The 173,843-nt window shown below is 62.1% G+C and carries 155 protein-coding genes, 4 pseudogenes and 1 riboswitch (1 of these 160 only partly in view); of the genes and pseudogenes, 86 read left to right on the top strand and 73 right to left on the bottom strand.

Annotation, left to right across the window (positions count from 1 at the left end):
- Positions 1-176: 176 nt before the first annotated feature.
- From QMK17_RS12935 to QMK17_RS12920, 4 genes and pseudogenes are all read left to right on the top strand, one after another.
- Positions 177-1,100 (top strand): sugar phosphate isomerase/epimerase family protein, encoded by a 924-nt coding sequence (locus tag QMK17_RS12935; RefSeq protein ID WP_283509601.1) that lies wholly within the window; start codon positions 177-179, stop codon positions 1,098-1,100.
- Positions 1,101-1,122: 22 nt separating this feature from the next.
- Positions 1,123-2,157 (top strand): annotated as a pseudogene (locus QMK17_RS12930) (Gfo/Idh/MocA family protein).
- A gap of 5 nt (positions 2,158-2,162) precedes the next feature.
- A complete protein-coding gene (locus tag QMK17_RS12925) occupies positions 2,163-3,032 on the top strand; it encodes a sugar phosphate isomerase/epimerase family protein (RefSeq protein ID WP_283509599.1) in 870 nt (289 codons plus the stop codon).
- Positions 3,033-3,058: 26 nt separating this feature from the next.
- The gene (locus QMK17_RS12920; RefSeq protein ID WP_283509597.1) at positions 3,059-4,555 is read left to right on the top strand and encodes a CoA-acylating methylmalonate-semialdehyde dehydrogenase; all 1,497 of its coding nucleotides are present in this window, start codon (positions 3,059-3,061) and stop codon (positions 4,553-4,555) included.
- A gap of 181 nt (positions 4,556-4,736) precedes the next feature.
- Here QMK17_RS12920 and QMK17_RS12915 read toward each other — a convergent pair whose 3' ends face one another.
- Positions 4,737-5,093, bottom strand: coding sequence for a universal stress protein (locus tag QMK17_RS12915; protein ID WP_283509594.1), 357 nt, complete (start codon positions 5,091-5,093; stop codon positions 4,737-4,739).
- A 28-nt stretch (positions 5,094-5,121) separates the two neighbouring features.
- Positions 5,122-6,538, bottom strand: a pseudogene (locus tag QMK17_RS12910) (sugar porter family MFS transporter).
- A 998-nt stretch (positions 6,539-7,536) separates the two neighbouring features.
- Between QMK17_RS12910 and QMK17_RS12905 the strand changes: the two are divergent.
- Together QMK17_RS12905 and QMK17_RS12900 are read left to right on the top strand one after the other, a co-directional pair.
- On the top strand, positions 7,537-8,001 hold the full coding sequence (locus QMK17_RS12905; protein WP_283509593.1) for a MarR family winged helix-turn-helix transcriptional regulator: 465 nt from the start codon (positions 7,537-7,539) through the stop codon (positions 7,999-8,001).
- Positions 7,998-8,393 carry a DUF5313 family protein gene (locus tag QMK17_RS12900; RefSeq protein WP_283509592.1) on the top strand — a complete coding sequence of 132 codons (396 nt, stop codon included), beginning with the start codon at positions 7,998-8,000 and terminating at the stop codon, positions 8,391-8,393. Before QMK17_RS12905 ends, QMK17_RS12900 begins: the two co-directional genes overlap by 4 nt.
- 503 nt (positions 8,394-8,896) lie before the next feature.
- Here the strand turns inward: QMK17_RS12900 and QMK17_RS12895 are convergent.
- The gene (locus QMK17_RS12895; protein ID WP_283509644.1) at positions 8,897-9,130 is read right to left on the bottom strand and encodes an FAS1-like dehydratase domain-containing protein; all 234 of its coding nucleotides are present in this window, start codon (positions 9,128-9,130) and stop codon (positions 8,897-8,899) included.
- Between the two features lie 180 nt (positions 9,131-9,310).
- On the opposite strand from QMK17_RS12895, the gene QMK17_RS12890 reads away from it, so the two are divergent.
- Positions 9,311-10,177: a cyclopropane mycolic acid synthase family methyltransferase gene (locus QMK17_RS12890; RefSeq protein ID WP_283509591.1), complete on the top strand. Its 867-nt coding sequence runs from the start codon at positions 9,311-9,313 to the stop codon at positions 10,175-10,177.
- 211 nt (positions 10,178-10,388) lie between these two features.
- Positions 10,389-11,243, top strand: a complete 855-nt coding sequence (locus QMK17_RS12885; protein WP_283509590.1) for a class I SAM-dependent methyltransferase — start codon at positions 10,389-10,391, stop codon at positions 11,241-11,243.
- A gap of 161 nt (positions 11,244-11,404) precedes the next feature.
- Here QMK17_RS12885 and QMK17_RS12880 read toward each other — a convergent pair whose 3' ends face one another.
- From QMK17_RS12880 to QMK17_RS12870, 3 genes are all read right to left on the bottom strand, one after another.
- Positions 11,405-12,550, bottom strand: coding sequence for a carboxylate-amine ligase (locus QMK17_RS12880; protein WP_283509588.1), 1,146 nt, complete (start codon positions 12,548-12,550; stop codon positions 11,405-11,407).
- A gap of 278 nt (positions 12,551-12,828) precedes the next feature.
- Entirely contained in the window at positions 12,829-13,461 is a 633-nt protein-coding gene (locus tag QMK17_RS12875) for a DedA family protein (RefSeq protein ID WP_283509587.1), read from the bottom strand.
- Positions 13,458-14,279: a phosphatase PAP2 family protein gene (locus QMK17_RS12870; RefSeq protein ID WP_283509586.1), complete on the bottom strand. Its 822-nt coding sequence runs from the start codon at positions 14,277-14,279 to the stop codon at positions 13,458-13,460. The genes QMK17_RS12875 and QMK17_RS12870 overlap by 4 nt, the downstream gene beginning before the upstream one ends.
- Before the next feature lie 111 nt (positions 14,280-14,390).
- On the opposite strand from QMK17_RS12870, the gene QMK17_RS12865 reads away from it, so the two are divergent.
- From QMK17_RS12865 to QMK17_RS12855, 3 genes are all read left to right on the top strand, one after another.
- Positions 14,391-15,071, top strand: coding sequence for a response regulator transcription factor (locus QMK17_RS12865; RefSeq protein ID WP_283509585.1), 681 nt, complete (start codon positions 14,391-14,393; stop codon positions 15,069-15,071).
- A gap of 139 nt (positions 15,072-15,210) precedes the next feature.
- Positions 15,211-15,468, top strand: coding sequence for a hypothetical protein (locus tag QMK17_RS12860; protein ID WP_283509583.1), 258 nt, complete (start codon positions 15,211-15,213; stop codon positions 15,466-15,468).
- Between the two features lie 58 nt (positions 15,469-15,526).
- The gene (locus QMK17_RS12855; protein ID WP_283509581.1) at positions 15,527-16,909 is read left to right on the top strand and encodes a sensor histidine kinase; all 1,383 of its coding nucleotides are present in this window, start codon (positions 15,527-15,529) and stop codon (positions 16,907-16,909) included.
- A 154-nt stretch (positions 16,910-17,063) separates the two neighbouring features.
- Here the strand turns inward: QMK17_RS12855 and QMK17_RS12850 are convergent, their stop codons facing one another.
- From QMK17_RS12850 to QMK17_RS12815, 8 genes are all read right to left on the bottom strand, one after another.
- The gene (locus QMK17_RS12850) at positions 17,064-17,759 is read right to left on the bottom strand and encodes a response regulator (RefSeq protein ID WP_283509579.1); all 696 of its coding nucleotides are present in this window, start codon (positions 17,757-17,759) and stop codon (positions 17,064-17,066) included.
- On the bottom strand, positions 17,752-20,334 hold the full coding sequence (locus QMK17_RS12845; protein ID WP_283509577.1) for a sensor histidine kinase: 2,583 nt from the start codon (positions 20,332-20,334) through the stop codon (positions 17,752-17,754). Before QMK17_RS12845 ends, QMK17_RS12850 begins: the two co-directional genes overlap by 8 nt.
- 52 nt (positions 20,335-20,386) lie before the next feature.
- On the bottom strand, positions 20,387-21,025 hold the full coding sequence (locus tag QMK17_RS12840) for a potassium-transporting ATPase subunit C (protein ID WP_283509576.1): 639 nt from the start codon (positions 21,023-21,025) through the stop codon (positions 20,387-20,389).
- A gap of 1 nt (position 21,026) precedes the next feature.
- The gene (gene kdpB / locus QMK17_RS12835; RefSeq protein WP_283509575.1) at positions 21,027-23,120 is read right to left on the bottom strand and encodes a potassium-transporting ATPase subunit KdpB; all 2,094 of its coding nucleotides are present in this window, start codon (positions 23,118-23,120) and stop codon (positions 21,027-21,029) included.
- Positions 23,117-24,925 (bottom strand): potassium-transporting ATPase subunit KdpA, encoded by a 1,809-nt coding sequence (gene kdpA, locus QMK17_RS12830; protein WP_283509574.1) that lies wholly within the window; start codon positions 24,923-24,925, stop codon positions 23,117-23,119. Before kdpA ends, kdpB begins: the two co-directional genes overlap by 4 nt.
- A 5-nt stretch (positions 24,926-24,930) precedes the next feature.
- On the bottom strand, positions 24,931-25,086 hold the full coding sequence (locus tag QMK17_RS26380) for a potassium-transporting ATPase subunit F (protein ID WP_336620147.1): 156 nt from the start codon (positions 25,084-25,086) through the stop codon (positions 24,931-24,933).
- Between the two features lie 423 nt (positions 25,087-25,509).
- A complete protein-coding gene (locus QMK17_RS12820) occupies positions 25,510-26,175 on the bottom strand; it encodes a potassium channel family protein (protein WP_283509573.1) in 666 nt (221 codons plus the stop codon).
- A complete protein-coding gene (locus QMK17_RS12815) occupies positions 26,168-27,538 on the bottom strand; it encodes a TrkH family potassium uptake protein (RefSeq protein WP_283509642.1) in 1,371 nt (456 codons plus the stop codon). Before QMK17_RS12815 ends, QMK17_RS12820 begins: the two co-directional genes overlap by 8 nt.
- 279 nt (positions 27,539-27,817) lie before the next feature.
- On the opposite strand from QMK17_RS12815, the gene QMK17_RS12810 reads away from it, so the two are divergent.
- Together QMK17_RS12810 and QMK17_RS12805 are read left to right on the top strand one after the other, a co-directional pair.
- Entirely contained in the window at positions 27,818-28,054 is a 237-nt protein-coding gene (locus QMK17_RS12810) for a heavy-metal-associated domain-containing protein (RefSeq protein WP_283509571.1), read from the top strand.
- A 118-nt stretch (positions 28,055-28,172) separates the two neighbouring features.
- Positions 28,173-30,323, top strand: coding sequence for a heavy metal translocating P-type ATPase (locus QMK17_RS12805; RefSeq protein WP_442972753.1), 2,151 nt, complete (start codon positions 28,173-28,175; stop codon positions 30,321-30,323).
- A gap of 100 nt (positions 30,324-30,423) precedes the next feature.
- Here the strand turns inward: QMK17_RS12805 and QMK17_RS12800 are convergent, their stop codons facing one another.
- Both QMK17_RS12800 and QMK17_RS12795 read right to left on the bottom strand, forming a co-directional pair.
- A complete protein-coding gene (locus tag QMK17_RS12800; protein ID WP_283509569.1) occupies positions 30,424-31,059 on the bottom strand; it encodes a DUF305 domain-containing protein in 636 nt (211 codons plus the stop codon).
- 82 nt (positions 31,060-31,141) lie between these two features.
- Entirely contained in the window at positions 31,142-31,549 is a 408-nt protein-coding gene (locus QMK17_RS12795) for a DUF6153 family protein (RefSeq protein ID WP_283509567.1), read from the bottom strand.
- A 249-nt stretch (positions 31,550-31,798) separates the two neighbouring features.
- Between QMK17_RS12795 and QMK17_RS12790 the strand changes: the two genes are divergently transcribed.
- The 9 genes from QMK17_RS12790 to QMK17_RS12750 all read left to right on the top strand — a co-directional run bounded on the left by QMK17_RS12790 (position 31,799) and on the right by QMK17_RS12750 (position 48,609).
- Complete coding sequence (locus QMK17_RS12790; RefSeq protein WP_283509565.1) at positions 31,799-32,731, top strand: LysR family transcriptional regulator; 933 nt, start codon at positions 31,799-31,801, stop codon at positions 32,729-32,731.
- A gap of 81 nt (positions 32,732-32,812) precedes the next feature.
- A complete protein-coding gene (locus QMK17_RS12785) occupies positions 32,813-34,501 on the top strand; it encodes an AMP-dependent synthetase/ligase (RefSeq protein ID WP_283509563.1) in 1,689 nt (562 codons plus the stop codon).
- A 158-nt stretch (positions 34,502-34,659) separates the two neighbouring features.
- Positions 34,660-35,895 carry an NAD(P)/FAD-dependent oxidoreductase gene (locus tag QMK17_RS12780; RefSeq protein ID WP_283509561.1) on the top strand — a complete coding sequence of 412 codons (1,236 nt, stop codon included), beginning with the start codon at positions 34,660-34,662 and terminating at the stop codon, positions 35,893-35,895.
- The gene (locus QMK17_RS12775; protein ID WP_283509560.1) at positions 35,892-36,497 is read left to right on the top strand and encodes an SGNH/GDSL hydrolase family protein; all 606 of its coding nucleotides are present in this window, start codon (positions 35,892-35,894) and stop codon (positions 36,495-36,497) included. The genes QMK17_RS12780 and QMK17_RS12775 overlap by 4 nt, the downstream gene beginning before the upstream one ends.
- 47 nt (positions 36,498-36,544) lie before the next feature.
- Positions 36,545-42,940 (top strand): type I polyketide synthase, encoded by a 6,396-nt coding sequence (locus tag QMK17_RS12770; protein ID WP_283509559.1) that lies wholly within the window; start codon positions 36,545-36,547, stop codon positions 42,938-42,940.
- Positions 42,937-45,006 (top strand): beta-ketoacyl synthase, encoded by a 2,070-nt coding sequence (locus QMK17_RS12765; protein ID WP_283509558.1) that lies wholly within the window; start codon positions 42,937-42,939, stop codon positions 45,004-45,006. The genes QMK17_RS12770 and QMK17_RS12765 overlap by 4 nt, the downstream gene beginning before the upstream one ends.
- Positions 45,003-46,553, top strand: a complete 1,551-nt coding sequence (locus QMK17_RS12760) for a PfaD family polyunsaturated fatty acid/polyketide biosynthesis protein (protein WP_283509556.1) — start codon at positions 45,003-45,005, stop codon at positions 46,551-46,553. The genes QMK17_RS12765 and QMK17_RS12760 overlap by 4 nt, the downstream gene beginning before the upstream one ends.
- Positions 46,550-47,992, top strand: a complete 1,443-nt coding sequence (locus QMK17_RS12755; RefSeq protein ID WP_283509554.1) for a pyridoxal phosphate-dependent decarboxylase family protein — start codon at positions 46,550-46,552, stop codon at positions 47,990-47,992. Before QMK17_RS12760 ends, QMK17_RS12755 begins: the two co-directional genes overlap by 4 nt.
- Positions 47,989-48,609, top strand: coding sequence for a hypothetical protein (locus QMK17_RS12750; protein WP_283509553.1), 621 nt, complete (start codon positions 47,989-47,991; stop codon positions 48,607-48,609). The genes QMK17_RS12755 and QMK17_RS12750 overlap by 4 nt, the downstream gene beginning before the upstream one ends.
- Before the next feature lie 74 nt (positions 48,610-48,683).
- Here QMK17_RS12750 and QMK17_RS12745 read toward each other — a convergent pair whose 3' ends face one another.
- The 5 genes from QMK17_RS12745 to QMK17_RS12725 are packed head-to-tail and all read right to left on the bottom strand — an operon-like array spanning position 48,684 to position 53,970.
- Positions 48,684-49,541 carry a carbohydrate ABC transporter permease gene (locus QMK17_RS12745; RefSeq protein WP_283509551.1) on the bottom strand — a complete coding sequence of 286 codons (858 nt, stop codon included), beginning with the start codon at positions 49,539-49,541 and terminating at the stop codon, positions 48,684-48,686.
- Positions 49,531-50,460: a carbohydrate ABC transporter permease gene (locus QMK17_RS12740; protein WP_283509639.1), complete on the bottom strand. Its 930-nt coding sequence runs from the start codon at positions 50,458-50,460 to the stop codon at positions 49,531-49,533. Before QMK17_RS12740 ends, QMK17_RS12745 begins: the two co-directional genes overlap by 11 nt.
- Positions 50,461-50,490: 30 nt before the next feature.
- Entirely contained in the window at positions 50,491-51,363 is an 873-nt protein-coding gene (locus QMK17_RS12735) for a metallophosphoesterase (protein ID WP_283509549.1), read from the bottom strand.
- Between the two features lie 40 nt (positions 51,364-51,403).
- Complete coding sequence (locus tag QMK17_RS12730) at positions 51,404-52,780, bottom strand: ABC transporter substrate-binding protein (protein WP_283509547.1); 1,377 nt, start codon at positions 52,778-52,780, stop codon at positions 51,404-51,406.
- A 44-nt stretch (positions 52,781-52,824) separates the two neighbouring features.
- Entirely contained in the window at positions 52,825-53,970 is a 1,146-nt protein-coding gene (locus QMK17_RS12725; protein ID WP_283509637.1) for an ABC transporter ATP-binding protein, read from the bottom strand.
- Positions 53,971-54,249: 279 nt separating this feature from the next.
- Here QMK17_RS12725 and QMK17_RS12720 point away from each other — a divergent pair, with 279 nt between their 5' ends.
- Complete coding sequence (locus tag QMK17_RS12720) at positions 54,250-55,656, top strand: MFS transporter (protein WP_283509546.1); 1,407 nt, start codon at positions 54,250-54,252, stop codon at positions 55,654-55,656.
- Between the two features lie 4 nt (positions 55,657-55,660).
- Here the strand turns inward: QMK17_RS12720 and QMK17_RS12715 are convergent, their stop codons facing one another.
- Genes QMK17_RS12715 through QMK17_RS12705 form a run of 3 tightly spaced genes read right to left on the bottom strand, consistent with a single transcriptional unit; the run spans position 55,661 to position 58,395 of the window.
- Positions 55,661-56,602, bottom strand: a complete 942-nt coding sequence (locus QMK17_RS12715; protein ID WP_283509544.1) for an alpha/beta hydrolase family protein — start codon at positions 56,600-56,602, stop codon at positions 55,661-55,663.
- A gap of 3 nt (positions 56,603-56,605) precedes the next feature.
- Positions 56,606-57,154 carry a YiiD C-terminal domain-containing protein gene (locus QMK17_RS12710; protein ID WP_283509543.1) on the bottom strand — a complete coding sequence of 183 codons (549 nt, stop codon included), beginning with the start codon at positions 57,152-57,154 and terminating at the stop codon, positions 56,606-56,608.
- 35 nt (positions 57,155-57,189) lie between these two features.
- Entirely contained in the window at positions 57,190-58,395 is a 1,206-nt protein-coding gene (locus QMK17_RS12705) for an acyl-CoA dehydrogenase family protein (RefSeq protein WP_283509542.1), read from the bottom strand.
- A gap of 148 nt (positions 58,396-58,543) precedes the next feature.
- Between QMK17_RS12705 and QMK17_RS12700 the strand changes: the two genes are divergently transcribed.
- Positions 58,544-59,485, top strand: coding sequence for a PDR/VanB family oxidoreductase (locus QMK17_RS12700; RefSeq protein ID WP_283509541.1), 942 nt, complete (start codon positions 58,544-58,546; stop codon positions 59,483-59,485).
- Here the strand turns inward: QMK17_RS12700 and QMK17_RS12695 are convergent.
- The 7 genes from QMK17_RS12695 to QMK17_RS12665 all read right to left on the bottom strand — a co-directional run bounded on the left by QMK17_RS12695 (position 59,482) and on the right by QMK17_RS12665 (position 66,285).
- Positions 59,482-61,101 carry a fatty acyl-AMP ligase gene (locus QMK17_RS12695; RefSeq protein ID WP_283509539.1) on the bottom strand — a complete coding sequence of 540 codons (1,620 nt, stop codon included), beginning with the start codon at positions 61,099-61,101 and terminating at the stop codon, positions 59,482-59,484. The genes QMK17_RS12700 and QMK17_RS12695 overlap by 4 nt on opposite strands.
- Positions 61,098-61,835, bottom strand: coding sequence for a thioesterase II family protein (locus QMK17_RS12690; protein WP_283509538.1), 738 nt, complete (start codon positions 61,833-61,835; stop codon positions 61,098-61,100). Before QMK17_RS12690 ends, QMK17_RS12695 begins: the two co-directional genes overlap by 4 nt.
- Positions 61,832-63,073 (bottom strand): cytochrome P450, encoded by a 1,242-nt coding sequence (locus tag QMK17_RS12685; RefSeq protein ID WP_283509537.1) that lies wholly within the window; start codon positions 63,071-63,073, stop codon positions 61,832-61,834. Before QMK17_RS12685 ends, QMK17_RS12690 begins: the two co-directional genes overlap by 4 nt.
- Positions 63,070-63,924 carry an SAM-dependent methyltransferase gene (locus tag QMK17_RS12680; RefSeq protein ID WP_283509535.1) on the bottom strand — a complete coding sequence of 285 codons (855 nt, stop codon included), beginning with the start codon at positions 63,922-63,924 and terminating at the stop codon, positions 63,070-63,072. The genes QMK17_RS12685 and QMK17_RS12680 overlap by 4 nt, the downstream gene beginning before the upstream one ends.
- 1 nt (position 63,925) lies before the next feature.
- Complete coding sequence (locus tag QMK17_RS12675) at positions 63,926-64,177, bottom strand: acyl carrier protein (protein WP_283509533.1); 252 nt, start codon at positions 64,175-64,177, stop codon at positions 63,926-63,928.
- The gene (locus tag QMK17_RS12670) at positions 64,174-65,142 is read right to left on the bottom strand and encodes an acyl-CoA desaturase (RefSeq protein WP_283509531.1); all 969 of its coding nucleotides are present in this window, start codon (positions 65,140-65,142) and stop codon (positions 64,174-64,176) included. Before QMK17_RS12670 ends, QMK17_RS12675 begins: the two co-directional genes overlap by 4 nt.
- A 534-nt stretch (positions 65,143-65,676) precedes the next feature.
- The gene (locus QMK17_RS12665) at positions 65,677-66,285 is read right to left on the bottom strand and encodes an SACE_7040 family transcriptional regulator (protein WP_283509529.1); all 609 of its coding nucleotides are present in this window, start codon (positions 66,283-66,285) and stop codon (positions 65,677-65,679) included.
- Between the two features lie 119 nt (positions 66,286-66,404).
- Here QMK17_RS12665 and QMK17_RS12660 point away from each other — a divergent pair, with 119 nt between their 5' ends.
- Genes QMK17_RS12660 through QMK17_RS12640 form a run of 5 tightly spaced genes read left to right on the top strand, consistent with a single transcriptional unit; the run spans position 66,405 to position 72,463 of the window.
- On the top strand, positions 66,405-67,982 hold the full coding sequence (locus QMK17_RS12660) for a carboxyl transferase domain-containing protein (RefSeq protein ID WP_283509528.1): 1,578 nt from the start codon (positions 66,405-66,407) through the stop codon (positions 67,980-67,982).
- Between the two features lie 11 nt (positions 67,983-67,993).
- Positions 67,994-70,000, top strand: a complete 2,007-nt coding sequence (locus tag QMK17_RS12655; RefSeq protein ID WP_283509635.1) for an acetyl-CoA carboxylase biotin carboxylase subunit — start codon at positions 67,994-67,996, stop codon at positions 69,998-70,000.
- Positions 69,997-71,163, top strand: coding sequence for an acyl-CoA dehydrogenase family protein (locus tag QMK17_RS12650; protein ID WP_283509527.1), 1,167 nt, complete (start codon positions 69,997-69,999; stop codon positions 71,161-71,163). The genes QMK17_RS12655 and QMK17_RS12650 overlap by 4 nt, the downstream gene beginning before the upstream one ends.
- The gene (locus QMK17_RS12645) at positions 71,160-71,645 is read left to right on the top strand and encodes a MaoC family dehydratase (protein WP_283509525.1); all 486 of its coding nucleotides are present in this window, start codon (positions 71,160-71,162) and stop codon (positions 71,643-71,645) included. Before QMK17_RS12650 ends, QMK17_RS12645 begins: the two co-directional genes overlap by 4 nt.
- The gene (locus tag QMK17_RS12640) at positions 71,642-72,463 is read left to right on the top strand and encodes an HpcH/HpaI aldolase/citrate lyase family protein (protein ID WP_283509523.1); all 822 of its coding nucleotides are present in this window, start codon (positions 71,642-71,644) and stop codon (positions 72,461-72,463) included. Before QMK17_RS12645 ends, QMK17_RS12640 begins: the two co-directional genes overlap by 4 nt.
- Before the next feature lie 97 nt (positions 72,464-72,560).
- Here QMK17_RS12640 and QMK17_RS12635 read toward each other — a convergent pair whose 3' ends face one another.
- A complete protein-coding gene (locus tag QMK17_RS12635; RefSeq protein WP_283509522.1) occupies positions 72,561-73,028 on the bottom strand; it encodes a DUF4190 domain-containing protein in 468 nt (155 codons plus the stop codon).
- Between the two features lie 581 nt (positions 73,029-73,609).
- Between QMK17_RS12635 and QMK17_RS12630 the strand changes: the two genes are divergently transcribed.
- Positions 73,610-73,774: a hypothetical protein gene (locus tag QMK17_RS12630; RefSeq protein ID WP_283509520.1), complete on the top strand. Its 165-nt coding sequence runs from the start codon at positions 73,610-73,612 to the stop codon at positions 73,772-73,774.
- A gap of 120 nt (positions 73,775-73,894) precedes the next feature.
- Here the strand turns inward: QMK17_RS12630 and QMK17_RS12625 are convergent, their stop codons facing one another.
- Positions 73,895-74,476, bottom strand: coding sequence for a DUF3618 domain-containing protein (locus tag QMK17_RS12625; RefSeq protein WP_283509633.1), 582 nt, complete (start codon positions 74,474-74,476; stop codon positions 73,895-73,897).
- A gap of 91 nt (positions 74,477-74,567) precedes the next feature.
- Positions 74,568-74,807: pseudogene (locus QMK17_RS12620) on the bottom strand (phage holin family protein); the annotation flags it as partial.
- 289 nt (positions 74,808-75,096) lie between these two features.
- Between QMK17_RS12620 and QMK17_RS12615 the strand changes: the two are divergent.
- From QMK17_RS12615 to QMK17_RS12605, 3 genes are all read left to right on the top strand, one after another.
- On the top strand, positions 75,097-75,456 hold the full coding sequence (locus QMK17_RS12615; RefSeq protein ID WP_283509519.1) for a hypothetical protein: 360 nt from the start codon (positions 75,097-75,099) through the stop codon (positions 75,454-75,456).
- 3 nt (positions 75,457-75,459) lie between these two features.
- Positions 75,460-75,618: a hypothetical protein gene (locus QMK17_RS12610; protein ID WP_283509518.1), complete on the top strand. Its 159-nt coding sequence runs from the start codon at positions 75,460-75,462 to the stop codon at positions 75,616-75,618.
- Between the two features lie 384 nt (positions 75,619-76,002).
- Positions 76,003-76,566, top strand: coding sequence for a hypothetical protein (locus QMK17_RS12605; protein WP_283509516.1), 564 nt, complete (start codon positions 76,003-76,005; stop codon positions 76,564-76,566).
- A 111-nt stretch (positions 76,567-76,677) separates the two neighbouring features.
- On the opposite strand, the gene QMK17_RS12600 is transcribed toward QMK17_RS12605, so the two are convergent.
- Complete coding sequence (locus tag QMK17_RS12600; RefSeq protein ID WP_283509514.1) at positions 76,678-77,370, bottom strand: ZIP family metal transporter; 693 nt, start codon at positions 77,368-77,370, stop codon at positions 76,678-76,680.
- 707 nt (positions 77,371-78,077) lie between these two features.
- Between QMK17_RS12600 and QMK17_RS12595 the strand changes: the two genes are divergently transcribed.
- The 9 genes from QMK17_RS12595 (at position 78,078) to fahA (ending at position 87,921) form a co-directional block, all read left to right on the top strand.
- The gene (locus QMK17_RS12595; RefSeq protein ID WP_283509513.1) at positions 78,078-79,157 is read left to right on the top strand and encodes an NAD-dependent epimerase/dehydratase family protein; all 1,080 of its coding nucleotides are present in this window, start codon (positions 78,078-78,080) and stop codon (positions 79,155-79,157) included.
- A gap of 543 nt (positions 79,158-79,700) precedes the next feature.
- Complete coding sequence (locus tag QMK17_RS12590; protein WP_283509512.1) at positions 79,701-81,134, top strand: glyceraldehyde-3-phosphate dehydrogenase; 1,434 nt, start codon at positions 79,701-79,703, stop codon at positions 81,132-81,134.
- Between the two features lie 209 nt (positions 81,135-81,343).
- Positions 81,344-81,685, top strand: a complete 342-nt coding sequence (locus QMK17_RS12585; RefSeq protein WP_283509510.1) for a DUF1801 domain-containing protein — start codon at positions 81,344-81,346, stop codon at positions 81,683-81,685.
- 285 nt (positions 81,686-81,970) lie between these two features.
- Positions 81,971-83,161 (top strand): 4-hydroxybenzoate 3-monooxygenase, encoded by a 1,191-nt coding sequence (locus QMK17_RS12580; RefSeq protein WP_283509509.1) that lies wholly within the window; start codon positions 81,971-81,973, stop codon positions 83,159-83,161.
- A gap of 37 nt (positions 83,162-83,198) precedes the next feature.
- Positions 83,199-83,942 (top strand): IclR family transcriptional regulator, encoded by a 744-nt coding sequence (locus QMK17_RS12575; protein ID WP_283509508.1) that lies wholly within the window; start codon positions 83,199-83,201, stop codon positions 83,940-83,942.
- Between the two features lie 113 nt (positions 83,943-84,055).
- Positions 84,056-84,598: a MarR family winged helix-turn-helix transcriptional regulator gene (locus QMK17_RS12570; RefSeq protein WP_283509506.1), complete on the top strand. Its 543-nt coding sequence runs from the start codon at positions 84,056-84,058 to the stop codon at positions 84,596-84,598.
- Positions 84,599-84,692: 94 nt separating this feature from the next.
- Complete coding sequence (locus QMK17_RS12565) at positions 84,693-85,883, top strand: homogentisate 1,2-dioxygenase (RefSeq protein WP_283509505.1); 1,191 nt, start codon at positions 84,693-84,695, stop codon at positions 85,881-85,883.
- Positions 85,883-86,692 carry a hypothetical protein gene (locus QMK17_RS12560; RefSeq protein ID WP_283509503.1) on the top strand — a complete coding sequence of 270 codons (810 nt, stop codon included), beginning with the start codon at positions 85,883-85,885 and terminating at the stop codon, positions 86,690-86,692. Before QMK17_RS12565 ends, QMK17_RS12560 begins: the two co-directional genes overlap by 1 nt.
- A gap of 56 nt (positions 86,693-86,748) precedes the next feature.
- Entirely contained in the window at positions 86,749-87,921 is a 1,173-nt protein-coding gene (gene fahA, locus QMK17_RS12555; protein WP_283509501.1) for a fumarylacetoacetase, read from the top strand.
- A gap of 104 nt (positions 87,922-88,025) precedes the next feature.
- Here the strand turns inward: fahA and QMK17_RS12550 are convergent, their stop codons facing one another.
- The gene (locus QMK17_RS12550) at positions 88,026-89,168 is read right to left on the bottom strand and encodes a N(5)-(carboxyethyl)ornithine synthase (protein WP_442972751.1); all 1,143 of its coding nucleotides are present in this window, start codon (positions 89,166-89,168) and stop codon (positions 88,026-88,028) included.
- Between the two features lie 192 nt (positions 89,169-89,360).
- Here QMK17_RS12550 and QMK17_RS12545 point away from each other — a divergent pair, with 192 nt between their 5' ends.
- Positions 89,361-90,551 (top strand): SGNH/GDSL hydrolase family protein, encoded by a 1,191-nt coding sequence (locus QMK17_RS12545; protein ID WP_283509499.1) that lies wholly within the window; start codon positions 89,361-89,363, stop codon positions 90,549-90,551.
- Between the two features lie 268 nt (positions 90,552-90,819).
- Positions 90,820-91,470, top strand: coding sequence for a GyrI-like domain-containing protein (locus QMK17_RS12540; protein ID WP_283509497.1), 651 nt, complete (start codon positions 90,820-90,822; stop codon positions 91,468-91,470).
- 57 nt (positions 91,471-91,527) lie between these two features.
- Here the strand turns inward: QMK17_RS12540 and QMK17_RS12535 are convergent, their stop codons facing one another.
- A complete protein-coding gene (locus QMK17_RS12535) occupies positions 91,528-92,730 on the bottom strand; it encodes an NAD(P)/FAD-dependent oxidoreductase (protein WP_283509495.1) in 1,203 nt (400 codons plus the stop codon).
- A gap of 135 nt (positions 92,731-92,865) precedes the next feature.
- A complete protein-coding gene (locus QMK17_RS12530) occupies positions 92,866-93,822 on the bottom strand; it encodes a ferritin-like domain-containing protein (RefSeq protein WP_283509493.1) in 957 nt (318 codons plus the stop codon).
- 172 nt (positions 93,823-93,994) lie between these two features.
- Here QMK17_RS12530 and QMK17_RS12525 point away from each other — a divergent pair, with 172 nt between their 5' ends.
- Positions 93,995-94,558 carry a dihydrofolate reductase family protein gene (locus tag QMK17_RS12525; protein WP_283509492.1) on the top strand — a complete coding sequence of 188 codons (564 nt, stop codon included), beginning with the start codon at positions 93,995-93,997 and terminating at the stop codon, positions 94,556-94,558.
- 62 nt (positions 94,559-94,620) lie between these two features.
- Here the strand turns inward: QMK17_RS12525 and QMK17_RS12520 are convergent, their stop codons facing one another.
- The 6 genes from QMK17_RS12520 to QMK17_RS12495 are packed head-to-tail and all read right to left on the bottom strand — an operon-like array spanning position 94,621 to position 101,088.
- Positions 94,621-95,340, bottom strand: a complete 720-nt coding sequence (locus tag QMK17_RS12520; RefSeq protein WP_283509490.1) for a TetR/AcrR family transcriptional regulator — start codon at positions 95,338-95,340, stop codon at positions 94,621-94,623.
- Positions 95,341-95,361: 21 nt separating this feature from the next.
- A complete protein-coding gene (locus tag QMK17_RS12515; RefSeq protein ID WP_283509488.1) occupies positions 95,362-96,504 on the bottom strand; it encodes an acyl-CoA dehydrogenase family protein in 1,143 nt (380 codons plus the stop codon).
- 16 nt (positions 96,505-96,520) lie between these two features.
- Positions 96,521-97,531 (bottom strand): acyl-CoA dehydrogenase family protein, encoded by a 1,011-nt coding sequence (locus QMK17_RS12510; protein ID WP_283509487.1) that lies wholly within the window; start codon positions 97,529-97,531, stop codon positions 96,521-96,523.
- Positions 97,528-98,667: an acyl-CoA dehydrogenase family protein gene (locus tag QMK17_RS12505; protein ID WP_283509486.1), complete on the bottom strand. Its 1,140-nt coding sequence runs from the start codon at positions 98,665-98,667 to the stop codon at positions 97,528-97,530. The genes QMK17_RS12510 and QMK17_RS12505 overlap by 4 nt, the downstream gene beginning before the upstream one ends.
- 7 nt (positions 98,668-98,674) lie before the next feature.
- Entirely contained in the window at positions 98,675-99,547 is an 873-nt protein-coding gene (locus tag QMK17_RS12500; protein ID WP_283509484.1) for an enoyl-CoA hydratase, read from the bottom strand.
- Positions 99,544-101,088: a FadD3 family acyl-CoA ligase gene (locus QMK17_RS12495; RefSeq protein WP_283509482.1), complete on the bottom strand. Its 1,545-nt coding sequence runs from the start codon at positions 101,086-101,088 to the stop codon at positions 99,544-99,546. The genes QMK17_RS12500 and QMK17_RS12495 overlap by 4 nt, the downstream gene beginning before the upstream one ends.
- A gap of 46 nt (positions 101,089-101,134) precedes the next feature.
- Here QMK17_RS12495 and QMK17_RS12490 point away from each other — a divergent pair, with 46 nt between their 5' ends.
- Together QMK17_RS12490 and QMK17_RS12485 are read left to right on the top strand one after the other, a co-directional pair.
- A complete protein-coding gene (locus QMK17_RS12490; RefSeq protein WP_283509481.1) occupies positions 101,135-102,319 on the top strand; it encodes an acyl-CoA dehydrogenase family protein in 1,185 nt (394 codons plus the stop codon).
- Positions 102,320-102,357: 38 nt separating this feature from the next.
- Positions 102,358-103,140 carry an SDR family oxidoreductase gene (locus QMK17_RS12485; protein WP_283509630.1) on the top strand — a complete coding sequence of 261 codons (783 nt, stop codon included), beginning with the start codon at positions 102,358-102,360 and terminating at the stop codon, positions 103,138-103,140.
- Between the two features lie 22 nt (positions 103,141-103,162).
- On the opposite strand, the gene QMK17_RS12480 is transcribed toward QMK17_RS12485, so the two are convergent.
- Together QMK17_RS12480 and QMK17_RS12475 are read right to left on the bottom strand one after the other, a co-directional pair.
- Complete coding sequence (locus QMK17_RS12480) at positions 103,163-104,071, bottom strand: SDR family oxidoreductase (protein WP_283509480.1); 909 nt, start codon at positions 104,069-104,071, stop codon at positions 103,163-103,165.
- Positions 104,068-104,883, bottom strand: coding sequence for an SDR family oxidoreductase (locus QMK17_RS12475; protein WP_283509628.1), 816 nt, complete (start codon positions 104,881-104,883; stop codon positions 104,068-104,070). Before QMK17_RS12475 ends, QMK17_RS12480 begins: the two co-directional genes overlap by 4 nt.
- A 112-nt stretch (positions 104,884-104,995) precedes the next feature.
- Between QMK17_RS12475 and QMK17_RS12470 the strand changes: the two genes are divergently transcribed.
- Genes QMK17_RS12470 through QMK17_RS12455 form a run of 4 tightly spaced genes read left to right on the top strand, consistent with a single transcriptional unit; the run spans position 104,996 to position 108,485 of the window.
- A complete protein-coding gene (locus QMK17_RS12470; RefSeq protein WP_283509477.1) occupies positions 104,996-105,784 on the top strand; it encodes an enoyl-CoA hydratase family protein in 789 nt (262 codons plus the stop codon).
- 3 nt (positions 105,785-105,787) lie between these two features.
- The gene (locus tag QMK17_RS12465; RefSeq protein ID WP_283509475.1) at positions 105,788-106,654 is read left to right on the top strand and encodes a CoA transferase subunit A; all 867 of its coding nucleotides are present in this window, start codon (positions 105,788-105,790) and stop codon (positions 106,652-106,654) included.
- Positions 106,651-107,406 (top strand): CoA-transferase subunit beta, encoded by a 756-nt coding sequence (locus tag QMK17_RS12460; protein WP_283509474.1) that lies wholly within the window; start codon positions 106,651-106,653, stop codon positions 107,404-107,406. Before QMK17_RS12465 ends, QMK17_RS12460 begins: the two co-directional genes overlap by 4 nt.
- A complete protein-coding gene (locus tag QMK17_RS12455) occupies positions 107,403-108,485 on the top strand; it encodes an NAD(P)H-dependent flavin oxidoreductase (protein WP_283509473.1) in 1,083 nt (360 codons plus the stop codon). Before QMK17_RS12460 ends, QMK17_RS12455 begins: the two co-directional genes overlap by 4 nt.
- On the opposite strand, the gene QMK17_RS12450 is transcribed toward QMK17_RS12455, so the two are convergent.
- The 4 genes from QMK17_RS12450 to QMK17_RS12435 form a co-directional block, all read right to left on the bottom strand.
- A complete protein-coding gene (locus QMK17_RS12450) occupies positions 108,466-109,617 on the bottom strand; it encodes an acetyl-CoA C-acetyltransferase (RefSeq protein ID WP_283509627.1) in 1,152 nt (383 codons plus the stop codon). The genes QMK17_RS12455 and QMK17_RS12450 overlap by 20 nt on opposite strands.
- 170 nt (positions 109,618-109,787) lie before the next feature.
- On the bottom strand, positions 109,788-111,989 hold the full coding sequence (gene katG / locus QMK17_RS12445; RefSeq protein ID WP_283509625.1) for a catalase/peroxidase HPI: 2,202 nt from the start codon (positions 111,987-111,989) through the stop codon (positions 109,788-109,790).
- 66 nt (positions 111,990-112,055) lie between these two features.
- Positions 112,056-112,499 carry a Fur family transcriptional regulator gene (locus QMK17_RS12440; RefSeq protein ID WP_283509623.1) on the bottom strand — a complete coding sequence of 148 codons (444 nt, stop codon included), beginning with the start codon at positions 112,497-112,499 and terminating at the stop codon, positions 112,056-112,058.
- A gap of 65 nt (positions 112,500-112,564) precedes the next feature.
- Complete coding sequence (locus QMK17_RS12435; protein WP_283509471.1) at positions 112,565-113,407, bottom strand: DUF4436 family protein; 843 nt, start codon at positions 113,405-113,407, stop codon at positions 112,565-112,567.
- 209 nt (positions 113,408-113,616) lie between these two features.
- Between QMK17_RS12435 and QMK17_RS12430 the strand changes: the two genes are divergently transcribed.
- Complete coding sequence (locus tag QMK17_RS12430) at positions 113,617-114,558, top strand: CPBP family intramembrane glutamic endopeptidase (RefSeq protein WP_283509469.1); 942 nt, start codon at positions 113,617-113,619, stop codon at positions 114,556-114,558.
- A gap of 119 nt (positions 114,559-114,677) precedes the next feature.
- Here the strand turns inward: QMK17_RS12430 and QMK17_RS12425 are convergent, their stop codons facing one another.
- The 3 genes from QMK17_RS12425 to QMK17_RS12415 form a co-directional block, all read right to left on the bottom strand.
- A complete protein-coding gene (locus QMK17_RS12425) occupies positions 114,678-114,971 on the bottom strand; it encodes a protealysin inhibitor emfourin (protein WP_283509468.1) in 294 nt (97 codons plus the stop codon).
- Between the two features lies 1 nt (position 114,972).
- Positions 114,973-116,130, bottom strand: coding sequence for a M4 family metallopeptidase (locus QMK17_RS12420; RefSeq protein ID WP_283509465.1), 1,158 nt, complete (start codon positions 116,128-116,130; stop codon positions 114,973-114,975).
- 94 nt (positions 116,131-116,224) lie between these two features.
- A complete protein-coding gene (locus QMK17_RS12415) occupies positions 116,225-117,544 on the bottom strand; it encodes a sensor domain-containing phosphodiesterase (protein WP_283509463.1) in 1,320 nt (439 codons plus the stop codon).
- 269 nt (positions 117,545-117,813) lie between these two features.
- Between QMK17_RS12415 and QMK17_RS12410 the strand changes: the two genes are divergently transcribed.
- The 12 genes from QMK17_RS12410 to gcvP all read left to right on the top strand — a co-directional run bounded on the left by QMK17_RS12410 (position 117,814) and on the right by gcvP (position 128,175).
- On the top strand, positions 117,814-118,221 hold the full coding sequence (locus QMK17_RS12410) for a nitroreductase family deazaflavin-dependent oxidoreductase (protein WP_283509461.1): 408 nt from the start codon (positions 117,814-117,816) through the stop codon (positions 118,219-118,221).
- Positions 118,222-118,249: 28 nt separating this feature from the next.
- A complete protein-coding gene (locus QMK17_RS12405; protein WP_283509459.1) occupies positions 118,250-118,870 on the top strand; it encodes an NUDIX hydrolase in 621 nt (206 codons plus the stop codon).
- Positions 118,871-118,937: 67 nt separating this feature from the next.
- Entirely contained in the window at positions 118,938-119,555 is a 618-nt protein-coding gene (locus QMK17_RS12400; protein WP_283509457.1) for a CDP-alcohol phosphatidyltransferase family protein, read from the top strand.
- The gene (locus tag QMK17_RS12395) at positions 119,548-120,396 is read left to right on the top strand and encodes a DUF881 domain-containing protein (protein ID WP_283509455.1); all 849 of its coding nucleotides are present in this window, start codon (positions 119,548-119,550) and stop codon (positions 120,394-120,396) included. The genes QMK17_RS12400 and QMK17_RS12395 overlap by 8 nt, the downstream gene beginning before the upstream one ends.
- A gap of 182 nt (positions 120,397-120,578) precedes the next feature.
- A complete protein-coding gene (locus tag QMK17_RS12390; RefSeq protein WP_283509621.1) occupies positions 120,579-120,887 on the top strand; it encodes a small basic family protein in 309 nt (102 codons plus the stop codon).
- Between the two features lie 50 nt (positions 120,888-120,937).
- Positions 120,938-121,618, top strand: coding sequence for a DUF881 domain-containing protein (locus tag QMK17_RS12385; RefSeq protein ID WP_283509619.1), 681 nt, complete (start codon positions 120,938-120,940; stop codon positions 121,616-121,618).
- 47 nt (positions 121,619-121,665) lie between these two features.
- On the top strand, positions 121,666-122,070 hold the full coding sequence (gene gcvH / locus QMK17_RS12380) for a glycine cleavage system protein GcvH (RefSeq protein WP_283509454.1): 405 nt from the start codon (positions 121,666-121,668) through the stop codon (positions 122,068-122,070).
- A gap of 193 nt (positions 122,071-122,263) precedes the next feature.
- The gene (gene odhI / locus QMK17_RS12375; protein WP_283509451.1) at positions 122,264-122,761 is read left to right on the top strand and encodes an oxoglutarate dehydrogenase inhibitor Odhl; all 498 of its coding nucleotides are present in this window, start codon (positions 122,264-122,266) and stop codon (positions 122,759-122,761) included.
- Complete coding sequence (ftsR, locus tag QMK17_RS12370) at positions 122,758-123,495, top strand: transcriptional regulator FtsR (RefSeq protein WP_283509449.1); 738 nt, start codon at positions 122,758-122,760, stop codon at positions 123,493-123,495. Before odhI ends, ftsR begins: the two co-directional genes overlap by 4 nt.
- Before the next feature lie 115 nt (positions 123,496-123,610).
- Positions 123,611-124,084, top strand: a complete 474-nt coding sequence (locus QMK17_RS12365; protein ID WP_283509448.1) for a bifunctional nuclease family protein — start codon at positions 123,611-123,613, stop codon at positions 124,082-124,084.
- Between the two features lie 372 nt (positions 124,085-124,456).
- The gene (locus QMK17_RS12360) at positions 124,457-125,017 is read left to right on the top strand and encodes a MerR family transcriptional regulator (protein ID WP_283509446.1); all 561 of its coding nucleotides are present in this window, start codon (positions 124,457-124,459) and stop codon (positions 125,015-125,017) included.
- A 12-nt stretch (positions 125,018-125,029) separates the two neighbouring features.
- Positions 125,030-125,127, top strand: a riboswitch (glycine riboswitch).
- Positions 125,128-125,241: 114 nt separating this feature from the next.
- On the top strand, positions 125,242-128,175 hold the full coding sequence (gene gcvP / locus QMK17_RS12355; RefSeq protein ID WP_442972752.1) for an aminomethyl-transferring glycine dehydrogenase: 2,934 nt from the start codon (positions 125,242-125,244) through the stop codon (positions 128,173-128,175).
- 18 nt (positions 128,176-128,193) lie between these two features.
- On the opposite strand, the pseudogene QMK17_RS12350 reads toward gcvP, so the two are convergent.
- From QMK17_RS12350 to QMK17_RS12310, 9 genes and pseudogenes are all read right to left on the bottom strand, one after another.
- Positions 128,194-129,333: pseudogene (locus tag QMK17_RS12350) on the bottom strand (metallophosphoesterase).
- Between the two features lie 3 nt (positions 129,334-129,336).
- Positions 129,337-131,064, bottom strand: coding sequence for a substrate-binding domain-containing protein (locus tag QMK17_RS12345; RefSeq protein ID WP_283509442.1), 1,728 nt, complete (start codon positions 131,062-131,064; stop codon positions 129,337-129,339).
- Positions 131,065-131,092: 28 nt separating this feature from the next.
- Positions 131,093-133,282 carry a malate synthase G gene (locus tag QMK17_RS12340; RefSeq protein ID WP_283509440.1) on the bottom strand — a complete coding sequence of 730 codons (2,190 nt, stop codon included), beginning with the start codon at positions 133,280-133,282 and terminating at the stop codon, positions 131,093-131,095.
- Between the two features lie 64 nt (positions 133,283-133,346).
- A complete protein-coding gene (locus QMK17_RS12335; RefSeq protein WP_283509617.1) occupies positions 133,347-134,255 on the bottom strand; it encodes a 3-methyladenine DNA glycosylase in 909 nt (302 codons plus the stop codon).
- A complete protein-coding gene (locus QMK17_RS12330) occupies positions 134,252-135,349 on the bottom strand; it encodes a hemolysin family protein (protein ID WP_283509439.1) in 1,098 nt (365 codons plus the stop codon). The genes QMK17_RS12335 and QMK17_RS12330 overlap by 4 nt, the downstream gene beginning before the upstream one ends.
- Positions 135,342-136,724, bottom strand: a complete 1,383-nt coding sequence (locus QMK17_RS12325) for a hemolysin family protein (protein ID WP_283509438.1) — start codon at positions 136,722-136,724, stop codon at positions 135,342-135,344. The genes QMK17_RS12330 and QMK17_RS12325 overlap by 8 nt, the downstream gene beginning before the upstream one ends.
- 367 nt (positions 136,725-137,091) lie before the next feature.
- The gene (locus tag QMK17_RS12320) at positions 137,092-138,528 is read right to left on the bottom strand and encodes a GuaB1 family IMP dehydrogenase-related protein (RefSeq protein WP_283509437.1); all 1,437 of its coding nucleotides are present in this window, start codon (positions 138,526-138,528) and stop codon (positions 137,092-137,094) included.
- 18 nt (positions 138,529-138,546) lie between these two features.
- A complete protein-coding gene (locus QMK17_RS12315; RefSeq protein ID WP_283509435.1) occupies positions 138,547-139,413 on the bottom strand; it encodes a DMT family transporter in 867 nt (288 codons plus the stop codon).
- Positions 139,410-140,708, bottom strand: a complete 1,299-nt coding sequence (locus tag QMK17_RS12310) for a DEAD/DEAH box helicase (RefSeq protein ID WP_283509434.1) — start codon at positions 140,706-140,708, stop codon at positions 139,410-139,412. The genes QMK17_RS12315 and QMK17_RS12310 overlap by 4 nt, the downstream gene beginning before the upstream one ends.
- 109 nt (positions 140,709-140,817) lie before the next feature.
- Here QMK17_RS12310 and QMK17_RS12305 point away from each other — a divergent pair, with 109 nt between their 5' ends.
- A complete protein-coding gene (locus QMK17_RS12305; RefSeq protein WP_283509432.1) occupies positions 140,818-141,390 on the top strand; it encodes a DUF4262 domain-containing protein in 573 nt (190 codons plus the stop codon).
- Between the two features lie 71 nt (positions 141,391-141,461).
- Here the strand turns inward: QMK17_RS12305 and gndA are convergent, their stop codons facing one another.
- From gndA to QMK17_RS12285, 4 genes are all read right to left on the bottom strand, one after another.
- On the bottom strand, positions 141,462-142,913 hold the full coding sequence (gndA, locus tag QMK17_RS12300) for an NADP-dependent phosphogluconate dehydrogenase (RefSeq protein ID WP_283509431.1): 1,452 nt from the start codon (positions 142,911-142,913) through the stop codon (positions 141,462-141,464).
- Between the two features lie 212 nt (positions 142,914-143,125).
- Positions 143,126-144,775, bottom strand: coding sequence for a DEAD/DEAH box helicase (locus QMK17_RS12295; protein ID WP_442972750.1), 1,650 nt, complete (start codon positions 144,773-144,775; stop codon positions 143,126-143,128).
- 271 nt (positions 144,776-145,046) lie between these two features.
- Positions 145,047-146,009 carry a M56 family metallopeptidase gene (locus tag QMK17_RS12290; RefSeq protein WP_283509429.1) on the bottom strand — a complete coding sequence of 321 codons (963 nt, stop codon included), beginning with the start codon at positions 146,007-146,009 and terminating at the stop codon, positions 145,047-145,049.
- Positions 146,010-146,033: 24 nt separating this feature from the next.
- On the bottom strand, positions 146,034-146,450 hold the full coding sequence (locus tag QMK17_RS12285) for a BlaI/MecI/CopY family transcriptional regulator (RefSeq protein WP_283509427.1): 417 nt from the start codon (positions 146,448-146,450) through the stop codon (positions 146,034-146,036).
- A gap of 204 nt (positions 146,451-146,654) precedes the next feature.
- On the opposite strand from QMK17_RS12285, the gene QMK17_RS12280 reads away from it, so the two are divergent.
- Both QMK17_RS12280 and QMK17_RS12275 read left to right on the top strand, forming a co-directional pair.
- Positions 146,655-147,956, top strand: a complete 1,302-nt coding sequence (locus QMK17_RS12280) for an alpha/beta hydrolase (protein WP_283509425.1) — start codon at positions 146,655-146,657, stop codon at positions 147,954-147,956.
- Positions 147,957-148,120: 164 nt separating this feature from the next.
- Positions 148,121-150,568: a bifunctional lysylphosphatidylglycerol flippase/synthetase MprF gene (locus QMK17_RS12275; protein ID WP_283509615.1), complete on the top strand. Its 2,448-nt coding sequence runs from the start codon at positions 148,121-148,123 to the stop codon at positions 150,566-150,568.
- 8 nt (positions 150,569-150,576) lie between these two features.
- Here the strand turns inward: QMK17_RS12275 and QMK17_RS12270 are convergent, their stop codons facing one another.
- The 3 genes from QMK17_RS12270 to QMK17_RS12260 form a co-directional block, all read right to left on the bottom strand.
- Positions 150,577-151,428: an ABC transporter ATP-binding protein gene (locus tag QMK17_RS12270; protein WP_283509423.1), complete on the bottom strand. Its 852-nt coding sequence runs from the start codon at positions 151,426-151,428 to the stop codon at positions 150,577-150,579.
- Positions 151,425-152,420, bottom strand: a complete 996-nt coding sequence (locus QMK17_RS12265; RefSeq protein WP_283509614.1) for a FecCD family ABC transporter permease — start codon at positions 152,418-152,420, stop codon at positions 151,425-151,427. Before QMK17_RS12265 ends, QMK17_RS12270 begins: the two co-directional genes overlap by 4 nt.
- Positions 152,421-152,524: 104 nt before the next feature.
- On the bottom strand, positions 152,525-154,000 hold the full coding sequence (locus tag QMK17_RS12260) for an iron chelate uptake ABC transporter family permease subunit (protein ID WP_283509421.1): 1,476 nt from the start codon (positions 153,998-154,000) through the stop codon (positions 152,525-152,527).
- Between the two features lie 204 nt (positions 154,001-154,204).
- Between QMK17_RS12260 and QMK17_RS12255 the strand changes: the two genes are divergently transcribed.
- From QMK17_RS12255 to QMK17_RS12215, 9 genes are all read left to right on the top strand, one after another.
- On the top strand, positions 154,205-154,966 hold the full coding sequence (locus QMK17_RS12255; RefSeq protein WP_442972749.1) for a hypothetical protein: 762 nt from the start codon (positions 154,205-154,207) through the stop codon (positions 154,964-154,966).
- A gap of 293 nt (positions 154,967-155,259) precedes the next feature.
- A complete protein-coding gene (locus tag QMK17_RS12250) occupies positions 155,260-155,685 on the top strand; it encodes a PaaI family thioesterase (RefSeq protein WP_283509609.1) in 426 nt (141 codons plus the stop codon).
- Between the two features lie 3 nt (positions 155,686-155,688).
- A complete protein-coding gene (locus QMK17_RS12245; protein WP_283509419.1) occupies positions 155,689-156,960 on the top strand; it encodes a DUF6986 family protein in 1,272 nt (423 codons plus the stop codon).
- A 312-nt stretch (positions 156,961-157,272) separates the two neighbouring features.
- On the top strand, positions 157,273-157,905 hold the full coding sequence (locus QMK17_RS12240) for an urease subunit gamma (RefSeq protein WP_283509418.1): 633 nt from the start codon (positions 157,273-157,275) through the stop codon (positions 157,903-157,905).
- Positions 157,905-159,626 (top strand): urease subunit alpha, encoded by a 1,722-nt coding sequence (locus QMK17_RS12235; RefSeq protein ID WP_283509417.1) that lies wholly within the window; start codon positions 157,905-157,907, stop codon positions 159,624-159,626. The genes QMK17_RS12240 and QMK17_RS12235 overlap by 1 nt, the downstream gene beginning before the upstream one ends.
- Positions 159,623-160,279, top strand: a complete 657-nt coding sequence (locus tag QMK17_RS12230; protein WP_283509415.1) for an urease accessory protein UreF — start codon at positions 159,623-159,625, stop codon at positions 160,277-160,279. The genes QMK17_RS12235 and QMK17_RS12230 overlap by 4 nt, the downstream gene beginning before the upstream one ends.
- 33 nt (positions 160,280-160,312) lie before the next feature.
- Positions 160,313-161,005: an urease accessory protein UreG gene (gene ureG, locus QMK17_RS12225; protein ID WP_283509413.1), complete on the top strand. Its 693-nt coding sequence runs from the start codon at positions 160,313-160,315 to the stop codon at positions 161,003-161,005.
- On the top strand, positions 160,995-161,660 hold the full coding sequence (locus QMK17_RS12220) for an urease accessory protein UreD (RefSeq protein ID WP_283509411.1): 666 nt from the start codon (positions 160,995-160,997) through the stop codon (positions 161,658-161,660). Before ureG ends, QMK17_RS12220 begins: the two co-directional genes overlap by 11 nt.
- A complete protein-coding gene (locus QMK17_RS12215; RefSeq protein ID WP_283509410.1) occupies positions 161,657-162,031 on the top strand; it encodes an ArsR/SmtB family transcription factor in 375 nt (124 codons plus the stop codon). The genes QMK17_RS12220 and QMK17_RS12215 overlap by 4 nt, the downstream gene beginning before the upstream one ends.
- A 32-nt stretch (positions 162,032-162,063) precedes the next feature.
- Here QMK17_RS12215 and QMK17_RS12210 read toward each other — a convergent pair whose 3' ends face one another.
- Entirely contained in the window at positions 162,064-163,467 is a 1,404-nt protein-coding gene (locus QMK17_RS12210; RefSeq protein WP_283509408.1) for an NAD(P)/FAD-dependent oxidoreductase, read from the bottom strand.
- A 297-nt stretch (positions 163,468-163,764) separates the two neighbouring features.
- Between QMK17_RS12210 and QMK17_RS12205 the strand changes: the two genes are divergently transcribed.
- The 8 genes from QMK17_RS12205 to QMK17_RS12170 all read left to right on the top strand — a co-directional run bounded on the left by QMK17_RS12205 (position 163,765) and on the right by QMK17_RS12170 (position 171,501).
- A complete protein-coding gene (locus QMK17_RS12205; protein ID WP_283509407.1) occupies positions 163,765-165,651 on the top strand; it encodes a hypothetical protein in 1,887 nt (628 codons plus the stop codon).
- Positions 165,648-165,890 (top strand): hypothetical protein, encoded by a 243-nt coding sequence (locus tag QMK17_RS12200; RefSeq protein WP_442972748.1) that lies wholly within the window; start codon positions 165,648-165,650, stop codon positions 165,888-165,890. Before QMK17_RS12205 ends, QMK17_RS12200 begins: the two co-directional genes overlap by 4 nt.
- Positions 165,887-166,294: a hypothetical protein gene (locus tag QMK17_RS12195; RefSeq protein WP_283509405.1), complete on the top strand. Its 408-nt coding sequence runs from the start codon at positions 165,887-165,889 to the stop codon at positions 166,292-166,294. Before QMK17_RS12200 ends, QMK17_RS12195 begins: the two co-directional genes overlap by 4 nt.
- Positions 166,291-167,616, top strand: a complete 1,326-nt coding sequence (locus QMK17_RS12190) for a hypothetical protein (protein ID WP_283509403.1) — start codon at positions 166,291-166,293, stop codon at positions 167,614-167,616. The genes QMK17_RS12195 and QMK17_RS12190 overlap by 4 nt, the downstream gene beginning before the upstream one ends.
- 163 nt (positions 167,617-167,779) lie before the next feature.
- Positions 167,780-168,814, top strand: coding sequence for a substrate-binding domain-containing protein (locus QMK17_RS12185; RefSeq protein ID WP_283509402.1), 1,035 nt, complete (start codon positions 167,780-167,782; stop codon positions 168,812-168,814).
- A gap of 62 nt (positions 168,815-168,876) precedes the next feature.
- A complete protein-coding gene (locus QMK17_RS12180) occupies positions 168,877-169,935 on the top strand; it encodes an ABC transporter permease (protein WP_283509400.1) in 1,059 nt (352 codons plus the stop codon).
- Positions 169,936-169,938: 3 nt separating this feature from the next.
- Positions 169,939-170,754, top strand: coding sequence for an ATP-binding cassette domain-containing protein (locus tag QMK17_RS12175; RefSeq protein WP_283509399.1), 816 nt, complete (start codon positions 169,939-169,941; stop codon positions 170,752-170,754).
- A 90-nt stretch (positions 170,755-170,844) separates the two neighbouring features.
- The gene (locus QMK17_RS12170; protein WP_283509398.1) at positions 170,845-171,501 is read left to right on the top strand and encodes a nitroreductase family protein; all 657 of its coding nucleotides are present in this window, start codon (positions 170,845-170,847) and stop codon (positions 171,499-171,501) included.
- Between the two features lie 13 nt (positions 171,502-171,514).
- On the opposite strand, the gene QMK17_RS12165 is transcribed toward QMK17_RS12170, so the two are convergent.
- Positions 171,515-172,309, bottom strand: a complete 795-nt coding sequence (locus QMK17_RS12165; protein WP_283509397.1) for a HugZ family pyridoxamine 5'-phosphate oxidase — start codon at positions 172,307-172,309, stop codon at positions 171,515-171,517.
- A gap of 107 nt (positions 172,310-172,416) precedes the next feature.
- On the opposite strand from QMK17_RS12165, the gene QMK17_RS12160 reads away from it, so the two are divergent.
- On the top strand, positions 172,417-172,632 hold the full coding sequence (locus tag QMK17_RS12160; RefSeq protein WP_283509396.1) for a hypothetical protein: 216 nt from the start codon (positions 172,417-172,419) through the stop codon (positions 172,630-172,632).
- A gap of 45 nt (positions 172,633-172,677) precedes the next feature.
- Here QMK17_RS12160 and QMK17_RS12155 read toward each other — a convergent pair whose 3' ends face one another.
- Both QMK17_RS12155 and QMK17_RS12150 read right to left on the bottom strand, forming a co-directional pair.
- Positions 172,678-172,887 carry a hypothetical protein gene (locus tag QMK17_RS12155; protein WP_283509394.1) on the bottom strand — a complete coding sequence of 70 codons (210 nt, stop codon included), beginning with the start codon at positions 172,885-172,887 and terminating at the stop codon, positions 172,678-172,680.
- Positions 172,888-172,912: 25 nt separating this feature from the next.
- Positions 172,913-173,491, bottom strand: coding sequence for an ArsR/SmtB family transcription factor (locus QMK17_RS12150; protein WP_283509392.1), 579 nt, complete (start codon positions 173,489-173,491; stop codon positions 172,913-172,915).
- A 139-nt stretch (positions 173,492-173,630) separates the two neighbouring features.
- Between QMK17_RS12150 and QMK17_RS12145 the strand changes: the two genes are divergently transcribed.
- Positions 173,631-173,843 carry the 5' portion of a VOC family protein gene (locus tag QMK17_RS12145; RefSeq protein ID WP_283509391.1) on the top strand. 144 nt of this gene lie beyond the right edge of the window, so only the first 213 of its 357 coding nucleotides appear in the window; the start codon lies at positions 173,631-173,633; its stop codon lies beyond the right edge, outside the window.

Raw genomic sequence — 173,843 nt, 5'->3', positions numbered from 1 at the left:
GGCCCCTGATTCCCAATCCTGGTGGGACGTACCGGTCAGCGCCACCTCGACGCTCGAATCGACCCAGACCGCCTACGCCACCTACCAGAAGTGGAAGAAAATCCAACGGCCGTTCCTGCGTCCGTCCAGCCAGTAGTCACCCGAAAACAGTCGACACATTTCGAGAGGAAAATCTTATGAGCGTTATTCGCGTTGGATCGGCACCCGATTCGTGGGGCGTTTGGTTCCCGGAGGACCCGCAGCAGACCCCGTACGGCCGGTTCCTCGACGAGGTCTCCGCATCGGGCTACGAGTGGATCGAGCTCGGCCCGTTCGGATACCTGCCGACCGATCCGAAGCAGCTGTCCGACGAGCTCGCGGCGCACAACCTGAAGCTATCGGCCGGAACCGTTTTCGAGCATCTGCACCAGGATGACGCCTGGGATGCGGTGTGGACCCAGATCGAAGACGTCGCGAAACTGACTGCGGCAGTCGGAGGAAAGCACGTCGTCGTCATTCCCGAGATGTGGCGTGACCCGTCCACCGGTGCGGTGCTCGAAGACCGCACGCTCACCACCGAGCAGTGGCGCAAGAAGACCGAGGGCATGAACGAACTCGGCAAGCGCATGTTCGAGCAGTACGGCGTCAAGGCTCAGTACCACCCGCATGCGGACAGTCACGTGGATACCGAGGAGAACGTGTACCGCTTCCTCGACGGCACGTCGAGCGAGTTCGTGAACCTGTGCCTGGACACCGGCCATATCAGCTACTGCGGCGGCGACAACATTGCCATCATCGAGCGGGCCCCTGAGCGCATCGGCTACTTGCACCTCAAGCAGGTGAACGAAGAAGTGCGCGCGAAGGTTGCAGCCGAGGATCTGCCGTTCGGCGAGGCATGCAAGCTCGGCGCGATGACCGAACCGCCGCTGGGGATTCCGGACATGCCGCCACTGCTGTCGACCATCGAACGGCTGGCGGATGCAGGCAAGCTCACTGCAGACATCTTCGCGATCGTCGAGCAGGACATGTACCCGTGCGAGCCGGACTACCCGCTGCCGATCGCACAGCGCACTCGAAAGTACCTGGGCTCCTGCGGGATCCCGTCCGTCCAATTCAGCTGATACCCGCAAGGAGACTTTCTTCATGACCAACGAACTGCGCATCGCCGTCCTCGGGGTCGGTATGATGGGCGCCGACCACGTCGCTCGCATCTCGTCGAAGATCGCCGGTGCACGCGTTGCCGTCGTCAACGACTACTTCACCGAAAAAGCCGAAGAGCTCGCCGCGTCCATCCCCGGTGCCCGGGTCGTCAACGACCCGATCGACGCCATCGCGGATCCCGAGGTCGATGCCGTATTGCTCGCGACCCCCGGGCCGACTCACGAGAAGCAGCTCCTCGCGTGTCTGGAGTACGGCAAGCCCGTCATGTGCGAGAAGCCGCTGACCACCGACGTCGAGACTTCCCTCGCCGTGGTGAAGGCGGAGGCCGAACTGGGCAAGAAGCTCATCCAGGTCGGATTCATGCGCCGCTTCGACAACGAGTACGCAGACCTGAAGGCTCTGATCGACTCCGGAGACATCGGTCGGCCGCTTGTCGTGCACTGCGCACATCGAAACCCGGCTGTGCCGCCGCACTTCGACAGCGCGATGATCGTCAAGGACTCGCTTGTGCACGAGGTCGACGTCACCCGCTTTCTGCTCGACGAGGAAATCACGACGGTACAGATCATCACACCCTCGGCCAACACGAATGCGCCCGCGGGACTGAAGGATCCACAGATCGCCATCTTCACGACCGAGACCGGTCGGCACGTCGACGCGGAGGTGTTCGTGACCACTGGCATCGCGTACTAAGTCAGGACGGAGGTCGTCGCCGAGCGTGGCAGCGCCATGATCGGTCTCGATGTGGGCCTGGTGCGCAAGTCCGCGCCCGGAACTTGGGGCGGCACGATCACGCCGTCGTTCAAGGAGCGCTTCGGACAGGCGTACGACACGGAAATTCAGCGGTGGGTCGACGCCGTCCGCACGGGTGCCGAGACGGGTAACTACGTCGACGGTCCCGGCGCCTGGGATGGGTATGCAGCAGCAGCTGTGTGCGAGGCCGGGGTGAAGTCGCTCGAGTCGGGTTCGCCCGTGGCCGTGGATATGGTCCCGCGTTCCTCGATCCCGGGCGCGTGAGCCACATGAAGCTTGCCCTCGATCCGACACCGTTCCATCACGATTACTCGTTGCTCGAATTGCCCGGTGTGGTGGCCGATCTCGGGTACGAGTGGCTGCAGTTGACGCCGCACGCAGACATGATCCCCTTCTTCAACCATCCGAAAGCCGACGACGACCTCGTCGCCAAGTTCAAGAAGGCATGTTCCGACGCCGGTGTCGGTATTGCATCGGTGCTTCCGGTGCTGCGGTGGTCCGGTCCCGACGAGGATGCGCGCGAGGCCGCAGTTCGGTACTGGAAGCGCGCGATTCAGATCACCGTCGACCTCGGAGTGTCGACCATGAACACAGAGTTCAGCGGGCGTCCTGAGAAGGCAGAGGAATCCGAGCGGGCGTTCTATCGGTCTATGGAAGAACTAGTTCCCATCATCGAGCGAGAAGGTCTCGATGTGCTGATCGATCCGCATCCCGACGACTTCGTCGAGGACGGTTTGGCGGCTGTTCGTACCATTCGCGGAATCAACTCGAAGAACATCGGCATGGTGATCGTGGCATGTCACCAGTTCCACATGGGCGGAGATCTCGACGCGATCATGGCTGCGGCGGGCGACATGGTGCGACTGGTGCACGTGGCCGACACGATGGATCACCACCGCTCGCACGGGCTTCGTTACATCACCAATCCTCCGGGCAACGCTGTACGCGTGCATCAGCACCTCAAGCTCGGTGACGGCGATGTCGATTGGGACCAGTTCTTCGGTGGACTCGGAAAACGCGGCTTCTACGACCGCGACACCGTCATGGTCTCGAGTGTGTTCGCAGAGAACGAAAACGCTCACGAGGTCTCTCGCTATCAGCTCGACACCATCCGGAAGTACGTCTCCAATTACGCCTGATTCTTGAATACATCAAGGGATACAACATGACTGACAATGCAATTGCACACTGGGTGGACGGGAAGCCGTTCGCCGGCACGTCCGACAAGACCGCTCCGGTCACCAACCCCGCTACCGGGCAGGTCACCGGCCAGGTAGCACTGGCCACCGTCGAGGATGCGCGCGCGGTCATCGACTCTGCGGCAGCCGCATTCCCGGCCTGGCGAGATACCTCGCTGGCCAAGCGAACCGCGATCATCTTCAAGTTCCGGGAATTGCTCAACGCCAAGAAGGGTGAGCTTGCGGAGATCATCACTGCCGAGCACGGAAAGGTTCTCTCCGATGCACTCGGCGAGATCAGCCGTGGCCAGGAGGTCGTCGAATTCGCCTGTGGCATTCCCCATCTGCTCAAAGGTGGCTTCACCGAGAACGCGTCGACGAAGGTCGACATCTACTCGATACGGCAGCCACTGGGACCCGTCGGCATCATCAGCCCGTTCAACTTCCCGGCAATGGTTCCGATGTGGTTCTTCCCCATCGCCATTGCTGCGGGCAACACCGTCGTTCTCAAGCCCAGCGAGAAGGATCCGACGGCGTCGCTGTGGATCGCCAAGCTCTGGGAAGAGGCCGGCCTGCCTCCCGGTGTCTTCAACGTGCTCCAGGGTGACAAGGTCTCCGTCGACGAGCTGCTGGAGAACAAGGCGATCAAGTCGATCAGCTTCGTAGGCTCCACCCCGATCGCACAGTACGTCTACTCCACTGGCACCGCGAACGGTAAGCGCGTCCAGGCTCTCGGTGGGGCCAAGAACCACGCGATCGTGCTGCCGGATGCCGATCTCGACCTCGCGGCCGACGCCATGGTCAACGCCGGCTTCGGCTCGGCAGGCGAGCGCTGCATGGCTATCTCCGCGCTGGTCGCCGTTGGAAACATCGCCGACGAATTGGTTGCAAAGATCGTCGAACGCACCACCCCACTGGTGACGGGCGACGGAACCAAGGGTGCCGACATGGGGCCGTTGGTCACCAAGGCGCACCGCGACAAGGTCGCTTCGTACGTCGATGCTGGTGAGGCCGACGGCGCGACCATCGTCGTCGACGGCCGCGGCGTGAAAGCCGACGGCGGGGAGAACGGTTTTTGGCTCGGCCCGACCCTGATCGATCATGTGAAGACGGACATGTCCATCTACACCGACGAGATCTTCGGTCCGGTGCTCTCGGTCGTGCGCGTCGACACCTACGAGGAAGCGCTCGAGCTGATCAACTCGAACCAGTACGGCAACGGCACCGCCATCTTCACCAACGACGGGGGAGCAGCGCGCAGATTCCAGAACGAGGTCGAGGTCGGCATGATCGGCATCAACGTCCCGATCCCGGTTCCGATGGCCTACTACAGCTTCGGCGGCTGGAAGAACAGCCTGTTCGGTGACACCCATGCCCACGGCATGGAAGGCGTGCACTTCTTCACCCGAGGCAAGGCCGTCACGAGCCGTTGGCTGGACCCGAGTCATGGCGGCATCGATCTCGGCTTCCCTGAGAACAACTGAGCCCCGAGAACAACTGAGCTCGGTATCGACCGACGAATCCCCCGTCCCGGCTTCGGCTGGGGCGGGGTTTTTGTATGCGGCGTTTTCTGATGCGGCGGAGTCGAATTCGATACATACAGCCGAAATACCCCATCGGCGTCATACGCCGACGGGGTCGTCGTGGTTGAGTGGTGCTGCGGGATCAGCTCGGCTGCACGCTCAGCACTGGGACCGGTGAGGTCATCAGCAGACGCTGAGTGACGCTGCCCAGCAAGGCTTTGCCCACCCGGCTGCGTCGCTTCAAACCGATGACCAGACGCGTCACGTCGGGGTGTGCATCGATTTCGTCGAGAACGGCGGTTGCCGGGTCCCGGTCGGCGCGGCCGGCCCTGTCGATGACGCGCACGGAGACTTTGCTGTCGAGTTCGCTGACGTCGAGTGCTCCGAGCGTCAGGTTCACCGCGATGAGGTCGGTGTTCGTACTGGCGGCCTCATCGGCTGCCATGCGGAGGGCGTGGCGTCCTTCTTCGTTGTCGGATACTGCTACCAGAATGGCCATGACGAATTCCTTCCGATGCTCCTACCGTTCACGAGTATTCGCGACGGAACCTTGCTTCGAGTCCTTCCAAGGTTTGTCCGCGGGTCTCGGGAACCTGCGTGACGATGAATACGAGAGCCAACAGACCCAGCCCGACGAAGATGAAGAATGTCGGTGCTATGCCCAATGCCGCTACCACAGGCGGAAAGGCGAGTGCTACTACAGCATTGGCGATCCACAGCATGAAGACACAGACGCCGATGGCGAAGCTGCGGATCTTGAGTGGGAAGATTTCGGCGAGCATGAGCCACACCAAGGGGCCGATCGTGCCCTGCATGCAGAAGACGAACAGGACGACGAAGACGAGGATGAAGTACGCCTTGGCGTCGCCGTCGGGAAGCAGTAACGCGGACAGGCCGACCAGCAGGTGGAAGAAGGTCGTCAACGAGAAGCCTGCGATGAGCATCGTCCGCCGGTTGACCTTGTTCATGATGAGCAGGCCGACAGTGATTCCGAGGACGCTGAACAGCCCGTTCAGGGTGTTGGCGATGATGGCCGCGCTCTCGGAGAATCCAGCGTCGCCCAACAACTGCGTGCCGTAGTACATCACTGAGTTGATACCCGTGAACTGTTGGAACACGCCGAGGCCGACGCCGATGAAGATCAACCGCCGAATCCAACGGACGGACAGGTCTGCTGCGCCGCCCGTCTGCGACAGTCTCTCTTCTTCGGCGAGGGGCGTGTACCTCGGCCATCTCGGCCTTGGCACGCTCGGGGGAGCGAACTTGGTTGAGCACGGCAAGCGCTTCGTCGTCGCGGTGCTGGAGCACCAGCCACCGTGGGCTCTCGGGCATGCGGAGCATGCCGACGAACAGCGCGATTGCGGGAAGTACGGCGACCAGAAGCATGTAGCGCCACACCGACTCGTGCTCTCCCCACACGTTGAAGATGATCGCGTTGATGACGAAAGCAGCGAATTGGCCGCCGACGATCATCACCTCGTTGCGGGTGACCAGTGATCCACGGCGCTCGTAGGGAGCGACCTCGGACAAGTAGACGGGCACGGTCGCGGACGCACCGCCCACCGCCAACCCGAGGACGAAGCGAAATACAGCGAGTACCTCCCACGACGGCGAGAGCACGCACCCGAGAGTGCCCAGGGCGAAAATGCCGGATAGCAGCAGAATGTTGTGGCGTCGGCCGTATTTGTCCGACAGTCGACCTCCGACCAAAGCGCCGATGGCAGCACCGAAAATTAGGATGCTGACGACCAGGCCTTCGGTGAACGCCGTCAGTCCGAGGTCCTCTTTGAGAGGTTCGAGCGCGCCATTGATCACCCCGGTGTCATAGCCGAAGAGCAATCCACCAAATGTCGCCACAACCGCGATGACGCCGAGTCTGCGCGAGTGCGTGCCTCGTGTATCCGGCGGGAGCGTGCTCACCGATTCCTGATCAGCTGAAGACACTCGAACCTCTTCCGTAGTTGAGTATGAGCCGCTTGGTCGATTGCAGACCTGCGATCTTGTATGTATGTCTTAACATATATACACCCGTTTGAGAAGTGGGTCACACATACGAGCTTGTCGGTCATCTACATCTGAGGCAACGCATTCGTGGTCCATGAGCCGATAACACGAGGCCGTAGGCATTCCTGCAAAACCTGCCAAAATTGAATCTGGTTTGGCGATCGTGCAAATGGAGAGCCCGGTACGCCGACAGTGATCATTCGCGCCACACTCAGGGTGGTTTCTGGCGAGCTTGATGCTTGCTCACCCTTGGACTCGTCCTTCAAGGGCCCGCTGCTGCGACGATCGTCAGGAGAGGGACTTCGCGTCATCTCGTTCGCTGGAATATCGATAGTGTTCGACCCAGCCAGTGCGCATCTCGGCCATTCCTGAAATGAGTAGTCGGGTGACGATGAGTCGTGGGCAACAGGCCCAGTTGCCGTCATCTTGACTGCTGGAACTGCCGGTTCACTCAGGGGATCGCAGATCGCATCATGGTTTTTCGGTTTCCTCGTCTTCGACGGTCTGCTGACGGTGGTGACAAGCTGGCTCTGTCGGATGCCGATGGCCTTCTTCTGAACCATTCCCGGGACCGTCAATGCAGGAAGGTGCTGCCGGGACTGGAGTGGTCCGACGTCATCGGCGCATACAGCGTCGCTGGCGTCGTGATTGTTGTGCTCGGCGCAACAGGTCTTATCACCCAAATCATTTCGTTGATTCCACATCGACTTGTGATGGGCCTTTCTTGGCGGGGGCCTTCCTCTCGTTCGGCACAGGCCTCGTCCGATCGGTTTCGTCGGACGTCGTCGTGGGCGGAGCTATGGTCGTCGCGTGGGTGGTAGCGACTCGAGCTCGTTGTCGCAGTAGTCCGTCCACTGAAAGAGGGCGCTACGCCTTTCACGGCCCGGATTCCGGCGGGAAATTAATTAGTGCACGAACTATTCGTGTAGACTTTATTTATGCACCCAGCGATCGTCGACCCGCTCGCGCTCGACAGGCAAGTGTGTTTTGCGCTGGCAGTAACCAACCGAGCAGTCCTTGCGGTGTACAGGCCGCTTCTCGAGCCGATGGGACTCACGCACCCGCAATACCTGGTAATGCTTGCGCTATGGGAACAGTCACCCAGGTCGGTCAAGAACATCGGCTCGGCACTTACGCTCGACTCTCCAACTCTGTCGCCGTTGTTGAAACGGCTGGAAGCCAGCGGATTGCTGGAGCGAACTCGAAGCGTGTCGGATGAACGTCAACTCGACATCGCATTGACCGAACGTGGTGCCGCACTTCGAAAGGAAGCCGAGAAAATACCGGCTGCCGTCGTCGCGAGGCTTGGTGTCGACCTTTCGGTCTTAGAAGAACTTCGCGCCGTCCTGACCCGCGTGAACAACGCTGCACTCGATGCCAAAGAAACTGGAGCACAGATATGAGCCCGCAGGAGCCGAGAACTCGACCCGGTGTTACGCAATGGCTCGGTTATGTGATCCTGGGTCGGACGCTACCAACCTCGATGCAGGGTTGGGTCCGTAACGATCTGGTGGGCACAGGGGCTGTGTGGCGGCACATGTTGCGGTCCCTTCTGCCCTTCACCCCCATCTTTATTGCATTTCTTGTGCTGTTTCCAGGCGCGTTGTGGTTGAGGGGAGCAATGGTACTTCTGAGCGTCTTACTCGCGCTCTTCTACACCGCAGCGTTCATGGAGCTCAATAGCGCGCGCAGACTCGAACTTCACGGACTGCCGAAGGACCTGCAAAGCGATCGGAAGCGATCGCAAACCGACGCGCAGCGCGCCCGTTACAGGCAGTTACACCCGCACCGGTGATGAGCCGAGGGGCCGTGCAGCCGTAATTCGAACTAAGGCCCGAGATTGCGAATATAGTTGCAACGCAGTGGCAATGGTTCGTTGGTTCGTGGGATCCAGTTCTTCCGAACTCGGCGGGCGAGGCCACAACCCGGGAGCCGCTGTTGCGTCCCTATTGTCTTTCGACGCGGATGTCGCTGCGCTACGTCGTACCGCGTCGGCTGTCGGTAGCCTGGTCCTAACGGCGGGTGGTTGCACGGGGGAGCTGTTATCACCAGCGCCGCCGTCGGCGACATGAATGTGCGTGGAACTCGCCCGGTGCATCCCGTGAGACCCACGTCGCCGCGGACGACGATGTGCGGCCGCCCCGCCAGTGTTGCCGCGTGGCTGCAACAGTTCCTGGGACTCTCCCGGGGCGTCCTTCACTCGGTATCGCAGGACGTGACCTCCGTTCGTACCGCGAGTAACTTCGCGGATCGGCCGGCCTGGGGGAGGCTTACCGAGTTAGCACACTCCGCCGGTGATTAAACGTCTTCGATCCGTTCAGGAGGCGAGTGTGCGTTCGAGAGCTGGGGACGAGTGGGTCGTCGTGGTCGTTTCGGTGGAGGCAGCGAGTGTGGTCGTCGGCGCTGGGCGACGAATGCGACGAGGAACATGAATGTGGGCGGTGCGACGAGCGCGGGATGACCGAGCGCTTTGGCTGCGTCGATGTCGATGTGTTCTGGGTGGAAGTTCTGCGTGGGCCGTCTTGCGTCTATAGCGCTGCGGCAGTGGTGCTTCGGGGCCGGGTTGTGAGGGGCCTTTGCCGATGGAGTGGCATGTGAATGGGTGTGAAATCGCTGCGCAGATGTCGATCAGGACGTAGTCTCCACTGTGGGGGTGGCACAGTCGAGCAGTTGGCTGCGGGGTCGTCGCTGCCATTGCAAGGAGATAACGCTGTGAACACACTCGAGCCATTTTTCGACGATGTACAGGCGCACTACGACTTGTCCGATGAGTTCTTCCGTCTGTTTCTCGACCCGAGTCAGACCTACAGTTGCGCGTATTTCGAGCGCGAGGACATGACTCTCGAGGAAGCTCAGTACGCCAAAATCGAGTTGTCGCTGTCCAAGTGTGATCTGAAGCCCGGTATGCGGTTGCTGGATGTGGGGTGCGGCTGGGGGGCGACGATGCGCCGTGCCGTCGAGTTGTACGACGTCGATGTGGTGGGTTTGACGCTGAGCCGCCACCAGCACGAGCATGTGCAGTCGACGCTCGATGCCCTCGACACCACTAGGAAAACGGAAGTTCGGTTGCAAGGCTGGGAGGAGTTCGACGAGCCCGTCGATCGTATTGTCAGCATCGGGGCGTTCGAGCACTTTCGGTCCGAGCGTTACGACGCCTTTTTTGCCAAAGCGTTCGATGTGCTCCCTGTCGATGGACGGATGATGCTGCACACCATCGTTCAGCTCGGGCACGACATGTTTCGCCAGAAGTCGCGGGTGACCCGCGCCGACGTGGACTTCGCGAACTTCATCGGAGAAGAGATTTTTCCGGGGGGCGAGTTGCCGCTATCACCGGTCATTGTCGATCGTGCCGAGAACGCCGGGTTTTCCATCGCCCACATTCAGCCGTTGCAACCGCATTACGCGCGGACGCTCGATCTGTGGACCGAGGCACTCCGGGAACGCCGGGACGAGGCGATCGCGATTGCCGGTGACCCAATGTACGAGAGGTACATGCGTTATCTGCCGGGCTGCGCGGACTTCTTTCGGCGGGGCCTGATCGATGTTCGCCAGTTCACCATGATCAAAGAGCCCAGCTGACCCAGTTCATGGTCTCGTCAGCACAAGATGCTACGTAGACACTCGGGCGCCTGGGGCGCCCCAGGCGTCACGGAGATTGACGAGGCGCGTTGGTCGCCCCAACCCAACTAGCTACTGCCAATGTTTGCGCAAGGGCACCGGGGGTATAGAGCTTCAACTGTCGCAAGATCGGGTGCGCGATCTGCCCTGCTGCTCTGTGAAAGGAATCTACATGGCGCACCTGACGTTGTGTCGATCGTCCCTCATACACGGGTCGAATTCCCTGCCGGACGCCGTACCCGAGGAAACGTCGGCCTCTACCGTCGTGGTTGCTCGACTCGACTCGTCTTCCTCGGAAGCCGCGCATTCTGCGGCTGCGGTTTACGCGCGTATGACCGCGGCCAGGCACAAGGAGTCGTTGTCGGCGGATGCAGTCTCGACGGTGACGATGGGTTCGGTGATCGATCGGGCAATGGCAGGTTTGCCGACCTGGATGGCGTATAGCGATGGTCGCCGTGTACTCCTACCGACGGGGCGCTGGCTCGGCGGATACTTCGCAACAGCGGTGGACCGACTCGGCGATCTGCATTTGCTCCGCTCGTGCACCGGCCCCACCCTCGACATCGGTTGTGGCCCAGGCAGACTGAGCGCTGCCCTCTCCGCGCGAAAAGTGTGCGCTCTCGGGATCGACACAAGTCCTGCAGCGGTGTCTACGACCCGCGGCCGTGGAACAGCTGCCGCGCTCTGTGATGTCTTCGGATCCGTTCCCGCTGCCGGCCTGTGGTCGCACGCCCTCCTCGCAGACGGAAACATCGGCATCGGCGGCGACCCGTTGGCGCTGCTGTTTCGAGTGCGCACGCTGTTGGCGGACGGGGCGACAATCGTGGTCGAAGTCGACGCCGAGTCGGGACGAGGTCTCGAATGTGACGCAGTACGGTGGGAAACCGACACTGCGGCCAGCCCTTGGTTCGCGTGGGCTCAGATCGATGCTCCCGCACTGACTGCGGCGGCCATCGCCGCGAACATGGACATCGTTGGCGTCACCGAATACGGTGGGCGCATGTTCATGCACTTGTTCTGCCGCTGAACGCCTTTCGTGCTTCCATCCGATGGCATCGCCGGCTGTCGTTGCACGACTTCGAAACTTTCGAGTCCGGCACCGGGTCTCTCAGCACGCTCGCGCAGCGTGTTGGCCCGGGAACCCAGTTGTACGCCTACCGTAGAGGCGACAACCGGGCATATGGATCGTCAGAACTTTTCGGCGAGCGACAGCACCGCTGCGGCCACCGATCCCGCTTCCTCGACGGTCCGCCGTTGCCGGGTCGCACCGTTACCGCGCATCAGTGTTCGGCTCATGCCGAGCTTGGCTACGCTGTGGTCACCGGCCGCATCCAGCGCGGGGGCAATGTGCTCCATCAAAGCACTAGTGGCGGCGTCGACGGAGGCGAGTCGACCGGTGACAGGATGCACCAGCGCGTTCGTGAGCCCATCACGTGCAGCTCGCCAATACGCCCACCGCAGCGCATGCTCGGCGACCTCGGGCGCTCGGGTCCCGGCATCGATGTCCCGGACCGCGGTCATCACCAACGCGCGAACGATCACCGCTAGCAAAGCAGTGTCCTCGACGGTGGCCGGAACATCACTGATCCTGATCTCGACAGTGGGAAACCTCATCGCCGGGCGCACATCCCAATAGACCATGGCGTCGTCGAGGATCGCTCCGATATCACGCATCTGGTCGACGGTCTGGTCGTAGTGCGTCTCCGAGGTCAACAAGGGCGGTGGCCCGGCGCTCGGCCACCGCGACCACAACACCGATCGCCAGCTCGCATACCCGGTGTCCACACCGTCGTAAAACGCCGAATTCGCTGTCAACGCAAGCAATATCGGCAACCAAGGGCGCAGATGGTTGCCAACGGCGATGGCGGTGGCGCGGTCCGAGACCTCGACGTGCACGTGCGCCCCGCACACCCCTTGCTCGGCGGCGAGGATGCCATACTCGGCAGCGATCCGTCGATATCGAGTGGTGTCGGTGATCGCTCCGGTGCCGGGAAGCAGTGGCGGAACACCTGCGGCCACGATCCGACCGCCCTCACCGGCTGCCGCCGCGGCGAGAACCCTTCGCGAGGACCGAAGAATTTCGACAAGGTCGACAGCCGTGTGCAAGACCGGTGTCGCGGTCTCGATCTGACACGGAGTCAACTCCATTTGCACCGTCAACCCCACGTCCTGCGTCCGGGCGGCGACAGCAGTGTTGATCATCGCCGGGATCGCAGTAACTGCATCGATGAGAAGCAATTCCTCCTCGACACCGAACGTCGGCACCTGCCACTCGCCCATGATGCATCCCCGATCACCCTCGACGTTCTCGGCGCCGTTGTCGTCGGCGCGCACTGTTCTTCACTTCATCACGGGCCTGGAGAACAATACAATCCGCCATCTTATCCGCCTGGCGACAACTGTGGTGAACATGTCAGAGCGTTGCTCGCATACAACTGCGGGAGGGTCTGTTGCGCTGCCGACAGCCTCGGATCCAGAGCCAGTCGTCGCCGCGATCGATCTCATACTGAACGGTGTACGAAGCGCCGAATACTGACGGGTGCGACGTAGCCCGCGGTTGGCTGGTCCCCGCTCAACGATGCGGGACCCACACAGTCCTCATGGTGGCGAGGTCACATGGTTTGGGCATCCTTGGTGGATCGAGAGCGGACGTAGTTGACCGCAATCGGGAGGATCGAGAGTGCAACGATGCCGATGAGAATGACCTCGATGTGGCTGCGGACGAATGGGATCCCGCCGAGCAGGTACCCCAGCACGGGTACGACGACACCCCAGGCGATACCGCCGATGATGTTGTAGGTGAGAAACGTTCGGTACTTCATGCCGGATGCTCCAGCCATGACGGGTGCGATTGTTCGGACAACCGGGACGAATCTGGCGAGAACTACTGTGCGAGCGCCGTATTTGTCGAAGAACTCGTGTGCACGCGCGAGCTGCGCCGGACCGAGACGTTTTGCCCCCGGCCTCTCGAATATTGCTGGTCCGGCGGCCCGGCCGATCAGGTACCCGCATTGATCACCCAGCACGGCAGCAACAGGCACCGAGAGCAGGATGGCCCACAACGGCACGAACGGTTCGGCCTGGGCGACGAGCACTCCCGCGGTGAAGAGGAGGGAGTCACCGGGAAGAAAAAACCCTACGAGCAGACCTGTTTCGAGGAACACTGCACCCAGCAAGCCGAGTAAACCCAACGTTGCGACGAGGGTGTTCGGATCGAGTAGTCCTCCGGTCAGAGCGGATGTCATATGGTGACCTTTCTTGTGGAGGGCGCGGAAAAGTTTCGCTGTTCGACAACCCTGGTGTCGAGTAGGCGCAGCGCACAGGCGCCGAGGGTCACCATGAGCGCTGCGAGCAGAGCCCCGCCGCAGACGTCGGTGAACCAGTGGACACCGAGATACAGGCGGGTGACCGCGACCAGAGTTGCCACAGCGAGCGCCCCGACGACCATCGACACCCGGACGCGGGTCGATCGACGTGCGCCCAGGACGAGGGCGAGCAGCATCATCAGGGTGGCTGTCCCGGTCACGTGCCCGGACGGGAATGAGTAGTCGGTCTCGAGCATCAGCTGCAGTGGCAGAGGCGGACGGCTGCGCCCGACGGCAAACTTGAGCACGGTACACAGAATCGAGGCAGCGGCAACGGTCGCCAGCATGATCACGGCGGGCCCGTATCGCTTGGTGCGCCATACGAGCGCCACGGCGGCCAGTACGCCCACGGCTGCGGTTTCGGGTGGGCCTCCGGCTGTGGTGATGGCAATGGCGAGTTCGTTCAGTGTCGAATTACGGTGTGAGACGAACCACTGAGTGATCGGATCGTCTGCCCCGACGAGCCAACCGTCGCTGCGGACGGCGACGGCGAGAACGGCGAGAGCGAGGGCGAAACCCACTGCTACGACAATCGTTCCGCCGGCGCGATCATCGCGTCGCCTACGCAGTACTGCACCGAGTACAACGAGACCGACGGCTGTTGCCAGCGTTACCAGTTCGACATCGGCGGTGGCGGCTTCGGTGAGAACTTCGGTGACCGTCGAGTGAACGGTGGACAACGATGATGAATGGATCACGATAGTCAGTGTGAAGAATTGCTCCTGAAGAATGGCTGAAAGCGTATCGCCGGTCACACCGGAGATCTGATGTACTCATGGCATCCAACGCACACACGGATGGAGTCGTCGATGCGGGTACTGGTAGTCGAGGACGAGACCCGTCTGGCCGAGATGGTGCGACGCGGTCTGGTGGCCGAAGGTTTCACCGTCGAGGTCGAACACGATGGTGACAACGGTTTCTGCAGCGCTGTGTCCGGGGATTTCGATGTACTCGTGCTCGACATCATGTTGCCGGGTAAGCATGGCTATGACATCGTGCGTGATCTGCGAGCGCAGGGCGTCTGGACGCCGATCCTGATGTTGTCAGCGAAGGACGGCGAATACGACCTAGCAGATGCCTTCGATCTCGGGGCTGACGATTATCTGGTCAAGCCGTTTTCGTTCGTCGTGCTGGTGGCTCGTTTGCGTGCATTGGTCAGGCGCGGGGCTCCCGAGCGCCCGGCTGTGCTGACTACGGGGGATTTAGCACTAGACCCCGCGCGGCATCGCGTCACCCGCCGGAACGTCGAACTATCGCTCACGCCCCGCGAATACAGTGTGCTGGAGTTTTTGATGCGCCGCAGTGGGACCGTGGTGACCAAATCCGAGATTGTGCGATCGGTGTGGGATGCGAACTACGACGGCGATGAGAACATCGTCGAGGTCTATATCGGATACCTACGCAAGAAGGTGGATCAGCCGTTCGGGTGCAAGAGTATCGAAACGATACGGGGGGTCGGGTACCGTCTCGCTGTCGGCGGGACTGACTGAACAGCTCTCGCCACGCGGCGTTTCAGTCGGTCATGGTGGGCCCCTCGTACCGCTGAATATTCACGCACGCTGCTACCGTTGGCTGCCGCCAGGAGAACACACGCGGTTCGTTTTCTTGCATCATATCGAGCGGAGGCCGATGTCCGACTGTTCCGACCAAGCCCAAGCCGGTGTGTTCACGACGATGCTCCGCGCCGAGATCACCGCAGTGTCGTCGCGGGTCGAGGAGTCGGAACGACTCTCGCAGACGGCGTGGGAAACCGGTCACGCGTCGACGCGACTGTGGCACCGCGAGGAGGCTCTACTCCAACGAGCACTCCTGTACGAGCTCCACCGACAGCTCGATGCGCTCAACCGAAGGTTTCCCAGTACCGCGGTCGTGTCACAGCCGTCGTAGTCGAAGACATGCTGAAGATGTGGGCGCGCTCGTGCCGTTCGACAAGCAGACTGTGTCTGTGCGTTCTTTCTTTGATCTACTCCGGCCACTGGCGTGGACCGTCCGGGTCCGTTCAGCGGTTGCGGCTACCCTCGTGGTCGCCGTCTGCTTGATCGTTGCCGGCGGCGCATTGCTGGGCGTGTTGTACAACTTGCTTGAATCCTCGGCCAGATCTGCCGCGGTCGCCCGCTCGGTACAAGTCGCCGAACAGCTCGAGGCATCGACGCCGTCGCAGGTGGACGATTCGTTGTTGGCGACCGACGGCCAGATCGGGATCGTCCAGGTCATCGATAGCGCAGGGGGAGTAATCGTCGAGTCCCACGGAGACGGCAGCGAGCCGCTTTCGACCCGTCCGGTGGCTGCGCCGGGGATCGAGGACCTCGGACGCATAGAGCGTGGCGAGACCGGTGACTTCTGGGTTACGGGTCACGGAGCGACGTCACCGGCCGGTTCGGTGACAGTGCTTGTCGGGGCCGACCGCGAGCCGGTGGAAGACGTTGTGAAAAAGGTCGCTGTCCTGCTGGCACTGGTCGGTCCGGGCGTAGTCGCGTTCGTCGCTTTCGCTACGTACAGACTGGTCGGTGCGGCGCTCAATCCTGTCGAACGAATCAGGACCCGCGTGGCCGCAATCACCAACAGTCAACTGGACGAACATATCCCAGTGCCAGAGGCACGCGATGAGATCGCCCGACTCGCTGTGACAATGAACGAGATGTTGGAACGCCTGCATGCAGGACAGCGCGCCCAGCAGCGATTCGTCAGCGATGCATCACACGAACTCCGCAGTCCTTTGTCGACCATCACTGCCGCCCTCGAACTGGCGGCAACGCGGCCGGAGTTGCTCGACGTGGAATTGATCGACGAATCGCTTTTACCCGAAGCGGGTCGAATGCGCCGGCTCATCGAAGACCTTCTCCTGCTTGCACGCTCGGACGAAAAACAATTGGGGGCAAGCAAGGTCGATGTCGATATCGACGACCTGCTGTACGAGGAAGGTAAACGTATCGAGTCCATCTCGCATCTGGTGGCGGCGACCTCGATCGTCCCGATCCGAGTGACCGGCGACCGCGACGCGCTCGCGCGGATGGTGCGCAATATCGTTGACAATGCAATTCGGCACGCACAGACTCGCGTGGAATTGAACTGCTACGAAGTGGACAAATCAGCGGTGATCATCGTCGACGATGATGGCCCTGGCATCCCAGATGCGGAGCGGGAGAGAGTATTCGACCGCTTTGTTCGACTCGACACCTCACGCACACGCGGCGAGGGCGGCGCCGGACTCGGGCTGGCCATCGTCGCCGGAATCGTCGCGACCCACCACGGCACGGTGACCATCGCGTCCTCGCCGCTCGGTGGAGCCCGTATCGACATCAGAGTTCCCCGCCCCGGGGCGGCGTAGAGGGTGCGCACAGACCTCGCTGTGTAATCCAACCATTACTGCCGGTCTTTGCAGCGGGCTGTGTCACCGAATTCGGAGAGAGCGGTGTCGCTGTTGACCCGAGCGGTTACCTTCGAGCCGAACTGACGCAGTACAGCAGGGGAGGGGACTTCTGCTACTCGAGAAGCCGGTATCCCATCCCTGTTTCGGTGATGAGGTGGCGGGGGCGCGCTGGATCGATTTCCAATTTGCGACGCAGCTGCGACAGGTAGATTCGCAGATAGTTCGATCCGCGATCGTGGCCTGGGCCCCACACGGTTCTCAGTAGTTCTTTTTGCCCGACGAGTTTGCCGGCGTTACGAGCGAGCATTTCGAGGACGCCCCACTCCGTTCGCGTCAGGTGGACGTGCTGTCCGTCGCGGATCACGGTCTTGGAGGCCAGGTCGATTGTGAAGGTAGCCGTAACTACTGTCGGGTCCCCGGTTTCGGACGCGGTTGCTCGGCGCCGCACTGCCACTCGCAGGCGTGCCAAGAATTCGTCCATACCGAAGGGTTTGGTGATGTAGTCGTCAGCGCCGGCATCGAGTGCCTCGATTTTGTCGCTGCTGTCGGTGCGTGCGGAGAGCACGATTACGGGAATTGCGCTCCAACCTCTCACCCCTGCCAAGACATCGAGGCCGCCGAGATCTGGAAGTCCGAGATCGAGGACGACGACGTCGGGACGTTCGGACGAGATCGCCCGGAGTGCTGCGGAACCGGTGTCAGCGGTGATGACGTCGTAACCGCGCGCCGTGAGGTTGATGCGCAATGCCCGCACGATTTGTGGTTCGTCGTCGACGACGAGTACTCGGGTCTTGATGCTCTCAGTCATGTGCAGATATTGTTTCGTGTCGACGATTCGGAGCAGATTTCGGTGTCGGCTTCGGGTTGTTTGTCACAGCGCGCCCGGAGAGTAGTTCGACTGTCATGGTCACTCCGCCGCCTGCGGTTTCCGATACGCTCACCGATCCACCCATAGCTTCGACGAACCCGCGTACAACCGACAGTCCGAGCCCGACGCCGGTGGTGTTGTCAGTGTCGCCGAGTCGTTGAAACGCTTCGAATACCGCCTCTTCCGTTCCTCTCGCAATTCCTGGGCCGTTGTCCGCAACGGTGATCACCACACGATCGCCTGCCTCCGCGGCCCCGATGCGGACCGGCGCCCCTGGTGCGTGGTGCACGGCGTTGTCGATCAGATTGGCGATCGCACGTTCGAGCAATCCCGCGTCCGCTGCCGCAGTCACTTCGCCTACATCGATCACGACTCGTTCGCTCTCCCGCGTCGTTTCGGTGAGGGCTGCGTGCACGATATCTTCGACATAGACCATTGTCAGGCTGGGCCTGATGACTCCTGCGGCCAGTCTCGACGAGTCGAGCAGGTTCTCGACCAGTCTGGTCAGATGATCGGTGGATTCTTCGATGGTCGCGAGAAGCTCGGCGGTGTCCTCTGGCGAGAAGTCGACGTCGGTGCTGCGCAAGCTCGATACCGATGCTTTGACTGCCGCAAGGGGAGTGCGGAGGTCGTGACCCACCGCGGACAGCAACGCCCGTCGAAGTCGGTCGGTTTCGGCGATACCGGTTGCGGCGCTCGCTTCCCGTGCCAGCTCGGTTTGGCGGATCAACCCCATCGCTTGATTTGCGACAGCGCTCAGGACTCGGCGGTCGTGTGCTGCTGTCTTCGTTCCTGACAGCAACAGCGTGAACGAACTATCGGGGGTATCGACAGCAGTATCTGCGGCGTCGGGTCCAGCGGGCGGATCGTCTCCGACGGATTCGACGATGATGCCGGCGCCTCGGACAATCGACACCGCTCGTTGTGAGTATGTTTCACGTACACGCTCCAGCAATGATCGAATGTCGCCGCCGCGCAGCACTGTTCCAGCGAAAAGGGTCAACAATTCTGCTTCACGAGATGCGCGGCGTGCTTCGCGTGCTCGACGGGCGGCAGCATCCACTAGAACCGCGACAGCGACCGCCATGATGAGCAGTACCACCGTAGTGACGAAATTGTCGGGTTGGGCGATGGTAAAGCTGTATCGCGGTTCGGCGAAGAAATAGTTCAGTAGCAAACCGGCGATCAAGGCCGACAGGGCGGCGGGCGCGACGCCTCCGAGGAGCGCCACAGCAAGTACGACAATGAAAAATAAGGCGCTTTCACCGCCGAGGTCGAGGTACGGATCCACGAGCATCATTGCGAGTGCGGACATTATGGGTACGACGACCGCAGCGGTCCAGGACAGGATGCGTCGGTGCGTGGGGTCCGGTGATATCAGCCGACGGATCCGCCACCCGCGGCTCACTTCGTCGTGCGTAACCATGTGGACGTCGATTTTTCCGGAGTTCTGTATGACGGCGGCGCCGATGCCCTCGTCCATGATGCGGGCCCACCGGGATCGCCTGGATGTCCCGATGACCAACTGAGTTGCGTTGGCGCCGCGCGCAAAGTCGAGCAGAGTGGTAGGAACGTCGTCACCGACAACGCTGTGCATGCTCGCCCCGAGGTTCGTTGCAAGTATGCGCACTTTGCCCATCTGCGGAGCAGAAACGCCGGAGAGACCGTCGCCCCGGATGATGTGCAACACCATCAATTCCGCGCTCGACTTCGACGCGATCCGGCTGGCCCTGCGGAGCAAGGTTTCCGATTCGGGTCCACCAGTGACCGCAACGACGACGCGCTCGCGGGCTTCCCACGTGTCCGTGATGTGGTGGTTGCTGCGGTATTTGACCAATGCCGCGTCGACCTGGTCGGCAATCCACAACAGCGACAGCTCACGCAAAGCGGTGAGGTTTCCCTGGCGGAAATAGTTGCTCAGTGCTGCATCGACCTTTTCGGGTGCATAGATATTTCCGTGAGAGAGTCTGCGCCGCAATGCCTCCGGTGCGACATCGACCAACTCGATTTGTTCGGCCGCGCGTACGAAAGAGTCGGGGACGGTTTCGCGTTGGGGGACGCCGGTGATCTGTTCGACGACGTCGTTGAGGCTTTCCAGGTGTTGCACGTTCAGGGTCGAGACCACATCGATGCCGGCAGCCAGAATGGCATCGACGTCCTGCCACCGTTTCTCGTGGGTGCTACCGGGGGTGTTGGTGTGGGCGAGTTCGTCTATCAGTACCAGCCTCGGATTCCGCTCGATGATCGCTGGCACGTCCAGTTCCCCGGCTGTCGATCCGCGGTAGTGAATGATGCGCGGCGGGATCATTTCGATGCCGTCGAGCAGTTCGGCTGTGCGGGCGCGGCCGTGGGTTTCCACCACGCCCGCGACGACATCGCAGCCCCGTTTTTGCCTACGGTGTGCTTCACCGAGCATCGCGAAAGTCTTCCCGACACCTGGCGCCGCACCAAGGTAGATCCGCAGAGCACCGCCGCTACGCTTGGCGTCCCCGCATCCGATCGTGCTCGTGCTCATCGGCTGGCCACCCGGTTTCTTGTTCTCGTGAACTTCATTCACATTCCGCGTCTCAGTTGGTACTGCACCCGGGAACAGTCAAACCAAGTGCAAGATTGAGTTCCGGGACGTTCACCGCCTCGTTGCCCAGGAATCCTAATTGCCGTCCCTCGGTGTGTTCGGTGACCAATACAGAAATTGCGTCCTCGCTCATACCGTTCTCCTCGGCCACTCGGGCTACTTGAATGCGCGCATAGGCCGGGCTGATGTGCGGATCGATACCGGACCCGGACCCGGTCACCGCATCGACCGGAACATCAACGGGGTCGACTCCCTCGCGCTCGGCGATCACCGAACGTCGTTCTTCCACGAATGCCGCCAGTGCGTCGCTGCTGGGGCCTTGATTGGACGGGAGCGCTGCCGCTGGGTCTCCTGGGGCGAAGGCGTCCTCGTCGGCGATCGAACCGGTGACTCGGGAGTGGAAGAAGGGATCGGGTAGCCCGGCGGCAACCTGCGGATCGACTCCGATCAGACTACTTCCCACAACGCATCCGTTCCCATCGCGCAGCGGCGAACCCTCGGCGGAGCTGGATCCGATGCGGCTCACCGCCCAGACTGCTGCCGGGTACCCAATACCCACAACTACCGTCAGCGCCAGCAGAACGGACATACCTGCCACGATCTGGCCGAAAAATCTTTGCAAGAACCGCATCTCAACCTATCCCTGGGATGAAACGAACAACGAGGTCGATGAGCCAGATACCGATGAATGGCGTGATCACGCCGCCCACCCCGTACAAGAGCAGATTGCGGCGCAACAGAGTCGACGCATTCGACGGGACATAGCGAACGCCTTTGAGTGCCAATGGAATCAGGCCAATTATCACCAGTGCATTGAAAATAACCGCGGACAGGATCGCCGACTGCGCTGTCGCGAGGCGCATGATGTTGAGCGAATCCAATTGTGGATACACGACGCTGAACATTGCAGGCAGAATCGCGAAATATTTTGCGAGGTCGTTTGCCAACGAGAACGTCGTCAGAGCGCCGCGGGTGATCAGCAATTGCTTGCCGATCTCGACCACCTCGATCAGCTTCGTCGGGTCCGAATCCAGGTCGACCATGTTGCCCGCCTCCTTGGCCGCGGAGGTACCGGTGTTCATCGCGACCCCGACGTCTGCCTGGGCCAGAGCCGGCGCGTCATTGGTGCCGTCACCTGTCATCGCGACGAGACGTCCGCCTTCCTGCTCCCGTCGGATAAGTGCAAGCTTGTCCTCCGGAGTCGCTTCTGCGAGGAAGTCGTCGACCCCGGCCTCATCGGCTATCGCTCTGGCAGTGAGCGGGTTGTCGCCGGTGACCATGACGGTCCGGATACCCATAGCGCGCAATTGTGCGAAGCGTTCGGCGATGTGAGGTTTGACGACGTCGGAGAGCTCGACGACACCCAGCGCGCGCGCAGAACCGCCCTCGGGCGAAGTGGCGACGACGAGCGGTGTCCCACCCTTCTGGGCGATGCTCTGCGTTATCTGGTCGACATTCGAATCGGTGGCCGGGCCGCCGTTACTGCGGACCCAGGCCAAAACGGAGTCTGATGCGCCCTTCCGGATCTGGGTGCCCTCGAGATCGATTCCACTCATTCGCGTGTGCGCGGTGAAGGCGATGAAGTAGCCGGTCTTCTCGATGTCCGTGGCGTGTAGTGGCAACGAATAGTCCAGAGAGCACAGATCGACGATGCTTCGGCCCTCCGGCGTGCCGTCGGCCAACGACGAAAGGCGGGCAGCCGCAGCGAGTTCGCCTGCGTCGACGCCGGGGGCGGGATGCAGTTCAGTTGCACGGCGATTGCCGAACGTGATCGTTCCGGTTTTGTCCATCAACAGGGTGTCGATGTCGCCGGCTGCCTCGACGGCACGCCCAGACATCGCCAACACGTTGCGTTGCACCAACCTGTCCATGCCGGCGATACCGATCGCCGACAACAACGCACCGATGGTCGTGGGAATCAAACACACCAGCAGTGCAATCAATTTGATCGGATCCTGCGCTTGGCCGCCGTACGCGCCCATCGGTCCGATCGCAACGACGGCAAGAAGAAAGACGATCGTCAACGATGCCAGTAGAATGTTCAACGCGATCTCGTTCGGCGTCTTCTGCCGAGAGGCGCCTTCGACGAGTGCGATCATCCGATCTACGAACGTCTGGCCCTGCGCCGCGGTTATGCGAACGACGATTTCGTCGGAGAGCACCCCGGTGCCGCCGGTCACCGCTGACCGGTCTCCTCCTGATTCCCGTACCACCGGGGCAGATTCTCCGGTGATCGCTGATTCGTCGACCGTGGCGATACCCTCGATCACATCGCCGTCGCCGGGGATGATTTCGCCGGCCGAGACCACGACTTCGTCACCGACCCGCAGTTCGGTGCCGGGAACCTCCTCGATTACACCGCTTCGGGTGCGGCGGCGTGCGACGGTGTCGCGTTTGACTGCACGCAGACTCGCGGCCTGTGCCTTGCCCCGGCCCTCGGCTACCGATTCGGCGAGGTTCGCGAACAGCAGCGTGAACCACAACCAGGCTGATACGAGCCACGAGAACACCGACGGTTCGAACACGGCGAGCACGGTGGTGACGAACGATCCGATCAACACTACGAACATGACCGGGTTTCGGGCCAGGTGCCGCGGGTCGAGCTTGGCGAACGCAGACGGAAGTGAGGTCCACATCTGCCGGGGACTGAAATAACCAGCCTGCACCGGTGATGGGGAGTCGGCGACGTCGGCTTCGTCGACGAGTCGAGATGATGTGACGGTCATTGCAATGCCTCTGCGATCGGGCCCAATGCCAGGGCCGGGAAGAAGGTCAGTGCCGCAACAAGAACGGCAGTACCGAGTACTAGAGCGGTAAACAACGGACCGGTGGTCGGGAGGGTGCCGGGGTTCGGTGCAGTACGTTTCGATGTCGCAAGTGAACCGGCCAATGCCAGGACGAAGATGATCGGCAGAACTCGGCCCGCCAGCATGGCGATCCCGAGCGAGGTCTGGAACCAATCGCTGGTGACAGTCAAGCCTGCAAACGCGCTGCCGTTATTGTTCGCAGCGGAGGCGTAGGCGTACAACACCTCGGTGAAACCATGTATCGATCCCGGCGTTCCTGGGTCACCAGAGTTGCCTTGATATCCGGCCGTGGACGAAAGGATCACCGTGATCGACGTACCCACCAACACCAGGGCCGGCATGACAAGAACTGACAGGGCCGCAAGCGTGATTTGGCGCTGACCGATTTTTTTGCCGAGATATTCAGGAGTGCGTCCCACGAGCAGGCCACCGACGAACACCGCGATGATTGCTAGCACGAGCAAGCCGTAGAGGCCGGTTCCGACCCCGCCCGGCGCGATTTCACCGAACAGCATGTTCAGCAGAACAGCGCCGCCACCGAGCGGTGACATACTGTCGTGCGCGGAATTCACTGCGCCGGTCGAGGTTCCGGTTGTAGCAACCGCGAACAGGGTCGACCCGGGAATCCCGAAGCGGACTTCTTTACCTTCCATCATCGACCCAGCCGCCTGAGCTGCGACACCGCGCGCGCCGGATTCGGCAGCGGCTGTAACCGCCAGCAAGGCAGCGAACAGACCTGACATGACGGCCAGCAATGTCAAACCTTGTCGGCGGTCACCGACCATCGTTCCGAACGTGCGAGTCAGAGCGACCGGTATCAACAGAATGGCAAAGATCTCCACAATGTTCGACAGCGGCGTCGGGTTCTCGAACGGGTGAGCGGAGTTCGCCGCGAGTATGCCTCCTCCGTTCGTTCCGAGCTCCTTGATTGCTTCCTGCGACGCAACCGGCGCCAGCGCGTTCGTTACCGTCGCCCCGTCCAGCCCGGTCGATTCGAATCCTGCACTGAAGGACTGGACAACGCCTTGTGTCAAGAGCGCCAACGCCATGATCGACGCCAGGGGGAGCAGAATGCGTAACACTCCTCGGACCAGATCTACCCAAAAATTTCCGATCTCACCTCCGACCCGAACCCGCACGAATCCGCGAACGACAGCGATCGCGACAGCGAGACCGACTGCCGCAGAAACAAAGTTCTGCACAGCGAGACCGAGCGGCTGGGTCAAATTCGACATCGTCGTCTCGGGAACATACGACTGCCAGTTCGTATTTGTCGCAAACGAAATAGCGGTATTGAACGCGATGGACGGGCTCACCCCCGACAGGCCCCCGTTGAGGGGGAGTACACCTTGAATGCGTTGCAGCACATACAGAAATATCACACTTGCTGCGGAGAATCCGAGGACTGACAATGCGTAGGCGACCCAGGTCTGTTGGGAGCGCGGCTCGATACGGCACAATCGGTAGATCCAGGATTCGACCCGCAGGTCGGCCCACACCGGTGTGGTACCAGTACCAGTATTGGTGCTGATCGTTCCCCTGTCGGTACCGCGCATCGTCGACGCCCGGCCGCCCCCGGCGTGGGCGTAGTGGCCTTGGTCTCGATCGGTGGTGTCGTCGGTAGCGAAAACCTTGGCCATGTAGTCGCCCAGCGGAACATAAGCGATCGCCAGGGCAAGCACTACGACGGCAATCTGAAGTCCGGCAGCCAGAGCAGCGTTCATATGAGTCAGAACCTCTCCGGATCAAGCAGAGCGACGAACAGGTAGAGCGCCGTCAACACAGCAATGCCCACCAGGACGACGCTGGCGAATCCGTCGACTGTCACTTCGTCTTCGCCTTCGAGGTAGTAGTACTCGACAACGTCCGCAGAATCAGTGCGCACACACCGAATCCTGTGACGATGGCGGCGAGATAACCCAGATCAGCCATTGAAGATCGTGCCTCTTCGAGATAGTGGTTCAGCGCAGATACGCGCTGGTCGGCTCGCATATCGCTCGCCGGTCACAGATATGTCTACGCCCGGAAAGTCTCGCCACCGACCACTCTTACGGATTCTTTACGCACGCGTCGACAGTCACGACGGGCATTTGACGGCAGACACGACGGGCATGTGACGACAGGCTCGAGGGGCGGTCTTGCTACGTTCTGTTTCTATTCGACTTCACCGATGACGGCACCAGACCGAACGAATTTCGCGTGCTGCAATCCTCCGAACCACCGGCACACATTCTTGGCCGGCGAGGAACCGGACGTCACGTTCCAAAAGGTTGTGGCTGTGTCCTTGTGGGGCTCGTGAACGGCCGGTTCAGGTCAGTTCGCTGAAGCGTTCGGTATCGCCCACGCGGCCCGAGACGATGATGGTGTCACCGGCGCTGATCACGGTTTCAGCGGTGGCGTAGGTGAATCCCTCACCCGGGCGTTTGATCGCTACCACGGTGACGTTGTACTTGGTGCGTATTGCACTCTCTCCCAGCCGGTCTCCGATCAAAAACGTCGGCGGTGAGGTTTTGACCATGGCAAATCCGTCGTCGAATTCGATGTAGTCCATCATGCGCCCTCGGACCAGATGGGCCACTCGTTTGCCCATGTCGTGTTCGGGTCGCACGACGTGTTGGACGCCGATCTGGTTCAAGATCTTGGCGTGAGCGTTGCTGATCGCTTTAGCCCAGATGTTGCTCACCGAAAGATTGATCAAGGCGGAGGCGGTAAGCAAACTGGCTTCGAGGTTGGATCCGATTCCGACCACAGCCCGGTCGTACTCGTGCACCGAGAGTTGCCGCAACGATTCTTCGTCCGTGGTGTCCGCGACGGCCGCATGAGTGAGACGCTCCGAAACACGCTGCACGACGGACTCGTCGGTATCGATTCCCAGGACCTCGGTGCCTCGAGACATCAACTCGAGCGCCAACGACTTTCCGAATCGGCCCAAGCCGAGGACGACGACGACGTCGGAGGACGGTTTCTTAGCCAATGAACGGCCTTTCCGTGGGAAGTGTGTAACGCCGGCCCCGATCTCGTGCAGCGAGAGCACTGACCATCGTAATAGAGCCGATGCGGCCCAAGTACATCAGAAGAATCAGAATTAGCTGGCCCCACACCGGCAAGTGCGCGGTGATCCCGGTCGATAGACCTACCGTCGCAAATGCGGACACGACCTCGAACAGGAGCACATCGAGATCGAAGTCCGTCCCTGCCAGCAAGACGACCACCGGAACCATGACCAGCGCCACCCCGACGAGGGCAACCGTCAATGCCTGCCTCTGCACCCGCGCATCGATCCGGCGATCGAACACTGTCACCGCCCGATCGCCTCGAACCTCGGCCAGGATGACGAACAGCAGTACTGCGAACGTGGTGACCTTGATACCGCCTGCGGTTCCGCCGCTGCCACCGCCGATGAACATCAAGACATTCGTTACCAGCAGCGTCGCGTCATCGGCCTGCGCATAGTCGATACTGTTGAATCCCGCTGTACGCGGCATCACTCCCTGGAACAATGCAACGAGGAACTTCTCGGTGATGCCGTACCCGGTCAGTGTGCGGGACCATTCGAGCAGCAACACCAGCACGGGTCCGAGTACCAGCAAAACGGCGCTCACCGACAGCGTCAGGCGAGTGTGCAACGACCAGCGGCGCCGAGAACGACGACGCACGTGACGGGCGACTTCGAAGAGCACCGGGAATCCCAGCCCTCCCAAAACAACGGCAACCATCAGGGGAACGCAGATCCAAGGATCAGTGGCGAAACCGATCATGTTGTCGCTGAACAACGCGAATCCTGCATTGTTGAACGCCGACACCGAGTGAAAGACGCCCAACCAGATGGCACGAGCGGGAGGTTCACCGTATCCGAGAGCAAAGCGCAATGCGAGGCATCCCGCGACGATCGTCTCGATGGCCAAGCTGGTACGGACTACGCCGATCACGACGCTTCGCACGTCTCCGAGTCCAGATGTTCGTACCTCGACGGCAGCATTGAGGCGGCCCCGGAGGCCAATTCGATCAGCGAGAATCAGCCCGACCAACGATGCCATTGTCATGATGCCGAAGCCGCCGATCTGAATCAGAGCAACAACGATGCCCTGCCCCAGTCCCGAGAAATGGGTAGGGGTATCCACAACGATCAGACCGGTCAAACACATCGCCGACGTCGCAGTGAACAGTGCAGCAAGAAGGTCGGTGTCGCTGCCCGACTGGGTAGCGGCCGGAGTCATCAGCAGACCGGCCCCCACTGCAATCGCGGCCGCGAAGCCCAACGCCACGAGGCGCACCGGAGTGAGCTTCGACATCACAGCCCGCCCTGGCGCACGCTCGGAACCGCCGTAGGAGTTCATCACCCGAGGTAGCGTACCGAGTCACCGGAACGGCGGCGCGTGCGCTCGAGCGTGTGATGCGGATGGCCTCGGCCGCGCCAGCCGGATGAGGCTCGAAGGACTGTCCCGAGTCCGGGCGTGCCCGGTGTCTTCGAATTCACTTTCCCCAATCTGCCCTGAGCTACTCGGGTCCATCGCCAGCGCCAGGTCGCCCCTTTCCATCCGTACGGGGAGGGGGTATGGTCCGACATGTCAGCCAATACCCCCTAGGGGTATATCGGCAAGAGGGAAGGAATGTTCATGATCACCACAAACTACCGAGTCACCGGTATGAATTGCGGACACTGCGAGGCATCGATTCGAGAAGAAGTCAGTGCCGTAGCCGGCGTGGAAGCGGTCGATGTATCGGCGTCGGCGGGAACGCTGTCGGTGACAAGCGCCGCTGATCTCGACCTTTCTCTGGTCATCGCCGCCGTACGCGTCGCCGGATACACAGCCGAACCGCTACCCGCAGAATCACGCACGGCACAGCCGTGAGAACTCGGCGGATGAAGGGACTTGCACGATGAACAACCAGATACCTCCCGGCGCCGATTCGGCGCCCGCGGATCGGCTGATTTCGCTGCCGCACAGCGGGCATGAAGCTCACACCGCAATGAGCGAGTCTGTTCCTGCGGAGCCAAGTCACGACATGTTCAGCCACAGTGCAGCCCACTCCCAACCCGGGGTGCTCACCGCCCACGGCGAACATGCCGGACAACGAGGTCCCGGAGGGCATTCCGGGCACGGGGATCACGTGGGCATGTTCCGTCGCCTGTTCTGGTTCATGCTCCTCTTGTCCGTCCCGGTAGTCCTTGCTTCCGGCATGTTCGCAATGCTCGTCGGCTACGCCCTGCCCGACGCGTCGTGGATCACCTGGATCTCCCCGGTACTGGGCACCGTGATGTTTGCCTGGGGCGGTTCCCCGTTTCTCGCCGGCGCAGTGAGCGAGATGCGCTCGCGCGCACCAGGAATGATGCTTCTGATCGCTTTGGCGATCACAGTCGCGTTCGCCGCATCGATGGGAGCGAGCCTCGGTGTGCTGGATAGTCAGCTCGACTTCTGGTGGGAACTGGCTCTGTTGATCGTGATCATGCTGCTCGGGCACTGGATCGAAATGCGATCCCTCGCGCAGACCACCTCAGCGCTGGACTCGCTGGCCGCACTGATACCGGACACCGCCGAACGCGTCGAAGGCGACGATGTGGTGTCGGTATCCCCGGACCAGCTGCACCTCGGCGATAACGTCGTCGTTCGTCCTGGCGGCCGAGTGCCAGCAGACGGCATCGTTGTCTCCGGAACAGCAAGCATGGACGAGTCGATGATCACCGGTGAATCACGGACAGTACGCCGTAGCGTCGGCGAGCAGGTCGTCGCCGGGACAGTGGCCACCGACTCCGGTATCCGGGTCCAAGTCACCGCGGTAGGGGAGGCCACCGCCCTCGCGGGTATCGGCCGTTTGGTCGCCGACGCCCAGAACTCGACGTCACGGGCTCAACGCATCGCTGACACTGCAGCGGGATGGTTGTTCTGGTTCGCCCTCGGAGCCGCGATCATCACCGCCGCAGTGTGGACACTGTTCGGAATGCCCGACGACGCCGTCGTCCGAACGATCACAGTATTGGTTATTGCCTGCCCGCACGCACTCGGCCTTGCAATTCCGCTCGTGGTCTCGATCGCCACCGAACGAGCCGCCCGAGGCGGTGTCCTGGTGAAGGACCGGCTGGCACTCGAGACGATGCGGACGGTGGACACTGTGCTGTTCGACAAAACCGGCACTCTTACCAGAGGCGAGCCCACGGTCACTGCAATCGAGGTGACCGCCGGCCGCACCGCCGACGAGGTCCTGGCGCTTGCCGCCGCCGCCGAGGCCGATTCCGAGCATCCTCTCGCGCGCGCCATCGTCGGCGCCGCACGACAGAAGAACCTGACCGTCCGGGCCGCCACCGATTTTCGGTCGTCCCCGGCCGTCGGAGTATCTGCCGACGTCGACGGAGTCCGCATCCAGGTGGGCGGACCCTCGCTGCTCGAGCAAGAGCGCGGATCCGAACTCGGTGTCGCCGAACAGTGGCGCGCAGACGGGGCAATCATCCTGCATGTCCTCGCCGGGGACACAGTGATCGGCGCACTCGCACTCGCGGACGAGATCAGGCCGGAATCACGCGTCGCGATCGACGCCCTTCACGACCGCGGAATTACAGTGGTCATGATCACCGGCGACGCCGACGCCGTCGCGAAGTCCGTTGCCACCGAACTCGGTGTGGACCGCTACTTCGCCGGAGTCAAACCGGAAGACAAGTCACACAACGTCGCAGCCCTGCAACAGGAAGGCCGCTCCGTCGCGATGGTCGGCGACGGGGTCAACGACGCGCCCGCTCTCGCCCAAGCCGACGTCGGAATAGCGATCGGCGCGGGCACCGACGTCGCGATCGCATCGGCAGGAGTGATCCTCGCCAGCGACGACCCCCGGTCGGTGCTGTCAGTGATCGAACTCTCCCGAGCCTCCTACCGAAAGATGAAGCAAAACCTCTGGTGGGCAGCGGGATACAACCTCATCTCCGTTCCGCTCGCGGCAGGAGTGCTGGCACCGATCGGATTCGTACTTCCCATGTCGATCGGAGCGATCTTGATGTCGCTGTCGACGATCATCGTCGCCGCCAACGCGCAATCGCTGCGGCGACTCGACCTCAGACCCGACGCCATAACCGGCACACAGAGCGACGGTGGCCGTGATGCGGAGCAACGCGAACCGTCCGCACGCAGCTGAGCCCAGGATCTCCGCAGCGTCCTGACGACCACTGCACCCACAGCCGAAGGCCGCGCCCCTGGATGCAGCGGGCGTGGCCTTCGGTCGACGGTAGGTCAGGTCAGCCGAGCAGTCGCTGCATGGTAGCGATCTCCTGCTGCTGTGTGTCGACGATCGTCCGGGCCATCTGTTGGGCTTCAGGATTGGAACCGGCGGAGATCTCGGTGTTCGCCATCTCGATCGCGCCGGTGTGATGGGCGATCATCATTGTCAACCACTGGCGATCGAAGTCCGGACCTGACGCAGCCATCAGCGCGTCCATGTCCTGTCGTGTCATCATTCCGCTGCCCGAGCTGTGATCCATACCGCCCATCTCACCCATCTCACCCATCTCGGCCGAGGGTGCGGGCTGGCCCCATGCAGCGAGCCACGCAGTCATCTGATCCATCTCCGGCTGCTGTGCGGTTTCGATCGCCGACGCCAACGCCAAAACCTCCGGGTTGTTGGTGCGGCCGTCCGCCATAGCGGCCATCTCGACTGCTTGCGCATGGTGTGGGTACATCATTCGCGCGAACATCACGTCGGCGTCGTTGAACTCAGCAGTAGCACTCGCCGCTGCCGGCGAAGACGCGGCGGACGAGGACGAGTCCATCGAGTGCCCGTCCATGGACGAATCGGTCGAGTCGTCGCTACAGCCAGCGACAAGGAAGGCGCTGACGGTGGCAGCGGCGAGTGAAGCAGCTAGTTTGGTACGCATGTGAAACTCCTTGCAAGAGTGTTTATTCAGAGATCGGACGTGTTTCGAATCGTCGGTGCGCATGCGCTCACCTGGCTCCCCGTCACACTCGCAAGGTCACCGATCTGTCCAACTCCCACAGAGTCCACGGCGGCGCGCGCCCCAACGTCGAATCGGTGCGACCGCCCATCCGATTCACGGGTGTCGGTGACGGATCGACGTCGACGTTCATCGCCGGGAGGGTCAACACAGGCCATGACACGGTAGTACCCACGCAGGGATGCATCATTTGATGCGCTGAAGGACAGTCGTGTTTCCCGAACGCCATCGAAACCGAATTGTCGATGGCAGTCGTCGACGCCATCGAGGCATGGCCACCGCTCATCGGCATGGACATCGGCGTGGCCGGCGTCACCGAATGCATCAGAAGCACTCCGAACGCCACCAATATGATCAGCAATCCAGTCGCCGAGGCTGTGCCCCGTCGACCGCGCCCCATCGCTGATTGCATGTCATCGACGGTAGCAGGCATACCCCCTGGAGGTAAGTACCGTGCCGGTATATCGGAAACGCTGCCAAGCCTGCTTGTGAACGCCGATGGTCGAAGATGCCGCCGACGGCTGCTCTACAACGAGGCCGGCAAAATCACAGACCCACCTCGGAGCTGACACCGCGGAGGCACCGGCCGGTTCTACTCCGTTTACGTCCAGTTATTCCCCAATCGATACTATTTTCCTACGAACTAATTGGGGAGATCACCATGGAGTTCCGGCACCTGACGGCATTCATCACCATCGCTGAGGAATTGCATTTCGGGCGGGCTGCTGCCCGACTGCATTTGACGCAACCGTCTCTGAGCGCCCAGCTGCAGAAATTGGAGAAGTCTCTCGGCGTGATGTTGGTGGCGCGCAGTTCGCACGAGGTCAAGCTGACGGCGGCGGGTAGAGAATTCGAAACCCAAGCAAGGTTGATTGTTCAACAGATGGACAAAGCCGCGCGCATCGCCAAATCGACGGCGGCTGGGCGATCGGGAACGCTCAACGTGGGCTACAACTTTCCGGCCAGCAGGCACGTCCTGCCGTACGCACTGGCGACGATGAGTAAGGACCATCCGGACGTTGTGGTCTCGTTGTGGGAGAAACGGACCGGTCCACAGCTCACGGCATTGGGGGACGGGGTTCTCGACGTCGCACTGGTCTATGGTCACCCACATACGGCTGAGTTCCACCACCGTAGAGTCCTACACCGGGTTCCCCTTGTCGCGGTGGTGGGCCGGGGACACGAGTGGGCGGGTCGCCCTGGCGTTCCGTTCGCCGAACTGGCCAACCAGTCGTGTGTGTTGTTCGAACGTGAGCAGTGCCCGGCGATGTACGACTCGATCCTGTCCGCTGCCGCAGACAACAAGATCGCACTGACGATCGCTCAGATTGCTGATGATCCGGGCGCGACGGCGCACGTCGTGTCGGTCAAACCGCTCGTCGGATTCGCATCGCTTCCTCGTGCCACCTCGGCGGGAATGGGGGCAATCGGGGCGAACTCCGTCGCTGTCAAACTGTTCGATCCGGTACCAGCCATCGATCTGTATGTTGTCTGGCGCGCCGGTGATGTGAATTCAGCCGTCGATTCCTTTTTGGATTGCATCGAGCCGCCGGAGAGCGCTGAATCACATGCAGAAGTCAAGCTAGTCGTTTGACGTGGTGGATAGAAATATGTGTTAGCGCGCAAGGTTTTTCGCCATTGCCACCTGGTGAAGACGGGTCTTGAATCGACATACATGAACCCACAGTCGTTTTCCGGGCCCGGCGTCGAATTGAGCGAAGAGTCAGGCCTCGCTTCTATCGTTTTCGACGCTGCAGACCGGACACCCGGTCGTCCGTCCTTAGGCGGAAGCGAGCAATCAGAATTGCTGACGTGTCTGGAGGTGGCGGAGCGAGTTCGAAGTCTCGCCTCGGCCCTGGTGGAGGCCGGAGTGGATGTGGGCGAGCGCGTCGCCGTGCTTGGCCGCACTGGCCTGGACTGGGTCGTACTCGATCTGGCCGTGCTGGCCATCGGCGGTGTTCTGGTGCCCGTGTATCCGACATCCTCCCCAGCGCAGATTCGCCACATGGTGGACGATTCCGGATCCACCCGTTTTGCCGCCGAAAGCGAATTCGACGCCGGACGGTTGGTTGACGCGGGCGCGACGATGGTGTGGTCGTTCGAGACAGTGTCACGATGGTCGCGTTCGCGCAGCCGCACCGACCCAAATGAACGTATCGCTGCAGTCCGTCGTGATGACCTCGCGATGATCGTCTACACCAGTGGTACCACCGGTCCGGCGAAAGGCTGCATGCTCAGCCACCGCAACATGTTTGCAGCTGCGGCAAACACCGTCGTCCGGACCGGAGACATGTTCGGTGGCAAGGGGGAGGACCAAGCGGTGACGGCACTGGGGCTGCCGCTAGCTCACGTGTTCGGACAGACCATTCTGTACGCAACGCTCTACGGCGGCTCCGCGACGCATCTGTTGCCGGGCATTCCCGAAACGGTCGCGGCGCTGTCGCACATCAAGCCCACGTTCCTTGCTCTTGTTCCGTACGCTCTCGAGAAGATCCGCAAGGCCGCTCGTCTGCACCTCGCCAGCGGCGCTGAGGAAGCGGCGGTGTCCGATGGATTGGCACTGCTCAGGTCTGGAAAACAGGCATCGACCGCTGTTCCGTCGCAGCCCGTGCTCGACATGCTGGGCGGGCGACTGCGCTCGGTGATCTCCGGGGGCGCATCGTTGGACGACTCGACCGCTGGGTTCTACGCGGGGTTCGGCGTCGACATTCTCAATTGCTACGGCATGACCGAGTCCGCCACGGCAGTCACTGTGAACGAGCCGCAGACCAATCGCATCGGAACGGTCGGACGTCCGATACCGGGGACGACCGTAGCGATTGCTCCAGACGGCGAGGTTCTGGTCCGCGGCTCGAACGTCACGCGAGGTTACTGGGGTGCCGCAGCGAACCGTTCACCGGTCGACGCCGACGGGTGGTTGTATACCGGCGACATCGGCGAGCTCGACGAAGGCTACCTTCGAATCACGGGCCGCAAGAAAGAGATTCTGGTGACCTCGGGTGGAAAGAACGTGGCCCCCACCCCGCTGGAAGATCGAATTCGGTTGCATCCGTTGGTAAGCAATGCAATTGTGCTCGGAGACGGGCGTGCTTTCGTAGCCGCGTTGATCACCCTCGGTCCGGCTGCGGTCGGCCTCGGCGACGACCTGGTACACGCCGAGTTGCAAGTGGCCGTCGATGACGCGAACTCGCTGGTGTCCCGCGCCGAGTCGATTCGTGAATTTCGAGTTCTAACAGATGATTTTACAGTCGATTCCGGATTGTTGACGCCGTCACTCAAGTTGAAACGCGCTTCGATCGAAGCGCGTTTCAACACCGAGATCGCAGACATCTACAACATGGCCTCGCCGCGAACACTTCGATAACACGCCTGCCGATCTCAGGTCGGCTATAGGGCAGACCGATCGCCCGATGCCGAACCATTCTTCGCGCACGCATCGAGCCGCGAGGGCGGAAACACTGAGATTCGACAGCACTCGACTGAAAACAACACCGAGACCGATCGAACAGGAGTGGTCCAAATATGTACGATGTCATCGTTGTAGGTGCCAGAGTGGCGGGATCTTCCGTGGCAATGTTGCTCGCACGGAAAGGATATCGAGTACTCGCCGTTGATCGGACGATGTTTCCGAGCGACACGGTCTCGACCCACTACATTCACCAGGCAGGGCTCTCGCGGCTGAAGGACTGGGGACTGTTGGACAAGGTGATCGAGTCCGGTTGCCCGCCGATTCGGCACCTGAATTTCTCCTACACCGACATCTCCCTGGACGGGTTCGCAGACCCGATCGACGGACTCGACGCCGTCTACTGCCCGAGGCGTACCGTTCTGGACTCGATTCTGGTCGACGCCGCCCGTGAAGCAGGTGTCGAGGTCATCGAGAATTTCACCGTCGATGAACTAGTGGTCAGCGACGGCCTGGTGCAGGGAATTCGCGGACACGAGGGTGACGGTCCCGAACAGGAGTTCCGCAGCACGATCGTGATCGGCGCGGATGGTGCCAACTCGACCGTCGCGAACAAGGTCGGCGCGGACATCTATCGGACGTCACCCGGGGGCTGCTTCGTCTATTACTCCTACTATTCCGGGATCGACTGGGGGATGCAGCACCGTACCGGGTTCGGCGAGCAACAGTTCGCGTCGTGGCCCACCAACGACGGTCTGAGTCTGGTCGCCGTCATGCGCAAGCGCGACCGGTTCCGCGACTTCCGCGGCGACCCCGATTCCGGCCTCCAGGAGATCGTCGGCGCGATCGATCCGAAGTATGGTGAAGAGTTGCGCGACAGCGCCGTTCGTGAAGAACCGTTCCGTCCGATGCTCTACCCGGACAACTTCTACCGTCGCTCGTTCGGTCCCGGCTGGGCATTGGTCGGCGACGCCGGTTACCACAAGGATCCGTTCACCGGATGGGGAATTACCGACGCGTTCAAGTACGCTGAACTGCTGTCCGAGCGCGTGCACGAAGGTCTGAGCGATTCTCGGCCGATGGGCGATGCTCTCGAGGACTACCAGCACACTCGTGACGAACAGAGCGCGGGCACCTATGAATTGACCACCAGCATCTCCGATCTGACGTTGACGCCGTTTTACGACTCGGTCTTCCGTGCCGCAAGCAAGAGCCCGGAGTACACGAAGAAATTCTTCGGCCTCATCGCCGGGGGTATCCCCGGTGAGGTGTTCTTCTCTCCCGCCAATCTCGCCGAACTGTACGCGGAAGTGAACCTCCCGCACGGCGACCGACATCTCACGTCGGCGTGAGCACCGCGACTCTGACCGTCGTCGGCGACAGCTTCGTCGAAGGCAGGGGCGACCCGGTCGAGGGCGGTGGCTACCGCGGCTGGGTACCTCGGTTCGCGGGTCAGATAGGGCTGCGCGGCAGTAAGGTTCGCAACTTCGGCACACACGGTGCCACGACGACAAACGTTCTTCTCACGCAGCTTCCCGGTGCCCTTTCGACCCGTTCCTCGCTTTACGGTGTCGTCGTGGGAGTAAACGATCTCGTGAGCGACTACGAACGTCCCCGATTCGAGGACAACCTGCATGCGATCTTCGACAAGTTGCGGACCAGCGGAGCAACGGTGTTCACCGCGACGTACCCGGATATCCCCGCGCGACTGGCGATCCCAGACCAGTTCAAGGAACTGCTGCGCCTTCGCTTCACCGAAGCCAATGTGGCGCTCGCTGAGGTCACCCGCAGCACGGGAACGCTACTCCTCGACATTGCTGCGTCTCCCCAATGGTCGGAGGGGGAGATGTGGACGGCGGATGGGCTTCACCCGAGCTCGATCGGACACCGCGAGTTCGCCGCCTCCGCCGCGGAACTGGTCTACCAGACGACGGCCACCACCCTCGCAGCCTGACATCTCTTTGCCTCACGTCATTTCGCACAAACCCTGAGAGGACCATCGTGACCGCCGAATCCACTACCGGATCCGACATTTTCGAAGACCGTAGACTCGCTCGCAATCCGATCGCGATCGTCGGTATGTCCGGATTGTTCCCAAAAGCCACGAGCCACCGGGAGTACTGGCAGAACATCGTCGACGGTGTCGATTGCACCGAGGAGGTCCCGGCGTCTCGGTGGAGCCTCGACGATTATTTCGACGCCGACAGGACTGCCCCAGACAAGACCTATTCCCGCCGTGGAGCGTTTCTCCCCGACGTCGATTTCGATCCCCTCGAGTTCGGAATGCCACCGAACCAACTCGAAGTGACGTCCACGATGCAGACGTTGAGTTTGGGCGTTGCTCGTGACCTCCTGATCGATGCCGGCGCGACGGGAAGGACGGAGTCTGGTCGAGATGTCACGTATTCGTCCTGGTACGATCCCGTCCGCACCGGCGTCGTCCTCGGGACGACCGGACCGGTTCCACTGATGCACCCGCTCGCCGCGCGGTTGTCCACGCCGATCTTGAAGGAAGCGGCGCGCAGCTGTGGTCTCTCGACCGAGGACGTCAACGCAATCGCCGACAAGTTCACCGCAGCGTTCGCGCCGTGGGAGGAGAACTCGTTCCCCGGTCTGCTGGCCAACGTGGTCGCGGGCCGCGTCGCCAACAGGTTCGGACTCGGTGGTATCAACTGCACGGTGGATGCCGCGTGTGCCGCCTCGCTCGCAGCACTGCGGACCGCTGTCGCAGAACTGCTGGACGGCCGCGCCGACACGATGATCACCGGCGGCGTCGACACGGAGAACTCGATATTCATCTACCTTTGCTTCAGCAAGGTCGGCGCACTGTCGCCGACCGGCCAGATCAGCCCCTTCTCCGCAAGCGCTGACGGCACGCTCCTCGGCGAGGGCATCAGTATGGTTGCGCTCCGACGCCTCTCGGACGCTCAGCGCGACGGCAACCGGATCTATGCAGTCATCCGTGGCCTCGGCTCATCGAGCGATGGCAGATCCAAGAGCATCTATGCACCGCGTGCGGAGGGTCAGCGGATCGCGCTCGACCGGGCTTACACTGATGCCGAGTGCTCACCGGCCTCGGTCGAATTGTTCGAAGCTCACGCGACCGGTACCGCGGTCGGTGACCGAACGGAGATCGAAGCGCTCAATGGTCTGCTGCGCGACGCCGGCGACGAGACTTCGTACGCCGCTGTCGGCAGCGTGAAGTCGCAGATCGGTCACACCAAAGGCGCTGCCGGGACCGCGAGCCTCATGAAGCTTGCACTCGGGCTCTATCACAAGGTTCTGCCCGGCACCATCAATGTCGAGAAGCCCAACCCCGGAATCGGTACGGACGCAGCGTTGTACGTAAATACCGCGACGCGCCCGTGGATTCGTGATCCGCAGCGACCAGTGCGGCGCGCAGCAGTGTCGGCAATGGGATTCGGCGGCACCAATTTTCATGTCGTACTCGAAGAGAGCGACGCTCCCCGCGCGGACGTACGACCGCTGCACTGCACGCCCCGCGTACACGTGTGGCATGCCACCGATGTCGACGCGCTGATCGAGGCCGTCCGCTCCGGTGAATCGATGGGCGGCGGCGAGATTCCGGCCGATCACGCCCGCCTCGGGTTCGTCGCACTCGACGACGAAGACGAGGCGCAGCTGCGCGAGCTGAGCGTCGAACAACTGACCCGCAACCGCGATTCCGAGCAGTGGAGTCATCCGGAAGGCCTGTTCTTCCGCGCGGCTGCGATGCCCGAGATCAAGGTTGGTGCACTGTTCGCCGGACAGGGCAGCCAGTACGTCGATATGGGGACCGACGCGCTTCTCAACACACCGCCGGTCGCCGAAGCGTTCGACCTCGCGAACGCAGCATTCATGGACGCTACCGAACGGCTGGGCCGAATCGTGTTCCCACCGCCGGTCTTCGACGATGCGGCACGCGATCGGCACGACACAATGCTGCGCCGAACGGAATTTGCCCAGCCCGCCATCGGCGCGCTATCGGTTGGGCAGTACCAGTTCTTCCGGGAGCTCGGTTTCGAAGCAGATGCACTGGCCGGACACAGCTTCGGCGAGCTGACTGCGCTGTGGGCGTCGGGCGCAGTCGAGACCGGGGACTACTTCACCCTCGCGCGTGCCCGCGGGGCAGCAATGGCGCCGACGTCCGATGGTGACAACGGCACCATGCTGGCCGTTGCCGCCTCCCGAGAGGATGTCGACGCGATCGTCGCGGACATCGACGATGCCTGGATCTGCAATCACAACGCGCCGGATCAGGTGGTGGTCGGCGGCGGGCGCGGTGCGATCGACACGGTGGTCTCACGTGCCGCCGAGCGCGGCGTCGCCACCCGCGAACTCCCGGTGTCGGCCGCGTTTCACACCCCGTACGTCGCGCACGCTGTCGACGCATTCGCGCCCACCGTCGAAGCGGTCGGCATCGGCACCCCGTCCATCCCGATCTACGCGAATTCACCGGACCGTCAGTACGGATCGGACAGGGCCGAGAACGCCGCTACGCTCGTCGGGCAATTGTTGAAACCAGTCGAGTTCGTTGCGTCACTCGAGGCTATGCGCGCCGACGGGTGCACCGTGTTCGTCGAATTCGGCCCGAAGAAGGTTCTGACGTCGCTGGTCCATCGCACCCTGGGCGACGACGTGGTCGCCATCGCCACGGACATCGGACCGCTCGGGAACAGCGACCTCTCGCTCAAGCGTGCAGCCGCCCAGCTGATCGTGCTGGGTGTCACGCTCGACAACGTCAACCGCTACGCCTCGACACCGGCCCCGGCGAGTACCGGAAGTGGAATGACGGTCTCGTTGTCCGCGCCGGAATATGTGCCGCCGACCCGCCGGAAGGCCTACGCCGATGCACTTGCAGACGGATACAGGGTGTCCGCGCTCGCTCCGACCGACACGTCCTCGGTCCCCGCCGCCTCCACGGCAGCAGAAGTCACCGTTCCGGCCGCTCCTGTCCAGCCCCCGCCCGCCCCGCAGGCAACTCGACCATCGGAGACGACCGTGCCCCACAATGATTCACCTCCCGCTACCTACGAGTCATCGCCCTCGACCGCGCACCTCGATACGCACGACCGGTACCTCGACGGCCAACTCGAGCTGGCTCGTCACCTCGCTGAGGCGCTGAGCGCCGACCGAATCGACGACGGCCTGATCCGAGCGATCGAAGCAGTCAAGGACCACGGTGTGGCGATCAGCCACAGCCACACCCGTGCGACCGAGGTCTTGGGGCGTATCGCCGAACTGGAGATTGCGGGCAGTGTTTCCGGCTCCGAATCGATCCGGCCTGTCACGACGACCCGATCGACAAGGGTTGCGGCCCAGCAGGTTGCACCCGAGCCCGCACCAGCTGCCATCGCGCCCACCGCGCCTGCCGTCACGGCACCGACTGCCCCGGAGCCGGTCGCGCAGATTCCGACGGTCGTGTCGGTGTCCGAAGAGGCCGCGGGCGTCAGCGCCGACCAACTGCGCAGAGCGTTGCTCGAAGTCGTGGCCGACAAGACTGGTTACCCGGTCGAGATGGTGGATCCGTCGATGGATCTCGAGGCCGATCTCGGTGTCGATTCGATCAAGCGTGTGCAGGTGTTGGGCGCTGTGCAGGAGCGGTTCCCGTCGCTGCCCAGTCTCGGGCCCGAGCAACTCGGAACACTGCGCACCCTCGATCAGATCGTCGACCTGCTGGCCCAGTCGACCACGGAACCCTCCGCGCTCGAATCTGTTGCGCCCCCCGGTCCACTGAAACCGTCGATTTCGGAAGTATCCGCCGATGCGCTGCGTACGGCGTTGCTCGAAGTCGTGGCCGACAAGACTGGTTACCCGGTCGAGATGGTGGATCCGTCGATGGATCTCGAGGCCGATCTCGGCATCGATTCGATCAAGCGTGTGCAGGTGTTGGGCGCTGTGCAGGAGCGGTTCCCGTCGCTGCCGAGCCTCGGACCCGAGCAGCTTGGAACGCTGCGCACCCTGGATCAGATCGTCGAGCTTCTGGCCGCGGGGAGTGATGTCCACCCAAAAGCTGAAGCCGCGGCGACCTCGCCGCGGCACACCGTAGATCTTGCTGCCCTCCCGCCAGTGGATCGAATCGATGGATTGTTCGGAACCGACTCGAGTGCAATTGTTCTCGACCTCACGGACGACGGCGCGGATGCAGCCTGCATCACGAGCGAGCTCAGCAACCGTGGCTGGTCCGTCGAACAGGTGTCGGCGACCGGCACCGTGAACGACATCGAGAGGGCAGTGGCCGCAGTATTCGACACCGACGTGTCGCTCGCTCTCGTCGTTGCGGGCGCGTCGAGTGGGTGGTCAGTTGCGAGTGAGCGGCTCACCGCGACACTGCTCGCGGCCAAGTACGCCAGCGTCTCCCTGGAACGCGCCGAAGGGCTCCGAAGGGCCTTCGTGACGTTGACCCGACTCGACGGCGCGCTCGGATTCGCCGGGACGGTCGACCCGGTGTGCGCGTTGATCGGTGGCGTGGGCGGCGTCGTGAAAACACTTGCTGCCGAGCAGCCCGGCCTGTTCTGCCGTGCCCTCGACGTCCATCCGGCGGTCGGGGCCGATTCTCTGGTCGAGACACTGCTGATCGAGATTTCGGATGCAGCGACGGACACGCTCGAAGTCGGGATAGGCGCCAACGGTGACCGGTGGACGATCGTGCCCAGCCTGCACGGCGCGTCGTCGTCGAACACGGTGGTCGACCCCAGCGTGACGATGGGCGCCACCGAATTGACGGAGTCCGACGTGGTTCTCGTGACCGGGGGCGCGCGTGGTGTCACAGCGCTGTGTGCTCGCGAACTCGGCCGGCACACGGCCGCACGGTTCGTTCTCCTCGGCCGGACCGACCCGGACCCCGAACCTGCTTGGGCGCAGGGTGTGGGCGACTCGGGTTTGCAGTCGGCAGCGCTGACGGCAATGGCAGGCTCCGGGGCCACCCCCCGCGATGTCGGCCGGGCCTGCGCAGCGATCCGTGCTGGCCGCGAAATAGCGGTGACCCTCGATGACCTCGGTGATCGCGCGCAGTACGTCGCGGTCGACGTCACCGACACCGATGCGGTGCGAGCAGGGTTGAGCGCGCTGGCGTCCGAGATCACCGTCGTGGTGCACGGCGCGGGTGTGCTCGCCGATTCGGCGATCGGCGCCAAGACGGTCGCCGACATCACCGGGGTTCTCGAACCCAAGATCACCGGACTCGGTGCCGTGTTGGACGCGCTCGATTCGAACCACGGGCCCCTGCGCAGGATCGTTCTCTTCACGTCCGTCTCCGGGCTGTACGGAAATTCGGGTCAGGCGGACTATGCGGCCGCGAACGAGGCTCTCACCCGGTTCGCCGCAGCCCATGTGTCCTCTCGCCCGAACCTTCATGTGACGGCGATCGATTGGGGCGCGTGGGACGGCGGTATGGTCACGGCCCAGTTGCGCGAGCACTTTCTCGGACGTGGTGTGACCTTGCTCGAGCCCGGTGTCGGTGCGCGCGCGTTCGCCGAACAGTTCACACACGACCGCCGCGACGACGTCGTGATTCTGGTGGGAGAGGCCGCGTCGCTGACCGACGGAACGCCGGCGCTGGGAGAACCGTTCGTTGCCATCAGGCGCCTGACGACGCTGGACACGAATCCGCTGGTTCAAGCGCACCGAATCGGTTCTCATCCGGTCCTTCCTGCGACATTCGGTCTCGGCGCGATGATCAACGTCGTCGAGCGTGCCTACCCCGGTCGGTGCGTCGTCGCGGTGCGAGATTTCCACGTACACAAAGGGATCGTGTTCGATCATCCGATCGAATCGATGGACATTCGTGTTGCACCCGACAACGACCGCACCGTTCGGGTGTTCGTCACCGGTGGCGATACGGCCAAGACGGTGTCGCACTACGTAGCGACGATGGATCTCGGTCGACATCCTGCGCAGGCTCCTCGGCTGAGCGCACCTCGCCTCGGTGGCGGAGTGCCTGCCGACGAGTTGTACCGCGATGCGCGGCAGTTCCACGCGCCCTTGCTGCACGGGATGCGGCGCGTTCTCGCCGACTCGGACAACGAACTGGTACTCCAATGCGAGCTCGGGGGTGAGCCATTCGAACTCGGGGCGTATGCCGGAGTCCTACACAACCCAGTGCTCGCTGACGTCGTTCTGCAGGGGCCGCCGGTGCTCGGTCATCGACTGTTGAATTCGGCGTGCCTACCCCTGGGCGTCGGCCGAATCGACTACTACGCGCCGCTCCCCATGGGCGAGCCCTGGGCGGTGGTGGTCGACAACCCACGCGTGGGCGCCGTCGACGTGACCATCGACGCCACCGCCATCGGGGCCGACGGCACCGTGCTTCAGAAATTCTCCGACGTGACAGTGGTAACTACACCCGATCTGTCCGACATGTTCCGCGAATCAGTGAGGCAGTGGTCCCAATCATGAACGACGGCTCTACACGAGACCACGGCGAGGGTGCGCTCGCCTTCGATGGCCTAGCGTTCGATGGCCTAGCGTTCGATGGCCTAGCGTTCGATGGCCTAGCGTTCGACCCAGTCGACACCCCATCGATCCCCGCGCCATCCGCACCGGTGGCCGTCGTACCAAAAGCGGCCGGCCCGGTTGCGTTCGCACAGGCGCCGCACCGCGCACTATCGGCTGCCGAGCAGGACAACCCGTTGCGCGACATCAGGATTGCGGTCACGGAGGCGCACCGCGCACACCTCGATGCTCACACACGTATCCAGCATGCGATTCTCCGGGCCGCCCGTACTACGCCCGCACCACTGCGATCGCTCACCGCGGCACCCGTCACGGTGGCGGCCGAGGGAGCCTTCAAGCCGCTTGCCCGTGCCGATCGGCGGACACTCGACCGTGCCGCGCTGGAGTCGTTGTCGCACGGCGACATCGCCGCAGTGTTCGGAACGGACTACGACCAGGCCGAAGCCAACCCAGAGATCCGCATCGCCCGGGCGTCTCCGCTGCGGCTTACCGCAATCACCGACATCGATCTCCGTGGCGGTGCGTTGAGCCGCGGTCGCCTGCGCGCCCGATTCGACGGTGATGCCACGACGGCGGCCGTGCAAGCAGTCGAGACATTTGCCGTCTACGCCGGGCTGCATCTGTGTCTGGTCGACGCAACACTGACCGCTGCGCCGCCGTCACGGCTCGAGACCGGTTCGACCGAGCTCGAAATTGTCGTCACGCAGATCGATCTCGTCCCCCGACCGCACCTCACCGCCGAAGTGATCGCGGGGGACGGCCGGAGCATCAGTGTCACGGTGACTGTTACGGAGAAGTCCGGTTCCGCGATCGGACCCGGAACCGGCGGCACCCTCGATCACTGGACCGGCCGGATCGGCCACGGTGGAGAACGAGTTCTACTCAACGAGTTCCATATGGCGCATCTCGCACGCGGAGACCAGGGGATCGCACTCGGCCCCGAATTCGCGCACTTCACCGGGCACCGGTCGACGCGGCTGCCGACCGGCGGTCTGCTTCTGGTCGACCGTATCAGCCGATTCGACGGCACCCGTGGGGTTCTCGACCGCTCGGCGTCATACGACAGCGAATACGACTCTCCCGCCGATTCGTGGTACTACGCGGACAGCGCCAATTACTCGGCTCCGCACTTCGTGTACATGGAGACGTCTCTGCAAGCGGCGCTGCTGATGGGTCTGTACGTCGGCCCCACGCTCACCGCCCCCGATCAGACCCTCAGCCTGCGTAACCTCGGCGGCACGGCGACCGTGCTTCGTCAGGTTGACCTGCGCGACAAAACCGTTGCGCAGTCGTCCAGGTTGCTGTCGACGACCATGCTGCCCGGTTCGTCTCTCCAGACGTTCGAGTACACCCTCTCGGTCGACGGGGAGGAGTTCTACCGAGGCGAGACGATGTTCGGCTACTTCAGCGACGAGGCGCTGGGCAACCAGACCGGCCTCGACGCTGGGCGCACGAAGCCGACCTGGCGAGAGGCGAATCTGCCGAGCACTGTTCGCACGATCGACATCGCTGGGCGCCGGAGCACATCGGGAGCGCGCTTGTGTTCGCGAGGTACGTTGGCACTGCTCGATCAGATCGACGTCGTCGACGGTGGCGGTGATCACGGCAACGGATACCTGCATGCGGTGCGTCGGATAGATCCGGACGACTGGTTCTTCGCTCGACATTTCCACCTCGACCCGGTCATCCCCGGATCGCTCGGTGTGGAGACGGCGATCCAGGCCGTGCAGGAGTGGATGCTCGACGCCGGGTTCGGTTCGGGCATGGCCGATCCGCAGTTCTCGATCCCGGCCGACATCGACTTCACATGGAAATACCGCGGCCAGTTCCTGCCCACCGATCGGCAATGCGAACTCGAGGTACACATCAAGGCAGTAGAACGCAGAAACGATTCGGTGATCGTGACCGTCGAAGCTTCCCTGTGGAAGCCAGGACTGCGCATCTACGAACTCAACGACCTTGCTGTCGAGCTCGGTGACATTCCGACCAGTGACGGAGCACTCCGATGACCGCCGTGCTGGCACGCGCCGTGAGCGACGTGCGTTCGGTCCTGCTCGACCTCGACTCGCCGTGCTGGATCGTCGCCGACGCGGACGGAGTCGGAGCAACCTCGGACCCGACGGTGTCCGCGAACGCGCGGGTGCTCAGCGCCGTCCGCCCTCTCGGCGCACGGTCGTTGGGAGACAGTGCGTTCCGGCGGTTCCACGGCGTGCGTTACTCGTACGCCGCTGGAGCGATGGCCAACGGGATCGCGTCACCGGACATGGTGATCGCGCTCGCACGAGCGGGGTACCTCGCGTCCTACGGCGCCGCGGGAGTGGTTCCCACCCGCATCGAGGCGGCGCTGACCACTATTCGGCAGGCGCTCGGCAACACTCCTTTCGCGTGCAATCTCATCCACAGTCCCACCGAACCCGCGCTCGAGAAGGCCATCGTCGACGCGTGTCTCAGGCATGCGGTGACAACCATCGAAGCGTCGGCCTTCATGGGTCTGACCCTGCAACTGGTGCGTTACCGAGCGAGCGGGCTGACGCTCGGGCGCGATGGACGCGTCGAGCCGCGGCATCGGGTGATCGCGAAGGTGTCCAGAGCCGAAGTAGCCGAGCATTTTCTTCGGCCCGCGCCCGCGCCGATGCTGCGGGCCTTGCTCGACGCCGGTGAGATCACCGCCGACCAGGCGCAGTGGGCCGAACGCATCCCGATGGCCGACGACATCACCGCCGAGGCAGATTCGGGCGGTCACACGGACCGGCGTCCTCTGACGGTTCTGCTGCCGGACCTGATCATGCTGCGGGACAGGCTTGCCCGCGAAGAACTGGGACCGTCGGAGGTTCGGATCGGCGCAGCGGGTGGAATCGGCACGCCACAGGCTGTGGCGGCGGCGTTCGCGATGGGCGCCGCGTACGTGGTGACCGGCTCGATCAATCAGGCGTCGGTGGAAGCCGACCAGTCGGACACGACGAAGGCGCTTCTGGCGTCGTCCGGGGTCGCGGACTGCACGATGGCTCCGTCGTCGGACATGTTCGAACTGGGTGTGCAGGTGCAGGTTCTGCGGCGCGGAACGATGTTCGCGGCGCGCGCGCACCGGCTGTACGAGACCTACCGCGAGTACGACGGCATCGAGGCCATTCCAGCCGCACGCCGGGCCGACCTGGAGAAGTCGATCTTCGCGAGATCACTCGACGACGTATGGGCGGGATGTGTCGACTACTTCACCGAACGTGACCCGGGCCAGCTCTCCGGCGCCGAACGGGACCCGAAGCGCAAGATGGCCCTGATCTTCCGGTGGTACCTCGGATTGTCGTCGGGCTGGAGTATCCGCGGCGAATCCGATCGCACGGCCGACTATCAAATTTGGTGCGGACCGGCGATGGGCGCGTTCAACAGCTGGGTTGCCGGCACACACCTTGCTGCGCCGACGAACCGCCGGGTCGCGGATATCGCCCACCACATGATGGTCGGCGGTGCCTACGCAACCCGTATCGCGGCGCTGCGCAGCGCAGGGGTTCGCTTGCCCGCCCGCGCCGCTCACTATGTGCCGGAGCCGCAACGATGACGGAGGCGGACAGGACGGCGAGCCTGCTCACGACCGTCGCGCGCTACAGCGAGAGGTACGTCCGGGACGGCCGTTCCGACAGTACTCGGGTCGAGGCGGACCGAGATCGTTTGCGCGCGGACTTCGTTCGACCCCTCCCGAGGCGCGGCGAAGACCCACACGATGTGGTTTCCGAGCTCGTCGCCCGCGGCGAACCGGGGCTGCTGCACTCCGGAGCGCCTACCTTTCTCGGCTTCGTCATGGGCGGTGCGTACCCCGTTGCGGTCGCAACCGAGTGGCTGACGTCGGTGTGGGATCAGTGCGGGGCGCTGTACGCGACGAGCCCCGTTGCCTCGGTCGTCGAGGAGACGGTCACGCGATGGTTGATCGATCTGTTCGGGCTGCCGTCGGGCGTGTCGGTGGGAGTGACCACCGGCTGTGCGACGGCGAACCTGACCGGGCTGGCCGCGGCCCGTCACGCGGTGCTCGCCGCCGCAGGCTGGAACGTCGATGACGACGGCCTGATCGGCGCACCCGCGCCCCGCATTCTGGTCAGCAAGGGATGTCACGTCACGGTGTCACGTGCGATCCGCCTGCTCGGCATGGCCGGACAGGTTTACCCGGTCGACGTGGACGACCAGGGCCGAATGTCGCTGCCCGCGTTCATGGATCGTCTCGATACAACGTCGGGCCCGCTCATCGTGTGCGCTCAGGTCGGCAACGTCGACTCCGGTTCCGTCGACCCACTGGTCGACATCTGCCGGCTGACGCACGAGCGCGGGGGGTGGGTACACGTCGACGCGGCCTTCGGTATGTGGGCCGCCGCAGGACCCACCGTGAGCCGTCACGTATCGGGACTCGCCGCCGCTGACTCGTGGGCGACGGATGCGCACAAATGGCTGAACGTTCCCTACGACTGCGGTATCGCACTGTGTGCGCATCCCGACGCCCATCGCGCGGCGCTACGGACCAGCGCCGAATACTTGACCGTCGCCACCGACGGGGACCGAGATCCCGTCGACTATTCACCGGACATGTCACGCCGCGCGCGCAGTCTCGTACTGTGGGCTACCCTCCGCCACCTGGGCCGGGACGGTGTAGCCGAACTCATCGACCGTTGCTGTCGGCTCGCACGAGATCTGGCGTCGAACCTGGACGGCGAGGCTGGGATCACCGTCGTCAACGATGTCGTGCTCAACCAGGTGCTGGTTCGATTCGATGCTCCGGACGGTGACACAGCGGGCCACCTCAGCCGCGTCGTCGACATCGTGCAGCGGTGCGGAACAGGCTGGGCCAGCCCAACAACGTGGTTCGGGCAGCCCACACTGCGACTGTCGGTGTGCAATTGGCAGACCGATCGCGCCGACATCGACCGGTGCATCGCTGCGCTGATCGGTGCGCATCGAGAGGCTACTTCACTGCATCACTCCGCTTCCGTCCCTCTGGAGGAATTCGTATGACCACCACCCGCGTTACACCCGAACCGAACGTGACCAGTGCACCAGACCTCGACGCGGTCGTTGCAACGCTGACGGCGTCGTTCGGGCAGGACCCGATCATCGAGTGGGCAATTCCCGTCGACACACCCGAACGGAGTCGGTACCTGGACGCATTCTTCTCGATCGTCACCACGGACATACTGGACCGCGGCGGAATGGCCGCTACCTCAACCGATTACGATGCTGTCATCGTGTGGTCGAGACCCACCGATGCGGTGCCGACCGAGGACGAGAGCGCAGGTCTGCTGGACCGGCTCGAGTCCGCCACCGGGCCGACGGGTAGCCGCGTCCGCGTATTGATGGAACTGCTCGACGAACATCACCCGACGGATCTTCCGCCACACTGCCACGTGATGTTCGCCGGCGTGCGCGAACGTTCGCGGGGGACCGGTGTGCGGGCTGCTCTGACCGGCACGTTGCGCGAACTGCGGATCGCCGACGGTGTGGGTGTCTATGCAGAGGCGTCGAGCGAGCGCAGCCTCAGACTGTGGGAGCGACTTGGATTGTCCCGGGTCGGATCGGAGATCGTACTTCCCGACGGTGGGCCGAAGCTGTTTCCGCTCTTTGCTGCACCGTAGAAGCTCGCCAAGCTTGATACGCGTTCCCAACCAGGGTCACCCCGGACCGACTCGGGGTGCCCCTGGTCGGATGCTTACTTGAGGCCGGAGCGGACGAATGCGTTGACGATGTGCCGTTGCAGCACGATGTAGAGAATGAACACAGGTAGGCACGCCATTCCGGCCACCGCCATCATCGGGCCCCAATCGTTGCCCTCGGTTCCCATGAAGCTGAGCAATCCGAGCTGAAGGACTGCGTTGTTACGCTGCAGAACCACTGCAGGCCAGAAGTATTCGTTCCATGAGTTGATGAACAGGAGGATGGACAACGCCGCTAGAGCCGGGCGCAGATTGGGTACCACGACCGTCCACAGGATCGACCAGGACGATCGGCCATCCATTCGCGCGGCCGCCACCAGTTCCTTCGGGAAACTGGTCATGTGTTGACGCAGCATCAACACCCCGAGAGCCGAACACAGCGTCGGCACCACGACACCGGCAAGAGTGTTGATCAGGCCCATTTGATACAAGAGGACGTAATTGGGCAGCATAGTGACCTGGAACGGCACCAACCACGTCCCGACGAACGCTAGGTAGAGGAGTTTCTGAAAACGGAACGTGTACATGGCAAACGCGTACGACGCGAGCAATGCGATCAACAGTTGTGCGGCGGCGGACACGAACGCGACACCGAACGTGTTCATCAGAAGCCCGAAGATGTCGACTTTCGATGCGGCGTCCGTGTAGTTCTCGATCGACAGCGGCCACGGAAACGGTGAGAGGGACCCGACATCGCCGGGCCGACGCAACGATGTCGCGAACAGCCAATAGATCGGGAACGCACACACCACCGCTATGACGATCAGGACTGTGTGCCCGCGTATCCGCCGCAGAAGATCGCCGCCACCCTCGACGGTGTCGGGGGCATCGGAATCCCGCATTTCAATTGTCATGAAACGTAATCCGTTCGGAGAGCCAGACGAGGACACCTGCGACCGCACCGAAACCCACGAACAGTACTATGCCCGCGGCGGCGCTGAGTCCGGCGTCGAAGCTGTGGAAACCATAGTCCCACAACAGGTAATAGATGTTGGTAGTCGATTGCGATGGCCCGCCCTGAGTCAGTGTGTCGATCAGCGGGAAGGTCCATTGCGCACTGAGCAGGACGGTCATGAGCATGAGAAACACCAGGGTGGGGGAGAGCAACGGAAGTGTGATCCATCGATCGATTTGCCACCGCGACGCCCCGTCCATCTGCGCGGCCTCGGAGTAGTCGCTGTTTACGCCCGCCATGCCTGCGGACACCACCAGCACCGCGAACCCGAGAAAGTGCCACCCCGTGATGATGATGATCACCCACTGAGCGGTGCCGGTGTCCTGGATCCAGTTGCGGTCCGAACCGAGAATCCGGTTGACGACCCCGGCGCTCGGATCGAGCAGCCACTGCCACACTGCCGCACCCGCTACCGGTGCGATCAGGAACGGAGCGAAGATGATGCTCTGATAAACCACGCGCGCGCGACCGTGCACGCCCCGCGTCGCAAACGCGATCACCACGGGCAGAACGATCGAAAAGGGAAGAAGGGCGAGGATCAGAACGACCGTGCGCCAAATGGAGTCACCGACGGCCGGCAACTCGAGCAGACGACGGTAGTTGTCCGCGCCGACCGCCTGCATCGGTGTCGTCGGCAATAGATTCCACGAATACGTCGACAACTGAGCAGCCTGGACGAGAGGACGATAAGTCCAGACGACGAGCAGGGCGATGGCCGGCGTCAGGTAGAGATAGGGCTGGGCGACGCGCAGGACGCGCGCGAACGATGAATTCCGGACGGGCCGAGAGTGTTCGGAGGTCGCCGCTTCGGCCGGCACGGGGGGGTCGAGAACGCTGACGAACACCTCTCACCCCGCCCGGAGTGAGAGCGCCGCGAGCTTGTCGAGAACGTCCTGCATCGACTCGTCGTATACCGTGGCCGTCGGCGTGGCTTCCACCGCCGTGGCGACGAAGGAGGACCCGAACACGTCGATGCGGGTGAAGCCGAACCCGACGACACCACGATGTCGGCCTACGGGCGGTATCGGGTCGACACGGTACGACATCGCGGGACCCACCCACACCGGAATCCCAGCGATCGACCCCGATCCTGTGTGATGAGCGTGACCACACAGGATCATGCCTACGTCGGAGCCGACAAGAACGGCCTCGAGATGCTCCGAGTGCTGTAGCCGAAGAGAATTCACCGACGTGACCGGTGATGGGATCGGTGGGTGATGCAGCACCAGGATCGTGCCGCCGGGGGCCGGCTCGTCGAGAACGCCGGTAAGCCAGGACAACTGGCTCGGCTCGAGCCGGCCGTCGTGTCTCCCCGCCGTAGTGCTGTCCAATACGACGATCCGGACGCCACCGAGGTCGAAGACGGCGTCGATGGGCTGGTCGGTGTCGACCGGGGCCGCATCTGCGCGTGGTGACGCGAACAACTCGTGAACGAACGCTTCTCGATTGTCGTGATTGCCCATCGCGTAGATCACCACGGCGCCCAATGCGTCAGCGGCGGGAACGACCGCATTACGCAATCGGCGGTATGCCTCCGGGTCACCGTTGTCGGTGAGATCTCCCGAGAGAACCAGGGCGTCGATGCGCTGCCCGGAGTTCACCAGTCGGTCGAGGACCGTGTGCAGGTTGTCGAGCGTGTCGACCACACCGTGCACTTTCTCACCCTCTCGGCGAATATGGGTGTCCGTCAACTGAACGACGGTGAAATCAGGTCCAGTCATCTTGTGTCCTTTCTCGAGCGGTATCGGCCGGGTCGACAGTTCACCGAGCGGGGAGAAGCGCGGTGCCCTGATCGAGGGCGGCGTTCAGCGTTGGACCCGGATCCGCACCCTGATAGACGATCGACTCGACGGCGTCCATCATTCCGTCACGAATCTGCAGATAGTTGTTGCCGGGCATGGATACCCACGGCTCCATCGACTCCAGCTGCTGGAGGTTCGGACCGATCAGGGGGCTCGTCGCCGCCCAATTTTGAAGCCCCTCGGGATCGTCGACAAGCCCGGTACGCAACGGTAGGTAGCCGATGCCCTGCGATATCGCGGTGTAGGACTGCTCGCTGGTCAGGAACTTCATGAGTTCCCACGACGCCCGCTGCTTCGCGGGGTCGGATGCGAACGTGAACAACGACGCCCCCGAGTTGGTGGGAACGACAGGCTCGTCGCCGAAGGACGGCATCGTGGTCGCACGCAGATCCCATTTGTCCTTGGCGCCCTTGGTGAACGTCCCCTGTATTGCGCTGGTCTCGAGAATCATTCCCATATCGCCACGAGCGAAAGCCTCGTATCCCTGCTGCTGGCTCAGCACTGGCGTCGCTCCGTCGGCAACCAGACTCTGAGCCATCGTCGTGGCTTCGACGGCCGCCTCGTCGGCGAACTCGAGCGACGTCCGATCCTCTGAGATGACGCGTCCACCGTTCGACCGAACCAAGCTCTGGAAGCACCAGTCTTTGGCCGACTTGGTAAGGCAGTCGAGGTACACCCCGCCCTTGCCGGTTCGGTCGGCAATGGTCTTCGCCGCGTCGGCAACCTCGTCCCAGGTCGAAGGCGGATCGGCGGGGTTGAGGCCGGCCTGCTCGAACAGTGTTGCATTGTAATAGAAGACGGGTGTGGAGAACACGAACGGGACGCCGTATGTGGTCCCGTCCCAGTCGGCCAGGGTGCGTGCGGTGGGTGCGTAGGCGTGCTTGGTTCCGTCGAAGTTCTTCTGTACTTCGTCCTTGCCGAAGAGGTTGTCGAGCGACTGGGCTCCCAGTTGGTGAATGGTGAAGTCCAGGTCACTGAACCCGAGCTGTGCAACGTCCGGGGGTGCCCCCGCGACCGTTTGGTTCTGAATGCTCGAGACGGTGTCCGTTGCGGGGTTCGGGCTGTTTCCCTGCGGCTTCTGCGCCGTGACGGTGATGTTCGGGTGTTGCTTCTCGAATTCGCCGATCAGGGTGTTGAACGTGTCGGTCCACGCACCAGCGAGGCCGTAGTTGTAACTCTCGAAGACGATCGAGACCTGCTGGTCATCGGTCAGTTCGGGCACCGATGCGGAGGCGGTTGCCGCCTCCGTCGTCGTCGTGCTGCCGAGACCGCCGCACGCGGTCAGCACGAGCGCACTTGTTACGAGTGCGCCCACGCCGAGAAGGGTCCTGTTCACTGAAGCTCCTGGTTAGGTTCGGTCGGGAAAGGAGAAATTGTGGTCTAGGACGTGAAGACCGGGATGCTCGTCGTCTCGCGAGCGGTGGTGCCGATGTCGGCGACCGCGTGCTCGTTCTGCCAGATCAGCCGGCGCCCGGTATCACGGTCGAACAGGTGGATGTCCGACGTTTCGAGGCCGAGGTGGACCCTGTCACCGGGTCGTACGTCGGATGGTCGAGAAACTTTCGCGCACAGGGAGTTCTGACCAACGAGCACGTGAACCAGTTCCTCGCTCCCGAGGTTCTCCACTGTGGTGACCGTTGCCGGGTTTCCAGTGCCGCCCCGGCGCAGAACAATACGCTCCGGCCGTACGCCGACGGTCACGGCGCGGCTGGCGACGTCGGTGGATGAAATACCAAGCGGCATCGAGAATTCGGTTGCTTCGGCGTACAGTTGACCGCCCCGGCTCAACACGTCGGCCTCGATGAGATTCATGGGAGGCGCACCGAGAAAGCCGGCCACGAAGGTCGATAGCGGAGTGTCGTATAGCTCGGTCGGAGTGCCAACCTGCTCCACGCGCCCGTTGTTCATCAACGCAATTCGAGAGGCCATCGTCATGGCCTCGACCTGGTCGTGAGTGACGTACAAAAACGTGGTGCCGATCCGGTTGTGCAGTTCGATGAGCTCGGTTCGCGTCGCGCTCCGCAGTTTTGCATCCAAATTGGACAGGGGCTCGTCCATCAGGAATGCGCCGGGATCGCGGACCATGGCTCTCGCCAGTGCAACACGCTGCCGCTGTCCACCGGACAATTCACCCGGCCTCCGTCCCAGCAGCTGGGTCAGATCGAGGATCGATGCCACGTTCGCAACGCTGTCGGCGATGGATCGTCGCGAGACCTTGCGGGCGCGCAGGGGAAATCCGATATTCTTGGCGACGGTCAGATGCGGGTACAGAGCGTAGCTTTGAAAGACCATTGCAAGATCTCTCTGACGTGGAGCTGCCGAGGTGATGTCTTTGTCGTCGAGCAGAATCTGGCCCGACGTCGGCTGGGTCAGCCCGGCCACCATACGGAGGAGGGTCGACTTGCCACAACCACTCGGTCCCAGAAGGACCATGAATTCGCCGTCCGCAATGTCGAGACTCACGTCAAAAATCGCATGGGTGGCACCGAATTTCTTCGACACCGATTCGAGTTGAATTCGACTCAACGTGTATCTCCTTGTCGTGCCCGTGATCAGTAGGAACATGCCAACACGCCACTGTGTACCCAGGGTGAACACCGGTTGCCGTAGTGGTGCGCCGAGAGCGATGTCGGTGCGCGGACCTGGGCCGATAGGATTTTGGACGCGTGCGATCGACGTCACGCGAACCATGAGATATTCAGGATTCCTGCGGTCCTGGCCAACCAGAATAGGCGTTGACTATCGCTTCCCATCGAAAGAGACGGTGCATCAGAGTATTTCGGATTTCGAGCATACGATGTTCGAGTGACTTCGGATAGTGATATCTCCCGAACCGATACATCCGCGAGCCAGCCTGAACTTCGTCGGCGCACCCTCCTGTGGGGCATCTGCGCGGTGACGTTCATCGTCTACCTCGACACCAGCATCGCTCCGGTAGCGATTCCGTCCATCGCAGACCGCCTGGATGGCGGAGACACTGCGGCGCAATGGATTCTGGACGCGTACACATTGGCATTCGCGTGCCTGCTGTTGTCGGGCGGGCTGCTCGGCGACCGATTCGGTACCCGGCGCATGTTGCTCGGTGGCACCGGTGCGTTCGGGCTCGCATCGATCGTCTGCGCCCTCGCGCCGACCATGAGCGTGCTGATCACGGGTCGCGCCTTGCAGGGCGTGTGCGCGGCGGTCATCGTTCCCTTGTCCGTCGCGGCGTTGACCACACACTTTCCCGACCCGACGGCCCGGGCGAAGGCTATCGGCCTGTGGGGTGGCACCGCGGGGGTTGCCCTTGCACTCGGACCGCTGGTCGGTGGGGTGCTGGTGTCGTCGGCGGGATGGCAGTCGTTGTTCTGGATCAATGTTCCCATCGCGGTGCTCGCGTGGGGTGCACTGCGGATTTCTCTGCGTCCCAGGGAAAAATCGCGTAGCGGTGGTGTCGACGTCCTCGGCCAGGCCTTCTTCGTCGCGGCAGGTGTCGGCGCCACACTCGCGGTGGTCGAAGGCCCGCATCGCGGCTGGGCGGATCCGTTCGTGCTGGTGACCTTCGGGGTTGCGGCTCTCTCTGCGGCGGCGTTCGTCTTGTGGGAGCGCCGCACCGAGCTGCCGATGTTGCCGCCGGGACTGCTCCGCATCCCCGAAGTCTTCGCTGCATGTGCAGTCAATTTCCTCGGATTGTTCGGCCTCTACGGCGTGCTGTTCATCCTCACTCTGTACCTGCAGGGGGAGCAAGGCCTCAGTCCGATCGCGACGGGCCTGCAATTCCTCCCGCTCTTCGGCGCAATGGGAATCGGATCGCTGAGTGCCTCGTATATCGTCGGTCGGCTCGGTACCCGTCCGACGATGTTGCTCGGGCTCGGCTCGATCTGCGCCGGGATGCTGGGTCTGTTGTCGATCCCGGCGGGCGCACCGTTCGCCGTCTACGGAGTCGCACTCGCCTTGCTCGGGATCGGCATACCGCTCTCCGGCGGTGTCGTCGCGATTGCCGCGATGATGAACGCGGTTCCGGCGGAGTCGGTGGGTGCCGCATCAGGCGCAATGAATACGTTCCGGCAGTTCGGCGCCGTGTTCGGCGTTGCTGCTGCGGCCATCGCGTCGCCGCGCGTGGGGGACGAGGTCACGTCGATGTCGACGACATTCGTCATCGCTGCGGTGGGAGCCCTGGCGGGTGCGGTCCTGACGGCCGTCGTGCTGCGGCCGTCAGGACCACGCGAATGAGAGATCAGGAAGCGGGGGTCGCGACACCCGTCCGAATCCAGTCGGTCGCGACCCGAGCGATCACCGGTGAATCCTTGACCCACTCGAAGTGATCGCGGTGGGTGACCGGGGAATCACCGTCGATGTGCCAGCGGGACACCGCGGCCGCCTTCATCTTCGATTCCAGGAAGTCGACATTCGATTTGGGACCCAGATGGTCGTCGGCGAGCGAGATGGCCAGGACCCGAGTCGTCATCTCCGCAAGCAAGCGGTCGTAATCACGGGACGTTCCGGTGGGTCGGTAGTGACTGGTCAGGGAGTGCCGCGACCAATCGACCATGACGCGCCCGGCCATGGCCCCCGGAATCAGGACACCGCCCGGCCAGTGTCCTTTGACCCGTGCGACCAAGCCGATCCACTGGATGTCGCGCAGCGCCTCAAACCACCGTCGGATACCGAAGGCGCGCCAGTAGACCGTCCCGGTGCCGATCACCGTGACACTCTCGACCGCGCCCGGGTTTGCCGCCGCGTAGAGCAACGAGAGCTGACCCCCGAGGCTGTGACCGAACAGGTGAAGCTCACTGTCGGGGAAACGCTCTCGCACTGCGGCGGTCACGGCGGGGAGATCGATCTCGATCATCTCGCGGTAGCCGAAGTTCGGCTGATCCAGCAGTGCGGGTGTGCTTTCGCCTTGTCCGCGAAGATCGCACAGGGCGACCGACACTCCCTGTGCATTCAGGGCTTTGGCGAGGTGCATGTAGTGCTTGGCCTTCATGACCATGGCCGGGAGGATGAGAACCACCGGAGCCGACGGGTCTGCCGCCGGCACCGATCGAACCGTGAACGTGATTCCGCCCGCGACCTCGACGGGCAGAGATTCGAGCAATGAGTATTCGGAGGGGCGCCGGGCTGGCGTCTCCTTCTCGGCAGCCTGGGGGCCGCTCGGTGTTCCCGAGGTTGTGGACATCGGTTAGACCTGCCCGTCGGAGACGACGACGTCGCACACGTAGTCGAAGGTGAACTTGGCGACGGTGACGTCGTCGTCGTTCACCATCAGCGCTTTGCCGGTGAGCTCGAAGCGTGCGTCGGACTCGGCGGCGAGAATGGCTCGCATCTCCCGCTCGTCAACGGTTGCGATCGCACGGATATTTCCCGAGGCGGGCTTGCGATACGTCGAGCTCGCCGAGCGCACGACGAGACTCTCGACGACGTACAGCCTCGTTGCGGCGGCACCGACGAACGCTGCAGCTCCAGCGATATCTGCTGCGGTGAACAGCGCGCCCGCGTGGACGGTGTTCATGTGGTTGACCACGTGAGGTTCGCGCGGAATCTCGACGACGGCTCGATCGGGACCGATCTCGGTGACAATGGTCCCTACGTGTTTTCCGAACGGCACGAGGGAGTTGGACACCGATCGAAGGTGCTCGTAATCGGGTGCACCGCCGTCGATGTCACCGAACGCTGCAGCGAAAAGTCCGACCCGATGGCCTGTGGCGGACGTGGAAGTCGAAGTGGACACGATGAGCTCCGTTCTGTTGTGTGTGAAGACGTGGGTCAGCGGAAGGGACGCAGCACTCGGCGGGCTATGGACCACCGCAGGACCTCCGACGGGCCCTCGTAGATGCGGAACGCGCGTGCCTCGACGAGGAACCGGGCGACGAGGTGGTCCTCGCAGACACCGAGGCCCCCGTGGAGCTGGACCGACCGATCGAGAATTCGCCACACTGCCTCCGAGACGAAAGTCTTTGCGATGGAGGCGCTGTGGCGGGCGCTGGAGGAATCGGCACCCTCGGTGTCGATGATCTCCGCAGCTCGGCGGATTAGACCGCGTGACGCTTCTATGTCGATCTCGCTGTCGGCGACATGGGCCTGTGCCATTCCGTGGTCGGCGATGGGGATGCCGAACGATGAGCGACCGACGATGTGGCGGGCGGCCATTTGGTGGGCACGCACGGCCAGGCCGAGCCAGTTCATGCAAAAGACCAAGCGGGACGGTGCGAGCCGGACCCCGGCGTAGAGCATGCCTTTCCCCTCTTCGCCGAGCACGGCGTCGGCGGGGACCTCGCATTCGGTGAACTGCATCTCGCAGTGCCCACCCGGAATGCTGTGGTCGAGCGTCGGCATGCGCCGTCCGACGTGCAGACCCGGGTTGTTCTGGTCGACCATGAACATCGTGGGACCGTTCGGGGTGACTGCCATGACGATGGTGAAGGTCGCCCCGTCGGCTCCCGTGGTGAAGTGTTTGGCACCGTCGATCACCCAGCCCGAGTCGGAGCGGCGCGCCGTGGTCCGCAACATGGACGGATCAGAGCCGGTCCCGGGGGCGGGTTCGGTCATCGCGATAGACGAGCGGACGTCTCCGGACGCCAGAGGGGCCAAATAGCGTGCGTGCTGATCTGGTGTGCCGGCGTGCTTCAACAAGTGGATATTGCCGTCGTCGGGCGCCGACGCATTGACTGACAACGGCCCCAATAGGCTCCCGCCCGACGCTTCGAGGACGCGGGCCTGCGCACGCGTGGACAGCTGCAGGCCGCCGTACTCGGTATCCGACAGGGGTCCGAAGACACCGGCGTCTTTCGCCTTACGCTGTAATTCGAGACGCATCTCGTCGTCGACTATGCGGCCCTCGACGATGACCTCTCGCTCGACGGGCAGAACGTGTTCCTGCACGAAGGCCGCGGTCCTGGCGACCAGCAGGTCGACTGTCTCGGGGGTATCGAATCTTTGGATGCGATCGATGTCTCGTTCGACGGTTGTCATAGCGTCAAGTGTCGGGCGGCGGGTCGTGCGAGTGGGGCCGCGATAGGCGACGCCGATCGCACGACATCGATGGGGCCCACGGCGTGCGAGGGTCACGGTGTTCGCCCAGCCTGGGGTGTGCGAGACGTCCACGACCGAAGGAGCAAGAGTGTTGGAAGCCGGTATGTTCACAGTGGTCGTCGTCGGACGTTCGGATGTCGCTGCGGACGTGATCGCACTCGAACTCGCGTTACCCGACGACGGTGACCTGCCCGGGTGGAATGCAGGCGCGCACGTGGACATCGCTGTCAGCGGTGATGACGTCCGGCAGTACTCCCTGTGTGGCTCGACAACGGAGAGGACTCGGTGGCGCGTCGGGGTGCTGCGCGAGCCGAACGGGCGCGGTGGGTCGGCCTACCTCCACGACCGTGCACAGATCGGATGCACCGTTCAAGTCTCGTTGCCGCGCAACAATTTTCCTCTCGTCGACGCTTCGGCGTACGTGTTCGTAGCGGGTGGGATCGGCATCACCCCGATACTCCCGATGATCGCCGCCGCCGAGTGCGCCGGTGCGCCGTGGCAGCTGTACTACGGGGGGCGCACCCGCGCCTCCATGGCGTTCGTCGACGAACTCGCCGCTCACGGAGACAAAGTTGCGATACTCCCGCAGGACGAAGCAGGGCTGCTGCCGCTCGCCGACATCGCTCGGACCGCCGGTGCCGAGACCGGCGTCTACTGCTGCGGACCGGAGCCGTTGCTCGCGGCGGCAGAACAACACGGTATGGGTGCCCTGCACGTGGAACGGTTCGCACCGCGTCCCATCGTCGTCGAGGAGCCGGACTCAGCATTCGATGTACGTATCGTCAGCACGGGCGAGACCATCCGAGTCGGCCCGGACCAGGCGCTGGTGGACGCACTCGAACGCGCAGGCGTCTCGGTAGTTACCTCCTGCCGAGAAGGGACCTGCTCGAGTTGCGAGACGAAGGTGCTGAGCGGGAGCCCGATTCACCGCGACTCCGTTCTGAGCGACGACGAACGTGAGCGGAGCGAATCGATGATGGTGTGCGTCTCGAGGGCCGCTGTGTCACCGGTCCTCGAGCTGGATCTCTAGACGAACTCGCCCCGCAGGTAGCGGGCCTTGGCGTTGGCTCGCATCAACTTGCCGCTGCTGGTCTTCTGCAGTCGCTTGTCCGTTGTCACCAGCTCACCCACCGTGAGACCGTGCTCGCGAGTCACCGCCTCCCGCACCGCGGACGGATTCACGTCATGATCTGCAGGCGTCTCCGCAACGATCACCAACGTGTCGATTCCGTGGGAGTCGGCAATCGCGAATGCCGCGCAGGTCAGGGACTTCGGCGCCTTGAGGTGGATTTGCACGGTGTTCTCGATGTCGTGCGGGTAGTAGTTCTTCCCCCGGACGATGATGACGTCTTTGATGCGGCCGACCACGAACAGTTCACCCTCGACGACCGCGCCGAGATCGCCGGTACGCAGTTCTTTGACGATCTCGCTACGGCCCCAGTAACCGGGGCTCACGTGAGGACCGGAAACACGTATCTCGCCGATCATGCTGTTCGCGAGCGAGTCGGCTGAGTTCGGATCCGCTATTCGAACGAATCCATCGGTGGCGGGCACGCCCGACCCGACGACCGTGTGCGATCGGGTGCCGGTCGCGGGGGTCAACCGTCCGCGAGTGAGTTCGTCGGCGTCGACATGCATGGTTCGGGGGCCGCGGCCCTTTACGCTCCCTGCCACGAACAACGTCGCTTCGGCCAACCCGTAGCACGGGTACATCGCCGACGGGCGAAAACCGAAGGGCGAGAACGTAGAGACGAAGCGCTCGATCGTGGCTGCGCGGATCGGTTCTGCGCCGTTGAAGGCCACCTGCCACGAGACGAGGTCGAGGTCGGCCGGTATCGGGGTCCGTTCGGCGTGTGTCACACATGCGTCGAACGCGAAGTTGGGTCCTCCGCTCGTGTGAGCCCGATACTTCGACACTGTGAGAGGCCACAGCAGTGGCCTGCGGATGAACGTCCACGGCGACATCAAGATGCTGGTGGTGCCGAGGTACAGCGGTTGGAGAACGTTACCGATCAGGCCCTGATCGTGGAAGAGCGGCGCCCACCCGACGAACGTGGAGTATCGATCGTGCCCGAACGCGGCCGCAATCATGCGCTGGTTGGCGACGAGATTGCGGTGGGTGACGCAAACTCCTTTCGGACGTGACGTGGATCCGGACGTGTATTGCAGGAACGCAATCGATTCCTGCCCCGGTGGGGCGAATTCCACGTGGTCGCCTTCCGACGTCTCGTCGACTGTCATCCACACGAGCCCGCCTGTCACCGCGACCAATTCATCTTCGGTAGCGGATCGCGTGGGCGCGTCGGACAAGACGACCGACGGCGCGCAGTCCAGTACGACGTTGTGGATGCCATCGTGCGGTCTACCCGGCCGAGGCGGGTTCACCGGAACGGCGATCACGCCCGCATACAGACAGCCGAAATACGCGACGATGAAGTCGAGACCGGGTCCGAACAGCAACAGAGCTCGGTCTCCTGGCCCGCACTGGGTGCGCAGTGCACTTGCAACGTCTACTGCGCGCGTGTGCAGTCGTTCGTAGGTGAGGATCTCGTCTTCGTCACCGGCCGCGTCGAGAAACACGTACGCCCGGGCGCCTGGGGTGTCGTGCGCTCTCGACTGCAAGATGTCGGTCAGCAGGGCGGTCACAGAGCCGCACCGATGATCGCAGCGATCGCGTTGCGATGATTCTGGTGGAAGAAGTGCCCTCCCGTGAACGAGTGGGTAGCGAAGGCAGCATTCGTATGGCGACTCCAGGCGGTGATCTCGTCGGGGTCGACAACGGGATCGTTCTGAGCGTGGAAGCCCGTGATCGGACATGGGAGCCCGCCGTGGGTCCGATACGAATATGTCTCGCACACCTCGAGATCCGCCCGACTGACCTTGACGGTGTAGCGCAGCAACGACGCGCTGCGCTGCGTGGCGCGCGGTGTTCCGCCCATTTCCTCCAGGGCGTCGACGAACTGAGTTTCCGGCAGTCGGTGGACAGTCCGCCTGCTCGCCGGCAGATGCGGTGCGCGCCGGCCCGAGACGAACAGATGGCGCGGCGGACTGCCGGTGTCGGTCAGTGCCCGAGCCAACTCGAATGCGACAAGGGCTCCCATGCTGTGGCCGTACAGGGCAACGGGATTGTCCAGTGAACGTTCGACCTGCGCCGCGAGCTCGGCCACGATCGAGTGGATCTCGCGCAGTAGTGGTTCTGCTGCGGCGCCTTCTCGTCCTGGGAGTTGGACGGAATGCGCTGTGAGCCACGCCGGGAACGTCCACCGTGCAAACGACGACGCTCCTGCTCCGGCATGGGGGACGAGCAGGAGGGGCACTGCTGTCGTCGTCGTTACGCCATCGATGACGGCCGCAGGAGCGAACCACTGCCGTGAACTCACAGCGTCACCGGCAAGTGGGCAAGTCCGCGCACGATGGAGCTCCGGGTCTGCCACTGCAGTGCGGCCGCGTCGATCCTTCGCGGATCGTACTGCGTGAAGAGCGTCTCGACGGCGATCTCGGCCTGCATGTGCGCGAGAAGCGCACCGAGGCATCGATGCATCCCATGTCCGAAGCCGACGTGCTTCGCGCCCGTGCGGGCGGGATCGAAATCGTCGGGCCGGTCGAACACGTCGGGGTCACGATTTGCGGCACCAAGGCAGAGGAGCAGTTGATCTCCTGCGTGCACGACGTGTCCGTCGATCTCGGTGTCGGCTGTCGCGACGCGCTTGGTCATTTGCAGCGGACTCTCGTAGCGTACTGATTCGTCGATCAGGGCGCGTACGGGCAGCGTACCGGTGCGTAGTGCTGTCACCAGGTCGGGACGCGACAGCAGCGCCAGCGATGTATTTCCGATGAGCGCGGTCGTCGTCTCGTTGCCCGCGACGAAACACATGATGCACAGCACGACGATCTCGTCGACACTCAACTCGTCGGAAGCAGTGGTTGCAGTGAGCATTCGGCTGATCAAATCTGTGCCGGGGTGGTCTCGGCGCGCGTCGATCACGTGCTGCAAGGCCACCGTGAACGCGTCGACGACGGCGTGGACGCGGTCGAGGTCGGCCGCCGTCATCAATGTCGGCTCGAGTAGGAAGCGTATGTCGTGCGTCCAGCGACCGATATCCGGCCGCATCGAGGCGGGTAGGTTCATCCATTCACAGATCACCGTGATGGGAAGGTGCGCTGCGTAGTCCGCGATCACGTCGACGGATGCACAGGTGTGCACTGCATTCCGAAGCAGAGTCTCCGCGGTGACGCGTACGTGCTCGTGCAACGAGGAAATGGCGCGGGTCGAGAAGATCTGATTCGCCAAGCCACGCAACCTTGCGTGTTCGGGATCGTCAGTGAAAACCAGTGATGTGGTGCCTGTTCGACGGACGGCAACGGGGTCTTCCCGTCCGTACCGAGCCGTGTGCGCCGAGACCAGCTCGGGGATCAACGCCGCGCTGAACATGCTGTCGCGCAATACGTGTCGAACGTCGGAGTGCCGGGTGAGCACCCACATCCCGAGCGTTCTGTGCACCGGAGAGAGTGTGCGCAGCCGCTCGTAGTCGGGGTATGGATTCCTTCGAAAGGCCGAGGCGAATGGGTTGAATCGGACATGGGCCGGGGCGGTGTCTGCTCGGCCGGTGAGTGTCATCGTCGACCTCCGAAATGGCCGACGTATGGACGCAACACGATTCGCAGCAGTCCGATCTTGCCCATTCTGAATCCGAGTGCCGACATCTTCAGATACCGCTCGTATCGTTGCACGACATCATCGCCGACCAGGTCGACCGCCTGCGGCCGCTGAGCGCGAAGTCTGGCTGCCCATTCCTCGCAGGTCCAGGCGTAGTCGGCCCGGTCGTTGCGTAATGTGACGATCTCGAAGATTTCGTCGGTGGCCGTCGCGATCTCGGCGAGAGTCGGCAGATCGGCGTCTGGAAATATGTCGTTGGCGATGAAGCCGTTCGCGTCCGACGGTGACATGTTGGCGTACGCGATGGTCTGCAGCGACAGGACTCCACCGTCGGTGAGCCATCCGGCGCAGCGTGTGAAAAACTCGCGATAGATCGCAATCTTGTCGGTAGGTGAATCGGTGGGCCGGGCGAAGTGCTCGAATGCGCCTATCGAGACGATGGCGTCGACGTGCTCCGGTGGCTGGTAGTCCCTCCAGTTCTTGGTAAACACCTCGACTCCGGGAATTGCGCGGCTCCGAACATGTTGCGCCTGTTCGTCACTCAGCGTGAGACCGACGCAACGATCGACACCGCGGCCAAGTGATGCGCGCTCGAGCAGTCCGCCCCATCCGCATCCGATGTCCAAGAGACTGCGCGCCTCGTCTGCATCGACGGCGTCGAGATGCCATCGCAGTTTGCGGTCTTGGGCCTGCTCGAGCGAGTCACCGGGCTCTTGGAAAGCGCACGAATAAGACAATGACCCGTCGAGCCAGAGCCGGTAGAAGTCGTTGCCGACATCGTAGTGATACCTGATGGCTTCCGCGGTCTGCATGTCAGCTCGAATGCTCGTACAAGTACTGGGCGACCGCATCCAGGGTCGGATTCTCGAACAATGCCTCGGGCGGGAGATCTACGCCGTAACGAGACTCGATCTCTATGAGCAGTGCGACGGCGTGGGCCGAGTCGATGCCCAGACGGTCGAACGTAGCGTCGAGCGCGATCGTGCCCGCGGGCACTTCCAGCAGGCCGGCGACGTAATCTTGGCACCATTGCGCGATGGAGTGCTGCGTGAGTATGTCGGTCATGACCTTGCTCCTGAGACTGTGTGGTGGCGTACACGCTTGGAGTGCCGGCGCTCGGTGGTCGGAATTCCCACATCGTGAACCGCGCCGACAATGGACAAGAATTTGATCAACCAGTACCCAGGGTCGAAGCGATACCAATCGATTCCGAACGATGCGGAATCCGGGAACGCATGGTGGTTGTTATGCCATGACTCGCCGAACGTCACAAGGGCCAAAATTCCGGCGTTGCGGCTGTGTTCGCGCGACTCGTAGGGACGCGTTCCAAACATGTGCAAGAAGGAATTGATCGCCCAGACGATATGTTCGAGGACGAACATTCGGACGAAACCACCCCACAGAAGCCCGCTCACGGCTCCTTGCCAACTCCAACCAACAAGGCCGCCGATGGCCGCTGGAAGCACCAATCCCAGTATCACCCACACGTGGTAGCGGCGTGAGATCCTCATGACAAGAGCGTTTCTCAGCAGATCGGGTGCGTAGTGAACAACGTTCGGGTAGTCATGCCTTCGCATCCAGAGAAAGTGCGAATGGGCGAGACCGCGAATCCGTCCGCGGACACCTGAACCCTCCAAGTTCGGCGAGTGCGGATCACCTTCGCGGTCACTGCACTCGTGGTGCCGGCGATGCAGCGCAACCCAGGAAACGACTGGGCCTTGGCCGGCCATGGACCCGGCGATGGCGAGTACCGCGCACACCCACGGAGCGGCCTTGTAGCTGCGATGGGTGAACAACCGGTGGTAGCCGGCGGTGATACCGAGTCCGGTGACCAGCCACATGGAGAAGAAGAGCCCGAGTTCGGTGACACCGAAAGGCTGGACGGTGAGGAACCCGACAGCGGCCAGAGTCCCGACGATCGGGAGGATATCGAAGAGTATGAAGTGACGACGCTGAAGCCGGTGAAGATAGGAATTACTGATTGTCTTGCGCCGTGAAATGATTGGCCGATCGTCTGATAGTTCGGTCAATTCCAGCCTCCAGTCATGTCGAGGTACCGTCCTGTACACCATCGGTCGGAATCAAGAGCGACACTGCAACCGTACGATCGCTGTGCCGCACCTTCACGGCAGCGGGGCGAAGCCGATCGACGGATCGGACGTCACGATTGCCATCGCGTTTCTCGAATCGACTGGAGAGCGATGAATAGCTGTGCGGTCAGCCGAGCCCCCAATTGCGTTGTACGTGCCGCACCTGAACAACGACGGTGGCCATCGGTAGCGGCGGCGATGCTCGGCGTAGCACCTCTGCGCCGCGCAGTGTTCTCACGAAGTCAATGGAGAGACATCTGGTGACGAGCCTCCTTCGAATACAGTGAGGGTCCAGATTGGACTGTCAGGAATCGATTGCAGCACTTCAGGATACGCGTGCTATATATTGCTCGAAGCGCGATCTGGGATGAGGCCTGGTGGTCTTGTTCACCGCTCGGTACTACACCGTGCTGTCGCGGAAAATGGTTGGACAAGTGCAGTCTCGGCATGCAGCGAGCCCTCGATGTTCCTGCTTCATGCGGGCAACCCGAGGGCGCCGATCGTCATGGTGCGCAATATCGAACGGGTACTTCTGGAAGGAGTCTTGCCCGCGCTGTACGGGGTGGAGTTGATGAGTCCGAATACCGCATGTGCCGTGGTTCTCGCGTCGTTCTCGCCCAGGGATGCATCGGTGGCGCACAGGGTGGTCACCCACAGTTCGACGTATTCACGCTGCATCCGTCGAACCTTCCGCCGCGCTGTGTCAGGGAGTGTTTCCAGATCTCGGTCCTGTATTCGGATGTAGGCGGGGGAGTCGAACGCGAAGTCGAGGTGAAACTCGATCAACTGGTCCAGGGCAACGTCGCTCGCAGTGTGTTGTGTGACAACTTTTTTGCCTCCGTCGAGGAGAAACTGCGAGATCCCCACAAGCAGTTCGACCAACACGGCCTCCTTGTTGGGGAAGTGTCGGTAGACAGCAGGACCACTGATCCCCACTGCAGCACCCAGGTCTTCCAATCGCACCGATGCAAAACCTCGTTCTGCAAACAGTGAGGCCGCCGCGGTGAGAAGTTGATGGCGTCGTTCCGCCTTGCGTTGATCCCGCAAGGTCAGCGGCCTTGCTTCAGGTTCTTGTGCGGCCATGACCCCCCCATTTTTGGAATCGACGTTGGACAACTCGGTTAATCGTAGTTTACTATAGTTTCAGTTACTTCTTGTTAACTGATTCTGGTTTTCGAACTACGAGACCGAGGGCGCACAACATGGCGATCGATACCGCTGCGAACAGGGCAGAGCACGAGCTTCTGACCAGCCAGCTTGCCGAGCGACTCGCTTTGGCTGCTTTGGGTGGCAGTGAAAAATCGCGGGAGCGTCATGTCGCCAGAGGTAAGTTGCTGCCTCGCGATCGCGTGAACGAACTGCTGGACCAGGGCAGTCCGTTCCTCGAGATCGCGCCGCTCGCCGCCAACGGCTTGTACGACGACGAGTGCCCTGGCGCAGGCGTCATTGCCGGAATCGGCCGCGTCTCGGGACGCGAATGCGTCATCGTTGCGAACGATGCAACGGTCAAAGGTGGAACCTACTACCCGATGACCGTCAAGAAGCATCTGCGAGCACAGGAGATCGCACTCCAGAACACGTTGCCGTGCATCTATCTCGTCGACTCCGGTGGGGCGTTCCTACCGCGACAGGATGAGGTTTTTCCGGACCGCGACCACTTCGGGCGCATCTTCTACAATCAGGCGACGTTGAGCGCCAAAGGAATTGCGCAGATCGCTGCTGTGATGGGCTCGTGCACCGCAGGCGGCGCTTATGTTCCTGCGATGAGCGACGAGGCCATCATCGTCAAGAATCAGGGCACAATTTTCCTCGGTGGTCCGCCGTTGGTGAAGGCGGCTACGGGTGAGATCGTCACTGCCGAGGAACTCGGTGGCGGAGATCTCCACTCGAAGGTGTCCGGTGTGACCGATCATCTCGCGGAGGACGACAGGGATGCTTTGCAGCGCGTTCGCAAGATCGTCGGGTCGCTGGGGCCGCGGACACCGAGACCCTGGGATGTCCTGCCCACCAGGGACCCGATCGCAGACCAGTCAGAAATCTACGATCTCGTTCCCACCGATCCGCGAACCCCCTACGACGTGCGCGAGGTGATAACCAGGGTGGTCGACGCGGGCGAATTCGATGAATTCAAGGCCGAGTACGGCAAGACCCTCGTTACGGGCTTTGCACATATCCATGGACATCCCGTGGGAATTATTGCCAACAATGGTGTGCTCTTTTCCGAATCTGCAATGAAGGGCGCGCATTTCATCGAACTGTGCGACAAGCGGAGCATTCCGCTTGTGTTTCTGCAGAATCTTTCCGGTTTCATGGTCGGCCGTGACTACGAGGCCGGCGGCATCGCCAAACACGGCGCGAAGATGGTCACTGCGGTGGCATGTGCCAGGGTCCCGAAATTGACTGTTGTCATCGGCGGTTCCTACGGTGCAGGCAACTATTCGATGTGTGGTCGTGCTTACTCACCGCGATTCCTGTTCATGTGGCCCAATGCTCGTATCTCGGTGATGGGAGGAGAACAAGCAGCGTCCGTGCTCGCCACCGTGCGTAGTGAGCAGCAGGACGCGGCAGGAAAACCGTGGTCGGACGAAGAACAGGAGTCGTTCAAAGCTCCGATCCGTGAGCAGTACGAAACCCAGGGCAGCCCCTATTACTCGACCGCTCGCTTGTGGGACGACGGCATCATCGACCCGGCGGATACAAGGCAAGTTCTCGGACTGGCGTTGGGAGCGTGCGCCAACGCGCCGCTCGCGCCGGTTTCCTATGGCGTTTTCAGAATGTGAGTACCGAGAAAATGGACAGCGTGACCAAACAGATCGATACCGTCCTGATCGCGAACCGCGGTGAAATCGCCGTCCGTGTCGCGCGAACTTTGCGCCGCATGGGTATCCGATCGGTGGCTGTGTACAGCGACGCCGACGTGAACGCCAGACATGTTGCCGAAGCTGACACCGCCGTCCGCTTGGGTCCCGCGAGCGCCAGCGAAAGTTACCTTTCGATTTCGAAGGTGATCGAAGCTGCCAAGTCGACCGGAGCGCAAGCGATCCATCCCGGTTACGGATTCCTTTCCGAAAATTCGGAATTCGCTGCCGCGTGCGCGTCGGCCGATATTGCATTCCTCGGTCCGCCTGCGTCGGCTATCGAGGTAATGGGTGACAAGATCACAGCCAAGGACGCGGTGTCGAGGTTCGGAGTCCCTGTCGTCCCCGGCATCTCCAGGCCAGGGCTCACCGATGCCGACCTTGTTGCAGGGGCTGAAGAAGTAGGTTTCCCGGTTCTGGTGAAGCCATCAGCAGGTGGCGGAGGCAAGGGTATGCGTCTGGTCGAGCGCACCGAAGATCTGCCTGCCGCTCTCGCCAGCGCGCGCCGTGAAGCGGCGTCTTCGTTCGGTGACGACACCTTGTTCTTGGAACGATTCGTGCTGCGTCCCAGACACATCGAGGTCCAGATCCTGGCCGACGAGCACGGCAACGTCATCCACCTCGGCGAGCGAGAGTGCAGCTTGCAGCGCCGCCACCAGAAGGTCATCGAGGAGGCTCCATCGCCCCTCCTCGACGAGGCAACCCGGGCGCGCATCGGTGAGGCGGCGTGCAACACTGCGCGCAGCGTGAACTACGCCGGTGCCGGGACGGTCGAATTCATCGTCTCCGCCGACAGCCCGGACGAGTTCTTCTTCATGGAGATGAACACCCGACTGCAGGTGGAACACCCGGTCACCGAGCTCGTGACCGGATTCGACCTCGTCGAGTGGCAAGTTCGGGTGGCCGCAGGTGAGCAACTGGCCATCACTCAGGATGACGTGACAATGACCGGTCACGCCATCGAAGCGCGGGTCTACGCCGAGGATCCGAGCCGAGGTTTCCTGCCGACCGGTGGTTCGGTCGTCGGACTACGTGAGCCGTCAGGACCCGGAATCCGTGTCGATTCGGGCCTCGCCGTCGGCACCGATGTCGGTAGCAACTACGACCCGATGTTATCCAAGGTCATCGCACATGGTCCCGATCGCGCCACTGCTCTGCGCACGCTGGATCGCGCGCTGTCCGGGACCGCGGTGCTCGGCGTCGTCACCAACATCGAATTTGCACGGTTCCTGCTTGCCGACGAAGACGTACGAGCAGGCAAGCTGGATACCGGATTGCTCGACCGGAGGCTGGAGGACTTCACCGCTGCGCCGGTTTCGGACCAGGCATTGATTGCCGCCGCCGCGGTGCTGTGGCTGTCCTCTTGGGCGAGCGCTCACGACGACATCTGGTCGACGCCGACCGGCTGGCGCGTCGGGGCCACCGCCCCATACACGGTTCGCTTGACTGCAGGTGAGCGGTCGGAGCATGTCGCCATCACTGGTTCGCCGAACTCGGCCACGGTCGAGATCGGCGAGGGTTCGCCGTCCACTCTGAGTGCACAGATCGACGGGGACACCGTGACCGTCGTTGTCGATGGCAGACGGGAAGCCCTCCGATTCGCCTCAGATGGCGGTGCGACATGGGTGTCGAGCGAACACGGAACGTGGTCGGTCCGTGCGGTGGCTGAGCCCAGCGTGCGAGAAGTCGACGCCCATTCGGGAATCGCGGAGATCAACAGCCCGATGCCGGGTTCCGTGATCGCGGTCAACGCAGCGGCGGGCGATGTCGTCGCCGCAGGTACTGCCATCGTCGTGGTCGAGGCCATGAAGATGGAACACGCACTGACCACCCCAGTGGACGGCACCGTCGAACTCGCGGTGTCGGTGGGAGACCAGGTCCGTGTAGATCAACTTCTAGCCCGAATCGTTCCAACATTCGAAGGTGAGGACCAGCCGTGACCGACTACCTGTCATCACACAATTTGCCCGACGAATATCAGCAGCTAGCCAGATCCGTCGCAGACTTTGCCCGCACGGTCGTTGCCCCGGTCTCCGCGAAGCATGACGAGGAGCATTCTTTCCCGTACGAGGTGGTCGCGGGCATGGCGGACATGGGACTGTTCGGGCTGCCGTTCCCGGAAGAGGTCGGGGGTATGGGTGGCGATTACTTTGCACTCTGTCTTGCACTCGAGGAATTGGGCAAAGTCGACCAGAGTGTAGCGATGACCCTGGAGGCGGGGGTCTCACTCGGAGCTATGCCGGTATACCGATTCGGAAACGACGCGCAGAAGCAGGAGTGGCTGCCAAAGCTGACCAGTGGGAAGGCATTGGCTGCGTTCGGTCTGACCGAACCCGGTGCAGGCAGCGATGCGGGCGGTACCAAGACCACCGCGCGGCGTGACGGTGGCGACTGGATCATCAACGGCAGCAAGCAGTTCATCACGAATTCGGGAACCGACATCACGAAACTGGTGACGGTCACCGCAGTGACCGGCGTGGACGAGGAATCGGGACGCAAACAGATTTCGTCCATTCTGGTTCCAACTGACACACCGGGCTTCGTGGCTGGGCCCTCGTACAACAAGGTCGGATGGAATGCGTCGGATACGCATCCTCTGAGCTTCACCGATGTCCGTGTGCCGCAAGAGAACATGTTGGGTCAGGAGGGACGCGGATACGCAAACTTCCTGCATATTCTCGATGAAGGACGTATCGCCATTGCAGCAGTCTCGGTCGGTGCTGCACAAGGTTGCGTCGACGAGAGCATCAAGTATGCGAAGGAACGGGAAGCTTTCGGGCAGCCGATAGCCAACAATCAGGCAATTTCTTTCAAGATTGCAAGGATGGAAGCACGCGCACATACGGCGCGTACTGCGTACTATGACGCTGCCTCGCTGATGCTGGCGGGCAAATCGTTCAAGAAGGCCGCATCGATTGCCAAACTCGTTGCCTCCGAAGCAGCTATGGACAATGCACGTGATGCCACACAGATTCACGGCGGTTACGGGTTCATGAACGAATACGTCGTCGCGCGACACTATCGCGACAGCAAAATTCTCGAGATCGGTGAAGGCACCACCGAAGTGCAACTCATGCTGATCGCAAGGAGCCTGGGGCTATGACGGACAAGCGCATTCGCCAACGTGGCCTGTGGTTCGAGGAAATGGAACCTGGCGTTGTGTACGAGCACCGTCCCGGTCGCACCATCACCGAAGCAGACAACACGCTGTTCACCACGCAGACGATGAACACGCAAGCGCTGCACCTCGACGCCGCTTACAGCGAAACGACAGCATTCGGTGAACGCCTCGTCAATTCGATGTTCACCGTCTCCACCGTGGTGGGATTGTCGGTTGCGCAGCTGACACAGGGAACCATCGTGGCGAACCTGGGATTCTCCGAGGTCACGTTTCCGAAGCCGCTGGTGCACGGCGACACCCTCTACGCAGAAACTGTCATTACTGACAAGCGCACATCGAAAAGCCGTCCGGGTGAAGGAATCGTCACCTTCGAGCACACCGGCAAGAACCAGCACGGCGACGTCGTCGTGAAGGCAATCCGCACAACTCTCGTGCAGCTGCGGCCCACCGGGGACGATTCATGAGCTGGGTACCGCCGGGACCGGCGTGGTTGTTCTGCCCCGCAGACCGCCCCGACCGGTTCGAGAAAGCAGCAGCACGAGCAGACGTCGTGATCCTCGATTTGGAAGACGGCGTCGGAGCGTCGGACAAAGCTGCTGCGCGAGAGGCCTTGGTAGTCACCCCACTCGATCCTGCGCGGACGGTGGTGCGGGTAAACGCTTATGGAAGCGCCGACCTGTCGGCTGACCTCGAGGCCCTGAAACTCACGAACTACGACCTCGTAATGCTGCCCAAATGCGAGAGCGCAGAGCAGATCGAGTCGCTAGCGCCTCGTGAGGTCATCGCTCTGGTGGAGTCTCCGCTCGGTGCGATGATGGTGTTCGATTCCCTACGAGCCGATAACGCGATCGGGGCTGTGTGGGGTGCCGAAGATTTGGTGGCTGCGCTGGGCGGTAATGCCAGTAGATTCGAGGACGGCGCATACCGGGGGGTCGCCGGCCACGTTCGTTCACAGACACTCCTCGCGGCGAAGGCGCGGGGACTGTGGGCACTGGACTCCGTGTACCTCGACATCGCCGATCTCGAAGGACTGCGGAAAGAAGCGGATGACGCCGTTGCCGTCGGTTTCGATGGCAAGGTGGTCATTCACCCGACTCACGTACCGGTAGTCCGGGAAACCTACGCGCCGACGGACGACGAAATCCGATGGGCCGAAGCGGTTCTCGACGCGGAGAAGTCGAACCGCGGTGTCTTTGCGTTCGATGGTCAGATGGTGGACGCGCCGGTAATCAAGCAGGCACAACGCATTGTCTCGCGCGCCGGAACGAGCAGCCGCCGATAGCGTGATAGGAGGGCCACTGTGGCAACGGCATACTTCGTGGCAGTGGCATACTCCGTGGCAGTGGCATACTTCGAGTGATCTCTGCTGCGGCCCGGCGTCAAGGCTGCGGGACCTCGACGTTGTCAGGCAATTTATCGCGCATCTTGTCGAGTTGCTGCTCGATTCGATCCACTGCGGAGTCGTTGTTCAACAGCGTCACTGTGCCTGCAGCCAGTGCAATCGAGATGATGATTGTGAGCGCACCCAGCACGACTCCTGCAATGGCCACACCCTTACCGGTGATGCCAACCCGACGAGCTTGGCGCAAGCCGATGAATCCGAGAATCAACGCGATGATGCCGAGAACAAGCCCTATCGGCGACAAAATCACCGTCAGTGCGCAGATCAGCGCTGCAGTTCCCAGGGCAAGTGCGAATGCGGCTGCCGCGCTGGTGCGGGCAGGCTTGGTCAACACCCGCTGCTCGACCTGGGCCGTGCCGTCGTTGTCCCCGGCGCGCCACTCACCCGAATTGCGGGGTTCATCGCGGCGTCCGGCATCGTCTGCCCTGTCGGTACGTCGGCTCATGATGTCATCTCCAAAGTTCGTGTCTGAACTGGATTGCAGGTGAACCCAGTGATTCAAGATTCCCCAGGGTTGTGAATTCAAACTCGCTGCCGTGCCGGTCGGCGATGCAGAGGGGCGGAACCTGTCGAACGGATCTCGGCTATCCGGGCGTGTCTGTTTGCGGTGCGCACCCGACCGACGCAGCGATAAACAAGACTGCGCCTCATAACCGCGAATAGGACTGCAGGACAGCCGTAAACAAACCTCGGACAGTCTTAACTAGTGGCCTCGGGAGAGGTAACATCGACCGCAGGTTCAGCGGTGAGGCGACGGATCGATCGGGAGCCGTGCGCGCTACGGCGCGGCCGGCGATCGACGAACCGCAGCTCACCGACGCACCCAGTCGGAGGCTGCTCGGTGAATCATGACGATGAGACAGTGAACGTGATCTGGCGTGATCCGAGCCCACTGCAAAGCTGGTGGGACAAGACAGTTTTTGGTGCGACGCGCAGTGAAACCACTGGTCCACGCATTCGCGCTGCCGCTCCTGAGTCGACATCGAAATCTACGCGTGCGTCTCTTTCTCGGATAGGTGGCCACTGATGACGTCAACCGTATCGGCCAGAGGCATGAGCGTTCAGGAACTCGATGCGGCGCTGCTCGACGCGCGGGCGAGACTTCGGGAAGCACGCGCAGTAGAGGATATTGCGGCGAGTGAGAAGTTCCTGATGATCATCGTCAACGAATTTCGTCGACGAGGCCTGTGACGGAGCGGTCTACCGCGTACGGAAACCGATCGAGTGACGGATCGAGCATCCATCACTCGCCCCGACCGGCTCACGCCGGGGTCCGCGAAAATCACCGTCGAGTTCGCGGACCCGTCATGGTTACGCGTCTCTGATGTTGTCCCGAGCGTGCTCGGCCTGACCTCGTACGTTGCTTGCTGCGTCCGTGCCTTCGTCTTTGACGGTCTGCGCTGCGTCGACGGCAGTGTCTTTGACCGACTGCGCCGCGTCCTGAGCGGGGCCCGTCAAATTCTGCGCGACGTCTTTGGCGGTGCTCGTTGCCTCAGATACCAACGGTTCGGCCTTGTCTTTTACGGTTTGTGCAACTTCCTGCTCTTTCTCCGACGCAGGAATGAGGGCGGCAACGAGAAGTCCCGCGCCAAATGCGACCAATCCGGCCGCCAGGGGATTGCCCTGGGTCTTGGACCTGGCTGCAGACGGCACCGACGCTGCTGCGTCCGAAGCAGACGACAACGCACCCTGGGAGGCGTCGGAGGCATCCTGCGCGGAGCCCATCACTCGGTCACGCACACCGGATGCGGAACTCGTCAGGCGGCCGACTTTTCTTTTGGCCATGGTTGTCGGATTTGCTTCGTAAGCAAGGGTATCGACGTCCGAACTGAGGTTGCGTCTGGTGCGCTCGATATCGGCGCGAATCTGATCGGGATCTGAGCTGGTGGTCATCGTCGCTCCTGATGGTGGAAGTATGCGGGGTAAGAGCATCGGGTATGTCTTTGACGGTTTCGGCGGTGCGAGGGAGGCCTTTTGCCTTGGTCAATGCCGTGCGGCCGACGACGGTAAGCGCACCGGCGATAACTGCCCAGACGAGGGTGACGACGAGTGCGGACCAACCGCGTCCGATTGCGTTCCCAAGACCCCACCACAGTGCGGTCGACAGGAAAAGCAGGACGAAGAAACCGGCCAGCGCGGCTCCGGCCAGCATTGCTGCACCTTTGCTGGCGCGAGTGGCGGTTTGTTTGGCCTCGGCCTTCGCCAGCGCCAACTCCTGTTGCATGAGTATCGACAGGTCCTCGCCTACCGCCGAGAGCAATTCGCCGATCGAAGGAGGCTCGGAACGCGAGTCGGTCTGGTGACCGTTCGGTGTGGTCACGGCTGGATACCCGTCGCGGGAGATCCGGACCGGGCGCCGTAACCGGGCTGGGTTGTGTAGGCAGGGTCGGGAAACGGGCGCTGGGCCGGGGTAGTCGGCGGGGGCGCGACGTTGCCTCCGTCGACATCGTTGGAGTACTCGTCGAACTGCTCGGTGGCAGGGAAGATGCGTCTCGCCTGTGACGGAGTCTGCGGTGCAGAGGGCAGTTGCGTTCCGCTCTCCGGCTTCGACCGGCCTTCGGCCTGGGGGACCTGCCTTCGGCCTGGGGGGAAGGGTCTGTCATCAACCCGCGTCCCAACCGCCCGGCGAGCAGCCCGGCACCCGCGGCAAGAGCCAGGAATGCGCCTGGTCGGCGTCGTGCGAAGCTGGTGACTTCATCGAGAACATGGCCCGGTTCGCGGTCGTCGAGCCAGGCCGCGATCGATCCGGTCCGTTCAGCGGCTTGACGGACGAGATCGGTTGCCATGCCCCGACTTTCGGAGGATTGGGCCATCGAACCGAGTTCCTCGCCGAGTGCTCGCAGACCGGACGCGACACGTTTCTGCTGAGTTGAGGCTTGGTCGGTGAGCTCGCTCTTCGTCTGGTGCAGCAGGTCCTTGGCCTGATTCTTCACCTCGCCTGCGACCTGTCCGGCCTGATCCTGCGCGACGCCTGCCACGTGCCTTCCTGCGTCCGCAGCGTCGCCGGCGACCTCGCCAGCCTGCTGCTTTGCTAGTCCGTCGTCGAATCGTCGCTTCCGGAGTATGTCGGCTGGCCCGGGTATCCCCGCCCGGGAGGTGCTTCGGAATAGAGAGGATCAGGAGAGTGGTCGGGCGGAAACGAAGTCGAATGAGTCATGGCAATTCCCAACTGTTCTGGTGAGGTAGCGGGGGAGGTGACACCGCGGCAGTCGCTACCGATGCCGGTGAGGCACAGTCCCCCGTAGCTTGAGGGCGGTAGCTGAAGAGGTGTATATCCTCCCTGAGGGAAGTCAAACCGGATTGATTGCCGGATATCCCGTCGGAGGAAAATGTTGTCGATGCTTGGCTTTCCCAGACTCGGGTATGACGGATCAGGTCGCATCAAATCTGATGTGCCGTCCAGCATTACGGAGATACTCATGTCCACACGCAATACCGTCGTACGCAGCCTGCACGATCTCGGTGCCGCAGCATGGTTCGGAGGCTCGTTGATGGGGGCCGTCGGAGTGAACGGCGCGGCGGCCGCTGTGCGCGATCCCACGGACCGCGCGCGAGTTGCAGCCGTCGGATGGGCCAAATGGACCCCGGTCAACGCTGCCGCGATCGGCGCGCATCTCATCGGGGGCGGCGCGATTCTCTACGCCAACAAAGACCGGGCTCAGCACCAGGCCGGCGTCCGGTCCAACACCCTTGCCAAGATTGCGGTCACTGGCGCAGCGCTTGCGGCGACGGCCTACAGCGGGGTGCTCGGAGCCAAGGTCGCCCAGGCCGATGGCGAACCCGTCTCGGGAGCAACCGAGCCGGGCCCATCCACTTCCAGCGATGCGGCCGCAGCTCAGAAACAGCTCGCCTACTTGCAGTGGGCTCTGCCGATTTTGACGGGTGCCATCGTGGTCATGGGCGCTCAGCAAGGAGAGCAGCAACGGGCGACGCAAATTTTGTCGGGCCTCGGGTCCACCCTCGCCCGCCGAATAGCCTCTTGACGCGGGCTTCACTGTTCGTCTGCGCGTGAAGTGGCTACGCTATCTCTGAAGTGGATTAGCACGGCGTGGTCTCGTCTGCTGCCTGATCGTCAACACCCTTCAAAAATGGCGTCAGCCAAGTGCGAAGGCGACGAGAAAGCCTGCAGCCGTGGCCATGCCGACCCACCATCCACCGTCGCGGTAGGCCTCGGGCATCAGCGAATCTGCGAGCACCGCAAGCGTGGCACCGCCGGCGAAGGCTTGCACAGCCGAGATGCCGGTGTCAGGAATTGCGTCGGACATGGCGTAACCGGCGACGGTCACTCCGATAAGTATCACCGCTGTCAGGGTCCACAGTCCGAGGGCCCGCGCGTGGCTGAAGTTGTGCTGATCGCGCATCAGAGCCGCGCCTCCGACTGCTTCGGGGACGTTGCCGACCGCAACGGCCACCAACAACACCAGACCTCCTCCGCTGGTCAAAGACACCCCAAGTGCTGTGTTTTCAGGGACACCGTCAAGCACCGTTCCCAGCATCAGTGCCCATCCGATCGCCGCTGGACCCAGCTTGTTCTCGATCAGGTGATTTGCCACGACGTATACACCGGCTCCGGCGAACAACGCCGCACCAGCGATCAGGATGGCTGCCTGTTCGAATGCCGGTGCGAACAACTCCGAGGACACTGCCGCGATCATGGTGCCTGCACCGAAGGCCATCATGGCGGCAAGCAACGGTTTGGGTAGCGACCATCGCAAACCGATTGCCGCGCCGACTACCAAGGGCAACGCGGTGCCGAGCCCATATAGTGCGGCTCCGAACGCAGTCATTGCCGCGCTTCGTGGCCGGGGCGACGGTGGGTGCGCCTGCGCTCATTCATCTCGAAGAGATGCAGCTTGCCGTTCTGCAGCGCATGGCGCACCTTGTTCTCCTCGTCTCGAAACGCTGACCCAGTAGTCGTCGTTGAAATCCTCGATTACTTGAAAGGACCAACGCCCAGCAATGTTATTTCGCCGCAGCACCTCAGCGTGCAATCGGGTCGCGTGAACCTCGTGGCCGCTGCTGCGCAGTTCGTCCACCGCGTCCCGAGAAGCAGATCGGCGTGAACGATCAGTTGACGCAGTTCATACAGTTGCTCTTGTGCTCGTTCGAGACCTTCCCAACCGCCGCGATGAGGGTGAGTCAACAGTCACGGTCGCACCGCGGAGGGGGCAGGAGAACGAAAAGGCGCTACGCCCCTCGGGCGAAATCGGAGACACCGCCGGGAGTACGTCCTGACGGATTGGGAGCACGATCCGACACGTACAGGCTGGACATCGCTGACGCCACGGAAATGATCGTCGAAACATCGGGTTTGAATCGGCGATGCCGCGGGGATCGTTGTTTCTTGACCAACGAAGGGACGATGATCGACTGGGCGCCGACTCTGGCTACCAACTCTCGGCGGGAGCGGGCCATCTCCCACGGCGACTTCGACACTGCACGCACACCGCACAACTGATGTACTACTCCACTTCGAACAGGGACCGGGAATGACATGCGGATAGCGGTAACCGGAGCTAGCGGGAACGTCGGCACCGCGGTGCTTCGCGCTCTGGCCACGATCCGTCCTGACGACACCGTGGTCGGTTTGTCTCGACGAACGCCACAGTCCGACGGGCACGCAGAACCGTATCGCAGCGCGGAGTGGGTGCAGGTGGATCTTGCACGCCCTGAATCCGAACACGTCCTCGTCGAGACTTTTTCGGGGGTCGACGTAGTAGTGCACTTGGCGATAGCCTTTCAGCCGATGCGCGATCGGCGTTATTTACGCGAGGTCAATGTCGGGGGGACCGGGCGAGTAGCGCGTGCGTGCGCGAGGGCCGGAGTCGCGCATCTCGTACACATGTCTTCGAGCGGTGTGTACGCCCCGGGCGCGTATGGCCGAAAGGTCGACGAATCATGGCCTCGAACGGGCGTGTCTGCGTCGACCTACAGTATGGACAAGGCTGCAGCGGAAGATGTCCTGGACGAGTTCGAGAAGTTGAATCCGGGTGTCGTCGTCGCGAGACTGCGACCGGGTTTGATCGGGCAGTACGAGTTCGGTAGTGCGCTGTTGCGATACGCACTACCCGATCTGATTCCGTCATTCGTCGTCGATCATGTTCCGGTTCTGCCGATCGACCGCGCGTTTGCAGTGCCTGCAGTGCACGCCGACGACATTGCCGTCGCAGTGGTCCGCGTACTCGAACGTCGATCTTCGGGACCGTTCAATGTGGGGGCACCGACTCCTGTTGTCGCACAAGATGTTGCGCACGAACTCGGTGCGCGCATCATTCCGGTGCCTGCGCGGCTCTTGACCAGCGCCGTGCACGCTGGGTTCACTACCCACGTGTTGCCGATTCACCACGGGTGGGTAGCGCTTGCCTTCACCACCCCGATGCTCGATACAACCCGCGCGGAGCGTGAGTTGCTGTGGAAACCGGTCATGGACGGCCCGGATGTACTTCGTGAGACCGTACGCGGCATGCGAGAAGGCGGTGCGACGACAAGTCCGGCGCTCCGCGAGCGATCTGCGGGTGACCGGGTGCGTTCGTTCCTGCGGCGAGGGTTCGTTTCGCGAGGTAAACCGTCGTGATCGTCCATCAGGGCCGGCGTCGGTGAGTGAGTTTCGGGTCTTCGTTGGCCCGCTTGCTCGCGCTCACGGCGATGCCCCTTCGCGACACGGCGCGACCGTTCACGCCGAAGTGTGTTCGGCCCGCGCTGCTGCCGTTGGCTCCGATCCGACGCAGTGATCGCGGTCGACAGTCATCCACATCGACCGGTGGTATGCCTGCACGGTCATTTGCGGCCACGGTGCTGCGCGGACGCCGTGAACGAGACGTACCTGCCCCGCCACGGGGCAAAAGTTCGCAACCGACGATGGTTCCACCGCGATGGTCGCTGACGTTGGACAGGACTGGGTTGCCGGGGCGCGATTCTGCCTCACCGCGCTACGCGACGATCGGTGAGTAGAACGGGGCCCTCGCTCCGACCTCACGCGCAGGAGGGCGGCGGTGAGAGGGCGCAGCTGCCCCTTACTATTCAGTGCAGTCCAATCGAGGATGGCGCGACAGGCGCCGCTGTCGATCTCGGCTGCCGCCATACGTTTGCGTTCGAAATCACCAGAAGGAAGTGTGTGTTGACCTCAGAGGAACTCACCCGTTGGAATTCCCAGGAAGCGATCGCGGAAGCGATGATTCCGATCATCGGTACCCTGCATCGCACTACCGGTGTGACGATTTTGCTGCACAGCCGCTCATTGGTGAACAAATCGGTAATAAGCATCCTCCGCACGCACCGTTTTGCTCGTCAGTTAGGCGGAGACGAACTGACCGTCGAAGAGACTTTCCCCTTTCTCGTCGCGTTGTCCGGTCTTGATCTCGGTGCTTCCAAGATCGACCTCGGCCTTCTTGTAATGTCCTATCGCGCTCGCGAACAGGAGCTTTCGATCCCCGCATTCGTGGCCGAGACGCTTGTCGATGTCACCGGTGCTCGCAAGAGCGAGGCTGCCGGACCACGAGATGTGGTGCTGTACGGCTTCGGGCGTATCGGTCGCCTGGTGGCTCGCTTGCTCATCGAGAAAGCAGGCTCGGGCGGGGGATTGAACTTGCGCGCCGTGGTGGTCCGTAAAGGCGGCGAAGGCGACCTGGCCAAGCGCGCCTCGTTGCTGCGCAGAGATTCGGTGCACGGGCAATTCAACGGCACGATCAAAGTCGACGAGCAGAGCAACTCACTGATCGCCAACGGAAACGTCATCGAGTTCATCTACAGCGACGACCCGGCAAGTATCGACTACACCGAACACGGCATCGACAATGCGATCCTTGTCGACAACACGGGTAAATGGCGCGACCGCGACGGACTCTCGCAGCACCTGCGGCCCGGTATCGCGAAGGTCGTACTCACCGCTCCCGGGAAGGGAGATGTGCCGAACATCGTGCACGGAGTCAACCATCGAACGCAGGATATGCACGAGCGAATCTTCTCGTGTGCATCGTGCACCACCAACGCCATTGTTCCGCCGCTTCAGGCTATGGACGAAGAGTTCGGGATCGTTCGGGGTCACGTCGAGACCGTGCACTCGTTCACGAACGACCAGAATCTGTTGGACAACTTTCACAGTGCGGACCGGCGTGGACGCTCGGCGCCCTTCAATCTCGTTCTCACCGAGACCGGAGCGGCATCAGCAGTGGCCAAAGCTCTACCGTCTTTGAAGGCCAAGATCACAGGAAACTCGATTCGTGTGCCAACGCCGGATGTGTCGGTGGCGATTCTGAACCTTCAGCTTCGTTGTGAGACCTCGAAAGAAGAAGTGGTAGAACATCTTCGGCGTGCATCGCTGACTGGGCCGTTGAGTCGGAACCTCGACTTCACGGCGGCAACCGATGCGGTATCGAGCGATTTCATCGGCTCTCGTGCTGCGAGCATCGTCGACGCAAACGCGACAATTGTCGAGGGTGACAGCGCAATCGTCTACGTCTGGTATGACAACGAGTTCGGCTATTCGTGCCAGGTCGTGAGGACTGTGCAATTTCTTTCCGGCATCGAGTATCCGACCTATCCAAAGGTCTGACACTCCCACGTGTGTAACTGGATACCCGGATGCACCGACGCGATCGATCTGTCTGACCACGACGGATGCTGGCCATCACGATGAGCGAGCACGGCCCGGCGTGCGCGAGCCAGCCCTCACCGAACAGCGAGGTCACGTACCAAAGCGATCGATGTTCTCACTTCGCAGCGAATAGCCCTCGATGGTCAAATCGCTCTAAAGTTGACGCCATGAGTGGAGACTGGCGAATCGAGACCGTAGGCGCGGTCCGTGCTCTGATCGAAACCGCGGCACCGGGGGTGACCGAGGAAGCCAAATGGCGAAAAGCGTCGAACCCCGACGGCGTACCGACTTTCGCCCTCGACGGGCTCATTTGCACCGTGGAGACCTACAAGGACAAGGTCAAGGTGACGTTTGCAAAGGGAGCCTCGCTGGACGACCCGGACGGGGTGTTCAATGCCAGTCTCGACGCCGGCACGCGACGGGCAGTAGATATCCGAGAGGGCGACACGCTCGATGCCGGCGCATTCGCAGCACTGATCCGCAGAGCTGTCGACTACAACCAGAGCTGACGCAGTAGCTGATCCGTACATTGATCTAATGGCATCCTCACGGTCGGTCTTGTACTTGCCCGCCGTGTACTCGCCCGCCGTGTACTCGCTCTGCATATTCATCGAGAACACACCGCCGACCTACCAATCGGTGGCGTCGCGACCGCGTGCAGGATGCAGCGGCCTTCGTATCGCGGATAACATTTCCACTGAATGAAAGTGCCGCTGGTCTCATCGAATGTCGTCCCGCACAGTGAGGGGGACCACAGCCGCGTAGCCCGCGGCGGATCGTTCGAGGAGATAGTCGTGACCACACCAACTGTTCGCACACGAGTCGGGATCATCGGAGCGGGGCCGGCGGGATTGATGCTCTCGCATCTCCTACACCTACGCGGAATCGAATCGATCGTGCTCGAGTCGCGGTCGAGGGAAGACGTCGAAGGCACGATCAGGGCGGGTGTGCTCGAGCAGAACACAGTCGACCTGATGGTGGATACAGGGGTCGGCGATCGCGTCAAGGCCGAGGGCCTCACACATTCGGGCGTCGAGTTCCGCTTCGCCGGTCAGGGCCGTCGCATCGACTTCGAAGGGTTGACCGGCAGGTCCGTCACGGTCTACCCCCAGCACGAGGTCCTGACGGACCTCATTGCGCGCCGTTTGTGCGACGACGGCGACGTTCGGTTCGAGGTCTCGGATGTTGCCGTCCACGATCACCTCTCCGACAACCCCACGATTTCTTTCGTTGGTAAGGACGGCGTTGAGGAGGTCATTGCATGCGAACTGGTCGCAGGTTGCGATGGCTCACGGACTGGAACAAGGTTTCTCATTCCGGAGAACACCGTGCGCACCGACCACTTCCGGCAGTACCCCTTTGCTTGGTTCGGCATCCTCGCCGAAGCTCCACAGACGTCCGAGGAACTGATCTACGCCCACCATCGGCGAGGGTTTGCGCTCTGCAGTACACGCACGGCCGACGTGCAGCGTCATTATCTGCAGGTCGATCCCGAGGACGGCGTGGACAACTGGTCCGACGACCGAATCTGGGACGAGTTGCATGCGCGAGTGGACGGTGACGGCGCGGAGGTGAAGGAGGGAAAGATCTTCTCGAAATCGATTCTTCGATTCCGCAGCTTCGTGTGCGAGCCGATGCAGCAGGGTCGACTCTTTCTCGCAGGCGACGCCGCGCACACCGTTCCACCGACGGGCGCAAAGGGAATGAACCTCGCAATTGCGGATGTGTACGTCCTCGCCAAGTCGATGGCCGCCTACTTCGAGTCGAAGGACGACAGCCAACTCGCGGCCTACTCGTCGACGGTTCTGCCGAGAGTCTGGCGAGCGCAGCACTTCTCGTACTGGATGACGTCCATGTTGCACACGATGCCCGATGCGACCACGTTCGACGTGCAGCGCCAAATCGCCGAGCTCGATACTGTGACCAGGTCAACAGCCGGACGGACATTGATCGCCGAGAACTACGTCGGGGTGGCTTTCGGCTGAGTGTTGGACATGATCGGGATGGGGATATCGTGTCCGAATGGACACTGGTCGGCGAAGCATGCTCTCGAGGGCATCGTCAGTTCTGGCGGCCTTCGACGCCGCTCAGCCGGCGTTGACCTTGTCAGGCATCAGCCGCCGCACGAGCCTTCCTCTTCCGACGGCGCATCGGATATGTGCGGAACTCGTCCGTCTCGGCGCCTTGGAGAAACGGGACGACGGCCGCTACCAAGTGGGAGTGCGGTTGTGGGAGATCGGATCTCTCGCGCCGCGGTCGCACGGACTTCGTGAACTGGCCTTGCCGATCATGGAGGACTTGTACGAAGCGACACACGAAAACGTTCAACTTGTGGTTCGCGAAGGTCTCGAAGCGTTGTACATCGAAAGGATCTCGGGCCGGGGAGCCGTCCGACTCAAAGGCCGGGCGGGAGGACGATTGCCGATCCATGCGTCGAGCGGCGGTTTGGTATTGCTTGCGCATTCCGGACCAGACCTCCTCGACGACGTTCTCTCCGCCGGTTTGAATCGAGTTGCGGTCAACACCGTGACGACGGAGCACGAACTGCGCACGCTGCTCGCCGACATCCGCCGCAGTGGGTTCGTAGTGTGCCATCGGTTTCTCGACGACGTCACCGTCGCCGCGGCAGCGCCCTTGACGACGGTCGAGGGATCCGTCGTCGCGGCGATGTCCATCGCGGTGTCCGTGAAAACCGATATTGCTCCCCTGATACCGGCTCTGAGAACCGCGGCGCGTGCCGTGTCGAGATCCCTTGGTTCGAACTGAGGGACGTCGATGCCGGCCCATAGGGCTGGTCTCATCCCTTGCATGAAGTGCCCAGAGACGTGGAAATCAATACATCTCTGAACTATCGCGTTGATTGCGGATACAGTTCAGGCGTGAACGACAAGGCGGACGTGGAACCTTCGGGGCTGACATTCTGGTCGTTCATCGACCGAGCGAACGAGAAGCTGCGCTCGGAGTACGGCTTCGAGCATCAACTCGCAACCGAGCTACTGCTGACGCTCAACCGGGCGTCGAACATCGTCACGTACGACTTCGAGGCTTCGGTACATCGACCGCACGGTTGGTCATGGTCGTCGTTTCGACTTCTTTTCGTCACCTGGCTGGCCGGGCCTATCGAACCCAAGCGAGCAGCCGAATTGACCGGCATGAGCCGTGCCGCGGTGTCGAACTTGTCGAAGACTCTCATTTCGGACGGGGTGCTGGCGCGCACCCCTGACGAAACGGACGGGCGCTCGGTTCGACTCGCGCTCACCGACGTCGGACACACAAAAATTGTCGCGGTCTTCCGCCAGCAAAACGACCGTGAACATGCCTGGGCCAGTGTTCTCACCGAACCTGAACAGCGAATTCTCATCTTGCTGTTGAACAAACTCATCACCGATCGCAGCCAGTTCGACGTCCGCGGCCGAAATTAGCGCGGTGTACCGCGAGCTCACGTCGGTATTGCGCTCGGCTTATAATTGTAGTTAAGCTATGTATTAAATAGCTACGGCCGAACAGGAGCGTCCAATGGCCTACTACCGGCACGTCGGCAACATTCCGCCGAAACGTCATACTCAACACCGCGGCCCGAGCGGTGAGTTGTACATGGAGGAGTTGATGGGCGAGGAAGGCTTTTCGTCCGACTCGTCGCTTCTGTATCACCGCTACATCCCGTCGGCCATCGTCGACGCCGCGGTATGGGATCTTCCCGACCACCGCACGACACCCAACCACCCGCTCAAGCCGCGGCATCTGAAGCTTCACGAACTGTTCCCCGAAGCGGTGGTAGCCGACACCGACGTGGTCACCGGTAGACGATTGATCCTCGGAAACGGCGATATCCGGATCTCCTACGTCGTCGCCGCGAGAGAGTCACCGCTGTACCGAAATTCGATCGGTGACGAGATGGTGTACATCGAATCCGGTGCCGCGACGGTGGAGACCGTATTCGGCGCGCTCGACGCAGTGCAGGGCGATTATGTGTTGATTCCACGCTCCACCACACACAGATGGATCCCCAAAGGCGAACTTCGAGCATATGCGATGGAAGCGAACAGTCATATCGTGCCTCCCAAGCGATACCTGTCGAAATTCGGCCAACTGCTCGAGAACGCACCGTTCTGTGAACGCGATCTGCACGGTCCGTCGGAACCATTGCTCGCCGACGGCACCGACATCGACGTGCTCGTCAAGCATCGTGGGTCCGCGGGCGTCGTCGGAACCCGGTACGTCTATGCAAACCATCCCTTCGATGTCGTCGGTTGGGACGGTTGCCTTTATCCGTACACGTTCAACATTTCCGACTACGAACCCATCACCGGACGTGTGCACCAACCCCCGCCCGCACACCAGGCCTTCGAAGGCGACAACTTCGTCATCTGCAACTTCGTTCCGCGGAAGGTCGATTATCACCCACTGTCGATCCCGGTGCCGTACTACCATTCCAACGTCGACTCCGACGAGATCATGTTTTATGTCGGAGGCGACTACGAAGCCCGCAAAGGTTCGGGAATCGGCCAGGGTTCCATCTCCATCCACCCCGGCGGGCACGCACACGGGCCACAGCCCGGCGCGTACGAGCGCAGCATCGGTGCTGAATTCTTCGATGAATTGGCTGTCATGGTCGATACGTTCCGGCCGCTCGAACTCGGCGAAGGTGCACTTGCGTGCGAGGATGCCGGTTACGCGTGGACCTGGGCCGGACGGGGTCCTTCGTGATGACGACTGAAAACGCGCGTATCCCACTGCTGTTCCGTGGGCTCTGCGACGATGCAGCCCTATTCCCTCCCGGCAATGTCGCGCTCGATGTTGCTGTGCCGCAACATATCGACTACGTCACATCTGCCTTCTCCGACCTGGTGGGCACCTTTGTTTTTCCGGCAACCAGGCTGAGCGAGCTCACCCCTCCTCCTAGCCCCATTCGCCTGTCCTTGACCGTTCCGGAGGGGCCGGCCGCGGTGGCCGAAGCACTCGAAATCGCCGTGCGGATCCACAACGTGACGGTGGTCGCGGTCGAGGTCCCGGTCCCTGAGGGCGCTGGCATAGACGTCCTCGGCAAGATAGACCCGTCGATAGAGGTGTGCATCGAAATTCCCAGGGGACTCAGGCGCGCCGAGATCTTCGATGCGGTGGACGAGCGAGGATACAAAGCGAAATTCCGTACCGGGGGAGTCACGGCGGACGCGTGTCCCGACGAAAACGAACTGGCCCAGGCAATTCACGAGGCCACTCGTCGCGAAATCGAGTTCAAAGCAACGGCCGGACTGCACCACGCGATCAGGAATACTCGCTCCGACAACGGTTTCGAACAGCACGGTTACCTCAATGTGCTTCTCGCCGCGCAAGCCGCGCACAGTGGCGCCCGCGTGGCTGATCTCGTGTCGATCCTCGCGAACAGGGAGGCCGGGAACCTGGCGAAGGCCGTGTCGGCAATCGAGGGCTCGCGAGCATTCCTGTCCTTCGGCACCTGCAGCATTCGGGAACCACTCGACGACCTCATTGCGCTCGGACTGATCGACCCCATGTGAGGAGGGGCGGACAGACTCACGATGCCCGCGCTCGCCAGACGAAAGAGAAATACCGTATGACCCGAATCGATATCCAGGCCGATTCCCAGTTCGGAATCGACAATCTTCCCTACGGCATCTTCAGTACTGCAGATGCCGGTAAGCGCGTCGGTGTTCGCGTCGGCGAGATGGTCGTCGACCTCGCCGTTGCGTTGAAGGACGGCATCTTCGCTCAGTCGGTCCTGAACCCGTTCATGGCTCAGGGGCCAGATCGTTGGGTTGCAGTGCGCAGACAGCTCACGGATTTGCTCACCACGAACACGGTATCGGCTCAGGCAGTGCACCCCGTCGATACAGTCACGCTGCACATGCCCTTCGATGTTGCCGACTACGTCGACTTCTATGCCTCCGAGCACCATGCAAGCAATCTCGGACGTCTGTTTCGCCCTGACTCCGACCCACTGATGCCCAACTGGAAGCATTTGCCCGTCGGGTACCACGGTCGTGCGGGCACGGTGGTCGTGTCGGGAACCGATATTCCGCGTCCGAGCGGTCAACGAAAAGCTCCCGATCAGATTGCCCCGTCGTTCGGCCCCAGTACTCGACTCGACATCGAGGCAGAGATGGGGTTCGTCGTCGGAGTTCCTTCTGCACAACCGATCTCCACCGATCGGTTCGCGGAGCACGTCTTCGGCGCCGTCATCCTCAACGACTGGTCTGCCCGTGACATCCAGGCCTGGGAATACGTTCCACTCGGCCCCAACCTGGGTAAGAGCTTCGCAACCTCGATCTCGCCGTGGGTGGTGCCGATGCTTGCGCTGGAGAACGCACGCATTCGGACACCGACGCAGGATCCGACGCCGTTGCCCTACCTGCAGGAAAAACGGTCATGGGCGCTGGACATCGATCTGATCATCGAATGGAACGGCCACGAGGTCTCTCGGCCTCCGTACCGGGAAATGTACTGGTCACCGGCTCAGATGCTTGCTCACGAGACCGTCAACGGTGCCACGTCGCGAACCGGCGATCTGTTCGGATCGGGCACCATCTCCGGACCCGAGAAGAACCAGCGCGGAGCATTCATCGAACTCACCTGGGGCGGAGAAGAACCCGTCACAGTCGGGAACGAAACTCGGACGTTCCTCGAGGACGGTGACGAGGTGATCGTATCGGCGTCCGCCCCCGGCCCTGGCGGTTCTCGCATCGGGTTCGGCGACGTCAGAGGTCGAATCACCTCGCCGAAGTGCTAGAGCAAGGCCTGCCTTGGTCGACCAGTTCGCGATCGTTCCCCAGGTCGAAATGTTGGCGTTGCCGGAGATGCTCGACATCGAGCAAATGGATTCAACGGTGTGAATTACGCCGTCAGATGCGGGTACTCCGGAAGCCGGTGTTGAAACGCCAATATATTCGGGTTGGCCACGACACCGTCCTGCACCTCGATAGCGCGTTTGATGACGTCGTCGGAGGACCACGCTTCAGGCCCGTCGAGAACTACCCTTATGAACGGCATAAGTGATTCGCTGATCTCCCAGGTTGCCGAATCCCACAGATAGGACGGGCTGTGGTCGACGGCGTAGTAACGAACATTGTCGCCGACGGTGAACATCGGGTCGACGAACGATGTAGGCCGCGCCCATTCGAACCCCATGCCCTCGTCGCACGACACATCGACGATCAAAGTTCCCGGATTGATCGTATCGAGATCCTCGTTCGTCAGGAAAGTCAGCGGAGCGTTCGTGTCCTGCAGCACGCAGTTGACGATGATGTCGTGGTCACCGAGAAATTCGGACAGGGGAACACGTCCGGTGTCGGTGAGGGCGCGGCTGTGGCGTGGGTTCTTGCCGTCCAGGTCGAAATTGACGATCCGAGCGGAGTGAATGGGGGATCCGACGGCGGTGACTCCACGCTGGGTGAGGACGTCCACATCGTGTATCCCGTGGGCGTTGAGTGCCGTCACCGCACCGCGCGCGGTGGCGCCGAAACCGATCACCGCAGCTCGCAGACGGCGGCCGTAATCTCCTGTCGAGCCGACGAGCTGGAGCGCATGCAATACGGAGGAGTAGCCCGCCAACTCGTTGTTCTTGTGGAACACATGCAGATTGAACGCACCTTCGGCGGTCCAATGATTCATGGCTTCGAACGCGATGAGGGTGAGTCGACGGTCGATCGCGATCTGCGTGAGCTTCTCGTCCTGTACGCAGTGCGGCCACCCCCACAGAATCTGTCCGGTTCGGAGTCCTGCCAGGTCAGCTGCCTGCGGCTTCGGTAGGAGCACGACGTCGCAGGTGTCGATGAGTTGCGTTCGACTGACCACGCCGGCCGAGAGGCCCGCTATGTATTCGTCGGAGATGCCGAAGGGTTCGCCGTAGCCGCTCTCGAAGTAGATTCGACTTCGCAAGTCATCGGGAATTCTGTCGATGTGAAGCGGATGGATTGCGAGTCGACGTTCGTTCGGTTTACTGGACCGTGACGTAACGCCGAGGGTGAGCTGGTGCACAATGGCCCCTTCGGTTGACTACAGTCAACCACACCTAGCCTTTGTCGATTGTTGCCACTTCGTCGCCGGAATTTTCATCAAGGAGTCGAAAGGGTGCCTTCAGACCCGACTCCGTTCGCGCCGGGCGTGTTGGTATGGATCGCGGCAGTCGTCGGCCTGCTCGCGCGATGTGCGTAAGCGAATGATGGGATGATGACGATCGAATGGAATGGGCTGTCCGACTTCCCGGTGGCTACCGAGTTTTTTGCCGGCGCACTGCACATCACGTCGACGGCAGACGGCATGCAGCCGATGCGGTTGCCTCAGTGGGCGCTCGACCAGGTCGACGACAGCCGACTTACGATGGCGGCGACACAACCGTCGGGGGTCCGATTGGTTCTGCGAACAACGGCGACAGTAGTCGAGGTAGACGTTCTTCCAACCAGGGTGATCTATCCAGGGACACCGCCTCGACCGGTTGGCATCTTCGACTTGCTTGTGGACGGTGCGCCCGTTTCACAGACAAGCGCCGATCGCAGCAACACCGTCTCCATCGACATCGCAACCGGTGCCACGACCCGCACAGCAGGGCAGCCGTCGACCCTGCGTTTCGATGGACTGCCGGATCGCGACAAAACAGTTGAACTTTGGCTCCCGCACAACGAAATGGTGTGTGTCGTTGCCATCCGTGCCGACGCTCCGGTCACGCCGGGCCGACCAGAACCGCGTCGCTCGTGGTTGCACTACGGCAGTTCCATCAGCCAGGGGTCGAATGCCAGCAGTCCATCCGCAACGTGGGCTGCGCTCGCATCAAGGACTGCAGGTGTCGAGCTGACGAATCTGGGTTTCAGCGGAAGTGCCCTCCTCGACCCATGCATTGCCCGCGTGCTTCGGAACTCTCCGGCTGACTTCATCAGCGTGAAGATCGGAATCAACCTGGTCAACACCGACGTCATGCGGCTGCGTGCATTTGGTCCTGCTGTCCACGGCTTCCTCGATACCGTTCGCGACGGCCATCCGGAGACGCCACTACTTGTCATCTCTCCGCTCTATTGCCCGATCCACGAGGACACTCCAGGACCTGGTGCCTTCGATATCGATGCATTGCGCAGCGGCACAGTCCGATTCGTTGCCACTGGCGATGCTACGGAGTTGGAGGCAGGCAGGCTCACGCTGCGGTCGATTCGCGCCGAGTTGAAGAAGATTGTAGAACAGCGAAAAGTCCGCGACGCTGCGCTGCACTACTTGGACGGACTGGATCTCTACGGACAAGCGGATTTCGCCGACTTCCCGCTTCCCGACGCGTTGCACCCGGATGAGAATGGACATCGCCGAATTGCAGAACACTTCACGTCGATTGTGTTCGCTGGGGACGGTCCGTTCGGCGTAGCGAACACTCGCTGATCAAGACCGGGAATACCCACACTATTGGTGTTGGAGGGCCTGGTCGCCGAGCCCCCAATGCGTGAGGTGCCGGTGATGAACCAAGCTCACTCGGTCAAGCAAGTGTCCTTTCCTACCGACGCTGAGTCGCTTACGACGCCATGGGTCGACGCTCACCTCTGCGTGCCGATTCCACGTGATCGAAATTCACCCGGCCAATCCCCGTGAGTGGCATCTCGTGGGTACGACTCCCGCTACATTTGTGTTCGTGGAGCCAAGGGCGTCGAAAGTGGATTTCAAGAAGACCATCGCGGCATACTCTGCGCGAAGCGGCGAATTCCAGATCGTCGATGTCCCACACCTTCAATACCTGATGGTGGACGGGTCGGGCGATCCGAATACCTCGGACTCGTACACGAACGCGCTCGGAGCGCTGTTTCCGATTGCCTACACGCTCAAGTTCGCCAGCAAGCAGCAACAGGAGAAGGATTACGTCGTGATGCCGCTGGAAGCGCTCTGGTGGGCCGAGGACATGGATTCGTTCACGGTCGAACGCGACAAGTCTCGATGGCACTGGACCGTGATGATCATGGTTCCCGACTGGATCGACCATGGGATGGTCGAAGAGGCCGTCGGCACGATCGGAAAGAAATGCACATCCGCGAAGAAGCCCATCCCGTCACGCCTCGAGGACGTTCGGTTGAGTGACCTTTCCGAGGGGCAATCGGTGCAAACACTTCACCTCGGCCCCTACGACGACGAGGCAGGAATCCTTGCGAAGATGCACGAGGAATTCATTCCGAGGTCGGGCCTGCGGATGACCGGACAGCATCATGAGATCTATTTGAACGACGTCCGTAGGACCGAACCGTCCAAGCTTCGAACAATCCTCAGGCAACCCGTCGTCGCAGCAGGGGAGTATGTCTCGACCGAGGGGTAGGCCCAATGCGAACTCGAGGAAGTATCGACGAGTTCGAGAACCTGGAGCGAGTCGGGATCAGAGGCGTCCGCGGAGTATCGAATACCAGTAGACCCGGGGCAACACGTAACGATCGAATGCCCATGCCGAGCGGCGTGGTTTCAGTGGATCGAGGAACGATGGCAGTGACGACACGAGAGACCCTCTCCTGTCGAACTCGGCTGCGATCAATCGGTGTGAATCGAGTGGAATCGGCGCAACCGTATACCCGTCGTACTCGGTAAGCGTGTCACCCTTTCTCGCAGCCGAAATGTTGTCGACGAGTATCGAAACCTGTTGTCGCAAAGCGCCACCCGACGGATCGGTCTCCACTGCGGCGCCGTCGCCGACGGCCCAGAGATCTGGGTGCTCCCGGTGCCGGAAGGTTCGAGGGTCGATGTTCACGAGTCCGTGCGAACTGCCGTCGGTCAAACCGGTTCGCTCGAGCCATTTCTGGCCGCGAAAGGGCGGAACGAGATGCAGAAAGGCATAGTGGAACTCTTCGGTGGTGCCGTCGTCGTGAGTCGCGACGAGTCTGCGCTCGGATGGGCGTATCGAGGTGACGGCGGCTCGTTCGACAACACGAACGCCCAGTTCGTGAAGGCGGGTCAGCAACCTCGAATCGAGATCCGGTATTCCCATCAACTGTGGGCGATCCACCAGCAACGTGATGTTCACGCCGGGGAGTTTGCCGTCGCGCTTCCATTGCGCGGCGGCGAGAAACAATGGCTTCAGTGTTGTCCCGGTGCAACTGACGGGAGACCTCGGAACGGTGAAGATCGCGTGACCACCGTGGGGCATGGACTGAACGAGCGACCATGTCTTCTCTGCGCGATCGACGTAGTTGCTGGCAACAGCGGGCGAATCGAGGGCGTCGTCGATGCCATGCAAAGCCTCGTGGTCTGGAACCAAGCCGGTCCCGAGTACCAAGTCGCGGTATCGGTAGCGGCGGCCAGTGGAGGCGGTGACGATGCGCGCGTCGACATCGATCGACGTCGCTGACTCTTCGATCCAGCGGCACTGACGGGGGGTCACCGAACGCTGTGTGCGTTCGGCGGTGCGCAGTGAGGCTTGACCCGAGCCGACATACGAAAGCAAAGGTCTGTAGGTGTGTACCCGCTGAGGTTCGATTACAGCTACATCGGAGTAGCCCCTGCGAATCAAGCGAGCCGCCGTACTCACCCCGGCGTTGCCGCCGCCGACAACGATCACATCGAACGAAGTGGCGAATTCATTGGTCATCGCACCGCAATACCCTCCGAATCGATCCAAAAACAATTGCAGCGCTGTGATTCACGCCTAGTTGTGCTTGATCTCAACTTGGGACAGCACCGGTCCCGACCCGCACTGTGGCGGGCCGAGCGGCTGCTGGTTTGCTTACTTCCCTGACGAGATGACGTCTTTCGCGATTGCTGCCAGCCGTGTCTGCGCGGCTGAGACGACCCCGTGACGGTTCTTGTTGGCTTCCTCGAAAGCCAGAACGGCCCTGACGTCGCGGGGATCCGTCAGGTCTTTGATGGACGCGACCGACTCGGAGACGTTCAGCGAGTCGTAATCGTCGACTGGAAGTTCTTCGGGTTCGAGGATCCCACCGGCCTCGCGTGCCGCGTGAATAGCGTCAGCGACGGACTCCGCCCCCTCCGCTCGTGTGACCTCCTCGGCAGCTTCCAGAGCCGCGTCGCGGCTCGCCGAGAGGGTCTTGACTGCGACGTCGCCCGCGTGTGCGCCGCGACCGAGCAATTCAGTCAACCTGTTCGGTGTGGTCCGCGCAGCGTCGAGAGCCCGATCCAGGCCTCGCGCCGACCACGTCGCCGGGGCGTTGACGATCTTGACAGCACTTCCCGCTGCAGCCTGCAACGGAGTGCGGCGCAGCGCAGCAGGCCCGCCGAGTGCGTCCTCGGCGAGAACCGTCTCCAGCCACTCGACTGTCGCGCTATGGGCTGTGATCAACCGATCCGCCAGAGCTACGGCGGTAGGTTCGCTCGCTTCGGTGGCGAGGGCCTTGATGTACTTCGATCGGCTCAGCAGTTGGTGCTCGAGTGCGAGATCTCCCAGCAACGCCTCGTCGAACGGCTGGGCCTGCTCGGCGAGGGTCTTGAACAGCGCCAGCGTCCGTCCTACGAGAGGTCCGACGACATCAGGGAGACCACCCAGGTCGCGAAGTGTCGACTCGATGGCCTCGGCTCGGTCACGACCGTTCGACGCGTTCTGCGTCAGCTCGGTGCGCACTGCCTCCGTACGCGCTTGAATCACGCGAGACTCGGCAACCTGTATCTCCGTGCTGGTCAGCTGTAGTACGGCCCGCAACTGTGCGAGCAGAGTAGATGTGGACATCTGCGCTCCTTCGGTTGAGTGGGTCATCCATGAGTGCGTCGGATACTGCGACTGCACCGTAAGCGGTGTTACCCGGCAGTAGGGAAGCGAAACTAGCCTGTGATCTGCGCCTCGAGGGATATTCAGTAACATCCTCGGCAACGATGACCACATTTCGGCTAGGAGAACCGCCGTGCGCACTCTGATCGTCACCGCTTTTGTCTCGATGGACGGCGTCATGGAAGGACCAGGTGGCGAGCCCGGCTACCGCAACGCCGGCTGGACGTTCAAAGATGTGGAGTTCGATGCCGCCGCGTACGAGATCAAGGGCCGCGAACAGAACGAAACAGCTGCACTGCTTCTCGGGCGGACGTCTTACGAGGCCTTTGCATCGGTGTGGCCGACGATGGACGATTTCGCCGGGTACAACGCAATGCCGCGATACGTGGTGTCGACGTCTCTCGAAACCGATGATGCTCGCTGGCCTGCCACCGTCCTACGGTCTCTCGACGATGTCGCCGCTCTCAAGGAAACCGAGGGTGGTCCGATTGCCGTTCACGGAAGTGCCACACTTGGAAAAAGTCTCGCCGACGCCGGTCTCGTCGACCGGTACCACCTGCTGACGTTCCCTTTGTTGCTCGGCGCAGGAAGGCGGCTGTTCAGCGACTCGGACAAGGACGCGACCGCGCTCCGGCTGGTGGAGTACGAGGCGTTTGGAAACGGTGTCCAGAAGCAGATCTTCGATGTGATTCGCTGAACTGAGCTTGCTGGCATGAACTCGCAGTGGTTGCAGAAATGCACGTCCTGATTCGACAGGAGTCAACGCGGCGCAGCAGTTTTTCTGGGTCCACGGGTCGACTTCGGCTTGCCGGGAGCCTGCAGTCCCTCCATCACCAGACGCAGGTACTGATCCGCGAGCTGCTCGGCAGACAAGGCGCCCGCGGGATCGAACCAACGAACTGCCACCCACACGGAGTCACGAAGAAAGCGATACGCGATGACCGGATCGAGGTCGTCTCGGAACGCCCCTTCCGAGATGCCGTCCTCGATGACTTTGACCCAAATTCTCCGGACGTCGGCCTCCGCTGTGGTGAGATACGCGAACCGCGGGAACTGCGACAGGTAAGTACGCTCGTTCTGGATCACGGTGATCGCCGCGCGGTGCGGTCCGAGTGACACGAAGGCTGCAGTGATCAAATCTCGAAGCGTGGCCACCGGGACTTGCTTCCGGTCGACGATGTCTGTGTAGGTCGCCATGAGGTTGTCCAGATAGCTGGACAATATCTCCTCGATGATCGTCTCTTTCGAGTCGAAGTGGTGATACAAGCTCCCGGACAGCACCCCGGCCGCGTCGCCGATCTCGCGAACCGTCGTAGATCTGAAACCCCGCTCGGCGAACAGCTCGGCTGCAATTTCGACCAGTGCCTGGCGCCTCTCCGACCCCTGGCCGTTCTGTTCGGTCGATCGGGCGCCGCTTCGACTGCCACCGCTTCGGGCGGGCGAGGGCGTCGTTCGAGATCGTTTCGGTGATGCAGCCATTGCCGAATTATCCACTTTCTACTACCCGAGCACTTGGTTGGGGGCGCGGTGGTCGGGGCCGAACAACCCTGCCGCATGTTCGAGTCGTCCGAGCTGACGGCTCGCGCTTCCGAACAACAGCGAACTCGCGTGCGCACGTTTGAAATACAACTGCATGTCGTGTTCCCATGTGATCGCGATACCGCCGTGTAGTTGAACGCAGTCGGCAGCAACCGCAGCGAATGCCTCGGAGCAATACACTGCCGCGATGGCCGCCTCGTCACGCCAGCGCGTCGAGGTATCGTGCGCGCGAGCGGCCGAATACGCTGTCGCTCTGGCTGTCCGGACGAGCACGTGCAGGTCTGCCATTCGGTGTTTCAACGCCTGGAAACTGCCGATCGGCCGTCCGAACTGGATTCGCGATTTCGAGTACTCGATCGTCGACTCCAGACATTGCGCGGCCGCACCTACTTGTTCGCCTGCCAGTAGGATTCGTCCCCAGTCCACGGCGTCGTCCAGTGCGGTGTCGGCATCGCCGAAGGGGACCGGTACGCCCGACGCGTCGTCGAATGTCACCGTATAAAGGGCTCTCGTCGGGTCCATCGCTGCGCCGTCCGAGCACGTGACTGCGGGTGATCGCGCCGATACCTCGAATATCCGCACGCCTTCGCCGGAGGATGCGGCCACGAGAAAAGTGTCGGCGGATGCAGCGTCGAGGACGTAGTGAGAGCGGCCGGTGAGCGACCAACCGTCCTTGTAGACGGCGTCGACCAATGCCGAACCGCCGGTCCAGTCTCCGTCGGGGGCCGCGGAGCACACGGACACTATCGATTGCCCTGATGCAATCGCGGGAAGAATCCTGTTTCTGACGTCGACGTCGTCGCTTTCGAGGATCAACGCTGCAGCGATACCGGAGGAGCCCAGTGCAGGGGAGGGGGTAAGCACCCGGCCCAGTTCCTCGGCAACGATCATTGCCTCGACAGAGCCGCCCCCAGCGCCGCCGTGCTGCTCAGGAATGGACATGCCTCCTGCACCGATCTGTTCGCACAAGGCAGCCCACAGCCGCCGATCGAAGCGGTCTGGGGACTCCATCGCCAACCGGACCGACCCCGGCGGCGAATATTTCTTCAGCAGAGCGCGCAGCGAGTCCGCGAGCATCTCCTGGTCTCCGTCGAGGACACTCACCGGGCCTCCAATGCGGTCACAGGGCCTCCAGTACACGTTGCCGATGAACGGCCGCTGTGCCCCAAGCGGACTGGAGTGCGCGAACCTTGGTGATCCACAGCGACAAATCATATTCGCTCGTGTAGCCGATTGCGCCGTGTACCTGCAAAGCAACTCGGCTCGATCGATACGCCGCGTCGCCGCACGCAATCTTGGCAGCAGACACATCGCGCTGCAAGGTGGGGGAATCCGCAGCAACCGACAGCGCAGCGTTGTACAGAAGTGGACGCGCGAGCTCGAGTCCGATCATGACATCGGCAAGCTGATGCTTCACTGCCTGGAACGACCCGATCACCCGCCCGAACTGGCGACGCGATGTCACGTATTCGGCACTGCTGTCTAGCATTGCCTGTCCCGCGCCGAGAAGCTGCGACGCGATGCCCAGTGTAGCGAGAAGCTCGGTTGCAGCTCGCGCCGCTCGAATATCGCCTGTGAACCCCGTGGCGTCCTCGGCTGTGTCGTGAACGACGCCGACCTCGCCGACCTTGCGCGTCGGATCGATCGAATCATGCACGGAGACGATCGAAGCCGTGGACACTGCGTCAGCCGAGACGCTCAGAACCAGGTCCGCCACGGCGGGGTCGATGGCGAAAGGCATTGCAGGATCGAACGCCAACGTGGCAATCAGTTGTCCCGAACACAGTCCGTGCAACCACGTGCGGCGGCGCTCAGGATTGTGCGTGTCGACGCATCGAAGCAGCGACGGCACCGCGACGAGAGATTCGACGACCGGGCCTGGCACTGCCCACTTCCCCATTCGCTCGAGCGCGACCACCATGTCGAGAGGTTCGGCATCGGAACCATCGAACTCTGCACCGATGAGAAGACCTGTTATCCCGGTGTCCGACAGCGACTTCCACAATGTTCGGATCGGGGCGACGTCGCCCGCAGCCAGTGCTCGGCTGACCTTTGGTACATCGGCATCGCGGAGCATCGAGTCGAGGCTGGACGCAAAATCGACTCTGGACGAGTCCAATGCGAATCTCATCGGTCCGCCTTCGGTAGGCCCAGCAACCGCTCGGCGATGACCGTGCGTTGAATTTCGTTGGTGCCGGCATAGATCGGTCCCGACAGCGAGAAGAGATAACTGTCGGTCCATGAACCTGCCAGCTCACCGCTGCTTCCCAAGATGTCCAGTGCCGTCTCGTGCAGTGCGATGTCGAGTTCGGACCAGAACACCTTGGTTACCGAGGATTCGGCACCGAGAGCGCCGCCTTCGGTGAGCCTGGTGACGGTGCCGAACGTGTGCAATCTATAGGCCTGAGCGGCGATCCAGGCGTCGACGACGCGACCTGCCAGTGCAGTGTCCGCCGGATCGGCGGACTCTTTGAACAGTGATACCAATTTTTCCGCCGCCGTCACAAATCGACCAGGGCTGCGAAGAGACATGCCTCGTTCGTTGCTCGAGGTGCTCATCGCGACCCGCCAACCATCCCCGACGCTGCCGATCACGTCGGAATCGGGGACGAAGACCTCATCGAGAAATATTTCTGCGAACCCGGGTTCGCCGTCGAGCTGAGCGATCGGGCGCACCGTCACACCGTCGGCGCTCAACGAAAACATGAAGTAGGTGAGACCTCGATGGCGTTCGGCCGAGGAATCCGAACGAAACAACCCGAAGGCCCAGTCTGCAAAACTTGCTCGCGAGCTCCAGGTCTTCTGCCCGTCGAGAATCCAGCCGCCGTCGACCCGTCGGGCAGCGGACCGTATTCCGGCAAGATCGCTTCCGGCCTCCGGTTCGGACCACGCCTGCGCCCAGATGTCCTCGGCGCTGGCCATCCGGGGGAGGATACGAGCAAGTTGTTCGTCGGTTCCGTGCGCGAACAGTGTCGGCGCCAGAAGAAAGATGCCGTTCTGGCTCACCCGAGCCGGGGCACCCGCCGCGTAGTACTCCTCCTCGAACACAACCCATTCGAGCATCGTCGCCCCGCGTCCGCCGAACTCGTCGGGCCACGACACCACCGAGTAGCGGTTCTCGGCGAGCAGCATTTCCCACTGGCGATGCGCCTCGAAGCCGACTGAAGTATCGAGAGAAGGCAACGCCGTCGCTGGCACGTTCGCGCGGAGAAACGCGCGCGCATCGTCGCGGAACGCCTCTACATCCGCGCCGAGATCAAGATTCATCTTCTCCTCACTCAGCCCGGTGGACCGGCGCAGCCGCCGAGTTCTTCATGGATCTGGCGTTCATCCCGCCGAGGGAGTCCGCAGACACCTCGGCATTGTGAGAGTGGGCGAAGTGATGAAGCCCGAACACCGAGTCCATTCCTGTTCGTAGACCCATCACGTCTTCGCATTGATTGACTGCCTTCTTGGTCAACGCGAGTCCGAAGCCTGGCATCTCGGCGATCTGCTCGGCCATCGCCCTTGCTTCGGTTTTCAAGTCCGATCGTGGCACAACGCGATTGATCATTCCCCAATCGAGCGCCTGCGCAGCGGTGAAACGTTGGCCGGTGAACAAAATTTCCTTGGCGCGGCGCGGCCCGAGTACCCACGGATGCGCAAAGTATTCGACACCGGGAATCCCCATCCGGACAACGGGATCGGAGAAGAACGCGTCGTCACTCGCCACGATCATGTCGCACACCCAGGACAACATGAGGCCGCCCGCAATACACGCGCCTTGGACGACGGCGATGGTCGGTTTGGGTATCTCACGCCAACGTCGGCACATTCCCAGGTAGACCTCCATCTCCCTGGCGAATCGCTGATCTCCACCGGTCTTGCGAACATGATCCCACCACAGAACGGCTCTGTTCTCGAAATGCTCGTCGACGTCGCGACCCGGTGTTCCGATGTCGTGGCCCGCCGAGAAATGTTTGCCGGCACCCGCAAGGAGAATGACCTTCACGTCGTCGTCCTCGACGGCGTCGGTGAACGCTCGGTCGAGCGCGTACGTCATCGCGGAATTCTGAGCGTTGCGAAAATCTGGTCGGTTCATGGTCACCGTGGCAACGCCGCCGCGAACGTCGTAGGTAACGACGTCGATTTCTCTATCGTCGGTCATCGGAGCTCCTCGCGCAGAACACGTTTCAATACCTTTCCGCCCGCATTGCGAGGCAGTTCTCGTCGTAGTTCCACTGATGTCGGTACCTTGAATCCAGCAAGGCGGCTGCGGCTGTAGGCGATCAGGTCGTCGCCGGCGACGTTCGCTCCAGGGGCAGGCACCACGACGGCCACTCCGACCTCACCCATTCGGTGATCCGGTTTTCCCACCACCGCGACATCGGCTACACCGTCGAACTCCAGCAGCACCTGCTCCACCTCCGCCGGGTAGACGTTGAAACCGCCCGAGATGTACATGTCCTTCAACCGGTCGGTGACCGTCAGATATCCGCGGTCATCGAGTGTTCCGACGTCTCCGGTGCCGAGCCAACCGTTGTGGTCGACGGCGGCTGCCGTCGCGACGGGATCGTCGAGGTATCCGAGCATCACGTTGGGTCCGCGAAGCTGGATTTCGCCATTATCTCCAATACGGATCTCGAAACCGGCGGCCGCGCCGCCCGAGGTGGACGCCACCGTGTCGTCATCGTCTCCCGGCCTGCACATCGTCGCAACAACAGCTTCGGTGAGGCCGTATGCGGTGAGGATTGTCTCGAAGGTCAATTCGTCCCGCATTCGCTCGATCAGGCGTACGGGTACCACCGCTGCTCCCGTCACGGCGAGACGAAGCGACGACAGGTCGAGATCGCGCCGTCCGGGATGATCGAGGATGGTGGAGAAAATCGTCGGCGCTCCTGGCAGCACCGTGATGCGGTGCTCGACGATCAAGGCCAACGCGGTGTCCGGATCGTAGACGGCCATGGGGTAGATCGTTGCTCCTACCGTCAGCGCAGCCAGTATGCCTGCTTTGAAACCGAAGCTGTGGAAGAACGGGTTGACGACGAGGTAGCGATCTTGTCGTCTCAATCCGGTGCACTCAGCCCACGCACGTGCAACGGACAACGACTGCCGGTGTGCACTCATCGCGCCTTTGCTTCGGCCCGTGGTGCCCGAGGTGAAAAGGATGTCACCGATCGTGTCTGCGGTGACTGCAGAAGCCCGTTCGGCGACAACCGATTCCGGGGTGCTCACCGCGAGTTCGGGAAGCCGGTCCCACGACACACCGGCCGAATCGGAGGCCCGCGATTGCGCGTCCATTGGGAAGGTGACAACGTTCAGACCGGGGAGTGCACCGAGATCGAGTTCGGCCGAGCGGTCTACTCCAAGGAACACCTCCGGCACCACGAGCAAACGCGCGCGGGTCCGCTTAAGCAGTTCGGTCGCTTCCGCCGTCGTGTACCGGGTGTTGATGGGAATCAATACCCCGCCTGCGTGGTGGGCGGCCAAAGCGCTGATGACCCACTGATAGGTATTGGGCGCCCAGATGGCGACGGCATCGCCCGGTTGCACTCCGAGCGTGCAGAAAGCGCGAGCAGCCTCGAGCACGACATCCCGTAGTTGGCCGAACGTAATTGTTCTGGAACCGTCGACGATCGCATTGTCGTCACCGAAAGCAGCAGCAGCGTGCGCCAACGCACTCGGGGTGGTCTGCCCATATTCCGTCACTGTCAACTCCTAGCTGAGCAAGGGCTTGGTTTGTTAACGTACCCGAATGGACGCGGATGAGGGAAGAGTCGGCAGTGAAGGGCTCGGTGACGAATCCTTTCGTCGATTGGTTCGAGAGTGGCTGAGCGATAACCTCACCGGTGACTTCGCCGAGCTGAAGGGTCTCGGCGGACCCGGGCGAGAACACGAGGCTTTCGCCGAACGCCTCGTCTGGGACCGGCATCTCGCGGCGTCGGGGTGGACATGCCTCGGCTGGCCCGTCGAGTTCGGAGGTCGCGGACTGAGCGTCGAGCACCAAGTGATCTACCACGAGGAGTACGCACGCGCCAACGCGCCGGCCAGGGTGAGTCATATCGGCGAGGAACTACTGGGCCCGACGCTGATTGCATTCGGCACCGATGCACAACGCGCACGGTTCCTGCCGGGGATCAACACTGTCGGTGAGTTGTGGTGTCAAGGATATTCGGAACCAGGGGCAGGCTCGGATCTCGCCGCGGTCACGACGTCCGCTGAACTGGACGGCGACGAGTGGGTCATCAACGGGCAGAAGGTGTGGACTTCGCTTGCACACTTGGCCGATTGGGCCTTCGTGATCGCACGGACCGTAAGAGGATCCAAGCGACATGCAGGTCTGTCGTACCTTCTCGTCCCGATGAAACAAGACGGAATAACAGTCCGTCCGATCACTCAGCTGACCGGAACATCGGAGTTCAACGAGGTCTTCTTCGACGGCGCCCGGACCGATGCCGACCTGGTGGTCGGCGAGGCAGGCAAGGGCTGGTCCGTTGCGATGGGAACGCTAGGCTTCGAACGCGGCGTGTCGACGCTCGGGCAGCAGGTCGGTTTCGCGAGAGAACTCTCCGGGGTCGTCGACGTCGCCCGGCGTAATGGGAGCATCGACGATCCGGTGCTGCGGGAGCGACTGACGAGAGCCTGGATCGGCCTGCGGGTGATGCGCTCGTTTGCCCTCACGACCCTCGGGGGTTCGAGTTCCGGGGGTGAGGATTCGATCTCCAAACTGCTGTGGGCGAACTGGCACCGCGGGCTGGGTGAGCTCGCGATGGACGTCGTCGGCGCACCGTCTCTGCTCGCTCCGGGAGGCGAGCTCGACGAGTGGCAACGCCTTTACCTCTTCACCCGCGCGGACACGATCTACGGCGGGTCCAACGAAATACAGCGAAACATCATCTCCGAGCGAATTCTCGGACTTCCGCGAGAGGCGCGACTGTGACTACAACGAACTCGGATGAGGAGCCCACCCGCGGACGTTTGTCGGTGCCCCCGGCGGAAACTCCAGGACACGGTTTGCTCGACGGCCGGGTCGTCGTCGTGACGGCGGCCGCAGGTACGGGGATCGGCAGTGCCACCGCTCGCCGTGCACTTCTCGAGGGCGCCGATGTCATGATCTCCGACGTCCACGCCCGGCGGCTGGAGGCCACCCGTAGCGAACTGGCCGCACTGGGGTTGGGAAGAGTGGAGGCACACACCTGCGATGTGACCTCCACGAGCGATGTCGACGCGCTGATCTCGGAGACGGTCGCTGTATTCGGTCGTCTCGACGTCCTCGTCAACAATGCCGGGCTGGGAGGCGAGACGCCGGTGATCGACATGACCGACGAACAATGGTCTCGCGTGCTGGATGTGACGCTGAACAGTACGTTTCGCTGCACGCGTGCAGCACTCGAGTACTTTCGTAGAGTGCCGCACGGCGGGGTCATCGTCAACAATGCCAGCGTGCTCGGGTGGCGCGCACAGCGCGGCCAAGCGCACTACGCAGCAGCAAAGGCAGGGGTGATGGCACTGACGCGCTGCAGCGCCGTCGAGGCCGCCGAATACGGCGTGCGTATCAACGCCGTGGCACCGAGCATTGCCAATCATGCTTTTCTGGCGAAGGTGACCTCCGAGGACCTACTTGCTCGGCTGGCATCCGACGAGGCCTTCGGACGCGCAGCCGAGCCGTGGGAAATCGCGACCACGATCGCATTCCTCGCCAGTGACTACTCGACCTACCTCACCGGGGAGGTCGTGTCGGTGTCGAGCCAGCGAGCTTGAAAGGGCAGCGAGCTTGAAGGGGTTACCGCGCGCCGTAGACGGACACCGGAGCTTCGGCTCTCATCAGTAGATCGTCGACTGCGGTTCCGACCATGGACGGGTCCCAGCGTTCGCCGTTGTTCACGGACGGCCCGTGACGCCACCCCTCGGCCACACCGATGATGCCGCCTTCCACCTCGAAAACACGGCCGGTGACCCGCGACGAGTCGGTACTCCCGAGCCATACGACCAGCGGCGATACGTTTTCGGGTGCCATCGCGTCGAAACCTTCTGCGGGTGCGGCCATGTCGCTGGCAAACGCATCGGCGGTCATGCGGGTGCGCGCGGCAGGGGCGATGGCATTGACCGTCACTCCGTAGCCTGCAAACTCGCTGGCCGCGACCAACGTCAATCCGGCGATACCCGCTTTGGCTGCCGCGTAGTTACCTTGCCCGACGCTTCCCTGCAGGCCTGCCCCGGAGCTTGTGTTGACGATGCGCGCATCTACCTTTCGGCCTGCTTTGAACTCTGTACGCCAGTAGGCCGCGGCATGTCGCAGTGGGGCGAAATGACCCTTGAGATGCACGCGTATGACGGCATCCCATTCGTCTTCACCGAGGTTGGCCAACATTCGATCACGGAGGAATCCTGCATTGTTGACCAGTACGTCCAACGTACCGAAGCTATCGACCGCGGTGTCGATCAACCGCTTGGCACCGAACCAATCGGCAACGTCGTCGTTGTTCGCTACAGCGGCACCGCCCGAGGCTCTAATTTCTTCTACTACGTCCTGAGCCGGTCCGGTCGACGCGTTCGAGCCATCCATCGATACGCCGACGTCGTTGACGACGACACGGGCGCCCTCGGCGGCAAACGCCAACGCGTGGGCGCGTCCGATACCTCGTCCTGCTCCGGTGACGATAACTACCCGGCCTTCGCACAGTCCTGTCATAAGTGGTCCTTTGCATGCTCTGAATCGATATCGACATTGTCGGGGCGGGGAGTGTGTACGGCGTCGAGAAATGCGGGTCGCTCGCCTCCGCCGTGTACTGCCAGTAACGATCCGCTGACGTACGACGCTGCTGCGGACGAGAGAAAGACGGCGCTCGCGCCGACGTCGTCGGGAGTCGCCAAACGGCCGAGGGGCACTGTTCGTTCCACGGCCCGCACCGAGTCGACGCCACCGTAGTGAAGTCCGCTAAGTTCGGTTGCGACCATTCCCACTCTCAGAGCATTGACGCGGACTTTCGGCGCCCACTCGACGGCGAGTGAGGTCGTCAGGCTGTCCAGTCCCGCCTTCGCTGCTCCGTAGGCGGCAGTGCCAGGGGATGGCCTCGATGCACTGACACTGCTGATCATCGTGATCGATCCGCCGTTCTCCTGTTGCTGCATAACCAGGTTCGCTGCTTGGGAGACCAGCAGCGGAGCCAACAGATTGAGTTCGACGATCTTGCGATGAAAGTTCGCGCCCGCGTCCGCCGCCATCGCGAACGGAGCACCGCCCGCGTTGTTGACCACGGCGTCGAGCCGGCCGTGGCGCTTCACGATCTCGGCGATCAGTGCGCTTACCTGGTCCTCGCGACGGACGTCGCACGGCAGGAAATCGGCTGTCCTGCCCGCGAACTCGACTGGTGAAACCGGTTCGTGCCGCGCACAGGCTACTACCAAGTATCCCGCATCGAGAAAGGCGCGGGAGATTCCGGCCCCGACCCCGCGAACACCACCCGTGACGAGCGCGACCCGCGGGTGCTCCTCATTGCCCACCTGTACCTCCGGTTCGTGTGCGGGTTCAGGCGAACTCACCGAGTTCGCCACGTCTTCTGTGCTAACTTACCAAGCACATGCTTGCTTTGGGCGGCAACGGTGAGGATTCGATTTGACTGTCACAACTTCTCGACCAGAACCCGGAATCGTCGCGGTCACCATCGACTGCCCGCCGGTGAATGCGCTTCCGGTTCAGGGCTGGTTCGACCTCGCGAAATCTATCCGTGAGGCGGGGGAGGACCCCGCAACCCACGTCGTGATTCTGCGCGCAGAGAACCGCGGATTCTGTGCAGGTGTCGATATCAAGGAAATCGAAAGCTTTTCGGGCTACGACCATCTCATCGGGGCCAATAAGGGATGCGCGGCAGCGTTCTCGGCGGTCTACGACTGCGAGGTGCCCGTCATCGCAGCGGTGCAGGGGTTCTGTCTCGGCGGCGGAATCGGACTCGTCGGCAATGCCGACGTCGTCGTGGCCTCGACTGATGCAACGTTCGGGGTTCCGGAGGTCGATCGGGGAGCTCTCGGAGCCGCCACGCACCTCGCTCGGCTCGTTCCGCAGCATCTCATGCGCACCCTGTACTACACGGCACGCCACATCGATGCAAAGACATTGCAGCACTTCGGGTCCGTCTACGAGGTGGTCCCGCGGAGCGAACTCGACGAGGCAGCGCTTCGCGTGGCTCGCGATATAGCAGCCAAGGACACCAGAGTGATCAGAGCAGCAAAGGAAGCGATCAACGGAATCGACATCCAGCCCGTGCATCGTAGCTACAGGTTCGAGCAGGGATTCACATTCGAGCTCAACTTGTCCGGCGCAGCAGACGAAGCACGCAGCGCGTCGGTGAAAAACAATTTCCGTGCCTCGAACGATGTGGGCACCTCGACCGAAGAAGGGCGATAGACGATGAGCGCACCGACGCGGCGAGACAAAACGACCACCCTCGACGACGTTGTGAGCGAGCTGTCCGATGGAATGACCATCGGCATCGGGGGATGGGGATCACGGCGTAAACCGATGGCCGCGGTGCGCGCACTCCTTCGGTCCCCGCTGAAGGATCTGACGGTGGTGTCCTACGGCGGTCCGGACGTCGGATTGCTCTGTTCTGCAGACAAGGTCGCGCGCGTCGTGTACGGCTTCGTGTCCTTGGATTCGATTCCGTACGATCCCTGGTTCACCCGCGCGCGAACGTCGGGATCCATCGAGGTACGCGAAGTGGACGAGGGAATGCTGAACGCCGGACTGAGAGCTGCCGCGGCACGCCTGCCGTTCCTTCCCATTCGCGCCGGGCTCGGATCGGACGTGATGACCCACTATCCGGAGCTCAGGACCGTCACCTCGCCCTATCCAATTCCGGGGTCCACGCAGTACGAGGACCTCGTTGCGATGCCAGCCCTCGCCCTCGATGCGGCATTCGTGCATTTGAACCTGGCGGATTCGAGCGGAAACGGCGTCTACCTCGGACCCGATCCCTACTTCGACGACCTGTATCTGCTTGCGGCGCAGCGGAGATATCTCACATGCGAACGGATCGTCGAGACGGCCGAACTCGTCGCGGCGGCCCCGCCACAGGCGATGTTGACCAACCGCATGATGGTTGACGGCGTCATCGAAGTGCCCGGCGGCGCGCACTTCACTTCGTGCGTGCCGGACTACGGCAGAGACGAAGCTTTTCAGAAGGCATACGTCGAGGCTGCCGCGAGCGACAGCGACTGGAAGATCTTCTACGACGACTATCTGAACGACATCGTTGACCGAGGGGCGTCGAGATGACCACCGCACTGACCGCAACACGCGCTGAGATTTGTGCGGCAGCGTGCGCCGACCTGTTCATCGGTGCAGGAGAGATCATGGCAAGCCCGATGGGACTGATGCCGAGTATCGGCGCCAGGCTCGCACGGTTGACGACCGAGCCCGACCTGTTGCTCTCCGACGGCGAAGCTTACTTACTGGCTGACACGCCTGCCCTCGGTGGATCGGGTGCAATCGAGGGCTGGATTCCCTACCGAAAGGTGTTCGACGTGGTGGCGTCGGGCCGGCGCCACGTGATCATGGGCGCAAATCAGTTGGATCGTTTCGGCAACCAGAACATCTCGTGCATCGGCGATCATGCGAAACCGACACGCCAGATGTTCGGGGTTCGAGGCGGCCCTGGGAACACGATCAACCACCGAACGAGCTACTGGGTGCCGAAGCACTCCACACGAGTGTTCGTCGAGGCCGTCGACATGGTATCGGGCGTCGGCTACGACAAGGTCTACGGCAATCCGGCCGGCCGATTCCTCGATGTTCATCGGATAGTCAGCAATCTTGCAGTCTTGGATTTCGCGGGTCCATCCCGGTCCATGCGACTCGTCTCGATACATCCGGGAGTGAGTGTCGAGGAAGTGTGCGAGGCAACAGGATTCGATCTGGACGCAACCGACGTCTCCGAGACCCGAACGCCGACGGAGCACGAGTTGGAGCTGATTCGTGTGGACATCGATCCACGGGGGAGCCGCGAGCGGGAGGTCCCGACACCGTGACCGCACTGACAACACGACTGACCGAACTCGTCGGCATCGAACATCCGGTGGTTCAAACCGGGATGGGTTGGGTGGCGGGGCCGAAACTCGTCGCGGCCACATCCAATGCGGGCGGGCTGGGAATCCTGGCGTCGGCAACGATGACTTATCCGGAGTTGGAGGCGGCGATCGCGAAAACCAAGAGTGCAACCGATCGCCCATTCGGAGTGAACATCAGGGCGGATGCGTCCGACGCTGCGCAGCGCGTCGATCTTCTGATCCGGGAGGACGTCCGTGTTGCTTCGTTCGCACTCGCCCCACGTCCCGAGCTCATCGCGACGCTCAAAGATGCTGGATTGATAGTGATTCCATCTATCGGAGCGGCGAAGCACGCTGTCAAGGTCGCTGGCTGGGGCGCCGATGCCGTGATCGTGCAAGGCGGTGAAGGTGGCGGCCACACCGGCCCGGTCGCGACGACCTTGTTGCTACCTTCGGTACTCGATGCTGTGGACATTCCAGTCATCGCTGCGGGCGGTTTTTTCGACGGTCGTGGCCTCGCAGCCGCACTGGCCTACGGTGCGTCGGGTGTAGCGATGGGGACTCGATTCTTGCTGACCCAGGAAAGTTCGGTACCAGATGCAGTCAAGCGTCGATACCTGTCGTCGGGCCTGGACGGGACCGTCGTGTCCACCCGCGTGGACGGAATGCCCCATCGAGTCCTACGCACTTCACTTGTCGAGAGGCTGGAGCAATCCTCGAGAGCAACAGGTTTCGTGCATGCTGCACGGAATGCGGCACGGTTCAAAAAGATGACCGGGATGTCGTGGCCGACAATGATTCGTGATGGACTTGCGATGCGTCATGGCAAAGACCTTTCGTGGGCACAGGTGATGATGGCAGCGAACACACCAATGCTGCTCAAAGCAGGCTTGGTCGATGGAAACACGGACGCGGGAGTTCTCGCATCAGGTCAGGTTGTGGGCCTGCTGGACGACCTGCCTACCTGCGCCGATCTGATCGAGGCGATCGTCTCCGACGCGAGACGATCGATCGACCGTCTCGCGGACCTGGTGAATGGACCTACACGATCCGTTCGATGATGGTCACATTGGCCGTTCCGCCACCCTCGCAAATTGTCTGCAGGCCGTAACGGCCCTGTGTCCGTTCGAGTTCGCACAGCAGGGTGGCGAAGAGCTTGGCTCCGGTTGCACCGAGCGGATGACCGAGGGCGATGGCACCGCCGTTGACGTTGACCTTGCTCGGATCGACATCGAGTTCTTTCATCCAGGCCAGCACCACGGGGGCGAACGCCTCGTTGATCTCGATGACATCCATGTCCTCGATCGATAGTCCAGCGCGCTCGAGCGCGTGCTTGGTCGCCGGAATCGGTGCACTGAGCATGAATATCGGGTCGCTGCCGCGGGCGCTCATGTGGTGAATCCGTGCGCGCGGAGTCAGACTGTGTTCACGCACCGCAGCGTCCGATGCCAACAACGTCGCACTGGCGCCGTCAGAAATCTGACTGGCCAGAGCTGCGGTCAGACGACCACCCTCGACCAGAGTGGGTAGTGCGGCCATCTTCTCGAGGGTGGTACTTCGTGGGCCTTCGTCGAGCGCCTGACCGTTCACCGCGACGATTTCGCGATCGAACCGGCCAATGGACATCGCGTGCCGAGCACGTGTGTGGCTGGCCAGCGCGAACTCTTCCATCTCGTCGCGGCTGACGTTCCACCGCTCGGCGATCATCTCGGCACCTCGGAATTGAGAGACCTCCTGCTGGCCGTACCTATGTTCCCATCCTGCGGAACCTGCAAAGGGAGTGTCGAATCCGTAGTCGCGGCCGGCAGTCATTGCTGCGGCGATCGGAATCTTCGACATGTTCTGCACACCGCCTGCCACGACGAGATCCGCAGTTCCGCTCATGATCGCCTGGGCCGCGAAGTGGATGGCCTGCTGACTCGAGCCGCACTGCCTGTCGACGGTCACGCCGGGCACATGCTCCGGGTAGCCCGCGGCGAGCCAGGCCGTTCGGGCGATGTTGCCCGCCTGTGGTCCGATCGCGTCCACACATCCGAAGATGACGTCGTCCACCTGGCCGGGGTCGATCGGACTGCGGTCGAGGAGCGAGCGAAGAATGCTTGCCCCGAGATCGGCCGGGTGGATCTCCGACAGCGCGCCGCCTCGCTTACCGACGGGAGTTCGGAGGGCGTCGACGACGTAGGCCTCGGGCATTGTTCTCCTCATGATCGTGATGCTGGTGTCTCTCCGATGGTAACAACCAAGCACTTGTTTAAGTGTCGAATCATCAAGCCGACCGAAGTAGGTGACGTCCGCACGAAAACGAACGGTGGCCTTGTGAAAGTCGTTTCGACTTGCACAAGGCCACCGTTACTCGCGACAGATCAGACGAGATCGAAGCGATCGAGCTTCATGACCTTGTCCCAGGCAGCGACGAAGTCGCGGACGAACTTGTCCTGCGCGTCGTCGCATGCGTATACCTCAGCCAGCGCACGAAGTTCGGAGTTGGATCCGAACACCAGATCGTTGCGTGTACCAGACCATTTGACTGCGCCGGTGGCGGTGTCCTTGCCCTCGTAGATGCCGTCTTCAGACGTTGGTACCCACTCGGTCCCCATGTCCAAGAGATTGACGAAGAAGTCGTTCGTCAATGTGCCAGGCTTGTCGGTGAGCACTCCGTGCGCAGAGTTCTTGTGGTTCGCGCCGAGAACCCGAAGGCCACCGACCAGAACCGTCAGTTCGGGTGCGCTGAGCGTCAACAGATTCGCCTTGTCGACCAGGGCATACTCAGCCGGAAGTCGTTGGCCTTTGCCGATGTAGTTGCGGAAGCCGTCGGCATTGGGCTCGAGCGCTGAAAAGGACTCGACGTCGGTCTGTTCCTGCGTTGCGTCGGTACGTCCGGCGACGAAGGGAACGGTGACGTCGTTGCCCGCGTCCTTGGCTGCCTTCTCGACGGCAGCGCTACCACCGAGAACGACGAGGTCGGCAAAGGAGATCTTCGCCCCGCCCGCAGCGTTGAAAGAGCCCTGGATGCCCTCGAGCACGCGAATGACCTGAGCCAGCTCGTCGGGTTCGTTGACCTCCCACCCAGCTTGCGGCTGCAGGCGAAGACGGCCGCCGTTCGCGCCTCCGCGCTTGTCGCTGCCACGGAAGGACGATGCTGCAGCCCACGCAGTGGAAATCAGTTGCGCACCGGTCAATTCCGAGGCCAACAGTTGAGTCTTGAGATCAGCGATATCGACATCGGTGACCAGGTCATGATCGACGGCCGGAATTGGGTCCTGCCAGATCAGTGTTTCAGCCGGAACCTCCGGTCCGAGGTAACGCGAGACCGGTCCGAGGTCGCGGTGTGTGAGCTTGAACCATGCTTTGGAGAATTCTTCGGCGAGCTCCTCGGGATGATCGAGCCATCGGCGAGTGATCTGCTCGTAGATGGGATCGACGCGCATCGCGATGTCACTGGTCAACATCATCGGGGCGTGGCGCTTGCTCGAGTCGGCCGGATCAGGAACGAGATCCGTTGCAGCACCCTCCTTCGGGCGCCACTGCCATGCACCGCCTGGCCCCTTGTGCACCTCCCACTCGTATCCGTAGAGGGTCTCGAGGAAGGTGTTGTCCCAAGTTGTAGGCGTCGGCGTCCAGGTGCCTTCGATTCCACTGGTGATGGCGTCGGCGCCGACACCGGAGCCGTAGCTGTTCTTCCAGCCGAGCCCCATCTGCTCGAGAGGCGCACCTTCGGGCTCGGGGCCGACGTGAGGCTCGGGATCCGCTGCGCCATGGACCTTTCCGAAGGTGTGGCCACCGATTGCAAGGGCTGCCGTTTCGATGTCGTTCATGGCCATCTTGCCGAACGTGTCGCGAATGTCGATGGCAGATCCTGCCGGGTCCGGCTCGCCGTTGGGGCCTTCGGGGTTGACGTAGATCAGACCCATCTGCACTGCGGCAAGCGGGCTTTCGAGCTCACGGTCACCTGTGTAACGCTCGTCGCCGAGCCACGTCTGCTCCGGACCCCAGTAGACGTCCTCTTCCGGCTCCCATGCATCTACGCGTCCGCCGGCGTAACCGTAGGTGGGCAGACCCATCGATTCGATTGCGACGTTGCCGGTGAGCACGATCAAGTCGGCCCAGGACAGCTTCTTGCCGTACTTCTTCTTGACCGGCCAGATGAGTCGGCGCGCCTTGTCCAGGCTCGCGTTGTCGGGCCAGCTGTTGAGAGGAGCGAAACGCTGCATACCTGCGCCTGCGCCGCCGCGGCCATCCTGAATTCGGTACGTACCAGCCGCATGCCACGCCATCCGGATGAAGAACGGACCGTAGTGTCCGAAGTCGGCGGGCCACCACGGCTGCGAATCGGTCATCAACGCTGCGATATCGGCCTTGACTGCACTCAAGTCCAGCGAATTGAACTCCGCTGCATAGTCGAAGTCGTCCTCCATCGGGTTGCCGACAGCGGGATTCTTCTTGAGGATCCTCAGGTTGAGGCTCTTCTGCCACCAATCACGGTTGCTGCCACCTTCGGTCGGCTGGGGCAACCGGTCGTGCGCGACCGGACACTTGCCACCTTCCTGAGGCTGGTCCTCGTTCATCTCTTTTTCGCGAGTTGTGTGGTCTTCGGACACAAGATTCCTTCCGGGGCAGGCGGATTGGACTGATCACGACCGAGGTCGCGATATCGGTGGGGCCGAGCATCGGGGGCATAGACCCCAGTAGACGACCTCGGCCTCGTCTATGGAAAAACCGTGCGACTCCGAGGCGTCGAGGCAGGGTGCCTCGCCGACGGCGCAATCGACATCGGCAATAACGCCGCACGACCTGCACACCACGTGATGGTGGTTGTCGCCGACGCGAGTTTCGTAGCGAGCAACCGAGCCCGATGGCTGAATACGGCGAAGCAGGCCAGAGGTAGTGAGCGCAGCGAGCACGTCGTACACAGCTTGTCGAGACACGACCGGGAGAGTGTCTCGGACCGTGCGATACACCGTCTCGGTGTCTGCGTGTGGGTTCTCGGCGACCGCATCGAGGACGGCGAGACGGGGCTTGGTGACACGGAGTGACACAGCGCGCAGATGCTCCTGATGTGCCGCCTTCGATTGCATGAGTGTCATGTCACACTCTTTTCTTGAACAAGTCAAGTAATGGCGCGTTACTCCAGGTCAGAGACTCAAGGCGCGTCGCGCCACCAGGTGCAGACGTATAAAATCATTGCCGTGACCAACCCCAACACAACCCACAGCACGACCGCGTAATCGACCCAGGAACCGATCGGCGGAGCACCGGGAAGGAGGTTTCTGATCGGCAGAACGGCGAACAACATGACCGCGAACCAGGTCACCATCGGAGGTTGGAACTTCTTACGCCTGCGCACGGTGTTCACCGCAACGAAGAGCGCGCACATCGGTAAGGCAACCAAGACCATGCAGATCGCGAGGTCGTAAACCTTCGACACACCGTTTCTACTCACGGTGATGTCGAACTTGTCGCCGCCTGTGTGGTCGCCGTCGGAGTCGACACTCCAGCCGGTCAACGAATCAGTGACAGCAACGACAGCAGGTACGGGGGTGCGCGCTGCGCCGGACTCGGAGAAGGCCCGCACCACGACGGATTCCGCGTGATAACTGTCGAAAGGCCAGGTCCGGATATCCCCGTCGCTGTAAATAGTCGAGGGGGACGGGGAGGGCGCGGTGCCCGCCGAGAACACGAGGCGTCCCCCCGAAGCAAGGGGGGCGAGGTCGATGAGCAGGTCGTCCTTCAAATAACCGTAGTTGCTGACAAGATCCTGCCCTGGATAAACGGAGACCTTGGCGTCCACCGAAAACGCCTCACCATCGACCGAGCCGACATCGAGGTAGACGAGAACACCAGCGGGATCCGGTGCACGGGTGTCGACTGCGTCGTCGGCATTGCTCAACCCGTAGGCAACCAGAATTCCGACGTACACGAGCGCCACGACGGCGGTGATCCCGACGACTCTCCAGCGCGAACTCAATCGATCGAACAGGTTCACCGATTCGGTCCTCTCCGTGTCGATTTCGGATCGACGCGTGGTCCGTCGCCGAACGCTTACGGTGTCGAGTCAGTGTATGTGCGACTGCTGCGCTGTGTGGCGTACTCGACTCCAATTGCTTTCGGGAGAGGTTTCTGCCATGTCAAGGAGGGATCGACGTGGTAGACAGATTCGATCCACGACGAGAACGAACGAGGAGGCCAGGTTCGATGCAGGACAGAACCATGCTGTTTTCGCGTCCTGATGGTGCCTCCCGCCCGAATCTTCTGGTCACCGTTGGCCTCGTCATCCTCCTGGTCTCGGCGTGGCTCACCGTCTACTCGATCAGTGTGCTCGGTGCGGTGTGGCGATCGAGCCACCTCGATGCACCGACGCCAATCCTGTCGGTGGGAGATCAGCGCGCTGACCTCGTCGTGGCAGGTATTCAGCTCACCACCGGCCTGATCGCGATAGTTGTTGTGCTCAGAGTGCGCAGACTGTCACTACGACACGAGCTTCCAGAGCGCTCCGGAACCGCCCTCGGTGCTGCCGTGGCATGGTGCGCCGCGATTGCGGCATCATCCGCGCTGGTGCTCGCTCTCGACCGTGTGGGTGCTGCGGGTTTCGACATTTCGGCTCCGGCAGTGGTCGAGTCGGACTGGTTGGCGGTGGTGTCGGCGCTGTCGGCCGGACTGAGGGAGGAGCCCCTTCTGGCTGCCCTTCCGGTTCTCCTGCTGGCCGGCCGCATTCCGCTCGGTTGGATAATGGTGCTCGCCGGCGCAATGCGGGGGGTCATGTACCTATATTTCGGTTCCGGCGGATTTCTGTGGGCCTTCTGCTGGGGCGCGGCAGCAGTCTGGGTCTACTACACCTATCGGCGGTTATGGGTGCTGGTGCTCGTACATGGCTTGGTCATGAACCTGCAGGCCCTTGACCGTCTGTTCGCCCAGGACAGCGCTGCGACGGTGTTGCAATGGGCCAACATTCTGATCCTCTTCGGGGCTCTGACATGGTGGCTCGTACCCCGGGCACTGGACAGCGTCCTTCCTGGCGACAAGGACACCGACCGGACCACCTGGCTCGCGCCAACCGATACCGTGCCGGTCGATCCAGTCGAGGACGGAGCAGCACCGAGTGAACTGCCGCTGGTTCCGCCTGCCTCGAATGCTTGACAACTCGATACAGAACCGGCTACGGAGGTCGAGCCGGACTCGCGGTCGTCAAATTCGACGAGTATCGCCGCCACAGCGGTGAAACGTGGTTACGGCCTCGGCGTCGGGGGTTCAGGCGGTCAGGGCTCGAGACCCTCGCGCAGCGTCCGCTGCGCGAGCGTCCGCAACGGTCCCGTGACAGCCGAGTCCGCCATCCGGCAGGTTGCGTCGTCAACCGACACTGTCCACTCGAAAACATCGCGTTGGGTGCCGGGTGTCGGCGTCTCCACGTGATTGACGAGCATCTCTCGTGCCTGCTCGGCAAGCTGACGCCACTCCTGAACCAGTGATTCGTCTGCGATGGCATCGGTATCGACGCGGGCCCGTCGGGTCATGCCTGCGACGCCGCCAGTGCGAACCACCTCGATGTGCATGTCACGTCCTTTGTGAAGCCGATCCCGGTACTTCGGCGTGGTCGACTGTCACGCCCACCGTAGCCCAGCCTGCGGCGACCGCACGCCGAACGTCGGACTCGAACCCGAAGCGCTCGGCCGCAGCGCTGACCGTGGCCGATGCGAAACGGATGAAATCGGTTCCAGGGGAGAGTGAGCCGTTCGTGCACACGTCGAACCACACCTGGCCGGTGCGCTCCCAGGCGCGGCCGCCCAGCGTCGTCGCACTCAGCGCGAAGGCCCGGTTGGGGATACCGGAATTGATGTGAACACCTCCGTGATCGGCCGAGGTCTCTACAAAATTATCCATGTTCGCCGGTTGCGGATCACGGCCGAGTACGTCGTCGTCGTAGGCCGTGCCCGGCTCGATCATCGACCGCAAAGCCAGACCCTGGACTGCGGGCAGGAACAGACCTTCACCTACCAACCAGGAGGCGGCCGCCGCATCCTGCCCGAGTGAGTACTGCTGGACGAGAACCCCGAACACGTCCGACATCGATTCGTTGAGAGCCCCGGCCTGTCCGGAGTACTCCAATTGCGACGAATACTGTGTGAACCCGTGCGCGAGTTCGTGCGCGATGACGCTCAGCGAGGCAGTGAAACGTCCGAACACCTCACCGTCACCGTCGCCGAAGACCATCCGCTCACCGTCCCAGAACGCGTTGTCGTAGTCTCGGTCGTAGTGGACGGTGGCCGAAAGCGGTAGACCCTTGTCGTCGAGACTGTTGCGTCCGTACACGTCCCGAAAGAACTCGAACGTCGCACCGAGTCCTTCGTACGCCTCGTCCACCGAAACGTCGCCCGTAGGCGCCTGTCCTTCGGCTCGCTCGAGTGTTCCTGGCAAATTTTGCTCGTGCTTCGCATCGTAAATCGACAGCCGTGGCGACAGCGTCGATCGCGGTGCCGTGGGCGCCGATCGAGGTTTACTGGGCACAGTCGCGGTTATTGTCGTACGTGAATTGGCATCGATACGGTTTCCGACCAGCTCACGGTCGATGGCAAGTGTGCGTGCGGCACTGGCCGCCGCATGCCCGACGGCTGCGCTCACCCCCTCACGCGTCGAGTGCTCCGAGATTCGCTGGAGCAGAAACGGCGGAATCACAGGGTGAATTCGCGGCTGTGCGGGTGAACTGGTGGGCATGAAAGCGTACCTTCCGGTCGGCGTCGCTAGGACACTAGACCAGACCTCGGACAATTGGGATGAGGCACCCGGGCTGGGCCCAAACAGGTGTTCTCTACTTTGGATTCAACGTCGTCGAAACCCGAGGGCGGTCGCGCGTGCTTCCGAGAAACAGCGGAACATTCTCGGCCGGTATAGGTTTCGAGAAGAGATGTCCCTGACCGTAGGCGAAACCTGCGTGCATGGCCAGCGCGAGCTTGGCGGGGGTGTCGATGCCTTCCAACACGACACGATGGTCGAGATCGTCCGCGAACTGGAGCATTGCGCGCGCCACCGCTTCACCCACTGTGGTGTGCAGCGACGCCGCAATCGAGCGGTCCAATTTGAAGCCGTCCACCGATACATGTGTCAGTCTCGAAACGGGGGCCCATCCAGAGCCGAGATCGTCGAGCAGAACTGTGAAACCACGTTCACGAAGGGCGGCGACCGTTCGCGCTTCGTCATCGATGCCGGGACCTCGCGCGGTTTCGGTGATCTCCAGAACAATCGACTTGGCCGAGACGCCCGCCGATCCCACAACCGATGTGATCCGATCGATGCAGTCCGGCCGATCAAGATGATGTCCGGAGATGTTCACCGACAACATCAGTGTCGGCCGTGCACGCACCCATCCGTAGAAGTCCGACACCGCCTGCGCCAGAATTCGCACGTCCAGATCGACGATGAGGTCTGTGTTTTCCATCTGCTCGATGAATTCACCCGGCGCCGTCAGTCCCAGCACCGGATGATCCCATCGAGCGAGAGCCTCCATTGCGAACACCTCACCGGATCCGAGGTCGACGATCGGCTGGTACCACGGCACGATCTCGCCACCGTCGACTGCACGAGTGAGCTCGGCGACCGACGCGGTACGCCGCTCCACCCGCGCGCGTCCTCGCTGAGCATCGAGGTGTTCCTCGACCATCACCGCGAGCTGTTCGAGCAGGCGGAGTCGATCTTCCGACAATTTTCGAGGTGCGACATCGAAAACACACAGAGTGCCGATCGGCACCGATTCCCGGCCGAACAAGGGCACCGCAACATATGCCCGAATTCCATGATCGAGCAGTAAATTCACGAGATCAGCCGGCAGATCGGACTCGTGCCCGACGTTTTCGGGAGCCGCGGAGTCCTCCACCACCACCGGCAAGCCGAGTTCGACGACCGAGGTACATGCAGAGTGCGCGCGAGGAATGACGGTACCCGCAATGTTGCCGGCGCCGTATCCGACGAGCGTGTACTGACTGCTCTCGTCGATGATGTGGACCATCGCGATGGGGTATTCCAGGGCACGGGCGGTGACTTCGGCAGCGTTCTCCAGCGCCGGTGAGACCGCTGCGAAGTCGAGATATTTTCGCGCGGACTCGTTTTGTCGGTCGTTCCGCGATCGGAACACTGCGCCTCCATCACCCGTTCGGCGCGCCCAGCACCTTCGTACAGTCCCCGACCCCGAAATGTATCTCAGATCAGCGACGGGGCGTTACCTGCTCGGTAGCCCGGTGAGTGCGGGATCTCCCCGGCTCGCACGAACGTCGTCTATCTTGTTCCGCGATCGAGCACCAGCGCGAGGCCTTCGATTCAGCGAAGTACAACGCACGAATCGCGTCGCAGGCGAGCGGCGCAGCGGTAACCTGTGTCCACGAGCAGGTGGAGTCAGGGGAGTAGATGTCCGATTTCAACGAACAGGTCGTGGCCGAGTTCCGCGCACACCACGGCAAAGTCGGTGGACCGTTCGAAGGCGCTCCGCTTCTGCTGTTGCACAGCACCGGTGCCAAGACCGGAAACGTCCGGGTGAGTCCGCTGATGTATCTACCGGACGATGGCCGCTATGTCATCTTTGCGTCCAAGGCGGGAGCCGACAGCAACCCTGCCTGGTATCACAATTTGAAGAAGAATCCCCAGGCCACTATCGAAGTGGGTGACGAGACCGTATCTGTGGTCGCCGAAGAGGTCGAGGGTGCGGACAGGGATGCGTTGTACCGCAAGCAAGCGACGCTCTTCTCGGGTTTCGCCGACTACGAAAAGAAGACAGCGCGGATCATTCCTGTCGTGCGTCTGTCCACGTCGGCGTGAGCCGCTGTCGACCCCTACGCTCGACTGTATGAAAGACGACCGAGACGGTCTCCTCGAGCGAGAGTCGATTGCTGCTGCACTCACGCCATTCGTGCCCCGCGAAATCGATGTCGGTGATCGGAGGGCCGCCGCGGTCGCGATTGCTATCGGTGGCCGACCCAGAAACCGGCGCATGCTCTTGACCAAGCGGCCGTCGCGGTTGCGTGCTCATCCCGGCCAATTCGCTCTACCCGGCGGCGCAATCGATCCGGGGGAGAGTGCAGTTCAAGGTTGTCTCCGCGAACTGGCGGAAGAAGTCGGACTTGTGGCATCGCAGTCCGACGTGCTAGGTCGTCTGGACGACTATGTCACCAGATCGGGGTACGTCATCACACCGTTCGTCATCTGGATCGGCGACCGACTCGACCTCGTCGACGTCAACCGTGCGGAGGTTGCAGCCGTGTACGAGGTCGACGTCGCCGAGATCGACACCGATCCGCGTTTCGTGTCCATCGAACAATCCTCACGCCCAGTTGTGCAGTGGCCGTTTCGTGATTCGCTCGTTCATGCGCCTACCGGCGCCATCGTTCATCAATTCAGAGAAGTGGTTCTGCATCGCCGACACACCCGCGTGGCAGACTTCGAGCAGCCAGTGTTCGCATGGCGATGAACATCCTATTCGTATCCGGACGCTGAAGGGCGTACGCACTCCGAGGATCAGAACCGAGGTGGACATCATGAGCAGCCCGAATGTGGAACCCGAAGCGAGCGACCGGATCCTGACAATCCCCAACGTACTCAGCGGGGTCCGCCTCCTCCTGATACCGCTCTTCGCCTACCTACTGCTCGGTCCTCGCGCGGACGGGCTCGCGCTGATAGTGCTTTTGGCCAGCGGTGCGACGGACTGGCTGGACGGAAAATTGGCAAGAGCACTGGACCAATCGTCACGGCTGGGTGCGTTACTGGACCCGCTGGTGGACCGGTTGTCTGTAGTGACAACTCTCGTCACGTTCGTGATCAGGGGAATCATTCCGTGGTGGGTTGCAGCTCTCCTGATCGGCCGCGACCTCCTCCTTGCAGGCACGATGTTCGTATACAAACGCCGAAGCATGCCGCCTCCCGATGTGATCTACCTGGGCAAAGCGGCGACGTTCGTATTGATGGTTGCGCTTCCGGTGCTGCTGGGATCCACCGGTGACACCGGTGTGGCGACCGTGCTTGCACCGATCGGCAACGCCCTTCTGATCTGGGGGACTGGCCTGTATGTGTGGACTGGGGCGCTGTACACGTACAAGGCCTTCACAGTGGCCAAGGCGGTGCCGCCGTCGGCAGATCGGGCTGCGCGCAATGGGTGAACGCGCCGCTCGAAACCCTGAACCGTCGTTGCTGCGCTCGCTGATGTCGGAGCATCTCGACCTCGGATACGCGGCAGCCGCCGCGAACCGCCGAGCGGAGCCACCGAGCGTCGTGGACCGACTTATTCTGTGTCTGGGCGCGGTTCTGCTGGGATGGGTGCTCGGAGTTGCTGTTGCGCATGCCGCAGGGTCGGAAGCGGATTTCTCCGGTGAGCAGAGCGACGCACTCGCGGGTGTCCGAGACGCGGAGCGACTCTCTGCCGAGCTCGATCGTGAACGCCAATCCCTCACTGATCAGGTCGACTCTGCGCGCTCGAGCGCACTTCTCAGCGACGCAGAGGGCTCGGTAGTGCTGGAGTCGTTGCGGCGGGTGGAGTTCGCGGCGGGAGTGCAGCCCGTGTCGGGGACCGGAATCGTCGTCACCGTCGCCGAACCTCCCGCCCGCACCGATCTCTCCGACGCGTCTATGCCACGCAGAAGTTCGTCCGAAGCAGTGGTTCTCGATCGTGATCTCCAGGTGTTGGTGAACTCGCTGTGGGTGAGTGGCGCCGAGGCCATTGCGGTCGACGACGTCCGGATCGGTCCTGGAGTGACCATCAGGCAGGCGGGCGGAGCAATGCTCGTCGACAACCGACCCGTCTTCTCGCCGTATACGGTGTCGGCCATCGGTTCGCCCGATATCTTGCAGACCCGATTTTCGGTCAGCGACGCTTACCTGAGATTGTCGGCGATTGCACAGCTCTACAAAGTCTCCTTCCAACTGCAGTCGAGCGACGCTCTGGACATGCCCGCTGCGCCGACTCGGGCCATAGATGCGGCGACGCAGGGAGGAGATCGATGACCGAGGGACGGCACGAACTGCACAATCAGGCAGCACCGCTGGCGGCACCCGAGCCTGAGGTACCCGAGCCTGAGGTACCCGAGCCTGAAGTACCCGAGCCTGAGGTACCCGAACCCGGGCGCAGATCGACCTCGCCGAGACGAGGTGGAGGCCTGGTGCTTCTCGCCGCGCTGGCTCTCGGAATGGGAATACTGATCGGCACGGTATCGGGTCCGCAGGTGCCCGCCTCGGTTGCGCCCTATCTTCCGATAGCGGTCGTCGCTGCACTCGATGCTGTCTTCGGCGGGGTTCGGGCATACCTCGACAAAATCTTCGATTCGAAGGTTTTCGTGGTGTCGTTCGTATTCAATGTGCTCGTTGCAGCGTTGATCGTCTGGCTCGGAGATCAATTGGGTGTCGGAACGCAATTGTCCACAGCCATCGTCGTCGTTCTTGGAATTCGGATCTTCGGCAATGCAGCCGCTCTTCGTCGTCGATTGTTCGGCGCGTGAACGATCCGAAGGCGGACGGTAAGCATCGTTCCGGTGGAAGTCGATCAGTGATGTACGGGTTGCTCGCCGTGTTGTTGATGGGCGTATTGGGCTTCGTACTGGTCGTTCAGGTTCGCGTGAACGACAGCGGCGATTCGCTCGACGCTGCGAGACCAGCGGACCTGCTCGTCGTACTGGACAACGTAGGACGCCGGGAAGCTGCACTACGTGAGGAAATTTCCGCCTTGGAAGAAGCACTGTCGTCACTGCAGCAAAACGGCGGCGGATCAGGGGCGGCGTTGAGTGAGGCGAAAGAACGTCTCGACGCGTTGAGCATCCAGGTCGGAACCGTGCCCGCGGTGGGTCCGGGAGTGGTGGTCACGATCACCGATCCGCGAACTGGAGTCGGTTCGGAGGTTTTACTCGATGCCCTGCAGGAGCTGAGAGCTGCGGGTGCCGAAGCTGTGTCCATCGCGGGAGCCGAAGGGGATCCGGTCCGAATAGGTGTCGATTCTTGGATCGCAGGTGGGGCCGGGTCCGTGGTGGTCGACGGGCGCCAGATATCCACGCCGTACGAATACATCGCGATCGGGGATCCAGCCACACTCGCTGCTGCCTTGGACATTCCCGGCGGTGTCGTGGACACTGTTGCCCGCAACGGCGGCGAGTGTTCCGTCTCCAGATCGGACCAGGTCACGGTGTCCGCCTTGCGAGACCCACGCATTCCTCAATACTCTCAGCCCGGAAACTAGCTTTCTGCTACTTCACCGGATGAGTACCACCCGAAAGGACAGTCGATTTGAGCGACACCGAGCCATCGGCAGACCTGCTGTACACCCCCGAGCACGAGTGGGTGTTGCGCACCGGCCCGACCACGGTTCGCATCGGAATCACTGACTACGCACAAGAGCAGCTCGGCGATGTGGTCTTCGTCCAGCTACCGGCAGTCGGCGACGACGTCACTGCTGGAACCTCACTCGGCGAGGTGGAGTCGACGAAGAGTGTGTCCGATGTATTCGCGCCACTGACTGCCAAAGTCATTGCGGTCAACGAGGATCTGGATGCGAGTCCGGAAAAAGTCAACTCCGGGCCGTACTCCGACGGGTGGCTCATCGAGCTCGAAGCCGAGTCGGCGGAGTCGTTGGACGAGTCGGTGGCGAGCATGCTCGACGCCGCCGGATATGCTGGAATTACGGCCGGGTAACTTCGCGCCCTCGACACGGGTAACTGCTCACACGCGTGCACGTTCGCAAGGTACGGTCGTTGATGAGCAACTGCCGTGGCCTAGTAGGTGTGTGACGTGGCGCAGGTCCGCAAGATGTACAGAACGTGCAAGCTATTTACTGCGTAGCCCGAGTTGTTTCGAGCCCGGGTGATCGGACTGAGAAGGAGAAACGGTGAGCGAGAACGACAACGACGGCATCTACGGAGAGTCGCCGGCGGAAACCACTTCGGTTTTTCGGGCGGACTTCCTCCAAGAGCTGGACAAGTCGGCAACGAGCCAGGGCTCCGAAGCTCCTGTCTCCGGTGTTGAGGGCTTGCCGGTGGGTTCGGCACTTCTCGTGGTGAAGCGTGGTCCGAATGCCGGTTCGCGCTTCCTTCTCGACCAGCCGACCACCTCGGCGGGCCGCCACCCGGACAGCGACATCTTTTTGGACGACGTAACAGTCAGCCGTCGTCACGCCGAGTTCCGTCAGGATGAAGATGAATTTCAGGTTGTCGATGTCGGCAGCTTGAATGGCACGTACGTCAACCGTGAGCCTGTCGACTCGGCAGTTCTCGCCAACGGTGACGAGGTCCAGATCGGCAAGTTCCGTTTGGTCTTTCTCACCGGTCCACGCGGAGGTTCCGGTTCGCAGATCGGCGAGTCGTCTGCAGGTGCGGGCAGCAAGTGACCGCCGTCGGGCAGCAGTCTCCCGGGGGGATGTCGATAGGCTCCGTCCTGGATCGACTCCGACCCGACTTTCCTGATGTGACCATCTCGAAGATTCGATTTCTCGAGGCCGAGGGATTGATCTCGCCCGAGCGCACCCCGTCGGGTTACCGACGTTTCTCTATCGCTGATTGCGAAAGACTGCGCTACGTGTTGACGGCACAGCGAGATCAATACCTTCCGCTGAAGGTGATCAAGGAGCAACTGGAAGCTATCGACAGCGGTGTTGCCCAGATCGAGAGCGCAGAGGCCACACCTCGTAAGCCACGGACACTCAGCGTGGCGCCCGGCGAAGTGTCGGCCGACGATTTCCTCGCCGACCGTGAAGTCCGAGTGAGCAAGTCGGACTTGATGTCGCGAGCAGGGATCGACGACACATTCATGACCGAGCTGCTTCGGGCGGGACTCATCGTTCCCGGCCAGGCAGGCTTCTACGACGAGGGTTCGGTCACCCTTGCGCGTACGGCGCATTCGATGACTCAGTTCGGGCTGGAGGTCAGGCATCTGCGTGCGTTCAAGCTCGCTGCCGATCGGGAAGCCGGTCTGGTTGCCCAGATTGCGGGTCCGGTCGCCAAAGGCCGCGACGCGGGTGCCCGCGATCGGGCCGAGGAAATGGTTCGCGAGCTCGCCGCGCTGTCGCTGACGTTGCACACCTGCCTGGTCAAGTCGGCAGTACGCGGGGCGCTCGATCGGTGATGGACCGTTCGAGCGGTCACGGCCTCCGTGCTGTCTCCGATTCCAATAGACTCGTACTCAGTGGACGGACCAAGATCTGCGGCCCGAATTTCAACGCATGTGGGAGGCAGTCACCATGAGTCAGATGCGTGTAGTCGGTATTCGTGTGGAGCAGCCCCAGAATCAACCGGTGCTGCTGTTACGCGAATCCGACGGAGAGCGTTATCTGCCGATCTGGATCGGGCAGACCGAAGCGGCGGCGATCGCTCTCGAACAGCAGGGTGTTCAGCCCGCGCGACCATTGACCCACGATCTGATCAAAGACCTGATCGGTGCGCTGGGGCACACCCTCAAGGAGGTTCGCATAGTCGACCTGCAGGAGGGGACCTTTTACGCTGACCTGGTGTTCGACAAGGAGATACGAGTCTCCGCGAGGCCATCGGATTCGGTTGCAATTGCGTTGCGAGCGGGCGTACCGATTTTCGCCGACGAAGCGGTTCTCGCGGAAGCAGGCCTCCTCATGCCCGATGAGCGCGAGGACGAGGTGGAGAAGTTCAAGGAGTTCCTCGAATCGGTTTCGCCCGACGATTTCAAGGCAACGGACGGCTGAACATCCTCAGTTTGGTAACGATGGAGTCTCAACCTCAACTTTAGGTTCAGGTTTACGGCGCGTTGCGTTGACCTCTCTTGCTGGGCCCAATAGCGTTCCGAAGTGTGAGTTCGCAGTCGGCGATCGTATGTCGTCGACCCGCATCGGAGCGTATTGTGACCGGTACGCGGAATGGAACTCACGCAGCACGGCGCCGGGGCGAATTCTGGTGCGGACGGGCCGAACGCCCGATCGAACGCAGTGTCGAGACATCCGAAGAGGGAGCAGTCAGTGGTAGATCAGCCGCAGGAGCGTCACCAGGGTTCAGTGAACGCTGAGCACGGGGCCACAAGCTCTTCTGCAGTCGACACAGATCGCCCGTCGACACCAGCCGTGACGGTACCCGTTCGAGACTTCCAGCCGGGGCTCTTTCCCGACGATTCGGTTCCCGACGATCTCGTCGGCTACCGCGTGCCGAGCGCATGCCAGATTGCAGGCATCACATATCGGCAACTGGACTACTGGGCAAGAACGGGACTCGTCGTGCCGTCCATCCGTGGAGCGGCAGGCTCAGGCAGCCAGCGTCTGTATTCCTTCAAAGACATGCTGGTATTGAAGATTGTCAAGCGCCTTCTCGACACCGGCATCTCACTACAGAACATTCGTGTTGCGGTCGATCATCTTCGTCAGCGCGGCGTAGGCGACCTTGCGAACATCACTCTGTTTTCCGACGGCACCACCGTGTACGAGTGCACGTCCGCCGAAGAAGTTGTCGACCTGCTGCAGGGCGGACAGGGGGTCTTCGGTATTGCGGTAAACGGCGCGATGCGCGAATTGACCGGACTCATCGCGGACTTCCCAGCAGAACGCGCAGATGGCGGCGAATCGGAGACAAGTCCGGAGGACGAGTTGGCGTCGCGGCGCAAGAATCGCGCCGGTCGGAAAACAGGCTAGACTTTTCATAGTCGCGCTTGCGCGGGAGAGTTCCGGGACAGCCAGTTCCGGACGCCGAAGGAGCAATACCTCCCCGTCAATCTCTCAGGCACACGGACCGTGTGAGCTTCGACGACTCTGGAAAATGGTGGGATCACCCATCTGCCCAAGGGGAAAGACACGCGTCGGCCAGGGTTCGCAGGACGATGAGTGTTCGAATCTCTCAGGCGCTCGTCTCGGTGAGCATGCGACAGAGGGGGAGGATCGGCCGCGCTTCGTGCGGGGCCGCACCCGGCCCGTCCGCATCCCCACACCTGGAGTGTCCCGTGTCCGACCATATTCTTCGCTCGACTTTCGCTGATCGACACATCGGTCCGGATTCTGACGAACTCGAACGAATCCTCGACGTTATCGGCGTGCGTACACTCGAAGAACTCGCGGCGCGAGCGGTGCCTGCATCGATCCTGGACACAGTCGCCGGAGGCATTGCCGACGGGCTCGATGTGCTACCGCTCCCTGTTGGGGAGCACGAGGCGCTCGCCGAGCTTGCCGAGATCGCATCTCGAAACGTCGTTGCCACGTCGATGATCGGACTCGGGTACTACGACACACTGACACCACCGGTTCTTACTCGGGGCATTCTGGAAAACCCGGCCTGGTACACGGCTTACACGCCGTACCAGCCGGAAATCAGTCAGGGCAGACTCGAGGCCTTGCTGAATTTCCAGACCATGGTCTCCGATCTGACCGCGATGGATGTAGCCAACGCGTCGATGCTCGACGAATCCACGGCAGCGGCAGAAGCGATGACGCTTCTTCGCCGAGCAAATCGTAAGTCGACCTCGGCTCGTTTCGTCGTCGATGTCGATGTATTTCCTCAGACGCTCGCAATCCTGGCAACCCGGGCCGAGCCGCTCGGAATCGAACTCGTGCATGCCGATCTCGCGTTTGGTTTACCTGATGGTGAATTCTTCGGGGTGCTCGCACAGCTTCCAGGTGCGTCCGGCGCCGTGGTCGATCATCGTGACACCATCGCTCGCGCGCACGAACGCGGTGCCCTCGTGGCGGTGGGTGCCGACCTGCTGGCATTGACGCTCATCACACCGCCGGGCGAAATGGGTGCAGACGTGTGTTTCGGTACGACTCAACGCTTCGGTGTGCCAATGGGATTCGGTGGGCCACATGCCGGCTACCTCGCGGTGCGTTCGACACATGCGCGGCAACTTCCCGGTCGACTGGTGGGGGTCTCCGTCGACGCTGACGGTGATCTTGCCTATCGTCTCGCCTTGCAGACGCGTGAGCAACACATTCGCCGAGAGAAGGCGACCTCCAACATCTGCACGGCTCAAGTACTGCTCGCAATCGTGGCAGCAATGTATGCGAGCTATCACGGCAGCGAAGGGCTGCGAGCTATTGCTCGTCGGGTGAATATCGAGGCCAGGCGCCTCGCAGACAATTTGCGTAGCTCCGGCATCGAAGTCCGCTCCGACAGTTTCTTCGACACGGTCACCGCAATCGTGCCGGGTCGAGCACGCGCTGTGGTCGATGCAGCACGCGTTTCAGGTATCAATCTACGTTTCGTAGACGACGACACCGTCGGAGTGTCGTCGGACGAAGCCACCACGCGCGCCGACATCGATGCAGTCTCCGCGGCGTTCGGAGCGGCTGCGCTCGAAGGCGACCCGGAGAAGTCGATACCCGAATCTGCTTCGAGAACCTCGGAGTTCTTGACTCACCCGGCGTTCACCCGCCACCGGACCGAAACGGCGATGTTGCGCTATCTCCGAATGCTGTCTGACAAGGACATCGCGCTCGACCGGAGCATGATTCCACTCGGATCCTGCACCATGAAGCTCAATGCCACCGCGGAAATGGAATCGATCACGTGGCCGCAGTTCGCTCGGCTTCACCCCTTCGCCCCTGATACCGACACGGTCGGAATCCGTTCGGTGATAGCCGATGTCGAGCAGTGGCTCGTCGACATCACCGGATACGACAAGGTCAGTTTGCAGCCTAATGCAGGCAGCCAGGGTGAATATGCGGGACTGCTGGCGATTCGCAACTACCATCTGGGCCGCGGTGACGACCATCGCGACATCTGTCTCATCCCGTCGAGCGCACACGGCACCAACGCTGCGTCCGCCGTGATGGTCGGCATGAAAGTCGTCGTTGTCGGGTGCCGTACCAACGGTGATGTCGATGTGGACGACCTGCGCACGAAGATCGGTCAGCATGCAGACTCACTGGCTGCCATCATGATCACCTACCCGTCGACGCACGGCGTCTACGAGCACGAGATCGACGAAATCTGCGCCGCGGTTCACGATGCCGGGGGGCAGGTGTACGTGGACGGCGCTAACCTGAATGCGCTTGTGGGACTGGCTCGTCCAGGAAAATTTGGGGGAGACGTCAGTCACCTGAACCTGCACAAGACGTTCTGCATTCCGCACGGCGGCGGCGGACCAGGTGTCGGTCCGGTCGGCGTTCGAGCGCACCTCGCGCCTTACCTTCCCGGCCACCCATTACGGCCCGAACTCGGAACGGGACCCGCGGTTGCGGCAGCACCGTTCGGCAGCGCGTCGATCTTGACCATCACGTGGGCGTACGTGCGCATGATGGGTGCGGTTGGCCTCCGTAACGCAACGCTCACGGCCATCGCGTCTGCCAATTACATCGCCCGACGGTTGGACGAGCACTTCCCCGTCCTCTACACAGGGGACAACGGAATGGTGGCGCACGAGTGCATTCTCGATCTGCGCGGTCTCACCAAGGCGACCGGCGTGACCGTCGACGACGTTGCGAAGAGGTTGGCTGACTATGGATTTCACGCACCGACCATGAGCTTTCCCGTCGCAGGAACTCTGATGGTCGAGCCGACGGAAAGCGAAAACCTCGACGAAATCGACGCGTTCTGTGATGCAATGATTGCGATTCGTGGCGAAATCGATCGAGTGGGCTCGGGGGAGTGGACGGTCGAGGACAACCCGCTCCGAGGAGCGCCGCATACGGCCCGCTGCATTGCCGGTGACTGGACGCACCCGTATTCGCGACAGGAAGCAGTCTTTCCAGACGCGGTCGTGGGGCGGGCAAAAGTGTGGCCCGCTGTGCGCAGGATCGACGGTGCCCACGGCGATCGCAATCTCGTGTGCTCGTGCCCACCCATCGAGGCGTTTGCCTGATCGTCCGCGAATCGGACGTCAGGCGCGGACCAGTTGCAGCATCGATATTTCCGGTGGTGCTGCAACTCTGATCGGAGGGCCCCACGCGCCTGCTCCTCGCGTCGTGTAGAGCGTGGTCGAGCCGACAGTGTCCAGCCCCTCGACGCTTGGCTGCTGCAACCTGACCAGGTAGCGCAAAGGCCAGATCTGGCCTGCGTGAGTATGGCCCGACAGTTGAAGGTCCACCCCATGATCCGACGCCTCGATCGCCTGAAGTGGTTGATGGGCAAGGAGGAGCACGAAATCGTCTGGGTCGCGGCCGTCGAGGGCTGCTCCCAGATTTGGTTCATAAGGCTTCGGTGCCGTGGCATCGTTGATTCCGGCGACATCGATACCGATACCGGACCTGTTGACCACTTCGCGTTGGTTTCGCAGCACCGTCACGCCAAGGGTCTCCCACAGGTCGAGCCACTTGCCACCGTCGTCGGCGTAGAACTCGTGATTCCCGCTCACGCCGAATACGCCGAGTGGCGCCGACAGCTTCCTGAGCGGATCCAGATCCGATCCGACCAGTTCGACGGTACCGTCGATCAGATCGCCATCGAGGATGACCATGTCCGGAGACTGTTCGTTGACCTGGTCGACCACCTTCTGCACGAAATCCGCGCCTCTGGCAGGTCCGACGTGAAGGTCTGACACGAGAGCGATTCGGACACCATCGAATACGGCTGGAAGCCGGTCGAGCGCCACTGTTGTGTCGGTGACCTTCGGATTCGCCGCCTCGAAGGCACCGTAACCAACAGCGACGACGGAGACTACGGCTACGACTGCCGAACCTGCTCGAGTCACCCGCAGCCGAAGTGCAGCGGAGTCTCGTTGCGAGAGAGCCATCGCGATGCGGATCTACAGCGTGATCAGACCGAGAAGTGCTGTGCCCAATATCAGGTAGAGCACGACCGCCAACCAGCTCAGTCCAACCCATGCGGGCCCGCGTGCCCACGATGGGTCGAACAATTCTCCTGAGCCGATCCCAATCAGTGCCAGCAACCACATCACGACGAGAACGATGTCGACCGCAATCGACGATGGGCGACGCAGTCGCGTCGCGCGGACATAGCGAATATGGAGCATCAGTCCTACGAGCGCGAGAAATGTACCGAAGAGCAGCAGACGCATCATTTTTCAGTACAGCAACTTTCGGAGAAGGTCGGGTAGTTCGGGGCCGTCCGAGGAGGGGACTGTTGCGAATGACCCTCCGGTGATCTCGGACATCGATTGCAGCGTCGTAGCGTCCGAATTGGTTCCGATGGACACGACGTCGATCGCCACCGGCCGCGCTGGGTCGTTTATCGACGACAGAGCTGTGAGCAACCGTTCTTTCGACACACTTGTATCGTCGTTGGGGCCATCGGTCACCAACACGACGCTGTTCGGTTTGCCAGGCGCGAAGTTATCCTGCGCGTCGACGAATGCTGCCATCACCGATTCGTAGGTGGACGTCGCCGATTCGGGTCGCAGACCGGACGCGGCCGTTATCACCTGTTGGCGTCTGGTTCCACCGGGGAGCTGCTCTTCGACCGGTCCGGTAGGCACGAGTTCACGGAACGCGCGGGTACCGTCGAGATCTTTGCTGTAGATCCACAATCCGATGTCGGTCGAATCGATCACCGACTCGAACTGCTGTGTCAACGCTGCAACCGTGTTGCCCAAACGGGTTCGGCTGCCTTCTGTTGTGTCCATGGACCTCGAAACATCAACCAGGGTGGTGGCTCGTCGTGCGGTGGCAGGGTCTTGCACGGCAGCGATCAATGCCTGACGGGTTTCGTAGGATGCCGAGAGCTGATCCGTCGATGCCTCGCCCACATCGAATCCCGCGTCGGCGAATAGTTGGGAATTCTCCGGTTGCCGAACGAATTCGACAAATTGAGCGGCTGCTCGGCTGAGTGTCTCGTCCATCCATGGGCCGGCGAGGATGACAGCGGGGTGATCAGCGGTGGGAGCCGAACCGGTGGGTGAATAGGCAGTAATTCCCGTCTGCTCCGAGCTTGTCATTTGCTGCTCGGTGACCGGAACGGCGTGCACGGCCCCGGAAGAACCGAGATCGCTGCTCAACCCCGCGAGTTCTGCATCGGTCGAATCCGTGGACGACGCAGCGGTTCCGAGATCGGATGTCGACAGAGCCGACATGGCTGCGACGATCGGAGCGGACCGGACTTGCTCGGGCGTCAGCTCCCTGCCAGGAGTGCCGGAAACTGCCGTGGCGACCGCTGCAAGGGCAGCTGGCGTCGAATCCGACGACGTGCCGAGTGGCAGTCGAAGCCGAAGGCCTCCCCAGCCGGTCAACCCAAGTTCGTCGAGACCGTCCGGCGTTTGTTGTAGTCGCGGAAGGTCGGCCCAGCCGATACCTGCACCTGACAAAGCTGCGGTCACGGCCGACGGCGCAGCCAGAACGATGGGCGAGCCGGCGACCGATCGAGGTGTTCCGTCCACGGTTCCTGCCGGCAATCCGGACACCGCATCGGACGATTGAGGAATCCACAGCGCAGGAAGCGGACCGAGGGTCGATTTGTCCCAGTTCGCCGCACCCGTCGCGAGAGCGCCCGTTATCGCCGCCGAATTCTGTGTGGCTACCTCGACGGTCACACAGTGATCGCGAACGACCGGCCCAGTTTTGGAGTATCGCAGCGCCAACTCGCTGATCTGCGACGCAATATCGGGGTCGACAGTGACGGGCACGGTGACCGCACCTTCGACACAGGCCTCGGCGGCTTGCACGCCTTGTTCTGAGATACGGTCTCGCAACTGGAACCACCCGAACGCGGCGAGCACCACCACAACGATGGTGCCCACCACGATGAACGGGCCTTTGCTGATACCGCGGATTCCCCCCGCGGTGCGATGTTCACCCACGGTAGAAGGTTACAAGCAAACGGAACGATTACCCGTTGGCGGCCTTGTACTCCCGACGGCGGCGATGGAGGATCGGTTCGGTGTAGCCGTTGGGCTGGCTGGTGCCCTGGAAAATCAGGTCACTGGCAGCGTGGAAGGCAATGTTCGAATCGAAATCCGGGGCCAAGTTCTTGTACGTCGGATCCGAGCTGTTCTGACGGTCGACCACCGGAGCCATCCGCTTCAGCGACTCACGCACCTGGTCTTCGGTGACGATGCCATGACGCAGCCAATTGGCGATGAACTGACTGGAGATGCGCAGCGTCGCACGGTCTTCCATCAATGCGATGTCGTTGATGTCGGGAACCTTCGAACACCCGACACCATGATCGATCCATCGCACGACATAACCGAGGATCGACTGGCTGTTGTTGTCGAGTTCGCGTCGCTTCTGCTCCTCGCTCCAGTCGGTGGACTTCGCGAGCGGGATTTCGAGGATCTCGTCGACGGTGGCGCGTTTGGCCTTGGCGATTTCTTCCTGACGGGCGAAGACATCGACCTTGTGATAGTGCAATGCGTGCAGTGTCGCCGCGGTGGGTGAGGGCACCCACGCAGTGTTGGCTCCGGCCTTCGGGTGATTGATCTTCTGCTCGAGCATGTCGTGCATCAGATCGGGCATCGCCCACATACCCTTACCGATCTGTGCTTTGCCTTGGAGACCGGCAGCAAGTCCGGTGTCGACGTTGAAGTCCTCATACGCCGAGATCCACTTCTGAGCCTTCATCTCGCCCTTCGGGACGACGGGACCAGCTTCCATCGAGGTGTGGATCTCGTCGCCGGTGCGGTCGAGGAAGCCGGTGTTGATGAACACCACGCGCTCTTTCGCTGCTTCGATGGCGCCCTTGAGGTTGACCGTGGTGCGGCGCTCCTCGTCCATGATGCCGACCTTGAGCGTGTTGACCGGCAGACCGAGCACCTTTTCGACGCGGCCGAACAACTCGGCGGTGAAGGCAACCTCGTCGGGCCCGTGCATCTTCGGCTTGACGATGTACAGCGACCCGGTGCGCGAATTCTTCAGGACGTTGTCCTCGGTGAGGGAATGCATACCGGTCAGCGAGGTGAACAGTGCGTCGAGGATGCCCTCGCCGACCTCGTTGCCGTCGGCATCGAGAATCGCATCCGATGTCATCAAATGACCGACGTTGCGCACGAACAACAGTGAACGGCCGTGCAAGCTGATCTCGCTACCATCGACCGCGGTGTACGTACGATCCCTGTTCAATGCACGCGTGAAGGTCTTACCGCCCTTGGCGACCTCTTCGGTGAGGTCGCCCTTGAGCAGACCGAGCCAGTTGCGGTAGCCGAGGACCTTGTCGTCGGCGTCGACCGCTGCGACCGAATCCTCGAAGTCCATGATCGTCGTGACGGCGGACTCGAGCAGCAGATCCTTGACGCCTGCGGCGTCGGTCCGCCCGATCGGGCTCTCGGCGTCGAGCTGAATTTCGAAGTGAAGACCGTGGTGCACGAACAGGAGCGCCGTCGGCGCGTCGGGTGTGCCGTGGTAGCCGAGTAGCTGCGAGGGATCGACGAGGCCGGCGGTGGTGCCGTCGGCGAGCGTGACCGTCAGCGAGGCTCGCGCCGGGTCCGTGGTGTCCAGGACGTAGTTGGTCGATCCGACGTGGGATCCACCGGACAGAGCCGCAGCTTCGTCGAGGAAGTCTCGTGCGAAGGCGATGACCTTGTCACCGCGGACCTTGTTGTAGCTGGTGCCTTTCTCAGCGCCGCCGTCTTCGGGGATGGCGTCGGTGCCGTACAGGGCGTCGTAGAGCGAACCCCAGCGTGCATTGGAGGCGTTGATCGCAAAGCGTGCGTTGAGAACCGGCACCACCAGTTGGGGTCCGGCGGTGGAGGTGATCTCGGTGTCGACACCGGAGGTGGTGATGTGGAAATCAGCGGGCTCGTCGAGCAGGTAGCCGATCTCTCTCAGAAATGCTTTATAGGCTGCTCGGTCGTAGTCGGCGCCTGAGTGTTCGCCGTGCCAGGCGTCGACCTTGCCTTGGATTTCGTCGCGGACGGCAAGGAGAGCCTTGTTCTTGGGGCCCAGGTCGGTGATGACGGACTCTGCGCCCCTCCAGAACTGCTCGGCAGTTACGCCCGTCCCTGGAATGGCCTCGCTCTGCACGAAGTCGTACAGCACCTTGGCAACCTGCAGACCACCAACACGAATCCGTTCGGTCATGAATCCCTCGCTCTTTCCGGTCACGGGCACCGCCGTGGGTACCCCATCGACAACAATGGCTATGTTACTCGTCGGTAAGTCCGGCGTTGGCACCGCCGTTCACCAGTAGATTCTGGCATCGAGCTGTCAGTTCCGATCGGAGAGGGGCTGCTCTGGCCGTAAGGGCGGATTGAGCACGGACATATTCCGCTCGTCCGAGGGGAGTTTCTATCGCGATGGGGGCCAATCCATAGTCGGACAGGTCGTAGGGACTTGCCCTCATATCGACGGTCCTTGCCTGCAGTGCCAACTCGAAGCAATCTGCGATCAGCGTCGAGTCGATCAGCGGAGCCAATTTGTAGCTCCACTTGTACAAATCCATACTCGCGTGTACGCATCCTGGCTGCTCACGGTCGGTTCGTTCGGACGGTGTCAGGACCAGGGAGTTCCGCGGAACAGCGTCGGCTGTGAAGAACCTGAAGGCGTCGTAGTGAGTGCAGCGAAGTTTCATCGAATCGACGACCTCATCGGTTCCTTCGTGCCCGAGCCGGAGTGGCACTGTCCCATGTCGGAGAGCAGATTGGCCGCCGCGGTAGACCATTGCCCACTCGTGCAGACCGAAACAGCCCAGGTTCGGTTGCCGGCTGCTTGTAGCGGTCAGCAATCCCAGCGTGAACTCGATGGCCGACCGACGTTGCCGAAGCAGTGACGACCGCACGCGGTATCCACCGCTGCCAGCCTGTTCGTACGACGCGAAGTGGGCGTAGTCGGCTGCGCGCGGACCATCGAATACAACGCCGAACCCAGGGCCCCACCGAAACAGGTGGCCGGGTTTGAAGCTGTAATAGGTGAACAGAAAATCGAGCACGGGGTGATATTTACCCAGCGCTCGGTCCCGTAAGTAGTCACCCACCAAGCGCTCTATTCGGTCGGTATGCGCGTCACGCTGCGGCGTCCACTCCGATTCCGGTAGAACGACGTCCGCGGCGTTCAGTGTGCCCCGCCGAGAGCAGGCCCCGTGATGCGGTGGGTTCCATCCCGCACGGTGCCCACGAATTCCTCGACCAGATCTTCCAGGGCGACGATCCCAACGGTCGCGCCCAACTCGTCGTGCACTTCACCGAGGTGACTGCTGGTACGCCGCAATCGTGTCAGTGCATCGTCGAGCATCGTGCCCGTGGAGACAATGGGAAGACGCCTCACTTCTGATCGTGGAATGACGGTGTCCGGGCCTGCGGCGTCATCGAGCATGTATTCGAGAACGTCTTTCAGATGCAAGTAGCCGACCAACGAACCATCCGGAGCCTGCACGGGATAGCGCGAGAAGCCCGTTGCGATCACGGCCTCCTCGACGGACCCGAGTGTCGGACCTGAACGACTGTCGGAATCTGAAAGCAGAACACTCTTGACCTGCGCCGACGGAATCATCACTTCGGAAACTGTCCGTCCGGAAGTGTCCAGTGCCTGAGTGAGTCGTCGATGCTCGCCCTCGTGGATCAACCCTTCGGATCGGGACTCGCCGATCATCTGTGATAGCTCGTCGGCCGAGACGGACGAGTCCAACTCGTCCTTGGGTTCGATACGGAGAGCTCTCAGGCTGAGGTTCGCACAGATGTTGTAGAACGAGATGAGCGGCTTAGCCACCTTGATGAACATGAGATGCACGGGGACGAGCAGCATGGCCGTTTTTTCTGGTCCGGCGATGGCGATGTTCTTGGGGACCATCTCGCCGATGAGAATGTGGAGCACCACCACGAGACCGAGTGCAATCGTGAACGAGATCGGATGCACGAACGCCTCGGGGATCCCCACGAGTTCCATCGGTTGCTCGACGAGGTGGGCCACAGCCGGTTCGGCGACCCGACCGAGCAGAATCGAGCAGATCGTAATCCCCAACTGAGCTGCGGCCAGCATGAGCGACAAGTTCTGGCCGGCCTCGATGACCGACCGCGCTCGCAGTTTCCCTTGTGCCAGCAAGGATTCGAGACGATCGCGCCGGGCCGAAATCAGTGAGAATTCGGCCCCGACGAAGAAGGCGTTTCCGGCGAGGAGGAACACGGCGAGCAGCACGGCAAGTACGTCACCCATGGGCTGTCTCCTCCGACCTGAGCTCGGCTAGGTAGTCGGCCCCGACCGGGCGCAGCTGGATCCGGTCGATCCGGCGTCCATCCATCTGCGTTACCTCGGCAACCCAGCCTCCCGGGGAATCGGGCTTCTCGTCGTACGGGGGGTCGGGCAGAATCACTCGGTCACCTGCCTCGGGAATTCTTCCGAGTTCGGACAGCACCAGGCCTCCGATGGTCTCGTATTCGCCTTCCGGCGCCGAATACCCCGTCGCACTTGCAACCTCGTCGACACGCAGTAGGCCCGAGCAGATCCAACTGTCACCGACCCGTTGAACATCGACCTCGGGCTCGTCGTGTTCGTCACGGACGTCGCCGACGATCTCCTCGATCAGATCCTCCATGGTTACCATTCCGGCTGTGCCGCCGTATTCGTCGACGACAAGCGCCACCTGCATTCCGTCGGCGCGGACACGTTCCATCACGGTGTCGCCGTCCAGGCTCGCCGGCACCACGGGCACGTCCTGAGCCAGCGAATCGACGCGTGTGGATCGGCGAAGAGTCGACGGCACGGTGAAAGCGTGCTTGATGTGCACCACTCCGACGGTGTCGTCGAGATCTCCGTCGACGACGGGGAACCTGGAGAACCCGGTTCGCGCTGCTGTTTCGATGAGGTCGAACGCGGTATCCGAGACAGACAACGATTCGACTTTCACCCGCGGGGTCATGAGCTCCTCTGCCGTGCGTTCACCGAACTGAAGTGATCTGTCGACGAGGCGCGCAGTGCCTTCGTCAAGGGAACCTTGTTTGGCCGACGTGCGTACGAGGGAACCGAGCTCACGAGGCGATCGTGCGGATCGAAGCTCTTCCGCGGGCTCGACACCGAGGCGCCGGACCAGCCAGTTGGCCGAACCGTTCAAACCTCTGATAGCCCACCGGAAGATCGCCGAGAAACCCGACATCGCGCCTGCCGTCGCGCGCGCCGTGCCGAGAGGCATTGCGATCGCAATGTTCTTGGGGACCAGCTCGCCGAAGATCATCGAGAACGACGTGGCAATGATCAATGCGGCTGCAAGAGAGATCCCTGATGCCATGGAGTCCGACACCCCGGCCGCAGACGCCAGGGGGACAAAGAACCCCGCCAGGACAGGTTCCGCAAGATAGCCGGTGATCAGCGTGGTGATCGTGATGCCGAGCTGGGCGCCCGACAGCTGAAACGACAGTGTCCGGTGTGCACGCTGCACTTGCCTGGATCGCATGTCGTCGTGAGCGGCAGCAGCAGAGTCGACGGTGCTCTTTTCGAGGGCCGTGAGCGAGAACTCGGCGGCCACGAACAGGGCTGTGCCCGCCGTCAGGGCAACGAAGCCGAGGAGGCTGAGAACACTGACCAAAATATCCATCGGCTAACGCCGCCGCAGTTGAGACAGAAGCATCGCGCCGTCTCCGGCACCGGAAGAAATCACGGTGCGGGACGTGCCTCGATGCCGTGCTGAGAATGTACGGGTCTCGCCGGGTTTGTCACCCGGCTCGATAGAGGACCCCTCCGGAGAGGAACCTTCGTCGCCATCTTCGGTCGAAATGACCGCGGCGTTGCTGATAACGGGTGCCTCAGGCACCTTGTTCCCTTCTGTCGATTTCCGTCAGATTACGTCGAACCTGCACAGACACTCGTCGAGTGCGTGCCTACCGGAAATGTGTATCGAAACATCGAAGCCATCATCTTAACGTCTACGGGCACGCAATCGATTCCAGCCGAGGTCGGTTCGGTCACCACCCACTCGGGAGCGGGCGGCCCTCGGCGAATCCTGCAGCGGACTGAACTCCGAGCACCGCGAGTTGGTGCAGCTCGGGAAGCGACCGGGCGCCCGCATACGTGCACGTGCTGCGAACCCCGGAACAGATGTGGTCGATCAAGTCCTCGACACCGGGGCGATCAGGATCGAGGCGCATACGAGAACTCGAGATGCCTTCCTCGAACAAGCCCTTGCGCGCTCGGTCGAATGCGCTGTTGGTGACGGTTCGTGCAGCGACGGCACGCTTGGACGCCATTCCGAAGCTTTCTTTGTACGCATTGCCTGCTGGATCGATGCGCAGGTCACCGGGGGACTCGTATGTGCCGGCGAACCACGATCCGATCATGACGTTCGCGGCACCCGCCGCCAATGCGAGCGCGACATCCCTAGGGTGCCGAACCCCGCCGTCGGCCCATACCGTTGCGCCGAGTTCGGCCGCCGCTGCCGAGCATTCGGCCACTGCGGAGAACTGGGGACGTCCGACGCCGGTCATCATTCTGGTCGTACACATCGCGCCTGGGCCGACGCCCACCTTCACGATGTCGGCGCCGGCGGCAACGAGGTCGCGAGTACCTGATTTGGATACGACGTTTCCTGCAACCAACGGCACTCCCAGATCGAGGGACTTGATGGAGGCCAGGGCATCGAGCATCTTTGCTTGGTGTCCGTGGGCGGTGTCCACCACGAGCAGGTCGGCACCGGCTTCGACCAGAGCCTGGGCCTTGCCCGCTACGTCTCCGTTGATGCCAACGGCGGCGGCGATGCGAAGGCGCCCGTTCGCGTCGACGGCAGGCGAGTAGATCTCCGTTCGCACGGCTCCGGTTCTGGTGAGAACTCCGGCAAGCAGGCCGTCGCTGTCGACGAGTACAGCGAGATTCTCGTGCGCGGCTTCCAAAGCTTCGAAAACTGTTCTCGGCGACGCATCTGCCTGGACAGTGACAAAATCGGTTGCTGCTACGGATCGCAGCCGGGCAAAGCGATCGACATCGGCGCAGGTTGCCTCGGTGACGACACCGACGGGCTTGCCACCCTCGAGTACAACGACCGCACCGTGCGCTCGCTTGTGCATCAGCGCGAGTGCATCGGACACGGAGGCGTCCGGGTCCAGCACGACCGGTGTGTCTGCCACCAGGTCACGACTCTTGACGAATCCAATCGTCTCGGCGACTGCGCCAAGGGGCAGGTCCTGGGGGAGAACAGTGATCCCGCCTCGGCGAGCGACAGTTTCGGCCATCCGGCGTCCGGACACCGCAGTCATGTTGGACACGACGATCGGGATGGTGGTCCCCGAACCGTCGATGGTCGACAGATCCACATCGAATCTGGATGTGATATCGGTTTTGTTGGGGACGAAGAACACATCGTCGTACGTCAGGTCGTAAGGGGGCCGGTGGCCATCGAGGAACTGCACGTTGCGCCAGCGTACCGGTCAACTCGATCCGGCGCGCTCGGCGGCTCCGGCCTGCGACCGTGACAGCGCGACCGTGGAGACGATCATCACCGCAACACACAGGGCAATGGCCGCAAGAGCGAACGCATCGTCACGTACACGCTCTCCCAATACGGTAATTCCGAGAAATGCAGCGCCGAATGGTTCACCGATGGTGACAGCCGGCAACGATGCGGAGAGCGGTCCGGACTGAAAAGCGCGCTGTTGCAGGTAGAAGCCGACGCCGCCGCACACGACGAGGGCATACGTCTGCCAGGCGAGGAGTGCGCCCAAGAGGTCTTCGTCGACCAAGTCGGTGACGAACTTCGTGAACGCCACCGCCATGCCGAACAGCAAGCCGCCCGCTGCGCCGAGCATCAGCGCACGAATACCGGGGTTCGTCGATACCAAGCCTGTTCCGGCGCACAGCAGCACCACGGCCACAGCGGTCGCGAGCGGAATCCTCCATTCGGCGAACGATGCGTCCGAATGCCCCTCGGTGGGATCGCCGACGACAACGAACACCGCCAAAGCGAGAGCCAGCGCTATCGCCAAAAACCAAGTCGATCGCGTCATCCGGTAGTGGGAGAACTTTGCCGACAAGGGCAAGGCGAACAGGAGCATGGACACAAGCAGTGGCTGAACTACGAGTACCGAGCCAACCCACAGGGCAGCAACCTGGACACCGTAACCACCGATGTCCCCGACGACTCCCGCCCACCATCTCGGGCTCCGCAGCAGAGACGCAATGAGAGACTCACCATCCGGTACCGCAGCGGCGGCGCTCTGCTGGGCGACGGACGCACACGCGAACAGGAAAGCCGCTACGAGAGCCAGAATTACTGCCAGCACGGGCGAACTCGTCATCGGCGTCCTGTTCTGCGCGTCCGTCCGCTGGACGATCCGTATGTCTTGGGTGGTCGCCCGTCCTTGCCCTTGATGCGTTTGGGCGTCTCGCGAATGACACCTGTCGGCTCTGTCAGGGGATGTCCGGGGGGTCTCCGCGCTCCAGTGTTCTCCACGAGAAACCTACTCGACGGTGTGACGTCGACGAACCGAGGATCGACGCCTGCAAGGGCGGCGAGTGTAGATACCTGGGGCTGCTCTTTCTCGGTTACCAAGGTGACTACTGTGCCCGCATTTCCCGCCCGCGCAGTCCTTCCGGCGCGGTGGGTGTAGTCCTTCGCGTCCGCGGGGGGATCGACGTGAACGACGAGCGATACCCCGTCCACGTGTATTCCTCGTGCGGCGACATCCGTTGCGACCAACACTGGTACCGAGCCATCAGCGAAGGCGGCCAGGCTGCGCGTTCGATTGGCCTGCGACTTGTCTCCGTGCAGGGCAACCGCGGCGACACCGACGGCGTGCAAGGAATCGGTGAAGCGATCAACGGCGTGCTTGGTGCGCAGGAACATGATGGTCCGACCGTCCCGGGCCGCAATCGACGTAGCGACTGCGGACTTGGTCTCGTTCGAGACTCGCAGGAAGAGATGTTGTGCGACAGCACTGTCGCCCAACGGCTGTTCTGTGCTGTGCACCGCGGGAGAGGTCAAGTAGCGATGAGACAGAGAATCGACGTCGCCATCGAGAGTCGCCGAGAAGAGCATTCGTTGCCCGCGCGGTGGGGTTCTGTCGAGCAGCGCCTGGACCTGGGGTAGGAATCCGAGATCTGCCAGGCGGTCAGCTTCGTCGATGACGGTGATCGTCACCGCGTCGAGTGAGAGTGCGCCACTGTCCACGATGTCTTCGAGACGCCCGGGCGTTGCCACCACGATGTCGACGCCTCGCAGAAGTCGATCGACCTGACGTTTCACCGGCACACCGCCGACCACGCTCACGATGCGAATCCCGGAGGCCAACGCAGGTTCTTCAAGTGCCTGTTCGATTTGCAGTGCCAACTCGCGCGTAGGCACCAGTATCAGGCCGCGGGGACGACCGCGCGGGCTGGCGCTACCGGACAGCCGATGAAGCATGGGCAGGCCGAACGCGTACGTCTTCCCGGACCCTGTGGGCGCGCGGCCGAGTATGTGCGTCCCTGCCAAGGCGTCAGGAATTGCGTCGCGCTGAATCGGAAATGGGGTTTCGATACCGATTTTGCGTAATGCATGCACGACGACCGGGCGAAGTCCCAGGTCTGCGAACGAAAGAGTGGGCCCGGGCATAGCGGAACCCTACAGCCAGTGAGCTTTCGTGTCGGTGTCGTGCGCAAGCATGTCGGTACGAACATACGTTCGATTCGATAATTTCCATCGGTGTCGATTCTCGTCGCCGATGACATTCGTCGAATACAGAGAACGAGGCGTAGGGGGAGTCATGTGCGCGATGTGTGATGGACGTTCCATCGAGGACTACGTGGTCGGTGTACAGGGTCTGATCAACCGGTACGGATGGGCGCTTCAGTACGTCGATTCGGAATTAAGCACGGAGTTCCGCGGGGACACGGACGTCCGCGAGGACGGGTTGATCGTTCCCGCGTTCTGCTACACGGTCGGCCTCACGGAACACGGTCATCCGGAACTGGTGGTCACCGGGAGATCTGCGGGTGAGTCGGCAGCCGTTCTCAACGTGCTGGCCCGCCGCGTGCTCTTGGGCGGTGAGCGGTTCGAAGCGGGCAACCAATGTGTAGCTGCGGGTCTGCGAATGTCCTTCGTGGACGTCGAGCACACCGAGGATTGGCTGATGATGGCCGCGAGGGTGCAGTCAGGCGTGGACATCCGGGCAAGGCAGGCGGTCTGGCGTGATGCCGAGGGACATCTTCCGTGGGAAGGGCCATACCCGTCGACAATCGTGCAACCTGTTCTGGGACCGCCACCGGGCTGGTTCGACAGCGCGGAAAACTTGTAGATATCGATCCGTCGGCCGACATCCCTGAGGCGGGACGTCGACCGACGGATCGACAGGCAGAACGAACCGGGTCAGGCCTGGACTTCGCTTCGGTCTCCGCTCCACAGCGTGTGGAACTTGCCCTCGGCATCGGTGCGCTCGTAGGTATGCGCGCCGAAGAAGTCACGCTGGCCCTGGGTGAGAGCTGCAGGTAGACGTTCCGCTCGAAGCGCATCGTAGTACGCGAGCGACGACGCGAACGCCGGCACGGGAATGCCGAGTGATGCAGCGGTGATGACAACCCGACGCCAGCTGTCGATCGCGTCCTCGATCGCGTCGCGGAAATACGGCGCCAGGATCAAGCTGGGGAGCTTGGCGTCGTCGTCGTAGGCGTCCTTGATGCGGTCGAGGAATCGTGCCCTGATGATGCAACCGCCGCGCCAGATGGTCGCGAGGTCCCCGGGGTGAAGGTTCCAGTCGTACTCAGCGCTGCCTGCAGCGATCTGGTCGAAGCCCTGTGCGTAGGCAACGATCTTGGAGGCGTACAGCGCGCGGCTGATGTCGTGCGTGAACTGTTCCGCGTCCGAAGGCTTGTCTGCGAGTGCGCCCGAGGCGAGACCGACGGCGGCCTTGCGCTGCTCGCGCGAGCCCGACAGCGCTCGCGCGAACACTGCCTCGGCGATTCCGGTAACCGGTACACCGAGATCCAGCGCCGCCTTGACGGTCCAGCGGCCGGTGCCCTTCTGCTCGGCGGCATCGACGATGACGTCGACGAGTGGCCCACCGGTTTTCGCGTCGACCTGCTTGAGAACCTCAGCGGTGATCTCGACGAGGTAGCTCTCGAGATCGCCGGAGTTCCACTCGGTGAACACGTCCGCAACCTGTGCCGGTGTGAAGTCGAGTGCATCGCGGAACAGGTGGTAAGCCTCGCCGATCAGCTGCATATCCGCATACTCGATGCCGTTGTGCACCATCTTCACGAAGTGACCGGACCCGTCAGGTCCGATATGTGTGCAGCAAGGTGTGCCGTCCACCTGCGCTGCAATGGATTCGAGCAGCGGGCCGAGTGCCTTGTACGAGTCGACAGGGCCGCCCGGCATGATCGATGGACCGTTCAGTGCGCCTTCTTCACCACCGGAAATCCCGGCTCCGACGAAGAGGAGTCCACGCTCCTTCAGTGAGGCTTCACGCCGAATTGTGTCGGTGTACAGCGCATTTCCACCGTCGATGATGATGTCGCCCTCTTCCATCACGGCGGCCAGTTCTTCGATAACGGCGTCGGTCGGGTCACCGGCCTTGACCATGATCAGAACGCGGCGAGGCTTCTGAAGCGCAGCGACGAATTCCTCGATGGTTTCGGAGCGAATGAACTTTCCTTCGCTTCCATGCTCGGCCAACAGGGCATCGGTCTTGGCGATACTGCGGTTGTGCAACGCGACGGTGTGTCCGTGATGGGCGAAGTTTCGGGCGATGTTGGAGCCCATAACGGCAAGGCCTGTGACGCCGATCTGGGCGAGGTCTGACGAATCCACTGCTGAGGTCATAGCTACAGCTTTCCCTGCTATGCGGTCGAAGGAAAGTCGAGGCGGGATTGCTCGTCCCGATATCGTCTTTACCATCGGAAATACGGTCGGCGTGTCACACGCTGGATGTGGACCGAAGAATGGGTGCCGCCTCGATCTCACGATCGAGGCGGCACCCATTCGATGCCGAAAATTAGGTGAGCGTCACCGCGTCGCGGCGACCCTACCGTGCGTCAGCGGTTACGTGCAGGCCCGTCGAATCCGTCGTAAGAACGGTGGTCGGTGCGGCTGCGAAATCCGCCGGACTTCGACTCCTCGCGTACCGAACCCGATTCGCGGCGCGAGTCGCCCTGGTAGCCGCCGGTGCGGGGGCGGTCGCCTTGGTAGCCGCCGGTGCGGGGGCGGTCGCCTTGGTAGCCGCCGGTGCGGGGGCGGTCACCTTGGTAGCCGCCGGTGCGGGGGCGGTCACCCTCGTGGCCGCCGGTGCGGGGGCGGTCACCCTGGTAGCCGCCGGTGCGGGGGCGGTCACCCTGGTAGCCGCCGGTGCGGGGGCGGTCACCCTGGTAGCCGCCGGTGCGGGGGCGGTCACCCTGGTAACCACCACTGCGCGAACGATCGCGAGGAGCCGAGCTCTCGGCACGAAGCGCGTCACCTGTCGGCTTCTGTGCTCCCGTGATGCTTGACAGCTCTGCCGAGCCCGGTCCAACATTCACCGAATTAGCCTTGACGCCAGCCATTCCGATCAAGCGTTGCATCTGACGACGCTGGTTGGGCAGAACGATCGAGACAACCGTTCCCTTCTCGCCCGCGCGGGCCGTACGACCGGCGCGGTGAAGGTAGTCCTTGTGATCGGCAGGCGGATCGACATGGACGACGAGATCGATTCCGTCGACGTGGATTCCACGAGCTGCCACATCGGTCGCGACCAGTACCGGAGTGCGTCCGTTCTTGAAGCGCTCGAGAACGCGGGTGCGCTGATTCTGAGCCTTACCGCCATGCAACGACTCGGCAGCAATGCCGAGTGCGCGGAGACGATCGGTGATTCCGTCGCAGCCGAGCTTGGTGCGGGCGAACATGATCGTCCGTCCTTCACGGGCACCGATCTCGGACAGAACGATGTCCTTCTGTCCACGATCGACATTGAGCATGTAGTGGTCCATGGTCCGAACACTTGCCTTGCCGTCCTGAGTCGAATGCTCGACGTGGTCGGGAAGGAATTGACGAACGATCGACTGAACTTCACGATCGAGCGTGGCAGAGAACAGCATTCGTTGTCCGTCGGCAGGCGTGTCGCTGAGGACCGCGCGTACCTCGGGCAGGAATCCCATGTCGGCCATCTGGTCTGCTTCGTCCAAAGCGGTGATCTCGATCGAGTCGAGTACGCATGTGCCCTGCCGAAGATGATCGGCCAGGCGGCCCGGGGTTGCCACCAAGACATCGACTCCGCGGCGGAGTTGTTCGACCTGCTTGTTGAACGGGGTGCCACCGACAGCGGGACGGACAGTCAGACCTTGAGCGCCTGCGTACGGGGCGAGGGACTCGACCACCTGGAAAGCGAGCTCACGAGTCGGCACGAGCACCAGAGCGCGGGGGCGCTTGGCGGCTGGACGATCGGTGTGCAGTGCGAGGCGAGCAAGAATCGGCAGGCCGAAAGCAAGCGTCTTTCCTGAACCGGTCTGCGCGCGGCCGAGCACGTTCTTGCCCGCGATGGCGTCGGGAAGGGCTTTCGCCTGGATGGGCGACGGCACTGTGATCGAGTTTCGCGCCAAAGCGGCGACAACGGGCTCGGGTAGTCCGAGCTCTGCAAACGTAACCACATCGGGTGCGCTTGTGGCGTCCGGTGTGGAAGTGGTGGGTGTACTAGTTGAAACAGCGTGAGTCACGCAGTTGAACCTCTCCGGATTACGGGCACGCCACGAAGAAACAGCTGGGAAAACACCCGCGAACCGGGCACAAACGACAGCTACAACACATATATGACGAGCCAGGGCACTGTCACCTGGCCATCCTTGCGCACGCCTATTGGAACTGGATGCGCAGAGTGGGGCTGTTTGTGCCTTTTCGAATTGCTAGGCCGCAATGGCGGCCGTCATCGAGTGTACGCGACACGTGTTCGATTCACCGATTCGAACAGATGTGAGTTGGGCGACTCACTCAGGGATGGCCGAGAAATCTGGTGAGCTCCTCTAGCCAGGGCATCGCAACGAAAATAGTTGGTACTACGAGGATGACTGCGGCAGTCATGTAGGCCGCGGCGCTCGTTCGGACGTCGCTTCGTGGTCCACTCAGCCGCTGGACACGTATAAGGGTGCTCGGCCCGCCCGCCGCCAACGCTCCACGGGGAGCAGTGGATCCAGCGCACGTCACCAACGCGCGGGCAAGGGGAGTGGGACCGGTCACCTTCACAGCAGAGTCGTCGGCGAGAAGTTCGACCAGCAACTGCACACTGCCCAGAGCGGACTTGCTTCGCACAATGCGCGGGAACGCCTCGTTGACCGCGGTGAACGCTTCGAGTACCAGATCGTGGCGCGAGCGAAGGTGTGATCGCTCGTGGGACAGAATGGCCTTGATCTCCCAGTTCGAAAGATTGGTCAGCACGCCCTCGCTGAGCACCACACGCTGACGAAGCCCGGGCAGGCAGTAGGCAATCGGCTCGACTGCGTCCAACACTCGGACATCGGCGTCACGAATCCCTGGAAAAGGCGTGTTGCTGCCGCTGCTGCGATCGAGTAGATCCACCAACACTCGGTGCCGAGCACGCCGGCGGCGTGTGCGAACTGCGACCTGGACGACCGAGAACATCAGCTTGGCACCGATGCCGAGGGTGATCGCGAGTACGACGACGTAAAGAACCCACAGAGGAAGTCCCAGAGCATCGATCTCATCCGTCGGAGCTGTCGTCGGCCTGCCGTCCGCACCGGGAACAAGCAGAAGTCCTCCGATCGCCAAACCGGAACTGAAGGCGGACAACACTGCGGCGACAGCGATGGCTTGCCACAACACCAGGGCGGCACGAGGCGCTCGATACGGCCACGTAGCGCGAGAAAGGAATGCAGGTACCGGCCCCGTCAACAGCAAGGCAAGCAGTGCGAAAACCAGTGCTGTGGTTGAGTTCATTTCCTCACTAACCGAGGGCGGGGGTCAATCGGATTGTAGGCCGTCGACGATACCGTCGGAGCGCCCGCTCGATTGTGCCACTTCCAGCGCCGCCAACGCGTCTCGGAGTGCCGCAGCTTCGTCGGCGCCCACCTGTCCGACGAAGTGGACCAGAGCGGCTGCACGACCGCCCGACTCCGGAGCTTGCGCCAGGGCATCGACCATCAGGCTCGCCACCAGTTCGTCTCTGCTGTGCAACGGAACATAGCGATGCGCTCTGTCGTCACGTTGCTGGACAACGAGTTGTTTCTTTGCCAGACGTTGAAGAACAGTCATCACCGTGGTGTACGCGAGTTCCCGGTGCGCTGCGAGCGCCTCGTGCACTTGCCTCACCGTCTGCGGTTCGGAAGATTCCCACAGGTGATCCATCACTGCACGCTCGAGTTCGCCTAGACCTGCCATTCGTCCAAGTCTACGTGTAGTCCGACACAAATGCGTACTACTCCTCGTAGTATGGCTGGCCTCGGGTTGTGGGATGTGTCATAGAGGTCGAAGACGGCATCGAAAGCGACACAGATCAGCGCGCTCCGCGAATATTTGCGTTCTGCATCGGCCCGCCGCCTATCCTCCTGTCATGTCTTGTGGACAGTTCGCTGTAGGTGTCCGTTGAACTGGTTCGTTTCGCTGTCGCTCGTCAGCAGTACGACATCACTTGTGTTGTCGATTCTGGGTGCCGCCGGCGCGATATGGATGCTCGGATCTCGTACACGGTGGTACCTACGTCGAGCGCTCCCGACCGGCCTGGTGTCGGCAGCGTTCGTGGCAGTGGTGCTGTACGTAGCAGTCGAGAAGGTGTGGCGACCATTTCCCGATCCGATCGAGACCGAGATCTATGTCTGGATCGGAGTCGGTCTCGCCGCTGTGTTTCTTGTGGTACCACGCACAGTTGCCGCCCGCGGGATCGTCCGCAAGGTCGTTTCGGTGCTCGCCGCTGTACTCGTGGTGGCAGCTGCCTCAGCACAGGTCAACCTCGTATTCTCGGCGTATCCGACTCTCGGCACTTTGCTCGGAGTCGAAGAAGCGGACCGCGTCGAATTCCAGGACTTGCCCGGGCGGCAGAGCGACGTCCTGAGCGGAAGCCCACTCGACACAGTGTGGTCGGCGCCTGCCGAGATGCCGTCGGCGGGGAAACTCACATCAGCGACCATCCCACCGACCGCATCGAACTTTTCGGCGCGGCCTGCCCAGATCTACCTACCTCCCGCCTACTTCACAGATCGGCGCCCACTCCTACCGGTACTGGTACTGCTTGCAGGCCAACCAGGTGAACCCCAAGATTGGCTGAACGGGGGATTGCTCGCGATCACGATGGACGAATTTGCGCGCGATCACTCGGGTCTTGCTCCAGTCGTGGTGATCGCCGATGGAACCGGATCGGCCATCGCCAACCCGCTCTGCGTCGATTCGTCGCTGGGAAACGTCGACACCTACCTGTCGCAGGACGTACCGAAATGGATCGAGTCGTCCTTGCAGGTGAACACCGACCCACGAACCTGGATGATCGGCGGCCTGTCGTACGGCGGCACCTGCTCTATTCAAATGGCTACCAATCATCCGGACGTCTACCCCACGTTCCTCGACCTGTCGGGGCAGGCGGAACCCACCCTGGGCGACCGTGGTCGAACAGTGTCCGACGCATTCGGAGGCAACGAGGCTGCGTTCGTTGCGATCAATCCGATGGACCTGTTGAAGACGAGGAAGTACCCCGATTCGGGTGGTGCGTTCGTCGTCGGCGCCGATGACAATGACTACAAGCCTGGACAGAAGGCCATGTACGACGCTGCCAAGGCTGCCGGGATGGATGTCCGATACCTGGAAGTTCCCGGTGGCCACAGCTTTGCCGTCTGGTCGGCGGGGCTGAAGCAAGAATTGCCGTGGTTGATGCAGAGAGTGGGTTTGATCTCGTGAACGAGACCGTCGTGGACATTCCGTCCGTCGAGCCGTCGTCACCATCGTGGTTCGACCGAGGTCGTGACCGTGCGGTACATGCGTGGCGGACGTTCAGGCGCCAAGTGGCCAGGTTGTGGACGCTTGTACTGTTCGGGGCAAAAGGCGCGCCGGTCAGCATCGGCATGCTGGTCGTGGTGTCGGCACTCGCTGCCCTGGGAATTGTGATGCAGGAAAACACACTTCATCACGATTTCGCACTGGGAATAATGCCGTTCGAGGAATTCCGGTTGTGGACCGCGCTGACGGCAGGTCTGTTGACCCCGGGTGTAATCGGATACCTGGTCTTCGTGGCCGCGATCTTCGTGGCTGCAGCGCCGATCGAACGACGCATCGGTTCTCTCCGGCTTGCGGTCGCAGCGGTCACAACTCAGATTCTGGGCGCGGTGTTGGGGCTCGGCATTGCAGCCCTGGCCAGAATGTTCGACGCCGACTGGGGATTCCGACTGCACGTGGGAACTGCTATCGGCCCGACAACGTGGATCGTCGGGGTCGTCATGGTCGCGAGCTCGCGAATGGACACGATGTGGCGCCGTCGAATACGCGCCGGTCTCTTCGCGCTTCTCATCACCTCTGCCCTCTTCAGCGGACACTTGCAGGACGTTGTTCGACTGGCAGCTGCTGTTGTCGGCCTACTCCTCGGACCGTTGATCGTCGGACGCTCGGCCCGCGGCCCACGGCTCGCCGGTACACAACGCGAAGGCCGTGTCCTGGTTGCCCTGGTGCTTGCCGCAAGCACACTTGGACCGATATTGGCTGCGCTCAGCCCCGACGCGGTTGGCCCGTTCGCGGTCTTGAGAGATGTGATCAGCGGGGTTCCCTACACCGCTTCGGAAGTGCGAGACATCTGTTCAGATTCGGCGACGGACCCCGAATGTCGATCAGGTCTACTCGAACTCAGGCTGGGAGGAGTCGGTCCTACGATCTTGTCTTTGATGCCATCGATCTTTCTGCTCTTCCTGGCGGACGGCCTTCGCCGGGGTCGCAAATTCGCTTGGTACGCATCAGTTTTCGCGCAGATCGTACTTCTCGTCGTGTCGATCGCCAACTATGCCATCCGATTCGTCGAAGCAGGCGACGACGAGTCCGTCTTCTACGGACTCGAGTCACCGACTGCGTATCGAACGATCGTGCCGTTCCTTCTTCCACTGGTGATACTGATCATCCTGCTGCTCACACGCAGATACTTCAACGTGTCGGGGCCGCTGGGCACGTACCGAAGATTCAGTGTGTCGGCGGTAGCTGTTCTCGTGACTCTCGCGGTTGTGTATGTCCTGGGAGGGTTGGCGGCGCGAAGTGGATTCGACCCCCAACCGAGTGCGACGGGACTTCTCGCAGACTTCCCTCAACGCCTGATTCCACCGGTGTACATCCAATGGCTCGAGCCGCGACTTCTACCGGAGAGCGTTGTGGCGACATTACTGTTCGAGTGGATCGGTGTCGTATTCTGGGCTGCTCTCTGTGTTCTGGCCCTGAATACGTTTCTGACGCCGGCCTCGGGAGCAGATGCAGGCGCGATCGAGCGAGCCCGAGCTCTACTGATGGGGAGCACAGGAAGCGCGCTGTCCTGGATGACCACCTGGCGCGGCAATTCTTACTGGTTCTCACCGGACGGTCACAGCTTCGTCGCCTATCGCGTGATCTCGGGCGTCGCGTTGACTACAGGCGATCCCGTCGGGCCGGCGGAGAGGCTGAGAGACAACGTCGTCGATTTCGCCGAGTTCGCCTCGAAGAACGGGTGGATTCCGTGCTTCTACTCGGTGACGCCTGCGGTCCGCACGATCACCGACAGCATCGGTTGGGGTGGAATTCAAGTAGGTGAGGAAACCGTCCTCGATCTCGAGAACCTTGCATTCACGGGCAAACGATTCCAGGACGTGCGTACCGCGCTCAATCGGGCGAAAAAGGCAGGTGTCGTGGCCGAATGGATCCGATTCCCGGATGCACCGCTTGCGATCACCGACCAGATCCGGGCGATATCGGAGGAGTGGGTAGCCGACAAAGGTATGCCTGAAATGGGCTTCACTCTCGGCGGACTCGACGAGGTCGACGATACGGCCGTCCGTTGCCTCATTGCAGTCGACGAGCATCGCACTGTCCACGGGATCACCTCGTGGATGCCGGTGTACGAGAACGGGGAAATCGTCGGATGGACCCTCGATTTCATGCGACGCCGCTCGGAGGGCTTCAGACCCACGATGGAATTTCTGATTGCATCGGCGGCAATCCTTTTGCAGGAGGAGGGAGTTCGGTTCCTCAGCCTCTCCGGAGCACCGCTCGCCAAGGTGGACGACGATCGAACTGCCGGGAGCACGTCGTCGGAGGAACTCACGTTCGCGCGGTTGCTCGATCGGCTTCTCGATGTGCTCGGAAGAACGTTGGAGCCCGTCTACGGATTCCGGTCGCTGCTCGCTTTCAAATCCAAGTTTCAGCCGCGATACGAGCCGATGCACATGACGTTCGCAGACCCAGCTGCATTGCCGAGTATCGGCAACGCAGTCGGTCGCGCCTACCTACCCGATGTCTCGCTGGGTCAGGGCTTCAAACTGGTGCGGACGATGATCGAACGTTAGATCGATCACTACCTATCGGGAGCGGTGCCACCTTTGACCGGGCCGCCCACGGTCCCGCGGACATGTCGGGTGCCAATGGGCACGATCAGAGGTCGATCAGAGACCGGATCTTCGATGACACGGGCTTCGAGTCCGAAGACGTCAAGGAGCAATTCTTCGGAGATGATGTCCTGAGGCTTTCCCGACTTCACCACCTTTCCTGCCTTCATCACGATCAGCTGATCGCTGTAGCGGGTAGCAAGATTGAGATCGTGCAGCACCATGACTACCGTCCGTCCCATCTCCTCGTGTAGCCGGTCGACCAGGTCGAGCACCTCCACGGAGTGCGCAAGGTCGAGGTAGGTGGTCGGCTCGTCGAGAAGCAGAATGTCCGTGCCCTGCGCCAATGCCATGGAGATCCAGGCGCGCTGCCGTTGACCGCCCGAGAGTTCGTCGACGGGACGGTCGGCAAGATCGCCCACTCCGGTCAACTCGAGAGCACCGGCAACCTCGGACTCGTCGTCCGAACTCCACTGTCTGATCCATGACTGATGGGGATGCCGCCCCCGTGAGACGAGGTCGCCGACAGTGAGTCCTTCGGGCGCGACCGGAGCCTGCGGGAGCATTCCCAGAACACGCGCGACGTCTTTGGTTCGCATCGACGAGATGGCCTTGCCGTCGAGCACCACCTTCCCCGATTTCGGCTTGAGCAGCCGACCGAGTGAGCGGAGGAGGGTGCTCTTGCCGCAGCCGTTGGGGCCGATGACCGTGGTGATGACGCCGGTATGGATCTTCAGATCCAGGTTCTCGACGATGATTCGGTCGCCGTAGCCGAGAGTGAGGCCCTCAGCGACCAGGCGCGAATGCTCGATGACGGTCATGCGGAGACCTTTCGATTGGTGCGAACGAGCAGGTAGAGCAGGAACGGACCACCGAGTGCCGAGGTGACGATGCCCACCGGGAGTTCGATCGGGAGGATCGTGCGGGCAATCAAGTCGCTGCCGACCACGAGAAGTCCGCCCATGATGGCCGATGCGACGATCGGTGGTCCCGGTGTCCGCAGAATGCGCAGTGCGATCTGAGGCGCGGCAAGAGCGACGAAGCCGATGGGGCCTGCAGCTGCAGTCGCGATCGCAGCGAGGGCGACCGAGGCGAGGAGAAGCGATGCTTGTCCATACTGAAGGCGGACTCCGAGCGAACGAGCGTTGTCGTCGCCGAGTCGGAGCGCCCCGAGCGTGAACGTGGCCATGACCGTCCCGCCGCCGATGACGACGACCGCGATCAGCACCGGCCACACCTTGCTCCAGTCGGCGCCGTTCAGTGAACCGTTGAGCCACAACTGAGCTCGCGAAACGTCGTTGATATCGGCAGTGACAAGCAACCATCCGACCGCCGCTGTGAGCATCGCGTTGATGGCGATACCGACGAGAATCAGCCGGAATCCTTCGACGCCGCGTTTCCAAGCAAGTGCGTAGATGAGCACTGCAGTGACCACTCCGCCGACCAGTGCCGCGACGGGCAGGCCGACGGTGGCGAGTATGCCGACGAATGAGCCGCCACCTCCGAGCACGATCAGCGCGACAGCTGCAGCGCTGGCCCCGGCGGTAATTCCGAGAATATCGGGGCTGGCAAGCGAATTTCGTGAGATCGATTGCGTCACTGCGCCCGACATTCCGAGCGCCATGCCCACGAGCAGACCCGTCAGGGATCGTGGAAGGCGAAGATCCATCACAATGAATCGCTCGATTCGTGTACCGCCGCCGAACAACACGTCGATCACCTGTGCAATCGACAACGGGAAATCACCGCGGCCGATGTCGATACAGATGACCAGGAACAGAGCGGCAACCATGACGAGGTTGACAGCAACCATGACCGGCCTACGCACGAGCGATACGGGTCCCAATCGGAACGGCGGTCGGGACGGCACCCTCGATACTTCGGTTGTCGGTCGCGCGACGGTTTTCAGCGTTGCAGTCACAGGCTTGCCAACTTCCGCCGTCGAACGAGTGCGATGAAAAACGGTGCTCCGAAAAGGGCGAGGACGATACCTACCTGCAGTTCACCGGGTCTGACCACGACTCTGCCGATGACGTCGGCGATCATCAGCATCACGCCGCCAATCAATCCTGCGTACGGGACGAGCCATCGATAGTCGGGTCCGGTGACCACTCGGGCCACGTGTGGTACGACCAATCCGATGAAAGCGATCGGTCCACATGCTGCTGTCGCGGCCCCGGTCAACAGAGTGATTGCGATGATCCCGACCGTTCGAGTGAGCGCGATGTTGGTACCGAGCGAACGGGCCACGTCCTCACCGAGACTCATGACATTCAATCCAGGAGTGCTCGCCAATGCGATCAACACTCCGATCACGAGGAACGGCAAGACCTGCCACAGAACGTCGAGCCCTCGGCCTGCGACCGATCCCACCGACCAGAATCGATACCCGTCGAGACTGGTCTGGTCGAGAAGCACGACAGCGTTGGTCATCGCTGCCAAGAAGAATGCGACGCCGGCACCGGCCAGTGCGAGGTTGAGCGGACTCGCTTTTGCATTTCCGATCGATGACAGCCCGAAGACGACGATGCTTGCGATCGCCGACCCGGCTAGTGCGAACCAGAGGTATTGGCTCGGCGAGTTGAAGCGGAAGAAGTAGATCGACAGAACCACGAGGAACGCTGCACCGGCGTTGAGGCCCAGCAGCCCCGCATCAGCAAGTGGGTTTCGCGTGTGGCCCTGGATCAGCGCACCCGCGATGCCGAGCGAAATACCGACTACCAACGCAAGAAGGGTCCGCGGAACTCGCAACGTGCGAACGATGATGTCTGTGTCGGTACCGGTTGAGTTGAGTAACGCGTGACCGATCTCATCGAATGTGAGAGGCCGAGCTCCAATGGCAACACTCGCCATGATTGCGGCAACGAGCGCAACTGTCAGGACGATCAGCCCGAGGATCCTGCGTTTGCGAATATCGGAGACCGAGTTGTTGCGTGGAATGGGTTCGAATTGCTCGTCGAATGCCGTCTTCTCGCGGACGACCTCGGTGGCGCCGCGGCCGATTCCGAACTGTCGGTACAGTGCCCGTCGAACGCCGATCGGGTCGCCGGTATCGACATCGCGGACGATGAGATCGGTCCATCGCATGCCGGTGCTCTGGCCTTCTTTGCCTTCGCGGAATCCCTGGTTCCACAGAAGTAGCCCGAGCGCGACGGCAACCGCGATAGCGCCGAACACGAATCGGTCGGCCTGACCTCCACCGTTGTCGTCCCGGAGCGAGTCGACCATGGACCAGCCGATCCCCAAGGGGAAGACAACGATTGCGAGGTCGACCACGGTTGCCGCTATTCGCCGCGTCCAGGGGGCCGGACCGCGAGGAATGTCTTCCTTTGCGTAGTCGTCGTCCGGATTCGGGACGAAACCTCCCGAGCCGAACAATGGTGCAGTCGTCACTGTGGTGATGACTCCTCACTGTGATTGAACGTGCCAACACTTAGGTTACGGAAACCTTTGTCAGGACGCGCACCCAGGTAAGGCTAGCCAAGCCGACACGTGACGGACCGAACACGCGGAAGAATTGCTCAGGACACCTAAGATGGTTAGGCTAACCTTGGTTCAACGGGCCTCAGGGTCTTTCGTTCTACAGGGAGTGGTCCAGTGTCAGTTGCAATTTCGACGTCCGATGCCTGGGCTGATGTGCATCGTTCGCTCGGCCGTAACGGCGACGGCGGCCCACTCGCGCGCTCGTGCGCCAGGCTCAGAACACTCAACCCCGATTACCCTCGTATGTACGCGGTTGCGTCGATGGGGGACGAGGCCAAGCGTCGCTGGTGGCAACTTGCCTCCGGACTGGAGGATGGGCGAATCGGTCGGATGATCAACCGCTCGCTCGATGATCTCGAGGTCCCCGAGTCAGCTGCGATTCAAGTTGCGACCGCACTCGTGCATGCGGTCGTCGGCCGGGTCTCCGCACTCCTCGTGCTCGAAGGGCGAGCATGGGACCCTGGCATCGACAACCTGTGGATTCACATGGACAGCGACGGTGGCGTCGACTGGGCAGGCGTGGCATCCCCGACGCTTCGGGTACTACCCGAAGCATCGCCCGAGCCCACTCGAGGAACGGTAACGCTTCCGTGCGAGGAAGCACTTCTGGTATGGACTGCACACCGGTGCATCACCTCGCTCGAGAAGATCCTCGCGGCCATCGCGGATTGCGTGCCCCTCGATTCACGAATTTTCTGGAGCTTGGTCGGTGACTCCATTCTCGGCGCCTCCACCTACGTTCCCGTCCTCGCGGGTATACATTCCTCCAACAGCGCGCGACGCGGCCAAGCGCTACTCGACGCCTTCGTGTCCGCGGGTGCGCCGGTTCGCTCTCGTCCAGTGGCGTTGGGGCGTGTACGGCCGCGAGTTTCGTGATGCGCTCTCGCCTTTGCGATTGCGCAGAGTATTGCCAAATCAGGCAAGGCTAGCCTATTATTTGTTGGTACCACCGGACCGCGCCGGAGTCCTGAGGGCTGCAGTGACTCCCGGTCCTTGCCACGGCGGGCCTCACATTCGGTGAATGTGAGGCCCGCCGATTCTTCTGTCTGTGCCCTCGTGTAGTTCTGATCGAACAGCGGCCAACGCACTACGTGCGGCGACGACGAGGAGAATCGATGAGCGATATCCAGAACACTTCGAGCAACCAGCACGAAGAGAGAACGCCGACTATGCAAGACCTCGATCCGGCGAAGATGACCGAGCTGTGCGCGAAGGGATTCGACGGTGCGATCGGCCTCGAGTACATCGAGGTTTCAGCCGACAAGGTCCGTGCCAGGTGGGATGTGACACCGAACCTTCACCAGCCAGCGGGAATCATGCACGGTGGTGTGTTGTGCTCGGTGGTCGAATCGCTGGCCAGTATCGGCGCAAGCGTGTGGCTCGGCGATCGCGGACACGTTGTGGGTGTGAACAACAACACCGACTTCCTTCGCGCGTCACGCCAAGGAACGCTCCACGCCGAAGCTCGCCCCGTTCATCGTGGGCGGACTCAGCAAATCTGGCAGGTGGACATCACCGACGAGGCGGGCAAGCACGTCGCCCAGGGCAAGGTTCGACTAGCGAACATCGTAGATACCGGAATTCTGGGACAGTAGGCCGTGACGAACAGCACCTCTTCTCCTCAGTCTCCCAACGACAGCAGCTTGGACGAGTCTGCTTACTCGCGGATCGAGTCGATACTCGGTCCCGTCGATGCCGCGTTGTCCCGTGACTTTCCGGGTGATCGAGTCGGCGGGCAGCCGATACACACCGTCTACGTGGCTGCCTCGGATGCGTCCGTCGACGTTCCGCAACGATGGGGGAGCGTGGCACTGAGCCTTCTCGACTCCAATCCTGGTGTGGTCGAATCTCTCGATACTGCAGGTGTCCTTCCACGGGTGCGCCGAATTCTTGCTACGCGCCCCATTCAAGATCTGAGAATCGATTTCGAGGACGGATACGGTTGGCGCCCCGATTCGTCGGAAGACGCGCACGCGCGCGAGGCGGGCAAGACCCTTTCGGCGTTGGCCGCCGACCCCGATGGGCCACGCTGGCTAGGTATACGAGCCAAAGGCCTTGCGCCACACGAGCGGCGTCGCGGAATTCGGACGCTGGAACTCGTCCTCGATGCGGCAGGCGGTGTTCCCGATGGATTCGTGTTCACCGTGCCCAAGCTTCGCGCTGTGGCACAAGTAGACGCGGTGGTTGCTCTCTGTGAAGAACTCGAACGGGCACATGGTCTCGCCGATCGGTCGTTGCGGTTCGAACTACAGATCGAGAGCCCGCAGGCAATCGTCGGACGTGATGGAACAGCGACGCTCGCACGCGCTCTCGGCCGCGCGGACGGCCGTTGCACCTCGCTCCACTACGGGACGTACGACTACAGCGCTGCCTGCGGAATCACGTCCGCCCAGCAGTCTCTGGCCCATCCCGTCGCCGACCATGCAAAGAACGTCATGCTTGCCGCGGCCGCGCAGACGGGCGTCTGGGTGTGCGACGGTTCGACACAGGTTGTACCGGTGGGAACGACTATCGAGATCGACACCGCGATTCGTCGACACTTCGGTCTCGTCACCCGATCACTCGAACGCGGTTTCTACCAGGGGTGGGACATGCACCCCGGTCACCTCGTCACGAGGTGGGCCGCGACATTGTCGTTCTTCGGGTCGGCAATGCCCACCGCTGCAGCTCGGGTGGCGGCATATCTGGACAGCACCGCGGGAGGGATCATGGACGAACCGGCGACCGCACAAGCGCTTTCCGGCGTACTGATTCGCGGACTCGACGCAGGCGCGTTCGACGAACACGACCTGGGCGCGGTGTCGTCATCGATCACGAAGGACATTCTGTTGGGTTTGTTGAACCGGACTGTCGGCGGCCCGACGGCCTGACAGCTACCGGCTCCGGATCGCATTCATGTAAGTGCCGATCCGGAGCCGGTCGCGTTGCAGCGCTTACCTTTCTGCTCAGTACTGAAACTGCTGATGCGTTCGCCGAAGCGGCATCTCCGGCCTCGATCGGATCCGCATCCTCCGGTGGTCCCGTACTCTCCGTCGAGCACCTTTCTTCTTCGTTCCTCGTCCAGTTGGTCGTTTCCTCGCCGCACAGCTTCGTGGTGAGCTCTCCATGCTTCGCAGGCACAATCGTGTCAGTATTAACGTTGGTCGACGGGTGACTACGCGAGAAACAGATGGAGATCGACAATGCGGCTTACTCCGCACGAGCAGGACCGACTGCTCATCAGTTATGCCGCCGAGTTGGCACGCAGGCGTCGATCGAGGGGCCGGCTGCTCAATCATCCGGAGGCAGTCGCACTGATCACTGACCACCTGCTCGAGGGCGCACGTGACGGACGATCCGTCGCCGAGTTGATGGCATCGGGACGAGAGGTCCTCGGGGCGGACGACGTCATCAGTGGTGTGCCGGAGCTGCTGCCCGAGGTTCAGGTGGAGGCAACCTTCCCCGACGGCACCAAGCTCATCACCGTTCACGACCCCATCTCCCCCAAACGGGGAGATGGACACTTGGTTCCCGGCGAGGTCATCACATTGCCTGGCGAAATCGAAATCAACAGCGGCTCAGACGTCGTCACGATCGAGGTGTTGAACTCCGGCGACCGACCGGTCCAGGTCGGCAGTCATGTGCACTTCCCTCAGGCAAACGCTGCTCTGTCCTACGACCGCGAACTCGCGCATGGACGAAGGCTTGATATACCTGCTGGAACCGCCGTTCGATTCGAACCTGGTATCTCGATGACTGTTCGGCTCGTCCCGCTCGGCGGCACTCGCGAAGTCTACGGACTGAGTTTGACCCCACCTGGAAAGCTGGATGTCTGATGGCACATTTGAGTCGCGCCCGCTATGCCCAACTGTTCGGGCCGACTACCGGTGATCGAATTCGACTCGCAGACACCGATCTCCTGATCGAGGTGACCGAGGATCGCAGCGGCGGGCCCGGTCTCGCCGGTGAAGAAGCCGTGTTCGGCGGCGGCAAAGTCATTCGTGAATCCATGGGCCAGTCGCGGGCAACACGAGCAGACGGCGCCCCGGACACGATCATCACCGGGGTGGTTGTGGTGGACCACTGGGGAATCATCAAAGCCGACCTGGGAATTCGTGACGGCCGCATCGTTGCGCTCGGGAAGGCAGGCAACCCGGACACCATGACCGGCGTTCACCCGGATCTGGTGATCGGGCCGTCCACCGAGATCATTGCGGGCAACGGGAAAATCGTCACGGCGGGCGCGATCGACTGCCACGTCCACTTCATCTGCCCACAGATCATGGAAGAGGCGCTCGGCGGCGGTATTACGACGCTCATCGGCGGGGGCACAGGTCCCGCCGAGGGCAGCAAAGCCACGACGGTGACACCCGGGGCCTGGCACCTGTCTCGGATGCTGGAAGCACTGGACGACTGGCCGATGAACATCGTGTTGTTGGGCAAGGGGAATACCGTCAGCAGCGATGCCATGTGGGAGCAATTGCGTGCAGGTGCTTCAGGATTCAAGCTGCACGAGGACTGGGGATCGACACCTGCAGCGATCGATGCGTGCCTGCGGGTCTGCGATGACGCCGGGGTGCAGGCAGCACTGCACTCGGACACCCTGAACGAGGCGGGGTTCGTCGAAACCACTCTCGGTGCGATCGCGGGACGCGGAATCCACGCCTATCACACCGAGGGCGCAGGGGGCGGGCACGCGCCCGATATCATCACGGTCGCGGCTCAGAGCCATGTGCTGCCCAGTTCTACAAATCCAACCAGGCCACACACCGTCAATACTCTCGACGAGCACTTGGACATGCTGATGGTGTGCCATCACCTGAGTCCGTCCATACCCGAGGATCTTGCGTTCGCGGAGAGTCGAATTCGGCCGTCGACGATCGCCGCGGAGGATCTTCTTCACGATATGGGCGCGATTTCCATGATTGGAAGCGACGCCCAGGCTATGGGGAGAATCGGTGAGGTGGTGCTCAGGACTTGGCAAACTGCGCACGTCATGAAGAAACGTCGAGGCTTGTTGGCCGGCGATGTCGATGCTGACAACAACCGCGTCATGCGCTACGTCGCCAAGTACACGATATGCCCCGCCGTCGCCCACGGCCTCGACCACGAAATCGGTTCGATCGAACCAGGAAAACTCGCCGACCTCGTGCTGTGGGATCCGGCGTTCTTCGGGGTGCGCCCCCACACAGTGATCAAGGGCGGCATGATTGCCTGGGCCCAGATGGGCGATGCGAATGCATCGATCCCGACGCCACAGCCCGAACTTCCACTCCCGATGTTCGGCGCATCAGCGAAGGCGGCAGCGGCGACTTCTGTTCACTTCGTTGCCCCTCAAGCGATCGAAGACGGACTGGCGGATCGATTGAACTGCGATCGCCGACTTGTGGCGGTTGGGAACGTTCGCTCCGTCGGGAAGGCCGATATGCCTCTCAACAATGCGCAACCGCGCATCGAGGTCGACGCCGATACGTTCACCGTGAAAATCGACGGCGAAGTCTGGAAGGAACAGCCGGCTACGGAACTGCCCATGGCGCAAAGGTACTTCCTCTTTTGAGCGCAGTCGTTTCTCGTGTGTCGACAATTCTGTCGTTAGCGGATTCCAGGCTCCCGACGGGCGGCCATGTCCATTCGGGTGGCGTGGAAGAGGCCGTGGCGCGCGGGTTGGTCCGTGACATTGCAACCGTGGAGGCTTTCCTGAATCGCCGACTGCGGACCACCGGCGCTGTGACCGCATCCGTGGCAGCCGCGGTGTGTGAATCTGTTGTAGACGTGGCGATCGCCGAGTTGGAGACCGACGCGCGCACTCCATCGCCCGCGGCTCGCGCTGCCTCGAGGGCTCAGGGGAGGGGTCTTCTGCGACTGGCAAGGGCGAGCTGGCCCGATGAGGCATGGGATTCGCTCCCTCGGCGGCCCCATCTCGCTGTGATTGCAGGCGTTGTAGGTCGAGTCGCCGGACTGACCGGCCTTGACCTGGCATCGGTGCAGATCTACACCACGATGACAGGTTCGGCGATCGCAGCTCAGCGGCTGTTGGCTCTCGATCCGTCCGAGATAGCCGCGTGCACCCTGCGTTTGGCTCGGACGTGCGACGAGGTTGCCGATGTCGTGTACTCGAGCTTGCCTACACTGATCGACCTCTCCGATCCCTTGCTCGACGTCCTGGCGGAATCCCACGTACAGCGCGAACGCCCACTCTTCGTATCCTGAACTCGATCTCGAAAACTCTCGAAAGGCGACCCAATGCCCCCACATCTGATCGACGGCGAGCCGCACGACCACAGCCACGATCGCCCGAAACGGCGCCGAGTCCCTGGCGAGGCACTCCGTATCGGTATCGGTGGACCGGTCGGATCGGGTAAGACAGCTCTGGTTGCGGCGCTGTGCCGCGAACTGCGAGACGAGCTGTCGCTCGCGGTCCTGACCAACGACATCTACACCACCGAGGATGCCGATTTTCTTCGCCGACATGCGGTTCTGTCAGACGAGCGAATCACTGCGGTCCAAACCGGCGGCTGTCCGCACACTGCCATCAGGGACGACATCACCGCGAACCTCGACGCCATCGACGATTTGGTCGAGGAGAATCCTCCGCTCGATCTGATACTCGTGGAATCCGGCGGCGACAACCTGACTGCAACGTTTTCGTCGGGGTTGATCGATGTGCAAATCTTCGTCGTCGACGTTGCCGGTGGGGACAAGGTGCCGAGAAAAGGCGGGCCCGGAGTCACCTTCTCCGACCTTCTGGTTATCAACAAGACGGATCTCGCTCCCTACGTCGGCGCAGATCTGACCGTGATGGAGCACGACGCGACACGGGTACGTGGGGGGAGGCCGACTGCTCTGATCTCGCTTACCGACGATCCGTCGGCGACCCTCGTACTCGAGTGGGTACGCGCTCAGTTGAAGGAGTCGGCCGTGGCCGATGCGCACTGAGCTTGTCATCGAGGCCAGCGCACACCGCAGTCCGCGCATCATCGCCTCCGGCGGCTTGTCCGGCAGATTGACCGGTGCGGACACCGTGCATCTGATCGGAACAGCTGCGACACCGCTCGGCGGAGACGTCATGAACATCAGGATCGTGGTGGGCATCGGTGCTCGATTGGTGATCCGCAGTGTTGCAGCGTCGGTGGCATTGCCGAGTACGTTGGAGCGCGAGTCGTGCTCGGAATGGTCGTTCGACGTCGCGGCGGACGGTGCGTTGGACTTCGATCCCGAGCCGATGATCGTGGCAGCTGATGCCGTACATCACACGAGGACGCTGATCCAGTTCGAGTCGTCCGCAACGATCGGCTTTCGCGAGCGCGTCCAGATCGGGCGGGCCGGCGAGCGTGCTGGAAGATGGTACGGCACAATGCGATCCGACATAGATGGTCTGCCTCATCTCAGGCACCGCGTCGAACTGGGACACGGAACCATCGGTCATGACACACTGTCGGCGCCGAAGTCTCTGTCCAGTTCGATCAGATTTCCGGACCACCGCGGCCCCGAAACTGCCGGGCCTGGCGCGGTTCGGATGCCGCTGGCGGCGGGTGGGAGCCTGACGACGTGCACCGGCGACCGCCTGGACGCATTACCGTTGTCGCCATGACGAATGCGAACGGTATTCCCGAGACGGAGAGTGTGTTCGATCCTGAACACGTGGCGCAATCGCGTGCCGCGCTCGACGCTGTCGACGACCTCGGCGTGTGGGTACAGCGGTTCGATCTACTGGGGGATCCGACCAGGCTTCGAATCTTGCTGTGCATGCACAGGGCGCCGGGGATTTGTGTCACGGATTTGTCGGTGGCACTCGGAATGACCTCGACATCGGTATCGCATGCGCTTCGTCTGCTCCGGAATGAGGGATGGGTTGCCGTACAGCGCGACGGTAAGAAGATGACGTACCGGCTCGACGACGACATCGTCCACCGCATGCTTCACGAACTCGGCGCCACTCACGCACATACTGTGCACGAGTGACGCCGAGTCAAGGTCCGTACGTCGAGATCAGCTCAGCCTGCGGCCTTTTCGCGGCTCTCAACAGCTGCTGACTCGGCCGCTTTGGGGCTCGATCCGGAGGACTCGAGCGAATTGAGTTGCTCGATGGCCAAACGTGCGAACACTTGCTGTTCGGTCGATGCCATCTGCGCGCGTCCGCGTCCGAGGAACGTCACGAACCACGAGATCACTGTGGTGATGCGGCTTCGGTAACCAACCAGGTAGTACAGGTGCAGCGCCAGCCACATGACCCAGGCGATGAACCCACTGAACTCGAGCTTTCCGACCTTGGCTACGGCGTTGAACCGTGACACCGTCGCCATGGAACCCTTGTCGAAGTACTTGAACGGCTGACGCTGTGTCGGGTCGGCACCCTTCAGAGACGCCTTGATCTGCTTCGCAGCGTAACTGGCACCCTGAATCGCGCCCTGCGCCATTCCCGGCACGTCCTTGACCGACATCAGGTCGCCGACCACGAAGACGTTTGGATGGCCCTTGATGGTCAGATCAGGTTCGACGATCACGCGCCCTGCGCGGTCGGTTTCGGCCTCCGACTGATCGGCCAGGATCTTGCCGAGCGAACTGCCCTGCACTCCGGCGGACCAGACCTTGCACTGCGCCTCGATCCGGCGAGTGCTGCCGTCTTTCTCCTTCACGGTCAACCCGTCGTTGTCGACGTCGGTCACCATGGCGTTGAGTTGGATTTCGACGCCGAGCTTCTCGAGCCTGGTTGCAGCTCGCTTACCCAACTTTTCGCCCATCGGAGGAAGCACTGCGGGAGCTGCGTCGAGAAGTATGACGCGCGCGTCGCGGGGATCGATGTTGCGGAACGCGCCGTCGAGCGTGCGATCCGCGAGCTCGGCGATCTGGCCGGCAAGTTCGACCCCGGTCGGGCCTGCGCCGACGACGACGAATGTCATCAACCGGTCGCGCTCTTCCTGGTCGTCGGACAACTCGGCTTGCTCGAAAGCGCCGAGGATGCGCCCACGAAGTTCCAGAGCGTCGTCGATCGTTTTCATGCCGGGTGCGAACTCGGCGAAGTGGTCGTTGCCGAAGTAGGACTGCTGGGCGCCAGCCGCGACGATAAGACTGTCGAACGGTGTGACAGTGACACGCTCGAGCAGCTTCGAGGTGACCGTCTTGGCGGCGAGGTCGATGTCGAGGACCTCACCCATCAGGACCTCCGCGTTTTTCTGCTTCCGCAGAATCACTCGCGTGGTCGGCGCGATCTCCCCGACCGACAGAATGCCGGTGGCCACTTGATAGAGCAAGGGCTGAAAGAGATGGTGTGTCGTCTTGGCCACGAGGGTGACGTCGACTTCGGCCTTCTTGAGTGCCTTTGCCCCGAAAAGGCCGCCGAATCCGGAACCGATGACGACGACACGATGACGCTTCGATTCGACCGGTTGGATGCTCATTACCGCTCCCTAAAAGATTGAAATGTAGCTACAACGGTAGTCGCCACGTATCTGGGCGTCTCGGCAAGGTTCCCATGTTGGACCTCCGTTCGCCCACCTCCCTGCAGGCACGGGGACTGACCTGCGGGTACCTACCTGCTACGACGTGACTGTCGTTTCTGGATCGCTTCAGACATCCACCGCGGAGAAGTGGGACTTCACAACCAATATCTCGGACTTCTGTTCGAGGCTCCCAAGCACTCGCACCGCTTCGTCGAAACGCTGGCATTTCGGCGTCCGGACGTCCATACTTTCAACATGTTCGAGTTAAGTGTTACCGCGAGTAACCTCAATGTCACGACCGACGTCCTCGCCGCCGCAGGAGGGGGAGCGGCGCTGGACCAGGTATTCGGGATGAGTGCCGCAGCGGGCGTCATCTCGCTCGGGTTGCTGTACCTCGCTTTCATGCACCGTACTCGTCGCATCACCTGGCTGGGCCGACTTGCCGGTTATGCCGGATCCAAGACGAATCTCCCCGGCTGGGCCGCTCTGCCCCTCGTCTTGTTCATCTCGACGATTTTGACGGCGTTTCTCGGGTTCATCTGGGATGTCAGCCTGCATATCGGAAAGGGCCGGGACGAGGGTCCGCTTGCCAACCCGGCGCACTACTTCATTCTCGTCGGACTCTTTTTCCTGTTCATTGCCGGCGCGTTGGCGATGATCCTCCCGCTGGACGAGAAGCCCGGTCGTGCCGCGATCAAGCTGACCAGAACGTGGTACGTGCCCACCGGAGGCGTCCTGATCATGGGCGCCGGTCTATATGCACTCATCGGCTTTCCTCTCGACGACATCTGGCATCGGATCTTCGGTCAGGACGTCACACTGTGGGGACCGACGCACCTGATGCTGATCGGTGGCGCGGGCATGTCGCTGGTCGGCGTGATCCTGCTCGAGCACGAGGGACGCATTTCGATGGGGTCCGACGCCGAGGGGCCCGATCCTCGCTGGTCACAGAGCCCGATTCTCACCTGGATGATCCGCGCATCGGCCTTCGGTGGACTCCTCATCGGACTCTCGGTTTTTCAGATCGAGTACGACTTCGGGATCGAACAGTTCCAGCTGATCTTCCAACCGATGCTGATCGCGGGCGCAGGAGCCTTCGCTCTTGTCGCCGCACGGTCCATGGTCGGTCCGGGTGCAGCACTGTTCGCCGCGGCTTTCGCTGCGGTTGTCCGTGAGATCACCGCACTGATCGTCGGTCCCGTCTTCGGCGATCCGCACAACGTGTTTGCGCTCTATCTCGGCGCGGCGCTCGTGGTCGAAGCTCTTGCGTTGACTCCACTGATCAAACGTCGACTGTTGTTCGGCGCGGTCGCAGGACTCGGAGTGGGCACTCTCGGCATCTGGGGAGAGTCTCTGTGGATCGACGCCGTCTATCTGTTCCCTTGGACCTCGAGCATGTGGGTCGACACGCTGTGGATGACCATCCCGGTCGGCGTCACGACCGGATTGTGCGGAGGCCTGTTCGCGCAGTTGCTGAGCGGCGATGGCATCCCCGGCCCCGCGGTGCGCCGGAGCGTGGTCCTTGCCATGATCCTGGCCCTGTTCGGGACGGTATGGAACGGTCTGACGTTCGATGTTCCTACAGATGCGACCGCGTCTGTTCGATTGACCGACGCGGAGAGTGTCGATGGGTTCCGGATGGTCAACGCTGAAGTCAAGCTCGACCCGGCGGATCTGGTCAGCGACGATCCAGAATGGGTGTCGATTCTCGCCTGGCAGGGTGGTGGCGAGACGCTGCGCGGACTCGTCGTCGACTCACTGGAGCGCACCGGAGCCGGCACCTACCGATCCACCCAGCCTGTTCCCGTCGATGGTAAGTGGAAGACAGTCCTTCGTATCCACGACGGTCGTACACTGACCGCTGCGCCGATCTACTTGGCAGGGGACGAGGCGATCGGGGCGCCGGAGGTATCGGCCGACCCGTCGTTCACCCGCGATCTGGTTTCGGAAATTACACTTCTCCAGCGTGAGCGAAACTTCGATCACCCAACCTGGTTGTTCGCAGCAGCATCGGTGATCGTGCTCGTGTGCACGTTGCTCCTCGTGTGGGCGTTGGCGTGGGGTGCGGTTCGCATCAGCAGTGTCACGCCGCGAAACTCGCTGCGCAACACATGCTCGTCCGAGGTGCCGAGCCGAACGTGAGTACGTCCGACAACCTCATAGGCTCCGGCGTGTCCGTCCGCGCCGACAACGTGGTCTTTATGGCGGACCACTCGGTTGTACTCGCACTTCCCGCTCTGATCCCTGCCTTCGTGATCGTCGGTGTCGTGTTGTACGTCGTCGCCAAGGACAGGCGTGCCGAGCGGGACGAGAACGCAGAAAATGCCGGCGATGCGAACGACACCAGCAGTACCCCAACGGAAGACGACGAGAACCGATGAAGTCGGTGGTGTGGTTCGTACTTGCGTGCGCAGTCAGTCTGACGGTGGTAGCCGCCTGTTCGTCGGAGCCGGATTCCGAGGACGCGATCACCACGACGTCGGCGACCGGGTCCGCGGGGGAGTCGTCATCACCCGACGGAATCGTCATCGACATCTCCATCGACGGCGGCGCGGTGTCGCCGACCAACGAGCGGCTCGATGCGACCGTCGGCGAGCCGATCACACTTCGGGTCGACAGTGACTCGGAGGACGAACTCCACGTGCACTCAGTACCGGATCACGAATTCGAAGTGGCGGCGGCACCAGGCCAGAGTTTCGTATTCACCGTCGACGTGCCCGGCCAGGTGGCCATCGAGCTTCATGCCTCCGATCGAACGGTTGCCACCGTTTCCGTCAGGCCGTGATTCTCGCTCACGGCCTCGGCGGTTCGACCGATCTACCGATTCCAGCCACATACGTTCTCATCGGTGGCGCCTGGGCACTGTCGATCTCATTCGCCGTCCTGATTTTTGCGTGGCGGACACCACGACTCGACCCGGCCAGGCACTGGGTCGTGTTGCCCCGATCGGTGTCGAGTGCAACCGACGCCAGGGCCACCCGAGCCGTTGTTCGGACGCTCGGGCTCATCCTCGCTGCGTATGTGATGCTGGCTGCTTTCTTGGGCCCCGACGATGCGGCGAACCCTCTACCGGGGGTGTTCTACGTCCTCGTCTGGGTCGGTGTTCCGGTCCTGTCGGTGTTCTTCGGACCAGTCTGGCGTGTGGTCTCTCCAATGCGGACAGTACATCTGGCTCTGTGCGCACTGCTGCGTCGCGATCGTTCGCGAGGGCTCACTCGGTACTCACAACGCGTGGGTGCGTGGCCGGCAGCGGCGGGATTGTTCTCTTTCGTGTGGCTCGAGCTCGCGTCGACCGATCCTGGATCTCTGACAGCTATTCGCGCCTGGTGTGTCGGGTACGCGGCGATCTCGTGCGCCGGCGGTGTGATGTTCGGTGACACGTGGTTCGAGCGAGCGGATCCGTTCGAGAAGTTCAGCGACACGATCGCCCGGATGTCGATACTGGCTCGTTCCGCCGACCGAGAGTTGGTGTTGCGTAACCCACTCGACGGTCTTCGGTCGTTGCCGGTCCTGCCCGGCACGGTTGCGGTGATAGCCGTACTGCTCGGTTCGACGGCGTTCGACAGCGCATCTCAGATCCCGGTGTGGCGAAACCTGGTCGACGACATGTCTTCGTCGCCATCCGGTGGAGCGCTGTGGCGGACCGGCGGTTTGTTGCTCCTCATCGGTTTCGTCGGTACCTCGTTCTGGTTCGCCAGTCGCGCGACGGGCGGAGTCGACAGACAGCAGCGCGCAAAACTCCCTGGGAATCTTGCACATTCATTGATTCCGATCGTCTTCGGGTACGTAGTGGCTCACTACCTCTCCTACCTCGTAGAAATGGGCCAAGCGACCGCGATTTTGCTCGCGGACCCTTTTGGACACGGCTGGAATCTGTTCGGTCAGCAGAACTGGGAAGTGTCGTACGTGCTATCGGAAAACCCGGCGATCGTGGCGACGATCAAGGTGTTGTGTGTCCTCGGTGGACATGTCCTCGGCGTAGCGGCGGCACACGATGCATCGCTTCGCCTGTTGCCGGTCGGTCACCGGTTGACTGGCCAGTTGGCACTGATGGTGTTGATGGTTTTCTATACCTTCGGAGGGCTCTTCCTGCTGTTCGGTGGCTGAACGCCATGGAAAAAATCTTCGGTCGTCGCGCTGAATCAAATGATCAGAGTTTTTAATGTCAGGACAAATGCTTGACTTTGCGTGTGATGTGGATTACATATTGATCGCTACATCGATTGATTCACCACCGGCCCGTCGGGGTCGACGTCGAGAAAGAGATTTGATGACACTTCACACGAGCCGCGGCGCGGACCGCACAGGTTCGCCTCGCGTGCTGCGCTCGGGCGCGGTCCTCGGACTGGCGCTGTGCGCCACCGTGGCCGCTGGTTGTTCGAGCACGGGCGGCGCTCCGGAGAGCACCGGCGGCGGTTCCAACGCTGGTACCGCGGACACTCCCCGGGCAACGGTCGCGATGATCACCCACGAGGTTCCGGGCGATACCTTCTGGGATCTCATCCGCAAGGGCGCCGAAGCTGCGGCAGCGAAAGACAACATCGAGCTCCGCTACTCGGCCGATCCCGAGGCTCCGAACCAGGCGAACCTCGTACAAAGTGCGATCGACTCCAAGGTCGACGGCATCGCGGTGACTCTTGCCAAGCCCGACGCAATGGCACCGGCCGTCGAAGCCGCCTCTGCAGCAGGCATTCCCGTCGTGGCCTTCAACTCTGGCTTCGACTCGTGGAAGGCTCAGGGAGTCCAGCAGTACTTCGGCCAGGACGAAACCATCGCCGGTGAAGCAGCAGGCGCTCGGCTGACCCAGGATGGCGCAAAGAAAACACTCTGCATCATTCAAGAGCAGGGGCAGGTCGCCCTCGAATCACGTTGTGCCGGAGTGAAACAGGGCTTCACCGGTGGCAACACCGAAATCCTCAATGTCAACAGCAAGGACATGCCCTCGGTCGAGGCAACCATCACAGCGAAATTGCAGCAGGACCCGAGCATCGACCACATCGTCGCCCTGGGCGCGCCGATTGCGCTCACTGCGGTTCAGTCGAAGGCCAACGCCGGAAGTGACGCCACCGTCGTCACCTTCGACACCAACTCGGCACTCGTCGACGCCATCAAATCCGGCGATGTCGGCTGGGCAATCGATCAGCAGCCCTACCTCCAGGGCTACCTCGCGATCGACTCCCTGTGGCTCTACCTGAACAACGGCGACACCATCGGTGGCGGCACCCCGGTCCTGACCGGACCCGCCTTCATCGACTCGTCCAATATCGACGCCATCGCCGAGTACGCCAAGAACGGAACTCGCTAGGACCGCGCTCGACGCGACCACCGTCTGGTCACGTCGAGCGCCCCGGCACGAAAGGATTTCTCATGAGTGCACAGGCCGATTTGGATCTGTCCAAGCACACCGTCGTCACCGATGAGCGGGTGAAGAAACAGAAGCCGATGCAGCGGTTGCTGGTTCGCCCCGAGATCGGGGCCCTGTTCGGTGCCATCGTCATTTTCGTCTTCTTCTGTATCGTCGCCCCGCCCTTCCGTAGCCCAGAGGCTTTGGCGACGGTCCTGTACGCCTCCTCCACAATCGGCATCATGGCCATCGGAGTGTCCCTGCTGATGATCGGCGGAGAATTCGACCTCTCCACCGGCGTCGCGGTCACCTTCTCCTCGATCATGGCCTCGATGATTGCCTACAACCTCCACCTCAACGTCTGGCTCGGTTCAGCACTTGCACTGGTCCTCGCCCTTGCTGTCGGGTTCTTCAACGGCTACATGGTCATGAAGACGAAGATCCCTTCGTTCCTGATCACCCTGGCGAGCTTCCTGATGCTCACCGGTATCAACCTCGCCGTCACCAAACTCGTCACCGGTCAGGTTGCGACTCAGTCCATCTCGGACATGCAAGGTTTCGATTCCGCCAAGAAGGTCTTCGCATCCTCCTTCTCCATCGGCGGTGTCTCCATCCGCATCACCGTCGTGTGGTGGCTGGTGTTCACCGCGATCTCCACCTGGGTACTGATGAAGACCCGCATCGGCAACTGGATCTTCGCTGTCGGGGGTAACCAGGACTCCGCCCGCGCCATCGGTGTCCCGGTCACCAAAGTCAAGATCGGGCTGTTCATGTTCGTCGGGTTCTGCGCCTGGTTCGTCGGCATGCACTTACTGTTCGCGTTCAACACAGTTCAGTCCGGGCAAGGCGTCGGCAACGAGTTCCTCTACATCATCGCTGCCGTCATCGGAGGCTGCTTGCTCACGGGCGGATTCGGCACCACCATCGGCGCGATGATCGGTGCGTTCATCTTCGGTATGGCCAATCAGGGCATCGTCTACGCCGGTTGGAACCCCGACTGGTTCAAGTTCTTCCTCGGCGCCATGCTGCTCTTCGCGGTCATCGCCAACAATTCTTTCCGAACCTACGCAGCGAAAAGGTGACGTATGACCACTCACGCTGAAGCCCCCGTCGAATCCACCCCGTCCGGTGGGAAGACTCCGCTGATCGAACTCAAGAATGTCGGCAAGTCCTACGGCAACATCATCGCCCTCGCCGGGATCAACCTGCGCGTCGGTGCGGGCGAAGTCACCGGCGTCCTCGGGGACAACGGAGCCGGCAAATCGACCCTGATCAAGATCATGGCCGGACTGCATCAGCAGACCGAAGGCGAACTGTTGGTCGACGGTGTCGAGACGAAGTTCGATTCCCCGAAAGATGCACTCGGCAAGGGCATCGCCACGGTGTATCAGGACTTGGCGGTGGTGGCGTTGATGCCGGTGTGGCGCAACTTCTTCCTCGGTCAGGAACTGAGCAAAGGCAGCCTCTTCAAGTCGTTGGATGTCAACGCCATGCGTGCGACGACCATCGAAGAGCTTCACAAGATGGGCATCGACCTCCCCGACGTCGACGCTCCCATCGGATCCCTCTCCGGCGGTCAACGTCAGTGCGTCGCGATCGCGCGTGCCATCTTCTTCGGTGCACGGGTGCTGATCCTCGACGAACCGACCGCAGCGTTGGGAGTCAAGCAGTCCGGGATGGTGCTGCGCTACATCTCCGCAGCGAAGGAACAGGGCTTTGGAGTCGTGTTCATCACCCACAACCCGCACCACGCGTACATGGTCGGCGATCACTTCGTGCTCCTCAACCGAGGACGCCAGAAACTGGACTGCACCTACGACGACATCAGCCTCGACGACCTGACCAAGGAAATGGCAGGCGGCGACGAACTCGACACCCTCACCCACGAACTACGCCGCTGAACGCCGGCACTCAGCGCGGGACATCGACAGTCGGTGTTCGGTCCGCGTGTGCCCTTGGTCGGGATGGACGGTCGGTGACACACTCGGGGTATGACGTCGTTTCCTGTTCTCGACCTGACTCCCGACGAATTGTTGACCACTACCCGAACGGTCCGAAAGCGACTCGATCTGACGAGAGACGTGCCGATCGAGCTGGTTCGGGAATGTCTCGAAATTGCTCTGCAGGCACCGTCGGGATCGAATCGGCAAGGGTGGCAGTGGATGGTGGTAACCGACCGCAGACTGCGTGCTCAGCTCGGCGAGATCTACCGCGAGGAGGTCGAGAAGTATCTGGGCTCTCGGGCGTCGGCAGCAAAACTGTTCTCGGGCGATCCGCACCGGGCGCCGGTTCAACGCCGCGTCGGTGACAGCGTCGCATGGCTCGGCGAGCACATGGGTGAAGTTCCCGTCCTGCTGATTCCATGCATTCGAGGCTCGGTGGAATTGCCCGGCGGGAATCAAGCGGGATTGTGGGGCTCACTGTTGCCGGCAGTGTGGAGCTATTCGTTGGCGGCCCGCGCGCGCGGTCTCGGCACCGCGTGGACGACGTTGCATCTCGAACGCGAAGCCGAAGTTGCCGAACTCCTGGGCATTCCCCAGGGGTTCCACCAGGGCGCCCTCATGCCCACTGCCTACTTCACCGGCGAGACGTTCAAGCCCGCGCCGCGAGAACCGATTGAGTCGGTACTACACATCGACAAGTGGTGACAATCTCGCCTGTTCAGCGGCGGGCGAGACGCGCGAGCTCCACGGTCGCGGCACGGAGTTGGGCCGCATCGTCGATTGGATTGGCGTAACCGACTCGGGTCGTGGCATTGCCCCGCGGGGTAGCAACGCTGAGATCGAGCCCGTAGCGATCTGCCGAGGTGCAGGACGCTTCGGTCGCATCGGGGTAGCCACCGAGGGTGCGAGCCATGGCGAGAATCGACGCCGAATGGTCCTTGTTCAGATGGGTTACTGCGTCTGAGGCGTGCGGCGAGACAGGATCAGGTGTGGATGCTGCGTAGCTCTCGGCGGACGCCGAGTCCATGCGACCGTAGCCGCCGACCCATCGCGCTCGGTCGACTCTCAAAATCCACAAGGAGAAGTCGCTGTAGTCGATGTAGTACTTTGCGGCGGGAACAGCCCCCAAGTGAGCGGCACGAGCAGCATCGAGTTCGTTCTCACTCGGGGATTCGACGACGCCGGCCAGAGTCACTCGGGAGACCGCCAACGGGTCGTTCGGTGATCCCGGCGCCACGATCGACACGCTGGCACGGGGATCGCCAAGAAGGTTTCGGCCGTGTTCGGCCATCCGCGACACACAGAGAACCGGCGAGCCGTCGAGCAACCCGTACGTGATGTAGGACGCCCACGGATCGCCATCGGTCGTCAAGCTCGCGAGGGTTGCGATGTTCGTGGAGGCGGCGACTGTCCGGGCTTCCTCGGCTGGTGTGGATCGCCTCACCGACTCCACATCCGTCAGCGGGGGAGGAGTGGAGGGTGCGTCGCCTGGGTCGCCATGATCGAGTGCCATTGACCAAGTCTACGAAAGTGGTCTGAATCAGGTTCCGCCGCGGTTTCACAGGGGTCACGGCGGGGCATCCACCATCAGTGATCAGGGTTCTGCGGTCCAATCGAACAGTGCGAGCGGTAGTGGCGGCACTGAGCCTCTTCGTTGTCGTTGCAGCAATCTGGGCGGCCATCGGGTACGTGTATGCGGACGATGGAAAGGCAGCGTCCGCTACGACGCTGGGATTGTGCGTATTGGCGGTTGGTTGGCTGTCCGTACTCATCGCCGTGACCATCAAGTTTGTGAGGCTGAGGGCGCGTCGGCGCGATAGCGACCCCGGGGACTGACATACCCCGAGTAAGGACCCAGCGCCTCATTCTTCTGGATCGCGATCACTGAGTCAGCGCGAACAGCTCTCTCCGCGAATCCGACTCCGCACGAAGAGCGATATCCAAAGCACGCCACGCGCGTTCCAATTCGACTTGATCGTGTTCGGCTCTGCGCCGTGCCCGAGCCAGGCGGTATCGCTCGGTGCGCTGCAGATGTTGCTCGGTATCGAGCCGTGTCAGAAATAGTGACAGCTCCGCAGGAAGGTGGATCATCACGAACGCCTTTCTTCGTCGGTGGTCACGGTCGGAATGGGAACCCGTGCGCAAACACCATCACGTGTTCGGCACCGTCGATCTTCGATCCATCGCGCGAATCTGATAGTTCGCGCCACTTGGCGAACACTTCCTGCGCCTCACGCATCATCTCTTCGGTTTCGTCTGGGGACAGTCGGAGCACGAAGTCCGCGCTGTGTGCCGCGCGAATCCAGTCCTCTCCCCAACTCTCGGCCGTGTCGTCGTATTCGCGCTGGCGTAAGAACTGATTTTCGACGAGGACCTGTTTCGCAGCTCTGCTGGTCGCTGCACCGTCGACCGTGCCCGCAAAGTCCGCTGACGACCAGCTGAAGCCTTCGACCGGTACCCGCCACCAGCGCTCTCTGCCGTCGACTCCGAGCTCCGGTGCTTCGAAAGCGAATCCTGCATCTGCCAATTTGCGCAGGTGGTAGCTGACGGAGTTGGGGGACTCGTCGACCACCTGACCCAGGCGACTCGCCGTCGCAGAGCCTTCAGCGCGAAGGGCATAGAGGATGCGAACACGGAGAGGGTGTGTGAGCGCCTTCAACTGCGACACGTCGGCTATAGGTCTGGGCGCTCTCATCGCTCGAGTCTAAACTTCGCAAAACAATTTGCGCAAGAGATATTGCGTATGTTGTTGTGCTGCCTTTCCGCGCAGCGCGGTTGTGCCGATCGCCGACGCAGACGAACATCGACTTCGGTATCCGACGACAGGAGTACACGTGAACGTTCACGGCATCATCGCCAACCTGCGAGTGGGCAACATCGAGGAATCGAAGAGCTTCTATGCCGACTTCCTGGGTCTGAGATCAGAGGAGTTCAACCTGGGCTGGGTCGCGCGGTTCACCAACGAGGATTCCGCGGCAAGCGTCCAGTTGGTCACGCGCGATGAGACCTCGCCGGAGGATTCGGTCATCTCCGTCCTCACCGAGGAC

Origin of the sequence: Rhodococcus sp. G-MC3 (assembly GCF_030063335.1) — a bacterium.
Taxonomy (GTDB): domain Bacteria; phylum Actinomycetota; class Actinomycetes; order Mycobacteriales; family Mycobacteriaceae; genus Rhodococcoides.
The sequence above is the reverse complement of the archived record's forward strand: the minus strand, read 5'-3'. Positions and strand labels throughout refer to the sequence as shown.

Excerpts from the sequence above, each read along its gene's own strand:
- QMK17_RS12935 (WP_283509601.1), top strand. The coding sequence starts at position 177 with ATGAGCGTTATTCGCGTTGGATCGGCACCCGATTCGTGGGGCGTTTGG.
- QMK17_RS12925 (WP_283509599.1), top strand. The coding sequence starts at position 2,163 with ATGAAGCTTGCCCTCGATCCGACACCGTTCCATCACGATTACTCGTTG.
- QMK17_RS12920 (WP_283509597.1), top strand. The coding sequence starts at position 3,059 with ATGACTGACAATGCAATTGCACACTGGGTGGACGGGAAGCCGTTCGCC.
- QMK17_RS12915 (WP_283509594.1), bottom strand. The coding sequence starts at position 5,093 with ATGGCCATTCTGGTAGCAGTATCCGACAACGAAGAAGGACGCCACGCC.
- QMK17_RS12905 (WP_283509593.1), top strand. The coding sequence starts at position 7,537 with ATGCACCCAGCGATCGTCGACCCGCTCGCGCTCGACAGGCAAGTGTGT.
- QMK17_RS12900 (WP_283509592.1), top strand. The coding sequence starts at position 7,998 with ATGAGCCCGCAGGAGCCGAGAACTCGACCCGGTGTTACGCAATGGCTC.
- QMK17_RS12885 (WP_283509590.1), top strand. The coding sequence starts at position 10,389 with ATGGCGCACCTGACGTTGTGTCGATCGTCCCTCATACACGGGTCGAAT.
- QMK17_RS12875 (WP_283509587.1), bottom strand. The coding sequence starts at position 13,461 with ATGACATCCGCTCTGACCGGAGGACTACTCGATCCGAACACCCTCGTC.
- QMK17_RS12865 (WP_283509585.1), top strand. The coding sequence starts at position 14,391 with ATGCGGGTACTGGTAGTCGAGGACGAGACCCGTCTGGCCGAGATGGTG.
- QMK17_RS12860 (WP_283509583.1), top strand. The coding sequence starts at position 15,211 with ATGTCCGACTGTTCCGACCAAGCCCAAGCCGGTGTGTTCACGACGATG.
- QMK17_RS12850 (WP_283509579.1), bottom strand. The coding sequence starts at position 17,759 with ATGACTGAGAGCATCAAGACCCGAGTACTCGTCGTCGACGACGAACCA.
- QMK17_RS12845 (WP_283509577.1), bottom strand. The coding sequence starts at position 20,334 with ATGAGCACGAGCACGATCGGATGCGGGGACGCCAAGCGTAGCGGCGGT.
- QMK17_RS12840 (WP_283509576.1), bottom strand. The coding sequence starts at position 21,025 with ATGCGGTTCTTGCAAAGATTTTTCGGCCAGATCGTGGCAGGTATGTCC.
- kdpB (WP_283509575.1), bottom strand. The coding sequence starts at position 23,120 with ATGACCGTCACATCATCTCGACTCGTCGACGAAGCCGACGTCGCCGAC.
- kdpA (WP_283509574.1), bottom strand. The coding sequence starts at position 24,925 with ATGAACGCTGCTCTGGCTGCCGGACTTCAGATTGCCGTCGTAGTGCTT.
- QMK17_RS12815 (WP_283509642.1), bottom strand. The coding sequence starts at position 27,538 with ATGAACTCCTACGGCGGTTCCGAGCGTGCGCCAGGGCGGGCTGTGATG.
- QMK17_RS12810 (WP_283509571.1), top strand. The coding sequence starts at position 27,818 with ATGATCACCACAAACTACCGAGTCACCGGTATGAATTGCGGACACTGC.
- QMK17_RS12805 (WP_442972753.1), top strand. The coding sequence starts at position 28,173 with ATGAGCGAGTCTGTTCCTGCGGAGCCAAGTCACGACATGTTCAGCCAC.
- QMK17_RS12800 (WP_283509569.1), bottom strand. The coding sequence starts at position 31,059 with ATGCGTACCAAACTAGCTGCTTCACTCGCCGCTGCCACCGTCAGCGCC.
- QMK17_RS12795 (WP_283509567.1), bottom strand. The coding sequence starts at position 31,549 with ATGCAATCAGCGATGGGGCGCGGTCGACGGGGCACAGCCTCGGCGACT.
- QMK17_RS12790 (WP_283509565.1), top strand. The coding sequence starts at position 31,799 with ATGGAGTTCCGGCACCTGACGGCATTCATCACCATCGCTGAGGAATTG.
- QMK17_RS12785 (WP_283509563.1), top strand. The coding sequence starts at position 32,813 with ATGAACCCACAGTCGTTTTCCGGGCCCGGCGTCGAATTGAGCGAAGAG.
- QMK17_RS12780 (WP_283509561.1), top strand. The coding sequence starts at position 34,660 with ATGTACGATGTCATCGTTGTAGGTGCCAGAGTGGCGGGATCTTCCGTG.
- QMK17_RS12765 (WP_283509558.1), top strand. The coding sequence starts at position 42,937 with ATGAACGACGGCTCTACACGAGACCACGGCGAGGGTGCGCTCGCCTTC.
- QMK17_RS12760 (WP_283509556.1), top strand. The coding sequence starts at position 45,003 with ATGACCGCCGTGCTGGCACGCGCCGTGAGCGACGTGCGTTCGGTCCTG.
- QMK17_RS12755 (WP_283509554.1), top strand. The coding sequence starts at position 46,550 with ATGACGGAGGCGGACAGGACGGCGAGCCTGCTCACGACCGTCGCGCGC.
- QMK17_RS12750 (WP_283509553.1), top strand. The coding sequence starts at position 47,989 with ATGACCACCACCCGCGTTACACCCGAACCGAACGTGACCAGTGCACCA.
- QMK17_RS12745 (WP_283509551.1), bottom strand. The coding sequence starts at position 49,541 with ATGACAATTGAAATGCGGGATTCCGATGCCCCCGACACCGTCGAGGGT.
- QMK17_RS12735 (WP_283509549.1), bottom strand. The coding sequence starts at position 51,363 with ATGACTGGACCTGATTTCACCGTCGTTCAGTTGACGGACACCCATATT.
- QMK17_RS12715 (WP_283509544.1), bottom strand. The coding sequence starts at position 56,602 with ATGTCCACAACCTCGGGAACACCGAGCGGCCCCCAGGCTGCCGAGAAG.
- QMK17_RS12705 (WP_283509542.1), bottom strand. The coding sequence starts at position 58,395 with ATGACAACCGTCGAACGAGACATCGATCGCATCCAAAGATTCGATACC.
- QMK17_RS12685 (WP_283509537.1), bottom strand. The coding sequence starts at position 63,073 with ATGACACTCACCGGCCGAGCAGACACCGCCCCGGCCCATGTCCGATTC.
- QMK17_RS12680 (WP_283509535.1), bottom strand. The coding sequence starts at position 63,924 with ATGCAGACCGCGGAAGCCATCAGGTATCACTACGATGTCGGCAACGAC.
- QMK17_RS12675 (WP_283509533.1), bottom strand. The coding sequence starts at position 64,177 with ATGACCGACATACTCACGCAGCACTCCATCGCGCAATGGTGCCAAGAT.
- QMK17_RS12665 (WP_283509529.1), bottom strand. The coding sequence starts at position 66,285 with ATGGCCGCACAAGAACCTGAAGCAAGGCCGCTGACCTTGCGGGATCAA.
- QMK17_RS12660 (WP_283509528.1), top strand. The coding sequence starts at position 66,405 with ATGGCGATCGATACCGCTGCGAACAGGGCAGAGCACGAGCTTCTGACC.
- QMK17_RS12655 (WP_283509635.1), top strand. The coding sequence starts at position 67,994 with ATGGACAGCGTGACCAAACAGATCGATACCGTCCTGATCGCGAACCGC.
- QMK17_RS12645 (WP_283509525.1), top strand. The coding sequence starts at position 71,160 with ATGACGGACAAGCGCATTCGCCAACGTGGCCTGTGGTTCGAGGAAATG.
- QMK17_RS12640 (WP_283509523.1), top strand. The coding sequence starts at position 71,642 with ATGAGCTGGGTACCGCCGGGACCGGCGTGGTTGTTCTGCCCCGCAGAC.
- QMK17_RS12635 (WP_283509522.1), bottom strand. The coding sequence starts at position 73,028 with ATGAGCCGACGTACCGACAGGGCAGACGATGCCGGACGCCGCGATGAA.
- QMK17_RS12630 (WP_283509520.1), top strand. The coding sequence starts at position 73,610 with ATGACGTCAACCGTATCGGCCAGAGGCATGAGCGTTCAGGAACTCGAT.
- QMK17_RS12625 (WP_283509633.1), bottom strand. The coding sequence starts at position 74,476 with ATGACCACCAGCTCAGATCCCGATCAGATTCGCGCCGATATCGAGCGC.
- QMK17_RS12605 (WP_283509516.1), top strand. The coding sequence starts at position 76,003 with ATGTCCACACGCAATACCGTCGTACGCAGCCTGCACGATCTCGGTGCC.
- QMK17_RS12600 (WP_283509514.1), bottom strand. The coding sequence starts at position 77,370 with ATGACTGCGTTCGGAGCCGCACTATATGGGCTCGGCACCGCGTTGCCC.
- QMK17_RS12595 (WP_283509513.1), top strand. The coding sequence starts at position 78,078 with ATGCGGATAGCGGTAACCGGAGCTAGCGGGAACGTCGGCACCGCGGTG.
- QMK17_RS12585 (WP_283509510.1), top strand. The coding sequence starts at position 81,344 with ATGAGTGGAGACTGGCGAATCGAGACCGTAGGCGCGGTCCGTGCTCTG.
- QMK17_RS12575 (WP_283509508.1), top strand. The coding sequence starts at position 83,199 with ATGGACACTGGTCGGCGAAGCATGCTCTCGAGGGCATCGTCAGTTCTG.
- QMK17_RS12565 (WP_283509505.1), top strand. The coding sequence starts at position 84,693 with ATGGCCTACTACCGGCACGTCGGCAACATTCCGCCGAAACGTCATACT.
- QMK17_RS12560 (WP_283509503.1), top strand. The coding sequence starts at position 85,883 with ATGACGACTGAAAACGCGCGTATCCCACTGCTGTTCCGTGGGCTCTGC.
- fahA (WP_283509501.1), top strand. The coding sequence starts at position 86,749 with ATGACCCGAATCGATATCCAGGCCGATTCCCAGTTCGGAATCGACAAT.
- QMK17_RS12545 (WP_283509499.1), top strand. The coding sequence starts at position 89,361 with ATGACGATCGAATGGAATGGGCTGTCCGACTTCCCGGTGGCTACCGAG.
- QMK17_RS12535 (WP_283509495.1), bottom strand. The coding sequence starts at position 92,730 with ATGACCAATGAATTCGCCACTTCGTTCGATGTGATCGTTGTCGGCGGC.
- QMK17_RS12530 (WP_283509493.1), bottom strand. The coding sequence starts at position 93,822 with ATGTCCACATCTACTCTGCTCGCACAGTTGCGGGCCGTACTACAGCTG.
- QMK17_RS12520 (WP_283509490.1), bottom strand. The coding sequence starts at position 95,340 with ATGGCTGCATCACCGAAACGATCTCGAACGACGCCCTCGCCCGCCCGA.
- QMK17_RS12510 (WP_283509487.1), bottom strand. The coding sequence starts at position 97,531 with ATGAGATTCGCATTGGACTCGTCCAGAGTCGATTTTGCGTCCAGCCTC.
- QMK17_RS12505 (WP_283509486.1), bottom strand. The coding sequence starts at position 98,667 with ATGAATCTTGATCTCGGCGCGGATGTAGAGGCGTTCCGCGACGATGCG.
- QMK17_RS12500 (WP_283509484.1), bottom strand. The coding sequence starts at position 99,547 with ATGACCGACGATAGAGAAATCGACGTCGTTACCTACGACGTTCGCGGC.
- QMK17_RS12490 (WP_283509481.1), top strand. The coding sequence starts at position 101,135 with ATGGACGCGGATGAGGGAAGAGTCGGCAGTGAAGGGCTCGGTGACGAA.
- QMK17_RS12480 (WP_283509480.1), bottom strand. The coding sequence starts at position 104,071 with ATGACAGGACTGTGCGAAGGCCGGGTAGTTATCGTCACCGGAGCAGGA.
- QMK17_RS12465 (WP_283509475.1), top strand. The coding sequence starts at position 105,788 with ATGAGCGCACCGACGCGGCGAGACAAAACGACCACCCTCGACGACGTT.
- QMK17_RS12460 (WP_283509474.1), top strand. The coding sequence starts at position 106,651 with ATGACCACCGCACTGACCGCAACACGCGCTGAGATTTGTGCGGCAGCG.
- QMK17_RS12450 (WP_283509627.1), bottom strand. The coding sequence starts at position 109,617 with ATGCCCGAGGCCTACGTCGTCGACGCCCTCCGAACTCCCGTCGGTAAG.
- katG (WP_283509625.1), bottom strand. The coding sequence starts at position 111,989 with ATGAACGAGGACCAGCCTCAGGAAGGTGGCAAGTGTCCGGTCGCGCAC.
- QMK17_RS12440 (WP_283509623.1), bottom strand. The coding sequence starts at position 112,499 with ATGCAATCGAAGGCGGCACATCAGGAGCATCTGCGCGCTGTGTCACTC.
- QMK17_RS12430 (WP_283509469.1), top strand. The coding sequence starts at position 113,617 with ATGCAGGACAGAACCATGCTGTTTTCGCGTCCTGATGGTGCCTCCCGC.
- QMK17_RS12425 (WP_283509468.1), bottom strand. The coding sequence starts at position 114,971 with ATGCACATCGAGGTGGTTCGCACTGGCGGCGTCGCAGGCATGACCCGA.
- QMK17_RS12420 (WP_283509465.1), bottom strand. The coding sequence starts at position 116,130 with ATGCCCACCAGTTCACCCGCACAGCCGCGAATTCACCCTGTGATTCCG.
- QMK17_RS12410 (WP_283509461.1), top strand. The coding sequence starts at position 117,814 with ATGTCCGATTTCAACGAACAGGTCGTGGCCGAGTTCCGCGCACACCAC.
- QMK17_RS12405 (WP_283509459.1), top strand. The coding sequence starts at position 118,250 with ATGAAAGACGACCGAGACGGTCTCCTCGAGCGAGAGTCGATTGCTGCT.
- QMK17_RS12400 (WP_283509457.1), top strand. The coding sequence starts at position 118,938 with ATGAGCAGCCCGAATGTGGAACCCGAAGCGAGCGACCGGATCCTGACA.
- QMK17_RS12395 (WP_283509455.1), top strand. The coding sequence starts at position 119,548 with ATGGGTGAACGCGCCGCTCGAAACCCTGAACCGTCGTTGCTGCGCTCG.
- QMK17_RS12390 (WP_283509621.1), top strand. The coding sequence starts at position 120,579 with ATGGGAATACTGATCGGCACGGTATCGGGTCCGCAGGTGCCCGCCTCG.
- QMK17_RS12385 (WP_283509619.1), top strand. The coding sequence starts at position 120,938 with ATGTACGGGTTGCTCGCCGTGTTGTTGATGGGCGTATTGGGCTTCGTA.
- QMK17_RS12365 (WP_283509448.1), top strand. The coding sequence starts at position 123,611 with ATGAGTCAGATGCGTGTAGTCGGTATTCGTGTGGAGCAGCCCCAGAAT.
- gcvP (WP_442972752.1), top strand. The coding sequence starts at position 125,242 with ATGCGACAGAGGGGGAGGATCGGCCGCGCTTCGTGCGGGGCCGCACCC.
- QMK17_RS12340 (WP_283509440.1), bottom strand. The coding sequence starts at position 133,282 with ATGACCGAACGGATTCGTGTTGGTGGTCTGCAGGTTGCCAAGGTGCTG.
- QMK17_RS12330 (WP_283509439.1), bottom strand. The coding sequence starts at position 135,349 with ATGGGTGACGTACTTGCCGTGCTGCTCGCCGTGTTCCTCCTCGCCGGA.
- QMK17_RS12325 (WP_283509438.1), bottom strand. The coding sequence starts at position 136,724 with ATGGATATTTTGGTCAGTGTTCTCAGCCTCCTCGGCTTCGTTGCCCTG.
- QMK17_RS12315 (WP_283509435.1), bottom strand. The coding sequence starts at position 139,413 with ATGACGAGTTCGCCCGTGCTGGCAGTAATTCTGGCTCTCGTAGCGGCT.
- QMK17_RS12310 (WP_283509434.1), bottom strand. The coding sequence starts at position 140,708 with ATGCCCGGGCCCACTCTTTCGTTCGCAGACCTGGGACTTCGCCCGGTC.
- QMK17_RS12305 (WP_283509432.1), top strand. The coding sequence starts at position 140,818 with ATGACATTCGTCGAATACAGAGAACGAGGCGTAGGGGGAGTCATGTGC.
- gndA (WP_283509431.1), bottom strand. The coding sequence starts at position 142,913 with ATGACCTCAGCAGTGGATTCGTCAGACCTCGCCCAGATCGGCGTCACA.
- QMK17_RS12290 (WP_283509429.1), bottom strand. The coding sequence starts at position 146,009 with ATGAACTCAACCACAGCACTGGTTTTCGCACTGCTTGCCTTGCTGTTG.
- QMK17_RS12285 (WP_283509427.1), bottom strand. The coding sequence starts at position 146,450 with ATGGCAGGTCTAGGCGAACTCGAGCGTGCAGTGATGGATCACCTGTGG.
- QMK17_RS12275 (WP_283509615.1), top strand. The coding sequence starts at position 148,121 with ATGCTGGTCGTGGTGTCGGCACTCGCTGCCCTGGGAATTGTGATGCAG.
- QMK17_RS12270 (WP_283509423.1), bottom strand. The coding sequence starts at position 151,428 with ATGACCGTCATCGAGCATTCGCGCCTGGTCGCTGAGGGCCTCACTCTC.
- QMK17_RS12265 (WP_283509614.1), bottom strand. The coding sequence starts at position 152,420 with ATGGTTGCTGTCAACCTCGTCATGGTTGCCGCTCTGTTCCTGGTCATC.
- QMK17_RS12250 (WP_283509609.1), top strand. The coding sequence starts at position 155,260 with ATGCAAGACCTCGATCCGGCGAAGATGACCGAGCTGTGCGCGAAGGGA.
- QMK17_RS12240 (WP_283509418.1), top strand. The coding sequence starts at position 157,273 with ATGCGGCTTACTCCGCACGAGCAGGACCGACTGCTCATCAGTTATGCC.
- QMK17_RS12235 (WP_283509417.1), top strand. The coding sequence starts at position 157,905 with ATGGCACATTTGAGTCGCGCCCGCTATGCCCAACTGTTCGGGCCGACT.
- ureG (WP_283509413.1), top strand. The coding sequence starts at position 160,313 with ATGCCCCCACATCTGATCGACGGCGAGCCGCACGACCACAGCCACGAT.
- QMK17_RS12220 (WP_283509411.1), top strand. The coding sequence starts at position 160,995 with ATGCGCACTGAGCTTGTCATCGAGGCCAGCGCACACCGCAGTCCGCGC.
- QMK17_RS12215 (WP_283509410.1), top strand. The coding sequence starts at position 161,657 with ATGACGAATGCGAACGGTATTCCCGAGACGGAGAGTGTGTTCGATCCT.
- QMK17_RS12210 (WP_283509408.1), bottom strand. The coding sequence starts at position 163,467 with ATGAGCATCCAACCGGTCGAATCGAAGCGTCATCGTGTCGTCGTCATC.
- QMK17_RS12205 (WP_283509407.1), top strand. The coding sequence starts at position 163,765 with ATGTTCGAGTTAAGTGTTACCGCGAGTAACCTCAATGTCACGACCGAC.
- QMK17_RS12195 (WP_283509405.1), top strand. The coding sequence starts at position 165,887 with ATGAAGTCGGTGGTGTGGTTCGTACTTGCGTGCGCAGTCAGTCTGACG.
- QMK17_RS12185 (WP_283509402.1), top strand. The coding sequence starts at position 167,780 with ATGACACTTCACACGAGCCGCGGCGCGGACCGCACAGGTTCGCCTCGC.
- QMK17_RS12180 (WP_283509400.1), top strand. The coding sequence starts at position 168,877 with ATGAGTGCACAGGCCGATTTGGATCTGTCCAAGCACACCGTCGTCACC.
- QMK17_RS12175 (WP_283509399.1), top strand. The coding sequence starts at position 169,939 with ATGACCACTCACGCTGAAGCCCCCGTCGAATCCACCCCGTCCGGTGGG.
- QMK17_RS12170 (WP_283509398.1), top strand. The coding sequence starts at position 170,845 with ATGACGTCGTTTCCTGTTCTCGACCTGACTCCCGACGAATTGTTGACC.
- QMK17_RS12165 (WP_283509397.1), bottom strand. The coding sequence starts at position 172,309 with ATGGCACTCGATCATGGCGACCCAGGCGACGCACCCTCCACTCCTCCC.
- QMK17_RS12155 (WP_283509394.1), bottom strand. The coding sequence starts at position 172,887 with ATGATCCACCTTCCTGCGGAGCTGTCACTATTTCTGACACGGCTCGAT.
- QMK17_RS12150 (WP_283509392.1), bottom strand. The coding sequence starts at position 173,491 with ATGAGAGCGCCCAGACCTATAGCCGACGTGTCGCAGTTGAAGGCGCTC.